This is a genomic window from Salinivibrio sp. ML290, from assembly GCF_001995695.1.
GTDB lineage: Bacteria > Pseudomonadota > Gammaproteobacteria > Enterobacterales > Vibrionaceae > Salinivibrio > Salinivibrio siamensis.
In genome coordinates this window covers 1-168056 of record NZ_MUEY01000005.1, presented here as the reverse complement: position 1 = coordinate 168056, position 168056 = coordinate 1, and the positions used below count along the sequence as shown (strand labels likewise).

150 protein-coding genes, 2 tRNA genes, 3 rRNA genes and 1 other RNA gene are annotated in these 168056 nt (G+C 49.6%); 101 read left to right on the top strand and 55 right to left on the bottom strand.

Going from position 1 to position 168056, the window contains the following annotated elements; translation table 11 throughout:
* Nucleotides 1-169: ribosomal RNA gene (locus BZG23_RS06820) — 23S ribosomal RNA — on the top strand; the annotation flags it as partial.
* A gap of 121 nt (nucleotides 170-290) precedes the next feature.
* A 5S ribosomal RNA gene (rrf, locus tag BZG23_RS06815) occupies nucleotides 291-406 on the top strand.
* A gap of 151 nt (nucleotides 407-557) precedes the next feature.
* Here the strand turns inward: rrf and BZG23_RS06810 are convergent.
* The 10 genes from BZG23_RS06810 to BZG23_RS06765 form a co-directional block, all read right to left on the bottom strand.
* Nucleotides 558-1460, bottom strand: coding sequence for a LysR substrate-binding domain-containing protein (locus BZG23_RS06810; protein ID WP_077606499.1), 903 nt, complete (start codon nucleotides 1458-1460; stop codon nucleotides 558-560).
* Between the two features lie 59 nt (nucleotides 1461-1519).
* Nucleotides 1520-3064: a HAMP domain-containing protein gene (locus tag BZG23_RS06805; RefSeq protein ID WP_158011363.1), complete on the bottom strand. Its 1545-nt coding sequence runs from the start codon at nucleotides 3062-3064 to the stop codon at nucleotides 1520-1522.
* Between the two features lie 214 nt (nucleotides 3065-3278).
* A complete protein-coding gene (gene rsmC / locus BZG23_RS06800; protein ID WP_046075055.1) occupies nucleotides 3279-4304 on the bottom strand; it encodes a 16S rRNA (guanine(1207)-N(2))-methyltransferase RsmC in 1026 nt (341 codons plus the stop codon).
* Between the two features lie 110 nt (nucleotides 4305-4414).
* Nucleotides 4415-5500, bottom strand: coding sequence for an AI-2E family transporter (locus tag BZG23_RS06795; RefSeq protein ID WP_046075056.1), 1086 nt, complete (start codon nucleotides 5498-5500; stop codon nucleotides 4415-4417).
* Nucleotides 5501-5624: 124 nt separating this feature from the next.
* Entirely contained in the window at nucleotides 5625-6776 is a 1152-nt protein-coding gene (hemW, locus tag BZG23_RS06790) for a radical SAM family heme chaperone HemW (protein WP_077606497.1), read from the bottom strand.
* Nucleotides 6777-6779: 3 nt separating this feature from the next.
* Nucleotides 6780-7376 carry an XTP/dITP diphosphatase gene (locus tag BZG23_RS06785; RefSeq protein WP_077578284.1) on the bottom strand — a complete coding sequence of 199 codons (597 nt, stop codon included), beginning with the start codon at nucleotides 7374-7376 and terminating at the stop codon, nucleotides 6780-6782.
* A 28-nt stretch (nucleotides 7377-7404) separates the two neighbouring features.
* Nucleotides 7405-7845 (bottom strand): DUF4426 domain-containing protein, encoded by a 441-nt coding sequence (locus tag BZG23_RS06780; RefSeq protein ID WP_077578285.1) that lies wholly within the window; start codon nucleotides 7843-7845, stop codon nucleotides 7405-7407.
* 154 nt (nucleotides 7846-7999) lie between these two features.
* Complete coding sequence (locus BZG23_RS06775; RefSeq protein WP_077606496.1) at nucleotides 8000-8554, bottom strand: YggT family protein; 555 nt, start codon at nucleotides 8552-8554, stop codon at nucleotides 8000-8002.
* A 16-nt stretch (nucleotides 8555-8570) separates the two neighbouring features.
* Nucleotides 8571-9389: a pyrroline-5-carboxylate reductase gene (gene proC, locus BZG23_RS06770; RefSeq protein WP_046075061.1), complete on the bottom strand. Its 819-nt coding sequence runs from the start codon at nucleotides 9387-9389 to the stop codon at nucleotides 8571-8573.
* A 53-nt stretch (nucleotides 9390-9442) separates the two neighbouring features.
* Nucleotides 9443-10144: a YggS family pyridoxal phosphate-dependent enzyme gene (locus BZG23_RS06765; RefSeq protein WP_077606495.1), complete on the bottom strand. Its 702-nt coding sequence runs from the start codon at nucleotides 10142-10144 to the stop codon at nucleotides 9443-9445.
* Nucleotides 10145-10167: 23 nt separating this feature from the next.
* Between BZG23_RS06765 and BZG23_RS06760 the strand changes: the two genes are divergently transcribed.
* Nucleotides 10168-11196, top strand: a complete 1029-nt coding sequence (locus tag BZG23_RS06760; RefSeq protein WP_077606494.1) for a type IV pilus twitching motility protein PilT — start codon at nucleotides 10168-10170, stop codon at nucleotides 11194-11196.
* Here BZG23_RS06760 and ruvX read toward each other — a convergent pair.
* The 7 genes from ruvX to BZG23_RS06725 all read right to left on the bottom strand — a co-directional run bounded on the left by ruvX (nucleotide 11181) and on the right by BZG23_RS06725 (nucleotide 16919).
* On the bottom strand, nucleotides 11181-11609 hold the full coding sequence (gene ruvX / locus BZG23_RS06755) for a Holliday junction resolvase RuvX (RefSeq protein ID WP_046075064.1): 429 nt from the start codon (nucleotides 11607-11609) through the stop codon (nucleotides 11181-11183). The two genes, BZG23_RS06760 and ruvX, sit on opposite strands and share 16 nt — an antisense overlap.
* Nucleotides 11606-12172, bottom strand: coding sequence for a YqgE/AlgH family protein (locus BZG23_RS06750; RefSeq protein ID WP_046075065.1), 567 nt, complete (start codon nucleotides 12170-12172; stop codon nucleotides 11606-11608). Before BZG23_RS06750 ends, ruvX begins: the two co-directional genes overlap by 4 nt.
* A gap of 87 nt (nucleotides 12173-12259) precedes the next feature.
* Nucleotides 12260-13204 carry a glutathione synthase gene (gene gshB, locus BZG23_RS06745; protein ID WP_046075066.1) on the bottom strand — a complete coding sequence of 315 codons (945 nt, stop codon included), beginning with the start codon at nucleotides 13202-13204 and terminating at the stop codon, nucleotides 12260-12262.
* An 18-nt stretch (nucleotides 13205-13222) separates the two neighbouring features.
* Complete coding sequence (gene rsmE / locus BZG23_RS06740; protein WP_046075067.1) at nucleotides 13223-13954, bottom strand: 16S rRNA (uracil(1498)-N(3))-methyltransferase; 732 nt, start codon at nucleotides 13952-13954, stop codon at nucleotides 13223-13225.
* A gap of 98 nt (nucleotides 13955-14052) precedes the next feature.
* Nucleotides 14053-14595: a SprT family zinc-dependent metalloprotease gene (locus tag BZG23_RS06735; RefSeq protein WP_077606493.1), complete on the bottom strand. Its 543-nt coding sequence runs from the start codon at nucleotides 14593-14595 to the stop codon at nucleotides 14053-14055.
* A gap of 71 nt (nucleotides 14596-14666) precedes the next feature.
* Entirely contained in the window at nucleotides 14667-15821 is a 1155-nt protein-coding gene (gene metK, locus BZG23_RS06730; protein WP_077606492.1) for a methionine adenosyltransferase, read from the bottom strand.
* A gap of 171 nt (nucleotides 15822-15992) precedes the next feature.
* Complete coding sequence (locus BZG23_RS06725; RefSeq protein WP_077606491.1) at nucleotides 15993-16919, bottom strand: LysR family transcriptional regulator; 927 nt, start codon at nucleotides 16917-16919, stop codon at nucleotides 15993-15995.
* 172 nt (nucleotides 16920-17091) lie between these two features.
* Here BZG23_RS06725 and BZG23_RS06720 point away from each other — a divergent pair, with 172 nt between their 5' ends.
* The 5 genes from BZG23_RS06720 to mscS all read left to right on the top strand — a co-directional run bounded on the left by BZG23_RS06720 (nucleotide 17092) and on the right by mscS (nucleotide 23754).
* A complete protein-coding gene (locus BZG23_RS06720) occupies nucleotides 17092-19056 on the top strand; it encodes a ligand-gated channel protein (RefSeq protein ID WP_108743709.1) in 1965 nt (654 codons plus the stop codon).
* A gap of 195 nt (nucleotides 19057-19251) precedes the next feature.
* The gene (gene epd / locus BZG23_RS06715) at nucleotides 19252-20256 is read left to right on the top strand and encodes an erythrose-4-phosphate dehydrogenase (protein WP_077606504.1); all 1005 of its coding nucleotides are present in this window, start codon (nucleotides 19252-19254) and stop codon (nucleotides 20254-20256) included.
* Nucleotides 20257-20328: 72 nt separating this feature from the next.
* Complete coding sequence (locus BZG23_RS06710) at nucleotides 20329-21495, top strand: phosphoglycerate kinase (RefSeq protein ID WP_046075071.1); 1167 nt, start codon at nucleotides 20329-20331, stop codon at nucleotides 21493-21495.
* A 153-nt stretch (nucleotides 21496-21648) separates the two neighbouring features.
* Nucleotides 21649-22725 carry a class II fructose-bisphosphate aldolase gene (fbaA, locus tag BZG23_RS06705; RefSeq protein WP_046075072.1) on the top strand — a complete coding sequence of 359 codons (1077 nt, stop codon included), beginning with the start codon at nucleotides 21649-21651 and terminating at the stop codon, nucleotides 22723-22725.
* A gap of 171 nt (nucleotides 22726-22896) precedes the next feature.
* The gene (gene mscS, locus BZG23_RS06700; RefSeq protein ID WP_046075073.1) at nucleotides 22897-23754 is read left to right on the top strand and encodes a small-conductance mechanosensitive channel MscS; all 858 of its coding nucleotides are present in this window, start codon (nucleotides 22897-22899) and stop codon (nucleotides 23752-23754) included.
* Between the two features lie 56 nt (nucleotides 23755-23810).
* Here mscS and BZG23_RS06695 read toward each other — a convergent pair whose 3' ends face one another.
* Nucleotides 23811-24401 carry a LysE/ArgO family amino acid transporter gene (locus BZG23_RS06695; RefSeq protein WP_077606503.1) on the bottom strand — a complete coding sequence of 197 codons (591 nt, stop codon included), beginning with the start codon at nucleotides 24399-24401 and terminating at the stop codon, nucleotides 23811-23813.
* 157 nt (nucleotides 24402-24558) lie between these two features.
* Between BZG23_RS06695 and BZG23_RS06690 the strand changes: the two genes are divergently transcribed.
* Both BZG23_RS06690 and BZG23_RS06685 read left to right on the top strand, forming a co-directional pair.
* Complete coding sequence (locus tag BZG23_RS06690; RefSeq protein WP_077459003.1) at nucleotides 24559-25449, top strand: LysR family transcriptional regulator ArgP; 891 nt, start codon at nucleotides 24559-24561, stop codon at nucleotides 25447-25449.
* A 96-nt stretch (nucleotides 25450-25545) separates the two neighbouring features.
* Entirely contained in the window at nucleotides 25546-26244 is a 699-nt protein-coding gene (locus tag BZG23_RS06685) for an oxidative stress defense protein (protein ID WP_152799942.1), read from the top strand.
* Between the two features lie 74 nt (nucleotides 26245-26318).
* Here the strand turns inward: BZG23_RS06685 and BZG23_RS06680 are convergent, their stop codons facing one another.
* The 3 genes from BZG23_RS06680 to BZG23_RS06670 all read right to left on the bottom strand — a co-directional run bounded on the left by BZG23_RS06680 (nucleotide 26319) and on the right by BZG23_RS06670 (nucleotide 30135).
* On the bottom strand, nucleotides 26319-27866 hold the full coding sequence (locus BZG23_RS06680) for an alanine/glycine:cation symporter family protein (protein WP_077459005.1): 1548 nt from the start codon (nucleotides 27864-27866) through the stop codon (nucleotides 26319-26321).
* 237 nt (nucleotides 27867-28103) lie between these two features.
* A complete protein-coding gene (gene srmB / locus BZG23_RS06675; protein WP_077606489.1) occupies nucleotides 28104-29327 on the bottom strand; it encodes an ATP-dependent RNA helicase SrmB in 1224 nt (407 codons plus the stop codon).
* A gap of 103 nt (nucleotides 29328-29430) precedes the next feature.
* Complete coding sequence (locus BZG23_RS06670; RefSeq protein WP_158011362.1) at nucleotides 29431-30135, bottom strand: tRNA1(Val) (adenine(37)-N6)-methyltransferase; 705 nt, start codon at nucleotides 30133-30135, stop codon at nucleotides 29431-29433.
* A 307-nt stretch (nucleotides 30136-30442) separates the two neighbouring features.
* On the opposite strand from BZG23_RS06670, the gene brnQ reads away from it, so the two are divergent.
* Nucleotides 30443-31747, top strand: a complete 1305-nt coding sequence (gene brnQ / locus BZG23_RS06665) for a branched-chain amino acid transport system II carrier protein (protein WP_077606487.1) — start codon at nucleotides 30443-30445, stop codon at nucleotides 31745-31747.
* A 93-nt stretch (nucleotides 31748-31840) separates the two neighbouring features.
* On the opposite strand, the gene fldB is transcribed toward brnQ, so the two are convergent.
* The gene (gene fldB / locus BZG23_RS06660) at nucleotides 31841-32359 is read right to left on the bottom strand and encodes a flavodoxin FldB (RefSeq protein ID WP_046075079.1); all 519 of its coding nucleotides are present in this window, start codon (nucleotides 32357-32359) and stop codon (nucleotides 31841-31843) included.
* A gap of 149 nt (nucleotides 32360-32508) precedes the next feature.
* Here fldB and xerD point away from each other — a divergent pair, with 149 nt between their 5' ends.
* The 5 genes from xerD (at nucleotide 32509) to BZG23_RS06635 (ending at nucleotide 39452) form a co-directional block, all read left to right on the top strand.
* On the top strand, nucleotides 32509-33399 hold the full coding sequence (xerD, locus tag BZG23_RS06655) for a site-specific tyrosine recombinase XerD (RefSeq protein WP_077459008.1): 891 nt from the start codon (nucleotides 32509-32511) through the stop codon (nucleotides 33397-33399).
* A 21-nt stretch (nucleotides 33400-33420) separates the two neighbouring features.
* Nucleotides 33421-35151 (top strand): single-stranded-DNA-specific exonuclease RecJ, encoded by a 1731-nt coding sequence (recJ, locus tag BZG23_RS06650; protein WP_077606486.1) that lies wholly within the window; start codon nucleotides 33421-33423, stop codon nucleotides 35149-35151.
* A gap of 94 nt (nucleotides 35152-35245) precedes the next feature.
* A protein-coding gene (prfB, locus tag BZG23_RS06645) for a peptide chain release factor 2 (protein WP_101494515.1) occupies nucleotides 35246-36344 on the top strand; the annotation gives its coding sequence in 2 pieces (ribosomal slippage) (nucleotides 35246-35320 and nucleotides 35322-36344; 1098 coding nt in all).
* A gap of 26 nt (nucleotides 36345-36370) precedes the next feature.
* Complete coding sequence (lysS, locus tag BZG23_RS06640; RefSeq protein WP_046075081.1) at nucleotides 36371-37879, top strand: lysine--tRNA ligase; 1509 nt, start codon at nucleotides 36371-36373, stop codon at nucleotides 37877-37879.
* 235 nt (nucleotides 37880-38114) lie between these two features.
* Nucleotides 38115-39452, top strand: a complete 1338-nt coding sequence (locus BZG23_RS06635) for a sigma-54-dependent transcriptional regulator (protein ID WP_046075082.1) — start codon at nucleotides 38115-38117, stop codon at nucleotides 39450-39452.
* Nucleotides 39453-39486: 34 nt separating this feature from the next.
* Here the strand turns inward: BZG23_RS06635 and BZG23_RS06630 are convergent, their stop codons facing one another.
* Nucleotides 39487-39918, bottom strand: a complete 432-nt coding sequence (locus BZG23_RS06630) for a PACE efflux transporter (RefSeq protein ID WP_077606485.1) — start codon at nucleotides 39916-39918, stop codon at nucleotides 39487-39489.
* An 83-nt stretch (nucleotides 39919-40001) separates the two neighbouring features.
* Entirely contained in the window at nucleotides 40002-40721 is a 720-nt protein-coding gene (locus tag BZG23_RS06625; RefSeq protein WP_046075084.1) for a GntR family transcriptional regulator, read from the bottom strand.
* A 168-nt stretch (nucleotides 40722-40889) separates the two neighbouring features.
* Between BZG23_RS06625 and BZG23_RS06620 the strand changes: the two genes are divergently transcribed.
* The 3 genes from BZG23_RS06620 to BZG23_RS06610 all read left to right on the top strand — a co-directional run bounded on the left by BZG23_RS06620 (nucleotide 40890) and on the right by BZG23_RS06610 (nucleotide 44635).
* Entirely contained in the window at nucleotides 40890-42221 is a 1332-nt protein-coding gene (locus tag BZG23_RS06620) for a 6-phospho-alpha-glucosidase (protein ID WP_241837189.1), read from the top strand.
* Nucleotides 42222-42269: 48 nt separating this feature from the next.
* On the top strand, nucleotides 42270-43826 hold the full coding sequence (locus BZG23_RS06615) for an alpha-glucoside-specific PTS transporter subunit IIBC (RefSeq protein WP_046075085.1): 1557 nt from the start codon (nucleotides 42270-42272) through the stop codon (nucleotides 43824-43826).
* Nucleotides 43827-44404: 578 nt separating this feature from the next.
* Nucleotides 44405-44635, top strand: coding sequence for a hypothetical protein (locus tag BZG23_RS06610; RefSeq protein WP_077578297.1), 231 nt, complete (start codon nucleotides 44405-44407; stop codon nucleotides 44633-44635).
* A 90-nt stretch (nucleotides 44636-44725) separates the two neighbouring features.
* Here BZG23_RS06610 and BZG23_RS06605 read toward each other — a convergent pair whose 3' ends face one another.
* Nucleotides 44726-45760: an NADP(H)-dependent aldo-keto reductase gene (locus BZG23_RS06605; RefSeq protein WP_046075087.1), complete on the bottom strand. Its 1035-nt coding sequence runs from the start codon at nucleotides 45758-45760 to the stop codon at nucleotides 44726-44728.
* Between the two features lie 199 nt (nucleotides 45761-45959).
* Between BZG23_RS06605 and BZG23_RS06600 the strand changes: the two genes are divergently transcribed.
* Nucleotides 45960-46262, top strand: a complete 303-nt coding sequence (locus tag BZG23_RS06600) for a DUF6482 family protein (protein ID WP_046075088.1) — start codon at nucleotides 45960-45962, stop codon at nucleotides 46260-46262.
* A 44-nt stretch (nucleotides 46263-46306) separates the two neighbouring features.
* On the opposite strand, the gene mutH is transcribed toward BZG23_RS06600, so the two are convergent.
* Entirely contained in the window at nucleotides 46307-46978 is a 672-nt protein-coding gene (mutH, locus tag BZG23_RS06595; RefSeq protein WP_198531454.1) for a DNA mismatch repair endonuclease MutH, read from the bottom strand.
* Between the two features lie 623 nt (nucleotides 46979-47601).
* On the opposite strand from mutH, the gene rppH reads away from it, so the two are divergent.
* The 5 genes from rppH to BZG23_RS06570 all read left to right on the top strand — a co-directional run bounded on the left by rppH (nucleotide 47602) and on the right by BZG23_RS06570 (nucleotide 52935).
* Nucleotides 47602-48114 carry an RNA pyrophosphohydrolase gene (gene rppH, locus BZG23_RS06590; protein WP_046075090.1) on the top strand — a complete coding sequence of 171 codons (513 nt, stop codon included), beginning with the start codon at nucleotides 47602-47604 and terminating at the stop codon, nucleotides 48112-48114.
* Nucleotides 48115-48131: 17 nt separating this feature from the next.
* A complete protein-coding gene (gene ptsP / locus BZG23_RS06585) occupies nucleotides 48132-50390 on the top strand; it encodes a phosphoenolpyruvate--protein phosphotransferase (protein WP_077606484.1) in 2259 nt (752 codons plus the stop codon).
* A complete protein-coding gene (locus tag BZG23_RS06580) occupies nucleotides 50390-51196 on the top strand; it encodes a sulfite exporter TauE/SafE family protein (protein ID WP_443216278.1) in 807 nt (268 codons plus the stop codon). Before ptsP ends, BZG23_RS06580 begins: the two co-directional genes overlap by 1 nt.
* Before the next feature lie 12 nt (nucleotides 51197-51208).
* Nucleotides 51209-52006, top strand: coding sequence for a prolipoprotein diacylglyceryl transferase (lgt, locus tag BZG23_RS06575; RefSeq protein ID WP_046075093.1), 798 nt, complete (start codon nucleotides 51209-51211; stop codon nucleotides 52004-52006).
* 89 nt (nucleotides 52007-52095) lie between these two features.
* Entirely contained in the window at nucleotides 52096-52935 is an 840-nt protein-coding gene (locus BZG23_RS06570; protein WP_077606482.1) for a thymidylate synthase, read from the top strand.
* A 122-nt stretch (nucleotides 52936-53057) separates the two neighbouring features.
* Here BZG23_RS06570 and BZG23_RS06565 read toward each other — a convergent pair whose 3' ends face one another.
* The gene (locus BZG23_RS06565) at nucleotides 53058-54206 is read right to left on the bottom strand and encodes a Na/Pi symporter (protein ID WP_046075095.1); all 1149 of its coding nucleotides are present in this window, start codon (nucleotides 54204-54206) and stop codon (nucleotides 53058-53060) included.
* A gap of 419 nt (nucleotides 54207-54625) precedes the next feature.
* Here BZG23_RS06565 and nhaA point away from each other — a divergent pair, with 419 nt between their 5' ends.
* From nhaA to BZG23_RS06545, 4 genes are all read left to right on the top strand, one after another.
* Nucleotides 54626-55831, top strand: coding sequence for a Na+/H+ antiporter NhaA (nhaA, locus tag BZG23_RS06560; RefSeq protein WP_077606481.1), 1206 nt, complete (start codon nucleotides 54626-54628; stop codon nucleotides 55829-55831).
* The gene (locus tag BZG23_RS06555; RefSeq protein ID WP_077606480.1) at nucleotides 55800-56075 is read left to right on the top strand and encodes a hypothetical protein; all 276 of its coding nucleotides are present in this window, start codon (nucleotides 55800-55802) and stop codon (nucleotides 56073-56075) included. Before nhaA ends, BZG23_RS06555 begins: the two co-directional genes overlap by 32 nt.
* A gap of 72 nt (nucleotides 56076-56147) precedes the next feature.
* Complete coding sequence (gene nhaR / locus BZG23_RS06550) at nucleotides 56148-57041, top strand: transcriptional activator NhaR (protein ID WP_046075098.1); 894 nt, start codon at nucleotides 56148-56150, stop codon at nucleotides 57039-57041.
* Between the two features lie 66 nt (nucleotides 57042-57107).
* Nucleotides 57108-57425, top strand: coding sequence for an ArsR/SmtB family transcription factor (locus BZG23_RS06545; protein WP_046075099.1), 318 nt, complete (start codon nucleotides 57108-57110; stop codon nucleotides 57423-57425).
* Nucleotides 57426-57480: 55 nt separating this feature from the next.
* Here BZG23_RS06545 and rpsT read toward each other — a convergent pair whose 3' ends face one another.
* On the bottom strand, nucleotides 57481-57741 hold the full coding sequence (gene rpsT / locus BZG23_RS06540; RefSeq protein ID WP_046075100.1) for a 30S ribosomal protein S20: 261 nt from the start codon (nucleotides 57739-57741) through the stop codon (nucleotides 57481-57483).
* Nucleotides 57742-58027: 286 nt separating this feature from the next.
* Here rpsT and murJ point away from each other — a divergent pair, with 286 nt between their 5' ends.
* The 9 genes from murJ to carB all read left to right on the top strand — a co-directional run bounded on the left by murJ (nucleotide 58028) and on the right by carB (nucleotide 71210).
* The gene (gene murJ / locus BZG23_RS06535) at nucleotides 58028-59599 is read left to right on the top strand and encodes a murein biosynthesis integral membrane protein MurJ (protein WP_046075101.1); all 1572 of its coding nucleotides are present in this window, start codon (nucleotides 58028-58030) and stop codon (nucleotides 59597-59599) included.
* A 91-nt stretch (nucleotides 59600-59690) separates the two neighbouring features.
* Nucleotides 59691-60626 (top strand): bifunctional riboflavin kinase/FAD synthetase, encoded by a 936-nt coding sequence (gene ribF, locus BZG23_RS06530; protein ID WP_046075102.1) that lies wholly within the window; start codon nucleotides 59691-59693, stop codon nucleotides 60624-60626.
* 30 nt (nucleotides 60627-60656) lie between these two features.
* Nucleotides 60657-63482 (top strand): isoleucine--tRNA ligase, encoded by a 2826-nt coding sequence (gene ileS / locus BZG23_RS06525; RefSeq protein ID WP_077578306.1) that lies wholly within the window; start codon nucleotides 60657-60659, stop codon nucleotides 63480-63482.
* Complete coding sequence (gene lspA, locus BZG23_RS06520; RefSeq protein ID WP_046075104.1) at nucleotides 63482-63991, top strand: signal peptidase II; 510 nt, start codon at nucleotides 63482-63484, stop codon at nucleotides 63989-63991. Before ileS ends, lspA begins: the two co-directional genes overlap by 1 nt.
* A 44-nt stretch (nucleotides 63992-64035) precedes the next feature.
* Nucleotides 64036-64467 (top strand): FKBP-type peptidyl-prolyl cis-trans isomerase, encoded by a 432-nt coding sequence (gene fkpB / locus BZG23_RS06515; protein ID WP_046075105.1) that lies wholly within the window; start codon nucleotides 64036-64038, stop codon nucleotides 64465-64467.
* Nucleotides 64468-64477: 10 nt separating this feature from the next.
* On the top strand, nucleotides 64478-65422 hold the full coding sequence (gene ispH, locus BZG23_RS06510; protein WP_046075106.1) for a 4-hydroxy-3-methylbut-2-enyl diphosphate reductase: 945 nt from the start codon (nucleotides 64478-64480) through the stop codon (nucleotides 65420-65422).
* A gap of 134 nt (nucleotides 65423-65556) precedes the next feature.
* Nucleotides 65557-66360 carry a 4-hydroxy-tetrahydrodipicolinate reductase gene (gene dapB, locus BZG23_RS06505; protein ID WP_077606479.1) on the top strand — a complete coding sequence of 268 codons (804 nt, stop codon included), beginning with the start codon at nucleotides 65557-65559 and terminating at the stop codon, nucleotides 66358-66360.
* 467 nt (nucleotides 66361-66827) lie between these two features.
* The gene (carA, locus tag BZG23_RS06500; RefSeq protein ID WP_046075108.1) at nucleotides 66828-67967 is read left to right on the top strand and encodes a glutamine-hydrolyzing carbamoyl-phosphate synthase small subunit; all 1140 of its coding nucleotides are present in this window, start codon (nucleotides 66828-66830) and stop codon (nucleotides 67965-67967) included.
* Nucleotides 67968-67982: 15 nt separating this feature from the next.
* A complete protein-coding gene (gene carB, locus BZG23_RS06495) occupies nucleotides 67983-71210 on the top strand; it encodes a carbamoyl-phosphate synthase large subunit (protein WP_077578309.1) in 3228 nt (1075 codons plus the stop codon).
* A 51-nt stretch (nucleotides 71211-71261) separates the two neighbouring features.
* Here the strand turns inward: carB and dacB are convergent, their stop codons facing one another.
* Nucleotides 71262-72704: a D-alanyl-D-alanine carboxypeptidase/D-alanyl-D-alanine endopeptidase gene (dacB, locus tag BZG23_RS06490; RefSeq protein ID WP_077606478.1), complete on the bottom strand. Its 1443-nt coding sequence runs from the start codon at nucleotides 72702-72704 to the stop codon at nucleotides 71262-71264.
* Between the two features lie 276 nt (nucleotides 72705-72980).
* On the opposite strand from dacB, the gene greA reads away from it, so the two are divergent.
* Nucleotides 72981-73454 (top strand): transcription elongation factor GreA, encoded by a 474-nt coding sequence (greA, locus tag BZG23_RS06485; RefSeq protein WP_046075110.1) that lies wholly within the window; start codon nucleotides 72981-72983, stop codon nucleotides 73452-73454.
* Nucleotides 73455-73557: 103 nt separating this feature from the next.
* On the opposite strand, the gene yhbY is transcribed toward greA, so the two are convergent.
* Nucleotides 73558-73854: a ribosome assembly RNA-binding protein YhbY gene (gene yhbY / locus BZG23_RS06480; RefSeq protein ID WP_046075111.1), complete on the bottom strand. Its 297-nt coding sequence runs from the start codon at nucleotides 73852-73854 to the stop codon at nucleotides 73558-73560.
* A gap of 204 nt (nucleotides 73855-74058) precedes the next feature.
* Here yhbY and rlmE point away from each other — a divergent pair, with 204 nt between their 5' ends.
* The 28 genes from rlmE to BZG23_RS06340 all read left to right on the top strand — a co-directional run bounded on the left by rlmE (nucleotide 74059) and on the right by BZG23_RS06340 (nucleotide 100026).
* Nucleotides 74059-74688 carry a 23S rRNA (uridine(2552)-2'-O)-methyltransferase RlmE gene (gene rlmE, locus BZG23_RS06475; protein WP_077578311.1) on the top strand — a complete coding sequence of 210 codons (630 nt, stop codon included), beginning with the start codon at nucleotides 74059-74061 and terminating at the stop codon, nucleotides 74686-74688.
* A gap of 51 nt (nucleotides 74689-74739) precedes the next feature.
* Complete coding sequence (ftsH, locus tag BZG23_RS06470; RefSeq protein WP_046075113.1) at nucleotides 74740-76689, top strand: ATP-dependent zinc metalloprotease FtsH; 1950 nt, start codon at nucleotides 74740-74742, stop codon at nucleotides 76687-76689.
* 62 nt (nucleotides 76690-76751) lie between these two features.
* Entirely contained in the window at nucleotides 76752-77603 is an 852-nt protein-coding gene (gene folP, locus BZG23_RS06465; RefSeq protein ID WP_077606477.1) for a dihydropteroate synthase, read from the top strand.
* Nucleotides 77603-78940: a phosphoglucosamine mutase gene (glmM, locus tag BZG23_RS06460; protein ID WP_046075115.1), complete on the top strand. Its 1338-nt coding sequence runs from the start codon at nucleotides 77603-77605 to the stop codon at nucleotides 78938-78940. The genes folP and glmM overlap by 1 nt, the downstream gene beginning before the upstream one ends.
* 177 nt (nucleotides 78941-79117) lie before the next feature.
* Nucleotides 79118-79456, top strand: a complete 339-nt coding sequence (gene secG, locus BZG23_RS06455; protein WP_046075116.1) for a preprotein translocase subunit SecG — start codon at nucleotides 79118-79120, stop codon at nucleotides 79454-79456.
* Nucleotides 79457-79463: 7 nt separating this feature from the next.
* A tRNA-Leu gene (locus tag BZG23_RS06450) sits at nucleotides 79464-79550 on the top strand.
* 63 nt (nucleotides 79551-79613) lie between these two features.
* Nucleotides 79614-79690, top strand: a tRNA-Met gene (locus BZG23_RS06445).
* Between the two features lie 423 nt (nucleotides 79691-80113).
* Nucleotides 80114-80569: a ribosome maturation factor RimP gene (gene rimP / locus BZG23_RS06440; RefSeq protein WP_077606476.1), complete on the top strand. Its 456-nt coding sequence runs from the start codon at nucleotides 80114-80116 to the stop codon at nucleotides 80567-80569.
* A 21-nt stretch (nucleotides 80570-80590) separates the two neighbouring features.
* Nucleotides 80591-82078: a transcription termination factor NusA gene (gene nusA / locus BZG23_RS06435; protein WP_077578313.1), complete on the top strand. Its 1488-nt coding sequence runs from the start codon at nucleotides 80591-80593 to the stop codon at nucleotides 82076-82078.
* A gap of 21 nt (nucleotides 82079-82099) precedes the next feature.
* Complete coding sequence (gene infB / locus BZG23_RS06430; RefSeq protein WP_046075119.1) at nucleotides 82100-84817, top strand: translation initiation factor IF-2; 2718 nt, start codon at nucleotides 82100-82102, stop codon at nucleotides 84815-84817.
* An 86-nt stretch (nucleotides 84818-84903) separates the two neighbouring features.
* Nucleotides 84904-85296, top strand: coding sequence for a 30S ribosome-binding factor RbfA (gene rbfA, locus BZG23_RS06425; RefSeq protein WP_046075120.1), 393 nt, complete (start codon nucleotides 84904-84906; stop codon nucleotides 85294-85296).
* Between the two features lie 3 nt (nucleotides 85297-85299).
* Nucleotides 85300-86256 (top strand): tRNA pseudouridine(55) synthase TruB, encoded by a 957-nt coding sequence (truB, locus tag BZG23_RS06420; RefSeq protein ID WP_046075121.1) that lies wholly within the window; start codon nucleotides 85300-85302, stop codon nucleotides 86254-86256.
* A 153-nt stretch (nucleotides 86257-86409) separates the two neighbouring features.
* Nucleotides 86410-86679 carry a 30S ribosomal protein S15 gene (gene rpsO, locus BZG23_RS06415; RefSeq protein ID WP_046075122.1) on the top strand — a complete coding sequence of 90 codons (270 nt, stop codon included), beginning with the start codon at nucleotides 86410-86412 and terminating at the stop codon, nucleotides 86677-86679.
* Between the two features lie 425 nt (nucleotides 86680-87104).
* On the top strand, nucleotides 87105-87314 hold the full coding sequence (locus BZG23_RS06410; protein WP_077606475.1) for a Flp family type IVb pilin: 210 nt from the start codon (nucleotides 87105-87107) through the stop codon (nucleotides 87312-87314).
* 22 nt (nucleotides 87315-87336) lie between these two features.
* A complete protein-coding gene (locus BZG23_RS16850; protein WP_274532366.1) occupies nucleotides 87337-87786 on the top strand; it encodes a prepilin peptidase in 450 nt (149 codons plus the stop codon).
* A 201-nt stretch (nucleotides 87787-87987) separates the two neighbouring features.
* Nucleotides 87988-88791: a Flp pilus assembly protein CpaB gene (gene cpaB, locus BZG23_RS06400; RefSeq protein ID WP_077606473.1), complete on the top strand. Its 804-nt coding sequence runs from the start codon at nucleotides 87988-87990 to the stop codon at nucleotides 88789-88791.
* A 9-nt stretch (nucleotides 88792-88800) separates the two neighbouring features.
* Nucleotides 88801-90129: a type II and III secretion system protein family protein gene (locus BZG23_RS06395; protein ID WP_077606472.1), complete on the top strand. Its 1329-nt coding sequence runs from the start codon at nucleotides 88801-88803 to the stop codon at nucleotides 90127-90129.
* A complete protein-coding gene (locus tag BZG23_RS06390; RefSeq protein ID WP_131825372.1) occupies nucleotides 90126-90644 on the top strand; it encodes a hypothetical protein in 519 nt (172 codons plus the stop codon). Before BZG23_RS06395 ends, BZG23_RS06390 begins: the two co-directional genes overlap by 4 nt.
* Nucleotides 90644-91894 (top strand): AAA family ATPase, encoded by a 1251-nt coding sequence (locus BZG23_RS06385; protein WP_077606470.1) that lies wholly within the window; start codon nucleotides 90644-90646, stop codon nucleotides 91892-91894. Before BZG23_RS06390 ends, BZG23_RS06385 begins: the two co-directional genes overlap by 1 nt.
* Entirely contained in the window at nucleotides 91891-93174 is a 1284-nt protein-coding gene (locus BZG23_RS06380; protein ID WP_108743708.1) for a CpaF family protein, read from the top strand. Before BZG23_RS06385 ends, BZG23_RS06380 begins: the two co-directional genes overlap by 4 nt.
* Nucleotides 93171-94088, top strand: coding sequence for a type II secretion system F family protein (locus BZG23_RS06375; protein ID WP_077606469.1), 918 nt, complete (start codon nucleotides 93171-93173; stop codon nucleotides 94086-94088). The genes BZG23_RS06380 and BZG23_RS06375 overlap by 4 nt, the downstream gene beginning before the upstream one ends.
* 15 nt (nucleotides 94089-94103) lie before the next feature.
* Nucleotides 94104-94973: a type II secretion system F family protein gene (locus BZG23_RS06370; protein ID WP_077606468.1), complete on the top strand. Its 870-nt coding sequence runs from the start codon at nucleotides 94104-94106 to the stop codon at nucleotides 94971-94973.
* Nucleotides 94966-95937, top strand: coding sequence for a tetratricopeptide repeat protein (locus tag BZG23_RS06365; RefSeq protein WP_077606467.1), 972 nt, complete (start codon nucleotides 94966-94968; stop codon nucleotides 95935-95937). Before BZG23_RS06370 ends, BZG23_RS06365 begins: the two co-directional genes overlap by 8 nt.
* On the top strand, nucleotides 95934-96446 hold the full coding sequence (locus BZG23_RS06360) for a pilus assembly protein (RefSeq protein WP_241837187.1): 513 nt from the start codon (nucleotides 95934-95936) through the stop codon (nucleotides 96444-96446). Before BZG23_RS06365 ends, BZG23_RS06360 begins: the two co-directional genes overlap by 4 nt.
* Nucleotides 96427-96984 (top strand): tight adherence pilus pseudopilin TadF, encoded by a 558-nt coding sequence (gene tadF / locus BZG23_RS06355; protein ID WP_077606466.1) that lies wholly within the window; start codon nucleotides 96427-96429, stop codon nucleotides 96982-96984. The genes BZG23_RS06360 and tadF overlap by 20 nt, the downstream gene beginning before the upstream one ends.
* A gap of 3 nt (nucleotides 96985-96987) precedes the next feature.
* Entirely contained in the window at nucleotides 96988-98301 is a 1314-nt protein-coding gene (locus tag BZG23_RS06350) for a TadE/TadG family type IV pilus assembly protein (RefSeq protein ID WP_077606465.1), read from the top strand.
* A 13-nt stretch (nucleotides 98302-98314) separates the two neighbouring features.
* Nucleotides 98315-98926: an OmpA family protein gene (locus tag BZG23_RS06345; protein ID WP_077606464.1), complete on the top strand. Its 612-nt coding sequence runs from the start codon at nucleotides 98315-98317 to the stop codon at nucleotides 98924-98926.
* 8 nt (nucleotides 98927-98934) lie between these two features.
* Nucleotides 98935-100026: a phosphatase PAP2 family protein gene (locus BZG23_RS06340; RefSeq protein ID WP_077606463.1), complete on the top strand. Its 1092-nt coding sequence runs from the start codon at nucleotides 98935-98937 to the stop codon at nucleotides 100024-100026.
* Nucleotides 100027-100077: 51 nt separating this feature from the next.
* On the opposite strand, the gene metE is transcribed toward BZG23_RS06340, so the two are convergent.
* Nucleotides 100078-102351: a 5-methyltetrahydropteroyltriglutamate--homocysteine S-methyltransferase gene (gene metE, locus BZG23_RS06335; protein WP_077606462.1), complete on the bottom strand. Its 2274-nt coding sequence runs from the start codon at nucleotides 102349-102351 to the stop codon at nucleotides 100078-100080.
* Nucleotides 102352-102452: 101 nt separating this feature from the next.
* Here metE and BZG23_RS06330 point away from each other — a divergent pair, with 101 nt between their 5' ends.
* Nucleotides 102453-103349: a LysR family transcriptional regulator gene (locus tag BZG23_RS06330; RefSeq protein WP_108743712.1), complete on the top strand. Its 897-nt coding sequence runs from the start codon at nucleotides 102453-102455 to the stop codon at nucleotides 103347-103349.
* Here the strand turns inward: BZG23_RS06330 and rimI are convergent.
* From rimI to BZG23_RS06315, 3 genes are read right to left on the bottom strand one after another with little or no spacing between them, the layout of a single operon-like run.
* Entirely contained in the window at nucleotides 103312-103782 is a 471-nt protein-coding gene (gene rimI, locus BZG23_RS06325) for a ribosomal protein S18-alanine N-acetyltransferase (RefSeq protein ID WP_077606460.1), read from the bottom strand. The two genes, BZG23_RS06330 and rimI, sit on opposite strands and share 38 nt — an antisense overlap.
* Nucleotides 103775-104167 carry a DNA polymerase III subunit psi gene (locus tag BZG23_RS06320; RefSeq protein ID WP_158010019.1) on the bottom strand — a complete coding sequence of 131 codons (393 nt, stop codon included), beginning with the start codon at nucleotides 104165-104167 and terminating at the stop codon, nucleotides 103775-103777. The genes rimI and BZG23_RS06320 overlap by 8 nt, the downstream gene beginning before the upstream one ends.
* A gap of 13 nt (nucleotides 104168-104180) precedes the next feature.
* On the bottom strand, nucleotides 104181-104585 hold the full coding sequence (locus tag BZG23_RS06315) for a GNAT family N-acetyltransferase (RefSeq protein ID WP_131825371.1): 405 nt from the start codon (nucleotides 104583-104585) through the stop codon (nucleotides 104181-104183).
* Nucleotides 104586-104919: 334 nt separating this feature from the next.
* Here BZG23_RS06315 and BZG23_RS06310 point away from each other — a divergent pair, with 334 nt between their 5' ends.
* Complete coding sequence (locus BZG23_RS06310; protein ID WP_077606458.1) at nucleotides 104920-107028, top strand: sensor domain-containing protein; 2109 nt, start codon at nucleotides 104920-104922, stop codon at nucleotides 107026-107028.
* 87 nt (nucleotides 107029-107115) lie between these two features.
* Here the strand turns inward: BZG23_RS06310 and nlpI are convergent, their stop codons facing one another.
* Nucleotides 107116-107994: a lipoprotein NlpI gene (gene nlpI / locus BZG23_RS06305; RefSeq protein ID WP_077606457.1), complete on the bottom strand. Its 879-nt coding sequence runs from the start codon at nucleotides 107992-107994 to the stop codon at nucleotides 107116-107118.
* A 67-nt stretch (nucleotides 107995-108061) separates the two neighbouring features.
* Nucleotides 108062-110200, bottom strand: a complete 2139-nt coding sequence (gene pnp, locus BZG23_RS06300; RefSeq protein WP_077606456.1) for a polyribonucleotide nucleotidyltransferase — start codon at nucleotides 110198-110200, stop codon at nucleotides 108062-108064.
* A 416-nt stretch (nucleotides 110201-110616) separates the two neighbouring features.
* Between pnp and prfC the strand changes: the two genes are divergently transcribed.
* The 8 genes from prfC (at nucleotide 110617) to BZG23_RS06265 (ending at nucleotide 118865) form a co-directional block, all read left to right on the top strand.
* Complete coding sequence (gene prfC / locus BZG23_RS06295) at nucleotides 110617-112206, top strand: peptide chain release factor 3 (RefSeq protein WP_046075135.1); 1590 nt, start codon at nucleotides 110617-110619, stop codon at nucleotides 112204-112206.
* Nucleotides 112207-112359: 153 nt separating this feature from the next.
* Entirely contained in the window at nucleotides 112360-112506 is a 147-nt protein-coding gene (locus BZG23_RS16590) for a hypothetical protein (RefSeq protein WP_158010020.1), read from the top strand.
* On the top strand, nucleotides 112499-113269 hold the full coding sequence (locus tag BZG23_RS06290; protein WP_077606455.1) for a TatD family hydrolase: 771 nt from the start codon (nucleotides 112499-112501) through the stop codon (nucleotides 113267-113269). Before BZG23_RS16590 ends, BZG23_RS06290 begins: the two co-directional genes overlap by 8 nt.
* Before the next feature lie 209 nt (nucleotides 113270-113478).
* Nucleotides 113479-114765: a NupC/NupG family nucleoside CNT transporter gene (locus tag BZG23_RS06285; RefSeq protein WP_069362769.1), complete on the top strand. Its 1287-nt coding sequence runs from the start codon at nucleotides 113479-113481 to the stop codon at nucleotides 114763-114765.
* A 157-nt stretch (nucleotides 114766-114922) separates the two neighbouring features.
* Nucleotides 114923-115093: a XapX domain-containing protein gene (locus tag BZG23_RS06280; RefSeq protein WP_046075138.1), complete on the top strand. Its 171-nt coding sequence runs from the start codon at nucleotides 114923-114925 to the stop codon at nucleotides 115091-115093.
* 366 nt (nucleotides 115094-115459) lie between these two features.
* Nucleotides 115460-116236: a deoxyribose-phosphate aldolase gene (gene deoC, locus BZG23_RS06275; protein ID WP_046075139.1), complete on the top strand. Its 777-nt coding sequence runs from the start codon at nucleotides 115460-115462 to the stop codon at nucleotides 116234-116236.
* A gap of 65 nt (nucleotides 116237-116301) precedes the next feature.
* A complete protein-coding gene (deoA, locus tag BZG23_RS06270) occupies nucleotides 116302-117633 on the top strand; it encodes a thymidine phosphorylase (RefSeq protein ID WP_046075140.1) in 1332 nt (443 codons plus the stop codon).
* 11 nt (nucleotides 117634-117644) lie between these two features.
* Entirely contained in the window at nucleotides 117645-118865 is a 1221-nt protein-coding gene (locus BZG23_RS06265) for a phosphopentomutase (RefSeq protein ID WP_077606454.1), read from the top strand.
* 110 nt (nucleotides 118866-118975) lie between these two features.
* Here BZG23_RS06265 and BZG23_RS06260 read toward each other — a convergent pair whose 3' ends face one another.
* Nucleotides 118976-119560 (bottom strand): AhpA/YtjB family protein, encoded by a 585-nt coding sequence (locus tag BZG23_RS06260; protein WP_077578328.1) that lies wholly within the window; start codon nucleotides 119558-119560, stop codon nucleotides 118976-118978.
* A 130-nt stretch (nucleotides 119561-119690) separates the two neighbouring features.
* On the opposite strand from BZG23_RS06260, the gene serB reads away from it, so the two are divergent.
* Nucleotides 119691-120662 (top strand): phosphoserine phosphatase, encoded by a 972-nt coding sequence (serB, locus tag BZG23_RS06255; protein ID WP_077606453.1) that lies wholly within the window; start codon nucleotides 119691-119693, stop codon nucleotides 120660-120662.
* Nucleotides 120663-120787: 125 nt separating this feature from the next.
* Here the strand turns inward: serB and BZG23_RS06250 are convergent, their stop codons facing one another.
* Nucleotides 120788-123145 (bottom strand): PilZ domain-containing protein, encoded by a 2358-nt coding sequence (locus BZG23_RS06250; protein ID WP_077606452.1) that lies wholly within the window; start codon nucleotides 123143-123145, stop codon nucleotides 120788-120790.
* A 123-nt stretch (nucleotides 123146-123268) separates the two neighbouring features.
* Here BZG23_RS06250 and radA point away from each other — a divergent pair, with 123 nt between their 5' ends.
* A complete protein-coding gene (gene radA / locus BZG23_RS06245) occupies nucleotides 123269-124645 on the top strand; it encodes a DNA repair protein RadA (RefSeq protein WP_046075145.1) in 1377 nt (458 codons plus the stop codon).
* Between the two features lie 94 nt (nucleotides 124646-124739).
* Here the strand turns inward: radA and BZG23_RS06240 are convergent, their stop codons facing one another.
* From BZG23_RS06240 to ettA, 3 genes are all read right to left on the bottom strand, one after another.
* A complete protein-coding gene (locus tag BZG23_RS06240) occupies nucleotides 124740-125744 on the bottom strand; it encodes a M23 family metallopeptidase (protein ID WP_077606451.1) in 1005 nt (334 codons plus the stop codon).
* Nucleotides 125745-125793: 49 nt separating this feature from the next.
* Entirely contained in the window at nucleotides 125794-126174 is a 381-nt protein-coding gene (locus tag BZG23_RS06235) for a PilZ domain-containing protein (RefSeq protein WP_046075147.1), read from the bottom strand.
* 233 nt (nucleotides 126175-126407) lie between these two features.
* On the bottom strand, nucleotides 126408-128075 hold the full coding sequence (gene ettA / locus BZG23_RS06230; RefSeq protein ID WP_077458796.1) for an energy-dependent translational throttle protein EttA: 1668 nt from the start codon (nucleotides 128073-128075) through the stop codon (nucleotides 126408-126410).
* A 225-nt stretch (nucleotides 128076-128300) separates the two neighbouring features.
* Here ettA and sltY point away from each other — a divergent pair, with 225 nt between their 5' ends.
* From sltY to BZG23_RS06215, 3 genes are all read left to right on the top strand, one after another.
* The gene (gene sltY / locus BZG23_RS06225) at nucleotides 128301-130307 is read left to right on the top strand and encodes a murein transglycosylase (protein WP_077606450.1); all 2007 of its coding nucleotides are present in this window, start codon (nucleotides 128301-128303) and stop codon (nucleotides 130305-130307) included.
* Nucleotides 130308-130348: 41 nt separating this feature from the next.
* The gene (gene trpR / locus BZG23_RS06220) at nucleotides 130349-130669 is read left to right on the top strand and encodes a trp operon repressor (protein WP_046075150.1); all 321 of its coding nucleotides are present in this window, start codon (nucleotides 130349-130351) and stop codon (nucleotides 130667-130669) included.
* A 128-nt stretch (nucleotides 130670-130797) separates the two neighbouring features.
* Nucleotides 130798-131442: a hypothetical protein gene (locus tag BZG23_RS06215; RefSeq protein WP_077606449.1), complete on the top strand. Its 645-nt coding sequence runs from the start codon at nucleotides 130798-130800 to the stop codon at nucleotides 131440-131442.
* Nucleotides 131443-131482: 40 nt separating this feature from the next.
* Here the strand turns inward: BZG23_RS06215 and yjjX are convergent, their stop codons facing one another.
* Together yjjX and BZG23_RS06205 are read right to left on the bottom strand one after the other, a co-directional pair.
* On the bottom strand, nucleotides 131483-131998 hold the full coding sequence (yjjX, locus tag BZG23_RS06210) for an inosine/xanthosine triphosphatase (RefSeq protein ID WP_046075152.1): 516 nt from the start codon (nucleotides 131996-131998) through the stop codon (nucleotides 131483-131485).
* Nucleotides 131946-132842 carry a sterol desaturase family protein gene (locus BZG23_RS06205; RefSeq protein WP_077606448.1) on the bottom strand — a complete coding sequence of 299 codons (897 nt, stop codon included), beginning with the start codon at nucleotides 132840-132842 and terminating at the stop codon, nucleotides 131946-131948. The genes yjjX and BZG23_RS06205 overlap by 53 nt, the downstream gene beginning before the upstream one ends.
* Before the next feature lie 166 nt (nucleotides 132843-133008).
* Between BZG23_RS06205 and eutB the strand changes: the two genes are divergently transcribed.
* From eutB to BZG23_RS06180, 5 genes are all read left to right on the top strand, one after another.
* On the top strand, nucleotides 133009-133989 hold the full coding sequence (gene eutB, locus BZG23_RS06200; RefSeq protein WP_077606447.1) for a hydroxyectoine utilization dehydratase EutB: 981 nt from the start codon (nucleotides 133009-133011) through the stop codon (nucleotides 133987-133989).
* A 38-nt stretch (nucleotides 133990-134027) separates the two neighbouring features.
* Nucleotides 134028-134975, top strand: a complete 948-nt coding sequence (locus BZG23_RS06195; RefSeq protein WP_077606446.1) for a cyclodeaminase — start codon at nucleotides 134028-134030, stop codon at nucleotides 134973-134975.
* Nucleotides 134976-135241: 266 nt separating this feature from the next.
* On the top strand, nucleotides 135242-137149 hold the full coding sequence (locus tag BZG23_RS06190; RefSeq protein ID WP_197075751.1) for a S8 family serine peptidase: 1908 nt from the start codon (nucleotides 135242-135244) through the stop codon (nucleotides 137147-137149).
* Between the two features lie 13 nt (nucleotides 137150-137162).
* Nucleotides 137163-137567 carry a hypothetical protein gene (locus tag BZG23_RS06185; RefSeq protein WP_046075156.1) on the top strand — a complete coding sequence of 135 codons (405 nt, stop codon included), beginning with the start codon at nucleotides 137163-137165 and terminating at the stop codon, nucleotides 137565-137567.
* Nucleotides 137568-137816: 249 nt separating this feature from the next.
* Nucleotides 137817-139061, top strand: coding sequence for a dicarboxylate/amino acid:cation symporter (locus tag BZG23_RS06180; RefSeq protein ID WP_077606445.1), 1245 nt, complete (start codon nucleotides 137817-137819; stop codon nucleotides 139059-139061).
* Between the two features lie 44 nt (nucleotides 139062-139105).
* Here BZG23_RS06180 and dgt read toward each other — a convergent pair whose 3' ends face one another.
* Together dgt and BZG23_RS06170 are read right to left on the bottom strand one after the other, a co-directional pair.
* Nucleotides 139106-140554 (bottom strand): dGTPase, encoded by a 1449-nt coding sequence (gene dgt, locus BZG23_RS06175; protein WP_198532118.1) that lies wholly within the window; start codon nucleotides 140552-140554, stop codon nucleotides 139106-139108.
* Between the two features lie 315 nt (nucleotides 140555-140869).
* Entirely contained in the window at nucleotides 140870-141775 is a 906-nt protein-coding gene (locus BZG23_RS06170) for a hypothetical protein (RefSeq protein WP_077606443.1), read from the bottom strand.
* Nucleotides 141776-142457: 682 nt separating this feature from the next.
* Here BZG23_RS06170 and BZG23_RS06165 point away from each other — a divergent pair.
* Nucleotides 142458-143411, top strand: a complete 954-nt coding sequence (locus BZG23_RS06165; protein ID WP_077606442.1) for a LysR family transcriptional regulator — start codon at nucleotides 142458-142460, stop codon at nucleotides 143409-143411.
* A 28-nt stretch (nucleotides 143412-143439) separates the two neighbouring features.
* Here the strand turns inward: BZG23_RS06165 and acuI are convergent, their stop codons facing one another.
* Complete coding sequence (acuI, locus tag BZG23_RS06160; protein WP_077606441.1) at nucleotides 143440-144420, bottom strand: acrylyl-CoA reductase (NADPH); 981 nt, start codon at nucleotides 144418-144420, stop codon at nucleotides 143440-143442.
* A gap of 537 nt (nucleotides 144421-144957) precedes the next feature.
* Here acuI and BZG23_RS06155 point away from each other — a divergent pair.
* On the top strand, nucleotides 144958-146040 hold the full coding sequence (locus tag BZG23_RS06155; RefSeq protein WP_077606440.1) for a type I restriction endonuclease: 1083 nt from the start codon (nucleotides 144958-144960) through the stop codon (nucleotides 146038-146040).
* Nucleotides 146041-146179: 139 nt separating this feature from the next.
* On the opposite strand, the gene BZG23_RS06150 is transcribed toward BZG23_RS06155, so the two are convergent.
* Nucleotides 146180-147322 carry a tyrosine-type recombinase/integrase gene (locus BZG23_RS06150; protein WP_077606439.1) on the bottom strand — a complete coding sequence of 381 codons (1143 nt, stop codon included), beginning with the start codon at nucleotides 147320-147322 and terminating at the stop codon, nucleotides 146180-146182.
* A gap of 482 nt (nucleotides 147323-147804) precedes the next feature.
* Between BZG23_RS06150 and BZG23_RS06145 the strand changes: the two genes are divergently transcribed.
* Together BZG23_RS06145 and BZG23_RS06135 are read left to right on the top strand one after the other, a co-directional pair.
* A complete protein-coding gene (locus tag BZG23_RS06145) occupies nucleotides 147805-148359 on the top strand; it encodes a recombinase family protein (protein WP_077606438.1) in 555 nt (184 codons plus the stop codon).
* Between the two features lie 401 nt (nucleotides 148360-148760).
* Complete coding sequence (locus BZG23_RS06135) at nucleotides 148761-149513, top strand: hypothetical protein (RefSeq protein ID WP_077606436.1); 753 nt, start codon at nucleotides 148761-148763, stop codon at nucleotides 149511-149513.
* Nucleotides 149514-150632: 1119 nt separating this feature from the next.
* On the opposite strand, the gene BZG23_RS06130 is transcribed toward BZG23_RS06135, so the two are convergent.
* The 4 genes from BZG23_RS06130 to smpB form a co-directional block, all read right to left on the bottom strand.
* Nucleotides 150633-152087 carry a hypothetical protein gene (locus BZG23_RS06130; protein ID WP_077605719.1) on the bottom strand — a complete coding sequence of 485 codons (1455 nt, stop codon included), beginning with the start codon at nucleotides 152085-152087 and terminating at the stop codon, nucleotides 150633-150635.
* A gap of 416 nt (nucleotides 152088-152503) precedes the next feature.
* The gene (locus BZG23_RS06125) at nucleotides 152504-154192 is read right to left on the bottom strand and encodes a site-specific integrase (protein ID WP_077605720.1); all 1689 of its coding nucleotides are present in this window, start codon (nucleotides 154190-154192) and stop codon (nucleotides 152504-152506) included.
* A gap of 60 nt (nucleotides 154193-154252) precedes the next feature.
* Nucleotides 154253-154619: a transfer-messenger RNA gene (ssrA, locus tag BZG23_RS06120) on the bottom strand.
* 47 nt (nucleotides 154620-154666) lie between these two features.
* On the bottom strand, nucleotides 154667-155152 hold the full coding sequence (smpB, locus tag BZG23_RS06115) for an SsrA-binding protein SmpB (protein WP_046075179.1): 486 nt from the start codon (nucleotides 155150-155152) through the stop codon (nucleotides 154667-154669).
* A gap of 155 nt (nucleotides 155153-155307) precedes the next feature.
* Here smpB and BZG23_RS06110 point away from each other — a divergent pair, with 155 nt between their 5' ends.
* Nucleotides 155308-155739, top strand: a complete 432-nt coding sequence (locus tag BZG23_RS06110) for an SRPBCC family protein (protein ID WP_046075180.1) — start codon at nucleotides 155308-155310, stop codon at nucleotides 155737-155739.
* Nucleotides 155732-156082 (top strand): RnfH family protein, encoded by a 351-nt coding sequence (locus BZG23_RS06105; protein WP_077606435.1) that lies wholly within the window; start codon nucleotides 155732-155734, stop codon nucleotides 156080-156082. The genes BZG23_RS06110 and BZG23_RS06105 overlap by 8 nt, the downstream gene beginning before the upstream one ends.
* A gap of 82 nt (nucleotides 156083-156164) precedes the next feature.
* On the opposite strand, the gene bamE is transcribed toward BZG23_RS06105, so the two are convergent.
* The 3 genes from bamE to nadK all read right to left on the bottom strand — a co-directional run bounded on the left by bamE (nucleotide 156165) and on the right by nadK (nucleotide 159508).
* Nucleotides 156165-156521, bottom strand: coding sequence for an outer membrane protein assembly factor BamE (gene bamE / locus BZG23_RS06100; RefSeq protein ID WP_046075182.1), 357 nt, complete (start codon nucleotides 156519-156521; stop codon nucleotides 156165-156167).
* Nucleotides 156522-156774: 253 nt separating this feature from the next.
* Entirely contained in the window at nucleotides 156775-158442 is a 1668-nt protein-coding gene (recN, locus tag BZG23_RS06095; protein WP_077606434.1) for a DNA repair protein RecN, read from the bottom strand.
* A 184-nt stretch (nucleotides 158443-158626) separates the two neighbouring features.
* Nucleotides 158627-159508: an NAD(+) kinase gene (gene nadK / locus BZG23_RS06090; RefSeq protein ID WP_046075184.1), complete on the bottom strand. Its 882-nt coding sequence runs from the start codon at nucleotides 159506-159508 to the stop codon at nucleotides 158627-158629.
* Between the two features lie 173 nt (nucleotides 159509-159681).
* Here nadK and grpE point away from each other — a divergent pair, with 173 nt between their 5' ends.
* The 3 genes from grpE to dnaJ all read left to right on the top strand — a co-directional run bounded on the left by grpE (nucleotide 159682) and on the right by dnaJ (nucleotide 163713).
* Nucleotides 159682-160326 (top strand): nucleotide exchange factor GrpE, encoded by a 645-nt coding sequence (gene grpE, locus BZG23_RS06085; protein ID WP_077606433.1) that lies wholly within the window; start codon nucleotides 159682-159684, stop codon nucleotides 160324-160326.
* Nucleotides 160327-160522: 196 nt separating this feature from the next.
* A complete protein-coding gene (gene dnaK, locus BZG23_RS06080; protein ID WP_046075186.1) occupies nucleotides 160523-162445 on the top strand; it encodes a molecular chaperone DnaK in 1923 nt (640 codons plus the stop codon).
* 119 nt (nucleotides 162446-162564) lie between these two features.
* On the top strand, nucleotides 162565-163713 hold the full coding sequence (gene dnaJ, locus BZG23_RS06075) for a molecular chaperone DnaJ (RefSeq protein ID WP_046075187.1): 1149 nt from the start codon (nucleotides 162565-162567) through the stop codon (nucleotides 163711-163713).
* A gap of 124 nt (nucleotides 163714-163837) precedes the next feature.
* Here the strand turns inward: dnaJ and BZG23_RS06070 are convergent, their stop codons facing one another.
* A complete protein-coding gene (locus BZG23_RS06070; RefSeq protein ID WP_077606432.1) occupies nucleotides 163838-164278 on the bottom strand; it encodes a type IV pilin protein in 441 nt (146 codons plus the stop codon).
* 99 nt (nucleotides 164279-164377) lie between these two features.
* On the opposite strand from BZG23_RS06070, the gene BZG23_RS06065 reads away from it, so the two are divergent.
* From BZG23_RS06065 to BZG23_RS06045, 5 genes are all read left to right on the top strand, one after another.
* Entirely contained in the window at nucleotides 164378-164974 is a 597-nt protein-coding gene (locus BZG23_RS06065; RefSeq protein WP_077606431.1) for a pilus assembly FimT family protein, read from the top strand.
* 97 nt (nucleotides 164975-165071) lie between these two features.
* Nucleotides 165072-165611 (top strand): hypothetical protein, encoded by a 540-nt coding sequence (locus BZG23_RS06060; protein ID WP_077606430.1) that lies wholly within the window; start codon nucleotides 165072-165074, stop codon nucleotides 165609-165611.
* Nucleotides 165608-167008 (top strand): hypothetical protein, encoded by a 1401-nt coding sequence (locus BZG23_RS16585; protein WP_077606429.1) that lies wholly within the window; start codon nucleotides 165608-165610, stop codon nucleotides 167006-167008. The genes BZG23_RS06060 and BZG23_RS16585 overlap by 4 nt, the downstream gene beginning before the upstream one ends.
* A gap of 1 nt (nucleotide 167009) precedes the next feature.
* On the top strand, nucleotides 167010-167441 hold the full coding sequence (locus BZG23_RS06050) for a type IV pilus modification PilV family protein (RefSeq protein ID WP_046075192.1): 432 nt from the start codon (nucleotides 167010-167012) through the stop codon (nucleotides 167439-167441).
* Between the two features lie 424 nt (nucleotides 167442-167865).
* Nucleotides 167866-168056: ribosomal RNA gene (locus BZG23_RS06045) — 16S ribosomal RNA — on the top strand; the annotation flags it as partial.

The window sequence follows — 168056 nt, the reverse complement described above, 5'->3', positions numbered from 1 at the left end:
AGATAAGCGCTGAAAGCATCTAAGCGCGAAGCTGGCCCCGAGATGAGTCATCCCTAGAGCTTCGAGCTCTCTAAAGGGTTGTCGTAGACTACGACGTTGATAGGCAGGGTGTGTAAGCGCTGTGAGGCGTTGAGCTAACCTGTACTAATTGCCCGTGAGGCTTAACCATACAACACCCAAGAGGTTTTGGGTTGGACTTGAAATAAGCCAGTTGATTGTGGCGAGAACGAACAGCTTTCTAGGTTGATAGTTTTCACTTTTTAAAAAAGTGAAGACAAAACAAAATTTTGCTTGGCGACCATAGCGCTTTGGACCCACCTGACTCCATGCCGAACTCAGTAGTGAAACGAAGCAGCGCCGATGGTAGTGTGGGGTCTCCCCATGTGAGAGTAGGACATCGCCAGGCTTGCTTTCTTGTTTTCAGATTTTTGGAAAAATCTGAAGGCAAAAACAGCTTTAATCATCAAAGCAAATAGATGTAAGACTTTGATGAGAAAACACCAAGCCCTGACCTCACGGTCGGGGCTTTTTTGTATCTGTCGCGTGGTGATTGCTGGTTAAGTAGAAGAATGGGGTTGAGGTTGCCAGTGTAAGCAGAAATCCCAGAAGCGGGTGAGTAGGCCTGACTGGTATTTATCTTTGTGGCGCACAAGCCAATAGCGCCGGGATAATAGCAAAGGGAGTTCGAGGGCAACCACTCGACCATCGGCAATGGCGTGTTGAGCGGAGAGCTTAGACAGGTACGCCAAGCCTAACCCAGCACTTGCAGCATTTAAAATCGCTTCTGTGGTATTGAGCTCGAAAGAAAGGTGCCAGCGCTCGAAGCGAGGAGCAAGGCGTGAGAGAAAGTGCTCACGGGTGCCCGAGCCAGATTCGCGGATCAGCCAAGTTTGATTGTCGAGATCGCCCACACTTAACGGTGCGTGACTCACAAGCGGGTGATTAGGGTGACAAACCACCGCCATCTGATCGCTTAACCATGGCGTTTGCAGTAAATCGGGATGCAGTATTTCACCCTCTATCAACCCAATATCCAGCTCGAAGTGTTGAAGGCGAGTGATGATTTCTTGGCTGTTGGCAATCACCAATGTTTGTTGTTGATGACACGTCGCATGGCGAAAATCACTAATCAGTGTAGGTAAAAGCTGGTTACCCACCGTATCGCTTCCGCCTAGTCGCAACCAACCAATCAGTTGGCTATCGTCTTTTAGTGTGGCACTGATTTCGTCGCTACGGGTGAGTAGTTCATCTGCTTTAGGGATAAGCGCTATCCCTTGGTCATTGAGGTGAAGCCGATTGCCGCGTCGATCAAACAAGGGGTAACCGAGCTGACTTTCTAACTCGGCGAGTGCCATACTGACTGCTGGTTTACTGAGAAACAGTTTCTTGGCGGCGGCGGTGATGGTGCCCTCTTGCACGATGGTTAAAAACACCCGCAGTTGAGGAAGAGAAAGCGTCATCGAAACCTAATGATAAAGAGTTTCAAACACTATAAGGCGGTGCCTGTGCGATGACAATCTTAACGCTGGCCTTTGTCTTGGCTGACCCAGTGCTGGATATCTAATTGTGCCTGTTTTAATGCCTGATAGTGTGGTGATTGCTCACTCGTATGCTTGAGAACAAAGTCGAGCGTGCGCACTACATTTCGCCAACGTGGTGTTTTTGGGACGGTTTCTACGTGCAGGTACTTATCCAAGGTTCTTGTTTGAAAGCTACCTTTATCCTGGTAAACACGCCATAAGCCACTTTTTTCTGCTAGCCCGATTTTATCCCCACCCCAAGCGGCCAGAGCCAAGTTCATCGCATCCACTAAGCGACGATGAATACTCTCCGGCTGATGCGCTTGTGTCTCTTTATCGTTAATCGTGATTGATGGAGAAAAATACGTCGCTCTCAAGCTGTGTTTTAAGTGGGAGAGTGCGCTTGCAAGGCGACCAATTTCATCTTTTCGCTGGCGATGGGTGACCGGATAGTCCAGTTCACCTGCGGCAAACTGCTCGGCGCACCAAGTCAGTTGTAAGATAGGCAGTGTCAGGCGGTGAGATAGCCAATGCCCAATACAGACTAATAAAACAATAACGACGATCACGAGTGTCGCACTGATCGCATACAAGTGGCGCAGAGGCTGATAGGCACGTTTTTGAGGTGTACAAGTGATCAACGCCCAAGACGCCCCCGCCACATTGACGGGTCGATACGCCGTGAGTTGAGGCATGAGTGTATATTGGCTTGGAGACATGACCCCTTGTTGGCCATGGAAAGCGGCATCGATGGCGTGCTTTGATGGCAAGATCGAGGGCCTAGCTTGATCAGTGTGAGGCACCCAACTGTTGAGTAACGATTGATGATTTTGATTAATCAGCCACAGCCCCGACTCTGGTTGCTGCCGTTGGCGAAGTGTCGCAGACAAGTTATCGGTTGTGGTGCTAATAGCAAGGACGCTTTGCATATGGCCGCTTTTAAGTATGGGGATCAGATACCAAGCTTGCATGGTGCGTGAGCCATGTGGCTCAAAGGCAGTGCGCATCCATTTAGGGCGCTGCTGGGCAGGCATATTCATCAATTGCTTGATCGCATTTTTCAGTGATGGGTTGTCCTGTGTCATGGGGTGGGCTTTGACGGTGTATACGAGGTTTTGGTTTAAATCAAACATCGCGAGATTGTTGAACGCGTATCTTGCTAACCAAGATTGAAATTGGTGATGAAAGCGACGATATAAGCGGTGATACTTTTGGGCTGTTACGCCAGCATATTGGTTCGGAGACTGTTGAAGGATCGGTATGAGTCGACGCTGCGATTGGCGCGTATCATCACCGAGTTGTTGGAATGCATGAGGAAAGCCATAAAAGCGTCCACCGCTGCTGGTTGCTAGATCAGAGGCTGCAAGATTGGTTACCGCGCGCACTTGGTCATTAAAATATGATGTGATGGTGACATAGTAACGATCGCGCTCGCTCTCGAGCTGTTGATGGGCTTGATCGATCAGCAGTTGCGACTGACTCCAAGTAAAGTATCCCGTCAAAATCACCACAGGGATAATACTAAGACTAAAAAACCACCACATAAAGCGGCGTTGAAGACGTGTAGAGCAACCTATATCCATTTGCACGCTGTGAATACCTCTCCCTGATCACGCGGGCTTGAATCGCAAACGGCTGCCCAAAGGCAGCCGCGAAAGAGTAGACGCTAACACGTCCGATCAGTCAAAACTGTGACCTGCTGTCAGGTATCAAACCTTACAAGTGTGTTACTCGATTGATTGATGGTGTTGTCAGCAACTAGCGTGCTTTTCGCGCATGATAAACGGCAAATCGGCGGGTTTTCGCAAGGGTATCGCACTGACCGAATCCTTTTTCAATAATCGGCGGATAACGTAAGAAGCTGTTGGCGACGATCGCTAATTGGCCGTGACGGCGGAGGTAGCGAGGTGCGTTTTCCAGCAAGGATTCGGTGGCATGGTAAAATGTCTCCAATCCTTCATGGAAAGGTGGGTTGCTTATAATGGCATCAAACTGCTGTCCACTGACGGCCCCTAACATGTCAGAGACAAAAACAGAGCCGCTGAGCCCATTGGCCGCGAGCGTCGCTTGGGTTGATGCGACCGCTAAATGACTCACATCAACACAGGTGACCGTACAGCTTGGGTGGGTAGCCAGTAGTACCGTGCCGATAACGCCCGCGCCACAGCCGACATCAATCACATCGCCTTGTATGTCGGGCAGGTGCTGGAGTAATAAGGCCGTGCCATCATCAAGGCTTTTGTGACTAAACACACCGGGTAAAGCACGAACAGTGAGTGATAGGCTGCCTACTTGGAGAGGATAGTCGTGAAACCAATCTGCCAGGCTAAATGACGCCGCCGGTGATGTGCACTGGCCATGGTATAGGCTGCATCGGCGAGCTGAATCTTGTTTAATGACTTGGCCATACGGTGCAAAACGTTTTTCGATGCTTTTGACGCCACTGCGGTTTTCACCCACTACGATCCAGTCGACATTCGCGCCGAGACGATGCGTGAGCATCGCGAGAAGAAAATCGGCTTCCGCTTTTGACTTAGGCCAGTAGAAAAGTACCACGTCGACGGCGCTATCATCCGTATATTCTGCGCCTGCGTGTACATGGATGTCAGTATTTGCCATTCGTGTGGCATAGCCATGATGGGTCGTAAATACCGACACGCGTGCGGCATGAGACAGTAGCTGCTGGGCAAAGTCATCTTCGAGCTCCCCGGCCAATAGAACATGTTTATTGGCGAACAAGGTGAGGTGACGCTGAGCAATCTCGCTGGGTGCCGTGAGGGTCATGAGGGTTCTCTTTCCGGTTATAAGTACTTATCGGCCGCGTTTGAAGGTAGGGTGGCGCGCCAAGACAAGGATTTTCCCACAAAGCGCGCACTAGGCCAATATCAAACCCCCTACGCGTTATCTTGTCGGTCAAGAAAGCGTTCAAATTCGATCTCGTACATCCGAAAGAGTACCAAGGTAATCGAAAAGATAATCGGACCATAGATAAGCCCCATCAAGCCGAACAGATGAAGCCCTCCTAATAGTGAGAAGAAGATAAGCAAGGTATTCATCCCCGAGTTACCTTGCATGAGGAAGGGACGGAGTAGATTATCGATGGAGCCGACCACCACAACACTCCATATCAGTAAGGCGATAGCCCATTGCCAATCGCCCGTGGCCACCAAATACAGCACGGTTGGCAGCCAGATAAGCGCAGTGCCTACCACAGGGATAAAGGAGGCGAACGCCATCATGGTCCCCCAAAATAGTGCTGGCAGCCCGACGGCCCACATCGCCAGCCCGCCGGCGGCCCCTTGCGCCAAGGCGGTAAGAAAAGACCCAAGCACGGCAGACTTGGCGACCTTCTCTACTTCATCCAGTAACTGATCTTCTTGGCTTCGTGATAAGGGGATCACGTGGCGGAGCGTATGGATAATGCTGTCGTGATCACGGAGCAAGAAAAACAGGACAAACAACATCAGCATGAAGGTGATAAAAAAGTCGGTCACATCACCTAATACCTTGGAGCTAAATTCGAGCATTTGGCCACTGAATGAAGACATCCAAGCCGCCAGCTTTTTCACGGTTTCTTGTGGGTCAATTAAATCAAATGGCAGCCACTGGTTGAGAAAATGCAGCGACGATTGTATTTGCGGGTTGTTGAGTAACTGTTTTGCGCCGCCGTTGTTGAGCCATTCGTAACTGCGTGTAAAAAAGCTCACGCCTTGCTCGATAATGGCCCCTGCTACCACGGTGAGCGGAATGATGATGATAAAGGTGATTAAGACACAGGATATGACCGACGCCGTGTTTGGACGTTGTCCAATGCGATCTTCAATACGTTTATGAACAGGGAAAAAGAGCAAAGAGACAATAAACGCGAGTACAATTGCACCAATATAGGGCTCGATAAGTAAATAGCACGCATAGGCTGCGATGATCAGCGCGGCGATTAAAGTCCAATGTTTCGGCTCGACACGAAATGACGAAGTCACAGGGTATCCCTCTTAGGCTGGTTGAATGAATCGCGCTTGCTTTACTTGCCGTCAAAAGACCAATCCGCCGCTGGGCAGGTAAAGGCGCCTAAACAATAGGCACCTTAACATACAGTTTGTTGCACTAGTCAGCTAAAAAAATGGCCAAAAGATCGTTGAGGAAGAGTTTACCTTTGGCGGTCACTTGCCAATGTGTCTCGGACTCAACGAGCAGACCTTGGTCATACGCTTGAGCTAATGGCTGGCTAAGGTGGTTGAGAGGCAACCCCGTGCGGGCAACAAACTCAGCTTTCGGACAAGGCTCGAGTAGGCGAAACCGGTTCATGAAGAACTCAAACGCGAGATCAGTCTGTTTCACCCACTGGCTATCGGTGAGATAGGCCTTTTGTGGATCAAGATAGCCGCGCGGATGCTTCACTTTAACAGTCCGAAGCAGGCGAGACTGATCGCCATTCGGTAAGGTGAGTTTGCCATGGGCGCCGCAACCAATCCCCAAGTAGTCGCCAAAGCGCCAGTAGTTGAGGTTATGGGCGCATTGATGATCGGGTAAGCTGTATGCAGATGTCTCGTATTGCACGTAGCCAGCGTCGGTAAGCAGCTGATGGCCGCGATCAAAAATGTCCCACAAGGTATCTTCTTCTGGCAGGGTCGGTGGTTTGGAGTAAAACTGGGTGTTGGGCTCGATGGTCAACTGATACCAAGACAGATGTGGCGGCTTAAGTGCGATGGCTTTTTCCAAGTCGCCCAGTGCTTCTTGTTCTGATTGCTCAGGTAAACCATGCATTAAATCGAGGTTAAAACTGTTTAATCCAGCTTGATGAGCAAGGTGGGCCGCACGCTCTGCCTCGCCAGGGCCATGAATACGCCCTAAGCGTTCGAGCTTATCAGCAGAAAAGCTCTGCACCCCGATAGAAATCCGGTTAACGCCTGCTTGTCGATAACCGATAAATTTATCGGCTTCCACGGTGCCAGGGTTGGCTTCCATGGTCACTTCCATGCTCTCACTGACGGGAAGGCGTGCTTTGATGCCATCCAATAGGCGTGCTATCTGTGAAGGCGACATCAAGCTTGGTGTACCGCCTCCAATAAAGATCGAGTGCAGTGTGCGCGTGATGACTGAAGGGTAGGCGGCAAGATCGGCATCAAGATCGTCAAGCAGCGCATCGATATAATCCTCTTCTGGGATCGCGCCCTTTTGGGTATGCGAATTAAAATCGCAATAGGGGCATTTTTGTACACACCAAGGGATGTGCACATATAAACTCAATGGGATCATGGCTTATTGCGACGCTTTTAAGGCTTGGAACAGGGCGTTGAGCGCTTGTCCGCGGTGAGAGCGTTGTTTTTTCTCGGAAGCGGGCATTTCTGCTGCGGTACACTGCTGATCGGCAGGTAAAAAGACCGGATCGTAACCAAAGCCGTTTTCCCCTTGCGGTGCGTGAGCGATTTGCCCTTCCCACACCCCGTGGCAGACTAGCGGTGTTGGGTCATTAGCATGACGCATATAAACCAATACGCAATGGAAGCGAGCCTGGCGTCCATCATTGCCTGTATCATGCAATGCTTCTAACAGTTTAGCGACATTATCCGTATCACTGGCCGTTTCCCCCGCATAGCGCGCAGAGTAGACGCCTGGTGCGCCGTTTAAGGCATCGACTTCAAGGCCTGAGTCGTCGGCGATGGCGGGGAGGCCGGTCACTTTCGCCGCATGACGTGCCTTAATGATGGCATTTTCGATAAAGGTGGTGCCTGTTTCATCAACTTCTTCAACGGCAAAGTCACTTTGCGGCAGGACGTCGAAACCAAATTCGCCGAGTAGTCCCGCCATTTCTTTTACTTTGCCTGCGTTCCCCGTTGCCAACACAACTTTATTCATCACAGTTACCTATTGGTTTATGGCCCGACTATGGGGCATCGACGTAAAACGTATAATTATAGTCAAAAGACGCATTGCGGTTTCCTTCGGCGTTAAGGTCGATATGGAAGCGATACGTCTCTTCATCATCGGCTGCGAAGGTGGCGATGTAGTAGATCGCGTCCCCTTCTCTTACCTCGGTAAAGTCCAGTTCACGACTGTTTCCGACCAAGTTTTTTACTTGCCCGGTGATCTCGGCGGCTACCGCCGGTTTTCCCAGTTGCATGGTATCGAGAACGGCAATGTTGACCAAGCCTCGATAGCCACTACGAGTAATGTCGTACTGCTGGGCGATTTCGGGTGTCAAGAAAGTGGTTGAGAGCGTGTTGTAATGCACTTCCAACTCACCGACTTCTTTAAACTGCCCCGCCCAAGCCGGTGTGATAAGCAAACTCAATACCATGCTGAGCGCTGCTATGATCTGACGCATAATCATTCCTTGTGATAAAGCGAAGTGAGGCTCGCTATCAATACGTACGGGTGCCTAAGTACGATCCACCGTACATCGTTGGCACCCGTGAGATTCCGTAAGCGGTGCACCCCGTGGCGATAAGTCGAGGGTGACTTAGCGCGTGGCGATTCGCTTACAGTGCATACCAAATCGGGCCGATAAAATCGCCGATAAGCATATTGATAAATTGGAGCGCGATAAAGATCACCAGAATACTGAGATCGAGCCCACCGATGGGTGGAATAATACGGCGTACTGGCGCACATACCGGCTCAGTAAGTTGATGAAAAACATACTCTACTGGATTGTTGCCTTGGCTTACCCAACTCAAAATGGCACGCAGGATCAGCACCCAGAACAGCAACTTACCCGCGGCTTTTAGTAAGGCGATACCAGAGAAGAGGAACATGCCTGAACTCATTGCAAAGGGGTTGCCGGCGACTAAATCCAGTACCACAAATTTCGCCACCATGAGCAGGTAAGCAAACAGCACCGTTGCCAGATCCAAACCACCGAGTGCCGGGATCATACGACGCAACGGGCCCACCACAGGCTGGGTCGCTTTGACGATAAATTGAGAGAAGGGGTTGTAAAAGTCTGCGCGCGCCCATTGTAGCCAAACGCGTAGCAGCACCACCATGATGTAAAGATCAAACGCGGTGTTGATCAGAAAGGTCATTGCATTCATATCGTTGCCTTAGTGATTAAAATTCTTGTTCCATTTGTTTGGCGCGGCTGACTGCCGCCTGCATGGCCTGTGCCACTATATCGCCAATGTGGTGCTGGTCGAAAACACGTAACGCTTCAGCGGTTGTGCCGCCTTTCGAGGTTACCTGCTCACGCAATTGGCCAATGGTTGTGTCCGTATTGCTTACCACCATTTCTGCCGCCCCTTTTGCGGCTTGCTGAACCAGCTGCCTGGCTTGCTCGTCGCTAAAGCCTTGGCGGATAGCTTCTTGATGCATCGCTTCCATAAAGCGAAAGAAGTATGCCGGTGCGCTGCCTGCAGCCGCAATCACACCATTAATTTTTGCTTCCTCATCGACACAGCAGACCTCGCCGACGGCTTTCATCAATGCGGTGGCGTAGTGTTTATCCGCCTCCGTTACCTGGCTAGACGCATAGAGTCCGCTCATTCCTTGGCCGACAAGAGACGGTGTATTCGGCATGACACGGATGAGGTTGAGTGTGGTACCAGCCATCTCACACAGACGATGAGTACTGATGCCGGCTGCTATCGAGATCACCAGTTTCGAAGACCAATCGACAGCCGATAAATCGCTTAAAACCTGCGCCATTAATTGTGGCTTGACCGCCAAGACAATGACGTCTGCCGCTTGGCAGGCATGCAAGTTATCACGGGTGGTTTGGATGCCATAATCCGTACTCAGCACATCGCCAGGGTGGGCGCTGGGTGATGAGGCCGTTATCGCAGAGGTGGGGTAGCCTGCACTCACAAGGCCAGCAATGATGGATCGCGCCATATTACCGGCGCCAATAAAGGTAAGGGAGCGATGTTCCATGAAAAGCGTTCCTGTTGTTCTCGTCATTGTATTGGTTTATTACGACCGCTTCGTTAGCGGCTGTCTCGCGCGCCAAAAATCGCGGTGCCGACACGTACCATGGTGCTACCACACGCAATCGCCGCTTCCATGTCACCACTCATGCCCATCGACAAGGTATCGATACTCTCTGTCTGCTCACGGAGGGCATGAAACGCATTTGATAAAGGTTCAAATGCGGCGCATTGTCGCTGATAGTCCATCTCAGGCTGTGGAATAGACATTAATCCTCTGACATTCAGGCCGGGTAGGGCTCGGATATCTTCAATGAGGGCGATGGCGTTATCCACGGTTAACCCCGACTTTGATGCCTCGCCACTGGTGTTTACTTGTACCAAGACATTGAGCGGCGGTAAATGTGCCGGACGTTGCTCGCTCAGGCGTTTAGCAATCTTCAACCGATCGACAGAATGCACCCAGTCAAAGTGCTCTGCAATCAACCGTGTTTTGTTGGACTGAATGGGGCCAATAAAGTGCCATTCAATGCGTGCTTCGGGATGATGCTGGGCAAAGTAGTCAATTTTTTCTACCCCTTCTTGCACGTAGTTTTCCCCAAACGCCTGTTGTCCCGCGGCGATGGCATCTGCGATCGCCTCGATAGGCTTGGTTTTGCTGACTGCAATTAATTGCACTGAGTCCGCGAGTCGACCGCATTTTTGGCTTGCGTGGTCTATCTGTTCCCTGACCTGTTGAATATTGTTCTTAATATGACACATACCTGATTCTGCAAGGAAAATGAATGGATATTAATGAGCTACTTGCGTTTAGTGTAAAGCATCGCGCGTCAGATCTACATCTTTCTGCGGGGGTGTCGCCTATGGTGCGGGTAGATGGCGATATGCGCAAGCTTAGTCTGCCACCGCTTAGCCACCAAGCTGTACGGCAATTGGTACTGGCGATGATGAGCCCTGAGCAGCAGCATAGTTTTGACAATGCATGGGAAATCGACTTTTCCTTTGAGCTGGCCTCGGTGGCGCGTTTTCGTGTTAATGCGTTCCATCAGCAACATGGCTGTGCGGCGGTTTTTCGTGTGGTGCCAACGGCTGTCCCAAGGTTAGAGGATTTATCCGCGCCGCCACTTTTCAGTGAGCTGGCTTTGTTACACCAAGGATTGGTGTTGGTGACTGGGCCGACAGGCTCGGGGAAATCGACCACATTGGCGGCCATGATCGCGCAGATAAATCACCACCAGCAAAAGCATATTCTGACAATCGAAGATCCGATTGAGTTTATCCACCCGTCCGAGCAAAGCTTGGTGAACCAGCGAGAGGTCAAGCGTGATACGCAGTCTTTTCAGCAGGCATTGCGATCCGCGCTGCGTGAAGACCCAGATGTGATATTGGTGGGTGAGCTACGTGATTTAGAAACCATCAGCTTGGCATTAACCGCGGCAGAAACCGGGCATTTGGTGTTTGCGACCTTGCATACCGTCAGCGCTGCTAAAAGTGTGGATCGTATCATTGACGTTTTTCCGGGCAGTGATAAACCCTTGGTACGTTCAATGCTGTCTGCTTCACTGCGGGCGGTGATCTCTCAGCAGCTTGTCAAAAGTGTCCAAGGCCAGCGTGTTGCCGCTTATGAAATCATGACGGTGACGTCAGCGATTTGTAACTTGATCCGAGAGGATAGAGTGGCGCAAATCACCTCCATGATGCAAACCGGCACCGCGCATGGCATGCAGACCATGGTGCAAGCGATGGCACAGCTAGAGAACCAAGGCGTGATTGCGCCGCAGGCGGCGTTAACGTCCACTCAATCTGTGTATTGACGCTCAAACCAGCTTTCGATAATCACCACCGCAGATTGGGCGTCGACGGCGCCTTTTCCTAGCGCCTTATACCCGCCGCGGGAAAACAGATCCGCACGCGCTTCACGGGTAGATAGGCGTTCATCGTGCAGCTCAACCGGGTAGCCGAAACGTCCATGCAGGCGGTTGGCAAACTTCTTTGCCCTTGGCGTGATGGTCTCTAAAGGTTGACCGTGTAAATCAAGCGGTAAGCCTACCACCAGATAATCGGGTTGCCAGTCTTTGAGTATGGCTTCAATGTCATCCCAATTTGGGATCCCGTCTCGGGCTTTTAAGGCACACAAAGGGCGAGCGGTGCCAGTTAGCGACTGGCCGATGGCGACGCCAATGCTTTTGACGCCGTAATCAAATCCAATAATGGTTTGTGCGTTCATGCATGTCCTACTTGTGAAGAGAGGTTTGCGGCGTCAATGCCGAGCTGATCGAGCGCTTTTTGCCAACGTTGGTGAACGGGGGTATCAAAAATGACCTTGGGATCGGCTTCCAGTGTTAGCCAGCTATTGTCGGCCAGTTCCTGCTCGAGCTGTCCCGGCTCCCAGCCTGCATAGCCCAGCGCGACCAGAAATTGCTCTGGCTGTTGCTCGGTGCCGAGAATCGAGAGAATATCTTTTGAGGTCGTGACCGATAGCTGATCAGACAGGGGAATACTGGTGCCATACTCACAGGTTGCAGGATGCAGCACAAAGCCTCTGTCTTCGGAGACAGGACCACCAAACAACACAGGTTGAGACAAGCTCTCTGTGGTGCTTGAAAGGGGGAGCTGGCGCTCGACGTCAATTTGATCCAGCATTTTGCCGACAGACAAATTAATGGGGTGGTTAATCATCAGTCCCATTGCCCCATCATGGCTATGCTCACAGACATAAATGACACCATGCTGAAAACGGCTATCAGCCATACTGGGCATCGCGATTAAAAAATGATTTTTCAGATCCATATCGCCGTCTCCTGTTGGTGCGCGTACCTTGAGTATGCGCGAAGATTGATGTTTTAGATAATGAAGGAGGCGCTGCGCCTCCTCAAATTAGGCGCAGCGTCTGGCGATCGCCTCCATCAAGATGTCACCAATTGAAATGTCATACGCGGCGTCAATCTCGCGAATACAGGTCGGACTGGTGACGTTGATTTCTGTTAGCTTGTCGCCAATCACGTCGAGCCCTACGAATATCAGCCCTTTCTCTTTCAATGTCGGAGCGATCGCGCGTGCGATTGTCCAATCAGTCTCTGATAAAGGACGCGCTTCGCCACGGCCGCCAGCAGCCAAGTTACCGCGCGTTTCACCGTCGGCCGGGATACGGGCTAAACAGTAGGGAACCGGTTCGCCATCAACAATTAAGATGCGCTTGTCACCGTTGCTGATGTCAGGGACGAAAGTTTGTGCCATGCAAAAACGTTGGCCATGCTCGGTCAGGGTTTCAATAATCACCGACAGGTTCGGATCGCCTTGTTTGACTCGAAAGATAGACGCGCCGCCCATGCCATCGAGTGGTTTTAAAATCACATCGCCGTGTTCGGCTTGGAATGCTTTAATTTCGTCGGCACGACGGGTCACCAAAGTGGTCGGCGTATGCTCTGGGAACCACGCGGTATAAAGCTTTTCATTGCAGTCACGCAAACTTTGCGGCTTGTTAACAATCAATACACCCGCTTCCTCAGCCCGCTCTAACATGTAGGTTGCGTAGATGTATTCCGTATCAAACGGCGGATCTTTGCGCATCAATATGGCATCAAATTCTCGCAATGCGAGGGTTTGGGTTTGGTCGATTTGGTACCAATGGTCAGGGTTATCCATCACAGTCACACTGTGGGTGCGAGCGTATGGTTCACCCTGCTGCATTGACATATCTTCCATCAAGATATAATGCACTTCCCAGCCGCGTTTTTGTGCTGCCAGCATCATGGCAAACGTGGAGTCTTTTTTCACACTGATGGCCTCGATGGGGTCCATCACAACACCTATTTTCATCATGTTTCTCCTGTTTGCCGGTTAACCCAAATCGCCAAAACGGACTTGAAGGGCCGTGATGGCGGTGAGCGCCGCGGTTTCTGTTCGCAACACGCGTGGGCCGAGTAGGATCTCTTCAAAGCCGTGTTCGCGTGTCATTGCAATCTCGTCATCAGACAATCCGCCCTCTGGGCCAATGAGCAAGCGTAGCTTGTCGGGGGCGTCGGGTAGCGTATTGATAGAGTAGGGGGCACGCGGATGAAGGTTCAGTTTTAAGCCATCAAACGCCTGCTGGCACCATGTGTCTAGATTGATCACCGGGTTAATGGTGGGCACCACATTACGGCCGCTTTGCTCACAGGCGCCAATCGCGATTTTTTGCCATTGTTGGCGTTTTTTCTCGAGTCGCTCAGCATTGAGTTTCACTCCGCATCGAGCCGACAAAAGGGGAGTGATGGTATTCACGCCTAATTCGACCGATTTTTGAATGGTAAACTCCATTTTCTCACCACGTGAAATCACTTGGCCGAGTTCAAAGTCAAGCGGTGACTCGACACTGTGTGATTCGCAAGCGGTAATGGTCGCGACAACCTGCTTTTTACTGACTTCCGTCAGCATAGCGGGAAACTGCGCACCACTGCCATCAAAGAGCAAAATCGGTTGTTCAGGTTGCATACGTAGGACGCGACCGAGATGGTTGGCAGCTTCGCCACTCAGTGTCACATCGCCTTGCGATGGCAAGGGCGTTGGGTGATAAATTCGAGGAATTCGCATTGTGCTCGTTTTCCATGGTCATCTCGCCCTCAGTGTAACATGGCTACGGGGGCGATAGGCTTTGTCACTAATATGGGGTCGAGTGGTGAAAAAACAAATTATTCTAAGGCGTCAAGGTTTCTCACTAGTGGCTGTTTACAGCGGTTGCAGCGATAGGTGGCTTGTCCGCGCTGTATTTTATTGTGGCGGCGAATGGATAAGGCAACAGGGCCACACTCACACTGGTACGCGAAGGTTTTGCCTTGCACGGCACTGATATCAAGCTGGTGGGTGGTATTGGCAGGGGCATTAAATACCTGGTTCATTAGCGAACGCCACTCAGGACCATGTGGTTTTACCCGACCGTATAGCGCAAAGGTAACCAAATGACAGACCTCATGAGGGATCACTTCGTCGAAAAAGGTCTCTGGTGCTTGCTGTAAAAGGATCGGGTTAAACCTAACACGCCATTGCGTGGGGTGCGCGGTGCCAGCGGATTGACCCCGTAGTGTGAAGCCAATCGCAGGATAGTGTAGCTGGGTGCCTAATTGACGATTAGCCGCATCAATACACTGGTAAACACGCGTGTTAGCCTCTTGCTGTAATGCATCAGGTGACCAAGCGTTCTTGTCAAAGGCGAATGCGTCAGAAGCAGAAGACATAGTGTGGCGATCCTAGTAGCGATCAAAAAGGGAAGCCGAAGCTTCCCTTACAAGCAATGAGTACGTGGAGATTACCCGAGCTTGGCAAAGTCGCGCAACAGCTCCGCTTTGTCGGTTTTCTCCCACGGGAAGATATCGCGTCCAAAGTGGCCATACGCTGCGGTCTGCTTATAGATAGGTTGTAATAAATCCAGCATCTCTTGCAGGCCATACGGACGTAAGTCGAAGTGCTCACGCACCGCTTTGATGATCACCTCTGGCGCGACTTTTTCAGTACCGAAGGTCTCAACCATGATGGAAGTCGGCTCGGCCACGCCAATCGCGTAAGACAGTTGAATTTCACAACGGTCGGCAAGGCCTGCGGCAACAATGTTTTTGGCTACATAGCGCGCGGCGTAAGCGGCTGAGCGATCAACTTTTGAGGGATCTTTCCCCGAGAACGCCCCGCCACCGTGACGGGCTGCACCGCCATAGGTGTCAACAATGATCTTACGGCCTGTCAAACCACAATCGCCCATCGGACCGCCAATCACAAACCGGCCCGTTGGGTTGATGAAATACTTGGTATCCTTGGTCAGCCATTCTGCGGGCAACACAGGCTTGATGATTTCTTCCATCACCGCCTCGCGTAGATCGTCGGTTGAAATGCTGTCGCAATGCTGTGTTGAGAGCACGACGGCATCAATACCGGCAATTTTGCCGTTGTCGTAGGCGAAAGTGACTTGGCTTTTCGCATCTGGGCGTAACCAGTCTAAGGTGCCATCTTTGCGCACTTGCGCTTGGCGCTCCACCAATCGGTGTGAATAGGTGATAGGGGCCGGCATCAGCACATTGGTCTCATTGGTGGCAAAGCCAAACATGATCCCTTGGTCGCCAGCGCCCTGATCTTTCGGGTCGGCGCGGTCAACCCCTTGATTGATGTCTGGAGATTGTTTACCAATGGTATTCAATACGGCGCAAGAGTTGGCATCAAAGCCCATATCAGAGTGGACATAGCCGATATCTTGGACGGTTTGACGAGTAAGCTCTTCAATGTCGACCCATGCCGAGGTCGTCACTTCCCCGCCTACCATTACCATGCCAGTTTTAACATAGGTTTCGCAGGCAACGCGTGCTTTGGGGTCTTGCTCAAGGATGGCATCCAAAACAGCATCAGAAATCTGATCTGCGATTTTATCAGGATGGCCTTCAGAGACGGACTCTGAGGTAAACAGGTGCTTAGCCATGTGACACTCTCATTGATTATCAGGGAAACTGACGATACGTACTCACGCGCATCATCGATCATCTCAGATGTTTTAACTTCTAGACGTCTATTTTATTCGCAATTGTGATAAACGCAAGTCGGTTGATGCATATGGGTGTCTTAAGGTATAGCAAAATTGGCTGAGGTGCGCTTACACCTCGTGGGATACTGGCTGTGGCTTCACTGACCTCCATGATGAGGGAACCGCCTCTTGCAGCCAGTGCACCAGTGATTCGACACGCAGAGGAAGGCGGCCAGCGCTGCAGTAAAGACGCAACGGAACAGGCGCTGAGGCCCACTGGGGCAAGCACCGCGTGATTCTATCAGGATGATGGTGTTGATAGCCAGTGGCGCTCCAAATCGGTAGCAATCCAACGCCCTGTCCATCTGCGATGGCATCTAACTGAATCGCTATCATGTCGCAATTAAAGCGGCTAGGCATGGCGCTTAAGTGATAGGTCTTGTCGTGGTCATAGAGTGTCAACCCTTGTCGGCGAAGGGCAAATACGTCTAGCCAAGGGTGTTTATCCAGCATGCTAGGATGCGTAAATGGACCATATTGGCTGACATAGTTTGGTGCAGCGTAAATACCATATTGCCAATGGCCGAGTTGATATGAGCGACAATTGACCGGCAGCATGATGTCTCCTGCCCAGATGATAAGATCGGCCGACTGAATACGTTGTGCGCTGACTTCGCTTGTCAATGTGATGGATACTTTGGGGTGCTCAGCGAGAAAAGTACTGATCAATGGGCCCGCCCAGCCGCGCATCATGCCGGGATGGCAAATCACTTCTATCGGCCCTTGAAGGTGGTTATTTAAATCCTGTATTGCCTCTTCACTTCTTTCTGCTAAATCAAGAATTTGATGGCAGTATCGCGCAAATATCGTCCCCGCTTTTGTTAAGACCAGTCTATTGCCTTGCCTTTGCGTTAAAGGTTGTCCTAGGTCGGCTTCAAGTTGAGCTAAGCGGCGACTCACCGTTGACTTGGGTTGGCCCAATGCCTTGGCGGCAGCGGTGAGGCTTTGATGATGACACAAAGCGGCAAACGAACGGATCGAAGAAAAATCCTGCATAACTGTCCTTTTAACGCCACTAAGACGTCACGTCGGCTGTCCAGAAGGAGAGAAATCATCTCGTTCTATAAATGGAACGAGATGTTCCCTTTATGGGGCTAGGCGTCTGTGCATCTTTGTGAATAATTCTCAATAAACAAATGATAATTATTATCACAAAATGGAGTTGATTATGTCCAGTTGTCTTCGTCCCGTTGTTCTCGGGGTGGTATTAGCCGGTATACCTGTGAGTGCCATTCATGCAGCAGAAGCAGGCGATCAAAATACCGAAACCATGGTGATCACTGCCTCAGGGTTCGAACAAGCCACGGCAAAGGCGCCAGCGAGTATCAGTGTGATTAGCCGTGACCAACTTGAAGATCGTTATTATCGCGACGTCACAGACGCCTTAAAACGTATTCCAGGTGTCGTGGTCACAGGGGGCGGTGACACTCAGGATATCAGTATTCGTGGAATGGGCTCCAAGTATACCCTAATGCTGGTGGACGGAAAGCGTATGACGAGCCGGGAGACTCGTCCGAATAGCGATGGCCCGGGCATTGAACAAGGTTGGTTACCTCCCCTTCAAGCGATTGAACGTATCGAGGTGATTCGGGGGCCGATGTCGACCTTGTATGGCTCTGACGCCATCGGTGGGGTGATTAATATTATTACCCGTCGTGAACAACATGAATGGCATGGCAATGTGCAATTAAGCACCTTACTCCAAGAAAAGCGCGAATCAGGCGACGAACAAAGCGCCAATTTTTACCTTTCTGGCGCCTTGAGCGATAAGCTTGGGATGACGGTATCGGGCCAACACGTTCAACGGCAAGAAGACGATATTCTCTCTGGTTACGAGGACAAATCTTTACGTAGTCTTTCTACCTCGTTGACCTATGATGCTAGCGATTATCAACAGTGGACCTTGGACTTAGGCGCGAGTTCGCAAGAGCGAAATGGTCACATCGGCAAAACCGTTCCCACGGATGATAGTCAGTGTCGAAACAACAAATGTGAAAACAGCAACAATGACTATCGACGGCAATCAATCGCCCTTGGGCATGAAGGGCATTGGATATGGGGCTGGTCAGATTCACACTTACAGTATGAGCAAAGCCGCAATAAAAGTCGTGAAATGACGATTCAGAACACCGAGTTTAAAACCCGTCTGATTCGTGATTTTGAAACACATACTTTGACGGTTGGTGGGTCAGTCAACAAAGCGAAGTTGGAGGACTTTACCTCTAATAAAGCGTCGAGCCAAACTGAGATTGACAATACACAAGCGGCTTTGTTTGTCGAAGATGAGTGGCGTGTGATTGAGCCATTTAGCCTGACCCTCGGCTTGCGTGTCGATCATGATGAAAACTACGACTACCATGCCAGCCCGCGTGTGTACGGCGTGTATCAACTTAATAGCAACTGGGTGGTTAAAGGCGGCGTGGCGACCGGGTTCCGTTCACCGCAACTGCGAGAAATTGCCCCGAACTGGGCGCAAGTGAGTCGTGGGGGAAATATCTACGGCAACCCCGACCTGGAGCCCGAAACCTCTGTTAACTCAGAAGTCAGTATCAACTACCAAGGCGATATGGGAGTCAGTGGTTCGTTAACTGCATTCCATAATGACTTTGAAGATAAGATCACCCGAGTGACCTGTCCAACCTCGGTGTGTACGGATGGCCCCAACCAGTTTGGCTCAGATCCAACCTATCGGATTAATGTGGACGAAGCGGTCACTCAAGGGGTTGAAGCGAGCATATTTGTGCCCCTCACGGAGACGGTCGACGTGAGTGCCAGCTATACCTATACCGATTCAGAGCAAAAAACTGGTGAGTATAAGGGGCAGCCTTTAACGCAAATACCCCAGCAGCTCGCGTATGGCGAAGTTAATTGGCAAGCTGCTGATAGGTTGCGTCCTTGGGTGAGCGTGACCTACCGTGGCGAAGAAATGGATCCTGTGACAGGCCCGTCCTCTCGCAGCAATATAGAGCCAAGTTACACCTTGGTGGATGCCGGGATGAACTACCAGCTCAGCGATGCCATCGAGCTTCAAGGCGCGGTCTATAACCTATTGGATAAAACGCGTGAGTATGAAGACTACGGTTATATCAGTGATGAACGCCGCTACTGGTTAGGACTGAATATCAGCTTCTAACGCATGATAAAAGGTGTGCTTTTACGTTATAGAATGGCGCAATCCTAACACTGCCACGCCCGTCTCGGACTCTACCGGACGGGCGTTTTTTGCTGCATTTTATTCCTAGGTAGCGTGAGAAGAGTCACACAACACGTGCGTCTTTTACGTGCTTGAGATACACTGTGCATCATCGTTAAACGAGCACCGATGGACATGGCATTAAGAGTCGCAATTAATGGATTTGGTCGTATAGGGCGCAGTGTATTGCGAGCCTTGTATGAAAGTGGCAAGCACGATCGCATTCAAGTGGTCGCAATTAATGAGCTCGCAGAGCCCGAGGCGATGGCGCATCTGCTCCAGTATGACTCGAGCCATGGTCGATTCGGCTGGCCAGTATCCTATAACCAAGAGCACCTTTTTGTCGCCACCGACAGCATTCGCTTGCTTCATTTGCCGGAGCTGCAGCTTCTACCTTGGCGCGATCTGGATGTAGATATTGTGCTCGATTGCACGGGCAAGTTTGGTACGCGTCAGGATGGGGAAGCCCATATTGCAGCGGGCGCTAAAAAAGTCCTTTTCTCTCACCCCGCCAGCCAAGACGTTGACAGAACCGTTATTTACGGGGTTAATCATGACGCGTTGACCGCAGAGGATCGTATTGTTTCAAATGGTTCTTGCACTACCAATTGTATCGTCCCGGTGATTAAAGCCTTGGATGAGCATTTTGGTATTGAGTCGGGGACGATTACGACCATTCACTCTTCGATGAATGATCAACAAGTCATCGATGCTTATCACCCCGATCTTCGTCGCACACGTACTGCCAGCCAGTCTATTATTCCTGTAGATACCAAACTGCATGTTGGAATTGGTAGGATTTTTCCGAAATTTTCTGACAAATTTGAAGCGATCTCTGTCCGCGTGCCGACGATAAACGTGACAGCGATGGATTTAAGTGTCACTGTACGTACTAAAGTGAAAGTTAATGACGTAAATCAAGCTCTGCAGACTGCATCTCGATGTACATTAGACGGTATACTGGATTATACCGAAGCACCCTTGGTATCGATTGACTTTAACCACGACTCACACAGCGCCATTGTCGATGGTTCGCAAACACGGGTCAGTGATCACCAGCTGATTAAAACGCTGGTTTGGTGCGATAACGAGTGGGGTTTTGCCAACCGAATGTTAGATACCACACTTGCCATGGCGTAATAGACGCAAGCGTGGGTGGGGTGTTGCCCTGATTAAATCAGTTTCAATTTGCAACCTTATAGCGAGGACCATATGTCTGTAATTAAGATGACCGACTTAGATCTTGCCGGAAAGCGTGTGTTTATCCGTGCTGATCTGAACGTGCCTGTAAAAGACGGTAAAGTGACCTCTGACGCACGTATTTTGGCATCACTGCCTACGATTAAGCACTGCTTAGAAGCCGGTGCAAAAGTCATGGTGACCTCTCACCTAGGTCGTCCTGAAGAAGGTCAGCCTGAAGATCAGTATTCACTGCAGCCGGTAGTGAACTACCTTGATGATGCGCTGGATTGTAAGGTCAGCCTCGCTAAAGACTATCTAGACGGTCTTGAGCTTAATGCCGGTGAGCTGGTGGTGCTTGAGAACGTGCGCTTTAATAAAGGCGAGAAGAAGAACGACGAAGCGCTGTCTAAAAAGTATGCAGCGCTGTGTGATATCTTCGTGATGGATGCATTCGGCACCGCGCACCGTGCGCAAGCGTCAACCCATGGTGTGGGCACGCATGCGCCTGTAGCTTGCGCCGGTCCACTGCTGGCCAACGAGCTGGATGCGTTAGGCAAAGCGATGGACAACCCTGCTCGCCCAATGGTTGCCATTGTGGGTGGGTCAAAAGTGTCTACCAAACTGACGGTGCTGAAGTCACTGTCAACCGTTGCTGACCAGCTGGTTGTGGGCGGTGGTATTGCGAACACCTTTATCGCAGCTGACGGCCACAATGTCGGTAAGTCGCTGTATGAGGCGGACTTAGTGGATACGGCGAAATCTTTAATGGAAGAGTGCCATATTCCTGTCGCGACCGACGTTGCGTGTGCGAAAGCGTTTGATGAAAACGCGGAAGCAGAGATCAAGCGCGTTGAAGATGTGCAAGACGACGACATGATTTTCGACCTTGGTCCTGAATCAACCCAGGCATTGGCAGACATTTTGAAAAATGCCAAAACCATTCTGTGGAATGGCCCTGTTGGCGTCTTTGAGTTTAAGAACTTTGAAGCGGGCACAGCAGGCATTTCAAAAGCGATCGCGGAGTCTGAAGGCTTCTCTGTTGCAGGTGGCGGCGATACCCTCGCGGCGATTGACAAGTTTGGCATCCAAGCTGACGTGTCTTACATCTCAACCGGTGGCGGCGCGTTCCTAGAGTTTGTTGAAGGCAAGCCTCTTCCAGCGGTAGAAATGCTGGAAGCACGCGCCAAAGACGCATAAACCAGATAATAAAACGGGAGGGACATCTCCCGTTTTTGCTTTCGTTTGACTACAATAGGCCGAGTCGTAAACGATTGCACCAGATTGATAAGGGTGCTTCAGGCATCTTTACTCAGTTCAGCAAAGACAACCCGAGTTAATAGGACAAGAGCCATGTCTAAAGTTTTTGATTTTGTAAAACCTGGCGTTATCTTTGGCGATGACGTTCAGAAAGTATTTGAAGTTGCCAAAGAGAACAAGTTTGCATTGCCTGCAGTCAACGTGGTTAACACTGACTCAATCAACGCAGTGATGGAAGCCGCGGCGAAAGTAAAAGCGCCAGTGGTTATTCAGTTCTCTAACGGTGGTGCGGGTTTCTTCCCGGGCAAAGGTCTGAAACTAGAAGGCCAAGAAGCGCAAATTAAAGGCGCTGTTGCCGGTGCGAAGTACGTTCACGCCATGGCTGAAGTCTACGGTGTGCCGGTGATCATGCACACTGACCACGCTGCGAAAAAACTACTGCCTTGGATTGATGGTCTACTTGACGCTGGCGAAGCCTTCTTCAAAGAGCACGGTAAACCGCTTTTCTCTTCTCACATGATTGATCTTTCTGAAGAGTCTCTAGAAGAGAACATGGAAATCTGTGCCGAATACCTAGCGCGCATGGACAAAATGGGCATGACGCTAGAAATCGAACTGGGTATCACTGGTGGTGAAGAAGACGGCGTTGATAACAGCGATGTTGATACGGCTGACCTTTACACCAAACCAGAAGAAGTGGCTTACGCGTACGAAAAACTGTCTGCTGTAAGCCCTCGTTTTACCATTGCCGCTTCATTCGGTAACGTTCACGGTGTTTATAAGCCAGGTAACGTGGTACTTAAGCCAGAAATTCTTCGTGAATCACAGGCTTACTGTTCAGAGAAATTTGGTCTGCCGACCAATGGTCTGAACTTCGTCTTCCATGGTGGTTCGGGTTCTTCAGAAGAGCAAATTCAAGAATCCATTGGTTACGGTGTGATTAAAATGAACATCGATACCGATACCCAGTGGGCGACATGGGATGGAATTCGTCAGTATTACCAAGACAACGAAGGCTACCTGCAAAGCCAAATCGGTAACCCGAAAGGTGATGATCAGCCTAACAAAAAATTCTATGACCCACGCGTTTGGCTACGTAAAGGTCAAGAGTCGATGGTTGCGCGCTTGGAGCAAGCTTTCAAAGACCTCAACGCGATTGACGTACTGTAAACGTCTCAACAGTGTTGAATTAAAGCCCGCCATTTGGCGGGTTTTTTTATATCTGCGTGATACCGACTCGTCTCATTGGGTAGAGGTTTTGCGTGATTGAGATAGACAGCGACCAGTAAAAGGCTGTTAACATAGGGTTACCGTTTATCCCAACTTGAAGAGGGAAAGTGAATGAGTGAGGAAAACACAGTGGTAGAGGGCGCTAAATGGGCCCAGACTTGGCTGATGGATAATCAAGATCTGTTGACGCAGTACGGGGTGAACATTATTTCCGCGCTACTGATCTTGGTGATTGGTAACCTTGTGGTTAAAGGTTTAGCTAACTCCATGGCGGGTGTGATGCGTAAGCGCAACATGGATAACGCGGTGGTGGAGTTTATCCATGGTTTGGTGCGTTACTTACTGTTCGTCATTGTTTTAATTGCAGCATTAAGCCGCGTGGGTGTGCAAACGGCGTCTGTGATTGCCATCTTAGGTGCCGCAGGTTTAGCCGTGGGGCTTGCTTTACAAGGCTCGTTGGCCAACTTTGCTGCCGGGGTGTTGATTGTGATGTTCCGTCCGTTCAAATCGGGCGATTACGTCGAATTGGCCGGAGTCGCTGGCTCTGTTGAGTCCATTCAAGTGTTCTCTACGGTGCTCACGACCCCTGACAACAAAATGGTGGTGGTTCCAAATGGCTCGGTGATCAGCAGTCCAATCACTAACTATTCCAAGCACGCGACACGTCGCATTGACTTGACGATTGGCGTAGCGTACAGCGCGGATTTGAAGAAAACCAAAGCGGTGTTAACCAACATCGTCACTCAACACCCCTTGATCCTGAAAGACCCTGAGCCCAATGTGGCGGTGATGACGTTAGCCGACTCATCGGTCAATTTTGTGGTGCGCCCTTGGGTGAAAACAGAAGATTACTGGAGTGTTTACTTTGAGCTGTTGCCAACCATCAAAGAAGCACTGGACGAAAATGGTATTGAAATTCCGTTCCCGCAAATGAGTGTTCACTTCGAGCGCGGCGAGAGCCAAGCGTAACCTCACGGCGGGCGACCGTCATTATGGATGCGGCAGCGTGGCCGCATCCCTCTTTTTTAACCCGCCAGTAAACGTGCGTACAGGCCAAGTGCGAGCTTACCGGCCACGAATAACATCATACTCGCCATGAGTAGGTCGAGCAGTCGCCGGATAGAGGGCGTGGAGAGCCACGGCGACAAGCGCGCGGCCCCTGCTGATAAACCGTAAAACCAAAGGCACGATCCCATTAGGGCGCCGACAGTAAAGGCAACGCGTTCATCGAACGCAAATTGGCCACCAATTGCCCCTAACACTACCACGGTATCGAGATACACATGCGGATTGAGTAAGGTCACCGCCAAGGCACCAATGATCACCGCGCGGCGGCCTCGACTCATGGTGGGTGTCGCCATTGACACGTCTGGGCTGTGCTGACGTGCGCTTTGGATAAACTGCCATGCATACACACTCAGAAAAGCGATCCCCGCGAGCGTAATGGTGTTGAGCAGAAGTGGGTAGCTTGCTAACAATGCCCCTCCGCCAAAAATACCACTTGAAATCAAAATAATATCGCAAATAAAGCAGATCGATGCTGTGGTCATATGGTGTTCACGGCTGATACCTTGGTTAATCACATAGGCATTCTGAGCGCCAATGGGAATAATCATGGTTAGGCTTAATCCTAAGCCCTGAAGTGCGACGAGAAAGCTGCTCACCCTGTTCTTCCTTCTTTTTACTGGTATAACCCTCACTTTAAGCAGGATTGCCTATTAAAGGAACTTAATTATATTTATAGTTAATTAATTTAACTAATGAGGCGCAAGGATGGATTATCGAGGAGTAGAAGCGTTAGATGCGGTGATCTCTTGGGGAAGTTTTGAACGCGCGGCGGCGGCCCTGTTCATTACTCAATCTGCGGTCTCTCAACGTATAAAGCAGTTAGAGCGGCAAATCGCCCAGCCTGTAATGGTGCGTGAGCAACCTCCGCGGCCAACGCCGATCGGTCAGCGTCTACTGGGTCTTTATCGACGCGTGCAACTGTTGGAGCAAGAAACCTTGCCTGAGCTGGCACCGGGTATTGATGGGTCAGTCCTGTCGGTCTCCATTGCCACCAACGCGGATAGTTTAGCGACTTGGCTACTTTCGGCCCTCGCGCCACTGACCGCCCATCAAGCGATTGACTTTAATTTATTGGTTGAAGATGAAAGCCGTACGCTCAATAAAATGCGCAGCGGTGAAGCGATTGCGGCGATCAGCACTGACTCCACGCCGATGCATGGCTGTGATTGTCGTTACTTGGGTACCATGGACTACAGTTGTGTGGCTACCCCAGCGTTTGCTCAGCGATACTTTTCTGATGGGATTGATAGAGAGGCGTTAATGGCGGCGCCGGCAGTGATTTTTGATGCACATGACGATATGCATGCGGATTTTCTAGCGGCTCATTATGCCATGCCCGCAGCGGGGTGGCGCCGACATATTGTCCGCTCTTCGGAGGCATTTGTGGCCATGGCATCGCAAAGTATGGCGTATTGTTTGATCCCACGGATTATGGTGTCAGCGCAGTTAGCGGACGGGCGCTTGGTGGATGTGATGCCGGGGAAAGTGGAGTCACGGCATTTGTACTGGCATTTTTGGGCGATGGAAAGTGGTGTGTTAGCGGCGATTACCCATGCTTGTCAGCAAGCGGCGAAACAAGCACTGGTTCAATATTGACACAAAATTGACGTTGATAGGGGAGCTTTTGGTGTTTTTTCGCGTCTGACCTAGCGTTACTTACTATCTATCGCTTGCCTTCTCAAAGGAGAGATTATGCAAAAATTGAAAGCAATGGTATGGCTGACGGGGGCCTTAGTGATGGCACCCGCCGCGATGGCCAATATTGATTTTCCTCACTTGGACATTACCGGTGTCGGGGAAGTGACCGCTGCGCCAGACATGGCGAGCATTGAAGTGGGCGTGGTCACTGAGCGTAAAACGGCGAAAGCTGCGAAAGCCGCATCCGACAAAGCGGTCACGGCGTTTATCAATCGGCTGTCGGCACAAGGGGTAAAGCGCGAACAAATCGAGAGTGCGCATATTCAGCTGTCACCGCGTTATCAACACGCCAAAGACAAAGCGCCTGAGCTGATTGGCTACCGTGCGGAACGCCACGTTACTGTGACACTCAATCAGCTCGATAAATTGAATGCGGTGCTAGATGGTGCCTTAGGCGAGGGGATCAACCGTATTCGCCATGTACAGCTCACCAGCAGTGAGCAGGCCACCTTGAAAGACAAGGCCCGTGAGGCGGCGGTACAAGACGCCAAAGAGAAAGCCGAGGCGCTCGCGAAAAGCCTGGATATGCGTGTTGATGGCGTCTGGCAAATTCGCTATCGATCCAGCAACCCACGTCCTGTGATGATGAATGCCGAACTGCGCAGCGGCAGCGCGGATGTCGCGGCGAGCTACCAAGATGCAACCATGCAGGTGCGTGATCAAGTCGATATTATTTTCCGCCTTGATGACTAGGAGCGTCGTTGGCCAACACGATCAAAAAAGGGCGCTGATGCGCCCTTTTTTACCATTGATTCGCTGTTTGAATCTTATGCCGTTGGATTGATAGGTTTGCCATCGGCATCGGTGGTTTCACTTTCTTGCTTGCCATTACGGCGCGCCAGACGTTGTTCCCAGTAATCGGCATTTTTGATGCCAAGCTTAACCGGATCAAAGGTGTAGGTTTCTACCCCTCTGGCCTGTTGCTCTTCATAATCTTTCAGCGCCTTAAGGGCTGGCTTAGACATAAAGAAGATGATGATGATGCCAACAATGTTTAACCATGCCATCAAACCCACACCGGCATCGCCAAACGCCCATGCCAAGTTCGCACTCCGCACACAGCCGTAGAACACGGCGGACATCAGCACCACTTTCAGTGCAAACATCATACCTGGTACCTTGATAGTGCGACGCAGGTAAGCAATGTTGGTTTCGGCAATGTAGTAGTAGGCCAAAATGGTGGTAAAGGCGAAGAAGAAGAGTGCAAAGGCGATAAAGGGTTTACCTAAGCCAGGCATCGCCGCTTCAATCGCCAGCTGAGTAAACTCAGGGCTGTTTGCCGCGACCGAAGACGCCAAGTTTTGCACGATATAGGCTTCACCTGGACCATGGACGTTGTAAGCGCCGGTGATGATGATCATAAACGCGGTTGCCGAGCAAACTAGCAAGGTATCGATGTAAACCGAGAAGGATTGAACCAGGCCTTGCTGAGCCGGGTGATCCACGTTGGCAGCCGCCGCCGCGTGTGGCCCTGTTCCTTGACCCGCTTCGTTGGAGTAAACACCACGTTTTACCCCCCAACCAATGGCTGCACCCGCACCTGCCATCGGTGTGAAGGCATCGCCGATGATCATAGAAACCACGGCGGGAATTTCACTGATGTTCAATAGGATGATGACAAACGCAATAATGATGTACGCCAGTGCCATGAAAGGCACGACGATTTGCGTAAAGTGGGCAATACGTTTAACACCACCGAAAATGATGAATCCGAGCACGATAGAGATAAAGGCACCGGTAATCACTTTCGAGACTTCAAGCGCACCAAACATGGCGGTATCAACCATGGCGCCAGAGCCAAATGCGGTTTCAACGGCATTACCAATGGCGTTAGATTGCACGCCAGGTAGCATGACACCACAGGCGAGTAAGGTCGCGAGAGCGAAGAGGATGGCATACCATTTTTGTCCCATCGCTTTTTCGATGTAGTAAGCTGGGCCACCACGGAACTCACCATTGTCTTCTTCTTTATAAATCTGTGCCAATGTTGACTCGGTATAGGCGGTTGCCGCACCGAGAAAAGCAACGACCCACATCCAGAAGACCGCGCCTGGGCCACCAAAACCGATAGCGGCGGCGACGCCGGCAATATTACCCGTACCGACACGGCCGGAGAGTGAGACTGCTAAGGCTTGGAAAGAAGAAATCCCTTTGGTTGAGCTTTTCCCTGAAAAGAGGAGTCGCCACATTTCGGTGAAGTGACGGATTTGAACAAAGCGCGTCAGTATGGAATAGAACAGTCCCGCACCCAAACAGGTGTAAATCAGAACCGGGCTCCATATGATGCTATTTAAGAAATCGACAAACGATTGCATAGTGAGTTCCTTCTACTGTGTTTGCATCATGTTTTGTTGTTATCGCGATTAGCATCTTAAACTGATTTGCAGCGCAATTGTTAATATTTTGTGTCATTGCATTGCGCGATGTGTGAATCTGATCGTTTTGTGCTCAACAAAATGGACGTCGATAGCGAAAAAAAGGAGGCCTTTTCGGGCCTCCTTGAGTAATTCCTTATATATCAGCCAGTCAGTGAGGCTGATAGATGTCTAGTTCTATTTGCGTTTTTTGGGCTTTTTGACTTTGCTCGAGTTTTTAACGCTTTGCTTCTTTTTTTTCTTCTTATGCTCTGCTTTTTTATGTTTTGGCTTCAAGCTAGCAATGGTTCGCTCTTTAATCTCTTCATCCATATAGCGCATGATCCTATCCATCATTGGTTGATCATGGGCTTCGACCAGTGAAATGGCAGAGCCTTTTTTGCCCGCACGAGCCGTGCGACCAATACGGTGTAAATAGACGTCAGCCGTGCGTGGGAGATCATAGTTGATCACATGGGTGATATCTGGGACATCAATGCCGCGTGCCGCAACATCAGTGGCCAGCAGTACACTGACTTTTCCTTCACTAAACCGGTTGATCGCATTGTTACGCTTCGCTTGTTGCATTTCACCTTGGATCCAGGCGCAATCCAGTTGTTGTGACTGCATATAATCACGAAGCTCCGCCAAGCGCTCACGTGTTTTAATAAACACAATCGCTCGTTCAGCCTGTTCGCTGACAATCGCCTTTAATAAGGCGCGTTTATGGTCAAGATCATCGCAGCGATGGTACCACTGGGTGATTTTTTTACGCTCGCGGCGTGGTGGTGTGACATCCACCAGCTCAGGGTTATCTAGCAGATCCTCGGTAAAGCCTGCTACCCCGCGGCCTTCTAATGTGGCGGAGAAGAGCATGGTCTGACGGCGGCGCTGGCACTCATCAGAGAGTCGATTGACGGCATTCGCAAACCCCATATCCAGCATCCGGTCTGCCTCATCTAAGATCAGGCATTCAACGGCGCGACAATCGAACCGTTCGGCTTCAATGTACTCCATCAAACGGCCAGGCGTTGCCACCACAATATCCTGTGTTTTACCCAACTGCTCGGCGTGCTCTTGGTATGAAATGCCCCCGGTGATGGTGAAGATCTTAAGACTGGTATTTTTCGCTAATGCGCGCGCTTCATCAGCCACCTGAATGGCTAATTCACGCGTGGGGGTGAGAACCAGTACGCGTCCTGGCCCGGGTTTTTGCCGCGGGAAGTCGAGTAAGTGCTGCAACATGGGCAGCAAAAAAGCCGCCGTTTTGCCGGTTCCCGTTGGGGCGGAGGCAAGGATGTCACGTCCATCCATACCGTGGGGGATAACCTCAGATTGGATCAGCGTAGGGCGCTGATAGCCCATATCGTCAAGTGCACTGAGCAGTTCTGGATCCAGCTCGAGTTCGGCAAAGCTTCGCACAGGTAATTCTCCAAGGATAGTTAAGCGCGGTATTATAGACGCAAATAGTGTAAATGGGCAGCGCGCCCAAGGCCAATGATAGCGAGACGCTGCTCGGTTTGGATTACGAGAGTTTGAGGTAAAACGCGCGTGTCAGATCCGCGAATGCCTGCGTATAAGCGCCATCTCTCTCGCGCACCACGAGCGTATCAGATCTGACTGCGCCCGTCGTTGGCGAGAGTGTGAATAATAAGCGCGAAGGCGATTTATCCGGGGTCGGGCGCACGGATAGCTGCCGGCGTAAGAACAGGCCTTGTCCCTGAGCAGAATGAATAAACGCGTCTGCCTCTTTACTGGGCAAGATAAGATCGGCACAGCCCGTCGGGGTAAGTAACCCTTGCAAGCACGCGATAAGTGCGGGATGGCTCAGGGTATTTGCATGCCTAGCGACCGCGCGCTGTTGATTGCTGGACGGGGCGCCACTGGTAAAGTATGGCGGATTACAAACAATGTGTTGCCATTGTTCCGTGCGCTCAAAAGCGTTGATATCAGCATGGTGTACTTGGATTTGCCGAGCAAAGCATGAGTGTTTCACATTTAGCTCGGCGCAGCGAAACGCGGCCGTATCATACTCAACCGCGGTCAGCGACAAGGATGGAAAACGTTGTGCCAACATCAATGCCAATAAACCGGTTCCCGTTCCGATATCCAAGCTATTACTCGCCGTCCCAGGCTGAGACCACGCGCCCAGTAGTACACCATCCGTACTGACTTTCATGCCACAGTCACCGTGGTCGATAACAAATTGTTTAAAGCGAAATTGGCTCATTTGTCCTGCACTCTGGCAACTTAGCGGCATCAAGGGGTAGCATTTTTTGCTTTTGTGTAACCATGATGTTATCGAGTTTGTTTGTTAAAAAATACCACGGATAACATAATAGCTAGTTTATTGAGCTGATTGTTATTGCTAATGCAGAAGATCACAAGGTTTTTTGTCAATGCCTTTACTGTGGCTATGAACTTCTTCATTATTCTGCGTTCTGCCCATCGTCTGAAACAAAATATTATAATTGAGCGTTTCAGATGGGTGAAACATTATTGATTGCAAACACCCTCTTAAGCTGTAGGTATACATCGTGACTAAGCGTTTAAAATTAGTAGATATTTTAGCGTTAGGTTTTATGACCTTTGCCTTTTTCTTAGGCGCAGGAAATATAATCTTTCCCCCACAAGCTGGCATGTTGGCCGGTGATCACTTTACGGCTGCAATGATCGGATTTTTGATCACTGCCGTCGGTCTTCCTTTAATCGGTATCATTGCGGTTGCGGTGGCAGGCGGAGGCTGGAAGGGCCTAACGCGTGACTTACCCACAGGTGTTGCCACACTAATGGCCGTGCTGATTTTTATCATTATTGGCCCCGCCTTTGCTGCGCCTCGTGCCGGACTTGTCGCCTATGAGATTGGTTTTAAACCCTTTCTATCAGCTCCTGGGCAGCTAGAATTGGGCGCTTTCTCTGTGGTCTTTTTTGCCGTCGCGATGTTTTTCTCTCTTTCTCAAGGCAAGCTGATTGATACCATCGGTAAATTTTTGACACCTTTGCTTTTCGCGGCGCTCGCGATTTTGGCTATCGCGGTGATTGTTAATCCACAAGGCGAAGTGGTGGCCGCGCAAGGTAACTATGTTGAAAACGCACTGACGACTGGCTTTTTGGAAGGTTACAACACCATGGATACCTTTGCGGCGTTAATGTTCGGCATGTTGATTGTCGATGTGATCCGTAAAAAAGGTATCGAAGACAACAAAGCGACCTGCATGTACCTGATTTATGCCGGTATTATTGCCGCCGCTGGACTGGCGTTTGTGTACGTGTCGCTGTTCTACTTGGGCTCAACCGCTAGCGCGGTGGCGCAGGGAACGCAAAATGGTGGCGAAATCATGGCTGCCTACGTGGATGCACTGTTTGGCCCGGTTGGGCAAATGATCCTGGCGGCGATTATCGGTTTAGCGTGTTTGACGACCGTGATTGGGTTGGTGAGTGCGTGTGCTGATTACTTTAGTTCGCTCACATCATGGACGTACCGTCGTTGGGTGGTCGTCGTGGCTACTGTCTGTGCGGTGGTGGCCAATGTGGGTCTCAAGCAGCTGATTGCGATTTCTGTCCCTGTGCTGTTTGCCCTTTATCCTGTCGCGATTGCGCTGATTGGTTTGACGTTTATTCGTCGCTGGTTGCCAAATCCGGCTGTGGGTTATCGCCTTGTGTTGGGCGTGGCATTGCTCTTTAGCTTGCTCGATGCGGCAAAAGTCATGGGCGCTGACATGAGCGACTTTAGCTTCCTACCGCTATTCGATGTCGGTATGGCCTGGCTGCTACCTACATTGGTGGCTATGGGCGTGGCAAAGTTTGTTGGATCACGGGCGAATGCGTTAGCAGACGCATAGTGATATCGACCGCTGCATGATAGCGAACAAAAACCGCGCTGAGAGGCGCGGTTTTTTTGTCTCATTAATTGGCCAGCGCGAGCCGGGATAGGCTCAAAGTAAGGCTTGATACTCGAGTAGCACTTGCTCGCACCAGTTTTGAATCCGCTCGTCACTGAGTTCGTACTCGGAGTCTTCATCAAGGGCGAGACCGACAAATTGCTTGCCATCCTCGGTCACCGCTTTTGAGGCATCAAAACGATAACCTTCGGTGGACCAGTAACCAATAAACTGTGCGCCACAGCCTTGTAGTTGCTGGTGGAGCATGCCCATGGCATCCAAATACCATTCGGCGTATCCTTCTTGGTCGCCCAAGCCAAACAGGGCTATGACTTTGCCGTTTAGTTGGAGGCTATCAATGTCTTGCCAAACCGCTTCCCAATCTTCTTGTAGCTCACCAAAATCCCACGTTGAGATCCCAAGTAGCAGCAAGTCGTAATCTGCCATTTTGGCTAGCGGTGTTTCTTTGACATTATGTAGCTCGACCAAATCATCACCGATAAAGTCACGGATTTTCTCCGCGGCCATTTCGGTATAGCAGGTGGTAGAACCATAAAAAAGACCGATTTTCATAGCGCGACTCGTTTGTGTGTAATGGGCGCAGTTTACCTGCTCACCGGCAATATGATCCAGCAACTGACGGTGACATTTTGTATAATAGCCGCTGACCGTTACCCAGATGATGGGCGGGTTTTTTCGATTAATAACCAAGTGGGTTGAAGGTGACGAATAACATTGAACGCATCGAGCAGTTTTTGGATGCAATGTGGATGGAGCGTGGGCTTTCCGAAAACACGTTGAATTCGTATCGCACAGATTTATTGAAGCTGTGCCATTGGCTCGACACCCGCGCGTTGGTGGCGGTGAGCAAGCAAGACTTACAAGATTACCAATACTGGCTACATGAGCAGGGCTACCAGTCTAGCACTCGCAGCCGTATGGTGTCGGCGTTACGTCGCCTATTCCAATACTTGTATCGACAGAAGTTGCGTCCCGACGATCCCAGTGCCACCCTAATCAGTCCGAAGCAGCCCAAGCGGCTGCCGAAAGATCTGACGGAAGAGCAAATCGATGCACTATTAATGGCACCGAATACCGACGACCCCCTTGAGCTTAGAGATAAAGCCATGTTGGAGCTGTTATATGCGACGGGTTTGCGTGTGACAGAGCTTATCGGGCTGACGATGGAGAATGTGAGCTTGCGCCAAGGTGTGGTGCGGGTGTCCGGTAAAGGTGACAAAGAACGTTTGGTCCCGATGGGAGAGTCGGCCGTGGATTGGCTGGAGCACTATTTGGCGTATAGTCGCCCGGTATTGCTGGGTGAAACCAGTACCGATGTGTTTTTCCCAAGCAAACGCGCCCGTCAAATGACACGGCAAACCTTTTGGCATCGCATCAAGTACTATGCGCAACTGGCGGGGATTGAGACAGAGGATCTCTCGCCCCATGTTTTACGTCATGCGTTTGCGACCCACTTGCTCAATCATGGGGCCGATTTACGCGTGGTGCAGATGTTACTCGGACACAGTGACCTATCGACGACCCAAATCTATACCCATGTGGCGACTGAACGTTTAAAACAGCTGCATCAAACTCATCACCCACGCGGCTAATCGAGAACTGGTGACAACTTCATGATAGAAATAAAAAGACGTACGCCGTCGGTTACGCCGGCATTCAGCGATGCGATTCCGCCGTTACTGCAGCGTTTATACGCCAACCGCGGCTTACAAGCAGACAGCGAGCTCAATCGAAGTGTGGCAGGATTGCATCAATATCAAGCGTTAACGGGGATCGACACCGCGGTGAGCTTGCTGGCTGAGGCGCTAAAGGCTCATCAATCCATCTTGATTGTGGGTGACTTCGACGCCGATGGCGCGACATCGTCAGCACTCTCCGTCAAAGCCTTACGCATGATGGGCGCCACCCGCGTCGATTACCTGGTGCCAAACCGCTTTGACGATGGGTACGGCTTAAGCCCAGAGGTGGTCGATCAAGCCGCTGAGCGGGGAGCAGAGCTTATCATGACCGTGGACAACGGAGTGTCATCGCTGACGGGCGTGGCGCGCGCCAAAGCGTTAGGCATGCAAGTGGTGGTGACTGACCACCACCTCCCAGGAGAAACATTGCCCAATGCCGATGCCATGGTGAATCCTAACCTTGATGACTGTGGTTTTCCGTCGAAGGCACTTGCCGGTGTCGGGGTTGCTTTTTATTTGATGCTGGCGCTGCGCGCGCATTTACGTGACCAAGGGTGGTTTGAGCAGCAGGGACTGACCGTCCCTAACTTAGCCGACTTGCTGGATTTGGTGGCGCTGGGCACGGTCGCCGATGTGGTGGCCTTGGACAGTAACAACCGTATCCTGGTTCACCAGGGCTTACAGCGGATCCGCGCCGGACGTTGCCGTCCAGGGATCCAAGCGTTGATCGAGGTTGCCAATCGCAACATGGCCACGCTTGTCGCTAGTGATTTCGGGTTTGCATTGGGGCCGAGGATCAATGCCGCGGGGCGTTTGGATGACATGGCATTTGGGGTTGAGTTGTTGCTATGCGACAACATTCATGCTGCCAGACGCATGGCGTCTGAGTTGGATGCGCTCAATCAAACCCGCAAAGACATTGAGCAAGGAATGAAGCAAGAAGCCGTGGCTTGGTGTGAGCGCTTGATTGCCGAGCAGTCTGAGCGTGAGTTGCCGGTGGGGCTGGCACTTTTTCAGCGAGATTGGCACCAGGGAGTGATAGGGATCCTCGCCTCGCGCTTAAAAGATCAATTTCACCGCCCTGTGATTGCGTTTGCCGATGGTGGTGATGGACTGATAAAAGGCTCAGCGCGTTCGATTCCAGGTTTGCATATGCGCGATACATTGGATCGGATTGATACCTTAAACCCTGGATTAATTAAAAAGTTTGGCGGCCATGCCATGGCGGCCGGATTGACCATCGACGAAGCACAGTTTGATACGTTCGCCAAGCAGTTTGATAGCCAAGTACGTGAGCAGATCAGTGAGGACGACTTAAAAGGTGTCTTGTTAAGTGATGGTCCCTTACAAAGTCACGAACTGGGGTTAGAGACAGCAGAAATCATTCAAGCAGGCGGTCCTTGGGGGCAAGGCTTCCCTGAGCCGCAGTTCGATGGCATTTTTAAGGTGCTGCAGCAAAAACTGGTGGGCGGAAAACACTTAAAATTGATGGTCGAGCCCGAGGGCGGTGGCACCATGATTGACGCCATTGCCTTTAATGTTGATTTGCGTCGCTGGCCCGATCCCAGCACCAAGACGATACGGCTCGTTTACCGCCTCGATATAAATGAGTTTCGCGGAAACCGTAGCGCTCAGTTGATCATCTCTCACCTTGAAGCCGCTTAAATGTGCGGCTTTTTCCATCACGCCCTGTTTATTGGCGCGACAATTCGCTAAAATTCGGCGGTTAAATTTCCGCTAACAATGAAGATGCTTGACCATGTTTGAGATTAATCCAATCAAAAATCGCCTCGCCGATATCGCCGAACGTACCGATGTCCTTCGGGGGTATCTTTGACTATGATGCCAAGAAAGAGCGTCTAGAAGAAGTTAATGCCGAGTTAGAACAACCGGACGTGTGGAATGAGCCGCAACGTGCGCAAGCGCTAGGGAAAGAGCGCGCCTCACTAGAAGCGGTGGTGGAAACCATTGATCAACTGACTCAAGGCGGCGAAGACGTCAACGAATTGTTGATGCTTGCGGTCGAAGAAGACGATCAAGAAACCTTCGACGAAGTGGAACCTGAGCTGGTGGAGCTTGAAGCCAAGCTAACCAAGCTAGAATTCCGCCGCATGTTTTCTGGTGAGCACGATGCGTCTGATTGCTATATTGACCTGCAAGCTGGGTCAGGCGGTACCGAAGCGCAAGATTGGACCAACATGATGCTCCGCATGTACTTGCGCTGGGCGGATGCGAAAGGCTTTAAAGCCGATGTGATTGAAGTCTCTGAAGGGGATGTGGCTGGATTAAAGTCTGCCACAGTACGCATCACCGGTGAATACGCCTACGGCTGGTTACGTACTGAAACGGGCGTTCATCGTCTTGTGCGTAAATCGCCTTTCGACTCGGGGGGCCGTCGCCATACCTCGTTTGCCTCGGCGTTTGTGTATCCGGAAATCGATGACAACATTGATATCGATATTAATCCATCAGATTTGCGGATTGATGTGTACCGTGCCTCTGGCGCGGGTGGGCAGCACGTTAACACCACCGAGTCAGCGGTTCGGATCACCCACGTGCCGACCAACACTGTGGTGCAGTGCCAAAACGACCGTTCACAGCATAAAAACAAAGATCAAGCGATGAAACAGCTGCGTGCGAAGTTGTTTGAGCTTGAGCTACAAAAGCAAAACGCGGAAAAACAAGCCAACGAAGACGCCAAATCAGATATCGGTTGGGGCAGTCAGATCCGCTCCTACGTATTAGATGATTCGCGCATCAAAGACTTGCGTACCGGTATTGAAAACCGCAACACGCAGGCCGTTCTCGACGGCGACTTGGACAAATTTATTGAAGCCAGCCTCAAATCTGGCCTGTAATGACGAATTAATGTAAAGGGTTTTCTATGACTGACCAGTTACCAGATGAAAATAAGCTGATTGCCGAGCGTCGCGCCAAGCTCACTCACATTCGTGAAAACTGCAAGGCAAACGGCCATCCTAATGATTTCCGTCGTGAGCATCTAGCGGCTGACTTGCAAGCTGAATTTGGCGAGAAAGAAAAAGCGGAACTTGAAACACTTGACCATAAAGTGACCATCGCGGGCCGCATCATGGCTAAACGTGGCCCATTTATGGTGGTGCAAGATGTTTCGGGCCGTATTCAAGCCTATGCGTCAAAAGACGTGCAAAAGGCGTTGAAAGCCGAGTACCAAGGTTTAGATATCGGTGACATCATTGGTGTGCACGGTGCGCTACATAAATCTGGAAAAGGCGATCTGTATGTCAACATGGAGCGCTACCAGCTGCTGACGAAAGCCCTACGTCCGCTACCGGAAAAATTTCATGGGCTGGCCGACCAAGAGCTGCGCTATCGTCAGCGTTATGTCGATCTGATTGTCAACGAAGAGTCGCGTCACGCCTTCCAGGTACGCTCTAATGTGGTCACCGCCATCCGTAATTACATGGTGGAAAAACACTTTATGGAAGTGGAAACGCCGATGATGCACGTCATCCCAGGCGGTGCGACCGCGCGTCCGTTTACCACCCACCATAATGCGCTTGATATCGACATGTACTTACGTGTGGCGCCAGAGCTTTACTTAAAGCGTTTGGTTGTCGGCGGCTTTGAGCGTGTGTTTGAAGTGAACCGTAACTTCCGTAATGAAGGGCTCTCACCGCGTCATAATCCAGAATTCACGATGATGGAATTCTATATGGCGTATGCCGATTATAATGATCTGATGGATCTTACGGAAGACATGCTCTCTCGCGTCGCGCTGGACGTGATGGGGCAGTCTGTGTTGCCTTATGGTGAGCATGAAATTAATTTCGCGGGGCCTTATCCGCGAATGACCATGCTCGATGCTATCAAGCAATATAACCCTGATCATGCTGATATTCAGGCGCTGACGTATGAGACGGTACAAGATCGTGACCACCTTGCCTCGATAGCGAAATCACTCAAGATCAGTGTTGAGTCATTTTGGACGACTGGGCAGTTGCTGGAAGAGATCTTTGGTGAGACGGCTGAACCACAGTTGATTCAGCCAACCTTTATCACCGAATATCCGGCCGATATTTCACCGCTGGCGCGTCGCAATGATGATAACCCGTTTGTGACCGACCGTTTTGAATTCTTCGTCGGTGGGCGTGAAGTGGCAAATGGCTTCTCGGAGCTTAACGACGCAGAAGACCAAGATGAACGTTTCAAAGCTCAGGTCGATGCCAAAGATGCCGGTGATGATGAGGCTATGTACTACGATGCGGATTATATCAACGCACTCGAGCATGGTTTGCCACCGACGGCGGGACAAGGAATTGGTATTGACCGATTGGTGATGTTATTCACCAACACGCATACGATTCGCGATGTGATTTTGTTCCCAGCCATGCGCCCACAGCAAGGCAGTTAACACTGGACAGACCACAGAACAAGCGGCTCATTGAGCCGCTTTTTTTGCGCCTTGCGTCATTGTCTTTTCATAAACCTGCGATATTTTATCTGGCTTTTTCAGATATTTGGCTACAATTATCCGTATTACAACCCATCATATGTCTCTTTATTGAGACAGATTAGAACTTGCCCTTCTTTATAATAGGGGCTTGATTCGCTGGCAAAAAAGACAGACTGGATGTAAGGCAGGTGTTATGGGATTCGATTCGGGGAATGACAAAACCTTGAGCTCACTCGTCGTTGTTGGCGGGACATATGAGCCTTGGTTAGCGACCCTTGAGCAAGCCGGTTGGCATTGTCATCGCTGTTATGATTTGCGAGCTGCACAGTCATTGCTACAAGATATCGGCCCCTGTATAGGTATTGTCGATTTAAGTCATGATGACTTCAGCCTCAATGGGGTGGCGTCACTGGTTAATCGCAACAAACAGGTGCGCTGGTTAGCCTTAGTAAGAGAAAACCAACTTAATAACGAAGCGATCTGCCAGTTTATTGTCAGCTTTTGTATTGATTACTTCACCTCGCCTGTCCCTAACTCGCAATTGATGAGTACCATTGGTCACCAATTGGGTATGTTGCGCCTTGAGCGACAAGTATGGCCGCAACTTGGCGATCATAGCGATATGGGTTTGGAAGGCGCCAGCCCCGCGATGAAAAAGTTGCGTGACCAGGTCAGGCGTGTTGCGCCAACCGACGTGTCTGTATTGATAGCCGGTGAGAGCGGCACAGGTAAGGAGTTGGTGGCGCAAGCGGTTCATCATGCATCAACCCGTGCGAAGGCGCGATTTGAGTCGATTAAATGCTCAGCGCTTGCGGATGAACAAATGCAGCAGGCGTTATTGGGAGACGAGCACTCGCATGGCAAAATTCGTCAATGCCATAAAGGTACCCTCTTTTTTGATGAGATTGGTGATCTGCCGCTGCATCTACAAGGGCACTTATTGCACTTATTGCAAGAGGGCACCTTGGATATCAGTCATGATAAATATGAGCATGACTTGGATGTGCGGGTGATTGCCTCGACCCACATGGATTTGGAAAAACGCGTGGCTGAGGGGCTTTTTCGTGAGGATCTGTATTACCGGTTAAACGTACTGCGCATTAATATGCCTTCATTAAAAGACCGTCAGCCAGATGTGCCTGATTTGGCAGAATATTTTTTGCTTAAGTTTGCACGTCAATACAACACACAGGCGAGGACCTTTTCCGATGAGGCCAAGCGTGTGTTAAGCAGTTACTCGTGGCCGGGTAATGTGCGCGAGCTCATTAATCAGGTGAAACGGGCAGTATTGTTGGCCGATCATCTGGTGATTGAAGCGGAGCACTTAGATCTGCCCCGTCAGGGGGATTATAAACAAAGCTTACGTAAAATCCGTGAAGAGTCTGAACGAGACGCGCTGATCGCCGTCCTTGAAGAAAATAAGGGACAAGTATCGGCCGCGGCCAAAGAGCTCGGTGTGTCACGTGCGACCATGTATCGGCTATTGAACAAACACAACTTGATCCCCTCGCCGCGTACCTTCCGTCAGTAAATCTTTGTACGAGTGACGCTCAGGGCTGGCAGACTCAGCCCTGCTGGGATTGCGTATTTGGGATCGGAAACAGATAGTCGTACAGCCAGTTATAAACAAACGCATATACCAGATAAAATACCACGAGCCCAATATCCATACTGAGTGCTTGCCAAAAGCTCATCGACAGCCACCACATGATAAAGGGGATGGTTGCGACCAGCAGACCGGCTTCAAAGATCACCGCATGCAGCAGACGCAGCGGTAAGGTTTTGATCACTGAGCCCCGCCAAGCCAGCATCGCTTTATCAAAGCCAATGTTGTAGACATAATTCCAAAGGGTGGCAAGCACAGAAAAAATCGCCCCCATGATCCCAAGATGACCGATGCCTGCGCCAAGGATCCAATTGAGCCCTAACACCACTAAGATCAAGCCCGTTAATTCAAAACCGATAGCATGGCGCCATCTATCTGCTTTTGTTCTCATCAGATATTCCGTCGAAGTAAGGTAACCCGGTCAGACTACACCTCATACTCAACAACGCAACCGAGACGTCTCGAGGAAATGGATCATGGTGGTGTTTGGCGGTGAGCGATGAATTCAAAGCTGTACTGGTATAAGCGAAAGTAGTTCACTGTATATTCAAACGGTGTCCCGTCGACAAGCTCGCTGACTGATTCGACCCGCAATATGGGTGAATTTTCACGGGTGTTGAGGAGGGCGGCGAGTGAGGTTGACGTGCTATCTGGCCAGACACATTGGCGACTTTTCGCGATCTGCATCCCCTTATGTCGCTCGATATAGTCGTACTTTGATGTTTGCATCACTTCGATACTGAGATCGGTAAACATGGCCACTGGCAGGTACGTGCACTCAAGGATTTCTGGCTCGCCATCAATCAAACGAAGACGTTGTATTTCATAAATCAACGTCCCTTCCTCCACGTTTAACTTGCTGGCAATGGTGTGGCTGCAAGGTGACGTTTCAAATGCGATCACTTTTGAGCTGGGTGTTTTGCCTTGCGCTGAGACTTCTTCGATAAAGCCCATCAGTTGAAAGGCGTTGTGCTGTGCTTTAGGTGCTTTTACATAACTGCCGCTACCTCGGACACGGTAGAGGAGATCATTATCAACCAACACCTTCATCGCCTTACGTATCGTGACGCGGCTGACGTCATAGGTAGCCTGTAGCGTGGCCTCAGTCGGCATCATCGCGCCTGGTGTCAGGGTGCCATCTTTAATCTGCTCAGTGAGTAAATCGGCTATTTGCATGTAGCGAGGTTTCAACATGTCGGCTCCTTTTAGCTGCATTCCCCATCATAACAAACTGTGATCGATAATACATTTGAAGTACATAAATAGATTTTCATTGTGCCTTCGATCAATAAACGCCCTTTTGTGTATTCTTAAAGTATTATTTATGTAATACATTAAAGATACATATTAAGAGGAGGCACGATGATGAAACCACAAAAGCTCACTATCGTCGGGGGTGGAAGCACCTATACATTGGGGATGATCAATAGCTTGATTGCTGAAAAAGAAGCATTTCCGCTAAGCAAAATCACCTTCTATGACATTGATGAACAAAGACAAGCTTCAAACGCCAAAGCAACAGAAATCTTACTGCGCGAAGCTTATCCCGAGGTCGAGGAGTTCGTTTATACCACTGATAAAGAAACCGCATTTTCAGATGCCGATTTCTTCTTTATTCAGATCCGCACGGGTGGGTTACCGATGCGTGAGCGTGATGAGCAGATTCCACTCTCTTATGGCTGTGTCGGTCAAGAAACCTGTGGCGCGGGGGGCATGGCGTATGGACTACGCTCGATAGGAGACATGATCACTCTCGTGAATGACATCCGTCACTTTGCTCCGGATGCTTGGATTTTAAACTATACCAATCCCGCAGCCATTGTCGCTGAAGCCTTACAGCGAGAGTTTCCTCATGACAACCGCATTCTAAACATCTGCGACATGCCCGCTGCCATTATGGTGAGTTATGCGCAATTACTCGGCTGCGAAATCTGGGACTTGGTGCCGGAATACTTTGGGCTGAATCACTTTGGATGGTTTACCAAGGTACGAAACCGAGAAGGTGTCGACCTGACCGATGAGATTAAACGCATCATTTTGGAAGAGGGGATCAGTGCCGTTGATCCAGAAATTGCTGATGACCCTTCATGGCAAGCAACGTTCAAGAATATGCAAACCATGCTAAAAGACAATCCGCAGTATTTACCCAATACTTACCTGCAATACTACTTATATCCAGAAAAAATGGTGGAAAAAGAAGATATTGCTAATACGCGTGCGCGCCAAGTGATCAATGGGCGAGAAAAGCGGGTGTTTAGCCTGAATGAGCGCATCATTGCCGCGGGCACTACCGCTAATGAGCACCTACACGCAGACATTCATGGGCGCTATATGGTTCGTGTGGCGGCCTCTTTGGCATATAACCGTGGCGAGACGTATCTGGTTATCGTGCCAAACGACGGCGCGATTCCAAATATTCAGAATGATGCCATGGTTGAAGTTCCGGCAGCGTTAACCAATGACGGCCCGAAACGTTTTGCCGTTGGCACCATCCCTACGTTCCAAAAAGCACTGATAGAAGGCCAACTCGGCTACGAAAAGCTGGTCGTGGATGCGTGGTTTAGCGGGGATCGACAAACACTGGTCAACGCGCTCACGCTTAATCGCACCGTCGTGGATGTGCCAAAAGCGCAACAAATCGTCGAGGAGCTTTTACGCGTTAATGCGGACTATCTACCTCAATTTCAACAATAATACTATGCCCCAGACACTATCTGGGGCCAACATATGGGAGCGATCATCATGAAAGATATGATCCAGCGCTTTGGCGCAGCAATGTTTGTCCCTGTGCTCCTCTTTCCTGCGGCCGGTATGTTATTAGGCTTATCGGTGATGCTGCTTAACCAAGATCTCTTTCCTTGGGCAGTGGAAGGAAGTGCATGGGTAAAAGTGTCAACGATCCTACTCCAAGCCTCGTTGGCGGTGTTTAAAAATATGGCGTTAGTGTTTGCGGTCGGGTTACCGATAGCACTAGCAAAATCTGCATCCGGGCGCGCAGTGCTTGCCACACTGGTGTCATACATCACCTTTAATTATGTGATTGGTGGCATTTTACAGTTTTGGGGACCTGAGCTTGGGGTGAACTATGTGGAGGGTGAGCGTGGGCTTACTGATGTGGGCGGTATACTTACTTTGGATACTAACCTATTGGGCGCCATCGTAATTGCTAGCCTCTCCGTTTGGGTTCACAACCGTTTCTTCGACAAAAAACTGCCAAACTGGGCGGCGGTATTTGGTGGCACACCTTTGGTGGTTATTGTGAGTTTCCCCATCATGGTACTCATGGCGATCATCACCTGTTTTACTTGGCCGAGTATTCAGCACGGCATTAATAATTTACAAACCTTTTTAGTCGGTGCGGGATCGTTCGGGGTATGGATGTTCACTTTCCTTGAGCGAATTATGATCCCAACGGGTTTGCATCACTTTGTCTACGGTCCCGTATTCTATGGACCCGTCGCGGTGGATGGCGGCACGGTGGCGCATTGGATTCAAAATATCCAAAACTTTGCTAGCAACCCTGCGCCTTTAACTGAGCAGTTTCCACAAGGTGGCTTGATGTTGACTGGGATGGGGAAAGTCTTTGGCTGTACGGGGATTGCCATGGCCCTTTACGCAACCGCGAAACCAGAAAACAAGAAAATGGTGCTCGGTTTAGTACTCGGTGCGGCATTGACGGCCATTCTTACGGGGATCACTGAGCCGATTGAGTTTACCTTCCTGTTCATCGCGCCGGCATTGTTTGCACTCCACGCGGTACTGGCGGCTACCATGGCAACCATTGCCTATTGGTTTGGTGTCTCAGGCAACTTTCAAACCGGACTTATCGACTTTATTTTTCAAAATTGGCTACCACTAGGCAGCTTGCATGGCACCACATATATTGCACAAGTACTTATCGGTCTGAGTTTTACCGCCATCTACTTTGTGGTATTCCGCGCGTTGATTTTGAAGTTTGATATTCCCACCCCTGGTCGAGGCAGCGCAGAGGCGAAGCTTTATACCAAAGCCGACTATAAGGGCGCGCAACAGAGTGATTCATCGAGCGGTGTGATTGACGGCGGACAAGCGAGCGCGTTTATTGAAGGGTTAGGTGGTAAAGACAACATAGCCCTGCTCACCAATTGTGCCACGCGGTTACGTATCAAGGTACATGAGCCTGAAAAAGTAGCGGAAACGCAATATTTTCAAGAACATGGTGCAGTAAACGTGGTACGTAATGGTGATAGTTTTCAAATTATTGTCGGCTTAACCGTACCACAAGTCCGCGAAGAAATGACGCAACTGACACGGGCTTAAAGACTTTGCTGATTGTTCAGCACTCGAGGCGTCATTGATAAGCAATCATCAACACACATAGCATGATTAGACACATAGCATGATTAGCGGGCGGCTAAACGTAGGGTCGCTCGCGCCATTCCCCTTCCTCTTGTGACGCCTCGATAATAGCGCATCAGTACCGGTCATAAAGGCATCTAATATCACGTCGATAGCACAACTGATTGAGTTTTATCGATGATTAGCGGACTGGTTAGCACAATCCCCCATGTCTTTATTGCTAGACAGAGTGTTGCGCTTTATTTGAACAATATTTATATAACTTATTGATATTAATTATAAGTTATTGAATACTATTAGCTCCATTCACGCAGATTCACATGCTCAAGGAGGTTAATGCCATGACTTATTTTCCGATGAAAAAACTCGATGTCATCGTTGCCTCTGCGCGTCACTGTGCCAACCACTTGGCTCAGGATACCCGCTCACGCATCTGACTCTGCGTCCAACTGTAACTGGTCGCAGGTATAACGCGGCCAGTTTGCAGTYCCACTTCGCTTTATGCCTGTGGCCTCCTGTAACCGAAAAGGAGAGCCATCATGACTCAACTATCTTTATTACCCTTAGCCCAAGCGCTGGTGCGTTTGGATATGATTCGTCAGCGTCGCGCGAGCACACACCGTTACCGCTACACAGATGTGGCGYTAAATCGTCACCTACAACGTGATATTGGTATTGCGCCTGACAAACAAGATGCTTTGCCCGTTAGCACACAATTTGCGGCCAAACGTTATCTTGTGACATGGCGACGACGATGGCGGTGGTTATAATGGGCCCCAGGAAGCGGCGTATCGGTTGATACGCCGCCCCATCCTCGAATAAAACACTGCGCGGCAGCCAACTTGGCTGCCGTTTGCGATCTAAGGGCAGGGGTTGGGATAGCGGTTAGCAATCTCATCAATACCGGCAAGCACATCGTCACTCAGCGTCAGATCCAAGCTATCGAGATTACTCTCGAGCTGTTTTAGCGTCGTGGCACCGATGATGTTAGACGCGACAAAAGGACGACTATTCACAAACGCGAGTGCCATTTGTGCAGGATCGAGGCCATGGCGTTGGGCAAGATCGACGTATTCTTGCGTGGCCTTTTGCCCTGACTCGGTAAAGTAGCGCGCGAAGCGTTGGTGCAGTGTACAACGGGCCCCTTTCGGGCGTGCGCCTTGCAAATATTTTCCGCTCAACGCGCCAAACGCGAGCGGCGAGTACGCAAGCAACTCGACCCCTTCATGATGACTGATTTCCGACAGGCCGACTTCAAAGGTGCGGTTAAGCAAATTATAAGGATTCTGAATAGAGACGATACGCGTTAGGCCGTGCTTCTCTGCCAGATGCAAATAGCGCATCACGCCCCAAGGCGTTTCGTTTGAGACACCGATATAACGAATTTTTCCTGCTTGGACAAGCTCATGCAGCGCATCCAGCGTGTCGAGGATGGTGACCCCAGAGTGTTCATCTTGATACGGATAATTGAGCTTACCAAAACAATTATTATGCCGCTGTGGCCAGTGCACTTGATACAAATCGATATAGTCGGTTTTTAGTCGTGTCAGGCTATCCTCAACGGCTTGATGAATATGGCGTCGGTTAAGCGACATATTGTCACGGATATAGGGTACATTGCGTGGTCCGGCTACCTTGGTGGCGAGGATAACGCGATCGCGCTTCCCGGACTTTTCTAACCAGCTGCCGATGTACTGTTCGGTTAAACCTTGTGTGGATTGGCTGGGGGGAACGGGATACATTTCAGCGGTATCAATGAAATTCACGCCCCGCTCAAAGGCAAGATCGAGCTGCGCATGGGCGTCAGCTTCACTATTTTGCTCACCAAATGTCATGGTGCCTAAGCACACTTTACTCACCTCTAGCGAGGAATGGGGCAAACGGTGGTATTGCATCCTTTCTCCTTGTCTGCAATCGACCTATGGCAGTCCATAGTAGAGAATTTTAAAAATGATCGAAAGCGGTTTAGCTGCGGCTTGACAGCTGGTTAAATATTGACCATTACTAAATGGACTGTCCGATGGTATCGGTCTGAGCGCGGTGTTATTGCTAGGCATGATGGACACGAAAAAGTGTAATCTAGAGGAAAGTCAGATGAACTATTCACAGCTTAAAGCCTGGATGCGCGCGGATCCTCGCTCATGTCCACAATGTTATGTGATGGCACACGCAGGCGGCGCAAAATACTCGGTCGAAGTAGAAGTGAAGCATGAATTAGAGCCTTTACGCTCAGACCAAACCGGTGAAGTGATGCAGTTTGATCATGTCGGGCAAGTCGGGGAGAAACTTAAAGCCCTAGGAATTGAAGAGGGCGTATTACGCTTGATGGACCCTTACGATGAGTTTGCCACCGGGGGCGAGCCAAGCTGTCGAGAAGATATGCCAATTCGTTTTTGATGTTTTACCTAAACGCGCGGGATGTCATGCATGCGGATTGACACTTACTTCGGATCCACAAAGTAACGACGCAAGATTTGATGGGTGAATTGCGTGCGTAAATAAAAGCCGCGCGGCAAGGTACGGATCGGCTCACCATCGGGGCCGAAAGCGTCGGTCAAGGCCTTGCCGTTGGCTGCTTTGGGTCGTAGTTGGAGAGACTCACCTTGGCGGGCTGTGATTTCCGTCACGCGACCGAGTGCTACCCAATCCATTAACTCCTCCCAATCGGCGCGCAGTCGCGCTTCCTCCTCTTGGCTAGGGGACCATAATAATGGCGTGCCAATGCGGCGCTGTGATACCGGTATATCGCGTTCGCCTTCAACGGGGATCCACAAGACGCGTGACAGTTTTTGCCGCACATGGCTATTTTCCCAGCGCACCCCCGCGATCCCAGTGAGCGGCGCAACGCACACAAAGGTGGTTTCCAGCGGCTTACCATCGCCGTTGACCGGAATTGTTTTTAGCTCAATGCCTAAATGCGCAAAGTCTTGTTCGGGTTTGCTGCCGGCGTTGGCGCCCAAACAGGCCTCGAGTAGCATGCCAATCCAACCTTTCTCTCGCGTGAGTGAGGCTGGACAAGGGATCGACAGTGTCTCGCTGACTTCGCCAAGGGTCAGACCGGCGAGGGCGAGCGCACGCTCCATCAATACCTGCTCGGATGCGGGGGGCTGTATCACTGTGCTGGGATCCTGCTCGTTACGTTGAGAGCGTGCATTATCAAGAACTGCTGTATTGGCTGCAAGTCGATCCTACCCTTGATGATCCTATCCGTACGCTTGTAGTTATCCACAGATGAAGGATGATTGATAGGATTCCTGACTATCATGATCAAATATACAGTACGTAAAGGAGGGTTAAAATGTGAAAAATCGCGAACTTGCCGTTTTTTTGCGCTATTGGTGTGGATAATTTTCTGATTGGTGGATCTTTAAGCGATCTGTGTGTATTTGACGATCGCTCGATCTTAAAAAAGATCCTTTTGTTGTGGGGTGGTTTTAATTAACTGATTATTAATACATTTATTGTTTTTTGGTTCGCTTTTAATTCTATGACGCGATCCTTAATCGTTCGAGAAGTGAACTTTTTCTAGGCTTCTTCACAAATCTATCCACAGAAAGCGTGAATAAATGTGCGCAAACTCTCATTGCTATGTTTATAACTTCCTGTTAGGGGCTGAGTTATCCTCAGATGACGACGAGTGCGCAAAAACAACGCTCAATCCACAATGTTTGTTTACCCTTCACCGCTTTTTGTGAAAAAATCAGGTTCAGTAGAGATTTATCATTGAGGTCGTCCAGTGATTGATGGCGATGGCTATCGTCCCAACGTGGGGATAGTAATTTGTAACGGCCACGGTCAAGTTCTCTGGGCTCGTCGATATGGTCAGCATTCATGGCAGTTTCCACAAGGTGGCATCGATGAGGGGGAAAGCCCTGAACAAGCGATGTACCGGGAATTGTATGAAGAAGTGGGGCTGACTAAAAAAGATGTACGCATCTTGGGGACTAGTCGACATTGGCTACGCTACAAGTTACCCAAACGCCTTGTGCGCTGGGATTCCAAGCCCGTGTGTATCGGGCAAAAGCAAAAGTGGTTTTTGCTCAAACTTGAATGTGACGAGTCACGCGTTAATGTCTCGCGCGGGGGGACACCAGAGTTTGATGGCTGGCGCTGGGTGAGCTATTGGTATCCAGTGCGGCAAGTGGTGGCATTTAAGCGGGAAGTGTATCGGCGTGCGATGAAAGAATTCGCGCCACTTGCGATGCCGTTTAAAGAACGCAAACCTCGGCGTCGACACAAGCGAGGATAAATGTAAGGAGAGATTGGGTGCTCACGCAGTTAAGGAATATTGTGCAAAGTGTGGCGGCGTCTTCAGATCTTGAGCAGGCGTTACACACCTTGGTGCAACAAACTTGCGTGGCGATGCGTACCGAGTGCTGCTCCGTTTATCTTGCCAATGCCGAACACCAACAGTTTGAGCTTATGGCAACACAAGGCCTCGACCCTTGTGCACAAGTGTCGATGGCATTTGGCGAGGGCTTGGTCGGTGTGGTGGGTCAGCGTGCTGAGCCTTTAAATTTGGCGTACGCGCGCAAGCATCCCGCGTTCAAACCCTTCCCCTCCACCGGCGAAGATGCCTTTCAATCCTTTCTTGGCACGCCCATCATTTATCGCAAAAAGGTGTTGGGTGTGCTGGTGGTGCAACAACATCAACCCCGCCAGTTTGATGAGAGCGAAGAGTCCTTTCTCGTGACCTTAGCCGCGCAGTTGGCCGTGGTGTTTGCGCATGCCGATGCCCAAGGTGGCTGGCAGGGAGCGCCGTCTCCCGTGTTGCTAGAGGGAATGCCTGCGTCGCCGGGCATTGGGATCGCACAAGCATGGTGTGATGACTCTCAACCGCGGCTTGAAGAGGTGGCGCCTGCTTGCCACCTAGATACACAAGGTGAACTCGACAGACTGGACGCGGCGATTGACGATGCCAGTACCGAGTTTCGCCGTCTGCGTAAACGCTTTGATAAAGAGCTGCAAAAAGACGCGCTGGCGATTTTTGATTTGTTTGTTCATCTGCTTAACGATCCTATGCTGCGTGAAGACATGACAGTACGGGTCCAACAAGGGGATGCCGCCACTTGGGCGGTGAGACAAACGGTTGAAGCCTTTTCTGCCCGTTTTGCCGCGATGGATGATCCTTACCTAAAAGCCCGAGCGGGCGATGTGAAAGAGTTAGGACAGCGGCTGCTTTACTTTTTAATTGCGCCTGCGGGGAGTCCACCACCGGTTTCGACGCCCATTGTGCTGTTGGCGCGAGAGCTAACGGCGGGCATGTTAGCGTCCATTCCTCGCGCGTTGCTCACTGGTGTGGTGGCGGAAGAAGGGGCGGCGAACTCACACGCCGCGATCTTGGCGCGTGCGTTGGGGATCCCGGCGGTGATGGGCGTCAGCTTTTCGCCCGCTAAGCTTCATCAAAAAACCGTGATCCTCGATGGCCACAAAGGGGTGTTGATGATCGAGCCCGCTGAGGCATTGATCAATGAATACCAGCACCTCGTGCAAGAGGAAGCGAGCCTACAGTCTACGTTTGAGACGGCACTTGCGGCACCAGGACATACTCAGGATGGCACGCGTATTGAAGTTCACTTAAACGCCGGCTTAAGCGCCGATAGCCAGATTGCAATCAATCAAGGCGTTGACGGTGTTGGGCTCTTTCGTACGGAAGTGCCGTTTCTGATGCAGCGCCGTTTTCCGTCTGAAGACGAGCAGGTCAAACAATACCGTGCGATTCTTGCCAGTTACCCTGATAAACCTGTGGTGATGCGCACCTTAGATATTGGCGGCGATAAACCATTACCGTATTTAAGTGTTGAAGAGGACAACCCGTTTTTAGGCTGGCGCGGGATCCGTTTTACCCTCGACCACCCGGATATCTTCTTGATTCAAGTTCGCGCCATGTTGCGTGCCAGTATTGGTTTTAACAACCTTAAGCTATTGCTGCCGATGATCTCTGGGCGTAACGAGTTATTGGAAGCCAAGGCGTTGATTAGCCGTGCTTATCAAGAGGTCAGCCAAGAGGCACACCAAGCTGGACAAAGTATCAATATCCCTTTATTGGGGATCATGGTTGAAGTTCCCTCTATTCTTTATCAGCTCGATAACATTGCGCGCGATGTCGATTTTCTTTCGGTCGGCACCAATGATCTCACTCAATATCTATTAGCGGTCGATCGCAACAATGCGCGCGTGGCTGATATTTTTGATGCGCTGCACCCCTCGGTATTACACGCATTAGCGTCGATTGCCGCTGTGGGGACCCGTCATCAGCTTCCGGTTAGTGTGTGTGGAGAGCTAGCCGGCGATCCGGTGGGGGCGTCTTTGCTGGTGGGGTTGGGGTATCACCAGCTCAGTATGAATACCCGCAACGTCGCCAAGATTAAGTATTTGCTAAGCCGTTTACCGCACGCGCATTTAGTCACGCAGGCCAAGCAGATGCTAACTCTGGATCAGCCAGACGAGATCCGCGCTGCCACTGAAGCCTTTCTGGCCGCGCAAGGGTTAGAGGCGTTGGTCAAAGTCGGACAGCTGCGATGATAACCAGCTTAACGGCCCTACTTTTTGTAGTGTGTATGCTGCTGGGTGCCTGCGTGGGGACGTTGTCTGGCCTTCTGGGAATTGGTGGCGGGTTGGTCGTCGTGCCTGCGCTGACCTTTCTCCTCCCCGTGTTCGGTATTGCGCCCACTGTGGTGATGCCCATTGCGCTCGCTACCTCGCTCGCGACCATTGTACTGACGTCGAGTGCCTCTGCTTGGCGCCATTTTCGTCTGGGGAATGTTCACCTTGAGGCGGTTAAAGCGCTCGTCCCTGGCATGATGCTGGGCGGCATCTTGGGGGCAGGGCTTGCGGATCGGCTGCCACACGATTGGTTGCCCCGCCTGTTTGGCGTGATAGTGCTCGCTATGGCGCTACAAATGTTGCTCAATCGGCATCCCTATCGCGCGCGTCCTTTACCGCATTGGCTGCGACTGTCCTTTGCGGGCACGCTGATCGGAACACTTTCTAGCTTGGCGGGGATCGGGGGCGGCTCGTTTACCGTCCCATACCTGCATTGGCGCGGAGTGAGTATGCACCAAGCCATTGGCAGTGCCTCGGCGGGGGGCGCGGTGTTGGCGCTGGGTGGCATGATGAGTTTTATGTGGTTGGGCTGGCGTCAAACGGAACCCTTGCCCGCGCTCAGTGTCGGATATTTGTATTTGCCTGCGTTGCTCGGCGTCGTGTCAACGTCGGTATTGATGACACGGGTCGGTGCTCGACTGGCGGTGAGACTACCCACTGCGCAAATAAAACGTATTTTTGCCGTCTTTCTTGTTATTGTCGGCGCCAGCATGTTGTTGAAATAAAGGATCCCATTCATGGCCGAAGGCTACATTACCTTTCCGTCAATCGACCCCATCTTATTTGAACTTGGTCCGGTAGCCGTGCGTTGGTACGGTTTAATGTATTTACTTGGCTTTGTGTTCGCCTTGTGGCTTGCGAATCATCGTGCGGCCAAACCGAATAGCGGTTGGAGCAAAGAAGAAGTCAGCGATCTCCTTTTTGCTGGCTTTTTGGGCGTCGTGCTCGGGGGACGTATTGGCTATGTCCTATTTTATCAATTTGATGCCTTTATTGCCGATCCGCTGTTTTTATTCAAAGTGTGGACCGGTGGCATGTCCTTCCACGGGGGCTTGCTGGGTGTGATCACCGCCATGGCGTGGTACGCGCGTAAAACTCAGCGTCACTTTTTTACCGTTGCTGACTTTATCGCGCCGCTGGTACCGTTTGGACTGGGCGCTGGTCGTCTAGGGAATTTTATCAATGGTGAACTTTGGGGACGGGTGACCGATGTCCCGTGGGCGATGGTATTCCCAAGTGGTGGCCCTTGGCCGCGGCACCCCTCACAGCTCTATGAGTTTGCGCTAGAAGGTGTCGCCCTGTTTGTGATCCTCAACCTCTACATCAAAAAGCCGCGACCGATGGGCGCAGTATCAGGGCTTTTCTTGGCTGGCTACGGGACGTTCCGCTTTATTGTGGAGTATTTCCGTGAGCCAGATGCGCACCTAGGCTTGTTTGCCGGCATTTTCAGTATGGGACAACTGTTGTCATTACCCATGATTATTGCGGGGGCAGTGATGATCGGATGGGCTTACAAGCGCACGCCTGCACCATGATTAATGGCGCGTAATCAGATATACTGTTTATCACACCAAGGCACCCTATGCGGTGCCTTTTGTTCGTTTGGCCAATGATAGGAAACACTATGAAGCAGTATCAGGCTTTGATGCAGGATATTCTCGATAATGGGACGGATAGAGGCGATCGCACGGGCGTGGGAACACGGTCAGTGTTTGGTCGGCAACTGCGGTTTGACCTTGCCGCTGGCTTTCCGCTACTCACCACCAAAAAACTCTACACGCGTGCCATTATCCATGAGCTTTTGTGGTTCCTTAACGGCGATACGAACGTTCACTATTTACAAGAAAATAAGGTGCGTATCTGGGATGAGTGGGCGACTGAAACCGGCGATCTTGGCCCCGTTTATGGCGCGCAGTGGCGCTCTTGGGCGTGTCCTGATGGCTCGACCGTGGATCAAATCGAACAACTGATCGCGCAAATTAAAACGAAACCTAATTCACGTCGTCATATCATTACCGCTTGGAACCCTGCTGATTTGCCTGATGAGTCGATAAGCCCAACCGAGAACGCCGAACAAGGCAAGATGGCCTTGGCGCCTTGCCATTGCTTGTTCCAGTTCTACGTGGCTGATGGCAAGCTTTCATGCCAGCTTTATCAGCGCAGCGCCGATTACTTCTTGGGTGTGCCGTTTAACATTGCCAGCTATGCGCTTTTCACTCATATGATTGCGCAACAATGCGATTTAGCGGTGGGCGATTTTGTCCATACCTTTGGAGACGTGCACCTTTATCATAATCATTTAACCGACGAGATTGTTTACGAGCAACTAAAACGTGAACCGCGTGCACTACCTCGCTTGGTGATCAAACGTAAACCGGCGTCTATTTTCGATTATCAAATTGATGATTTTGAGATTGAAGGGTACGAGCCGCACCCAACGATTAAAGCACCGATAGCCATTTAGTGACGTCTTATCGGATTCACGTGTCATATCGCGACATCTTTATCTGACTTACTTTGGTGTCTCCAATAAAAAAACCACCGCACGGGCGGTGGTTTTTTGCGCTTGGGCGGGAGGTCAACCCATCACTGTGACAACAGCACAATGCTTCCTGGAACAATCACAAAGACGAGGCCGATGTACGCCAGTACCGCCGCTTTTGATTTGGCTGCCAATTGGCCTAACCAGTCGGCCCCTTTGAGCGGCAATTCACGCAAGAACGGAATACCGAAAATCAGCGTCGTCGCCAAGATGTTGAAGCTTAAGTGCACCAACGCGATTTGTAGGGCAAAGACCGCGAATTCACCGGTAACCGCCGTGGCGGCGAGTAGGGCGGTAATACAAGTCCCAATGTTGGCGCCTAAGGTGAAGGGGTAGATGTCACGGACTTTTAGCACCCCTGAGCCGACTAGCGGCACCATTAAGCTGGTGGTTGTCGATGAAGACTGCACCAAAACAGTGACCACAGAGCCTGAGAAAATACCGTGCAGTGGACCACGACCAATCGCGTTCTTCAGCATGTCTTTGGCACGACCGACCATCAGTTTTTTCATCACTTTGCCCATGATGGTAATCGCAATCACGATGGCAGCAATCCCCATGACAATCATGATAGCGCCACCAATGTTACCAGGCAGAGCGGCTTCAAGCGGTGATTGCACCGCGTTAACCACGGGTTTTGTCAGCGGCTTAACAAAGTTCAAACCTTTAATGCTCATGTCACTGGCTTGCGTCAGCGGTGAAACCAACCACTCGGAAATCTTGTTCAGCAAACCGAACGCCATCTCTAATGGCAGGAAGATAGCAACGGCAAAAAGGTTGAAGAAATCATGGACGGTGGCGCAACTAAATGCGCGACTAAACTCCACTTTACAGCGGGCATGCCCAAGGCTCACGATCGTGTTAGTGACCGAGGTGCCTACGTTTGCGCCCATGACCATTGGAATCGCGGCTTCAACCGGGAGGCCACCTGCGACTAAGCCAACTATAATAGAGGTGACTGTGCTTGACGATTGGATCAATGCGGTAGCAACAATACCAATCATTAAGCCAGCTACGGGATGAGAAGCGAACGCGAAGAGCGTCTTTGCTTCGTCGCCGACGGCCCATTTAAAGCCGCTTCCTACCATGGCAACGGCCACCAGTAGGAGGTAAAGCATGACGGCAAGCTTGGTCCAACGGAACCAATTTGAGGAGCTCTGGGTTGCCTCTACCGCTGTAGCATGGGGAGTCATAAGATATCTCCGTGACAGTTCGATGTCAGTTTAGTGTCAAAGCAAAAATCTGCGGCGATAGTAAGAAGGTAATATTTCAGAAATATGACACAAATACTGCAGTGGTTTGAAAATCCGATCTGGACGAGGTTATCAGTGGAATTCGCGCCAGTTAGCTTGCTGATTTTAAGTATTATTTGTGCCCGTTCGGTGCCGTAAAAAAATCCGTGGAAAAAATGTAACAGGGAGGCGCACGTTGACACTATGCTAAACACAGGGCGGTTAGCAAGGATAAAAAAGATTAGACTGCGAATAAATCAATGGTAAGTTAGTTTTGATATCGGTTTTTCCGATGTTTACTATCAGAACAAACGATTTTTCTAAAAGTGGTCTGGCTGACTAGACTACGGAAATCCACTTTTTTTGTATGGAGTGCTTAAATGACTGATGTCATTCGTCAGTTTCTGAAAATGGAATCCGCAGGAGGTATTGTGCTGATTATTGCGGCGGTATTGGCGATGTTCGTAGCGAACTCGGATCTACAGCCTTTATATGACAGCACCCTTCATACCTATATAGCCGGTTTATCGGTTGGTCATTGGATCAACGATGGCTTGATGGTGATTTTTTTCCTGCTGATTGGTTTGGAAGTGAAGCGTGAGTTGGTGCAAGGTGCCTTAAACTCGAAAGACAAAGCGACCTTCCCGGCGGTCGCCGCCATTGGTGGGATGCTCGCCCCCGCATTGGTCTATTTAGCCTTTAACTGGGGTGACCCTCTCGCGGTATCGGGGTGGGCGATCCCGGCCGCGACCGATATTGCCTTTGCCCTCGGTGTTTTGGCATTGCTGGGTAATCGTGTACCGTTGGCGCTAAAGGTCTTCTTGCTCGCACTGGCGATTATTGACGATCTTGGGGTCATAGTGATCATCGCGCTGTTTTACAGCAGTGATCTATCAGTGATTGCGTTAGCCAGTGCGTTTGCTGCTACCTTAGTCTTGGTGGCGATGAATATGCGCAAAGTCACCAGTATCACCGCGTATGTGGTGGTTGGTTTGGTGCTGTGGTTCAGTGTTTTACAGTCAGGTGTTCACGCGACCCTCGCCGGTGTCGTGCTTGGTTTTGCCATCCCACTGAAAGGAAAAACGGAGGATGACCCATCACCGTTGAAAAAAATGGAGCACGCCCTCCATCCTTATGTGTCGTATTTGATCTTGCCTATCTTCGCCTTTGCGAATGCCGGGGTGTCTTTGGATGGCGTCTCTTTGGCAAACTTAACCGAAATGTTGCCGTTAGGTATTGCATTGGGTCTGCTGATTGGTAAGCCTTTGGGTATCTTTAGCTTTAGCTGGGCAGCGGTGAAACTCGGCATTGCCAAATTACCAGCACGTGTGAATTTCACCCACATCTTCGCGGTGTCAGTGCTTTGTGGTATTGGTTTTACCATGTCTATTTTTATCTCGTCACTGGCCTTTGTCGGTGTGAATGGCGAGTTCGTCACACTCTCTCGTCTGGGGATCTTGATAGGATCAACCTTGGCCGCGGTGATTGGTTATGCGGTCTTGCACTTTGCATTGCCCCCAGCCAGCGCGCTTGCTGATGAACGAGGAGACGAGTATGAAGAAGGCGACACTAGCATTGATTACTAGCCTGGTTGCCGTCTCTGGCTCTGCCATGGCGGCGAACCAAGAGATGTACTGCCACGGAGAAAAGGATAACAGCGACGTGTGCCAAGCCTACTTAGCGGGCGTGGCAGATGGAAAAGCGATGACGGCCTCATTAAACGACACAGATAAAGCCGAAAATGGGTCGAGCTTTTCAGAGCGTGCGTTAGAGCATCGTGCTGGAGAGCGGGTGAGAAAGCCGCTCGATAAAGATGATGTGAAAGACTAAAACGAGCATGAAACTTGAAGGCGCCAGAGGGGCAGCGTAAGCTGCTCGTCTGGCGTTTTTTTATCAATCAGCATGGCTCACCTAAACTACAACCACCTCTACTATTTCTGGATGGTCTGCAAGCAAGGTTCGATCACCCAAGGGGCGGACAAACTTTGTTTAACACCACAAACTGTGACAGGGCAAATCCGAGCGCTGGAACAGCGCTTAAATGGCAAGCTTACTAAACGCAATGGCCGTTATGTTGAGCCCACCGAACTGGGTCAGCTCGTTTTTCAATATGCGGACCGTATGTTTGGCTTGAGTTATGAGATGCTGGATATTGTTAACTATAGCCAACAAGAAAACATCTTATTTGATGTAGGGGTGGCTGATGCCTTATCTAAGCGTTTGATCAGTCAAATCTTGCTTCATGCTATCCCGAACGATAATGCCATCCACCTACGTTGCTTTGAATCGACGCACGAGATGCTACTCGAACAGCTCTCTCAGCATAAATTGGATATGATCTTGTCCGACTGCCCAGTCGATTCCACGCAACAGGCGGGGTTATTTAGCGTCAAGCTTGGTGAGAGTAGCATGAGTTTGTATTCCTCTAATCCCGCAGAGCCCCCCGATGTGCCGCTACCTATCCGTCTTGCCACGCAAAAAATATTGATGCCGAGTAAAGCAACCGCTATGGGACGAAAACTCACACAGTGGTTTGATCAACAAGGCATCGTGCCCAACATACTGGGTGAGTTTGATGACTCTGCACTGATGAAAGCATTTGGCATTAGTCATCAGGCGTTATTCATTGCGCCCACCACCTATGCCGAGGAAGTGACGCGCCTCGGGCAAGCCGTACAAATTGTCGAGTTGAGTGCGGTCAAAGAAGAGTACTATGTGATATTCGCCGAGCGAATGATCCAGCATCCGGCGGTCAAGCGGATTTGTGAGGCAGATTACAGCCGCTTATTTGTTTAGTTACAGATTGGCATAAAGATCGTGCTAGACTCGTGGCAATGAGTATTAATGAGTGATGGAAGTTGAATGGATTTAGCCCGCATGCAGCAGAATGGGCCGAAGGCGGTAAACCTGCTCAAGGCCATGGCCAACGAGAAACGCCTGTTCATTCTGTGTTATCTACTGCAAGGAGAGTTGTCGGTTGGGCAGCTGGTGGAGCGAGTGCCTTTAAGCCAGTCGGCGCTGTCTCAACACCTTGCTTGGCTTCGAAAAGATGGCCTAGTGGCCACGCGTAAAGAAGCGCAAACCGTGTATTACTCGCTAAAAAGTGATGAAGTTGAGGCGGTTATCCAGTTATTACATGATCTGTATTGTAAGGAAACCGTGGATTCACCCAACCCTTAAGCAATAAAAAAACCGGCCGAAGCCGGTTTTTTTTATCTCTTTGCAAAGAGCAAAATTACAGCGCTTTAATTTGTGCTGCGAATGCTGCTTTGTAACGAGCTGCTTTGTTCTTGTGGATCAGGCCTTTGGTGGCTGAACGATCAAGAATAGGCTGAACTTGTGCAAAAGCAGCAGTTGCTGCTTCTTTGTCGCCTGCAGCGATAGCTGAAGCAGTTTTCTTCATATAAGTGCGCATCATAGAGCGACGGCTTGCGTTGTGCTGGCGACGCTTCTCAGACTGGATCGCACGCTTCTTAGCAGATTTGATATTCGCCAAGGGTCTAACTCCCAAATCTTTTTGTTCGGTGACATTTCAAGGCGGAGGACTATGCCTCTTTTTACCTCTATTGTCAATTCATTTGTGCAAAGATCCGCCGCTCCAACGATGTGTTGGCGCTGCGGGGTTATCACAGTTAATATGGCGGCTGATTCTATCAGCATTTCAGCCCCGACGTCACCTATATTTCCATTTCTTATCGATGTCAGCGATAACGTGACAGCGGAAAGAAACAATGAAGGTGCGACAGTGACGCGCATTGGGCACGTGTTTTCAAGAGGTAACCGTGAGTAAGCGACTTTTACGCTCTGGGCTCATCGTGAGCACCATGACTTTGGTGTCCCGTGTTTTAGGGCTGGTCCGTGATGTGGTGATCGCGAACTTGATGGGGGCAGGCGCCGCCGCCGATGTGTTCTTTTTCGCCAACAAAATTCCGAACTTTTTGCGTCGTTTGTTCGCAGAAGGCGCCTTCTCGCAAGCGTTTGTGCCCGTATTAACTGAATATCAAGCGCGAGATAAAGATGATGACACACGCGCGCACTCGCGTGAACTGGTCGCCAATGTGGTGGGCACCTTAGGTGGCTTGGTCACTCTTGTCACCTTGCTCGGGGTGGTCGGTTCGCCCGTCCTAGCGGCGCTGTTTGGTACAGGTTGGTTCGTGGATTGGCTCGAGGGCCGGCCTGACGGTGCCAAGTTTGAGTTGGCCAGCTTGATGCTCAAAATTACCTTCCCTTACTTATGGTTTATTACCTTTGTGGCTTTATCTGGGGCGATACTTAACACCCTCAATAAATTTGCGGTGTCGAGCTTTACCCCTGTTTTTTTGAATATCGCCATTATCGCGGCGGCTATAGGGATCTCCCCGCATCTTGCCCAACCAGAAATAGGTTTGGCGATTGGTGTCTTTATTGGGGGCGCGGTTCAGCTTTTATTTCAACTGCCTTTCCTCTCTCAAGAAGGCATGCTGGTAAAACCTAAGTGGGGCTGGCAGCATCCTGGGGTAGTGAAAATACGTCAGCTAATGATTCCCGCGCTTTTCGGGGTCTCGGTGAGCCAAATTAACCTATTATTCGACACCTTTATTGCCAGTTTCTTGATGACAGGGTCGATCAGTTGGCTGTATTACTCTGATCGCTTGCTTGAATTTCCGCTCGGTCTGTTTGGTATTGCCATTGCCACCGTGATCTTGCCGGCGCTATCGAAAAAGCATGTGGACCAATCGCCTCAGCAATTTTCCGCCACCATGGACTGGGGGGTGCGTATGGTGTTGCTCCTTGGGATCCCAGCGATGGCGGGTTTGATCGTGCTTGCCCAACCGATGTTGATGGTGCTCTTTATGCGTGGTGAATTTGGCGTCCCTGACGTAGAAGCGGCGAGTTTATCGTTGATGGCTTATGCCTGTGGCTTGGTCAATTTTATGGTGATTAAGGTCCTTGCGCCTGGTTACTACGCCCGCCAAGACACCAAAACGCCCGTAAAGTATGGTGTGATAGCGATGGTGAGCAACATGGTTTTCAACGCCATCTTTGCTTACTTGTTTAGTTATGTCGGTCTGGCCATAGCCACCGCACTGTCTGCGTTGATTAACGCCGGCCTGCTCTATCAAGGATTACACCGCCAAGGCATTTATCAATTATCGCGGGCAACCGTCGGATTTATTAGCAAACTCGTGTTGGCTGTGGGGGTGATGATCGCCGGTTTGTACCTGGTGATGCCTGCGTTGTCTCAGTGGGTGTCGATGTCCTTGTTATCTCGAAGCTTAACGTTAGCCAGCCTTATTGTGGGAGGCGGCGCGCTTTATCTTGTCACCGCCCTGTTGCTCGGTGTACGGGTGAGTGATATTCGTCATCGTGGATGATAGAGCGCGCGGATTATCAATCCAGGGCTGATTGCCAGCGCTGACTAGTATATAATCCGCCAGTTTTAATAGTTCAAATAGTCAGCAGGCGATGGAATTAATTCGAGGCATCCACAACATCCGGGCGCAACACCGAGGCTGTGTACTGACCATCGGGAATTTCGATGGTGTCCACCTCGGCCACCAGGCTGTTTTGCGTCAAGTCGTTGAGAAGGCCAGAGCCCTTGACTTGCCTGCGACCGTCATGCTGTTCGAGCCGCAACCGCTCGAGTTATTTCTCGGAGAGCAAGCGCCTGCCCGTTTATCGCGATTGCGGGACAAATACACCCAGCTTGCCAAACTGGGCGTCGACAGGCTGTTGTGCGTGAGTTTTACCCCGGCATTCGCCGCCATGAGCCCTGATGCCTTTGTGGACCGCTTGTTGGTCAATCAATTGGGTGTTAAGTTTCTGGTTGTGGGTGACGACTTTCGCTTTGGCCTTAAGCGAACTGGCGACTTTTCGCGCTTAAAACAAGCCGGACAAGAGCATGACTTTGCGGTTGTCAGTACCGAGAGCTTTTGTGTGAGCGACCGGCGTGTGAGTAGCACGGCCATTCGTGATGCACTTTCCGCCGGAAAGATGCAAGTGGCGGCCGATATGCTAGGGCGTCCTTACAGTATTTGTGGCCGGGTTGCCCACGGTCGCAAGCTAGGGCGGACGATTGGTTTCCCTACTGCAAATGTGTTGCTTAAACGTCGCGTTTCACCTGTTTCTGGTGTCTATGCGGTAACGGTGGCCATCGATGGGCAATCGTTGCCTGGGGTGGCGAATGTAGGGCACCGTCCTACGGTAAACGGCACGCACCAGCAACTCGAAGTACACCTTTTTGATCACACGCTCGACTTATACGGCAAACAGCTTGAAGTAAGCTTGTTACATAAGTTGCGTGACGAGACCAAATTTGCGTCAGTAGACGCGTTAAAAATGCAAATTCAACGAGATGCATCAGCCGCGCGTGCGTGGCTGGCTGATGCCAATAATGTCTAGAGTGTAACCTCCATACGGAATCAATAATCAATGAGTGACTACAAAGATACCTTAAACCTGCCGGAAACCGCGTTTCCGATGCGAGGTAATCTTGCTAAGCGCGAGCCTGATATGCTCAAGCGTTGGTACGATGAAGATCTTTACGGTGCAATCCGTCAAGCGAAGAAAGGCAAAAAAACATTTATTTTGCATGACGGTCCTCCGTACGCGAACGGCAATATTCACATTGGTCACTCTGTTAATAAAATTCTCAAAGACATTATTATTAAATCGAAAACGCTGGCGGACTATGACGCACCGTACGTCCCTGGCTGGGACTGCCATGGTCTACCTATCGAATTGATGGTAGAGAAAAAAGTTGGCAAGCCAGGTCAGAAAATCTCCACCGCCGAGTTCCGTGAAAAATGTCGTGAATACGCGGCCAAGCAAGTGGAAGGTCAAAAGGCCGACTTCAAACGGCTTGGCGTGTTAGGTGAGTGGGATAAGCCTTACCTGACCATGGACTTTAATACCGAAGCCAATATTATCCGAGCGCTGGGTAAAATTGCGGGCAATGGTCATTTGCACAAAGGCTTCAAGCCCGTGCATTGGTGTACAGACTGTGGTTCGGCGCTCGCGGAAGCCGAAGTTGAGTACCAAGATAAAACATCACCGTCGATTGACGTCACTTTCCGCGCAGTTGATGAGCAGGCGTTATTGAACGTATTTACCCTAGCGGGCGATCACCAAGGCGAAGGCCCAGTATCCGCGGTGATCTGGACCACGACGCCTTGGACTTTGCCAGCGAACCGTGCGGTCGCCGTTGCGGCGGACTTGGAATACGTGTTGGTGCAAGTGGAAGGTGACCAGCCACAGCGCTTGATCCTTGCCGCAGAGCTGGCAAAAGATGTGATGGATCGCGCGGGTATTGAGCACTATCACAACCTTGGTTTCTGTAAAGGTGAAGCGTTGGAGCTTCAACGCGTGCAGCATCCTTTTTATGACTTTGATGTGCCGGTTATCCTAGGCGATCACGTTACCACTGAATCGGGTACCGGTGTGGTTCACACGGCGCCAGGGCATGGTCAAGAAGACTTTGTGGTCGGTCAAAAATACGATCTTGAAGTGGCTAATCCGGTTGGCAGCAATGGTGTGTATCTGCCCGACACGCCGCTGTTTGCCGGTCAACACGTGTTTAAAGCCAACGACAGCGTGATTGAAGCGCTGAAAACGCACGGTGCCTTATTGCATCATCACGCGTATGAGCACAGCTACCCGCATTGCTGGCGCCACAAAACACCGATTATCTTCCGTGCCACGCCGCAATGGTTCATTGCCATGGACAAAGCGGGGCTGCGAGACAAAGCGCTGCAAGAGATCAAGAACGTTGAATGGATCCCTGACTGGGGACAAAGCCGCATTGAGTCAATGGTGGAAGGGCGTCCAGACTGGTGTATTTCGCGCCAGCGCACTTGGGGCGTGCCTATTGCCCTGTTCGTTCATAAAGAAACCTCAGAGCTACACCCGGATACGCTCAACCTGATTGAGCAGGTGGCTCAGCGCGTAGAGAAAGCCGGTATTCAAGCGTGGTGGGACTTAGATCTGAACGAACTGTTGGGCGATGACGCTGATCAGTACGAGAAAGTCTTGGATACCCTGGATGTGTGGTTTGACTCTGGCGCGACGCACTTTGCTGTGGTTAATCAGCGTGACGAGTTTAACGGTCAAGAAGCCGATATGTATTTGGAAGGCTCGGATCAACACCGTGGCTGGTTCCAGTCATCACTGATGACGTCGGTGGCAATTAAAGACAAAGCCCCATACCGCCGTGTACTCACCCATGGCTTCACCGTCGACGGTAATGGCCGCAAGATGTCGAAGTCGCTGGGAAATACCATCATGCCGCAAGATGTGATGAACAAGCTGGGTGCCGATATTCTCCGTTTGTGGGTGGCATCAACCGATTATACGGGTGAGATCAGTGTGTCGGATGAAATTCTAAAACGCAGTGCCGATGCCTATCGTCGTATCCGTAATACCTCGCGCTTCTTGCTGGCTAACCTACACGGTTTTGACCCTAAAACTGACTTGGTTGCTCCAGACGATTTGGTGGCGGTCGATCGCTGGGCCGTCAGCCGCGCCCTCGAAGCGCAGCAAGAGATCACTGCCGCGTATGATGCTTGTAACTTCCACCAAGTGACTCAGCGTTTGATGCAGTTCTGCTCGATTGAAATGGGCTCGTTCTACCTCGATATCATCAAGGATCGTCAGTACACAGCCAAAGCAGGCAGCCATGCGCACCGCAGCTGTCAAACGGCGCTGTTCCACATCGTGGAAGCACTGGTACGCTGGATGGCACCGATTATGTCATTTACCGCGGATGAGATCTGGAATGAAATGCCCGGCGAGCGAACCAAGTTTGTCTTCACCGAAGTCTGGTATGACGGCTTGTTTGACTTAGAACAGCAGGCTGTGCTGAATCAGGCGTTCTGGGCGAAATTGCTCGATGTTCGCGGTGCAGTGAACAAAACCCTAGAGCAAGCCCGGAATGAAAAAGTCATCGGCGGTTCATTAGAAGCGGAAGTCACGCTTTATGCACCGACAGACTTTGCCGAGAAGCTGCGCTTGATGGGCGACGAACTTCGCTTTGTGCTGTTGACCTCGAAAGCAACCGTGATCGCGGGAGATGCCCCTGATTCCGCAACACAGACTGAACTCGACGGCTTGGCTGTGGACGTGGCGGCATCAAGCGCAGCTAAGTGTGAGCGCTGTTGGCACCATGTCGCTGATGTTGGCACCATTGCGGGTCATGAAGAGATCTGTGGCCGTTGCGTGACCAATATTGCAGGAGAAGGCGAAACTCGCCAATTTGCGTGATGCAGACTCTTTCCCTCTCACAATCAGGATGGCGCTGGCTTTGGCTAGCGCCGCTGGTCTTTGCTCTCGATATCGGCAGCAAGTGGCTGGTGATGCAAACCATGGAATACGGGTTTGCGAATCGGATTGAAGTGCTGCCTTTTTTCAATCTTACATACGTGCACAACCACGGCGCGGCGTTTAGTTTTTTAAGTGATGCCGGCGGTTGGCAGCGTTGGCTGTTCAGTGCGATTGCACTGGGGGTGAGCGGATTATTGGCGTATTGGATGCGGGGAACACCGGCCAGCAAACGCATGATCAATATTGCCTATGCAATGATCATTGGTGGCGCACTGGGTAATTTGTTTGATCGTCTTGTGCATGGCTACGTGATTGACTTCCTTGATTTTTATCTCGGAAGTTCGCACTGGCCAGCGTTTAATCTCGCCGATTCGGCGATATGTTTGGGCGCTGCATTGATAATCCTAGATAGTTTTCGTCAAGGCCAGTCATCGACCAAACAAGGATGATGCGTATCTATCAGCAAAACCGCGACTGTCTAAAAGGATGAATCATGAAAGCAATCACAGCGTCTAGCGAAGTCATTATGCACTTTACCATCAAACTGGAAGATGGTTCGGTTGCCGATACCACCCATAATGCGGGTAAACCGGCGAAGCTGGTGATGGGCGACGGTAGCTTGACGGAAAACTTTGAAACTTGCCTTCTTGGTTTAAAAGAAGGGGAGTCGAGCAGCTTCACCTTGGCACCAGAGGATGCATTCGGCCAGCCTAATCCGGATAATATCCATCACATGGATCGCCGTCACTTTGGTGGAGAAACGCCCGCAGAAGAAGGGGCGATCATTGCCTTTAGTGGGCCGCAAGGGCAGGAGATCCCGGGCATTGTGACGGCAGTGACTGGGGATTCCGTCACGGTTGATTTTAACCACCCGCTGGCTGGGAAGACCGTCATTTTTGATGTTGAAATTATAAGTGTGCAATAAAGGCGGACACATGAAGATCTTACTTGCCAATCCCCGTGGCTTTTGCGCAGGGGTTGACCGTGCCATCAGTATTGTTGAGCGCGCGCTAGAAATCTATCAGCCCCCCATTTATGTCCGTCATGAAGTGGTGCATAACCGCTTTGTGGTGGAAGGCTTAAAGCAGCGTGGGGCGATTTTTGTTGAGCAGATCAGCGAAGTGCCCGACGACAATATTGTGATTTTCTCCGCCCACGGCGTGTCGCAAGCGGTGCGTAATGAGGCCAAGTCGCGTCAGTTAACCGTATTTGATGCCACGTGCCCGCTGGTGACGAAAGTGCATATGGAGGTTGCGCGTGCCAGTCGTAAGAATATGGAAGTGGTATTGATCGGCCATGCCGGCCACCCTGAAGTGGAAGGCACCATGGGGCAATACGCCAGTGAAACCGGCGGCATGTATTTGGTCGAAACCCCAGAGGATGTGTATACCTTGAAGGTGAGCGATCCTGATAACTTGCACTATGTGAGCCAAACCACCCTGTCGGTCGATGAAACCGCGGATGTGATTGATACCTTGCGTAAGGTGTTTCCTAACATCCAAGGACCACGTAAAGACGACATTTGTTATGCCACCCAGAACCGCCAAGACGCAGTGCGCGATTTAGCGCAAAGCTGTGATGTGATGGTGGTGGTTGGGTCAAAAAACAGCTCCAACTCAAACCGTCTGCGCGAGTTATCCGAAAAACTCGGTACGCCAGGTTATTTAACCGATACGGCGGAAGATATCGATCCGGCCTGGTTTGAAGGCAAGCAGACGGTCGGGATCACGGCCGGTGCGTCGGCACCAGAAGAGTTAGTGGATCAAATTATCGAGCGAATCAAGCAGTTGGGTGCCACCCATGTTGATAATCTCGCTGGGCGTGAAGAAAACATGTTTTTTGAAGTGCCTAAAGAGTTGCAAATTCGAGAAGTCACCTAGGGTGATGTTCAAGACGGCGAGGGGAGCACGGGCTTCCCTTTTTTTCGCCAATATACAAGTGCCAAGGAACGCGCTAGAGTGATTGGCTACCAAGAAGGAGCCAGTGAACTGGCATAGTGACAAAGGGGAAAATCATGGTACGTATTGCCATAGCAGGCGCGGCTGGGCGCATGGGTCGCAACCTTATCCAAGCGGTTTCACAGTATCCAGGTGCCACTTTAGGAGCCGCGAGCGAAAGACCGGAATCCAGCTTAGTCGGTACTGATGCGGGAGAGCTCGCGGGCATTGGCCGGTTAGGCGTTAATGTGGTGGACGATTTGGCGAAAGTGAGTGACGCCTTCGATGTGGTCATTGATTTCACCGCCCCTGCTGCGACCCTGGCCAACCTGACGTTATGCCAAGCACAAGGCAAGCAGTTGGTCATAGGTACGACAGGGTTTGATGGCTCGCAAAAGCAAACCATTGAAGAAGCGGCGGCTTCGACAGCCATGGTGATGGCCCCGAATTACAGTGTTGGTGTCAATCTTGTCTTCAAATTGTTAGAGCAGGCAGCTCAAGTGATGGGAGAGGAGTGCGACATTGAAATTGTTGAAGCGCACCACCGTCATAAAGTCGATGCACCATCTGGTACCGCACTTGGTATGGGTGAAGCCATTGCCGGCGCGATGGGAAATAAACTTAGCGATGTGGCGGTTTATGCGCGTGAAGGGATCACCGGTGAGCGAAGCAAAGATGAAATTGGCTTTGCCACGCTTCGAGCAGGTGACATTGTTGGCGAGCATACGGCGATGTTTGCCGATATTGGCGAGCGTGTAGAAATTACTCACAAGGCGTCTAATCGAAACACCTTTGCCAAAGGCGCCGTACGAGCTGCGGTTTGGCTCAATCAGCATCAACGCGGTTTATACACGATGCAAGACGTCCTCAATCTTAAATAATTATTCATCGCGCCTCGGCGCGATGTTTTTTTCTGCTTTTCCCTCTTCCTCTTTCGGTTGCCTTCCTGGTTCAGACATTATTACCACTAATCTTGTGTTTGTTGTCATTATGGTGACAGATAGCCCTTATGCATACTTTTTTTTCATGAGTAAACGTTTGCTAATTTACCTTTTCTGATAAGGGTAAAAAGGTGTTGATGAGAAACACATTAATCGCGTATTTTGCGCGTTTTTTATTCGTAATTCACGGGTAAGGCTTGTTATTATAGCGCTTTGGTGGCCGTTTCTTTATGAGTGACGAATAAAATAAAGAAAAATCACGCGCTTTGATTGACAGTCCCCCTGTGCATCCCTAGAATGCGCGCAATTTGTCAAAATTCAGCTTGACGTGAGTTTTGATCTTAGATGGAATACGTGAATGCAACGTTAGTCGTAAAAAGTGCATTTCTATATAACTGGAGGTTGTCTTGAGCAAGTCTGCGCTCTTAGTCCTAGAAGATGGGACAGTGTTCCACGGTACCCCAATCGGCGCTGATGGCACCGCGGTGGGAGAAGTGGTTTTCAATACCTCGATGACGGGGTACCAAGAAATATTAACCGACCCCTCTTATTCCCGTCAGATCGTGACACTCACCTATCCTCATATTGGCAACACCGGCACCAACTCCGAAGACGAAGAATCTAGCCAAGTTCATGCCCAAGGCCTCGTTATTCGTGATCTTCCCCTGTTAGCCAGCAACTTCCGCAATCAACAATCCCTTTCTGATTACCTCAAACAGCACAACATTCTCGGTATTGCCGATATCGATACGCGGAAACTCACGCGCTTGTTGCGAGAGAAGGGCGCGCAGAACGGCTGTATTGTGGCCGGTGACAGTGTGGATGAGGCCTTGGCGCTCGCGAAAGCGCAGGACTTTCCTGGCTTGAAGGGAATGGATCTCGCCAAAGAAGTGACCACCAAAGAAAGCTACCGCTGGACACAAGGCTCTTGGCAGCTTCATCAAGGCTTGCCCGAGGCTGCCGTAGAAGGTGAGTTGCCGTATCACGTGGTGGCCTATGACTTTGGTGCTAAACGCAATATTTTGCGCATGTTAGTTGACCGTGGCTGTCGCTTGACGGTCGTGCCCGCGACCACGCCAGCGGAAGAGGTGTTAGCGATGAGCCCGGATGGGGTTTTCTTATCCAATGGCCCTGGCGATCCGGCGCCGTGTGATTACGCGATTGAAGCGACGCGCACGTTTTTGTCAGAAGGCTTGCCTTTGTTTGGCATTTGTCTTGGCCATCAAATCTTAGCCCTCGCCAGTGGGGCGAACACAATTAAGATGAAGTTTGGTCATCACGGGGCTAACCATCCGGTCAAAGACTTGGAGCGTGGTGTGGTGATGATCACCAGCCAAAACCATGGCTTTGCAGCCGATAAAGACAGCCTGCCAGAGACGCTGCGCGCGACCCATGTGTCTTTGTTTGATGGTAGCTTACAAGGTATTCATCGCACGGATAAACCCGCATTTAGTTTCCAAGGGCACCCAGAGGCAAGCCCAGGGCCGCATGATGCCGCGCCACTTTTTGATCATTTTATCGACCTCATCAAACAACATCGCGCCTAACTGGAGTCGTTGAGCATGCCAAAACGCACAGACATAAAAAGCATCCTTATCTTGGGCGCAGGCCCGATTATCATTGGCCAAGCCTGCGAATTTGACTACTCAGGGGCACAAGCGTGTAAAGCCCTGCGCGAAGAGGGTTATCGTGTCATCTTGGTCAATTCCAACCCTGCCACCATCATGACAGACCCAGAGATGGCCGATGCCACTTACATCGAGCCTATCCAGTGGCAGGTGGTGAAACACATCATCGAAAAAGAACGCCCTGACGCCGTACTGCCAACCATGGGTGGCCAGACAGGTTTGAACTGTGCACTGGATCTCGAGCGCCATGGCGTGTTAGCCGAATTTGGCGTGGAAATGATCGGCGCCACCGCTGACGCAATAGACAAAGCCGAAGACCGCCATCGCTTCGATGAGGCGATGCAAAGCATTGGTTTGGATTGTCCGCGTGCGGGCATCGCCCACAGCATGGATGAGGCGCACAAGGTGCTCGACGAAGTGGGCTTCCCTTGTATTATCCGTCCCTCCTTTACCATGGGAGGCACTGGTGGGGGCATCGCCTACAACCAGGAAGAGTTCAAAGAGATTTGCGAGCGCGGCCTCGATTTATCCCCCACCAATGAGTTGTTGATTGATGAGTCACTCATTGGTTGGAAAGAATACGAAATGGAAGTGGTGCGGGATAAAAACGACAACTGCATCATTGTCTGCTCGATTGAAAACTTCGACGCCATGGGGGTCCACACGGGGGACTCTATCACGGTGGCGCCGGCGCAAACCCTGACCGACAAAGAATACCAATTGATGCGTAATGCGTCGCTGGCTGTTTTGCGCGAAATTGGCGTTGAAACCGGCGGCTCAAATGTACAGTTTGGGATTAACCCCAAAAATGGCCGCATGGTGATCATCGAGATGAACCCGCGGGTATCACGCTCTTCGGCATTGGCCTCAAAAGCGACCGGCTTCCCAATTGCGAAAGTGGCAGCCAAGTTGGCGGTGGGCTTTACCCTTGACGAGTTGATGAACGATATCACCGGTGGCGCAACGCCCGCCTCGTTCGAGCCGACCATCGATTATGTCGTGACTAAAATCCCACGCTTTAACTTTGAAAAATTTGCCGGCGCGAACGACCGTTTAACCACCCAGATGAAGTCAGTGGGTGAGGTGATGGCGATTGGCCGTAACCAGCAAGAGTCACTGCAAAAAGCATTACGCGGTCTGGAAGTGGGCGCGGCGGGTTTTGATGAGATGGTAAACCTGGATGATGATACGGCGTTAACTAAAATTCGTCATGAACTCAAAGAGCCGGGCGCCGAACGGATTTGGTACATTGCCGATGCGTTTCGTGCTGGTATGTCGGTCGATGGCGTGTTTAATCTCACCAATATCGATCGCTGGTTCTTGGTGCAAATCGAAGACATCGTCAAACACGAGCAGCAAGTGCGTGAGCAAGGCTTCGCGGGGCTCAACAAAGCCGCGCTGCGTCAGTTAAAACGTAAAGGTTTTTCTGATGTCCGTTTGGCAACCTTGTTAGGCGTGTCGGAAATTGAAGTACGCAAACTGCGTGACAAGTTCCAGATTCATCCTGTCTACAAACGTGTGGATACCTGTGCCGCTGAGTTCTCTTCTGACACCGCGTATATGTACTCTACCTACGATGAAGAGTGCGAGTCACAGCCGACGGATAAGAAGAAGATCATGGTGATTGGCGGTGGCCCGAACCGAATCGGGCAAGGGATCGAGTTCGACTACTGCTGTGTCCACGCATCTCTGGCCCTGCGTGAAGATGGTTTTGAAACCATTATGGTCAACTGTAACCCTGAAACCGTTTCTACTGATTATGACACCTCTGACCGCCTCTATTTTGAGCCGATCACCTTGGAAGACGTACTCGCCATCGTGAACGTTGAAAAGCCTGAAGGGGTCATTGTTCAGTACGGTGGGCAAACGCCACTTAAACTTGCCCGTGACTTAGAAGCGGCGGGTGTGCCGATTATCGGTACCAGCCCAGATGCGATTGACCGTGCTGAAGATCGCGAGCGTTTCCAAGATGCGGTGCAGCGCCTTGGCCTTAAGCAGCCTGCTAACGCCACCGTCACCGCACTGGAACAAGCAGTGGAGAAAGCCAAAGAGATTGGTTATCCGCTGGTGGTGCGTCCGTCCTACGTCCTCGGCGGGCGAGCGATGGAAATTGTCTATGATGAAACCGACCTACGCCGCTACTTTAACGAGGCCGTGAGTGTGTCGCATGAGTCGCCAGTCCTGCTGGATCATTTCTTGGATGATGCGACTGAAGTGGACATCGATGCCGTGTGCGATGGTGAAACCGCCGTGATTGGCGGCATTATGGAGCACATCGAGCAAGCTGGCGTGCACTCCGGTGACTCCGCTTGCTCGCTACCAGCTTATACCCTCAGTGACGATATCCAAGATCGCATGCGTGAACAGGTGCGTAAGCTGGCGTTGGAGCTAGGCGTCAAAGGTTTGGTCAACACCCAATTTGCGGTGAAAGATGATGAAATCTATCTCATTGAAGTCAACCCGCGTGCGGCGCGTACTGTCCCATTTGTGTCCAAGGCGACCGGTGTCCCGCTCGCGAAAATTGCAGCACGGGTCATGGCCGGACGCTCACTGGCCGAGCAAGGGTTTGTTAAAGAGGTGATTCCACCTTATTACTCGGTCAAAGAGGTAGTGCTGCCGTTCAATAAATTCCCAGGGGTTGATCCACTGCTGGGCCCTGAAATGCGCTCGACCGGCGAGGTGATGGGTGTCGGTGATACCTTTGCCGAAGCGTTTGCCAAAGCGGATTTAGCCTGTGGTAAAGCCTACAGCGAGGGTGGACGTGCCTTGTTATCGGTGCGCAATAATGACAAGCAGCGCGTGGTGGATTTAGCGGCGAAGTTGCTCAAGCTTGGTTTTGAGCTCGACGCGACCCACGGCACCGCGGTGATCCTTGGCGAGGCGGGCATCAATCCGCGTCTGGTCAATAAGGTACATGAAGGGCGACCACACATTCTTGATCGCATCAAAAACGGTGAGTACAGCTATATCGTCAATACCACGGAAGGGCGTCAAGCGATTGAGGACTCAAAAGTGCTGCGCCGTGGCGCACTGGCGGCTAAAGTGAATTATACCACCACCTTGAATGCTGCTTTCGCGACCTGTATGGCGTTAACGGCCGCCGACATGAGTAAAGTCAATCCGGTGCAATCGTTGCATGCTCGGGTGCTGACCAAATCATAACAGTATGATTGTCAACGCGTATGAGCCCGCCATCTTGGCGGGCTTTTTTGTTCAGTGAGATGGCGCTCGTGTAGGCAGTAGCTGACCGCGGATCAGCGCCATATAAAATTCACGCTCAAACTGAGTAATCGGCGAGGGCACATTCTCCGGCTGTGCGTCTTCCTCGGGATGATAATGACTGACAAGTTGCACCACGATATGCTGGTTTCCTGAATCATCTTCTAAAACCCCAGCTAGATTAAAGCTGCCATACAGCGAACCACTTTTGGCCTTTAAACGCCCTTTTATGGGGGCGTGGCGAATGCTCTGGCGATACTTGAGGGTACCATCCACACCGGCAGTGGGGAGCATTTGAACCATGCCAAGTGCCGGGTGAGTGGTGATGTAATGCATCACCTGCGCCAGTTGGCGGGCGCTGAGACGGTTATTACGAGACAGCCCTGAGCCATCGACCAGCACAGCCTGTGATAGGTCAATCCCAGCCTCCTGCAATATCGCTTTCACCGCCGCGACGCCATTGCGATAAGAGCCAGGCTGCTGAAAGTAGCGGCGCCCCAAGGCTTTGAGAAGATTGTCGGCAATGAGGTTGTCAGAGTCGCGCAACATCGTGGTGAGTAGGGAGGTAAGGGGCGCTGACTGGTGACGAGCCAACTCGCGTGACTGGCTGGGCGCCCGCGCCACTCGGATATCGCCTTTCACACGCACATTCAGGCGCGCGAGCTCATCGGCCACAATGGCTTTGACGTAAGTCGAAGGGGTCTGTACGGCAAAGTTGAGGGGCAGCGGACGCTCCCGATGCGGGAGGCAACCGGAAAAATAATACGTATTTTGCGGTGTCGCGGTGAGATCGAGACCGCAATGGCGGATAGCTTGTTCGTCCTCGCTTACCGCTCGCGCTTGGTTCTCTACCGAAACGGGCTGGTGGTCAGGGACATGCACGCGTGTCAACGTGCTATCAGGCTGGCTATAAATCGCACCTTGCACACAGTTGTGATTGAGGGTGATTGCCGTGGAAGGTGCACTGTAGCAGACCGCTAAAATGTCCCATGGCCAGCCAGGCGCACGGGTGCGACCAGCAAACGCATGCCCATCCAGATAGAGATTGTTAATGGTATCGAGACCACGACGCGGTAATTGACTCAGCAGTTGACGAATATCCTTTCGAGTCAGTGAGGGGTCACCGTTAAAAATAAGGGCGATGTCATCACCGGTTTGCACCAATCGGGTGGAAAAACGGAAAGTGCTCGGTAAATAAAGCCGAGCGGCGAGTCCGGTGAGGAGTTTTTGTGTACTGGCTGGGGGCAGCAGCGCATCGGCTTGCTCACTGATCTGGGGCTGATTTTGCTGCGCATCACTCACCCATAGCGCGACTTGGCTGCCTTTGGGGAGTAATGGTGTCAGTTGTTCCAGTGTTAACGACGGCGCCGAGGCCGATGCAAACGGCACGAGGAAAACCGCCATGGGGGCGAGGCGGCGGAAAAGAGCGGACAGCATGGTAAAAGCCTTTTTGTTTGCGCATGCATGCCATCCTACCCTGTCTAGCCTTGAAGACAAGCCGTTCGGGGTGGCCAGGCCGTCAGCTGGGTTGGGGGCGAAGCGTATAGCCGATGGATGGCTCACGCTATCACCGGATCAGAGATGATTTTGCGCGAATTCTTGTTTACAATCTAAAAAAAGCGTTGAATTCCGCCGCGCCCAGATACTCTGTTTGGGCGTGGCTTTGTTTTGCCAAAATCCCTTTGCTGTGGATTGAAAGAGGTAATGTCATTTATGGATAAAGTGCCAATGACCGTACGCGGTGAGCAGCTGCTACGAGAAGAGCTGGACAAGTTGATCAAGCGTCGCCCTGAGATCTCCAACGCCATTGCAGAGGCGCGTGAGCTCGGCGACTTAAAAGAAAACGCAGAATATCATGCGGCTCGTGAAGAGCAGGGCATTTGTGAGGCGCAAATCCGTGACATCGAATACAAGCTGTCGGTGGCACAGGTGATTGATGTCACCAAGATGCCGAATAATGGCAAAGTGATTTTTGGCGCGACGGTCACCTTGATTGACGTGAGCACTGACGAAGAAGTGACCTATCGGATCGTGGGTGATGATGAAGCCGACATCAAAGCGAATTTGATTTCGGTGAATTCTCCCATTGCTCGCGGCCTGATTGGTAAAGAAGAAGGTGAAGAAGTGAGCATCACCACCCCAGGTGGCGTCAAAGAGTTCGAAATTGATAGCGTCGATTACGTGTAGGAAAGTGTTACGGAATGTAACTTTTCTCCGATGCTGACACAGTAAAAAGGCCGCAATGCGGCCTTTTTGTTATGCTACAGCACGTTCTTGATCACACACATGATTATTTGCGTGGTAATTCAATTTTGCGTGCGTCGCTTTGGCGATAAATGACCAAAGTTTTACCGATTACCTGCACTTTTTCGGCGCCTGTTTCCCGTAGGATCGCGTCGATAATCAGGTTTTTGGTCTCACGGTCTTCAGAGGCCACTTTCACTTTAATCAGCTCGTGGTGGTCAAGCGCAAGCTCAATTTCAGCGACCACGGCTTCAGTTAAACCATTGGCGCCCATTAAGACTACAGGCTTAAGCGGGTGAGCCAGTCCTTTGAGATACTGTTTTTGTTTGGTGCTGAGTTTCATGTTGGCTCGATTTCTATTTGCTAGGGGTTGAAAACATGCCATTCTAACGCCATCTCACCACAAACTGAAACAGTAGAAAGTGGGCAGATGCCATGCACGTCGTCTGCTGGGTGAGAGTGAGTCTGTCTTTGAGAATAAACTAACGCACACAATTGCCTGAATTTTATATGAATGTGGTGCATTGGCGGGCGTAGCAGGAACAACATGGCGAATAAAAAACACTCTGCCAGCTCAGGACGCTGGCTGAAAGAACACTTCGACGATAAGTACGTTCATGAAGCGCAGAAAAAAGGATATCGGTCTCGGGCTATTTTTAAGCTAGAAGAGATTCAGCAAAAAGATCGCATCTTGAAACCGGGAATGACAGTGGTCGATCTGGGCGCTGCGCCTGGAGGTTGGTCGCAATATGCCGCGACACAAGTCGGTGACGACGGGCAAGTGATTGCTTGCGATATCCTACCCATGGATCCCATGCCAGGTGTTAGCTTTCTTCAAGGGGATTTTCGCGAACAAGCGGTGCTCGACACCTTGCTCGAGCGCATTCAACCCAACCAAGTTGATGTGGTGATGTCTGACATGGCGCCAAACATGAGCGGCAATCAGGCGGCCGATCAACCCAAAGCGATGTATTTGGTCGAACTGGCATTAGAGATGTGCCGTGAAGTGCTGGGGCCGAAAGGCAGCTTCGTGGTAAAAGTTTTTCAAGGCGAAGGCTTTGATCAGTATTTGGCCGAGGTGCGTAAAATGTTTACAGCGGTCAAAATTCGAAAACCCGACTCATCCCGTGCAAGGTCGCGAGAAGTCTACATTGTGGCTACAGGTTATAAACTGTAGTACCCTTACATTTATCTATCTCAGTTATGCGAGGCTAACACCTTGAGTGACATGGCAAAAAACTTGATTCTGTGGCTGGTTATCGCCGTTGTCTTAATGTCTGTGTTCCAAAGCTTTGGACCAGGGGACAGCGCCGGTCGTCAAGTCGACTATACCTCTTTCGTACGCGAAATCGGCAACGATCAAATACAGGAAGTAAAATTTGACGATCGTGAGCTGAGTGTCACCCGACGTGACGGCTCACGCTATGTCACCTTTATGCCTGTGATGAATGATCCAAAGCTTTTGGATGATTTGCTTAACAAAAACGTGCGCGTGAAAGGGACGCCACCTGAAGAGCCAAGTATGTTGGCATCGATCTTCATTTCTTGGTTCCCAATGCTACTGCTTATCGGGGTATGGATTTTCTTCATGCGCCAGATGCAAGGTGGTGGCGGCAAAGGCGCCATGTCTTTTGGTAAATCAAAAGCCAAAATGATGAGTGAGGAGCAGGTTAAAACGACCTTTACTGACGTTGCAGGCTGTGATGAAGCCAAAGAAGACGTAAAGGAGTTGGTAGATTACTTGCGCGACCCAAGCCGTTTCCAAAAGTTAGGGGGTAAAATCCCAACCGGCGTATTGATGGTCGGCCCTCCGGGTACCGGTAAAACCTTGTTAGCCAAAGCGATTGCGGGTGAAGCCAAAGTACCGTTCTTTACCATTTCCGGCTCCGATTTCGTGGAAATGTTCGTGGGTGTGGGTGCATCACGCGTCCGCGATATGTTCGAGCAAGCGAAGAAAGCCTCACCTTGCATCATCTTTATCGATGAAATCGACGCTGTCGGTCGTCAGCGTGGCGCTGGGCTTGGCGGAGGTCATGACGAGCGTGAGCAGACCTTGAACCAGATGTTGGTCGAAATGGATGGCTTTGAGGGCAACGAAGGCGTTATCGTCATTGCGGCGACGAACCGTCCAGATGTATTGGACCCTGCGCTATTGCGTCCTGGTCGTTTTGACCGTCAAGTGGTGGTGAGTTTGCCAGATGTGCGTGGCCGTGAGCATATTCTCAAAGTACACATGCGCAAAGTACCGCTAGGCAATGATGTTGATGCGTCACTGATTGCGCGCGGTACGCCGGGCTTCTCAGGGGCTGACTTGGCTAACCTTGTTAACGAAGCAGCATTGTTCTCTGCGCGTGGTAACAAACGTGTCGTATCGATGGTCGAGTTTGAACTGGCGAAAGACAAAATCATGATGGGTGCAGAGCGCCGTTCAATGGTGATGTCGGAAGAAACCAAAGAGTCAACCGCCTATCACGAAGCGGGTCACGCAATTGTTGGTCGCTTGGTGCCTGAACATGACCCTGTGTATAAGGTATCCATTATCCCACGTGGACGTGCATTGGGTGTGACCATGTACTTGCCTGAGCAAGACAGGATCAGCATGTCGCGTCAGCACCTCGACTCGATGATTTCAAGCCTTTATGGCGGACGCTTGGCCGAAGAGCTGATATACGGCAAAGAAAAAGTCTCGACGGGGGCGTCGAATGACATCGAGCGAGCGACGGATATTGCTCGCAAAATGGTCACGCAGTGGGGCTTCTCGGAAAAATTGGGTCCGCTTCTGTATGCAGAAGAAGAAGGCGAAGTCTTCTTAGGACGCTCGGTCGCGCAAACCAAGCATATCTCCGATGAGACAGCCCGACTCATTGACGCTGAAATTCGTGGCATCATTGACCGCAACTACGATCGCGCCAAGCAAATCTTGGAAGAAAACCTCGATATCATGCACGCGATGAAAGATGCCTTGATGAAGTACGAAACCATTGATGCAGCGCAGATTGATGATCTGATGGCTCGCCGTGACGTGCGAGAGCCCGCAGGCTGGGAAGGCGGTAATGGCGGTTCATCTTCAGATGATACGCCGAGCAAACCGGATGCCTCGAAAGCGAGCGAGTCTGACGAGCAATCTGACGACAAAAAACAAAAACCGCTTGATTCAGAAAACCAATCTGAAGCGTAAATCCCCATGAATGCAAACCCCGATACGTCGGGGTTTTTTTGATCGTGCTTGGAAACAAACACATGCAAATAACCCACAAGAATAACGCACTCCCCCTTACTCGCCCTGTCATCATGGGTATCTTGAATGTGACGCCGGACTCTTTCTCAGATGGCGGCCAGTTTCAGCACCGCGATATAGCGGTTGAGCGAGCGATGCAGATGCTAGCCGACGGCGCCACCATTTTAGATATTGGTGGCGAGTCGACACGCCCAGGTGCTGCTGATGTAGAAGAGCAAGACGAGATCAATCGTGTTCTCCCAGTCATTGAAGCGATTCGTGAGCAATCTGATTGTTGGATTTCGATTGATACCAGTAAGGCTGGTGTGATGCGTGCCGCAGTAAAAGCAGGCGCCAATCTCATTAATGATGTGCGAGCGCTGCAAGCGCCTGGTGCGTTGGAAGCGGCAGCGGATCTGCAAGTGCCTGTGTGCATCATGCACATGCAAGGACAACCACGGACAATGCAAGCGGCACCTGACTACCAAGATGTCGTGGGGGACGTGAAAGCGTTTTTAGCAGCACGTATCGAGGCCTGCACTGAGGCGGGGATCCGTCGACAGAATATCATTCTGGATCCCGGCTTTGGTTTTGGTAAGACGTTGGCGCACAACTATCAGCTTCTTGCTGACCTCGATGCTTTTCATGACTTCGGATTACCTGTATTAGCAGGCATGTCACGCAAGTCAATGATTTATAAAATGTTAGATAAAACGCCGCAGGATATTCTGGGCGGTAGCCTTGCCTGTGCCACCTTAGCGGCGGCGAAAGGCGCACAGATCATTCGCGTCCATGATGTGAAAGAAACCGCTGATGCGCTCAAGGTGGTCGCCATGACAGCGCGCGTAAAAAATGAATTAGGAGAAGAAAAATAATGACAGAGCGTAAGTATTTTGGCACCGATGGTGTGCGTGGCAAGGTGGGCGAATTTCCCATTACGCCGGAATTTATGCTAAAGCTTGGCTGGGCCGCAGGTCGCGTGTTGTCGCAACAAGGCACACGTAAGGTTCTGATTGGTAAAGACACGCGCATTTCTGGGTATATGTTAGAGTCGGCGCTGGAGTCGGGGCTCTCTGCGGCGGGTCTAGAAGCCGCCTTTACCGGCCCCATGCCGACACCTGCGATTGCCTACTTAACCCAAACGTTCCGCGCGGAAGCTGGGATTGTGATCTCGGCGTCACATAACCCGCATTATGATAACGGGATTAAATTCTTCTCCTCAGAAGGCACTAAACTGGCTGATGAGGTTGAGTTAGCGATTGAAGCTGAGCTGGAAAAAACACTGACTTGTGTCGAGTCGGCTGAGTTAGGTAAAGCCAGCCGCATTAATGACGCGGCCGGGCGTTACATCGAGTTTTGTAAAGGTACCTTCCCGAGCGCTTTAAGCCTGAGTGGCTTAAAAATTGTGCTCGATTGTGCTCACGGTGCCACCTATCACATTGCGCCTTCTGTGTTTCGTGAACTCGGTGCGGAGGTGACCACCATTGGCTGTGCGCCCAACGGTACCAATATAAACGATGAGGTGGGGGCCACGGACGTTCGTGCGTTACAAAAACAAGTCCTCGAACAAAAAGCGGACTTAGGCATCGCTTTTGACGGTGATGGCGACCGCGTGATCATGGTGGATCACCTTGGCAACAAAGTCGACGGCGACCAAATTGCGTATATTATCGCCCGCGAGAGCCTGCGCCGTGGTGAATTGAAAGGCGGTGTCGTTGGTACCCTGATGACCAACATGGGGATGGAGCTTGCGCTTCAGTCTCTCGGCATTCCGTTTGCGCGCGCCAAAGTGGGCGACCGTTATGTGATGGAAAAGCTGCAAGAGAAAGGCTGGCGGATCGGTGCAGAAAACTCGGGCCACGTCATTGTGCTGGATAAGGTCACGACCGGTGATGGTATTGTCGCCGCGTTGCAAGTGCTGGCGAGCATCGCCGCGACAGGGATGGATCTCAAAGCCTTAAGCGATGGCATGACGCTACTGCCCCAGGTGTTAGAGAACGTCCGTTTTAGCGGCACGGTTGACCCGTTACAAAGCGCGCCTGTGCTGGCAGCTAAAGCCAGTGTCGAGGAAAAGCTGGGCGAACAAGGACGTGTACTGTTGCGTAAATCGGGCACTGAACCTTTAATCCGAGTGATGGTGGAAGGGCCTGAGGCCGACAACGTCCACGCTTATGCGCTTGAAATCGCAGAGGCGGTGAAAGCGAATTGTTGATAACGGTCGAGCGGGTGGTCATAGATTGCGCAAACAGCGTCGAAATCAAGGTTTTTTGCAATTTCCTCTTGTTTCGTCACCGCGCTTTCGCTAGTATTCACCCGCTCCCAACAAAGGGGGCTGCGCTGGCTGAGAAGTAACACTGCCGGCTCAACAACCTGGAGCATAGGTGGAACCATGTACGAAATTCTACTTGTGATTTATCTGTTGGCCGCAATCGGTGTAATTGGCCTGGTTCTGGTTCAGCAAGGTAAAGGCGCAGATATGGGAGCCTCGTTCGGGGCTGGAGCATCAAATACAGTATTTGGCTCTGGCGGCTCTGGAAACTTTTTGACCCGAATGACAACCGGTTTTGCAATTGCCTTTTTTGCCCTGAGTTTGGTGCTTGGTAACCTCACTGCACATAAGCCTGAAGCAAAAGGCGGTTTTGAAGATTTAAGCGAGCCTGCTACACAACAGCAAGCGGCGCCAAAAGAGGACGAAATCCCTGTTGATAACAGTGAGATCCCTCAGTAAAAATTGAGCCGAGGTGGTGGAATTGGTAGACACGCTATCTTGAGGGGGTAGTGCCTTTATAGGCGTGCGGGTTCAAGTCCCGCTCTCGGCACCAAGTTCACAAAGGGCATTTGCTTGCACCTTTGTTGCAAAAAGCGATATAATAGTCGCCATCGGACGCGGGATGGAGCAGTTTGGTAGCTCGTCGGGCTCATAACCCGAAGGTCGGCGGTTCAAATCCGTCTCCCGCAACCAATTTTAGGTTGGTGAAGTGAAATATCAGGTTGAACGCAATCAACACGATCTTCGGTCGGCGTCGTTGCACGGCTTGATAAAATCCGCTTCCCGCAACCAATTTCAAGTTATGTTGTTAACATAACGGCTAAACTGAATAACGCGTTAGCGTTTCTTACTTAAGCCACGCTAACCGGGCTAGCCACGTGCTAGCCTTTTTGCCCTCGGGGCAGCACGAAGCGGACCAATAAGCCTTTGTGCAGAGAGTTACTCTCTCGTTATTGCTGAGATGATTCCGACACCAGCGATAACGGCTACGCTACTGGCGTAGCATCAGGGTCCAGTTACATTAAACCCCGATCTTCGGGGTTTTTTGTTATCTGAAGAAGACCATTCGGATAGTAACTGGGCTTTTAAGCCCTTTTTTTATTTCTGGGGTTTGGAATGACAGGATTAGAGAAACAACTGACTGAACTTTTGGCCGCGCCGGTTAAGGCGTTGGACTACGAGTTGGTTGGGCTTGAATTTGTTCGAGCTGGCCAACATTCGACACTGCGTATCTTTATTGACCATGAAAATGGCATTACCGTCGACGATTGTGCCGACGTGAGCCGTCAAGTGAGCGCAGTGTTGGATGTAGAAGACCCAATCRCAGTGGCTTACAACCTAGAGGTGTCATCACCAGGTGTTGATCGTCCACTGTTCACCGCTGATCATTATCAGCAATTCATCGGGCATGAAGTGAACATCGTGCTGAAAATGGCTATGCAAAACCGCCGTAAGTGGAAAGGAGAAATCCTTTCTGTCGATGGCGATACCATCACGGTTCGCGTTGACGGCCAAGATGAGGCGTTTGCCTTGAGTAATATCGCCAAAGCAAACCTGGTTCCTTCATTTTAAGAGTAAATGAGGCATTAGTAGATGAATAAAGAAATCTTGGCTGTTGTCGAAGCGGTCTCAAACGAAAAAGCCGTTCCGCGTGAGCGTATTTTTGAGGCACTGGAAACCGCACTGGCAACGGCAACCAAAAAGAAGTACGAAGCCGACATTGATGTACGTATCGCCATTGATCGCAAATCCGGTGAATTCGATACTTTCCGTCGTTGGCTCGTGGTTGACGAAGTGACACAGCCTACGCGTGAAATCACGCTAGAAGCCGCACAGTACGAAGACGAAACCTTAGAGTTGGGTGGTTACGTTGAAGATCAGATTGAATCTGTTGCCTTTGACCGTATTACCACTCAAACCGCTAAGCAAGTGATCGTACAAAAAGTGCGTGAAGCTGAACGTGCGCAAGTGGTTGAGCAGTTCATGGACAACGAAGGTGAACTGGTTACCGGTGTGGTTAAGAAGGTGAACCGCGATGTGATCATCGTTGACCTAGGCAACAACGCGGAAGCGGTTATCCAGCGTGAAGATCAACTGCCGCGTGAAAACTTCCGCCCGGGTGATCGGGTACGTGGTTTACTCTACGCCGTCCGTCCTGAAGCACGTGGCTTCCAACTGTTCATGACTCGCTCAAAGCCGGAAATGCTAAGTGAGCTGTTCCGCATTGAAGTGCCAGAAATTGGCGAAGAAATGATTGAGCTGATGGGCGCGGCGCGTGACCCTGCTTCACGGGCAAAAATTGCTGTGAAAACCAACGATAAACGCATTGACCCTGTGGGCGCCTGTGTGGGTATGCGTGGTGCGCGTGTGCAAGCCGTATCGACCGAGTTGGGTGGTGAGCGTATTGATATCGTGTTGTGGGATGATAACCCGGCGCAGTTTGTGATCAATGCCATGGCACCGGCCGACGTAGCCTCTATCATCGTCGATGAAGACACGCACTCCATGGATATTGCCGTTGCGGCGGATAACTTGGCGCAGGCGATTGGCCGTAATGGTCAAAACGTCCGTTTGGCATCTCAACTAACCGGTTGGGAACTGAACGTGATGACGGTTGAAGATCTACAGAAAAAACACCAGGAAGAAGCGCAAGCCTCTGTCGAATTGTTCGTGAAGTACCTCGATATTGACGAAGACTTTGCCGAAACCTTGGTGGAAGAAGGGTTTACCACCCTTGAAGAAGTGGCCTATGTGCCAACCAGCGAAATGCTCGAAATCGATGGACTAGATGAAGACACCGTCGAGATTTTGCGCGCACGTGCCAAAGAAGCGTTGACCACCATCGCGCTGGCACAAGAAGAGTCGCTGGGAGATGTTGAACCTGCCGAAGATTTGCTGGCACTGGATGGTCTTTCTCGTGAAATGGCCTTTAAACTCGCCGCTAAAGGCGTGAAGACCTTGGAAGATCTGGCTGATCAAGGTACTGACGATCTGTTAGATATCGACGGATTAGATGAGACCAGTGCAGGTGAGCTGATTATGGCCGCGCGTAATATCTGCTGGTTCAGCGACGAAGCGTAAAGACGGCAAAGGAGGAGCAGAATGTCAGAGGTTACAGTACATACACTGGCGAAGGAAATTGATACGCCAGTCGATCGTCTGCTGAAGCAGTTTAAAGAAGCTGGTATGCAAAAGTCGGCTGACGATCAGGTAAGCCAAGATGAGAAACAAGCTTTGCTCGCGCATTTAAAGCGTGAGCACGGTGATAACGGCAATGCTCCGACGCGTCTGACGCTTCAGCGCAAGAAACGTAGCACACTGAGCGTGTCAGGGGCTGGCGGAAAGAACAAAGATGTCCAAGTTGAGGTGCGTAAGAAGCGTACCTATGTGAAGCGTAGCGACCTTGAAGAGCAAAAGTCAGCGCAAGAAGCGGAAGAGCAAGCGAAACGCGAAGCCGAAGAAAAAGCGCGTCTAGAAGCCGAAGAGCAAGCGAAACGCGAAGCAGAAGAGAAAGCCAAGCGTGAGGCGGAAGAAAAAGCCAAACGTGAAGCAGAAGAGAAAGCCAAACGCGAAGCCGAAGAAAAAGCTAAGCGTGAAGCCAAGCCGCAAGCGCAACCGAACACTGAGCAGTCTAAAGAAAACGCAGCGGATACTGCTGCAGCTCAAGCTGCTGATGCGCAAGCGAAGAAAGAAGCTGATGAACTTAAGCGTCGCCAGGAAGAGGAAGCCAAGCGTAAAGCTGAAGAAGAAAGTCAGCGGCAGTTAGAAGAGGCACGCAAAATGGCAGAAGCAAATCAAGAACGCTGGTCAGATCAAGACAAAGCACTCAATACCATGGAGGCGGCTGATCACCATACAGTCACTTCCGAGTATGCCCGTGAGGCAGAAGACGAGGCGGATCGTCGCGAAGAAAGTGCCGCCCCGCGTCGTAAGAAGAAGAAAAAAGCGAATGCCGCTGAGGATAAAACCACTCGCGGCCGTCGTGGCAAAGGTGGAAAAGGCAAAGGCCGCATGGCTAAGCCATCATCGATGCAGCATGGTTTTAAAAAGCCAGCGCAGAAAGTAAACCGTGAAGTTGAAATCGGCGAAACCATCACCGTAGCGGAGCTGGCCAACAAAATGGCTGTTAAAGGCGCCGAAGTCATCAAAACCATGATGAAAATGGGTGCGATGGCGACTATTAACCAAGTGATCGACCAAGAAACCGCGCAACTAGTGGCGGAAGAAATGGGCCACAAGGTTATCCTACGTAAAGAGAACGAGCTGGAAGAGGCTGTACTCTCGGATCGTGATAGCGATGCACCTGTCGCACCACGTGCGCCGGTGGTAACTATCATGGGTCACGTTGACCACGGTAAAACCTCGCTGCTTGACTACATCCGTAAAGCGCACGTTGCGACGGGCGAAGCGGGCGGTATTACCCAGCACATCGGTGCGTATCACGTACAAACCGACAATGGCATGATCACCTTCTTAGATACCCCTGGACACGCCGCGTTTACCGCGATGCGTGCACGTGGTGCGGGTGCAACGGATATCGTTGTCTTGGTGGTTGCAGCTGATGATGGCGTGATGCCACAAACCAAAGAAGCTATCCAGCACGCGAAAGCGGCAGGTGTGCCTTTGATTGTTGCCGTCAACAAGATGGATAAAGAAGGCGCTAACCCTGACAGCGTGAAAAACGAGCTAGCACAGTATGACGTTATCCCAGAAGAATGGGGTGGTGAAAACATCTTCGTGCATGTTTCGGCGAAACAAGGCCAGAACATTGATGGCTTGCTTGAGTCTATCTTGCTGCAATCAGAAGTGCTTGAACTGAAAGCGGTCGAGCAAGGCATGGCGCGCGGTGTGGTGGTTGAATCACGTCTTGATAAAGGCCGTGGTCCTGTCGCGACAGTGCTGGTTCAAGAAGGTACCTTGAACAAAGGTGATATCGTTCTGTGTGGCTTGGAATATGGCCGTGTCCGTGCGATGCGTGATGAGAATGGCCAAGACGTAGAGCATGCGGGTCCGTCAATCCCGGTTGAGATCCTCGGTCTGTCTGGTGTGCCAGCAGCGGGTGACGAAGCCACGGTTGTGCGTGACGAGAAGAAAGCCCGTGAAGTGGCGCTGTATCGTCAAGGCAAGTTCCGTGACGTGAAACTGGCGCGTCAGCAAAAAGCCAAACTGGAGAACATGTTCTCGAACATGGCTGAAGGTGAAGTGGCTGAGCTGAATATCGTGCTGAAAGCGGACGTTCAAGGCTCTGTCGAAGCGATTGCAGATTCACTGGTGAAACTGTCAACGGATGAAGTGAAAGTGAAGATCGTCGGCTCAGGTGTCGGTGGTATCACTGAAACTGACGCTGTCTTGGCCGCTGCGTCTAATGCGATCATTTGTGGCTTTAACGTCCGTGCGGATGCGGCGGCGCGTAAGACCATTGAAAATGAAAGCTTGGATCTGCGCTATTACTCTGTCATCTACACCATGATTGATGAAGTGAAACAAGCGATGAGCGGTATGCTTGCGCCTGAGTTCAAACAAGAAATCATCGGTCTGGCAGAAGTGCGCGATGTCTTCAAATCACCGAAACTGGGCGCCATTGCCGGGTGTCAGGTTTCTGAAGGTGTGATTAAGCGTAACAACCCAATCCGTGTACTACGTGAAAACGTGGTTATCTACGAGGGTGAGCTAGAATCACTGCGTCGCTTCAAAGATGATGTGAACGAAGTGAAAAAAGGCTACGAGTGTGGTATCGGCGTGAAGAACTACAATGACGTTCGCGTTGGTGACCAGATTGAAGTCTATGAAACGGTTGAAATTCAGCGCTCAATCGACTGATTAAGCGTATAAATCAACCAGGTTGTTTGGATACACCGTGGGGGGAGGCGCATGCGCTTACCCCCATTTTATTGAGAGAAAAGAAAATGGGTAAAGATTTTAGCCGCACAGACCGCGTCGCCCATCAGCTGCAAAAAGAAATTGCACTGATACTGCAGCGTGAGATTAAAGATCCGCGCATTGGTATGGTCACTGTCTCTGATGTTCAGATTTCACGTGATTTGGCGTACGCGAAGGTTTTCGTCACGTTTTTAACCGTTGACGAGCAAGCACCGACAGAAAGCCTCAAAGCCCTCAATGAAGCGAGTGGTTATATCCGCTCTTTGGTTGGAAAGGCCATTCGTTTGCGTGTGACCCCAGAGCTGACGTTTGTGTTTGATGAGTCACTCACTGAGGGTATTCGTATTTCCAACTTGGTAAGCAAAGCGGTGCGCAGCGATGATGAGCGCCGTGGTGAAGATGACAAAGGTGAGGAGTAACAGATGGCGCGTCGTCAACGTCGTCGAGGTCGTCCAGTCGATGGCATTATCCTGCTCGATAAGCCCACGGGCATGACCTCTAATGATGCCTTACAAAAAGTAAAACGCATCTTTTTTGCCGAAAAAGCAGGCCATACGGGCGCACTTGATCCACTCGCAACCGGTATGTTGCCCATTTGCCTGGGCGAAGCCACCAAATTCTCCCAGTTTCTGCTCGACTCTGATAAGCGTTATCGCGTGGTCGCAAAACTGGGTGAGCGGACGAACACCTCTGACGCCGATGGCGACGTGGTGGAAACCCGAGACGTGAAAGTTAACCTAGGCTTACTCGAGCGTTGTATTGCTAAGTTCCGTGGTGAAACCCAGCAAATTCCTTCTATGTTCTCGGCGCTGAAGTACCAAGGGAAACCTTTGTATGAATACGCGCGCCAAGGTATCGAGGTGCCGCGTGAAGCGCGTACCATCAAGGTGTATCAGATCGAATTGCTGCGCTTTGAAGGTGACGAGATAGAAATGGAAGTGCATTGTTCCAAGGGCACTTATATTCGCACTATCGTCGACGATCTGGGTGAAATGTTGGGCTGTGGGGCGCATGTGACGGCCTTACGTCGTACTGGCGTATCAGCCTACCCAACGCGCCAGATGGTGACGCTTGAGCAACTGGAAAGCTTGCTCAATCAAGCCAGAGAACAAGAGATCCAGCCTAAGCAGTTGCTCGATCCTTTGTTGCTGCCACTCGATACCGCGGTGCAAGACTTACGTGAAATTAACTTGCTGCCGGTGATGGCCAGCTATGCATTGCAAGGGCAAGCGGTTCAAGTGCCCAATGCTCCCACGAGTGGTTTTGTTCGCTTAACGGCGGGCGATGAGCGTCACTTTATTGGGGTGGGAGAAATTGACGCCGATGGCTTGGTAGCACCGCGTCGTTTGGTGGCCAGTCGCCAGCCCGACGCACGCTAGAAACATGATGCCTTTGCGCGTGGTGACGGCAAAAAGAGGCGCGGATAGATTGCTACCTTAGACGAAAGTCAGTAGAATATGCGCCTTCGGGCACCGGCTGAATCAGAGATTGGCTGGTGCATGATAATCACACACTCTTATTAGGAGAGCATTATGTCTCTGACTGCAGAAGCAAAAGCACAAATCGTTGCTGATTTTGGTAAAACTGAGAACGACACTGGTTCACCAGAAGTTCAAATCGCCCTTTTGACCGCATCAATCAACGATCTGCAATCGCACTTCGCTGAGCACAAAGGTGACCACCACAGCCGTCGTGGCCTGCTACGCATGGTTTCACGTCGTCGTAAGCTGCTGGACTACCTGAAAAAGAACAACGTTGACCGTTACTTGGACGTTATCAAGCGTCTAGGCATCCGTCGCTAAGATTCTGGAGAAAAGGGAGCTCAGGCTCCCTTTTCTTTTTTCTGCAAATGTTTACTCTCTTTATACTTCCCTCCGAGTTTGGTCTTCCATTAATTGCTAGTGCAGATCTTACTGAACTATTGACCTACTTCCTTTTTCTGCATCGACTTATACCGGTCACTGTTACGGTTGCTGAATGAACTAGTGATTTTCTGTTTGTCTTGAAAATGAGACAAGGGCGGAGCCAGTCAGAGGGTAATATACTGCGCAAGTGGTAAGGCATAGCGGCTTGTCTGTTGTACTGATAAGCAGTTCTTACTGGCAACATGTTATACGTCGACTTTTTGTCAACTGGTTATTTGTTGCTTTGCACTTAGGTGCTAAACTTTAATCATAAATTGTGGTATGGGTTCCAGTAGCCCAATCTTTGGAGAAGGAAGATACTTATGTTAACTAAATTGTTTGTGAATACCCGTCTGGCATTGGAGTCGTTTGCTAAGGATGATCGCGGTGTAACAGCGATTGAATATGCGATTATTGGTGTGGCTATCTCTGCTATCGTCTTAGCTGTATTCCAAGGCGATAATGGCCTTGAATCGGCTCTAGAAGGAGCGATTAGCTCAATAACGTCAAATATCACGGCTGCGAACGAGTAATTGATGTAGATGTTGCATAAGAGTGATTACCGCAGTCTTGTTACTATTTGCGACATTCTGTCTATCTTGGGTAACCCTAAGAGACTTGAAGTATAGAAAAATAGGGCATGGTGCCATTGCAGTAATTGCGCTTCTAAGCGTTTTCATTGTTTATTGGTATAAGTTGCCAATAGATACCGCGCTTTTTCAGGCCGGCCTAGTTTTTTTGGCCGGCTTTGTCTTATTTTTCTTCGGTGTGTGTGGCGCGGGAGATGTAAAATTACTTGCGGCGATAAGCCTAGCAGTTAGCGACCAGTGGTGGCCGTGGATGTTGTTTTTAATGGCCATCTTCGGTGGCATGGTCGCGTTAGGGCTTTTGTTGGCTGGCTGGTTAGGGAAACCTGAGTGGCGAGCAATGGGTGTGCCTTACGCGCTAGCCATTGCTCCCTCGGGAGGGTTGGCGATTTGGCTAACGTTAATCAATGCAACATAACGTGGTCAAATTGAGGTAACTGGTATAACAGTGATGGTTACTCCCTACTTTGAAAACCGCTATTTTTATAAACAACAGGCGATGTTTTATCTGTCTCTCCATCCATAGTGTCATCTATCTTCACTTGCGGAGGAGGGAGCGTGAACACGGATACCTTAGCGCTTCGCGCCTTTTATTTGTCTTAGGTTGATCTGAAGGACTATGAACTCAAAATTACTCTCTATTCTTGCAATAGTCGCCATCTCGATTGGTTTGTACGGACTACTCCAAAGCGACGAGCCAGAAAGCTCCTCTCAGGCAGAGACGAGTGCACCTTCCCCTAAAGTGACTTATAAAGTCATTACGTTAAAAGCGCCTCTCGATCGTGGTGACGCTATCACACGTAGCAAATTAATCATTGAAACCTGGCCAGAGAGTAAAGCTAATCAAATGGGAATAGACAGTGATATGATACTACCTGAATCAGGTGGCAGCCCCTTGCTTGCAAGAGATTCGCTTGCCGCAGGCGATATCTTATACCCTGATAAAATTGTATCACCAGAGAGTCCAGACTATCTTGATTATGTAACTCGCGCCGATCGCATTCCTTTCCCTATAAAAGTGTCTCCGACTGCTGTAGTGGGTGGTGCAGTACGTACAGGTACATTAGTGGATATCATGGCGCTAGCGTCTACCGACCAGAACTTGGCTAATGAAACCACAGTTCGCAGCTTTCGTGGCGTTTCTTTATCGCCTGTATTAATTGGGGTGAAAGTACTGAAAGTCGAACAACAGCAGCAAGAGGCGACACGAACCGAGCCAGCATCAACAGAAACGACTCTCATTCTAGAGTTAACTCGTAAGCAAGTAGCGACGATGACTATCGCTAAACGAATTGCTCAGCTTGAAGTGCACAAATCTTTTGGGAAAACATCGGGGCAAGATATGTCTGCCAATGCGGGTGATGTGCTAGAAGACTATCGCGCGATAAAAGAGTTTCGTGCTGACTCAGCTGTAATAAAGTAAGGGATCCTGATGAAAACAACACGCTTCTACCTCCGATGGGCGGGATTGATAGTGATAACCTTGGCCGCACTTGCAGCACAGGCCTCGACAACTGTGGTGAATTTGTCCAAGGGACAGGCACAAGCATTTCATGTAAATAAAGTGATAGGCTCGGTATTCATTGCTGATCCTGCTATTGCTGATTATCAGGTAATCGATAAACAGAAGGTGGTCGCATTCGGTAAAACGGTGGGATCCACGTCTTTGTTGGTTTTTGATGAAGAAGGAAAGACCATAACTTCACGACAGTTGATTGTGAATCAGAGCATGGTTCATATTCAACAACAAATACAGCTTCGTTATCCGGAACTAGAAGTGTCTATTTATAACTTAGCAGAGCAAGTGGTGCTGAGCGGTCTTGTAGCGAGTGAGGAGCAGAAACAGGACATAGAGCGATTGGTTGGGGAGTTGTTAGCCAAGCCTTCTACCCAAGACGAGATAGAGTGGGATACAGGAGAAGAAACGTACAACCTCGGTTTTATGCGCCGCTATCGCTATGAGGGTATTGTAAACAACTTAGAAGTCGCGACAACCAAGCAGGTGAACGTTCAGCTTACGGTGGCAGAAGTATCAAACTCGTTCATGGAAAAGTTTGGCGTTGACTTTAGCTCTGGTGGCCAAGGCAGTGGCATTTTTGTTAATCCGTTAAAGAGCTTTAGTGCTAGCGATATTATCACAGTAATCAGTGCTGTCGGTGATGATAATGTTGGGCAGGTTCTCGCAGAACCCAACTTATCAGTGCTTTCTGGTGAAACCGCTAGCTTTCTTGTCGGTGGTGAATTGCCTGTCGTCACACGCATTGATGGCGGCGTAAACGTTCAATACCGCGAGTACGGGGTTAAGTTAGAGCTCGCAGCGGATGTGCGACGCGATGATAAGATCAAACTCGCATTGATGCCTGAAGTGAGCTCGCTCGATCAGCAATTTAGCAACGATGCTTACGATTTGCCGGCCTTAAAAACCCGCAGAGCACGGACCACGGTTGAGCTGGGTGATGGTGAGAGCTTTGTTCTGGGTGGTTTGCTCAATAGCGAAGAGCGGGAGTCATTATCCAAGATACCTTTTGTCGGTGATATACCTATCTTAGGTGCGCTATTTCGTCATACAGAAACGCAGCGTAATAAAACCGAACTTGTCATCATTGCTAAGGTGAATTTGGTCAAGCCAATTGAATCTGATCAAGTTGTTATCCCTCGTATTCAGCGTACGTCAACGCTAGAACGGTTCTTCGCGCTGGATGCTGTGCCTGAGCAGGCGCCATTGCGACAATGGCTACGTAAAGGAGGCTTTATCCAATGAGAAGTCCAATAATATGGGTTCTTTTTACTGTGTTAGTGATTGGGCTCACTGCTTGCACGCCTGCCTATCAAACAGAAGGTGTGAGAGTGTCTTTGGCTCCTGTAACGTATAAGCTGTCTTTATCGGCAAAGTCTAGCACTGGGGACACCAGTTTTGATGAGTTTATCCGTTTTGTATCCCATCATCAGTCACTGATATTAACGCAACCCATACACTTAAATTACAGCTCGAAAGCAGGCGCTAAAAAAACTGTAAAAGCGCGCAACTACCTTCTGGCTCAAGGGGTTGATAAAAATAATATCCACGAAAAGGCAATGCCGCTGGGAGAGAGCGATTGGCAAGTAGCTTTGCGTTCTTATCAAGTTCAGACTGAGAGTTGTGATCCAGTAACAATCGCCGATATTCACCCAAAGAAAAGCGGTTGTGTATTAACCCACAATCAATGGCTGTCAAAAGTGCATCCTGAAAAAGGGGTAAGTGCCCCAGATACTAGTCATGAACAAGGCAATTATTGATGTTTGATCTCGTTGATATACTAAAGAGCAATCAGTCGCAGCAAGATGACAAAGATAAGATAACCTCAGTTCTCTTCTATCAAACCGAGCCTTGCCGCTCTCTTGTTGAAGAGGCCTTTAGGTTTGAAGGCGTCTCTGCGCCTGAAATATGTAAAAACTCAGACATGGTCATTACGGATCATGTCCGCCAGCAGAGTGTTGAGATTGTCTTGGTTGAGCTCAATAGTAGCCAAGATGTGACGGGTGATGCGCGTCGAATTAGCCACTTACTACCTAGTCATGCTTCTGTGATAGTCATTGGTAGTGAAGATGCAATCTCAACGATTCGTAACCTCAAAGAGATGGGGTTTTATTACTTGTTCTGGCCCATTACTAAGCAAGAGCTAATCGATTTTGTTCGTAGTGTGAGTGATAATCGGCAGAGAAATCGCGGTGTAGGACAAAATAGGCGTGCCAAGCGGATCTCTGTGGTTGGCGCAAAAGGAGGGGTTGGCACAACCCTAGTTGCCTCTGAATTAGCCCATCAACTGGTTTCAGAAAAAAAGGCATCCTGTATCGTTGTGGATCACAACTACACCAGTGGTGATTTGGATATCATGCTCGGTATAAAAAAATTTGAAAAGCGGGAGGTGCAAAAAGGCGCATTTTCATCAAGTCTTGACTTATCTTCCGCCCAGAGCCTACTGACCAAACACAATGAGATGCTCTCTGTCCTCGCATTGTGCTCCTCGCAGTATAGCGCTGATGAGTTGAATGATTATCACAATAGCGCCGCTGACATCCTATCGTCTGAATGTAACTTTATTATCGAGGATGTATCCGGATCATCGGGTTTTACGCATCGGAATCAACAGCGTTGGCTTAGCAGTGATTGTATTATTCTGGTCCTTACGCCAACGGTTGCGGCCTTGCGAGACGCTGGTCGCTTAAAGTTAAGTATTGATTCGATGGATGAAAACGCTCGACCTCGTTTGATCGTTGTTGTAAACAATAATTTTCCTGGAAAGTTTGCAACCGTTACCGAAGATGACATTGAAAAGTTTTTGCAATGCGCTGTCGATGTGAATATCCCTTTTAATGGAAAAATAGGAGAATTATTACTCGAGGGAGAGCGTATAGCACGAGCAAAGGTCAATGCCTCCGGGCCGATACACAAACTCGCTTCGCTAGTTGTGGGCGAGTCAGTGGAAGCATATTCAACCTTAGCAAAGCTAACCAACCTTTTTAGCAGAAAGAGGCAAGCTGAGTGATTGGCACCAAAGAAGTTTATGTCAAGATTCGCAAACAGGTTTTTGATGCTTTGGATCCAAATGTTGTCGCCGATGTTTCGCGAGAGGAGCTTGAGAAACAATTAGAAAGTGCTGTTGAGCTATTGATCAACCGAGAACAATGGCCACTGAGCAGTACTGTAAAAAAAGAATTTGTTAAATACTTAACGGATGAGCTGATTGGCTTAGGTCCGTTACAAAACCTGATGGACGATGAAACAATCACGGACATTATGATCAATGGCCCTGATTCCGTTTATATTGAGYGCAATGGCCTGGTTGAGCGCGCACCTGTTACTTTCATCGACGAGAATCAGCTACGAGAAATTGCAAAGCGTATTGCCTCTCGCGTCGGGCGTCGAGTTGATGAATCCTCACCCACTTGTGATGCGCGCCTAGAAGATGGTAGCCGTGTGAATATCGTTATCCCACCGATATCGATTGATGGAACGGCGATTTCTATCCGTAAGTTTAAAAAACAAAGTATCGATCTTCAGAAGCTTTGTGAATTTGGGGCTATGAGCCCTGAAATGGCGCAATTGTTAATGATTGCCGCACATTGTCGCCTAAATGTATTGATATCAGGTGGTACGGGGTCGGGTAAAACGACGATGCTCAATGCGTTGTCACAATTTATCGGTGAAAACGAGCGCATTATTACGATAGAGGATGCGGCTGAATTACGCTTACAACAACCACATGTTGTTCGCTTAGAAACGCGGACCGCTGGGATTGAAAACACAGGTCTAGTCGATCAGCGCGATCTGGTTATCAACTCACTCCGGATGCGTCCTGATAGAATCATTGTTGGTGAGTGTCGTGGTGCTGAAGCCTTTGAGATGCTCCAAGCCATGAATACTGGCCACGATGGCTCCATGTCGACGCTTCATGCCAATACACCGCGTGATGCATTAGCCAGGGTTGAGTCGATGGTGATGATGGCTAATAGCAACTTACCGCTTGAAGCGATCAGGCGTACCATAGTCAGTGCTGTTGATTTAGTGATACAAATCAGCCGATTGCATGATGGCAGTCGTAAAGTGATGAGCATAACCGAAGTGGTTGGGCTAGAGGGTAGTAACGTCGTCATGGAAGAAATCTTCCGTTTTCAGCCTATGTATCAGCAATCTTCTGATGGGAAAGTGCGCGGTAACTACGTGACTGCTGGTTTGATGCAACGGTCAGTATTGATGGAAAAAGCCCGCTTCTTTGGTCTGGAAGAAAAGCTCTCATCTGCGTTCAAAGCTGGAGAGGAAAGATGATTTATTTGGTTATGCTTGTGATCGGTGTCGGGCTGCTAATCATCCCTTGGCTTAAAAAACGTAAGCGCTATGACTACCTTGAGGAGTTTAATCAAACAGAGTTTGTGGAATCGGTAGTCGCAAACCAACAAGCTGTTGACTTGAGATCACTTGCGGATAGAAGTCTGTGGGAGGAGTTATTACTTCGCTGGAGTAACTTTAAGAAGCAACTAGGAACGCGACCGGTTTTAAAGCTGGTGGCGTTGCTTTGTGGACTTATTTTCGCCTCTGTTTATTTTAATCGCCAGTTTTTGCGTGAGCCTCTATGGCTCGTCACACCTGTCATTGTTCTAGTGGGTATGTTGACTTTCTATCGCTGGTTACAAGCCCGAGAGCGTAAAATGTTTGAAACTGAATTCCCTGATGCGCTCAATATGATGACGAGTGCTGTATCAGCTGGTGAGAGCATTATGCATGCTATCTTATATGTCGGAAGTACTCTGGAAGGCGATATTGGCCGTGAGTTTCGTATTATGGGTAAGCGTTTACAGTTAGGTGAATCACCAGATGAAGTTTTTCGTAAGTCATGCCGTCGTTACCCTTACCCATCTTTTTATTTTTTCGTTATTACTTTGCGTGCCAATATGCAAAGAGGAGGGCAGCTTAAAGAAATCATGATGAGGTTGAACCGCATGATGTTTAATGCTCGCTCTATAGAGAAGAAAAAATTCGCACTCACTTCCGAGGCGAGAACATCCGCCAAAATAGTTGCTGCTATTCCTTTTTTCTTTCTTTTCATCTTGCAGTATCTTAGCCCAGAAAACTTTGAGTTTGTTATGTTCGACCCGGATGGAAAAGTCATTCTTTACTACGTATTGATCAGTGAAGCAATTGGCATTGCCATTGTGTGGGGATTAATGAAAAGCGTTCGCTAATACAGGGTAGTAATTATGTCGCAGCAGCAATGGCTTTTTTTGGCTTTAATACTTATCGGTTGTGTGATAGCGCTTCGTGGTTTACGTCAGTCAATGAAACAAAAGCGTTTCCGGGAATTTAGCGTAAATTCGGCAAGCGAGAGAAAGTTTGATTTTTGGGAGCGCTTTGGAAACGTCCTCAGCCAACTCGTCTCAAGTGATAAACAAGATATGGAGCAAAAGTTTCTAGCGGCAGGGATCTACGACACACGTTTGAGCAAGTTTTTTATGCCTGCGAAATATATGTTACTAATAGCAGGAGCATCATCAATATATCTAATTGGCCAATTACAACAGTGGTCAAGTAGATGGCTACTTATTGTAGAAATATTATGGCTTGTATTGACGATTATTGGACCTGACGCCTACTTGAGTATTCGAAAAAAGGCATTGGTAAAAGCGATTTCAAACAAACTACCATACATGTTAGACCTGATGGCGGTTTGTGTACAAACTGGGATGACGATTGAAGCATCTATTACCTATTTGTCGCGGGAAATGGCAGCTTTTGACCGTGATTTGAGTTTCTTGCTTACAAGGGTGAATGAACGCTCAAGAATAGTGGGTCTCGAGCAGGCGCTAGAAGAGCTCTATATGCGTGTTCCTTCCAATGAAATGCGTAGCTTCGTGATGACTCTCAACCAGAGTTTGCAATATGGAACGTCTATTTATGGTGTTCTAACGACGCTTTCATCAGATATTCGTGAAGTGCAATTACTTCAAATAGAAGAAAAAATTGGTCAGTTGGCCGCAAAAATGTCGATCCCCTTAATCGTCTTTATTATGGTACCTATAGTAATTCTCATTGCGGCGCCAGGAATTATGAGGATGTTAGCTAATGCTTGACCTTTTCGTATGGAAGTCTTTTCCATTTCTACGGTTACTCGTGCCTAGTCTTGTTCTTATTATTACAGGGTGTGTAGGGAATGTCCCACCTCAGGAAAAGACGTTAACTAATGAGCAAGTTCTGGAGAGTAGTGGTAATGACCTTGAAATCATTGATTTGTACAAAAATCAGCTGAAAGAAAAAGAATCGAAGGAAGTGAGGATAAAGCTGGTAAAGCGATATCTAGAGATTAAAGATTATGATTCGGCTCGCTTCTACCTCTCACCGCTTCTTCAACAGCTTGACGCAAAAGACCCTACAGATAGCAATGTTTTACTACTCGCTGGAAAGGTTTCACTTGGGCTAGAACAATGGGCTAAGGCAAGAAAGCATTTAATCAAGGTTCAGCAACTTACGCCCTCGAATAGCGAATCAGCGAATCTTCTTGGCATACTCTCTGCCCGAGAGGGAAACTTTACGGTTGCACGAGAGTGGTTTAACCATGCGCGTAGCAATATGGCGGATGACCGTACTATCAAAAACAATTTAGCGCTACTTGATGTGTTTGAGGAGCGCTATATAGAGGCTTTACGTCGACTACAGCCTGTACCAGATTTGAGACAATTATCAGATAGAACACGTGTTACGCTGTCATTGATCTATGCTAAAACTGATCAATATTCGGCATTTGAGGTGTTAACAGACAATATGGCCAAGAGTGATCGTGTATCGCTTTACCAACAACTGCAAGCACTACCGGTCGCGGATTTCCCGGCGATTCTTGGGGATAATGCTAATTATGGTTCGGTAAAGATACCTAATGACGTAGAACCGAAGCCGCCCCAACTGAGCGAACGCCGGCCGTCTGCCTCCTCTTTATCTGTGCGGACAGGTGGCGAACAGGCAAATAGTAAAGTGGTTGCAGACGTGATCAACGGAGTACCGATGGGTAGTCCTGATTACGAGGTAGAGGCCAATCAATGATGTTAAAAAAGCGAAACGCTCCCAGCCGGCACTCTGGCGTCGCAACGATTGAGTTTGTTGGCGGCTTTTTTGCGTTTTGGCTAATGTGTGCCGCCTGGGTGGAAATGAGTTTTATGTCGTATGTGTCAGCCTTAGGGGATCTTGCGATTTCGAGAGCCGCACAGCATGCGAAAAAACAACAAACTGAAGATTTTCTGACCGTATTTAAACAAACCCTTAATGATGATAGTAGCCTTTGGCATGCGTTGATCGATGTCGATAATTACCGGATCAGTGTCCAATATGTGGATAAATATAACACACTGGCCACGATCACAGAGGGGTGTGAGCCTGAAGATGAAGACGATAGAGAAGCCGTGTGTGGTGAGCCTGAGCAAGCGCCGATTGCCATTTATAACGTCAGTTATGACTATCAACCTATCTTTAATTTATTTTTAGATAAAAATACCCTTTTTTCCCGTGAAATGATCGTGATACAGGAATACCAACGTGAAACCTTTGCGCTTTAAGTCTCATCAGCAAGGCAACTTTACCGTCGAGTTTGCTATCGTCGGGATTTTCTTCGCGTTACTTTTGGTGTTCAGTGCCGATATCATCATTAAATTGAGCGTTAAAGGTAAGCTCGAGCGTATGGCTTTCTCTGCAGCTAATATCATTAAAGAGCGCACTGAGCTGTTTGGTGAGGACGATTTTGAAGTGGGTAGTGCTCAAGCCGAAGAAGCTTACACCATTGTCAAAAACTCCCTCACGCGCACGATGAGTAACTTTGACAGTACCCAACTCGGATTTTCGCTTCATGTTCGTCAAGGAGTTGGGGACACAGACGAAGAGGATCAAACCAAGATCATTAGCCAGTGGTCTGCGCCTTCTGGAACCCTGTGCCAAGCAGCACCGCCGAGTAAAGATCTCAGCTTTACCACGACCTTTGGTCGCCCCGCTACCTTGTATCAAGTGACTTTGTGCTACGACACCGATAATTGGTATGGCGATCTGATTGGCGAAGACTTCTCGCGTGTATCGTCGCGCGCCGTAGTAATGGGGAGATAGTTTATGCGTTCACAACAAGGTTTTGCTCACTCAGCCCCTGGCTACTATCGTCAGCAGCAAGGGCATGCAGCCATTTTATTCGCCCTATTTATTCCGATATTGTTTGGCATTTTTACCCTAGGTACCGATGGTGCGCGAGCAGTGCAAGACAAGGCGCGCCTAGAGGAGGCGGTTGAAGTGGCAACGCTTGCTATTGCGGGTCAAAATGCTGACGATATTAACGTTCAAAGACAGACCGCTAAGGCGTATATCGCTTACTATTTTCCTCAAGCAAGGATAAGAGACAACGAGCTCCAAATAACGAAAATATCTTGTGATATGAATCCGTCCTGTGATGAAAAAGATCCCAATCAACAACCTTTTTTTGAATATCAGTTAAGAGCCAATTTGGAACAGACTTCCTGGTTTCCAGGAAATGCAGCAATCATAGGTTTTGGAGATGATTATGATGTAGCAGGTCAATCTGTGGCGAGAAAGTATCAATCCGAAGCTGTTGATGTGGCGTTAGTCTCAGATTTCTCTGCCTCTATGTATGAGTATTGGGATGGTGGTAGAAAACGAAAGTATCAAGACTTGAAAGATATAATTTCTGAAGTGGCTGATGAGATAGAAAAATATAATAGCTTTTTTTCTGAAGCGCAAAATGAAATAGCTTTTGTTGGATATGACTTTTATTCATCCCACTGGTCTAACTCAAGAAGAAAGTTTGTTAGACACCTCAAATTCTCTCGCTATAGTAACTACCACCTTAATGAGAGCCGTCCAGGCTCAAGGCCAAATGATATCGACTATTCGGGTACAGTTGAAGATATTTTTTCCACGAACAGCTCCGCTCATGAGGCTTTGGATAAATGGGAAGTAACAAATGTATCCTACTTTTATAATTTGCCTTTAACCAGTAATGTAGAGGGCTTTAAGTCTAATGTTTCTCAGTTCTATGTCCCCACTAGTACCGGAAGTGGCACATCATCTTATGCGGGGATTATCCGAGGGGCTCAAATCCTGAAAGAAGGAACGAACCCAAGACGCTTACTCGTGGTTCTGTCAGATGGAGAGGACTCTAACCGAACAGTCACTCAACGTCTCATCGACCAAGGCTTATGTTCGACTATTTATGACGGATTAAACGAGAGCAAAAATGGAGTAAACATTAAAGCGCGTATGGTAGTGGTTGGCTTTGACTATGATGTTTTCGAACACCCAGAGCTTAAAAACTGTGTTGGTCGAGATAATATCTATCAAGCACAAGATAGAGCAGCTATCAAGAACAAAATATTAGAGCTAATCTCTGAAGAAATCGGCCACCTCGCCCCATAAAAAGGAGTATCCAATGACTAAATGGATTAATATTGCGCTCGTACTGAGCCTTCCCAATATTGTGTGGGCGAATGATGCCTTATTTGATACCTACTGCGTCATGCAAGAGGGGTCGGCTCATTATCAGGTGACGACCGGTGACGGCTTCACCGCGCGCACCTATCAGGATAATAAACTACTCGCGGTTGCACCCCAAACCACCGCCAATCACCAGTGGCTGGTAGCAAAAATTGATGCACTTGATGTGTCGCCAAAGTGTGCCAGTTTTATTAAAAGTCATGCCTATTGGCAGCAAGCGCCCAATTCTCCGGTAGCGCGTGTGCATTTCGATTTTGATACGTCGCATGTCTCTTCCCAAGGCCAAGCGATTCTGCAACGCTTAGTACAGGCGTTAGCAAAGCACCCATCACAGGTCTCGGTCACCGGTCATACTGATAATATCGGCAGCGCACACTATAACCAGCAACTGTCACAACGACGGGCGAACGCGGTTGTCCCCTTTATTCCGTCTGCTGATGGCAACACAATGACGCTGGACGGGCAAGGTGAAATGCAACCTGCTGCGACCAATCACACCGAGCAAGGGCGCGCTATTAATCGCCGTGTCGAAATTGATGTTTTTTAGCAACCTTTATGTCGAAAGTCATTTTATTATTGAAGCGGGAATGGCTGCTTTTTAAGCAAGCAGCTCTACCCAATTTAGGGGTTATCGTACACGGAAGTGTACTCACGCTGTCCTTAGTGCTATATAATATTTTTGTTAATGGCAGTTTCTCCTTTGCAGATGGCTCTTATTTCCCTTATCTAAAAATACTCTTTGAGGTGGTGCTGTCACTGTTCTTGGTGGGTTATTTTATATATCTAGTTGTTATTAGGGAAAAACAACCAATCAGGCGGTTTGGTCATCTGATTAAGTCTGTTTTTACTAGACGTTATTATATTTTATCAGGTCTTTTCTTGCTTTATGCAATAGCCTTCTTTATGAGTGCCTTTTCAACGGCAAAGGTATCAGTATATACAGTTGGAGAGTTTGCATGGGATAGTGCGTTTGTTGAGATGGATCGACTCCTTTTCTTCGGGGAAGATGCTTGGCTTTTTTTTGATTGGCTGTACCAATATCCAGTCTTTATAATGCTACTTAACCTCTTTTATAACGTATGGCTTTTTGCTGTCCTCGGTGTTTTTGCGTTTTTTTGCTTTCAACCGCCGAGTCGGGTGAGAAATACGTACTTATGCTCTTGGCTTGTATGTTGGGTGGCTTTAGGTGTAGTGTGTGCAACCCTTTTATCCTCTGCTGGACCTGCCTTTTTCTCTCGCGTTCATCCAGGTTTAGCAGTTGAACCTTATCAGCATTTGATGGAGAGGTTGCGAAGTATCGACGCTTACCTTATCGCCTCGGATTATCCCTTTCCGCTATGGGCGTTATCTATGCAAGACTGGCTATACAATCTTCACGTAGAGCAAGGTGTCAAAGCGGGAGCTGGCATTTCAGCAATGCCAAGCATGCACGTTTCAATGGCTGTGTTGATGGCTTTAGGATTAACGCGTGTTAAAAAATGGCTTGGCATTATCTTTTGGTTATATGCTTTTATTATTTATATCGGCTCTTTTTTATTAGCGTGGCATTATGCAGTAGATGGTATTATGAGCGTTATATTGACGTTACTCATCTGGTTTGTTACTGGTTGGTTCATAAAAGATCCCAAAAGGGTGAGCCCATATTAATAGCCATTGTACAGTACTTAAGGCTCACCTCTTTTATTAGATATTGTCTGACTATTCTTCTCGAAGCGCTTTTGCTGCGGCGACCATGTTTTCTAGGGCCGGGATTACTTCATCCCATTGCCGGGTCTTTAATCCACAGTCCGGGTTCACCCACAACCTTTCTTCGGGGATCCGCGCAGCGGCTTTGTTCATCAAGCCCACAATTTGTGCTTGAGTGGGCGTATTGGGGGAATGAATATCGTAAACGCCTGGGCCGATGTCATTGGGATAATCAAAGTGATCAAACGCGTCCAGCAGTTCCATATCCGAGCGTGAGGTTTCAATGGTGATGACGTCAGCGTCCATATCCGCAATCGATGCAATGATGTCGTTAAACTCGGAGTAGCACATATGGGTGTGGATTTGCGTCTCGTCACTCACGCCATTAGCCGCAATTTTAAACGCATTGATGGCCCAGTCGAGATAGTGTTGCCATTCACTGCGACGCAGAGGTAGGCCTTCACGCAGGGCTGCTTCATCAATCTGAATGATCTTGGTTCCAGCTTTCTCGAGATCTTGCACCTCTTGACGGATCGCCAGCGCCAGCTGGTTACAGGTTTGCGATCGTGGCTGATCATCGCGGACAAACGACCAGTTGAGAATCGTCACCGGTCCGGTAAGCATGCCCTTGAGCGGCTTATCGGTGAGAGATTGTGCGTACTGCGTCCATTCTACAGTCATTGCTTTCGGGCGTTCGATATCACCAAATAAAATCGGCGGCTTCACACAGCGAGAGCCATACGATTGCACCCAACCGAACTGGCTAAACACATAACCATCCAATTGTTCGCCAAAGTATTCCACCATGTCATTACGCTCGGCTTCACCGTGGACCAAGACATCGAGCCCGAGAGCTTCTTGTTTGTCGACCGCATGGGCGATCTCTTTGCGCATGATGTCCTGATAGGTCACCGCATCAATCTCGCCTTTTTTGTATTGTAAGCGCGTTTGGCGAATGGTGCTCGTCTGCGGGAATGAGCCAATGGTAGTGGTTGGGAAGCGTGGCAGGTTGAGCTGCTCGTGTTGCAAGCGAATGCGTTCTGCAAACGGGCGTTGTCGCTTACCCAGATGCGGTGTAATCGCCGCCAATGCAGCTTGCACATTAGGGTTGTGCACGCGTGGTGACTGCTGACGACTCTCAATAGCTTGGCGGTTGTCGGCCAGTGCTTGTTGAACGCTTAGCTTGCCATGGTTGAGCGCGTTGGCAAGCACATCCAATTCATCAAGCTTTTGATGGGCAAAGGCGAGCCAGTTTTTTACTTCAGGATCGAGCTTGTGTTCGCTGGTCAAATCGACGGGCACATGGAGCAATGAACAAGAGGGGGCGAGCCAGAGACGATCGCCCAGTGCTTGGTGAATGGGTTCAAGCCAAGCTAGCGTGGCATTAAGATCGGTTTTCCAAACGTTACGGCCGTTAATCACACCAAGAGACAGAACTTGGTGATCGCCAAGTGCTTCTTGGTACGACGCAACATCCCCTCGGCCACGAATCGCATCGAGGTGCCAACCGTCAACGGGCAAGGATTGCGCCAATTGACGATTTTCAGCTTGCTCGCCGAAGTAGCTTGCCAGCAATAACTTCACGTTGGTTTGGCTTAGCGTCTGATACGCGGTTTTTATTGCTGTTTGCCACGCAGGGGCAAGCTCAGTGACCAAAATAGGCTCATCGATTTGAACCCATTCAACACCTTGTTCTGCCAGCGTGCTCAGGAGCGATTGATAAACTGGCAAGAGTTCATCAAGCAGATCCAGCTTGTTAGAAGCATCTTTTTCTTTACCTAACCACAGATACGTGACGGGGCCGACTAAAACAGGTTTAGCCTGAACACCGGTTTGTTTGGCTTCTTCTATTTGCGCCAATAGATTTTCAGCATGCAAGCTAAAGGTGGTTTTCGCGGTAAATTCTGGCACGATGTAGTGATAGTTGGTGTCAAACCATTTGGTCATTTCACCAGCGTGGACACACTGGCAGCCAGTATCGTTCGCCGAGCGGCCACGGGCGACGCGGAAATAGTTATCGAGGGTGTTATCTTGATGATCAGCCACACGATCAGGGACATTGCCGACTAAAAAGCTGGTGTCGAGTACATGGTCATAAAAGGAAAAGTCACCCGCTGGAACGGCATCGAGCTTACCTTGTTGTTGCCAATGGGTACGGCGTAGAGCCGCCGCAGTATTGGTTAAATCTTGCTGGGATGATTCGCCACGCCAGTAACGTTCGAGTGCAAATTTTAGTTCGCGCTGTGCCCCTATGCGGGGAAAACCGAGGTTATGAGTTTTAGCCATCTATACGTCCTCCTTTAAGTTGAGTTCAGCATAGGGCTTTCTCGTTATGAACTAAAATGGCATTATTTCATCAATTAATGAAATTTGGTCATGGAAAAGACATGTTAGAACGTCATCATCTTCATATTCTGCGTGCCATTAAAGAGCAAGGATCGCTTACCGCCGCGGCAGAGACGCTTTATCTCACCCAATCTGCCATTAGCCATGCGATGAAAAAATTAGAAAGTCAGATAGGCGTTAGCCTGTGGAAAAAATCAGGCAGACAATTACATTTCACTCAGGCTGGTGAGTACTTGCTGACCCTCTCTGAGCGTATGCTCCCTCAATTTGAGCATGCCGAGCAGCAACTTAAACAATTTGCACAAGGTCAGCGCGGCACCCTGCGCATTGGCATGGAATGTCACCCCTGCTATCAATGGCTGCTTAAGGTGGTTGAGCCTTTCTTGCACCAATGGCCGGATGTGGATGTTGACGTGAAACAAAAGTTTCAATTCGGTGGCCTAGGGGCGTTATTTGGCCATGATATTGATGTGCTCGTCACTCCGGATCCCTTGTTTAAACCAGGCATTGAATACGTCTCCGTGTTTGATTACGAATTAGTGCTTGTGACTCATCCACAGAGCCCGCTGGCATCGCAGTCTCATGTCGAACCCCATCAGGTGACACAAGAAGTGCTCATTACCTATCCTGTTGACCAAGCGCGTTTAGATGTGTTCACGCAGTTTCTCGCCCCGGCACATTGTGCGCCACGCAAACACAAAACCATTGAAACAACAGATATTATGCTACAAATGGTTGCGGCAGGCCGAGGCATTGCGGCCTTACCGAAGTGGCTGGCAAAAGAGTACCAACAACAACTTAACTTACATGTTCTAAGTATGGGAAAAAGCGGCATCAATAAAGCCATTCATCTAGGAATACGTGCTGGAGAGAGAGAGGATTATATCGAGGATTTTATCGTCAAAGCACGTGAGACGACGATATTTGGTAACGCATAACCAGTGCGTCTTCCGTGGTGCCATCCGGGCATGAGTAATAGCCTGCTCGGCGGCTTATAAGTTCAAACCCCTGTTTTTGATACAGCGCCCGTGCTCCACGGTTACTCTGTCGCACTTCCAACCACAAGGTTTTCGCGCCTGCAGCAACGAGTGTCTTTTTAAGCAAGGTGAGAAGCTGGTGACCGACGCCTTTGCCTTGAAACGTGCGGTCAACGGCAAGGTTTAACAGCTCTGCTTCGCCCGCAATGCAACGCGCGTAAAAATAACCGATGATCTGAGCATCTTGACTAATTAACGCATAGTGGTGATCGAAGCGTCCCTGAGCCGGCGTAAGCTGTGTCTTTGACCAAGGCGCAATATGCACTGTTTGTTCAATACGCACGATATCAGTCAGGTGCCTATCCCCGATAAGTTGAAGTGTGTAATCACTCATACTGACAAATCTGACGCCAAAGATCGCGCTTAGTCATCGGGTTATCGTGCATCTGCGCTAAAGGAAGTGAATACAAGCTCTTGACGCCATCGACAATGATCTCGGGCGAGTCAATATACCAACACCAGCTAAGATGATGATCACCCAACGCAGCCAAGGCAGCATGGGGGAGTTGACGAGCTTGATCAGCGCTTAGTTTGATACTTTTGAGAATATTGCCAAATAGCCATGCGTCTTGATCAGTAAGTACGTGATCGCAGACCAACAATAATTGGCAGTGGTCAGGCAATTGAATCACCTCTTGCTCTCGGCCGTAGATTTCTGGGTGTCGCAATTGCCACACGTCGAGATCCATGGCTTGTAAACGTTGGATATCCGTTAACATGGTTTGGTGACTCTTACGTTGAAGTCGCGGCGGCGAGTTGTTTATACCACCAAGTATCATCCGGGTCTAAGGGGGCAAATTCTGCCTTTTCGGCAACGTCACTGGGCGCAATTTTTAACAGGCTATAGCCCAGCTCAAACAAGGTAGACTCAGCCTCGTCTAACAGCGGCATCACCAAGTCTGCATTTGGGCTGTGCCATAACGTAATTTCTTGGGTGTTATTGGCAGTTTGAGCATCGGTGACGGCAATGTGCCCCAATATCTCTCCCATATCATCGGTCGCAAGGAGAGAAAGCGAAATCTGACCCGTTTCGCGCAGCTGTTGGAGCTGATCGGCTTGCACGGGGCGCATTAGCGTCTCTCGCCACCAACCGTCTAGTCGAACCAGGTCGGCGGGCGCTTCTGTACGAATCATCATCACAGAGGTAGTGGTTATTAAATGGTGTAGCCAGAATAACGGATTCCCGATCCCGTGCAAGAGGTGACTGCCATTTGTGTTTGATGCTTACGCAGCCAAATGCATAAATAGTCAGCAAATTGTGCAATATGGCGACACAGTCTCCCTTGTTTACTGATTTTGAGTCCTTTATCTATTTTTACAGTAAAATATGCGGTATATAGTGAGAAAAGCTTGAACCCATGACGCGTGCCTCATAAAGTGCTACTGACAACAAAGTTAAAAGTGTCTAATATGTGAGACGCTTGTCTCGCCAATGAGATGGTCGAGAGTGATTCCCAGATGTGAGCTTTTCATGCCAATATCGTCGTTAAATGATTGGTTCTACTGCTTAACCGATAACAGTCCGTTTCTTTTTGCCATTCTCGACAGCAATGATTGCTACCTTTACGCCAACCAACGCTACCGCGAGCTGTCTGGCTTGGCCTTGCCGTCATTAAAGGGGTTATCTGATATCGATACCCTAGGCGAGGCTTTTTATCAGTCGGTCAAACCGCATTATGACAAAGCCAGACGTGGTGAATGCGCGGAAGGAGAGGTGTTTCTTACTGACAGCTACCATAGTGCTAGCTTTCACTTCAGTGTCGCACCATTGGCAAATATCGCAGATGAAAGCGGTAAGCCCTGTGTGATTTTTCATGCCGCGGATACATCTGAACGCCAAGTATTAGCCAGTGCGCTCGAAGAGGTGGAGGAAAAATACCACCGTCTTAGTCAACTTATCGATGACGGCTGCTGTGTGGTTGAAGATGGTTGTATATTATCAGCGAATCCTGCGGCGGCAGGGTTACTTGGCGTCGGTAGTATCGACGCGTTGATCGGTGAACCCTTATCAGACTATCTCGTGTCGCCAGAGAAGGAGGCGACCACCATTGACAGCCTATTGCATGCACCGCATGAGCAAGGTGTGTCGGTGGTGAGTGCAAAAAACAATGCGTCGCTGATGGTGAGCCAATCACCGATCCATCTTTTGGGCAAAAAAGCGCATATGTTACGCCTACAACCGACAATGATTGACTCGTCGGTTAAGCGCTTAAAACCCACCGACAAAGAGGATGCCAGCAAAGTCGGTGAGCAACAATCCGCTTATACGGATGCATTAACAGGTCTTTATAACCGCTACGGGTTTAGTCGAGAGCTGGATAGGCTGATAAAGGCTCAAACACCATTGGCTATGCTGTACCTTGATGTTGATAATTTTAAAAATATCAATGACTCTCTCGGACACCATGTTGGTGACCGTGTGCTTCAGGATATCGCTCAGCGCTTACGTGCCTTACTCTCCGCGGATACCATTATTGGCCACTTAGGCGGTGACGAATTTGCGGTATTGCTTCCTAAGCCAGCAACGGAAGATGCACCTGATCAGTTGGCTGACAAAGTGGTCGGGGCCATTAGTCAGCCTTTTGAATTGCATTATTTTAGTAAGTACTTGGCGTGTTCAGTGGGGATGGTGCGTTATCCCGACGATGGCAAAGACGCCCGCCAGCTGCTGCAAAATGCGGATACCGCGATGTATGAGGCCAAAGAGCAAGGTCGAAACCGTGTGGTCGCCTATCATGACAGCATGAGCAAAGAAGCACGGATGCGGCTGTGGTTGGAAATCGAGCTACAAAAGGCCTTACAAAATAACGGCCTGGAAGTGTGGTATCAACCTAAGGTCAGTGCCAGTGATTATCGTATCAACGGTGCTGAAGCTTTAGTGCGTTGGAAACACCCTATAGAAGGTTATATCAGTCCTGGGCGTTTTATTCCGGTCGCAGAGCGCTGCGGATTGATTGAAGCGCTCGGCCGTCATGTGATGCGCGAGGTGTTTCAAAACGTGCGTCGCTGGCGTCAACAAGGCATATTGCCGGGACGGGTAGCGATTAACTTATCGCCAGAGCAATTTAGCAGCCCCAAGCTGACCGAGCACATGGAAAAGCTGATTAAAGCCACGGGGGCGAAACCAGAAGATATTACTTTTGAGTTAACGGAAAGCGCGGTGATGAAAAACGATGAGCATGCGCTGAATATGCTCAATGCGATAAAATCACTGGGCTTTGCCCTCTCGATTGACGACTTTGGCACCGGCTACTCATCCTTGTCTTACCTTGCCCGTTTTCCGCTTGATGAGCTTAAAATTGACCGCGCGTTTATTCACGATATGGATGCTTTGAGTAAACAGGTGACGCTGGTGGAAAGCATCATTCATCTCGGCCGAGCCATGGAAATGACCGTGGTGGCAGAGGGGGTCGAAACCCGTCAGCAGGCATCAGTGCTCACTAACCTGCACTGTGACACGATTCAAGGTTATTATTTTCATTCGCCAATGCCTAAGCATGAGTTTGAAAAACTATTGCTGAAAAGTAAGCCCCACAAGCAACCACCACAGGCCTTGGCGCCCAGTGCGCAGACAAGCTAACCGGATACCTGTTGGTATTACTCATGATCAAAAATAGAGCAGTGAGCCTGCTCTATTTTTATGCTTGAGGCGCTATCGAGTGAGGCGCTATGGTCGACGGTAGGCGAGTCGGTTGAGCTCAAGTAACGCATAGCGGTGTTCGACAAACTCATACACGTTGCCCGACATGGCAAGCTTATACAATGCCACGGCGCGATCGTTGTCGCCCTGGAATTGATAGCGTTTAGCAAGGTAAAAGTAAGCTTCACATAAACGTTCTGCTAGCAGTTCATTGTCTTCACCTTGCGAGGCAAGTTGCTCCAGCAGCTCACGTTCACTGAGCTTACCGAGGTACATATCGACAAGCTGCCAGCCCCAACCCGAAGCTTCTGCATTCGCTTTTCGCGTTACCAGCGCTTGTTGTGCCTTGGTTTCCCCCTTCCAATCGCGTTCCACTAAATAAAGCCAAATGAGGCGATAAGGATCGTCGCGATCTTCTTGGTAGTGATGGAGTAAGTCTTGATGGGCCAGGCGATAGCGACCGCCGTAGTACAAGGCGATCCCACGATTACGCGCGGCATAGCTGTGGTTATTATCCAGCTCTAACGTCGAGTCAAAGGCCTCGTAGGCAGCATCATAGTGGCCGTTTTGAGTAAAATAGACCCCAAGAATATTGAACACATCAGGTTGATCCGGCTTTAGTGAGAGAGACTGGTTAAAGTCCAATCGTGCCAAATCGCGCATCCCCAAGCTGTCGTGCATCAGTCCACGCTCATAATGCAATTGGGCGCGTGCGTCGTCACTCAAATCATTGCGCGCAAGCAGCTGATCAATCCGTGCTAGGTGTACTTCCTGCTGCAGGGTAGGCTGTAAAGGGACGGCCATAGGAGGAAATGTCCATTGGCTGGTGCAGCCTGTTAATAGTAACAGCGCCAGTATCGCCAGAGGCTTGTAAAACACCGCCCGTGGCTGAATAAAAAAGGTCATGAAGGCGCATCTCCGTGTAAAAAAAGGGGGCCTCAGCCCCCTTTATACCATGAATAACGATATGACTTTAAGCGTCAGTGCTTGGTGCTTCTTCTGCTGGCGTTGTGTCAGCGGCGGGTGCTTTTTCAGCCGCTGCTTCTTTCATGCTCAGACGAATACGACCTTGACGGTCAACTTCCAGCACTTTCACGTCCACTTCTTGGCCGATTTCGAGATAATCAGACACCTTCTCAACGCGTTGATCAGCGATTTGAGAAATGTGAACCAGACCATCTTTGCCGCCAATCACTGAGACGAAGGCACCGAAGTCAACGATACGCTGAACCTTACCGGTATAGATACGGCCCACTTCGACTTCTGCAGTGAGTGCTTCGATGCGTGAAATGGCATCTTTGGCGGCTTCACCGTCGGTGGCCGCAATTTTCACTGTACCGTTGTCGTCGATTTCAATGGTGGTGCCAGTTTCTTCGGTAAGCTGACGGATCACGGCGCCACCTTTACCAATGACATCGCGGATCTTATCTGGGTTGATGCTCATGGTGTGGATACGAGGCGCGAACTCAGAGATATCGTCGCGTGCCGAGCCGATGGCTTGGTCCATCACATCCAGGATGTGTAAACGTGCGCCTTTAGCTTGGTTCAATGCGATTTGCATGATCTCTTTAGTGATCCCTTCGATTTTGATGTCCATCTGCAACGCAGTGACACCGTCATCCGTCCCGGCCACTTTAAAGTCCATATCACCGAGGTGATCTTCATCACCCAAGATGTCAGAAAGCACAACGAAATCGTTGTCTTCTTTCACCAGACCCATGGCGATACCGGCCACTGATTTTTTCACCGGTACACCGGCATCCATCAGCGCCAAGGAGGTGCCGCAGACAGAAGCCATTGAGGAAGAGCCGTTGGATTCTGTGATCTCAGATACCACACGCAGTGTGTATGGGAATTCATCTTGGCTTGGTAGAACCGCTGCAATACCGCGCTTCGCTAGGCGACCATGGCCGATTTCGCGGCGCTTTGGTGAGCCAACAAAACCGGTTTCACCCACGCAATAAGGAGGGAAGTTGTAGTGCAGCATGAAGCCTTCTTGGCGCTCACCCATGATAGAATCAATGGTTTGCGCGTCACGCTGAGTACCGAGTGTGGCGGTGACCAAAGCCTGTGTTTCACCACGGGTAAACAAGGCGCTGCCGTGGGTACGTGGTAATACGCCAGTACGCACGTCGAGGGCGCGAACCATGTCTTTCTCACGGCCATCAATACGTGGTTCACCCGCAATGATGCGGCTACGTACGACTTTCTTTTCCAGGTCGCCGAGCATGCCTAGGATTTCACGCTCATCCAAGGTCTCGTCTTCGCCGAGTAGTGCAGACACCACTTCCTGCTTCACCTGACCAATTTGCTCGTAACGGGCCATTTTTTCAGTGATTTGGTATGCCTGAGCCAGTGGGCCTTGTGCCATTTCAGCCACACGGGTTTGTAGCGCAGCGTTAACTTCCGGCGCTTGCCAATCCCAAGTAGGCGTTCCCACTTCGGCGGCAAATTCTTTGATTGCGTTGATCGCGGTTTGCTGTTGCTCATGACCAAACATCACCGCTTGCAGCATTTGCTCTTCGCTTAGGCGATCCGCTTCTGATTCAACCATCAGCACGGCGCCTTCAGTACCCGCGACCACAAGGTCAAGCTTGCTGTCGTCTAGCTCAGCAGGGCTTGGGTTAAGCACGAGTTCATCATTGATGTAGCCGACGCGTGCAGAGCCGATAGGGCCGTTGAATGGGATGCCTGAGATGGCCAGTGCTGCCGAGGTACCCAGCATGGCAACGATATCAGGGCTAACCGCTGGGTTAACAGATACGACGGTTGCGATGACCTGTACTTCGTTTTTGAACGAGTCCGGGAATAGCGGACGGATAGGGCGGTCAATCAGACGTGCGGTCAGTGTTTCTGACTCAGAAGGGCGGCCTTCGCGCTTGAAAAAACCACCTGGGATTTTACCCGCGGCGTAGGTACGCTCTTGGTAGTTGACCGTCAATGGGAAGAAGCTTTGGCCTTCAGCCGCTTCTTTTTTACCGACGACAGAAACGAATACCGAGGTATCGTCCATGCTGACCATGACAGCACCATTGGCCTGACGTGCCATCACGCCTGTTTCCAATGTCACTGTATGATTGCCGTATTGGAATGTTTTTACGATTGGATTCACAGATTATTTCCTTGTTGCTAAGGGATAAACCCGTTGGTTTATCTCACTAAGTGTTGGCTTTCAGCTGCTCACCATCGCGACTAATGACAGCACGCTGCGCGGCTGTTTGGCCTTCGTGGGCGGTATGCTGTCAATAGTCGCGACCTTATGGTCGACGTTGTTGACTGTGTTACAGCTGAAAGTGGCGCTAATTATACACGTGCTTGGCCGATAACGACACCACGAGGCGGTCAAATGGCAACATTTGTGATGTGTTTGGCAAGCAATATTGACCCTAAAGGATGCAGATAACACGGCGAAGTCAGATTTGTGAATTGAAGCTGACTACAAGATCAGCGAAAATACGCCACCTTTGTGAATGACCTCCTCAGCTGGCGCCTGATTGCCGCCTGAAGCCAACAAGAAGATAACCTGCTATGTCAAATACACTGCTGCAACAGGAAGTTGATAAACGCCGCACGTTTGCGATTATCTCGCACCCAGATGCGGGTAAAACCACCATCACCGAGAAGGTGCTGTTATTCGGACGTGCCATTCAAACGGCAGGCACCGTGAAAGGGCGTGGCTCTAACCAACATGCGAAGTCTGATTGGATGGACATGGAAAAAGAGCGTGGTATCTCTGTCACCACCTCGGTGATGCAATTTCCTTACAACGACTGCTTAGTGAACCTGCTTGATACCCCAGGGCACGAAGACTTTTCGGAAGATACGTACCGGACACTGACTGCTGTCGATTCGTGTTTAATGGTGATTGATGCGGCGAAAGGTGTCGAGGATCGTACCCGTAAGCTGATGGAAGTCACCCGTTTACGTGATACTCCGATCATCACCTTCATGAACAAACTTGACCGTGATATCCGCGACCCAATGGAGCTGCTTGATGAAGTAGAAAGTGAGCTCAATATTGCGTGTGCGCCGGTATCTTGGCCGATTGGTTGCGGGAAAGGTTTCCAAGGTGTGTATCACATTCATCGTGACGAAAGCATTCTATATCAATCTGGCCAAGGCCATACCATCCAGGAAGCACGAATCATCAAAGGCTTGGATAATCCTGAATTGGATGATGCGATCGGTGCAGACATTGCGCAAGATTTGCGTGACGAGCTGGAACTGGTGATGGGCGCGTCTCATGCGTTCGACCATGAGCTGTTTTTAAGCGGTGAACTCACGCCTGTTTTCTTCGGTACCGCACTGGGTAACTTCGGTGTGGATCATATGCTGGATGGCTTGACTGAGTGGGCACCCAAGCCCATGGCGCGCCCGACCCATGACCGTGAGGTCAAGGCTGACGAGGAGAAATTCTCGGGGTTTGTGTTTAAAATTCAAGCCAATATGGACCCACGTCACCGTGACCGGATCGCGTTTATGCGCATTGTTTCCGGCAAGTATCAGCAAGGAATGAAACTGCGCCATGTACGTTTAGGTAAGCAAGTGAATATTTCCGATGCGGTGACCTTTATGGCAGGGGATCGGTCACGGGCTGAAGATGCGTTTGCTGGCGACATTATTGGCTTGCACAACCATGGCACCATTCAAATTGGTGATACCTTTACGCAAGGAGAAGATCTGAAATTTGCGGGGATCCCGAATTTTGCCCCAGAGCTTTTCCGTCGGATCCGCCTCAAAGATCCATTGCGTCAAAAGCAGCTGCTTAAAGGTTTGATTCAGCTGTCTGAGGAAGGTGCGGTACAGGTGTTCCGTCCGTTGCAATCGAACGACTTAATTGTCGGAGCGGTTGGTGTCCTCCAGTTCGATATGGTGGTAGCTCGCTTGAAAGCTGAATACAACGTGGATGCCTTGTATGAGCCGATTAATGTGGCCACCGCGCGTTGGGTGGAGTGCAAGGATGAGAAGAAGCTGGACGAATTTCAGCGTAAAAACCAAGCGAACTTGGCTTTGGATGGTGGCGACAACTTGACGTACATTGCGCCGACCATGGTTAACCTGAACCTTACGCAAGAGCGCTTCCCGGATATTGATCTCAGAGCGACCCGCGAACACTAATCKGTAGAGGGCGAATACTGAGTCACCCCCGTGTGGCGAAAAACACGCACCAGGGAAAGATAACGCTCTCCAAGTTCGCCCCCATGCTATACTGCCGTCTGTAACCAGACGGCTTTTTAATGGCATAAGGTTTACAAAGCAAGGATGCCAATAATGATGATTGCGCGTATTAAACGTTGGGTGGCAGGTTACGATGCCTGGTGTCAGCGAATGGGGCTGGGCGAGGATAACCGCCGAAGCTGTGTGCCTATCAAGCGTTCAGAAAATACACCCCCCACACAAACGTCTCAGTATGATTGATACCCATTGCCATTTTGACTTTTCTCCGTTTCGAGACGCCCCGGAGCGATACTGGCAGGCGGCACGCGAAAGCGGTGTGACTCGGATGGTGATCCCCAGTGTTAGTGAGGGTAACTGGTCGGCGGTGCTGTCGTTGACTGAACGCCTACACGGTGTGTATGCCGGATTGGGGTTACACCCGTGTTTTCTCGATGCTCACACTGACGACAGCCTGGGTAAACTTGAGCGGGCATTGGCCTTGCGTCCTGCGCGCTGTATCGCCGTCGGGGAAGCGGGGCTCGACTTTTTTGTCGCGAACCAAAATACCGCACAGCAGCGCCAGCACGCGCTATTGGAAGGGCAGCTTTGGCTCGCGCGCCACTATGATCTCCCCATTATTCTGCATAGCCGTAAAGCGCATAATCAATTATTACGCACCGTTAAAGCCTACCCAGGTGTACGAGGCGTATTGCATGCGTTCAGTGGCAGTGAACAGCAGGGTAAACAGTTTATTGATGCGGGTTTGATGCTCGGGGTTGGCGGCACCGTCACCTACCCGAGAGCCCAAAAGACCCGTCGCGCCATCGCGCAGTTACCGCTCTCCAATTTAGTGCTTGAAACCGATGCCCCCGACATGCCTTTAGCTGGATTTCAAGGAAAACCGAACACCCCCTCTCAGGTGTCAAGGGTCGCTGATGTGGTTGCAGAGTTAAAAAGCTGTGATAAAGATCATCTGGTGGCTGAAACATCAGACAACGCTGAAAGATTGTTTGGCTTTGATTGAGCGGGAACGGGCAAAAGACAAACGTTTGCGGTTGCATAAGCTCACAAAACTAGATCAAAGTCATACTTATTGATGCATTACAAAATAGTTTTACAGCGAACTGTGATTGGAATATTACTTTAATGTGACTGCGATGCGTATAATCTCTCCCGGAAACCAAATTCCACTTTGTCGAGACGCCAACTTTTTACTTTGAGGATGCCAATACTATGAGCCTGCTGATGAGCGTGATCGGGATGGTTGTACTGCTAGGGATAGCTGTTCTTCTTTCCGATAACCGCAAAGCCATTAACCTCCGTACCGTGGGTGGCGCATTTGCTATCCAACTCTTTTTCGGTGCTTTCGTACTGTATGTCGATGTCGGACGTGACATTCTGTACGGCGCATCACAATACGTTGCTAACGTCATCGCATACGGTGACGAAGGGATCAGCTTCATCTTTGGTGGACTGGTTTCTGACAAAATGTTTGAACTGTTCGGTGGTGGCGGTTTCGTCTTCGCCTTGAAAGTTCTCCCTGTTATTGTCTTTTTCTCATCACTGATCAGCGTGCTGTACTACCTGGGTATTATGCAGGTTGTGATCAACGTGCTCGGTGGTGGCCTACAAAAAGCACTGGGTACCTCACGTGCCGAGTCTATGTCAGCAACCGCTAACATCTTCGTAGGACAAACTGAAGCGCCATTGGTGATCCGTCCGTTTGTGCCTCGCATGACCCAATCAGAGCTGTTCGCGGTCATGTGTGGTGGTTTGGCCTCGGTTGCCGGTGGCGTACTGGCCGGTTATGCCTCTATGGGTGTACCGCTAGAGTACTTGATTGCGGCATCATTCATGGCCGCACCAGGTGGTCTACTGTTTGCGAAAATCATCAAACCTGAAACCGACGAGCCGGTCGAGCAGATGGCTGACGCGACCGCTGAAGGCGCAGAGAAGCCAGCGAACGTGATTGATGCAGCCGCAGGCGGCGCATCATCAGGTATGCAACTGGCGCTTAACGTCGGTGCGATGCTACTTGCGTTCATTGGTTTGATTGCCCTGATCAACGGCATGTTAGGTGGTATCGGTGGCTGGTTCGGTTACCCAGACATTACTCTGGAGCTGATCTTGGGTTACCTGTTTGCACCGTTTGCGTTCCTTATCGGTGTACCATGGGAAGAAGCTGTGGTCGCAGGCTCTTTCATCGGTCAGAAGATCGTGGTCAACGAATTTGTGGCTTACCTGAACTTCACTCAATACCTTGGTGACGGCGCGCAAGTTGTTGCAGCAACCGGCATGGAAATGACAGAGAAAACCAAAGCGATTATCTCGTTTGCTCTGTGTGGTTTTGCTAACTTGTCATCTGTGGCTATCTTGCTGGGTGGCTTGGGTGGCCTCGCGCCAAACCGTCGCCCAGAAATTGCGCGCTTCGGTGTGAAAGCGGTGATCGCCGGTACCTTGTCTAACTTGATGGCGGCGACCATTGCGGGTCTATTTGTTACCTTAACCTTGGCGGGCTAATCGTTTTATCGCGATAGCACATCATGTTAAGCAAAACGCCACACAGGCTGCCTGTGTGGCGTTTTTTTATTGCAGCCATTGGCGTGATACGCTCAGCCCACATCCTCTAGGGGTGTATACTCAGAGGTAGATACGAGCGAACAAAAAAGGTAACGATATGCAGGAAGTCCTTCTCGCCTTGGTGGCTGGTTTTTTGGTTGGCGTACTGTTTAGCGCGATAAAACTCCCCATACCCGCACCGCCTGTTTTATCCGGTGTGATGGGCATCGTCGGGGTGTATTTGGGCGGCGTCGGCTATCAGTGGATTGTGGCGCGTTTTTTCAGTTAGAAAGATTGGTTCCACCGCGCAACAGTGTATTTTTCAACATAAACGGTAAAATCTAGTTTTGCTGAAACGGCGTTGGTAAAATAAGTGAACGCCGTCAAAGTTTGCTGGCGCCACAATCCTTATTTTCCTCTCATGGTTAGCAACAAGGTGTGGCTAGCCCAATCGGAAACGTCCAACGGCGGAACCGCAAGCACATAGGTGTTTGCACGCGGCAACAAGGATGGTTGGTTGAAGGCGGCGCGATGTCCAGCCTCAAACTTCATGGAGCCAAGTCCGCTGAGCAATGACCGGAAAACAGAACCGGTTGTTAATACAGTGGCCAACCCTATACCTGTTTGGCAAAAGAATGAGGACTGGAGATAACCCATGAACGAATTACAAACCGCGGCCCTGCGCGCACTAAAACTGATGGATCTGACGACACTGAACGATGATGATACCGATGAAAAGGTGATCAGCCTGTGTCAGAACGCTAAAACCGCCGTTGGCAATACTGCAGCGATTTGCATCTATCCGCGCTTTATCCCTATCGCCAAGAAAACACTGCGCGAACAAGGCACGCCAGAGGTGCGTATCGCCACCGTGACGAACTTCCCTCACGGTAATGATGATATTGATATTGCGGTGGCAGAAACGAAGGCAGCCGTCGCTTACGGCGCCGATGAGGTTGATGTGGTGTTCCCGTATCGCGCGCTGATTGCAGGTGATGAACAAGTAGGTGCTGAGCTGGTCAAACAATGTAAAGCCGCGTGTGGCAGTGATGTATTGCTTAAAGTGATCATCGAAACCGGTGAACTGAAAAGTGAAGCACTGATCAAACGCGCCTCAGAGATTGCCATTGATGCAGGCGCTGACTTTATCAAAACCTCCACGGGGAAAGTGGCGGTGAATGCCACTCCAGAAGCGGCGGAGATCATGCTCAACGTGATTAACGATAAAGGCGTGGCTGAGACTGTTGGCTTTAAACCTGCGGGCGGTGTACGTACCGCTGAAGACGCACAGCAATACTTGGCAATGGCTGACCGTATTCTTGGTGAACAATGGGCTGATAGCCGTCACTACCGTTTTGGCGCTTCTAGCTTACTGGCAAACCTGCTACACACCTTGGGCGAAGGTGAAAAAGCAGCTGAAGGCGGTTATTAACTGTCGATTGTCAATCGATACCCAGGGCAAGGTAGGCCTTGCCCATTTGCCGGTAAGGAGGAAGCATGATCTTACCTCAAGAGATTATTCGTAAAAAACGTGACAACCTTGCGTTGAGCAAACAAGAAATCTACGCGTTTATTCAAGGTGTCGCCGATGAGTCGGTCTCAGAAGGGCAAATTGCCGCGTTTGCGATGGCGATTTACTTTAATGACATGACCATGGATGAGCGAGTGGCATTAACCTGTGCGATGCGCGACTCTGGCATGACCTTAGATTGGTCTCACATGCAATTTGATGGCCCTGTGGTTGATAAGCATTCAACTGGTGGGGTGGGCGATGTCACCTCACTGATGCTGGGGCCCATGGTTGCTGCCTGTGGGGGATATGTGCCGATGATCTCAGGTCGCGGTTTGGGCCACACTGGCGGCACGCTGGACAAACTGGAATCCATTCCCGGTTATAACATCATGCCAAGCAACCAAGTGTTTGGTGATGTGACCCGCGATGCCGGTGTGGCGATCATTGGGCAAACCGGCTCATTAGCGCCTGCGGATAAACGTGTGTATGCCACCCGCGATGTAACGGCCACGGTCGACAACATATCTCTGATCACCGCGTCGATTCTGTCGAAAAAGCTGGCCGCAGGCCTGGATGCTTTGGTGATGGACGTCAAGGTTGGATCGGGTGCGTTCATGCCGACGTATGAAGACTCAGAGGCATTGGCCAAATCGATTGTAGGTGTGGCAAACGGTGCCGGCACTAAAACCAGTGCGTTGTTGACGGACATGAACCAAGTATTAGCATCGTCGGCCGGCAACGCATTAGAAGTCAAAGAAGCCGTTGACTTTTTGACCGGTCGTTACCGTAACCCACGTTTGTACAATGTGACTATGGCGCTATGCGCCGACATGTTGGTGGTCAGTGGATTGGCAACCGATGTGAATCAAGCAAAACAAAAACTGGATCAGGCACTGGATAGCGGTCGTGCTGCCGAGTGTTTTGCCAAGATGATCGCAGGACTAGGTGGCCCGGCAGATTTTGTTGAGTCGCCAGATCAATACCTCGCGACTGCATCCGTGATTAAGCCTGTCTATGCTGAGCAATCAGGCATTGCCAGTGCCATGGATACACGGGCATTGGGCATGGCTATTATAGAAATAGGTGGCGGCCGTCGGGTTGCCAGCGATAAAATTGATTATGCCGTTGGGTTGAACGAAATGATTCGTCTGGGGCAACAAGTGGATGAGCACACCCCGCTCGCCATGCTCCATGCTCAGACTGAAGAGCAATGGCAACAAGCGGCGAATGCGGTGCGAGCCGCAGTGAAAGTCGCTGATGAGGCGCCGAGTGCAACGCCAGACGTTTATCGTCGCATCAGCTTACAAGACGTCTAATGGAGGCGATCATGAAACGCGCAATTGTATTAGTTTTAGACTCATTTGGTATTGGCGCCACTGAAGACGCCGTCAAATTCGGTGACCAAGGTGCAAACACCTTGGGCCACATTGCACAAGCGTGTGCGAAAGGCGAAGCGGATAATGCGGATCGTCAAGGCCCATTATCTTTGCCTAACATGACCAAATTGGGCTTGGGTAAAGCGTGTGAAGAGTCGTCAGGTTACTTCCCAGAAGGCTTGGATTCACATGCAGAGATTATCGGTGCTTACGCACATGCTAAAGAGCTGTCTTCGGGTAAAGACACACCGTCTGGTCACTGGGAAATTGCCGGTGTGCCTGTCTTGTTTGACTGGGGCTACTTCTCAGACTTGACGAACAGCTTCCCGCAAGCGCTGCTTGATCGCATTGTTGAACGAGCGGGCGTACCTGGCTATCTCGGTAACTGCCATGCATCGGGCACGCAAGTGCTGGACGATCTGGGCGAAGAGCACATGAAAACAGGTAAGCCGATTTTCTATACCTCGGCGGACTCGGTGTTCCAAATCGCGTGCCATGAGGAAACCTACGGGCTAGATAACCTGTATGAGCTGTGCCAGATCGTGCGCGAGGAACTGGAAGACTATAACATCGGTCGTGTGATCGCCCGTCCTTTCATCGGGCCAGCGAAAGGTCAGTTTGAGCGTACCGGCAACCGCCGTGACTTGTCTGTCGAGCCACCTTCTCCTACCGTGCTACAAAAGCTGGTGGAAGAAAAAGGCGGTGATGTGATCTCGATTGGTAAGATTGCAGACATTTACGCGCATTGCGGTATCACCAAGAAAATCAAAGCCACAGGCCTAGAAGCGTTGTTTGATGCAACCAAAGACGCGATAAAAGAAGCAGGCAACAATAGCTTGGTTTTCACCAACTTTGTTGACTTTGACTCGGCGTACGGCCACCGCCGCAACGTTGCCGGTTATGCCGCGGCACTGGAGTACTTTGACCGTCGCTTACCCGAAATCATGGACATGCTTGAAGAAGACGATGTGCTGTTGCTAACGGCTGACCATGGTTGCGATCCAACTTGGCCTGGTACTGATCACACCCGTGAGCATATCCCTGCACTGGTCTACGGCAAAAAAGTGCCAGCGGGCTCACTCGGTCGCCGCGAAACGTTCGCGGATATTGGTCAGTCCTTGGCGGAATACTTTGATGTATCACCAATGGATTACGGGAAGTCGTTCCTGTAACGCGTTGACCACTTCCCTAGATAAAAAGAGATGGCGAACGGCCATCTCTTTTTTTATCTCGGTTTATTGCCCTGATCGCCGTGTCTTTGCCGTTTTACCAATTTGCCGTTTTACCAAGATAAACGCGCAGAACGACGAGTGAGTATTGCCATCAATAGCGCTCCCAATAGGAGTGCGAGGCCGATGAGGAAGCGAAATTCGGTCATGTTCGATTGCAGCTGCTTTTTGGCTTCATTGATAACGGAGTGATGCTCAACGGTGAGGCGGAGAAAACCGACAATGTCGCCATCACGGCTGATTGGTGTCATCAGTTGCTGTCGTCCTTGGCTTTCCAACCCCAGCGGAGTGGTCAACCCAACGGCTGTTTCCAACGGTAAGGCGTTGGTTGAGCGCACGACAGGGCTGCCGTTGAGCTGATAGAAACTGGCATCGCGAATTAACGGCTCGGTTGCCAGCTCATCAGCCATGGCTTGTAAAGGCTGGTAATTCTTATCCACTAAGGCATCATAGGCTTGCACACCCACTTGGCGGGTCATTAGCTGGGCTAATTGGTCCGTTTGCTGGTATAACGCTTGGTACTGACGCTGGCTGAGTGTGGTGCTGTAAAGCATCAAAGCGGCAATAGTCCCCATGGTCATGAGCAAAAGACTCCACCAAGTCACCCGCCGTAGTGTTTTGCGCGAAATTGAAAACATACCTTCCTCAAAGCCAGATAAACAGAGTCAATTAGCACTGGAGCTTACTACGGTTTTTATGGTATCACAGCCTCATTGTGATTGATTCATTCACCAAGCTTGCTTGGAAACCGAAAGGAAAATATTGACCATGGATAAGGCCAAACCGTTGGCAATTCACCGTTCACCGCAACTCTACTGTCGCTTTCCTTCCATCACCACGCCGTTTTTCTCTCGCCACCGGCATGGCGGGTGGATTGTGTTTGCTAAAGCCATCTACCCCCGTCAGCTTGACGATATCCGCTTTTTTACTGGGGAGGCGCTAGAGGTCGTCGATGGATGGCGTGTTGGGCCGTATGAGGTGTTATTGATCCGCGGTGAATTGACGGCTGAACATCGCACCGTGATTGAGGCGCTCGAGCTCGACTGCGCGGACTTACAGGCCCTACCGGATTTAAGCAAACCTGGTTTGGCGGTGTTTGACATGGACTCCACCGCGATAGAAATAGAATGTATTGATGAGATTGCGGCACTCGCTGGGGTTGGAGACGCGGTGTCTGCGGTCACCGAGCGTGCCATGTTGGGCGAACTTGATTTTGAGGCAAGCTTACGTCAACGCGTGGCGGCGTTGAAAGGCGCTGACGCGGCGATACTTGAGACAGTGAAAGCGCAGTTGCCGTTGATGCCAGAAATGGCGAGCTTAGTGGCCAGTTTAAAAGCCCACGGCTGGTATGTGGCGATTGCTTCTGGCGGTTTCACCCATTTTTCTGATCATCTTCAACAGCGATTAGGCTTGGATTATGCCGTGTCGAACCAGCTTGGATGCCGTGATGGTCAACTCACCGGCGAGGTAGACGGGGCAGTGGTGGATGCGCAACGCAAAGCGGATGTGTTAACCATGTTGGCACAAAAGTACGATATCGCCCCAGAGAACACGTTAGCTGTAGGCGATGGCGCCAATGACTTGGCGATGATGGACGCTGCGGGTCTCGGCATTGCGTATCATGCGAAACCCAAAGTGAATGCGAAAGCGCAAGCTGCGGTCAAACATGCGTGGTTGGGGGGTGTGTTGTGCGTGCTCTCTGCCAGTATTCGAAATCGCATTAGTTGGCAGCCACGCTAATAGGGTAAAGGGTGTGGCACCCACTTGGTGTGGCACTCACTCGGAGTGGTACCCACTGGGTGCCATCCTCTCTTTGCTGTTGCCCCGGTCGATATCGTGCCGATTCATTCGTATGTCGCCTGCGGTTATCGTCCCAGGCGCATTAGCACTTCATCGGTCACATCGACCAACTCACCGTAGGCACACAAGGCAACAAATTCGTCTTCTAGCTGGCGTGCTTTGTGGGTATCGCGTTTGAGTAACGTGGATAACTGCGTGGCATCAATATCTTGTTCAGCATGGGCTAGCGGTGTCATCCGATTGCGTAGCACCGCGAATGCGCCGCCTTTTTGCGCCAACTGGATGAACTTACGCCTTGCGTCGTCTGATTCAAATTCACTATCGGCAAAGGTATGGACGGCGCGCACCTTATCATCTTGCATGTCTATCCAGACAAAGTATTCGCGCACCAGCTCTTTAAGAGGCTGCGAGGGACGAGTGACTTCATGAGTGCGGGTGAGAATCTTGTCTCCGAACACCGGATAAAAAGACAGTTGGCGACCGCCGCCTGCGCGCTCGAGAAAGCGGTGCAAACGGCTGGGGGGCAGGTTGATACCCACTGCGGGCACCGAGAGTACACCGTTGTCGCGTCGAATAAAGTAGGGTTGTACGGTTAAGCGCGTAAGCAATAATTGGTGCATGGCCCAAACCAAGGGAGGGTCGGGTAAACGCTCATCCAGCACGGTCAGTTTGTCGAGGTTGTGTTCAATCAAGCGGCGAAGGTACTGGCGACGACGGGTGTTGGGCGCTTCAGTGGTAAGCTTGAGTTGGATATTGTCTCGTTTGGGACTCACTCGAATGACTTGATACGGCATATCGACGAGAGGCGCACGAGGGTCAATATTGACAAACGCATCGAGTGATACAGACACCAAGTCATCTTTCGCACCTTGAAAAGGCTGCGCCAGTTTCAGGTTCAACCCACCCGAGGAAAAATCGACCAGTTTTCCCTTCAGCGCTCCCTGTTCTGAATGCACCAGTGATACCTCAGAGCGATAGGCATAACGTGGTTCACGACGTTGTGGTTGACGGTCAGAAGAGATGAGCTGGGCAAGACAAACTGGATTACGTTGGTGCAAAAAGCGTCGCAAGGCTTGACTGGATAACGACGGTTTGGGGTGGGTTAAATAACTCTCCTTGCTTTCGGTATGAGTCACATCTTGCACCAACGCGACATGAGTCAGGGTTTTGAGCGTATTCAGCCAATCAGGCGACACATCTTGTAGCCGTTCAATGTCACCCGCGTTTATGGCTGACATGGTCACCTTAAACACCCGCCATGAATGGCGCTTGGCACCCAGTTGCCAGAACAGGTGGCGCTCATCTTCGCTCATTTCGCTGGGCGAAGCGGAATAGAAAAAACGCTGTTTGTTTTTCTCTACATAAAAGCAATATAACAATAGCTGGCTGGTTGACGCCCCTTCCACTTGCAGCAGTGACAAGCGCTGTGCATCGAAAATATGATTAATGACAGGTTGATTGCGGCTGTCGTGCCAGTAATCCCATAGCTCTCGATTTTGCCGCGTTTGTAATACGTACTCTAACTTGTCTTGCGCAAAGTAAAGCGGTAGCACGCTGGTGTGATGCAAGAAGGATTGTTCATAGCTTTGCAGCTTGAGAGTGAGTAGCTTGTCCTCCCCATCTTGTTTGCCACGAAAGTCGGGCGAGGCCATTTCTGCATCGAGGGCCTGCTTAATCGCGTCACTGCTGGTGTCAAGCCGTAAGCGTAGCCAAGCACTGCTGGTGGACTCTTTGTTTTGATCGACGCCAATAATGCGATAACTCAGCCCTTGTTCCAGATCGGGGTCTTGATACTTTTGCGCCAGTGCTGTGAACCGAACGATGACTTCAGCGCTAGGCGGGTAATCGAATGCCGCGGGGACACGTACTCGGCAGCCTGAGTTAGACAAGTCGCTGGTGACCCCATGTACCTCATAGCCGGTATTCAGTGTTATTAATACTTGGGTAGCAAAATGGATGCGGCTTTCACTACGTGCTAAATAACGTCCAAAGGTGAGTTTCTCGGGTAATAATGCCGCCTGGGCGCTATCACTGACTGGGCCTTTTCCTTGTTGCTGCGTCTGCTTTTCTTGTTCGTGTTTGACGCGAAAGTTATTAGGGGTATTGTGCAAATCTTCCCACAACCCTTGAGTCATTTGCCCGTTGTATAAAGGCAAACGCTCGTAATAGCGGTTAATCGCGACATCATCCAGCCAATGCTTGTTGCCGTTGAGCTCGTATTGATGACACTCACCATCCACTTTGCCACGCAGGTCGATGGTACGGTTGCATGGCGTCATCAAACGTCTGATCTCCATTTTGATCAGAAGTTTGGCAGAGCTTGGCTCGTTGGCGGTTAGCTTATCGAGCAGCACCTCAAATTTTGGGGTTTGGGACATCGGAAGCAGTTGCTCAATCAGTCCCTGGTAATCATCCTGCTTCATGGCAAAGTCTGGTAAAGTATTGTCCTTGTATATTAACGGCACGCGTCGGAAAAAGTGTCGGAATAATTAATAAGATAGCAATCATTTTGTGAATTAGCTGACATCATACGTCTTGGAGAGCGAATGGCAAAAACAAAACGAGCCTACGTATGTAACGACTGTGGCGCGGATTTTCCCCGTTGGCAAGGGCAGTGCTCAGCCTGTGGCGCGTGGAATACCATTACAGAAGTAAGACTGGCAGCATCGCCCCAGGTCGCGCGCAATGAAAAGTATGCCGGGTATGCAGGTAGCGCAGAAGGACAAGTACAAACCCTGCAGGATATCGATTTACAAGAAGTGCCACGCCTGAGCAGTGGTTTTAAAGAGCTGGATCGTGTGCTCGGCGGGGGGATCGTCCCTGGTGCCGCTATTTTGATTGGTGGTAACCCAGGCGCGGGGAAAAGTACCTTGCTGTTGCAAACCATGGTGGGGCTCGCACACCATCTGCCGACCTTGTACATCACAGGGGAAGAGTCATTACAGCAAGTGGCGATGCGCGCTGATCGGTTGGGGCTTGCCAAAGATCGCTTGAAGCTGTTGTCAGAAACGGGCGTAGAAACCATCTGCCAGGTGGCCAAAAAAGAACAACCGAAAATCATGGTGATTGACTCGATACAGGTGATGCATGTCGCGGATGTGCAATCCGCGCCCGGTAGCGTGTCGCAGGTGCGGGAGTCTGCCGCAGCCTTGACCCGTTATGCCAAGCAACACAATGTGGCGATTTTCATGGTGGGGCATGTTACCAAAGATGGCACACTGGCTGGCCCCAAGGTGCTGGAGCACTGTATTGATTGTTCGATTTTGCTCGATGGCTCCAGTGATAGCCGTTTTCGTACGCTGCGCAGCCATAAAAACCGCTTTGGTGCGGTCAACGAACTTGGCGTGTTCGCGATGACTGGGCAGGGTTTAAAAGAGGTCAGTAACCCCTCCGCTATTTTCCTTTCACGTGGTGAGGAGCAAACCTCCGGTAGCTCGGTAATGGTGGTGTGGGAAGGCACTCGCCCTCTATTGGTAGAGTTACAAGCCTTGGTCGACTATTCACAATTGGCCAATCCACGCCGGGTGGCGGTGGGGCTAGAGCAAAACCGTCTTGCCTTACTTCTGGCCGTTTTACACAAACACGGCGGGCTGCAAATGTCTGACCAAGATGTGTTTGTTAATGTGGTTGGTGGGGTTAAAGTCACCGAAACCAGTGCCGATCTTGCCCTGTTGTTAGCGCTGATATCGAGCTTTAGGGATCGCCCGCTGCCGAGAGAATTGGTGGTCTTTGGTGAAGTCGGTTTAGCCGGGGAGATCCGCCCTGTACCTAGCGGGCAAGAACGTCTGATGGAAGCGGCAAAACATGGCTTTAAAAAAGCAGTCGTGCCCAAAGCAAACTTGCCGAAACAGCGTATTGAAGGGATGACGGTTTATGGCGTTAGCAAACTCTCCGACGCCCTGGATGTGTTAGAAGACTTGTAGTCGAGCGCAAGTACCATTGGCGAAGTGGTGGGCGATGGTACGGCCAGTTAACCGAACAAAGACGCTCGGTTTTATCATCGCGCGATGGCCTCCATTACATGGAGGCTTTCGTCGGTGTGGTTTGCACATCGGTCTCACGCTGCTGCGCGGTGCTCAGTGGCGGCTCAGCGTCTGGCATATTGGCGACTTGTACCTGAGTTTCGACCAAGTTTTCCACCACCGCGACTAAATGTCCCCAACTGACGCGCTTCTCGTTTTCGAGCAAGGTATCAAACTGCTCAGCACTCCACTTAATAAACCGGCGCGGGTTAAGCGCCCGTCCTAAAAAACGCACTTCGTAATGCAAATGAGGGCCAGTGGATAAACCTGTGTTGCCTGACCAAGCAATCAAGTCCCCTTTTTTCACGAATTGCCCACTGCGTACGTTGAACTTATCAAGGTGGGCGTAGAGGGTCATAAAGCCAAAGGCATGGTCTATTTTTACAAAGTTGCCATAGCCTTTGCGACGGCTGGGTCTGACATATTCCACCACGCCATCTGCGGGCGCATAAACTGGCGTACCAATGTCTGCGGTTAAGTCTAACCCCATATGGAATTTTTCTTTGCCAGTGACCGGATGCGTCCGTGAGCCATAACCGGAGGAGCGCCGATAACTCTGGATGGGTTTACCATTGGGGATGAGCTGTAGCATGGTATAGCGCACGGCAGAATTGATCGCCGCCACATCAAGCCGATGGGTCAGCGAGGCATCTTTGGCGACCGATTGTAGCCCTAACATATCTTCTACCGTCACAACGCGTTGGGTGAGAGCGGTTAGCTCGACATCTTTGTTTTCGATGGTTTGTGACAGCTCATCGCGTTTTTGTTGCAGCATGGCCACTTCGTTATTCAATGCAGCACGCTCTTCACGTAAACGGTTAACCGCGGCTTCAGCTTCAGTAGAACGCTCGGAGAGTAAATAGAGGCTGGCGAAGGTCACGGTGAGAACGGCCAGCAATACCAACGCCAACGTCTGCACTACCTTTTTGCGGGTAGGGCAAAGCGTATAATGCTTCACACCGTTTGGGTGTGAGATGGCGATGTGGATGTGATCTGTCATGACTGGTTACTGCTGGCCTGCGTTTGGTACCGCCCATGACGACACGGAACTAAGACTCGGGCTCCGTCATAGGGTCGGTCAACTGCGCTAGCTCGCGATGAAGGAGCTCATCGTTGCCAACGTTAAGTTCAACAAGCCTTTTTAAATGACTGGCACTATCAATGTCAATGTGATCAATATAAAGATGGAGGTAATTCTCGCAGTTATTGACGAGAATGCAGTCCATGTCTAATTCTACGTCAGAGTCATGCAGATAAAAGATCAGCGAAAACGTTGTCTGTTGTGGGTTGGCTTGCCAATTATCTGGGCGAGACAAAAGCACCCCTTTCAAAGAAAGGTCGAGTACATGTGCGTGCCACGACTGTTCATTTTGCTTGAGTATCGCGGGGGCACGATACATCACGCGGGAAAATTTTCTACGCTCTGGCATGATCGCATCTCCTCATTCCTTTGCTTAAAGTGTAGGCGATGCATGGCGGGCGACCTAATAATCTGTGTGGGCGTATCGATTCTGAAACATTTTTTGATGTCTTGGCGTTATTAAACGGATGGAATGCGGTTTGTGGGTGGGGAAGTTGGCCATATGACTGCGAGGTCGTGAGGCGCCTATTACATCGCCCCGAAAGAAAAAGGGCAGCGTTGGCTGCCCTCATGAGTGCGGCGTTACTTGGCAACGCGCTTGTATTTGATKCGGTGTGGCTCAGCCGCTTGTGCGCCCAGCGTTTTCTTCAACCAATCGGTGTATTCGGCAAAGTTACCTTCGAAGAAATTCACTTGGCCTTCATCACGATAGTCCAGAATGTGGGTGGCGATACGGTCAAGGAACCAGCGGTCGTGCGAGATAACCATCGCGCAGCCTGGGAACTCGAGCAGAGCTTCTTCCAAGGCGCGTAGGGTTTCAACGTCCAGATCGTTGGTTGGCTCATCGAGCAGCAGTACGTTTCCGCCTGCTTTCAATAGCTTGGCCAGGTGGACGCGGTTGCGTTCACCGCCGGACAAATCGCCGATACGTTTTTGTTGATCGCTTCCTTTGAAGTTAAAGCGAGAGACATAAGCACGCGCAGGCAACTCAAAGTTATTGATACGAATAATATCGGCACCTTCCGAGATCTCATCGTAAACGGTTTTGTTGTCGTCCATACTGTCACGGAACTGATCCACCGAGGCCAATTGCACGGTGTCACCAACCTCTACTGTGCCCGCATCCGGTGTTTCGGTACCACTGAGCATTTTGAACAGTGTTGATTTACCCGCACCATTGGGGCCAACGATACCGACGATAGCGCCTTTTGGAACGCTAAACGACAGATCGTCAATCAAGACGCGATCACCAAACGACTTGGTTAGGTTGTTAACTTCAATGACTTTATCACCAAGGCGTGGGCCGGGTGGGATAAATAGTTCATTGGTCTCGTTACGGCGTTGGTAATCGGAGGTGTTAAGCTCTTCAAAGCGTGCCATACGCGCTTTTGATTTGGCTTGACGGCCTTTCGGGTTTTGACGTACCCACTCAAGCTCTTTCTCAATGGTTTTCTGGCGGGCTTTTTCTTGTGAGGCTTCTTGCTTCAAGCGGACATCTTTTTGCTCAAGCCACGATGAGTAGTTGCCTTCCCAAGGGATGCCTTCACCACGGTCTAGCTCAAGGATCCAACCAGCAGCGTTATCGAGGAAGTAGCGATCGTGCGTAATCGCCACAACCGTGCCGGTATAGTCGACCAAGAAACGCTCTAGCCATGCCACTGATTCGGCATCCAAGTGGTTGGTTGGCTCGTCGAGTAGTAGCATATCGGGCTTCTCGAGTAGCAAACGACAAATCGCCACACGGCGGCGCTCGCCCCCAGACAGGTTTTTGATTTGTGCATCCCACTCGGGCAGACGCAGGGCATCGGCCGCACGCTCTAACGCATTATCAAGGTTATGGCCATCTTTGGCTTGTATCAGTGCTTCAAGCTCACCTTGCTCTTGCGCCAAGGCGTCGAAGTCGGCGTCAGGATCGGCATAGGCCGCATAGACAGCGTCGAGACGCGTCAATGCATCCTTCACATCCGAGACCGCTTCTTCAACGGTTTCACGCACGGTTTTGTCTTCGTCTAGCGCAGGCTCTTGCGGGAGGTAGCCAATTTTAATGCCTGGTTGCACACGGGCTTCACCCTCAATCTCGGTATCGATACCGGCCATGATGCGCAATAGACTCGATTTACCGGCCCCGTTGAGGCCTAGCACCCCAATTTTGGCGCCTGGGAAGAAACACAAAGAAATATCTTTAAGAATTTGGCGCTTAGGTGGCACGATCTTGCTCACCCGCGACATGGTATATACGTACTCAGCCATTTCTGCTCACGCTAATTGTTGTGGTGTAAAAGACGCTATTCTAACGTTAACTTTGCCAAGTTTAACAGTGATTGTCATATTCGCTGGGTAATATAGCCCATGGGCGGCAAACCATTTGCCACAGCGCGAGGGAATTTGCTGATGGGATTGTTGTCTATTCGTTGTCACACAGTTTGGATGTGACACATTCGTCACGGTGTTATTTGATTAGGAGCGACCTTTAACATGGAACGATTCATCGCTTTGTCCGGGCCTTTGCGCAATGCATCTTACGCAGCGCGTCGTGGTGTCCGTGCCTTCTCCCGTTCACTGCTACCAGGACTTATTCTAGGGGCCGCTTTTTCTCCTTCTCTCACGCTGGCGTCGGCCAGTCCAGACAGTGGGCAAATGACGCCTGCACAGCGTCAATATGAGGCGGCCATTGATGCGATTGAGCGTGGTGAGTTACGTCAATTTCGCCGCCTCAAAGCCAAGTTGCGTGATTATCCACTTTATCCATATTTAGATTATCGTGATTTTACTCGCAACCTTGCAGAAAAGTCGCATGACTCGGTGACCAACTTTATTCAGCGTTACACCACCATGCCGTTTGCTAATAGTTTGCGCGCCGATTACCTCACACTATTAGCAGATCGAAAAGATTGGGCAACCTTGGTCGCTTTCCAACCCGATGTGCCAAGGGGAGAGCGTTATCAATGTCAGTATTACTATGCTCACAGCCAAGCTGGTAACCGAGCGTTGGCGCGCAGTGGTGCCAAGTCTCTGTACTTATCCGGCCAATCGGTCGACAGTGCATGTGACCCCTTGTTTGATTACCTCTCCGAGCAAAAGCAACTCACTGGTGATTTAATCTTACAGCGGATGTTGCTGACCTTTGAAGGGCGCAATCGCAGTTTAATGCGTTACCTACAAGGACAACTTCCCGACACCCACCAAGCGACGGGAAAGCAAATCATTGATCTTTACGACAAGCCTGATCAAGTCGCTGACTTTTCCAAGCGAAGCAAAGTGACCCCCTTTAACCAAACGCTTACTCGTCTCGCGTTTGGGCGATTGGCGCGCAAAGACGAAGCACAAGCCATTCGTCATTTCCGCCGTACCGTAGAAGGGCAACATTACGATAAGGATGAACGACAAGCCATTGCCGATTATCTTATTGGCCAATTGATGAATGACGATGAGCCTGCATTAGCTGCGTGGCGCGATCGTATGCTGAGACAAAGCGACGATGATGGYCTGCTCGAGCGACGGTTTCGCTTGGCGCTGGTGGAGGGTGATTGGCACGTATTGAATCAATGGCTTTCACTGCTCAGTGATGAGGCGAAACAGTCATTAAAATGGCGATATTGGCAGGCGCGAATTCAATTAGAGCTTGGCGACAGTCACGCGGCGAACCAGGCGTTTGAAACCATGTTGGGTGAGCGTAATTTTTACAGTGTGGCTGCCGCTCAGCACCTGGAAAAGCCGATTCATATCCCTTCGCGTACCGCCGTGTTGAAAGAGGCGGGACTGATGCCTGTCAATGATGTGCTGGCGCGAGTCGATGAGCTGATTGCGCTTGATAAAATCTACGCGGCTAAGCGCGAGTGGTATTATGTGTTGCAGCGCGCCAGTGATGAGCAAATTGCGCTACTGGCCGCCTATGCCAATAAACAGCATTGGTATCATCTCGCGGTACAAGCCACCATCGCTGGAAAAATGTGGGATCACTTGTCGTTGCGTTTTCCGCTTGCCCATCAGTGGTGGTTTGAATTTTTCAGTCGCGAGCGCGGGGTGGATAAAACCACATTGATGGCGCTATCACGCCAAGAAAGTGCTTTTTTCACTCGTGCGGTCTCTCACGTGGGCGCAAGAGGATTAATGCAATTGATGCCGCGTACGGCACGTGAAACCTCTCGTCGATTAGGGTTTGATTATCAAGGGCCGGCCAGTCTTAGCGATCCTGGCGTGAATATTCGTTTGGGCAGTGGCTACTTGAAAATGATGCTTGATCGCTTCGATAGCAATCGCGTTCTCGCTTTTGCGGCATACAATGCCGGACCACATCGAGTGAGTCGTTGGCTGGCACGTTCGAAAGGGCACATGGATGCCATTGCCTTTATCGAGTCGATCCCGTTTTATGAAACGCGCCATTATGTGCAGAACGTGTTGATGTTCGATATTTACTATCGCCAACTTTTAGGTGAGCCCGTGCAATTTTTGCGAGCCCACGAGTTGGCACAGCGTTATTAATGTTACAATCGCGACCATCACGTAAAGAGCGAGAGGAACCCATGTCGCAATCGCCTGCATTTTCTGGTTGGCAAGATGTTATCGCGCTAGTGCGCCGTGCTGGACAAGATGATAATGATGATGCCTTGTTGACAGCGTTACTGACCCCCGATGAGCGAGATACCTTGGTGGCCCGGATTAATATCTTGCATGAGTTGTTAGAAGGGAGAATGAGTCAGCGCCAGTTGAGTCAATTGCTAGGCGTGGGGATCGCGACCGTGACACGCGGCTCTAATGAGTTAAAGCGGATGGATGACGAAACCAAAAACTGGCTGGCTGATTTATTGAAACGTGAAGCTGAACAGTCCACCTCATCGACCTAATCAACAAAGCCTTAAATAGACAAACAACGGCGCCACAGGGCGCCGTTGTTTGATAGTGAGACGCATGTACTTGTAATTCATGAGTGAGTTTGAATAATTGGGCATCCAACTAACACATGGAGAGTCAGATGAAAAAAACACTCGTTGTTGCTGGTATGTGCGCAGCACTTGCTGGTTGTGGTGGCGTAAATAACGCTTTACTTGAGAAAAACAAGTCAGTTGAGTATTACCGAATCTTCGATATCAAAACAGATTCTGATCGTTATACTGTCGCTGAAGCCGCAAGCGATGGGCTGGGTAAAAATGTTAATAGCGCAACAGAAGCAACCCCTATTCCTAATTTTTCAGAGCCGCCAGAGAAACCTGGGCGTTTCACTCTAACCAATCCTTTTCAGGGGTCTCAACTTGCTGCTTTGGCGGGAGCTACAGGCTCTGTGGGTATGAAAGTTGCCACTTGCGATGGTGCCGTTTGGACCGCTAAAGCTGTTAGAGATATTTCAGGACAGTCGAATCTGAATCTTACAGCTTGTTTGTGGCAATATCAGGATGGATATCATTTKGACACATACGCCACGTTCAATAAGAAAGAAGGTGGTTTGATGCAAATTAGCCGTGATATGGCAAGTGCCATGGTCGGTACGCCCGAAGAGTGGACAGAAAAAACAATTCTCGATATTGCTAAGCAAATTAAAGAAGAGACAGGTGCAAAGATAACCTATTTGGAAGGTTATCCTAAAATGGCAGATACGCCTTGGGTCGACGAGCTAGACTAATGTTCTGAAACGGCGCCACAGGGCGCCGTTGTTATTGGTGTTAGCGATACAAGTGTGGGTGCATAAACGGAATCAGCGCCATGATTAGCGCTTGATGGTAAACGCTTGAACGTGTAAGCCGATGCCCGGTGAGCATGCCAATGGCGCCCCCTTTTTGTTTTACATTTTCAGTGGCAAACATTCTGTCCATCACATCGCCAAGCTCTTCGCCTTGATGGAGAGCGTCTAACGCCTCTTGCGGCAGAGGCAGTGAGGCTGAGCACGCCTCGCCTTGCGTTGTCCCATCATCTATCACCATCCAAGCAAAGGTATGTTGGCCGTCTAAGCCGGCTTCTACTCCGACGTAAAAGTCTCCGTCATACTCCGCTTTGGCGTGACGAACGCGGTTACAGGCACCGGCATAGGTCTCTTGCGCGGTCATTGGTTGCTCTGCGACACCACTGGCAACGGAAACGCCCGTGAAGGTGAAAAGGGTATCGGGAAAAGCGTCACGAAAGGCGGCTTCAACGGCGGATAGTTTCGCGGGATTTTTGGATGTGACGATCACCTGGTTCATGCGCCCAGTGCTCCTTTTTATTCTGATAGGCGCGCTGCAGTATACGCCAACGGAGAGGCAAACGCAGCATTCCCCAAACACGACTAGCGTCCGTCGCTTGGCCGACTTCGTTTAGACCAATTCGCATGCCTTGATGCCCTTTACGTGGCTGTGGCACATAGCTATTAAACCAGCGATCCCAGCACGATAAATTAAAGCCGTAGTTAGCGTTACACTCATGAAACCGGGTGGAGTGATGCACGCGGTGCATATCTGGCGTGACGATAACGCGACGCAGCCAAGCGTCTAGACGCTTGGGGAGGCGCACATTACTGTGATTGAACATTGCCATCCCGCTGAGTAGCGTTTCAAACACGATCACGGCGACAACAGGTGCACCCAGTAGCGCGACTAACACGCACTTAATGGCCATCGACAGCCAAATTTCCACCGTGTGGAATCGCGCGCCTGTCGTGACATCAATGTCCATATCGGCATGATGGACTAGGTGCAGCCGCCACAACCATGGTATCTGGTGGAAGAGTTTGTGTTGGTACCAAATCGCCATATCCATCACGACTAATGTGACGAAAACCGCGATCCATTCAGGGAGCGAAAACTGATTAAAAATACCAAAACCAGAGGCGGCGGCAAGACTGGCCGCGCCCACCGCAGAAACCGGGGCGAGTACACGTAGCGTAAGAGTATTAAATACAGTCAATAAGATATTACCGGACCAGCGTTCTCGCCGCGTCCGAGTCAGTTTGCGTTTTGGCCAGCGCCACTCGGCGACAAGCATCACCACAAGGACGGCAACGAAAAGGCTGAGTCTAAAACCGGCTTCGTGCGCTTCAATCCAATTCATAAATACTCCTTATCCGCTTGTAGTTTACGCGATAAGTACGTGTAACGTTTCATTTAACGGCGAAAATAGTGGGTTGGATCCTCAGCGATTGGGCAACTAATCTGTTTACTAACCGTGCTGTATTTCTCCGCGCTAACTGACCAAGCAACGCGAACGAGGAGGGAGTGTGTCACCGAGCTTGCATGATGTATACCTTGCCCGCCAAGCGATACAAGCCGTGGCGGCGCGCACACCGCTTGTTTATTCCCCGATGCTGTCTCAGCGTTATCATGCCCAAATCTGGCTCAAGCTCGAAACAAGCCAGCCGACGGGCGCGTTTAAGTTACGAGGCGCGACCTATGCATTGAGTCGGTTGCCCAAGGCGCTGCGTGAGCGTGGTGTGATCACCTGCTCGACAGGCAACCATGGCCGTGCACTTGCCTATGCGGCCAAGCAGCTTGGGATCCCGGCGACCGTATGTCTCTCTTCGTTGGTGCCTGACAATAAAGTGGACGCTGTTAAAGCAATGGGCGCGCGAGTGTGGGTAGTGGGTCGCTCGCAGGATGAAGCCGAACAAGCCGCGCTTGAGGCCGTTTCGCGTGATGGTTTGTGCTATATCCCTCCCTTTGACCATCCCGATATTATTGCCGGCCAAGGGACCATTGGGCTTGAGATCCTCGAAGATGCGCCAGATGTTGATGTGATTGCTGCGGGCTTGTCGGGGGGCGGCTTGGTGGGAGGAATTGGTTTAGCGGCGCGTACCATCGCCCCACATATCGATCTGATTGGTGTCTCTATTCGCGATGGGGCTGCTATGCATGAAAGTATCATAGCGGGGAAGCCAGTAGCTGTGCCTGAATCTGAATCGTTGGCAGATAGCCTCGGGGGAGGCATTGGCCTTAATAACCAATATACCTTTGCCCTGGTGCCCCAAGTGATGACGCAACATTATCAAGTGGATGAAGCGTATATCGCCCGTGCGATGATCGATATGTGGCAGTGCGAAAATAGGTGGGTAGAAGGTGCCGCGGTAGTGGGATTGGCCGCTGCGCGTCAACACCAGTTAGATTGGCAGGACAAGAAAGTGGTGATCGTGGTCAGTGGAAACAATGTGTCAACCGACACCCTAGCAGCGGTCACAGCATTAAGTGAGCAGGTTTGTCCTTAGCTCGTCGTTGAATCTTGATGCGTGTCAAAGGAGCCCGTATGCAGTTATATCACCGTCAGCAAATCGAATCTGTCGCCACGTTTAATCGGCACAGTCTCAGCGTGATTGAAAATGCGTTCAGTGCTTTAGGGCGTGGCGAGGTAACTATGCCACCAGTGTTAAGCATGGCCATTCACGAGCACAACGGCGAAGTTGATGTGAAAACTGCTCACATTCAAGGTGCTGAGCGGTTTGCGATTAAAGTCAGTCCCGGCTTTTTCGACAATCCGTCGATAGGTTTGCCGAGCCTCAATGGTTTAATGGTGGTTTTCTCGGCGTCCACCGGTGTAGTGGACGCCGTGCTGTTTGATGAAGGGTATCTTACGGATGTACGCACGGCACTCGCGGGGGCGTTAAGTGCCAAGTATTGCGCGCGTGATAATGCCAAAACGGTCACTGTATTAGGCGCGGGCACGCAAGCAAGGTTGCAAGTGGCCGCGCTGAAACTGGTTAGAGAAATAGACACGGTTCATGTTTGGGCGCGAGACAGTGCACAAGCAAAGCGGTATCAAGCGGAGGTTGAAACTCTGCTGGGGGTGCGAGTGATCCCCCACCAAGATGTGGCGCAGGCTTGTCAACAGGCCGATATTATTGTTACCACGACGCCGGCTAAACAGCCGATTTTGCATTGGCAAGATATTCCTCAGGGTGCCCATGTCACGGCAATGGGCTCGGATAGCGCAGAGAAGCGCGAGCTTGATCCTCATATTTTACACAATGCGGATTGGGTGCTGGTGGATAGACGTGCTCAGTCGGAGGTGCTGGGTGAGCTTAAAGGGCTGGCACTGTCACGATGTGTGGAAGAATTAGGAAACACAGTGGCATCGGGGCGTCCCATTGCGCGAAGTGATGCGGCGATCACCGTGTGCGATTTAACAGGGACAGGGGTACAGGATACCGCGATTGCAAATTATGTGGTCAGTGAATTGTGTAAGACGGAGGGGTGACCCAGTGATTGATGCTGTCTTATAAAACAAAAAGGTATAACTTATTACATAATAAGTGTTTTCCACTTCACATTCCTTGCATGCCTATGTAACAAAGAGGTTAATTTTTGCAGGTTTTGTTCAACTAATTAGATCTTGTGCTCTAATAATTAGGCATAAGATCACGTTTCTTGTAATAGCCTGTTTCTATTGAGGTTGTTTCTTTTTACTAATGATGGGTCTCTCATAATTGAGACACGTCTAGTTAGTGTAAAAAGGAATGATAAATGCACAAACACAGCTCTCTTGCGCTGATTATCGGCGCACTATTTCATACCTCAGGGGTATGGGCGATGGCCCAAGTGCCAGATCCTGTCGATCCTCCTACCGATCCAGACCCACAAGCTTGTGTCTCACTGGTTGGCAATAATAGCATCGATGGCAGCCGTACCAGTGAAGAGCGTTGCTTGCCCGGTGACGATCCCTTTACGGCCGAACAATGGCATTTGCTTAACCGTGGTCAAAATGCCTTTGCTCGCGAAGGAGGCCAACCTGGCAATGACCTCAACGTATGGTTAGCCCATCGTCAAGAAGTGCTTGGACAAAACGTTAACGTCGCCGTCGTCGATGATGGGTTAGAAATTGCGCATCCCGATCTGGCCGCTAACGTCCGCGCTGGAAAGTCCTATGACTTTGTAGAGCGTGATGATGATCCTACACCGGAGGGGTGGAGCAGTCGCAATACTGCCCATGGTACGTCGGTTGCGGGGATTATCGCGGCGGTTCGTGATAATGGTATTGGTGGGATGGGGGTTGCACCGCTTGCCAACCTGCAAGGCTATAACTATCTCGAATACCAAAGCCAGAATGCGTGGGAAATCAGCCATGGTCGCGAAGGCTATTCGGATGATGTCCGCGTATTCAACCAAAGCTATGGCGGCTCTGGTATCCGCAGTTATCCTTACAGTGATGATCCGATGAGCTATGATGGCCGTCAAAACGCCCAGTACAAAAAAATGAGCACGGAAGCCTTTGGCGGACTTGGCGCAGTTTTCATCAAATCAGCGGGAAATGGTTATAAGCGTACCTCATTTAATCGTGAGCGCTTCCGTCCAGCGGACGATAACCATGGGTTACCGTGGCAAAACAGCAACCAATCATCCAGCAATGCCAATTACTGGAACGTGACGGTGAGTGCGTTGAATGCCGATGGTGAGCGTTCATCCTATTCCTCAGTAGGCAGCAGCGTCTTCTTGACCGCGCCGGGTGGCGAGTATGGGACCGATAAACCGGCGCATATCACCACAGATTTGACCGGTTGTACCATGGGCTATAACCGCGACGATCGTATTCCTTATGAGTCACACGATCTACACGGTGGGACAGAGATAGACAACACCTGTGATTTCAACAGTGTGATGAATGGTACGTCTTCTGCAGCGCCAAATACCTCAGGGGCATTTGCGTTGATGATGTCAGCCTATCCAAATCTGTCGCAGCGCGATATTCGCCACCTATTGGCGACAACCGCGACACGCGTGGATGCAGACGATGCCGATGTTCTTTTAACCTATCAAACGGCACTTGGTGGCGAGCGCACGGTGACTGGCCTAGAAGGTTGGAAGCAAAATGCCGCGGGGCGCTGGTATAGCCCAACCTATGGATTTGGTTTGATTGATGTTAATGCGGCACTCGAAGCCGCGAAGACATATCAGCCACTTCCTGCACAAGTGTTCACCGATTGGGCGTGGTCATATCACAACCAAGAGGGTGATACCGGGTTAGCGATTGCGGATGCCGGGTCGGTGGCGACAGCAGACAGTGTGCAAGTCGCTGATAACCTCACTATCGAGGCGGTACAAGTGCGGACTTCGATCGAACACAGCCGTATGTCTGATCTGCTCATCGAGTTAGAGTCGCCCGCAGGGACTCGGAGTGTATTGATGTCTCCACGCAATAGCATGCTATCGAATACGCTAGATAGCACCTACCCAGAAGGCTTTACTGACCACTTGATGCTCAGCCATAAGTTCAATGGTGAAGTATCGCAAGGGCAATGGACACTCTACGTCACAGATACAGACGGCAAGACGCGTCAATACAGCCTAGGGGGTGAGGTGAAGTCGATGGCGAATAACAGCGTGAATGGTAAATTGACGCAATGGTCACTGCGTGTCATTGGTCACCGTGGTTAATAGGAGACGAAGTATGAAAAAATTAATGATAGCCCTCGCCGTCATGGGTATCAGCCTTGGTGTAAGCGCAGGCACGGTACAGCTAAATGGCAAAGATTATGTGGTCGTCGAAACCGACAGCAACGCGCGTAATATGAGTGGCGAGCAAATGGGTGTCATGGTCGGCGATAAAGTCGCTGTATCGGCACAAAGCACACCATTAACGGTCACTGGCTCGATTTTGGTCAAAGTCAGTGAGGCAAGCGCCAGCCAGCTCGCACAAAAATACGGCCTCGACTTTGTCAGTTACCTTGATGGCGTGGCGTTGCTGGAAGCGACCCCAGGCACCAATGTTGCTGAGTTAGAAAAAGCGTTGAACCAAGAGTTAGAGACCCCTGTTAACCTTGAGCTCAATCCGCAAAATCAGCGTCCCCAATAAGCAAAAATAGTGCTTATCAACAAGCCCGTCTTTTTAGGCGGGCTTTTTATCATTGTCTGTCCCCATTTTGTAGCGAAAAGTGTGGCCAAATTTTCCAACCAACCATTTTGTTACTAGATATTCCAGATTGTTCATAGTTTTTACATGAGCCCAGTCTGACAGCTTGGTATGCTTTATCGCTTCTTGGCGCCAAAAAAAATAGACAAATCATCATTATGCAGCTGCAATGCTGCCAGTAGGGAAAAGACAATGTGGAAAACCCTTAGACATTCTTTGCCATTGCAAATTGCGGTGGCGGCCGCACTAGCTTGGCTGGTGGGCACGGTATTCGGCCCCATTGAGAACGCGGAACAGACCACTTGGTATCCGTTGCTTATGCTTGCCAAGGTCAGTTATATCGGTCTACTCAAAGCCGTGGTCGGCGTGATGGTATTGCTCTCGTTACTGGAAGGGATCAGTAATATTGGCAATGTGGTTCGCCTTAAGCGCTTAGGTGGTGCAACACTTTTGTTTTACGGTTTTACCACCACCATTGCGATCACCATTGGTCTTGGTGCAGCGCTGATGATGCCCGAATGGCAACCGCTCACCAATGCACCGCCTGTGGATGAGAGCATTAGCTTTATCAACCAAGAGGCCGCGGGTGCCGGAGCCATTGCCACCAAACTTATCAATATGGCGTTGGTGAACCCGTTTGCCGCGGTGACTCAGGGTAACCTTTTGGCAATTGTAGTGTTCACCATTTTGTTCGGCATTTCGCTGATTGTCGCGCTGCCAGAGTCGCACCCATTATTCGAGACCATTCGCGGGCTGAATAAAGGCATTAACACTATGGTGGCAGGGGTTATCAAGCTGGCGCCGTTTGCGGTGTTTGCAATTGTTTTCCAATTCTCCCATCAAGGGGATAACGATCTATTTGGCCAGTTATTCAGTTTCGCCGCCCTGGTGTTTGGACTGACGATGGTCCATGCAGTGATCGTGTTGCCGCTTATTGCACGCGTTGCTGGCGGCATTGGCTTTGTGAGCCTGTTTCGCGCCATTTCTGCACCGCTGGCGATGGCGTTTGCCACCTCATCCAGTGCTGCGACACTGCCCGTCTCGATGCAGGCTGCCAAAGACGAGCTCAAGGTTACCACGTCGACCGCGAGCATGGTCTTGCCGTTAGGCGCGGTGATGAACATGGATGGCACCGCGTTATTTGAAGGCATTGCTGCAGTGTTCTTGGCACAACTGTTCGGGATTGACCTGTCGACGACCGGCATTGTGATGATCTTCATTATGGCGATGGTTTCGTCGGTAGGCGCGCCGGGCATGCCGTCAGGCTCGATGTCGGGTATGCAGTTGGTGTTGCTGGCTGCGGGGATCCCACTGGAAGCCATTGCTATTTTGCTGATCATTGAGCGCCCACTCGACACCTTCCGTACTGCGGTCAATGTGCAAGGCGATTTGATAGGTGCCACGGTGATTGATAAGTGGCAAAAGCGCTTTGGCTAATGGCTATATCGCAAAAAACCGCTCCCAACCACGGAGCGGTTTTTTTAGCCCTCTTCAATCACATGAAAGGCGCGGTATTCGTCGAACGCGTATTGGTCCGTCATACCGCTGATATAGTCAATCAACAGGCGAGTACGAAAATAGAACTCGCGCGCGGTAGAAGAAGGGATCTGCTCCGCCAGTGCCTGTTTTCGTACCGCGTCGCGATAGGCTTTTTTATGTTTCTCAGGCAGCTTTTTAAATAGCCGCTGGGTGTATATCGACGCTTGTGGCTTGACCGGCTCGCCGTTGACTAAAGCCGTAAACACCTCACTGGGCAAGGTGAGGAGTGGACGATAGATGCTCATTAAACCATGGATGACGCGATAACCTTGTAGCTCGCGGCGTTCCACTTCAGGGTGGCAAAAGGCGTGCGCTTTGGCGACGTTTTTAAACGTTTGTACAAGTAAATGATTGACGCTGTTGTCTTCAATTAGCGCGTGGTTAAAGGTGCCATCAATGACAGCGGGTAAATGGTCGATAAAGCGTTGGGCGGCATGGCGAGGCAAGCGTTTATTGACCTCCACACGCAAGAAGACAAAAAACTGACTGTCACTGCCGTGGCTGCGTTTTTCCGCATTCTCTAACATGGTTGCCATGGTGTTGGCGTCATGCCCTTCACTGGCCTGGGTTAGCTGTACAAAGGTTGCCTTTAGGGCCGCTTTCAGATCCGCGAGAGTCAGTACACCTTTTTCAACGGCGTCTTCTAAATCGGCAATGCCATAAGAAATATCGTCGGCCGCTTCCATGATGTAACTGACTGGGGCTCGACAGCCGGGCGAGATGGCGAGCGTTTTTTGCAAATCGCCGATGTACGCTTGTTCACTGAGAAAATAGCCGACCTTCTTTTTTAGGTACGCGCGGGCATCGTCATCTGCAGGTTTCGGCTCGCTACCACACCGAGTGTATTTAAGAATGCCGGAGACTTGCGAATAGGTGAGGTTCAGCTGTTGTAAGGTATGGATCAGCCGAATGCCTTGTGCGTTGCCTTCAAAATGACAGAGATCGCGCTGTACCTCCTCAGGCAGTTCGTCATTAAAATGCTGGCGGTAGATAGACGGGACCTGCTCACTGAGCCAATCACTGAGCGCTTGCTCGCCAAAGTGTCCGAACGGTGGGTTACCTATGTCGTGCATCAGGCAAGCCATCTCAACCAAGGTTTCCAAGCAGCGGTCGAGCGGGGGAGCGAGTTGCGAGGCAGACAGTTTGTCGGCAATCAGTTGACTGATATAGCGCCCGACTTGCTGGACCTCTAAAGAGTGGGTGAGACGGCTGCGTACCGCGGCATTGCGTTCAAGTGGAAAAACTTGGGTTTTTTGTTGCAAACGGCGTACAGCGGCAGAGTTAATGATCCGTCCACGATCGCTTTCAAACTGCTTCATTAAATCGCCGTTTGTTTGCGTTCTAAAAGGCCGATCTGGACGGATTTTTTGCTCAAAATTCACAGTCATCATGACACCCAGCTTGTCCACTTTTTAAGATAGAGTGCGGCGGATTTCACTGACTGTCAATCCGCCGCTTGGCATAGCAAGACGGCGGCGACATAGATTAATGCATAGAGGGACTTTTTCATTGTGAGCCTCCGGGTTATTGGGTGTGCTTATAATGTATTTACTTAATGATTAGGAGAGAGAGAAATATTGAGTCTCGAAGAAATATCACACTTGGTAAAAATCGATAGTTTGACTGACTTATCAAATGTGTGTTGGTAGAGGAGAAAAGAAGCACTGCAGGCAAAAGGCAGTGAATTTGCCTGCAGTGTATAGCGTTTACTTGATGGTGAAGCCTAAATAAGCTTGGAACTCGTTATTATCGAAGATATCTTTGTCATCTTTATTTCCTTGGGCATCTTTGAATTCCCAGTTAAATGCTTCATAGGAAACACCTGCATGCCAAGAGAAATGTTCATTTACCGCTTTTTTAAATTCTAATTCAGGCTGGATATGCGCATAGGCCAATGTTGTATCTGAGTCTGGCGTATGATAGGCCTCAACATAGTTCTCGATATTAAACATGAAGCCAGCAGGAAGTGGTAGCGAGTAAGTTAGATAGTTTTCGGTACCAATCTGATAGTCGTACTCTTCCTCCTCTGTGTCGTAGTAATCGAAGTTATACCAAGCGAGTTCGAGGTTCCAGTGTTCAGACAGAGCGCCGGATAGGTAAAAGTTAGTTTCGACGCCACTTTTATTTTTCAAACTATCATCATTAGCGTTACCAAGCTGCGCCCATAATTCGATACCGAATGAAAAATCTTTTCCACCCAGAGTGACATCTTTACTGAAGTAAGGTGCAATAATATATTGTTTAGTATCTGAAGAGTCGGACTCATCACTGGCTTTCCATGATGCGTCGTAGCGGAATAAATAATACATGGTTGCATCAAAACTTCCGACACTTCCTGCACCTTGTGCTAAGCCAAATTGGGTATCCCAACCTTCTTTTCTTGCTTCACCTTCATTTTTAATGAAGTCTTTGTCGACATCAAAAAGAAAGCTGTAATCGTCGCTGAGTTTATAAGACCCTTTCCCAATAGTGATTTCGGTTTTAGTGAGGCCTTTTTCATAATCATTAATCTTGACTTCACTAGTCAGTGAACCGAGCTCTCCAGCAAAACTGGTGGCACTGGTAAGCGTGATTGCAGCGGCAACCGCTGTTTTTTGGATAGTATTACTCACTTTAAAGTATCCCTTCTTTAAAAAAACATCTGAGTACTGTCGCGTTTTAATTATTCCTCGTGCACGCATTACGCCATTGAACGCAACGATACACGTATCGGCTTTTTATCCGATAAATAACACTTAGCGACAGTCTATTCCTTGACGTTCGCTTATGTATTAGCGATGTAAGCGTCATCCACTTGTGTCGAGTGAATGTGGATTTATGCTAGCAATGCGTCAGTAACATGACAACGGTGTTAATAATGAGTTAAGTGTCAATTAGTATTTTTGCTCTATTTTTTCTGCTGGAAGTCGCACCAATCACCATTCAGGTTTTGTTCAGCTCGAATAAATGACCAATATAAGGGATAAAAAAAGTACTAACCCCTATGTGATTGAATTTTTAGTAATCGATTACTCGATAAGTGCTCTTTTTAGTAGTGATAAGCATTGTTTGTGAATTTTTATTCATTTATAGCAGTGAAGAGAGTAGAAGGTTCTCTTTATAATTAGGAGTTATATAAAAATGGAAAGCATAATTATCCAGGGATTAATCAGGCCATAGTGGAAGCAGGCTGAAGAGTAAGATGATAATTTTGTGTACTCTCCGAGCGTTTGTTAACCCAACGCATACCAAGAGGGTGTGTTTTGTGGTGTATTGGAGAGACTATTCATATTGGATTGTCATGTAAGTGTGGCTATGGAAGTAGAAGAGATCTATCGGCGAGACTTAAACCTGCTGGTTGCACTGCGCATTTTAGTCGAGGAGCGTAGTGTGAGTCGTGCGGCAATGCGCTTAAACTTGAGCCAATCGGCAATGAGTCGCGTGTTAGGACGGTTGCGTGATTTGTTAGCTGACCCATTGTTTAGTCGTCAGGGGCAGTCGCTTATCCCGACAGAAAAAGCGTTGTCAGTCAATCGTGCTCTGGATGAACCGCTCGCATCGTTACAGCAAATGTTAGCACCGAGTGATTTTAACCCCGGCACGTGTGATCATACCTTTACCATCGCGACAACTGACTATGCGATGCAAACAATCTTGCCATTTGCGCTGCCGCGTATCTATCAGGAAGCCCCTCAAGTGGCATTTGATTTTCAACCGTTGCAGAACGAACAGTTAAAAGAGCAATTGACATACGGCCGAGCGGATTTGGCTATTTGTCGGCCGAGTAACCCGCTTGATCCCCTTCATCATGAGACGCTTGGGCGGGTTGGGGTACAATGCTTGGTCTCACAGCAGCATCCACTGGCAGAAAAGTCCATGACGCTGGATGACTATTTGCGATTCCCCCATGCGATGATTGCCATCAGTGATGGGGTGAAAGCACTGATTGAAAGCGCGCTAGCTGATAAACCGAAACGAAGAATGGTGCTCCGAGCTTACCACTTAGAGGCAGCACTCGCGATTATCGACACGATGCCTTTAATTATTACCGTGCCAGCTGATCTGGCTTATCTCGTCGCGGAGCGTCATCAACTGGTGGTAAAGTCGCTACCATTTCATTTTACCCCCTTTGACTACTCGATGATTTGGCATCCACGCTGTGAGTATTCACCTGAACATGAGTGGCTACGAAGTGTGGTGAAAGAGGAGTGCGGGAAGTTGATAGCGAAGCGAGTCGAAGACATACAGTTAGACCAAGTAAGGCTCTAATGAGCCTTACTTGCGAGTACTCAGACTATTAAAGCTTTATCACGGTGCGACCAGAGATTTGTCCTCTGATAATTTTTTCTGCAAATTCAGGAGCCTCACTTAGATTGATCTCATGGCACGCTTGCTCAAAGTAGCTCTCAGGCAAGTGATTTGCCAATGCTTGCCACGCGGCGATGCGCTTTTTTCTTGGGCAGCTGACGGAGTCAATGCCTTGTAGGCGTACATTACGAAGAATGAACGGCATGACGCTGGTAGGAAGGTCAAACCCACCGGCTAAGCCACAGGCAGCCACAGTACCGCCATATTTGACTTGGCTGAGTGTTTTAGCCAAGACTTTGCTGCCTACGGTATCAATAGCGCCTGCCCAGCATTGTTTTTCTAATGGTTTTGCCGGTGTTTCCATCGCGCTGCGTTCAATAATCTCTGAGGCGCCTAATGCTGTGAGGAACGGTTGGTTCTCGTCAGCTCGGCCTGTGACTGCGCCGACTTGGTAGCCGAGTTGAGCTAATAAGGTGATCGCGACCGATCCCACACCACCACTGGCTCCTGTAACCAATATCGGTCCATCTTCTGGTTTGATATTGGCATCGAGTAAGGCCTGAACACAGAGCATGGCGGTTAAGCCAGCGGTACCTACCATCATGGCTTGCTTAGGTGTCAGTGCATCGGGCAAAGGAACAAGCCAATCGGCTTTTAAACGCGCTTTTTGAGCCATTCCGCCCCAATGGGTTTCACCGACCCCCCATCCAGTCAGAACAACATTGTCGCCTTCTTGGTAGCGGCTGTCGTCAGAACGGAGTACCTGACCGACAAGATCAATACCTGGCACCATGGGAAACTCGCGAACAATTTTCCCTTTGCCAGTGATAGCCAAGCCATCTTTATAGTTAAGGGATGAATAATCGACAGCAACGAGTACGTTACCATCAGTGAGTTGAGACTCATCAATTTGCTCGATAGATGGCACGGTTTGCTTGTTTTCTTGCTTGAGAACGAGAGCGTCAAACATATCAGTCTCCTAGACGATACTAATGAGGAATTGCTCTTAGTCTAGCGCTGACTCATCTATGAACTAAATGAAACTTTAGCATTAACTCTATGCGTTTAAATCATGGGGTATCTGCTGGAGAGTAACGACGTGCCCGTTCCCAGTTTGTATCACAGCTATGTAGCTCACTGGCGCACAAAGCGCTCAACGCTCAAGCTATAAAATTAAAAAGGCCGGTAAATCAGAGATTTACCGGCCTTTTCCAAACGTTTGGTGGAGCTGGCGGGAGGCTATTTCCCAACCCAGCACGCTGCACATAACCTTTTGATTTAAAGGCTTTATTTCGTGTGTCTTCGAGCGTGTGATACCAAATTTTCCCCGAATTGTAGCTCAGCTGTGTAGGTGAGTAAATAGTTAAGCTGATTGGCTGTCTTGTAATGAGTACAGATGGGCTTTCAATCACAGCATGCTTGCTATGTTGATGGTCTAATAAAAAAAGCAAATGTATTAAAGCTGTTGCATCTGCAAGCACACTGAAGCAGATATAAGGAGAGTGAAATGGACTTTATAGAGCGACTACAAGCTTTGTCCAAAAAGGTGGGACAGCTATCTGACTCGATAGAAACAGAAGAGGCGACAAAGACTGCTTTGGTGATGCCATTTCTTCACAATGTGCTTGGATACGATATCTTCGACCCCAGCGAGGTTATCCCTGAGTTCACTGCTGATACAGGCACGAAGAAGGGAGAGAAGGTTGATTATGCTCTGATGAAAGACGGGGATGTTCAGATCTTAATCGAGTGTAAGAAAGTGAATGAAGCGCTCTCACCAAAACACTCTAGCCAACTATACCGATATTTTTCAGTGACCAATGCTCGTATAGCTGTATTGACTAACGGTTGTGAGTATCAGTTTTTCACTGACCTCGATGCGCCAAATAAAATGGATGACAAACCGTTCTTGATTCTAGATATGTCCGAGGTCGACGAGCATGTAGTCCCAGAGCTGAAAAAACTGACGAAGACTTCTTTCGATGTCGATTCCGTGGTCGATGCAGCTGGTGAATTGAAGTATCTCAATCAAATAAAAAAGGTGTTAGCAGAGCAGTTCCAAGATCCAGAGGAAGACTTTGTAAAGCTTTTGACTGCTAGGGTCTACGATGGGATGCAAACAGCCAAGGTCAAAGCACAGTTTACTGAAATAACGAAAAAAGCTTTGAAGCAATTCCTCAACGATAGCATAAACGCTCGTTTGAAGTATGCCATAGGCAGTGAAGAGCGTGAGGCGAGAGGAGCCAACGAACAACCAGAGCAGGATGAAAGCGCTTCCGAAGCTGATGGTAGCAACCCTAAGATAGTCACCACAGAGGAAGAGCTCGACGGTTATAATGTTGTCAAAGCTATTCTACGAGAAAAAGTAGAGGTATCTCGCGTTGCACACCGCGATACTCAAAGCTACTTCGGAATCTTGCTTGACGATAACAACCGTAAACCCCTATGTCGTTTACACTTTAACGGTCGTCAGAAATACATTGGTCTATTCGACGTAAATAAGAAAGAGACTAAAAATCCGATTGATAGTGTCGATGATATATTCCAATACGCAGGGCAACTTAAGGCTTCTATAGATCTGTATGAATAATACATTTAGAGCGCTAGGCTATAAGAATTACTCACCTAGCGCTTTAGATTATATGAATTAGCTATACTGCTGGTGGCGCTTTGTCTTTGGCAGTCTTCGCTTTTAGTTAACTATATAGCGTATCAGAGTTGTGTCTTTTTTATGCTTGAGAATCTATTATGTCGACAACGCTTTTAAGTGAGGTTGATGTCATATGTGTGTACCTCGCAGTCATAATAGGTGTTTTGTGACCAATCCATAACATTCTTTTGGAATCACTTACATCTAACTCTGCTAATCTGGTAGCGCAAGTATGGCGCATCATATGAGGAACAAACTCTTTCTCTTTATCAAATCCTAAAGACTTTTTCATAACCTTCCATTGCCAACTAAGACGGTCTTGAGTCAGATTGAATACATTTTCTTCTGGGCTGCTCATGTTTTGATATCTTCGTTTAAAAACATTTCGGGAACGTTTTGTTAGAGGAACAGTTCGGAATTCATCATTTTTAGAGTTTCTTATAAAAATAGACTCACTCTCTAGCCTGTAGTCTGACCATGTAAGCCTCATTAGTTCACCAACTCTAGCACCAGTGTCGATTGCTACCATCACAAAATCAGCCATAAGGGTATTACCTTTCTTATGAAAGAAATTTATTACCTTCTCTTCCTCTTCCTTACTAAGTATGCGAGTTCTAGCGTTAGAGTGTTTTTGCCAAGGAAATTCAGGTACATGTGGTATGTAGTCAAGCATGACAGCGTGTCTCAGTATTACCCTCAGCTTGCTCAAATTCCTATTTATAGTAGCATTGGATAAGTTTTTAGCTTGTAAGTAACCAACGTAATCAACGAGTCTTCTTGGCGTGATATCACTTGGTGGTGTTGAATACCCAAAGTGTTTGATGACATTCTCTGCTTTTCTTTTTGTTGCTTTGTGGTCTTTTATGTTTCTTGAGTTCCATTTTATTTCACAAGCAAAATCGTAAGAATCCTTTAGTGTTCCTAAAGGAGGAGAAGGTCTGGTTGTATACCTTGGGTCGAGTATGAAAATCTCACTGAAGTATAATTGCTTTTTAGGGTTTAGTTTAAGAAATCTCAATTGGTTTATTAATTGCAGGTAAAGCTCTTTGTCACCCTGTTTGTTGATTGCTTCTCTTATGGCATCTCTTGGGTTGTTATTTTTTATAACAGAGGTCTCACCTTGGCTGTAATATGATAAAGAGTAGTCATATTTCCCTTTTTTTAAGTTCATTCCGTAATAGCTTAGGACTCTGTTTACATTGGTGTGTATTGGGTTTTTCATTATTTAGTCCTCTGATTGAGAGGGGTCTATATTTATTTTTATCTTTCAATTTTTAAACCTATGAAATTAATTTCATTCACATGTTTCATTTTATTTTCTAATGCTTTTCTTCTTTTAAAGCAATGATATAAGTTAAAACATACGACATTGCTTGTTAATATTTTTCATGTTTTTATTTTCGCTTTGTTTTTTTGTGAAAAATCTCTTGCGACTTTAAGTATATATGTGTTGTTTAAATTTCCCCCCTATGCCCCTACTAGAAACTTCAGTATCTGACTTGGTGAAATCGAAAATATCTCTAATAAGCAATGAAGCTTTACTTGGAGTGAGTGTTATTTTTCTCTACTTTATGGGTTTGTAAATGTTGCCTTTTGAACCTACCTCAAACAGCTACGGCAGGGTGGTCTATAAGTCCTGTTTGACAGTTTTAGACCTATATGAAATTATGAGCCCATCTTATAGACCAAGATGAAGAGTAAGAAATGGCTGTTATCGCGTATTACCGTGTTTCAACTGACGACCAAACAATCGAGAACCAACGAAGAGAGCTCAATAAGACATATCGTATAGACAAGGAGTTCGCTGATTGTGGAGTGAGCGGGACAGTTAGCGCTGAGAAAAGGCCAGAGTTTAAGAAGCTACTCGACTATGTGCGCGAAGGAGACACACTTGTGACGGTCGATCTTGATAGATTGGGGAGAGACAGCATTGACGTGCAAAACACCGTGAGAGAGCTTCTGAGAGGCGGTGTGAACGTCATTGTGACAAGGTTAGGGGTAGACCTTAGCACAGACGCAGGAGAGCTTCTGGTGACCATTCTGTCCAAGGTTGCAGAGATGGAAAGAAGGAAGATGCTAGAGCGCTCAAACGCAGGCAGAGAGCGCGCTAAGGCAGAAGGTAAGCATATGGGTCGCCCTCACACTATAAGCAAAGAGCAGGTGCATGAGCTTCGCTCAAAGGGGTACTCTATTAATGCCACAGCCGAGGCTTTGGGGTGCTCTGTGTCGTCGGTGAAGAGGTTACAAAAGGTTTCATAACTCTGGCGCTCTTAGCTAGGTTGGAGGCATGCCGGACATGGAGCATGTCTATTAAACAGTTTCAAGGCTAAGTTTTCAGGCAGAAAGTGATGAGGAGCCGAACTTCTGTAGAAAGTATTTACTTCTCCCAATATGATGCCTAATATTAACAATGCCAGTTCCAGAATCCTCAAAAGTTATCATTCTAACTTCAAGCCTAGGAGGCGTTATGTTTAGTCGAACCAAGCGGCAAGACGAGTCAGATCGTCTTCTCAGTATAATGAAAACCAATCGAGACAGGGTTACGGTCAGTGCCAATGGCGTTGTACGTGTCAACCTGCAAAGCGAAGATGTAAAAAGGAAAATCAGGAAGGATGTAGAAAAGCTGAGGGAACTAAAAGAATCCAGTACGGTGTAGGGTAATGGGGGTTTTATTACTAGCGGTTGCGCTCATCGCAGGGTACCTTTTTTCATCTCAGCATTTATCTTCGCTCTATCGTCTTAGTCGCACGGAAGGGTGGCATTCATACTTTTATGTGGCATCCCGAGGAACCGTATTCAGTGCTGTAGCGGCTATTTTTTGTTTTGTTTTAGATTACTACGATTGCATTTCTCGTTTCATAAAACCACAGGGTGTGTTACTCACTGATCTAGACAGTCTGTTTTTAAGTGTTAATGATATAAAAATTGTATCATGGGTCTTAATGACGCTATCTATTTCTTATTTTTCAGGCCTATTGTCTAGACTTTACTATCACTCAAAGCCTGAAAAAAAAGACAGGAAACTTCAACAGATTACCTCTGAGAATCACCTAGAAAGCTTTATACTTGAAGCGTCGTTTACTCAGTTCCCTATATTGGTTTCATTAAAGTCAAGAAAGACTTATGTAGGGCTCTGTCTTGGAGATGAGTTAATTAATGGTAAAGTAGAGAATCTTGCGTTAATTCCCTATTTGAGCGGCTATCGAGGTAGTGAGGACTTAACCTTTGAAGATACTACGAACTATATAGAACATTTCCACGATGAAGGTATTTTAGATAAAACTCATGGCAGCTTAACTATCAATAACTTTAGAGTGATAATCCCTCTTTCAGAGGTGGAAAGTCTTGCATTTTTTGACCTGGATACATATATAAAATTCAAAAAGAAAGAACTCAAAGCCAAAAATAAGTAGTTGCTTAGCCACTCTATTCTGTGTTCTGTCTCGATAAGGTCAACTAAATCTAATGTTGCTAGCGAGTGCTTTTTTGATGATGGGGGAGTTCAACTGTCAGGTCGCGATGCATTCTAGCGGCTTGAGTAGCTATTTTTACCTGATAGCTAACTAATAAAACTGGCTAGGGGCGTTTTCGCTACGTATTTCAGCATCAAATGAAAGAGTTTGGTGGAAGGCTTTGAGAGTTCTTTTTTGGGGGGAGAGCGAGGCAGGCGTGCGGCTAATGGACTTGATTGATAATATCTTTACCTCTTAATTGGGTAGTTGTTCATGACGTTTTCAACGCCTGATTGAAGACCCCCAGGAAAAACTCTTAGATATACATTAAGAGATGTCAGCCATTGATGCTCTTAACGATAGCAACTAGTCATCGAGTCTTCACTCCCTCACCAAGACATTTACAACGTCTAATTGAAGAGCCCAAGGAAAACTTTTAGATATACACTAAGAGTCAGTCTCACTGCCACCCCTTCTCAGGCTCTTTCTCATCAGAAGCCTCTGTCTCATCAAGCCATTTACAACGTCTAATTGAAGAGCCCAAGGAAAAACTCTTAGATATACATTAAGAGTCCCATGTGGCACCACCACTGCTGCTTTAGTCGTAGCAGATACTAAATAGACCACCAGCACAACACTATCGCACCTTTGCTTACATGGATAAGTAGCTAAGTAGAGCGACTCTACGTTGACTGTTATTTCACTTGATAGAAGGAATTATCATTGTGGGTAGTAGTCGATTAGGGCGTGCTTGAGCCGTATGGTCTGTAGGTGCTAGTGAAATATTGCATGGGCACAACCAAGAGGAAAGCTTTAGGCCTCTTAATATCGTTGGTCTGAATACCGTTATCTGCTTTAGTAAGCTAGGCGGTGATAGCTAGGTAGGTCTGACTCTACACGGGTACATCTGTGCTTTAAGTTTATTTTCGAGGACTGCTTGAAGAGAGTGGTCTGGGTATCATAGTGATTCAGGTGAACGCCTGAGATACTCTGTTAAGACCAATCCCTAGCTAACGCTCTCATAAGAAGTAACTTGGCTATATGTCTTAGTGTACTGGCTTATCCTCTACACTAATGACTTTAAGCCTCGTTGCCATCTTTCAAGGCTTGTCCCACAAATCGCTCAGAAAGAGTTCCATCGCTGTGTTTTTTGTCTAGGGTAGTTGAAGCGTTAAACGCTATAGCATCAATCGTGCGCTCAAGTAGTTTAGCCTGTAGCTGCGTGTTCTCATGCCCCAAAGCTTTGATCTGCTGCTTGTAGCTATCGTAAGACTTAGCCAACGCTTCCTTATGAGCATACTCTTGTCTTAATCGCTGTTGTTCACTTCGTCTCTTGGAAGCAAAAATTGTTAGCCACAGAAAAGGAAGTACGAACGGGATTTTTTTTAGACCTGTGGTAGTCACTTCGATCCATGTGCCTGCACTAACGAACTCAATACTAAACGGCCAGAATGAGAAACTATTTATCACGAATATGGAAGAACAAATAAACAGCCCAAGCAGCGCTAAGTAAAATAACTTGGTGAAGTCTTTAATCGGGGTGTCACACTCGGACTTTAGAGTTTCATATGCACTTGCCAAACCAGCACTAGTTGCTGCAGGGAGTAGACTTTCAATTTGCTCGTTGAGCGCTGTATATTTTTCTTGCTGCTTGTTTTCAAATTCTGTTAGCTTTTTTAGGTGGTTAGATATTTCCTCATCAAGCCCATTTATCGATTCGTCTTCTTCATCTCCATAAACCCGTACATAAAACTCTCTTAGGTGTTCTAACATTCCTGTTTGAGCTGTAAGGTTTTCTTTAGTCTCCTTTTTTAAGGATTCGGCTTCATCTTTATATTCCTTAATGCTGTTGAAGAGTGCTTGCTCGCCATCTAACCCTAAAAAAATCTCATCATAAGTCACTTTGACTTCGTCTGACATTTCAATTACTTCATTACGCGCCGCGGAGATAATATCTGCCACGCTTTTCTCGTCTGTTGTTCCGTCGATTAGCTTAGTTTTGAGGGTGTTAATAGAAGAGGTGTCACTTTCTGAATCGTTTTTAAGTGACTCTATTTTCTCTGTAAGTTCTGTGATTTCAGCTAGAGCTCTCTTGGCCTTGACACGAAGATTTTCAATGTTGTCATATGAAGCCCGTGACTTTACCTCTTCGGCAGTAGCCATGCTGCTAGTAGAAAAACCTTGCGCTCCCATGTAAACAGAAATGGCTTTGTAAAGATTGTCGGTGTGGTTAGTAAGTTGTGTCTCTATGGATTGAATTTGCTGTGCGTTCTCTTTGTGATTCTCCCACTGTGTTAAATAATTTCTGATGTTATTTAGAAGTACAACCCATCGTTGACATTCAGCATCACTCACAAAATCGGAATCACCGTTTTCCAAAAATGCCTGAATCACAAGCATTACCTTATGAATTCTAGCTAACATTGGATGTTTTTGGTCGTCATCCTGATACTGCTCAATTTTATGTTCAAGATCTTCCATGAGGCTATTGAGGCTCGATTCGAGAGTTTTATTACTTTTTAGAATTCCCTTCACACCGTACTCCTCTTATTTACGAACCTTTGAACTTAGGTGATTGTTTAGTTGCGAATCGTTAACCCCTCGTTAGACATTACACTGATTAGAAAATGTAGGTCAATTAGCCACCCTTAAAGTGTGATAGAGAAGCCTCCCAAATTGGAGTAGGGTAAAAATGAGCTAGAGTTGTCTGGCAGACCACGTCCTGACTAACGCAGTCTTAGTCATCAGAGAGGACAGAGTACAAACCGACACAAGGGCTTTAGCCTCAAACGGCTTCCACCTATGCATTGTGGTTTGTCTGGTCTACCGCTCAAAGGAAATGCATGGGGAAATCATGGGGCACTGCTACTCGCCCCAATAAGCCACCACCATCAATCGACAACAGTGTTTCCACTTGGCTGTTACAGGCTTCCTAAGAGGCCATAGAGAAGCTACTCTGCCATATGGAGTCGAGTATCAACTGCCTCTTGCTCGTCGATGGGGTAATCTATGGTCTCTACATGCTTTTTGAGACTAACTATCGTCAGACCTGAGCCGTAATTGCCACTCACAGAGCTCTCTGACCATCCACCAAGTTGCTTATAAGCTACTTCAGGCACTCCAGCATTCAACGCTAGGTCTTTGAAGTTGTGTCTCAAGCTATGGAAAGTCACACGGTCTGCTCTTAGTTCATGCTTACGACAGAAATAGGCATAGCGCTTACTGTATATGTCTGAGCGATACCCGCCCTGTTTTGGAAGAGGAATATCGAATAGCGTCTCTGTATTCAGTGACTGTACGAACTCGATGAAACCAAGGTTTAACAGTGCGTCAGGCAGAGGCACAGATCTGGCCGAAGAGCTAGTCTTTAACGCCTTGCCGTCCTCTTCATTTACAGAGATATACCAAATGCCCTCGTGTTGCCTGATGTCTGAAGGTCTCAACTGGACGATTTCATTCATACGCAGACCACAACAAAGTGCTATTCGTACAATCCAGTAGTGCTCTGTGCCTTTGGTCAACTGAAGCAACCTGTCGAGCATCTCTGGTGAGTATGGTCTCCGTGCGTCCTTGTCCGCGATTTTTTTCTTGAGCTTCACGTTCTCTGCAGGGTTGAATGTGATATATCGTTCTTGCATAGCGAACTTAAATATTGCAGAAATCGCTTCTAAGCGCTGATTGATGCTCGTGATAGAAAGAGGGGGAAGGTGCTTCAATTGCCCACTACTCACCACAGCAATAAGCTCAGGAGTCGTGAGATTCTTGGTCTCCTTTAACTTGGCTGAATTACTTGGCGTGTCTATCAGTACATTCCTCAGATTTCTTATATCTAGTGCCAAGACCTCTTTGACAGGATAGTCAGCCCCCATAAAACCAAGAAGGAACTCAATAGATACTTGATAGCGCTGCTTGAGCTTCTCACTCATTGGCTTACCAGTTGCTGCCATTTCTGTTTGCTTGTTCTCTAAGAACTCATTAGCGACATATTCAAGTGTTGGAGCTTTTTCTATCTTAGGGATTGGTTTGGTGATGGTCTTAATGTCGCTCGAGAAGCCGCTAATCGAGTCTAGGAGAGTCTGTGTCTGGGCTTGTAGGTGTTGGGCGAACTCGATGAATACACGCGCTTTCTGTGGCTCTGTGAGCGCGTTGTACTGGTCGGTAATCCGGCTAGGGATAGCTCCCTCAAAAACACGGTGTACGCGAGGTGCATCAGCTAGCTTTAGGTTGTCGTGTAGCATGCCAGCTGCATGTTCTTGAATGGCGTCTAGGCTTGCTTCTAACCCGTTCCGTATACCCTCAACATCGACAGAGCCAGTCAGCATGTTGTCTTGCTTGTCTTTTACCCACGTATTGGTGGCTTCAATGGCAATGTTCTGAAGGTCGACCAGCTCAACTCTCTTCTCTGGTACAGAATAGCCACTGAGCTCCGCGAACTCTTTCATCAGGCGACCAGCCTCGATGGTGGCTAGTTGTTTGGCTTGTGTCTTGTTCGAGGTCTTCAAAGAGAAGCGAATAAGGCGCTTGCCATAGTGCTCGACTAGGCGGCTAGGAACTCGCTTTTGGAAATAGTAAACGCTGCTGTTTTTACGTTTGTATATGTGCAAATCGTCGCCCGTGTAGCTCAGCTGCGTATCACACATATGCTTTTTAACTGCTTGAAACAAAAGAACTTTTAATAAAAACAACAACTTAAAGGAAAGTGGTGGAGCTGGCGGGAGTTGAACCCGCGTCCAGAATCAGTCTAACCAATGGCGCTACATGCTTAGTTTGTCTTTAATCTCGTCAGTGTGCTGCGGACAAACACGCCACACAAAGACATACCCAACTTAGTTTTAACGCTTCAGCTCTTGGGTCAAAGCATCCACGCGATCCTGTTTGGTTTTGACTATCCTGAATCCCCGTCCTACAGGCGGAGGCTAGGGAGGATAGGCACTCAACAGGTTATTAAGCTGCTAGTGCGTAGTTTTCGTCGTTTGCGACTATTTTTTTGCGGCTTTTTACGAGGCCAACCGCCCCTCGGCATGCTCCACGGGCCTTCTCAATCCTGTCGAATCCTGAATCAGCCCCAGAGTGTGAGCAGCAGAGTCTAACAGATTGATCTGCCGCGTCAACGATTAACGCGCTGCGTTTTTCATGATCCTGGACTTTTGACGTTGCCAGTCTCTGTCTTTCGCTGTATCGCGCTTATCGTGTAACTTCTTACCTTTTGCCAACCCTATCTTCAGTTTAGCAAAAGATTGTTTCCAGTATAAAGACAGTGCCACCACCGTGAAACCGTCTCGATTGACTTTGCCTAGCAAGGTATCAAGCTCACGCCGCTTAAGCAATAACTTACGGGTGCGCTGTGGATCAGCCACCACATGCGTGGAAGCCACATTAAGCGGGGTAATGGTAGCCCCGAACAAGAAGGCTTCCCCGTCTTTTAACAACACATAGCTTTCACTGATATTGGCTTTACCTGCTCGGAGTGCTTTCACCTCCCAACCTTGTAGCTCAAGCCCTGCCTCGAAGTCATCTTCAATGAAGTATTCAAAGCGTGCTTTTTTATTCAGTGCAATGGTGTTGCTGTTTGCTTTGTTCTTTGCGTTTTTCTTAGCCATAGTGTGCGCATTATAAAGGCGATATATCGAAGAATGAAAGGATTATCGTACTCAGGGGCAGAAAGAGTAAGACTTTATTCGCGATGTTGTTTGCTAACATTGGTCAAAGTGGGTCTCGATGGTATTATCTCGCGGTTAACTTGCAAGGAGTCCCTATGCCGCAAATCATCCGCTCGGCTTTAGTGCCGTACAGTGCTGAGCAAATGTTTGCCTTGGTGAACGATGTTGAATCCTATCCCGCTTTTTTGCCCGGGTGTGTGAGTACCCGTCTTATTGAGCACACAGACACCACCATGGTTGCGTCGTTAGATGTGGCGAAAGCGGGCATAAAGAAAACATTTACCACTAAGAATTATCTGGTGGATAACAGCCGAATTGATATGACGCTGGTGGATGGACCATTTAAACGCTTGAGTGGTGGCTGGAAATTCACGCCACTATCAAGTGATGCGTGTAAAATCGAATTGGATCTCGAGTTTGAGTTTACTAACCGCTTGGTTGAAGCTGCCTTTGGCCGTATCTTCAGCGAGTTAACCAGTAGCATGGTGAAGGCGTTTACAGAGCGAGCGAAAGAAATTTATGAGTGAAGAGACATTGCTGCATGTTGAAGTGGTTTACCCGTTGCCTAATGAGCAGCGCATCTTCAACTGCGTGGTGAAGCGCGACTCGACGGTGGAAGACATTATTCGTCAATCAGGTGTCTTAAACGCCTATCCGGAGATTGATCTTGCGACCAACAAGATTGGGGTATTTAGCCGACCGGTGAAACTAGACGCGCAAGTGCGCGACGGGGATCGCATTGAGATTTACCGGCCGCTGCAAGCTGACCCGAAAGAGATCCGCCGTCGTCGCGCCGAACGCGCGAAACAAGAGGGGAAAGCCGATCCTGTCACCGGGGGCCGTGTTGATTCCCAGCGCAAACGCTCGTAACGGGGCAAAAAGAAAGGCGCCGAGCGGCGCCTTTACTAAAGGATGAATATATAGCGGCATCAGAGTGCCGGATGCATCACCGTTACTGAACGGCTTCGAAAAATTGCTCGCCCGGCTCGAAATCACCGTCCATGTTGACTAATTGGTTATTATCGTCAAAGGAGAGGACCAGATCTTTTTGTGTCGGCGCTTCATGGCCAGGTTGTTGCCATTGCACAAAGTACCAAGTGTTGGGGTAGCCTGACTCAACGAGCATAGGAGGACCGAGAAGGAACTTAACCTGCTCTTTGGTCATGCCAAATTTCAAGGCGTCCACGGCCTTTTCTTCAATGTAATTTCCTTGGTTTATATCCACTCGATAAACCAGTTTTTCGGCATAAGAGCAGCCCATCATGGCAATCGCCATCAGAGAGGCAACGGCGGCTTTAGTCCAACCCATAGTTAATATCTTCACTGTCTTTTGATGGCAAATCACGTCTTTCGAAGACGCTTAGCAGTTCGTGCCTGCTGGCTTTCGCGTCCCGAGTATAATCAAGCAGAGAATATATGTAAAAAACCTGCTAACGACCAGCGTTTGGACGGTGATAATGTGAAAAAGTTCGACGTGTGTAAGGAAATAACCGAGAAAAGCAGAGCTAGTGCACTTTTCTCGGTCTTAATGCCACATTCAACGCTGTTTTGACTTGGCAGAATCAAGCGGCCACTAGAAGATCTTCCGCGTTTGCGAGGGTGCGATCAGTGATTTCACTGCCGCCCAGTAACCGTGCAAGTTCACTAATTCGTGCCTTATAGTCGAGCGGGTACATACGGGTCGTGGTGCTGCCTTTCTCTGTGTCTTTGGCAACAAACATTTGCTGATGGCCACAGCCTGCGACTTGCGGCAAGTGGGTGACGCACATCACTTGGGTGGAGTCGCCAAGTTGACGCAAGAGTTTGCCCACAATCGCTGCTGTAGGTCCACTGATCCCCACATCAACCTCATCAAAGATAAGGCTTGGTGTTTCAACCTTTTGCGCGGTGATGACTTGAATGGCCAGTGAGATTCGAGAGAGCTCGCCGCCGGATGCTACTTTAGCCAGTGGTTGTAAAGGCTGACCTGGATTCGTCGACACAAGAAACGCCACAGCATCGCCACCCAGTGGGCTGAGGTGGGTTTCCGCTTTATTCTCGACTTGGATCTCGAAGCTACCATGTTCCATGCTCAGCTGGTGCATGCTTTGCGTGATCAGTTTGTTCAATTCTTTGGCATAGCGGCGGCGGCTTTTGCTCAACTTCTCAGCGGTGTCGAGACAGTCAGCAAACTGCTTGTCCACATTGGCTTGCAATTGCTCAATCGCCTCATCGTTATGTCCCAGTTTCTCCAACTCTTGAATCAATTGTTGATGCGTTTCATATAATGCATCGGGTTGAACCTGATGTTTACGCGCCAAACTCATGATAGTGCTCATGCGCTGATCTAGATACTGAAGGCGTTGAGGATCCATATCGAGTTGATCAAGATAACTGCTCACTTCTTGACTCGTCTCTTGCGTTTGGATCCGCGCCTCTTCAAGCATCTCAGCGAGCGGTGAAAAGTGATTGTCCATCGCGGCTAATTCACTTAAACGCTGTTGAGCGGCGGTCAATAAACTTAGGGTGTTAGTTTCTTCGCCTTCACTGAGTAGATCCACTACCGCCTGACTGGTCATGGCGATATCACCACTGTTCGATAAGCGCTTGTGTTCTTCTTCAATGTGTTGGTATTCCTCTTCACCCAATGCGAGTTCATTGAGTTCACCCACTTGATATTCCAATAGCTGTTGCTGAGCATCAATGTCATCTTTTTTCTTGATCAATGCTTTTAGCTCATTTTTAGTGCGGCGCCAACGCTGATAGCGTGTCGCCATTTTATCCAGCAAAGACTGGTGACCGGCGTATTGATCCAACAAGGTAATCTGGTGTTCGGGACGTAACAGCTGTTGATGCGCATGCTGACCGTGGATATTAATCAATAACTGCCCAAGCGCTTTTTGTTGTGAGGCGGGAACCGGGTTTCCGTTAATGTATGCGCGTGAACGACCTTCTTTGGTGATCACACGCCTTAGAATGCAATCGTCGCCGTCTTCGAGTTCGTTATCTTGTAGCCAGCGACGCGCGGCACTGTTTTGCTCTAGGGTGAAACTGGCAGAAATCTCTGCGCGCTTTTCACCCGGGCGAACCATATTGGCATCGGCACGATCGCCAAGGCATAAACCCAGCGCATCGATAGAAATGGATTTACCCGCCCCGGTCTCACCGGTGATCGCCGTCATGCCTTTACTAAACTCCAGCTCCAAGGATTTAACGATGGCAAAGTTTTGAATGGTTATATCGGCTAACATAGTAAACACCTGTATCTATCAACAACTGTGTATAGATACAGTATATACTGTTTTTTCATCCAGTGAATACTGTTTAGCAAGAATTGTTTTGAATGCGATGAACAGCACAAAAATTGTGCATGAAAAAAGCAGGAAGACCTGCTCTTTATCGGATGCGGAGAATAAGAATAAGGAAGTGGCTCGCTTAAAATAGCTTAGAAGACCAACCCAGTTTTTTACGTAAGGTATTGTAATAATTGTAGTCTTGAGGATGAATGAGCTTGAGAGTGGCCGGGCTTTTGTAAATATGTACCTCATCACCTGGGTTGACTGGCAAAGAGACCTGACCATCACAGCTCACTTCCAACGTGCCGCGGTTATCTGGGGAAACCAGTAATTTTATACGGCGGTTGCCATCGACGACCAGCGGGCGGCTTGACAGTGTATGCGGAAACATAGGCACGAGCGAAATCGCGTTGAGGCTGGGAGATAAAATGGGGCCACCGCCGGACAAGCTATAGGCTGTTGAGCCTGTGGGGGTCGAGATAATAATCCCGTCTGAGCGCTGTGAGAAGGCAAACTGCTCGTTAATGTACACCTCAAATTCAATCATGTGCGCGACTTGCCCGGGGTGAAGCACTGCTTCATTCAATGAGGCGTTATGACTTTTTACCTGATCATGGCGATGGATTTCGGTTTCAAGCAAAAAACGGTCTTCGTCCACGTAATCGCCGTTTAATACCGCTTCTAGCGCATGTTCGAAGGCTTCGGGATCTAAGTCGGTGAGAAAGCCGAGGTTACCGCGGTTTACCCCGATCACCTTGATATCGCAGCGAGACAATACGCGGGCAGCACCTAACATGTTACCGTCCCCACCGATCACAATGGCCAAGTCAGCGTGTTGGCCAATGCTGACCAGATCCAAATAATGTGCATCCGGCAAACCCAGGTTAGTGCTTAAACGTGTATCGATACACACGTCATAACCGCGCTCGATAAGCCAATGGTAGAGGCCTATGTGTGTGTTAACCGCTTCCGGGTTACGAGGTTTGCCAATTAAGGCAATGCGCTGGAATGGTGTCGACATAATTAGGATCTCATCGTTATTTGAGCTCAGTATAACGCGGGAAAAAAGCGATTGTCGTGATTTGCGTTATGTGGGCGGTTGAATCACAAAGATTCATCCCCATAATACTTTCGTCAATCAAGTTGAATAGTCCCAGTGGCGTGCTGGGCAATGCCATTTGTGTCGGAGTGATCATGAGCGAAGAACAGAAAGTGAAGCAAGAGCAGGAAGCGATGAAAAACGCGCAAGCTGCTGAAGCCAAAGGTACAGAGCAGGCCGCTGAGCAACAAGCAAGTAGTGGTGCAGACATTGAGCATGAGGAAACCGCAGCCATGATTGCACGTATCACCGAACTTGAAGCGGCGCTCGAGGCGAGCGAAGCCAAGGTGCAAGAGCAGCAAGACAGTGTGCTGCGTGCCCGAGCAGACGTGGACAACATGCGTCGTCGTACCGAGCAAGAAGTGGATAAGGCGCGCAAGTTTGCCTTAGAAAAATTCGCCGGTGAGCTTTTACCTGTGATTGATAACCTTGAGCGTGCCGTGGAGATGGCCGACAAAGAAGACGAATCAATCAAGCCAATGGTGGAAGGCGTTGAGCTGACGCTGAAAACCATGATGGATACCATCGATAAGTTTGGGTTGAAAGCGATCGATCCACAAGGTCAGCCGTTTGACCCTGAATTGCATCAGGCCATGACCATCCAAGAAAGCGCGGAGCATGAGCCAAATACCGTGATGATGGTGATGCAAAAAGGTTATGAGTTAAACGGCCGTGTTGTGCGCCCAGCCATGGTGATGGTGTCTAAAGCGCCGCAAGGTAACGTAGACGAAAAAGCCTAACGAGGGCTCGAAGAAGGCCCTTGCCGAACTCGATTCGGTGTTTTTTTTGCCTTCTCCCCTTGAAAAGCATTTGGCTGCCCTTATTTAAACGGCAGCACTAAATAAAAATTGCGGTGAGGGGGTTGAACCTCTCACAGTTACCCCCACATAAGGGGTAACGCATTAAAGCCACAGAACGAATTTCGGAGAGCACCAGATGGGTAAAATCATTGGTATTGACTTGGGTACAACCAACTCATGTGTCGCCGTACTTGACGGTGAAAAAACGCGCGTCATTGAGAACGCAGAGGGTGATCGTACAACACCATCGGTTATCGCTTACACACAAGATGGTGAAACACTTGTCGGCCAGCCTGCGAAGCGTCAGGCAGTGACAAACCCAGAAAACACCCTGTTTGCTATCAAGCGTCTGATCGGCCGCCGCTTCGAAGATGAAGAAGTGCAGCGTGATATCAGCATCATGCCTTACAAAATTGTTAAGGCAGATAACGGTGACGCTTGGGTTGAGGCGAAAGGCCAAAAAATGGCTGCGCCACAGGTGTCTGCTGAAGTCCTGAAGAAAATGAAGAAAACCGCTGAAGATTTCCTCGGTGAGGAAGTGACTGGCGCGGTAATTACTGTCCCTGCTTACTTTAATGACTCACAGCGTCAAGCAACCAAAGATGCTGGTCGTATCGCAGGTCTAGAAGTTAAACGTATCATCAACGAGCCAACAGCTGCGGCACTGGCTTATGGTCTAGACAAAAAAGGCGGCGATCGCACAATCGCTGTGTATGACCTAGGTGGTGGTACCTTCGATATCTCTATCATCGAAATCGATGAGGTAGATGGCGAGCAAACGTTCGAAGTATTGGCAACAAACGGTGACACGCACCTTGGTGGTGAAGACTTTGATAACCGTCTGATCACTTACTTGGTTGACGAGTTCAAAAAAGAGCAAGGTATCGACCTACGTCAAGACCCGCTAGCGATGCAGCGTGTCAAAGAAGCGGCTGAGAAAGCGAAGATTGAACTGTCTTCAGCACAGCAAACAGACGTGAACTTGCCTTATGTGACGGCGGACGCAACCGGTCCTAAGCACATGAACATCAAAGTTACGCGTGCCAAGCTAGAATCACTGGTTGAAGAGCTGGTTCAGCGTTCACTTGAGCCAATGAAAGTGGCACTGGCTGATGCGGAGCTATCAGTTGACGAAATCACTGACGTTATCTTGGTCGGCGGTCAAACTCGTATGCCAATGGTACAGGCCAAGGTGGCAGAGTACTTCGGTAAGGATGCACGTAAAGACGTGAACCCTGATGAAGCCGTTGCCATGGGTGCCGCGGCACAAGGTGGCGTACTGTCTGGTGATGTAAAAGACGTACTGCTGCTTGACGTGACCCCGCTTTCACTGGGTATCGAAACCATGGGCGGTGTGATGACCAAGCTGATTGAGAAAAACACCACGATCCCAACCAAGGCGAATCAGGTGTTCTCGACGGCAGAAGACAACCAAAGTGCGGTAACGATCCACGTGATTCAGGGTGAGCGTAAGCAAGCCATGCATAACAAATCACTGGGTCAGTTCAACCTTGAGGGCATCCAGCCTGCGCCACGTGGTGTGCCACAAATTGAAGTAACCTTCGATTTGAACGCCGACGGTATCTTGAACGTGTCTGCTGCTGATAAGCAAACGGGTCAAGAGCAGAAGATCACTATTCAAGCGTCTGGCGGTCTGAGCGACGAAGACGTTGAAAAGATGGTTCAAGAAGCAGAAGCGAATAAAGAAGCGGACAAGAAGTTCGAAGAGCTAGTGACTGCGCGTAACCAAGCAGACCAGCTGGTTCACGGTACACGTAAGCAAATGGACGAAGCGGGTGACAAACTGCCTGCGGAAGACAAAGAGAAGATCGAAACCGCCATTTCTGAGCTAGAAACCGCGCGTAACGGTGAAGATAAAGAAGACATCGACGCGAAGGTTCAAGCACTGGTTGCCGCTTCATCAAAATTGATGGAAATCGCGCAGCAGCAAGCTCAAGATGAGCAGGCGCAGCAAGACGCCGGTGCTGATTCAGCAAAACAAGACGACGATGTTGTCGATGCTGAGTTCGAAGAAGTTAAAGACGACGACAAGAAATAAGCGAAAGCACTGTCGTTAATAAGCACGGGCGTAGGGGAGCAATCTCCTTCGCCCGTCGTTTTATCAAACAGTGAATTGAACGTCTTTGTTTTGTTGACGTAAACAGGTGCAGTCAGACCATGTCTAAAAGAGATTTGTATGAAGTGCTCGGCTTAAGCCGCGATGCAAGCGAGCGCGATATTAAAAAAGCCTATAAGCGGCTGGCGATGAAATATCACCCAGACCGCAACAAAGGCGATGATGCCGCCGACCAATTTAAAGAAATCAAGTTGGCCTACGAAGTGCTGACCGACCCGCAAAAACGTGCAGCCTATGACCAATATGGTCATGCCGCCTTTGAGCAAGGTGGTATGGGAGGCGGCGGCTTCGGCGGCGGAGGCTTCGGCGGAGGTGCTGACTTTAGCGATATTTTTGGTGACGTATTCGGCGATATATTCGGCGGAGGTCGTCGTGGTGGTCAGCAACGCGCGCAACGTGGTGCCGATTTACGCTACAACATGGAGCTTACCTTGGAAGAGGCAGTCCGTGGCGTCAGCAAAGAGATCGAAGTGCCTACTTATGTCGGGTGTAAAACCTGTGATGGCAGTGGGGCGAAACCGGGCTCGAAAAAACAAACTTGTGGGACTTGTAACGGGATCGGCCAAGTGCAAATGCGCCAAGGTTTCTTCGCGGTCCAACAAGCGTGTCCAACGTGTCATGGTAGCGGGACCATTATTAAAGACCCTTGTAATAGCTGCCACGGCCAAGGTCGCGTAAAAGAAACCAAGCACCTAAATGTGAAAATTCCTGCAGGTGTCGATACGGGCGATCGCATTCGCTTATCTGGTGAGGGAGAAGCCGGTGAAAACGGTGCTCCGGCGGGTGACTTGTATGTTCAAGTGCACGTCCGCGAACACCATATTTTCACCCGTGATGGTAACAACCTCTACTGCGAAGTACCGGTGAGCTTCACCATGGCAGCGCTCGGTGGCGAGGTTGAAGTCCCTACGTTAGATGGCCGTGTTAGCCTAAAAGTCCCAGCAGAGACACAAACGGGCCGCATGTTCCGTATGCGCGGTAAAGGGGTGCAGTCTGTTCGTGGTGGCGGTGTTGGCGATCTCATCTGCAAAATGGTAGTCGAGACCCCCGTTAACTTGAGTAGCCGACAAAAAGAGCTGCTTCAAGAACTGGAAGAGTCGTTTAGTGGCACTGAAGCGAAAAAGCACAAGCCAAAATCAGAAGGCTTTTTTGACGGTGTGAAGAAGTTTTTTGACGATTTGACCGGATAAACGCTTAGCCTGACAGACAGTAAAGCGTTATCTGTGAATAACAATTGCGAATAGTGAATAGCCAGCCTTGTGCTGGCTATTTTTTTGCCACAAGAACCTATTTCAAAGAGAAGTCTGTCGTGCCCTACTCGGAGGGAAGCGAGCAGGATGTCTCGGCTGACATGCTGGTAATTACCCCATTAGGGTGCAATGCCAACCTATTGCATGGGTCGTCATGCTGACGACCATCTGCTTGAGGGTGAGCGATAATTCTATAGCTTGTTTTACTGCCTTTTATCGAGAACTGATAGTCGGATGATACTTGGCAATCTGTGCAAACAAGCCCCTGTTCTAGAAGTTCAGAGTGAGAAACGCTTGGGTAATATGCCTTGGTGATGACTTGTATTTCTACCCAGGACTGGAGCTGCACTAACCGCCCAATCGCTGCTTTGCGTGCTTGTGTTTGCTGATACTGGTGAAAGTGAGGCACGACCACGGCCGCTAAGGTGGCAATAATGGCGAGCACTATCAGGATCTCGATCAACGTCACTCCATGTTGAAAACGGCGGCTTTGACGCTGACGCATTCTTTTTAACCTCTCGAAGAGTTGATAATGAAAACCCTACTGAGCCTATGCGGGTGTTAGCCTGCAGGCAATGGCGACCCCCAAACCTTGGGAGACAGTATGCGTTTTCAAACTCTGCGCTTAAGTCAGTGCTCTCGGCGCTGTCTTAAAAACATGAGTGGCATCACCCTTATTGAGTCCCTGCTGGTACTGAGCGTGTTGGCGGCTGTTTGCACCATCGCGATTCCTCGCTTTTCGTCTGCCCAGCAAGCAACGATGATCGCGAGCCGCAGTGAATCGCTCACAAGTTTGTTTCATCTTGCTCAAGCTCGTGCGATGGAAGAAAGCCGGGTCTATCATCTTCGCCTGCTTAAAGCAAAAAACACCCAGTGTATCGTTGCGCAACCGAGTCGTGGAAGCGGTCTACTTAGCAGTGCACCTGATCAGCTCTCCGCCATGTCTTGCCAACAGACAAGATTGCCTATGGTGACGATCCCGACTGATATCTCGCTGTTGCTTAAAGCGAAAAAAAGCTGGGCGCCGTTACCGGAAGGTGAGATATTCTCGATTGATTTTCGCACCCAGCGACCAACCTTGAATCTGACCGTCGGTTTGGGCGACGGCGACGGGCAAGCGCCTGACTATGTGGTCACTGTCCGTCAATACCTCGGTTTTGAATCCTGTCAGTGGGGTGGTATCGACAGTGCATGCAGCTAAGTCCAAAGGGTACTCATTAGTTGAGCTTTTAGTCGGTWTGTCAGTGAGTATTTTAGTTTCAATCACAGCACTTGCTGTCTTGACTTCGGCAACCACGATGCAAGCCAGACTCGATGCCAAGACGCGCTTATCGCTCGAAATCAGCCGCTTATTAACGATGATGGAAACTGAGATACGCCGAGCCGGGCTGTGCTACCAGTGTGGTGGCGCATCACCCTACCTCTTTGACAATGGTCATGAACCTCAGCTTTTATTGATTGATGAAACCCCTTCGCAGCGTCAAGGGCAATGCCTTCGTTTTGCTTATCAACAAGGCAGCACCCATCCTACGAATACCGTGGGTAAAGATGACGCCAAAGGCTTTCGACTAGACACTGAAGCCCATGCCATAGAGGTCTATGAGAACCACCGAGACACAGCGAACTGGTCGTGTGAATCAGGTTATTGGCGAGATATTTCTTCTCGTGCATTGAAGATCTCGCATTTATCTTTTACCCGTAACGAGGTGCATACCGAAAATGGTCGACGCATTACCTCACTGACTATCAAGGTTTCCGCCTCGCTAAACCGCCAACCTGGTCTGCGTAAAGATGTGTCGCGAACATTGGTTTTAGCTAATACGGTGGCCTCATCATGAAGTACGTCGCAAAATGCACGCGTGACCAAGGTATAGCCACCCTCGCGGTGGTCGCCAGTATCGCTCTGATTACGCTTCTGATTGTATTAGGCGTCAGTCGACGCGCAGTCAATGATATCCAACAAACACAGGCGAAAATCACAACCGAGCAATCCCTTTCTAGAGCGTGGGCGGCTCTAGATTGCGCGGTGGCTAAGATCAAACATGATGGTATTCATTTATCGAAAGACGATGTGGCAGCGGGGATAGCGCAACTCTCACCTTGTCAACATATCGCAGGGAGCCAATTATGGTTGGAGCCTTGGCAAAATAGTGAGCGCGGAATGTGGCATCTTTACGCGACTCATGCACAGCAACAAGTCGGAGTGACCCTAGCAAAAGCCACCGGTGCACGAAGAAGTTCATTTGTCACTTCAGGATCAGCAGCGTTTTACGGTGGCAATACATGGCGACCAGCAAAGGGAAAAAAGCGAGAGGATGGTTTATATGAATGCCATTCAATTGTAGCCGGGGGCGATGTCATGATTCGTCCACGCACTTCGGGTGAAGGTGGGCCTGAGAGTGAAGAGGAGAAAAGTGAAAACAAGTTCACCGTCAGCTTAGAGAGCAGTGATAAATGCGCTCCCGAATATAAAACGGAGATTAGCGACTATACAGTGGCAGATAGTCGCGATGAAACCGGCGCGCGACTAAAAAAAGATGTGCAAACCAATGTTGAGAATATGGACTTGTTCAAAGAGTACTTTGGTGCTCCTCGCGCGCAGTGGAAAACAGTCAGAGAACAATTTGAACGTCAAGGCGGCACCGTTTTTAGTACCCATGGTGATCCCTCTGAGTGTTATGATCCATTACTGAGTGCGGTTTCAAACAGTACATCATCAGAGAACGCGAATATTAAAGTGTGGGTTGATGGGCCTTGCGATTTGAGTCGGGGAGAACATGCGGTGTTAGCAAGCGATGTACCTATTCTCCTCGTTGTTCAAGACGGTATTCTGGCTTTACGAGGTGGTATGGATGCATTTAACGGTGTGATTTATCAGTTTACCTCGACGCCTAGCGATAATAATTTTGCCGATCAATGGGGGATGAGTATTTCCGAGTCTGGACAGATGTCTTGCTCGAGCTCTAATAGCAATATCCAAGAACTTTGCCCAATGATCACATCGACCGTCACCGATCCTGATCAAGCACGGCATGTCCCTTTTTGGTTTCACGGTAGTTTCATCACCAAGGGCGCATTTATTACCGACGTGCCGGATGGCCACTCCGTGGTGTATGGTTCATTCAAACCGACCTATAGTGGTGAGATATTGCAGAAGAGCTTTGCTGGGCTTAGGCAGTGGCGGCCTGTCGGTAACAGTTATCATGACATCAAACCGCCTCATGGAGAGGGGTAGCATGTTACGAGCGCGAGGTTTCTCATTTATCGAGATCTTACTGGCTCTTGTGTTGGTTTCTATGACTAGCGCTGGCGTGTATCGCCTGACAACGGATATTCAGACTCAGCAGCGTGATGCACGTTTAGCTAAAGAGGCTATGTATTTGGCTAACAACCAACTCTCTCACTGGCGATTGATCAATACTGATGCGCCATGTTCAACAAGTAACCGTGATCCCATCAGGTTAGATAACCTTTCGGAGTGTTTGATTACGACCGAAGACTCGATCTATGAGCTGGTGGTGACTAATGTGCAAAACACACTGATAGTCGATGATAAGGTATCTGCCAAAACACTAACGCTGGCAGTGCGGTGGCAAAACCGCCGTCAACAGCAACAATCTCTGGTTTTCTATTTCACAGGGGCGCGGCGACAAAACGATTTCAATTAAAGTCCCCCTCCACGAACGGCAAACGTGAAGTGGTGGCTTTTTGCTCGCTTGAAACGTTTTTAAGAAAAACCCCTTGCGTCACAAAAATACCTCTCTATAATGCGCTCTCGTTGGCACGGCAAGCCGCGCTAACAACGGCAAAATAAACAAGCAAAACAAAATGCTTGACTTGTTGCCAAAGTGGCGTAAGATGCCACTCCCGCTCAAGATTGAGCGGCGCTCTTTAACAATTTGACCTATGCAATCTGTGTGGGCACTCGTTGAGAATAGACAAAAAGATTTATTCGATAAACTGAGTGACCAAGCGACAACTTTTACAGTTGTTCGGCACAGTCAATTCGTTTGTCTCGTAAGAGACAAACAAAACAGTATTTATCGAGCCGTTTGTCTGTCTTCCCTTTTGGGAAAGCAAACACCAAAACTTAAATTGAAGAGTTTGATCATGGCTCAGATTGAACGCTGGCGGCAGGCCTAACACATGCAAGTCGAGCGGAAACGGCAGTATTGAAGCTTCGGTGGATTTACTGGACGTCGAGCGGCGGACGGGTGAGTAACGGCTGGGAACCTGCCCTGACGAGGGGGATAACCGTTGGAAACGACGGCTAATACCGCATA

Bases quoted from the DNA above. Each gene is read 5' to 3' on its own strand.
- BZG23_RS06810 (WP_077606499.1), bottom strand. From the start codon at position 1,460: ATGACGCTTTCTCTTCCTCAACTGCGGGTGTTTTTAACCATCGTGCAA.
- BZG23_RS06805 (WP_158011363.1), bottom strand. From the start codon at position 3,064: ATGTGGTGGTTTTTTAGTCTTAGTATTATCCCTGTGGTGATTTTGACG.
- rsmC (WP_046075055.1), bottom strand. From the start codon at position 4,304: ATGACCCTCACGGCACCCAGCGAGATTGCTCAGCGTCACCTCACCTTG.
- hemW (WP_077606497.1), bottom strand. From the start codon at position 6,776: ATGATCCCATTGAGTTTATATGTGCACATCCCTTGGTGTGTACAAAAA.
- BZG23_RS06785 (WP_077578284.1), bottom strand. From the start codon at position 7,376: ATGAATAAAGTTGTGTTGGCAACGGGGAACGCAGGCAAAGTAAAAGAA.
- BZG23_RS06780 (WP_077578285.1), bottom strand. From the start codon at position 7,845: ATGCGTCAGATCATAGCAGCGCTCAGCATGGTATTGAGTTTGCTTATC.
- BZG23_RS06775 (WP_077606496.1), bottom strand. From the start codon at position 8,554: ATGAATGCAATGACCTTTCTGATCAACACCGCGTTTGATCTTTACATC.
- proC (WP_046075061.1), bottom strand. From the start codon at position 9,389: ATGGAACATCGCTCCCTTACCTTTATTGGCGCCGGTAATATGGCGCGA.
- BZG23_RS06765 (WP_077606495.1), bottom strand. From the start codon at position 10,144: ATGTGTCATATTAAGAACAATATTCAACAGGTCAGGGAACAGATAGAC.
- BZG23_RS06760 (WP_077606494.1), top strand. From the start codon at position 10,168: ATGGATATTAATGAGCTACTTGCGTTTAGTGTAAAGCATCGCGCGTCA.
- ruvX (WP_046075064.1), bottom strand. From the start codon at position 11,609: ATGAACGCACAAACCATTATTGGATTTGATTACGGCGTCAAAAGCATT.
- BZG23_RS06750 (WP_046075065.1), bottom strand. From the start codon at position 12,172: ATGGATCTGAAAAATCATTTTTTAATCGCGATGCCCAGTATGGCTGAT.
- gshB (WP_046075066.1), bottom strand. From the start codon at position 13,204: ATGATGAAAATAGGTGTTGTGATGGACCCCATCGAGGCCATCAGTGTG.
- rsmE (WP_046075067.1), bottom strand. From the start codon at position 13,954: ATGCGAATTCCTCGAATTTATCACCCAACGCCCTTGCCATCGCAAGGC.
- BZG23_RS06735 (WP_077606493.1), bottom strand. From the start codon at position 14,595: ATGTCTTCTGCTTCTGACGCATTCGCCTTTGACAAGAACGCTTGGTCA.
- metK (WP_077606492.1), bottom strand. From the start codon at position 15,821: ATGGCTAAGCACCTGTTTACCTCAGAGTCCGTCTCTGAAGGCCATCCT.
- BZG23_RS06725 (WP_077606491.1), bottom strand. From the start codon at position 16,919: ATGCAGGATTTTTCTTCGATCCGTTCGTTTGCCGCTTTGTGTCATCAT.
- BZG23_RS06720 (WP_108743709.1), top strand. From the start codon at position 17,092: ATGTCCAGTTGTCTTCGTCCCGTTGTTCTCGGGGTGGTATTAGCCGGT.
- epd (WP_077606504.1), top strand. From the start codon at position 19,252: ATGGCATTAAGAGTCGCAATTAATGGATTTGGTCGTATAGGGCGCAGT.
- BZG23_RS06710 (WP_046075071.1), top strand. From the start codon at position 20,329: ATGTCTGTAATTAAGATGACCGACTTAGATCTTGCCGGAAAGCGTGTG.
- fbaA (WP_046075072.1), top strand. From the start codon at position 21,649: ATGTCTAAAGTTTTTGATTTTGTAAAACCTGGCGTTATCTTTGGCGAT.
- mscS (WP_046075073.1), top strand. From the start codon at position 22,897: ATGAGTGAGGAAAACACAGTGGTAGAGGGCGCTAAATGGGCCCAGACT.
- BZG23_RS06695 (WP_077606503.1), bottom strand. From the start codon at position 24,401: ATGATTATTCCCATTGGCGCTCAGAATGCCTATGTGATTAACCAAGGT.
- BZG23_RS06690 (WP_077459003.1), top strand. From the start codon at position 24,559: ATGGATTATCGAGGAGTAGAAGCGTTAGATGCGGTGATCTCTTGGGGA.
- BZG23_RS06685 (WP_152799942.1), top strand. From the start codon at position 25,546: ATGCAAAAATTGAAAGCAATGGTATGGCTGACGGGGGCCTTAGTGATG.
- BZG23_RS06680 (WP_077459005.1), bottom strand. From the start codon at position 27,866: ATGCAATCGTTTGTCGATTTCTTAAATAGCATCATATGGAGCCCGGTT.
- BZG23_RS06670 (WP_158011362.1), bottom strand. From the start codon at position 30,135: ATGAGCCAATTTCGCTTTAAACAATTTGTTATCGACCACGGTGACTGT.
- fldB (WP_046075079.1), bottom strand. From the start codon at position 32,359: ATGAAAATCGGTCTTTTTTATGGTTCTACCACCTGCTATACCGAAATG.
- recJ (WP_077606486.1), top strand. From the start codon at position 33,421: ATGATAGAAATAAAAAGACGTACGCCGTCGGTTACGCCGGCATTCAGC.
- lysS (WP_046075081.1), top strand. From the start codon at position 36,371: ATGACTGACCAGTTACCAGATGAAAATAAGCTGATTGCCGAGCGTCGC.
- BZG23_RS06635 (WP_046075082.1), top strand. From the start codon at position 38,115: ATGGGATTCGATTCGGGGAATGACAAAACCTTGAGCTCACTCGTCGTT.
- BZG23_RS06630 (WP_077606485.1), bottom strand. From the start codon at position 39,918: ATGAGAACAAAAGCAGATAGATGGCGCCATGCTATCGGTTTTGAATTA.
- BZG23_RS06625 (WP_046075084.1), bottom strand. From the start codon at position 40,721: ATGTTGAAACCTCGCTACATGCAAATAGCCGATTTACTCACTGAGCAG.
- BZG23_RS06620 (WP_241837189.1), top strand. From the start codon at position 40,890: ATGATGAAACCACAAAAGCTCACTATCGTCGGGGGTGGAAGCACCTAT.
- BZG23_RS06615 (WP_046075085.1), top strand. From the start codon at position 42,270: ATGAAAGATATGATCCAGCGCTTTGGCGCAGCAATGTTTGTCCCTGTG.
- BZG23_RS06605 (WP_046075087.1), bottom strand. From the start codon at position 45,760: ATGCAATACCACCGTTTGCCCCATTCCTCGCTAGAGGTGAGTAAAGTG.
- BZG23_RS06600 (WP_046075088.1), top strand. From the start codon at position 45,960: ATGAACTATTCACAGCTTAAAGCCTGGATGCGCGCGGATCCTCGCTCA.
- lgt (WP_046075093.1), top strand. From the start codon at position 51,209: ATGGCCGAAGGCTACATTACCTTTCCGTCAATCGACCCCATCTTATTT.
- BZG23_RS06570 (WP_077606482.1), top strand. From the start codon at position 52,096: ATGAAGCAGTATCAGGCTTTGATGCAGGATATTCTCGATAATGGGACG.
- BZG23_RS06565 (WP_046075095.1), bottom strand. From the start codon at position 54,206: ATGACTCCCCATGCTACAGCGGTAGAGGCAACCCAGAGCTCCTCAAAT.
- nhaA (WP_077606481.1), top strand. From the start codon at position 54,626: ATGACTGATGTCATTCGTCAGTTTCTGAAAATGGAATCCGCAGGAGGT.
- BZG23_RS06555 (WP_077606480.1), top strand. From the start codon at position 55,800: ATGAAGAAGGCGACACTAGCATTGATTACTAGCCTGGTTGCCGTCTCT.
- nhaR (WP_046075098.1), top strand. From the start codon at position 56,148: ATGGCTCACCTAAACTACAACCACCTCTACTATTTCTGGATGGTCTGC.
- BZG23_RS06545 (WP_046075099.1), top strand. From the start codon at position 57,108: ATGGATTTAGCCCGCATGCAGCAGAATGGGCCGAAGGCGGTAAACCTG.
- ribF (WP_046075102.1), top strand. From the start codon at position 59,691: ATGGAATTAATTCGAGGCATCCACAACATCCGGGCGCAACACCGAGGC.
- ileS (WP_077578306.1), top strand. From the start codon at position 60,657: ATGAGTGACTACAAAGATACCTTAAACCTGCCGGAAACCGCGTTTCCG.
- lspA (WP_046075104.1), top strand. From the start codon at position 63,482: ATGCAGACTCTTTCCCTCTCACAATCAGGATGGCGCTGGCTTTGGCTA.
- fkpB (WP_046075105.1), top strand. From the start codon at position 64,036: ATGAAAGCAATCACAGCGTCTAGCGAAGTCATTATGCACTTTACCATC.
- ispH (WP_046075106.1), top strand. From the start codon at position 64,478: ATGAAGATCTTACTTGCCAATCCCCGTGGCTTTTGCGCAGGGGTTGAC.
- dapB (WP_077606479.1), top strand. From the start codon at position 65,557: ATGGTACGTATTGCCATAGCAGGCGCGGCTGGGCGCATGGGTCGCAAC.
- carB (WP_077578309.1), top strand. From the start codon at position 67,983: ATGCCAAAACGCACAGACATAAAAAGCATCCTTATCTTGGGCGCAGGC.
- dacB (WP_077606478.1), bottom strand. From the start codon at position 72,704: ATGCTGTCCGCTCTTTTCCGCCGCCTCGCCCCCATGGCGGTTTTCCTC.
- greA (WP_046075110.1), top strand. From the start codon at position 72,981: ATGGATAAAGTGCCAATGACCGTACGCGGTGAGCAGCTGCTACGAGAA.
- yhbY (WP_046075111.1), bottom strand. From the start codon at position 73,854: ATGAAACTCAGCACCAAACAAAAACAGTATCTCAAAGGACTGGCTCAC.
- rlmE (WP_077578311.1), top strand. From the start codon at position 74,059: ATGGCGAATAAAAAACACTCTGCCAGCTCAGGACGCTGGCTGAAAGAA.
- ftsH (WP_046075113.1), top strand. From the start codon at position 74,740: ATGGCAAAAAACTTGATTCTGTGGCTGGTTATCGCCGTTGTCTTAATG.
- folP (WP_077606477.1), top strand. From the start codon at position 76,752: ATGCAAATAACCCACAAGAATAACGCACTCCCCCTTACTCGCCCTGTC.
- glmM (WP_046075115.1), top strand. From the start codon at position 77,603: ATGACAGAGCGTAAGTATTTTGGCACCGATGGTGTGCGTGGCAAGGTG.
- secG (WP_046075116.1), top strand. From the start codon at position 79,118: ATGTACGAAATTCTACTTGTGATTTATCTGTTGGCCGCAATCGGTGTA.
- nusA (WP_077578313.1), top strand. From the start codon at position 80,591: ATGAATAAAGAAATCTTGGCTGTTGTCGAAGCGGTCTCAAACGAAAAA.
- infB (WP_046075119.1), top strand. From the start codon at position 82,100: ATGTCAGAGGTTACAGTACATACACTGGCGAAGGAAATTGATACGCCA.
- rbfA (WP_046075120.1), top strand. From the start codon at position 84,904: ATGGGTAAAGATTTTAGCCGCACAGACCGCGTCGCCCATCAGCTGCAA.
- truB (WP_046075121.1), top strand. From the start codon at position 85,300: ATGGCGCGTCGTCAACGTCGTCGAGGTCGTCCAGTCGATGGCATTATC.
- rpsO (WP_046075122.1), top strand. From the start codon at position 86,410: ATGTCTCTGACTGCAGAAGCAAAAGCACAAATCGTTGCTGATTTTGGT.
- BZG23_RS06410 (WP_077606475.1), top strand. From the start codon at position 87,105: ATGTTAACTAAATTGTTTGTGAATACCCGTCTGGCATTGGAGTCGTTT.
- cpaB (WP_077606473.1), top strand. From the start codon at position 87,988: ATGAACTCAAAATTACTCTCTATTCTTGCAATAGTCGCCATCTCGATT.
- BZG23_RS06395 (WP_077606472.1), top strand. From the start codon at position 88,801: ATGAAAACAACACGCTTCTACCTCCGATGGGCGGGATTGATAGTGATA.
- BZG23_RS06390 (WP_131825372.1), top strand. From the start codon at position 90,126: ATGAGAAGTCCAATAATATGGGTTCTTTTTACTGTGTTAGTGATTGGG.
- BZG23_RS06385 (WP_077606470.1), top strand. From the start codon at position 90,644: ATGTTTGATCTCGTTGATATACTAAAGAGCAATCAGTCGCAGCAAGAT.
- BZG23_RS06375 (WP_077606469.1), top strand. From the start codon at position 93,171: ATGATTTATTTGGTTATGCTTGTGATCGGTGTCGGGCTGCTAATCATC.
- BZG23_RS06370 (WP_077606468.1), top strand. From the start codon at position 94,104: ATGTCGCAGCAGCAATGGCTTTTTTTGGCTTTAATACTTATCGGTTGT.
- BZG23_RS06365 (WP_077606467.1), top strand. From the start codon at position 94,966: ATGCTTGACCTTTTCGTATGGAAGTCTTTTCCATTTCTACGGTTACTC.
- BZG23_RS06360 (WP_241837187.1), top strand. From the start codon at position 95,934: ATGATGTTAAAAAAGCGAAACGCTCCCAGCCGGCACTCTGGCGTCGCA.
- BZG23_RS06350 (WP_077606465.1), top strand. From the start codon at position 96,988: ATGCGTTCACAACAAGGTTTTGCTCACTCAGCCCCTGGCTACTATCGT.
- BZG23_RS06345 (WP_077606464.1), top strand. From the start codon at position 98,315: ATGACTAAATGGATTAATATTGCGCTCGTACTGAGCCTTCCCAATATT.
- BZG23_RS06340 (WP_077606463.1), top strand. From the start codon at position 98,935: ATGTCGAAAGTCATTTTATTATTGAAGCGGGAATGGCTGCTTTTTAAG.
- metE (WP_077606462.1), bottom strand. From the start codon at position 102,351: ATGGCTAAAACTCATAACCTCGGTTTTCCCCGCATAGGGGCACAGCGC.
- BZG23_RS06330 (WP_108743712.1), top strand. From the start codon at position 102,453: ATGTTAGAACGTCATCATCTTCATATTCTGCGTGCCATTAAAGAGCAA.
- rimI (WP_077606460.1), bottom strand. From the start codon at position 103,782: ATGAGTGATTACACACTTCAACTTATCGGGGATAGGCACCTGACTGAT.
- BZG23_RS06320 (WP_158010019.1), bottom strand. From the start codon at position 104,167: ATGTTAACGGATATCCAACGTTTACAAGCCATGGATCTCGACGTGTGG.
- BZG23_RS06315 (WP_131825371.1), bottom strand. From the start codon at position 104,585: ATGATGATTCGTACAGAAGCGCCCGCCGACCTGGTTCGACTAGACGGT.
- BZG23_RS06310 (WP_077606458.1), top strand. From the start codon at position 104,920: ATGCCAATATCGTCGTTAAATGATTGGTTCTACTGCTTAACCGATAAC.
- nlpI (WP_077606457.1), bottom strand. From the start codon at position 107,994: ATGACCTTTTTTATTCAGCCACGGGCGGTGTTTTACAAGCCTCTGGCG.
- prfC (WP_046075135.1), top strand. From the start codon at position 110,617: ATGTCAAATACACTGCTGCAACAGGAAGTTGATAAACGCCGCACGTTT.
- BZG23_RS16590 (WP_158010020.1), top strand. From the start codon at position 112,360: ATGATGATTGCGCGTATTAAACGTTGGGTGGCAGGTTACGATGCCTGG.
- BZG23_RS06290 (WP_077606455.1), top strand. From the start codon at position 112,499: ATGATTGATACCCATTGCCATTTTGACTTTTCTCCGTTTCGAGACGCC.
- BZG23_RS06285 (WP_069362769.1), top strand. From the start codon at position 113,479: ATGAGCCTGCTGATGAGCGTGATCGGGATGGTTGTACTGCTAGGGATA.
- BZG23_RS06280 (WP_046075138.1), top strand. From the start codon at position 114,923: ATGCAGGAAGTCCTTCTCGCCTTGGTGGCTGGTTTTTTGGTTGGCGTA.
- deoC (WP_046075139.1), top strand. From the start codon at position 115,460: ATGAACGAATTACAAACCGCGGCCCTGCGCGCACTAAAACTGATGGAT.
- deoA (WP_046075140.1), top strand. From the start codon at position 116,302: ATGATCTTACCTCAAGAGATTATTCGTAAAAAACGTGACAACCTTGCG.
- BZG23_RS06265 (WP_077606454.1), top strand. From the start codon at position 117,645: ATGAAACGCGCAATTGTATTAGTTTTAGACTCATTTGGTATTGGCGCC.
- BZG23_RS06260 (WP_077578328.1), bottom strand. From the start codon at position 119,560: ATGTTTTCAATTTCGCGCAAAACACTACGGCGGGTGACTTGGTGGAGT.
- serB (WP_077606453.1), top strand. From the start codon at position 119,691: ATGGATAAGGCCAAACCGTTGGCAATTCACCGTTCACCGCAACTCTAC.
- BZG23_RS06250 (WP_077606452.1), bottom strand. From the start codon at position 123,145: ATGAAGCAGGATGATTACCAGGGACTGATTGAGCAACTGCTTCCGATG.
- radA (WP_046075145.1), top strand. From the start codon at position 123,269: ATGGCAAAAACAAAACGAGCCTACGTATGTAACGACTGTGGCGCGGAT.
- BZG23_RS06240 (WP_077606451.1), bottom strand. From the start codon at position 125,744: ATGACAGATCACATCCACATCGCCATCTCACACCCAAACGGTGTGAAG.
- BZG23_RS06235 (WP_046075147.1), bottom strand. From the start codon at position 126,174: ATGCCAGAGCGTAGAAAATTTTCCCGCGTGATGTATCGTGCCCCCGCG.
- trpR (WP_046075150.1), top strand. From the start codon at position 130,349: ATGTCGCAATCGCCTGCATTTTCTGGTTGGCAAGATGTTATCGCGCTA.
- yjjX (WP_046075152.1), bottom strand. From the start codon at position 131,998: ATGAACCAGGTGATCGTCACATCCAAAAATCCCGCGAAACTATCCGCC.
- BZG23_RS06205 (WP_077606448.1), bottom strand. From the start codon at position 132,842: ATGAATTGGATTGAAGCGCACGAAGCCGGTTTTAGACTCAGCCTTTTC.
- BZG23_RS06195 (WP_077606446.1), top strand. From the start codon at position 134,028: ATGCAGTTATATCACCGTCAGCAAATCGAATCTGTCGCCACGTTTAAT.
- BZG23_RS06190 (WP_197075751.1), top strand. From the start codon at position 135,242: ATGCACAAACACAGCTCTCTTGCGCTGATTATCGGCGCACTATTTCAT.
- BZG23_RS06185 (WP_046075156.1), top strand. From the start codon at position 137,163: ATGAAAAAATTAATGATAGCCCTCGCCGTCATGGGTATCAGCCTTGGT.
- BZG23_RS06180 (WP_077606445.1), top strand. From the start codon at position 137,817: ATGTGGAAAACCCTTAGACATTCTTTGCCATTGCAAATTGCGGTGGCG.
- dgt (WP_198532118.1), bottom strand. From the start codon at position 140,554: ATGATGACTGTGAATTTTGAGCAAAAAATCCGTCCAGATCGGCCTTTT.
- BZG23_RS06165 (WP_077606442.1), top strand. From the start codon at position 142,458: ATGGAAGTAGAAGAGATCTATCGGCGAGACTTAAACCTGCTGGTTGCA.
- acuI (WP_077606441.1), bottom strand. From the start codon at position 144,420: ATGTTTGACGCTCTCGTTCTCAAGCAAGAAAACAAGCAAACCGTGCCA.
- BZG23_RS06155 (WP_077606440.1), top strand. From the start codon at position 144,958: ATGGACTTTATAGAGCGACTACAAGCTTTGTCCAAAAAGGTGGGACAG.
- BZG23_RS06150 (WP_077606439.1), bottom strand. From the start codon at position 147,322: ATGAAAAACCCAATACACACCAATGTAAACAGAGTCCTAAGCTATTAC.
- BZG23_RS06145 (WP_077606438.1), top strand. From the start codon at position 147,805: ATGGCTGTTATCGCGTATTACCGTGTTTCAACTGACGACCAAACAATC.
- BZG23_RS06135 (WP_077606436.1), top strand. From the start codon at position 148,761: ATGGGGGTTTTATTACTAGCGGTTGCGCTCATCGCAGGGTACCTTTTT.
- BZG23_RS06125 (WP_077605720.1), bottom strand. From the start codon at position 154,192: ATGTGTGATACGCAGCTGAGCTACACGGGCGACGATTTGCACATATAC.
- smpB (WP_046075179.1), bottom strand. From the start codon at position 155,152: ATGGCTAAGAAAAACGCAAAGAACAAAGCAAACAGCAACACCATTGCA.
- BZG23_RS06110 (WP_046075180.1), top strand. From the start codon at position 155,308: ATGCCGCAAATCATCCGCTCGGCTTTAGTGCCGTACAGTGCTGAGCAA.
- BZG23_RS06105 (WP_077606435.1), top strand. From the start codon at position 155,732: ATGAGTGAAGAGACATTGCTGCATGTTGAAGTGGTTTACCCGTTGCCT.
- bamE (WP_046075182.1), bottom strand. From the start codon at position 156,521: ATGGGTTGGACTAAAGCCGCCGTTGCCTCTCTGATGGCGATTGCCATG.
- recN (WP_077606434.1), bottom strand. From the start codon at position 158,442: ATGTTAGCCGATATAACCATTCAAAACTTTGCCATCGTTAAATCCTTG.
- nadK (WP_046075184.1), bottom strand. From the start codon at position 159,508: ATGTCGACACCATTCCAGCGCATTGCCTTAATTGGCAAACCTCGTAAC.
- grpE (WP_077606433.1), top strand. From the start codon at position 159,682: ATGAGCGAAGAACAGAAAGTGAAGCAAGAGCAGGAAGCGATGAAAAAC.
- dnaK (WP_046075186.1), top strand. From the start codon at position 160,523: ATGGGTAAAATCATTGGTATTGACTTGGGTACAACCAACTCATGTGTC.
- dnaJ (WP_046075187.1), top strand. From the start codon at position 162,565: ATGTCTAAAAGAGATTTGTATGAAGTGCTCGGCTTAAGCCGCGATGCA.
- BZG23_RS06070 (WP_077606432.1), bottom strand. From the start codon at position 164,278: ATGCGTCAGCGTCAAAGCCGCCGTTTTCAACATGGAGTGACGTTGATC.
- BZG23_RS06065 (WP_077606431.1), top strand. From the start codon at position 164,378: ATGCGTTTTCAAACTCTGCGCTTAAGTCAGTGCTCTCGGCGCTGTCTT.
- BZG23_RS06060 (WP_077606430.1), top strand. From the start codon at position 165,072: ATGCAAGCCAGACTCGATGCCAAGACGCGCTTATCGCTCGAAATCAGC.
- BZG23_RS16585 (WP_077606429.1), top strand. From the start codon at position 165,608: ATGAAGTACGTCGCAAAATGCACGCGTGACCAAGGTATAGCCACCCTC.
- BZG23_RS06050 (WP_046075192.1), top strand. From the start codon at position 167,010: ATGTTACGAGCGCGAGGTTTCTCATTTATCGAGATCTTACTGGCTCTT.